Raw genomic sequence first — 230,686 nt, forward strand, 5'->3', positions numbered from 1 at the left:
GAGCTCGAACTGATCCGCCGCATCCGCCGCGAGCGCGAGCAGCGCCTGGCGGGCGAGACCCAAGAGACCCAGGTCCAAGAGACGCAAGACACCCTGCCGGAGGCCGCGGAATGACCCTGCATCAGATCGTCCCCGGCGAAGATACAAAGCCGGCTTATAATTATGCCTATCTCGACGAGCAGACCAAGCGGATGATCCGCCGCGCCCTGCTCAAGGCGGTCGCGGTGCCCGGCTATCAGGTGCCGTTCGGCTCGCGCGAAATGCCGTTGGCGCGCGGCTGGGGCACCGGCGGCATCCAGATCACCGCCGCGATCATTGGCCCCGACGATGTGCTGAAGGTCATCGACCAGGGCGCGGACGACACCACCAACGCCGTCTCGATCCGCCGCTTCTTCGAGCGTACGGCGGATGCGAACACGACCGAGGCGACGGACGAGGCCACCATCATCCAGACCCGCCACCGCATCCCGGAAGCGCCGCTGAAGGCCGGGCAGATCATGGTCTACCAGGTGCCGCAGCCCGAACCCCTGCGGAAGCTCGAGCCGCGCGAGGCCGAGACCCGGAAGATGCACGCCTGGGCCGAATACGGGCTGATGCAGGTCAAGCTCTACGAGAATATCGCCCGCTTCGGCGAGGTGACGACGACCTATGACTATCCGGTCGACGTCAATGGCCGCTATGTGATGGCGCCCTCGCCGATCCCGAAATTCGACAATCCGAAGATGCATATGTCGCCCTCGCTCCAGCTCTTCGGAGCCGGCCGCGAGAAGCGCATCTATGCGGTGCCGCCCTATACCAGCGTGCGCAGCCTCGACTTCGAGGACCATCCCTTCCGCATCCAGAGCTGGAACGAGCCCTGCGGGCTCTGCGGCGCGACCGATTCCTATCTCGACGAAGTCATCACGGACGACCGCGGCGGCCGCATGTTCGTCTGCTCCGACAGCCACCATTGCGAGACGCGGCGCGCCGACGGTCATCGCGGCGCGATGCTGGCCGACGCATCGGCGCTCCATCTCGTCGACGACAAGCAGGCCAAGGACGAGGTGTCGAAGTCATGACCCAGCATGTCTCCCCGCAGGATCTCGGCATCGATCCCGATCCGCTGCTCTCGGTCTCCGGCGTCAGCCGCTTCTACGGCGAGCGCATCGGCTGCGCCGATGTCTCCTTCGATCTCTGGCCGGGCGAGGTGCTCGGCATCGTAGGCGAATCCGGCTCGGGTAAATCGACCCTGCTGCGCTGCCTTGCCGGCATCGACGCACCGGACGAGGGCGAAGTGCTGTTCCGAGGCTCCGGTCAGCCGCTCGACATCTATTCGGTCGCCGAGCAGGATCGCCGCCGCCTGATGCGCACGGCCTGGGGCATCGTGCACCAGAACCCGCGCGACGGCCTGCGCATGGACGTCTCGGCCGGCGGCAATGTCGGAGAGCGCCTGATGGACCGCGGCGACCGGCATTACGGCAAGATCCGCGAGCGCGCGCTCGACTGGCTCACCCGTGTCGAGATCGCCGAGAACCGCATCGACGATCGTCCGCGCCAGTTCTCGGGCGGCATGCAGCAGCGCCTGCAGATCGCCCGCGTATTGGTCTCGGAGCCGAAACTCGTCTTCATGGACGAGCCGACCGGCGGCCTCGACGTCTCCGTGCAGGCGCGGCTGCTCGATCTGCTGCGCGTGCTGGTCCGTGATCTCGGTCTGGCCGCCATCATCGTCACGCATGACCTCGCCGTCGCGCGCCTGCTCACCGACCGGCTGATGGTGATGAAGGACGGCCGCGTCGTCGAGCAGGGACTGACCGATCAGGTCCTGGACGACCCCCATCACGCCTACACGCAGTTGCTCACCTCGGCGGTGCTGAGCGTATGAGCGTCACAATCGCGTCACCGGAACCGCGCAAGGCATCCCGACCATGACCACGATGATTCACGTCGAGAACGTCGCCAAGACCTTTACCCTGCACAATCAGGGCGGGGTCCGGCTGCCTGTCTTCGACAATATCAATTTCAGCGTCGACGCCGGCGAGGCGCTCGTCCTGGCCGGAGCCTCCGGCGCCGGCAAGTCGAGCCTGCTGCGCATTCTCTACGGCAACTACCGGCCGAGCTCCGGCCATATCCACATCACCCATGCCGGCCGGGCCATCGACATCGTCGCGGCCGTGCCGCGTACCGTGCTCGATATCCGCCGCCGCACGCTCGGTTTCGTCTCGCAGTTCCTGCGCGTGATCCCGCGCGTTTCGGCGCTCGACATCGTCCGCGATCCGCTGCTGGCACGCGGCGTCTCCCCTGATGAGGCCAGCGCGCGCGCCAAGGCGATTCTCGCTCGGCTGAACCTGCCGGAACGCCTCTGGCACCTCGCGCCCGCCACCTTCTCCGGCGGCGAGCAGCAGCGCGTCAACATCGCCCGCTCCTTCGTCGATCCGGCGCCGATCCTGCTGATCGACGAACCGACCGCCTCGCTCGATGCCGCCAATCGCGACGTCGTGGTTGACCTGATCGGTGAGGCGCGCGCAAACGGGTCCGCCATCGTCGGGATCTTCCATGACGAGGCGGTGCGCGAGCGCGTCGCCACCCGGTATCTCGACATCACCGCATTCCGGAAGGCCGCCTGATGCAGACCGTTCTCACCAATGCCAAGCTGATCCTGGAGAACGAGGTCGTMACCGGCACGATCGCCTTCGACGCAACCGGGATCACCGATGTCGACCAGGGCCGCTCACAATTGCCGGGCGCGATCGACATCGGCGGCGACTATGTCGCGCCCGGCCTCGTCGAGATGCATACCGACAACATGGAAAAGCACTTCATGCCCCGGCCCAAGGTGTTCTGGCCGAACGGGCTTGCAGCCGCGCTGGTCCATGACGCCCAGATGGCGGCCTCCGGGGTCACCACCGTCTATGACGCGGTCTGCGCCGGCACGCCCTTCTCGGCCAAGGATTACCGCAAGGACATCTTCGCCGACGTGATGAAGGCGCTGCGCGAAGGCAAGGCCGCAGGCGTCTTCCGCATCGACCACCGCATCCACATGCGCTGCGAACTGACCAGCCCGGACCTGATGCGCGACATCGAGCCCTATCGCGAGGACGATCTCGTCCAGCTCGTCTCGCTGATGGACCACACGCCCGGCCAGCGCCAGTGGCGCGACATTCAGCACCTGCGCACCTATGCGCTCGGCAACGGCAAGACCGAGGCCGAGTTCGAGGAGGACGTCGCCGTCCGCCAGTCCGAAGGCACGGCCAATGTGCCGAGCAACTGGAGCGCCGTGGTCGAGATGTTCCGGACGCGCGGCATCCCGATCGCAACCCATGACGACACCACGGTCGACCATGTCGAGGCCGGTGTCGCATCGGGCGCCGTGATCTCGGAATTCCCGACCACGATCGAGGCGGCGGCTGCCGCGAAACAGCGTGGACTTGCCACCATCGCCGGCGCACCGAACGTCGTGCGCGGCGGCTCGCATTCCGGCGGCGTCTCGGTCTCCGAACTGGCCGAGAAGGGCCTGCTCGACGGCCTCTCCTCGGATTATGTGCCGGCAAGCCTGCTGCAGGCGGTGCTGAAGCTGCATGCCAGCCATGGCATCGCGCTGCCCGACGCCATGGGCATGGTGACCTGGAAGGTCGCCGACATCCTCGGCCTGAAGGATCGCGGCCATCTCAAGACCGGCCTGCGCGCCGACCTGGTGCGCTTCAAGGCACTCGGTGCGACGCCGGTGATCGCCGCCGTCTGGTCGAAGGGCGAGCGCGCATTTTGAGCACGCCGCGCTACGCTCTCTATTACGCCCCCGCCGCCGACAGCGCCCTCTGGCGCTTCGGCAGCGCCGTGCTGGGCTATGACGCCGTCACCGGCGCGGATGTCCCCGCCCTCGTGCCGCCCGGCTGCGATCACAGCCAGTGGCCGACGCTGACTGAGGAGCCGCGCCGCTACGGTTTCCACGCCACGCTGAAGGCGCCCTTCGAACTGGCTGCCGGTCGCAGCGAAGGCCAGTTGCGCGCCTTCGCCCATAATTATGCGGCAGGCCTCGAGAGCGTCCGTCTCGACGGCCTGTGTCTCACTGCGCTCGGTTCCTTCATCGCGCTGACTCCTTCGGCCGAAAGCCCGGCGCTGCAGCACTTCGCCTTCGCCCTCGTCCAGGCCTTCGAGCCGTTCCGCGCTCCGCTGGCCGAGGCCGACATGGCGCGGCGGCTGAAGCACCCGCTGACCCCGGCCCAGCGCGCCTATCTCGAAGCCTATGGCTATCCCTATGTCGGCGACGCCTTCCGTTTCCACATGACGCTGACCGGCTCGCTGCCGATGGATCAGGGGGCTGCGGTGCAACTCGCCCTCAGCGACGCCTATGCACGGGCCGTTCCGCCGAAGCCCGCCGTGATCGACCGCATCGCGCTGTTCAAGCAGGACACGCGGGCAGGCCGCTTCCGCCTGCTCGACAGTTTCCCGCTGGCCTGATCAGCGATGCGGGCTGAGCGCGGTCAACACGGCGACGAACTCGCCAGCCGCCTCGGCCACGGTCCGGTCGTTCTGGATCGAAACCAGTTGCGCGCGCTCGGTCGTCAGCGGCACCTCACGGGCAAGCCGGGCACGGATATCGGCCTCGCTTTCGCGTCCACGCGCTGCCAGCCGCCTGGCAAGAACCTCGTTCGGGGCGGTGATGTTGACCACCGTCACCTGGCCGGCAAGACGCTCGGCCGCGGGAACGGCCCGGCGCGAGCCATTGGCGATGACCACCTGCCCGCTCGCGATGCCAGCCAGCGCCGCGGCCGGAATGCCGTAGCAAAGGCCATGGGCGCGCCAGCTGAGCGCGAGGGCGCCGCGCGCCTCCGTCGCGTCGAATTCAGCCTCGCTGCAGCTGTCATGGTCCTCCGCGCCGGCCATGGCCTGGCGGGTGATCAGACGGCGGACGAAGGCGAAGCGGCCATCACCTGCCAGCGCGGCACGGGCGGCCTCCATCAACGTGTCCTTGCCCGCTCCGGACGGGCCAACCACCAGCACCAGGACTCCCGATCCTGCGGCCGTCATGGCTGCAGAGGGTTCCAGCAGATCTTGAGAGGATGATGACATGGCGGGCAAGAAACTCGGACTTGAACCTGTGATCGACCCGACCGCTCATGTGCGGCAGGCGACGCTCGGGCGCTACACCGAAATCGGCGCGCGCACCTCCTTCGTCGAGTCGACGATGGGGGACTACTCCTATGTCGTGAACGACTCGAATGTCATTTACACGACAATCGGCAAATTCTGTTCGATTGCGGCCATGACCCGCATCAACCCCGGCAACCACCCGATGCAGCGGGCGAGCCAGTCGCATTTCAGCTACCGCGCCAGCGCTTATTTTGACGATGCCGAGGACGACGCGCCCTTCTTCGCCTGGCGCCGCTCGACGCCGGTGACGATCGGCCACGATGTCTGGATCGGCCATGGCGCGATCGTGCTGGCCGGCCGCTCGATCGGCACGGGCGCAGTCGTCGCCGGCGGCGCCGTCGTCACCAAGGACGTGCCAGCCTACACCATCGTCGCCGGCAACCCGGCCAGGCCGATCCGCAGGCGCTTTCCCGAAGACATCGCCGAGAGGCTGATCGCGCTATCCTGGTGGGACTGGGATCATGCCGCCTTGCGGACCGCACTCGACGATTTCCGGACGCTGCCCGTCGAAGCCTTTCTCGAGCGCTATGAAGGCCTGCGGTGAACCGCTGGCGACTGACAATCCTGCGGCATAGGACCACAGACGCTCCGTCCTGCAGGCAAGAGCCGCAATCTTCTTCGGATATTAACCAGCCATCGCCGAGTTTCGGCCGGCGTGCCGAGGGGGCTCGGCGCATCAGGCTTGAGTAAACGGCTATGGCACCATCCGACGATCTCGCCCGGCGGCGCGACTTCATGAAGCTCGGTCCGGACGCGTTGCGGCGCATCCACGATGTCGAGGACACGCTGCTGGAGGCCCTGCCGGATGCGCTCGGCGCCTTCTATGCACAGGTCCGCGCCTTCCCCGAAACCCGCGTTTTCTTCGGCAGCGACGCCCATATCGAGCACGCGAAGAGCAAGCAGCTCGGCTACTGGGATCGTATCGCCCGGGGCCAGCTCGACGAGGATTATGTCGCCGCCGTCACCACGGTCGGCAAGGTCCACGCCAGGATCGGGCTGGAGCCGCGCTGGTATATCGGCGGCTATGCCCTGCTGCTGGAGCAGCTGATCGGCAAGGTGCTCGAGGCGCGTTGGCCGAAGGGCCGCTTCGGCGGCAAGATCGAAGGCGCCGAGGACCGTGCCGCCGAGATCACCGCCATCGTCAAGGCGACTCTGCTCGACATGGACTATGCCATCTCGGTCTATCTCGAGGCTTCCGAGGCGGCCCGTCTCAAGGTCGAGGCAGAGGCCCGCGCCGTCGAACAGGCCAAGGCGGACGAGCGCGACAGGGTCGTCAGCCTGGTCAGCGAAGGCATGGCCGCGCTCGCCAAGGGCGACCTGACCTTCCGCATGGATGCGGAGATGCCGCCCGAATACGCACTGCTGCGCAGCCATTTCAATCACGCCATGGAACAGCTCGGCGAGATGGTCACGACCATCCAGGCGACGTCGGGCTCGATCGCCACCTCCTCGCAGGAGATCGCGTCCGGTGCCGACGACCTGTCGCGACGCACCGAGGAACAGGCCGCCGCGCTCGAACAGACGGCGGCCACGACCGAAGAGCTCGCCGCGTCCGTCAAGACCTCAGCCCAGTCTTCGCGCGAGTCGGTTGCGCTGGCCGATGACGCCGCCGCCGTCGCCCGCACCGGCGGCACCATCGTCAGCGACGCGATCGATGCCATGACCCGTATCGAGCAGGCCTCGAAGAAGATCTCGGAGATCACCACAGTGATCGACGGCATCGCCTTCCAGACCAATCTTCTCGCGCTCAACGCCGCGGTCGAAGCGGCGCGCGCCGGCGATGCCGGGCGCGGCTTTGCCGTCGTCGCAGCCGAGGTCCGGGCGCTTGCCCAGCGCTCGGCCGAAGCCGCCAAGGACATCACCGGGCTGATCGGATCTTCCGATGCCGAGGTCGCCGAAGGCGTCCGGCTCGTCCGCCTCGCTGGCGGCACGCTGGAGAAGATCGTCGATGCCTCGATGCGCGTCTCCGGCACCGTCAACGAGATCGCGGTGGCGTCCGGCGAACAGGCCAATGGCATCKACGAGATGAGCCAGACCGTCAGCCATATGGATGAGATCACCCAGAGCAACGCGGCTCTCGCCGAACAGAGCGCAGCCTCGGCCCGGACCCTGCTCAGCCAGATCGAGCGGCTGAACCAGCTCGTCGCAGCTTTCCGCACGCAGGAGCAGCGCGCGGCGGCACGGCACCGGGCAGCCTAGGAACCCTGGCCTATCTCCGGACGAGGGCGACGAGATAGACGCTCTCGCCCGCGCCCGGGTTGAAGAAGGACGAATCCGCCGGCGGCCCGAGTTGCAGACAGTCACCCTGCTGCAGGGTGTGGGTGACGCCGCCTTCGCGGAATTCGAGCTCGCCCTGCAGAACCCAGATCTGCTGGCGCTGGAACAGGAAGGCGGCGGCCGGATACGGCACCCGCACACCGGGCGGCAGCGTGATCTGCAGCAGCTCGAGAATATCTCCGGAGGGCGGCGAGATCGTCCGGCGGACGTAGCCGGTTTCCGGATCCTGCCAGACCGGCTGATGGCCATGCCGGCTGATGCGGTCTTCCGAGCGCTCGGCCAGGGCCAACAGCACCGAGAGCGACAGGCCAAAAGCTCCCGACAGCCGCCCGAGCACGGTTGCCGTCGGGCTCGCATCGCCGCGCTCGATCTTGCTGATCATCGCCTTCGAGACGCTTGAACGCTCGGCAAGATCGGCCAGCGACCAGCCGCGCGTGTCCCGTTCGATCCGGATGCGGGCGGCGATGGCCTGATTGGGGTCGTCTTGGCTCTGGGAACGCATGGACTCTCGATGGTCAGCTTCTGAGGCGGGTCCTAAGTTCTTCCGGCGTCTCGCCCGCCCACTCAAGAGGCTCGACCCGAAAAATGATGCCTCATGCCTGAATCGTCTTCTATAGAAGCCAAACGTATACTATAGGAGACGACAGGGCGCCTTCGGACGGTTCCGCACGGRCGCAGAAGGCCGGTGAGCGATGCATCCTGGACTCCGAACTCCCGGCGGGACCACCACCCCCTATTCCGCGAAGGCGAGCTCGCTTGCGCTCCTCCTCCTCGCCGAAACCCTGGCAATGGCGGCCTGGTTCGCCTCGGCCGCGGCGATCGCGGCGATCCGGCGGGAGCAGCCGCTCGACCCGCTGAGCGAAGTGCTGCTCACCAGTTCCGTCCAGGCCGGCTTCGTCCTCGGCACGCTCGCGAGCAGCCTGCTCGGCCTGGCCGACCGCTTCGATCCGCGCCGCCTCTTTGCACTCTCCGGCGCGGCAGCGGCTGCGCTAACCGCTGCGCTCGCGTTGCTGCCGCCGGTCGGGCCGGTGACGATCGCCCTGCGGGTCCTGACCGGCCTGTGCATGGCAGGCATCTACCCGGTCGGCATGCGCATCGCCGCGACCTGGGCGAACAGGGACCTCGGCCTGCTGATCGGCCTCCTGGTCGGCGCCCTCGTCATCGGCTCGGCGAGCCCGCATCTGCTCGGTGCCTTCGAGGGCATAGGCTGGCGCGGCATCTATCTCGGCGCCGCGGCCTCGACGCTATGCGGCGCCGTCCTCATCCTGTTCGCCGGGCTCGGGCCCCATCTCGTCCGACGCGCCGGTCTCGCTCTCGGCCAGTTCGCCCAGGCCTGGCGCAACCCTGCGCTGCGTCTCGCCAATGCCGGCTATTGCGGCCACATGTGGGAGCTCTACGCCATGTGGGCCTGGCTCGGCGTGTTCCTGCAGCAGACCATCGCCGGCCGCGGTCCGCAGGCCGGACACGGCGCAGCCGCAGTGCTGACCTTCTTCGCCGTCGCCTCCGGCGCGCTCGGCGCCTGGCTCGGCGGCTGGCTGGCCGACAGGCTCGGCCGCACCGCTGTCACCATCGGCGCCATGGCGCTCAGCGGCGCCTGCGCGCTTGCGATCGGCTGGCTCGCCGCAGCCCCTGTCATGCTGGCTGTCGTCGCGATCCTCTGGGGCATCTCGGCCGTGGCCGACTCCGCCCAGTTCTCGGCCAGCGTCGCCGAGCTCGCCGAGCCCTCGCTGGTCGGGACCATGATCACGGCGCAGACCTGCGCCGGCTTCCTGGTGACGCTTGTCTCGATTCACCTCGTGCCGCATTTCGTCTCGGCCTTCGGGTGGACGGCGGCCTTCTCGGCGCTGGCGCTCGGCCCCGCCGCCGGCTGCTGGGCGATGTGGCGGCTACGCCGGCTTCCCGAGGCAAGCAGGCTCGCGGGCGGGAACCGCTAAGGCCCCCTAACCCTCCGCTGCCCGCGCCACCGCCTGGCCCAGCCGCGCGATCGCCTCGGCCGCGCCCGCCTTCAGCGTGACGTCCTGCGCCTCGGCATCCCTGGAGAGCTGCTCGCTCAGCGCCGCGAGGCTGACCTCGTTGCCGCTCGCTACGAGCTTCAGCACCGCGTTCGCGAGAACATTCGGCCAATAGGCGGCACCGCCCTTGGCCAGCCCCTTCGCCTTGCGGCCCTCGAACTCCTTGGTGAGTTGCTCCGGCGTCTTCCTGGCCATGTCCGTCTCCGGTTCCTCTGCTGGTTTGGCCCCATGGACGAGACGGAAGCGGCGCGGTCAAGCCCGGTGGCACAACGATGGACCCCGGCGCCTCTCTTCTGGCCGGAGAAGATGCGAAGCGCCGGCCCCTTCCCACCATGCTTGACCTCGTCTCGGGCGCAGCCGCATCCGACGCATGGGCCGCCAACCTCAAAACCGTGATCGTCAGGCCCAAAATCCCTCATGGACCGTTCATTTTACGAGGAATATCCTCTTTTCCGGAGATCTGACCGGGATGGGATGCGCTCGCCCGGCCCAGGTTCCGCCGACGGGCATGCCCCGTCAGGAGGCGATGACCATGACCAAGACCAGCACTGCGCTTGCCCTCGGCCTGTTTGCGCTCGCGGGCGGCGTCGTCCTGCCGGCCGCGACACCGGCCCAGGCCCTGACCATGAAGGAATGCAGCACGAAATATAACGCCGCCAAGACCGGCAATACGCTGGGTGGCCAATCCTGGAACGACTTCCGCAAGAGCCAGTGCAGCGATGCCGCAACGCCGGCCGCCGCAACGCCGGCTGCTGCCCCGACCGCCGCACCAGCCGCCGCCCAGCCGAAGCCGCAGATGGCAGCGCCGGCCGCCGCGCCGGCTCAGGCGAAGCCGCACGCCGCCATGCCAGCCGCCATGGGCAATGCTGTCTTTCCGGCCAAGGTCGACCCGAAATACGCTTCCGAGACCGCCGGCAAGCAGCGTTTCAAGACCTGCAACGACCAGTACAACATCAACAAGGCCAATGGCGGCAATGGCGACCTGAAATGGATCCAGAAGGGCGGCGGCTATTACAGCCAGTGCAACACCAAGCTGAAGGGCGTCTGAGACAGGCGCAAGGCGCCCCGCTTCCCCTCTCCCTGATCTCGGGCCTGCCCGAGATCAGCTCTCGGAAGTATCGAAATCGGGAACATCCGACTTCAATCCGGGAGAGGTGTCCTCGCACCGTCCCGGGAAGTAATTGCCCGGCAGTTTCTTCCCGCCTGCCGGGATTGCGCGTGCAGCAGCACCGAAGACAATCAATAAAGCATTGAGAAACAAAGACTTCTCCGGAAGCGTCGCTGGCCCGCCCCTTGCGTGACGCGTGCAACCAGCCCGGAGGTTGCCATGTCGATTTCAATCTCGTCGTCCCAGCCGGCCACGTCGCTTGCCGATGCCTTCAAGACCGTTGCCAAGGTCGCCGACAAGTCCGCCGCGCAGAAGACGGCGGAAACGGATTTCCTCAAGCACGCCCAGATGACGCCGGCCGAGCGCATGCACACCGCCATGCTCGCCAAGTTCGGTCTGACCAAGGAACAGTTCGACCAGCTCGATCCCAAGGCCAAGGGCGAGATCGCCGACAAGATCCGCGACGAGATCAAGAAGCAGCTGGAAGCAAGCGGCACCATGCGGACCGGCGTGATCACCGACAAGAAGATCTGAACGGGCGCGAGCGCGTCGCGCTTTACAGCGCCACCGCCACGGCATCATCCTGCCCCTCCCCGGTCGGGAGGATGACGCCATGTGTGGACGCTTCAGCCAGGCCTTTACCTGGGAGGAGATCGTCGCCTTCAGCCAGCCGCTGACGGTGCCGACCGAGCGGGCCAATCTCCAGCCGCATTACAATCTCGCGCCGACCGACACGGTGCGGATCATCGTCAGGACGCCGCTCGGCCGCGAACTCATCCCGGCGCGCTGGGGGCTGATTCCGCCCTGGCACAAGGGCAGGCCGAACGAGGTCGGCGCCACTTTCAATGCTCGCGTCGAATCGGTCGCGACGAAGCCGACCTTCCGCTCGGCCTTCAGGAGCCGGCGCTGCATCATCCCAGCCAGCGGCTTCTTCGAATGGACCGGCCCGAAGGGCGACAAGACCCCGCATTTCATCAGCGCCGCCGACGGCGCCCTGCTCGCCTTTGCCGGGCTCTGGGAACGCTGGAAGGACCCGGAGACCGGGCAGGAAATCATCAGCTGCACGATCATCGTGCGCGATCCCGTCGCCGGCATCGCGACACTGCATGACCGCATGCCCTGCATGCTCCACCCCAGGGATTTCGACGTCTGGCTCGATGGCTCCGCCGGCGAAAAGCTGCTGACCGATCCGCCGCCGGCGCTGCGCGACTGGATCGTCGACCGCCGCGTCAACAAGAGCAGCGTCGGCGATGACGATCCCGGGACGATCACGCCGTTGGGTTAGCCGGCTCACGCGAAACCCCGGCTCTTCTGCAATGCCCTGCCTGCAGACCAGGGCGTCGGTCAGCGTCGTTGCGCCGCACGGCCGGGCGGTGCAGGAGCGGCGCAAAAGGGCCGCATGGCCCGGCCGTTCAGGACAACCATCATGCCTCTCGCCTCCCGCGCGCTTGCCGCGGCTTTCGCCTGCCTCCTCCTCTCCTCCCCGGCGTCAGCCGCGATCACCGACCCGGAGATGACCTGCGCCGCCTATCTCAGGAATGGCGGCCACAAGCCGGCTGGCCATGCCGCCAGGGACAGGACACCGGCCGATGTCGCAGCCAGGATCAGGGCGTTTTGTGCCGCCAATCCGAAGATGAAGGCGATGGATGCAGAGATGACGATGACGGGGGATTGAGCCGGGCGAGGCTCGATCGTGGCTACACGTCCAGCAGGCTTTACTCTGTCATCGCGGCTGGGCGAGCCGGCCCGGCAGTCGCCTGCCAGCCCGGCTCTGACCGGGGGGCGGACGAAACCAAGCTCACCTCGGCTGGTCCCATCAGAGCGCCGACGTTCAAGAGATTCAACACCGGCTTTCGGCGCATTGCTCAACCCAAGGGATGAACCACGCCAGCACCATAACGATGAGTCAGCTGGTTGATGCCGCACAGTGGCTATCAAATACGTGACGTGACATTTCGAGGGTGCCATTCGGGGCGGGCTTCCTGCTCCCGGCAATCCCACCGCTAGTGACTTCCTGGCCGTGGCGCGGCAACCGCTATTCTGAAATCCAATCTGTCACCATTTGATCCTTCGTTCATTGCCATTTGATTGTTCGCGCTACAATAAGCTCGCCGCTTGACTCCCCCCGCCCTGATCCCCTACCCCCATCGACGGGACACGCCGCCCCAACGCGGCGCGCCCATCTGTAAGGATGGAGACATCGATGGCGAATACTGTTCCGGCCACGCGTCCGCGCGTGCCGCATTTCTCGTCCGGCCCCTGCGCCAAGCGCCCCGGCTGGTCCCTTAAAGCCCTGTCAGATGCGGCGCTCGGCCGCTCGCACCGTGCCAAGATCGGCAAGGACAAGCTCAAGCTTGCGATCGACCTGACCCGTGAGATCCTGCAGGTGCCGGCGGATTACCGCATCGGCATCGTGCCCGCCTCCGATACCGGCGCGGTCGAGATGGCGATGTGGTCGCTGCTCGGAGCCCGCGGCGTCGACATGCTCGCCTGGGAGAGCTTTGGCGAGGGATGGGTGACCGATGTCGCCAAGCAGCTCAAGCTCAGCGATGTCCGCATCTTCAATGCGCCCTATGGCGAGCTGCCGAACCTGAAAAAGGTCGACACGAAGGACCGCGACGTCGTCTTCACCTGGAACGGCACGACGTCCGGCGTCCGCGTCATCGACGCGAGCTGGATCGCCGATGACCGCGAGGGCCTGACGATCTGCGACGCAACCTCGGCCGCCTTTGCCCAGCGCCTCGACTGGGAGAAGCTCGATGTCACGACCTTCTCCTGGCAGAAGGTTCTGGGCGGCGAAGCGGCCCATGGCATGATCGTGCTCTCACCACGCGCCGTCGAACGCCTCCTGACCTACAAGCCGGCCTGGCCGCTGCCGAAGGTTTTCCGCATGACCTCCGGCGGCAAGCTCTCCGAGGGCATTTTTGTCGGCGAGACGATCAACACGCCCTCGATGCTCGCGGTCGAGGACTATCTCGATGCGCTGCACTGGGCGAAGAAGGTCGGCGGGCTGGACGGACTGGTGAAGCGCGCCGACGGCAATGCCCGCGTGCTCGCCAAGTTCGTGCGCGAGAATGACTGGATCGATTTCCTCGCGGTGAAGCCGAAGACGCGCTCGAACACCTCGGTCTGCCTGAAGTTCACCGACCCGGCGGTGACGGCACTGCCGGCCGACGCGCAGGCGGCCTTTGCCAAGCAGGTGGTGTCGATCATCGAGAAGGCCGGCGCTGGCTTCGATCTCGGGCATTATCGCGACGCCCCTCCCGGCCTGCGGATCTGGTGCGGCGCAACCGTGCAGAGCCGCGATCTGAAGGCGCTGCTGCCCTGGATCACCTATGCCTTCAACGAGGCCAAGGCCGGGTTGAAGAAGGCGGCGTAACGCTGTCGCGCCGAGCTGCACGTCATGGTCGGGCTTGTCCCGACCATCGCCGCTTGCGACGCCGATGACGGGCCGGACGATGACAGCAGGTCGGGCCAGTCCTTTTGCCCAGACGCGGGCCTGACCCGCGCGAAGACGTGGATGGTCGCCGCAAGCGGCGGCCATGACGACCTTCTCCATTTTAGCCCGCTCTCCGCGCGGGCAACCGAGGGATTCCCATGACCGCTCCCAAAGTCCTGATTTCGGACGCTCTTTCTCCCGCCGCCGTGCAGATCTTCAAGGATCGCGGCATCGACGTGACCTTCGATCCGAGCCTCGGCAAGGACAAGGACAAGCTCGCCGCGATCATCGGCGAGTATGACGGCCTCGCCATCCGCTCGGCGACCAAGGCCACCGCCAAGCTCCTGGAGCAGGCGAAGAATCTCAAGGTCATCGGCCGCGCCGGCATCGGCGTCGACAATGTCGAGATCCCGGCGGCGACCGCGCGCGGCATCATCGTGATGAACACGCCCTTCGGCAATTCGATCACCACTGCCGAGCATGCCATCGCCATGATGTTCGCGCTCGCCCGGCAGATCCCCTCCGCCGACCTCTCGACCCAGGCCGGCAAGTGGGAGAAGAACCGCTTCATGGGCGTCGAGATCACCGCCAAGACGCTCGGCCTGATCGGCTGCGGCAATATCGGCTCGATCGTCGCCGAGCGCGGCATCGGCCTGAAGATGCGCGTCATCGCCTTCGACCCCTATCTCTCGCCGGAACGCGCCGTGCAGCTCGGCGTCGAGAAGGTCGAGCTCGACGAGTTGCTGAAGCGTGCGGATTTCATCACCCTGCACGTGCCGATGACCGAGAAGACGAAGAACATCCTCTCGGCCGAGAATCTCGCCAAGACCAAGAAGGGCGTGCGCATCATCAACTGCGCGCGCGGCGGCCTGGTCGACGAGGCAGCACTCGCCGAGCTGATCAAGTCCGGCCATGTCGCGGGCGCCGCCTTCGACGTGTTCTCGGCTGAGCCGGCCGAGACGAACCCGCTCTTCGGGCTGGAGAACGTCGTCTGCACGCCGCATCTCGGCGCCTCGACCAATGAGGCGCAGGAGAATGTCGCGCTCCAGGTCGCCGAGCAGATGTCGGACTACCTGCTCAAGGGCGCGATCACCAATGCGGTCAACTTCCCGTCGATCTCGGCCGAGGAAGCGCCGCGGATCAAGCCCTTCGTCGCGCTGGCCGAAAAGCTCGGCTCGTTCCTCGGACAGCTGACCGAAGCCGCCGTGAAGGGCATCCGCATCGAGTATGAGGGCGCGGTMGCCCAGCTCAATCTGAAGGCGATCTCGGCCGCCGCGATCACCGGCGTGCTGCGGCCCTTCCTGCCCGAGATCAACATGGTCAACGCCGCGATGATCGCCAAGGAGAAGGGCATCGTCGTCGAGGAGATGACACGCGAGGTCGCCGGCAATCTCGAGAGCGTCATCCGCATCGTCGTCGATGCCGAGGACATGCCGCGCCATGCCTCCGGCACGGTGTTCCAGGACGGCAAGCCGCGCATCGTCGAGATCCGCGACATCCAGGTCGATGCCGAGTTCGCGCCGCACATGCTCTATGTCCGCAATGCCGACAAGCCGGGCTTCATCGGTCAGTTCGGCTCGCTGCTCGGCGCGGCCGGCGTCAATGTCGCGACCTTCAGCCTTGGCCGCGACAAGCCGGGCGGGGATGCGATCTGCTATGTCGCCGTCGACGAGGCGATCTCGGACGAGCTGCTCGCCAAGATCCACGAGATCCCGATGGTGAAGCGGGCGCGCCGGCTGAAGTTCTGAAGCCGCCGGCATCGCGTCCAAACGGCGCCGCAATCCAGATCCCCTGTGGCCCCGCCACAGGGGATTTTTCATGCCGCGATTCGCCGCTCTCGCCCTCGCCTGCCTCGTTGCCACGCCAGCTCTCGCCGACTGGGACAGGGCAAAGCTCGACAGCGGCATCAAGACCATCGAACAGGATGCCAGGGGCCGCCTCGGTGTCGCGCTGATCGATCTGAAGGACCGCAAGAGCTGGTCGCATCGCGGGCAGGAGCGCTTCCCGATGCAGAGCGTCTTCAAGCTGCCGCTCGCGATCGCGGTGCTGCAGGCGGTCGAGGCCGGCAAGCTCGGGCTCGACCAGGAGATCCGCGTGAAGCGCACCGAGCTCGCGCCCTACTGGAGCCCGATGAAGAAGGGCTTCAAGGGTGAGGAACAGGGCTACACGGTCACGGATCTTCTGACCCGCTCGACCGGGGCAAGCGACAACAGCGCCGCCGACGTGCTGATGAAGCGGACCGGCGGGCCGAAGGTCGTCACGACGATGCTGAACGAGGGCGGCATCGCCGGAATTTCGGTCGATCGCTATGAGCGCGAATTCCAGCCCGAGATCGCCGGCCTGCCGGCCTTCGCCTGGGATGAGGTCATCGACGACGAAGCCTTCGAGGCCGCGATCGCGGCCATGCCGAGGGAGAAGCGGCGCCCGGCGCTGGAGAGCTATATCAAGGGCGAAGCTCGGGATTCCGCCACGCCCGAGGCCTCGATCGCCTTTCTCGAAGGCCTCGCCAGGGGCAACTGGCTGCGCGAGCCGGCGCATGACCGGCTTCTGACCGAGATCCTCTTGAAATCACCGACCGGCGCCCAGCGGGTCAGGGCCGGCGTCCCCGCTGGCGCGAGTTTCGCGCATAAGACCGGCACCGGCGACACGCTCGACGGCATCAACAGCGCCACCAACGATATCGGGATCGTCGCTCTGCCCGACGGGCGGCGTTTCGCGATCGCGGTCTATCTTGCCGGCGCGCAGGCCGATGCCACAGCGCGCGAAGCGGCGCATGCAGCCGTGGCGAAGCTCGCGGTCGAGAGCCTGAACTAAAGCATCGGCCCGAAAAGTGGAGTGCGGTTTTCGGGAAAGCGATGCAAATACAGGAGGTTAGATCATCGGACTGGATATATATGATATCCGATCCGTTGATCTAAGGGATCACGCCCTGGAGGCGCGATGTTCGGCGATCCAGATGCCGCCGAGCACCAGCGTCAGCGCCAGCCCGTGATAGAGCGCGAGTCGCTCGCCCAGGATCAGCACGGCGAGCATCGGTGCGAAGACCGGCACCAGGTTGACGAAGACGCCGGCCCGGCCAGGTCCGATCAGCTCGACCGCGCGCAGGAAGAAGAGCTGGGAGAGCAGCGACGGCCCGAGCACGACAAAGGCCAGGATCGCCCAGCCTTCGTGGGTCGGCCAGATGACGCTGCCGTTCCAGATTTCGAGCCCGAGCAGCGGCAGTGAGACGATGCCGGCGACGATCGCCATCGCCGTGAAGAAGACCAGCCCCGGCACGGCCGGACGCGAGCGGATCCCGACCGTGTAGCCGGCATAGAAGACGCAGCCGATGATCATCCAAACATCGCCCGGCACGAAACTGAAATTCGCCAGCGTCGCGAAGTCTCCGCGGCTCGCCGTCACCACGACGCCAAGCATGGTGACTGCGACGCCGATCGCCTGCATCCAGCCGATCGGCGTGCGATAGGCGATGAAGGCCCCGATCAGCACATAGACCGGGATCGAGCCCTGCAGAATCCCGATATTGATCGCGGTCGTCGAATAGGCCGCGAGGTACATCAGCGCGTTGAAGGCGGTGAAGCCAAGGGCGCCGAGCATGATGATCCGCCAGCGATGCGCCAGCAGGACCGGGGCATAGTGCTTCAGCTCGCGCCGCAGCATCAACGGCAGGATCGCGCAGACGAATACCCAGCGCAGCGAGGTCAGCGCCATTGGCGAGATCTGCCCCACGGCAAGCCGGCTCGCCACGGCATTGCCGCCCCACATCAAGGTGGTGAGGATCAGGAGCAGGTAGGCGTTGCCCCAGACACGCTGCGGCAGGGAGGTGGCTGGGGACAAGGTTGCGGCCTGTGCGGGGGCGGAATGCGCTTCAATAGCCTTGTGTCCCCGTCGCATCCTATGAGATGAGGCGCAAGGCTGCCCGTCGCCCGACGCATCCCTCCCAAGAGGCGTTTGCCACCATGCTGCATGTTTCGAGACCGCTGCGCCTGCTCGTCGTCGATGGCAACACACGGGAGCAGCGCGAGAGCCATGCTGCCGGCTATGGCAGCCAACCGGGCGAAGCCTATGCCGATGTCGTGCGCTCGATCGCGCCCGAGAGCATCACCGATATCTGCCTGCCCGCCGATGCCGGCGCGAACCTGCCGGACGGTGCGGGGCTCTCGTCCTATGACGGCATCTTCCTCACCGGTTCAGCCCTGCACATCTACAACCTCGAACCGTCGGTCACGCGCCAGATCGAGCTGATGCGGGCGATCTATGCCAGCGGCACGCCCAGTTTCGGCTCCTGCTGGGGCATCCAGATKGGCGCGGTCGCCGCCGGCGGCACCGTCGTCGCCAACCCCAGGGGCCGCGAGATCGGCGTCGCCCGCAAGATCACCCTGACCGAGGCCGGGCGCTCGCATCCGCTGCTCGCCGGTCGCCCGCTCAGCTTCGATGCGCCCGCAATCCATCTCGACACCATCGCCCTGCCCCCGGCGGATACGACGGTCCTCGCCTCGAATGCCTACAGCGCCGTGCATGCAGCCGAGATCCGCCATGACGGCGGCACCTTCTGGGGCGTGCAATATCATCCCGAATTCCCGCTCGGTCAGGTCGCCTCGATCCTCGGGCGCATGGTGCCAGCCCTGATCGCGGAAGGTTTCCGCAAGGACGAAGCGGCGGCGCAGAGCTGGCTTGCCGATCTCTACGCGCTCGATGCCGAGCCGACGCGGCATGATCTCGCCTGGGCTCACGGCCTCGATGAAGAGGTTCTGGACAGCGAGCGGCGCGTGACCGAATTGCGGAATTTCATCGCACATCGCGTCAAGCCTCACATGAGCATGCGCGCCAGGGCCTGAAAGCCAGGGCACATCCGCATTCCGGCCCAATTCCGCCTTGGCCGCGCCGAATTCCGACGCGCCAATTCGCCGCACTGATTTGCCTCGGGGGGAATGCCTGATGATGAGCCGACTTGCCGCCGCCCTGATCTTCGCGCCGAGCCTTGCAAGCGCAGCCGAGATCGAACTGCCGACGCGGATCGACCGGGTCACGGTCTATCCCGACGGCGCGGTGGTGACGCGGCTCGGCAAGGCCGAATTGCTGCAGGGGGCCTCGCAGGTCGTGCTGCGTGGCCTGCCGGCGGCGGTCGATCCCGCCTCGATCCGTGTCGAAGGCAAGGGTGACGGCGCCTTCGCGATTGGCGCGGTCGATGTCCGCCCCGTTCCCGGCGATGCCAGGCAGGGCCTCGATGCGGTGATCGAGACCAAGCTCAAGGCCCTGCGCGAGCAGAAGGAGACGCTAGAAGGTCAGGTCAGCGCGATCGAAGCCAAACGCGGGACCATCGAGCGTTTCGGCCAGACGGGCCCCGACAAGCTCGGCCCCGACGGCAAGGCACTGCCGATCAGCGACTGGCCGGCCGTGTTCGACGCGATCGGCACCGCGCTGGTCAAGGTCAATGACGAGCTGCGCATCGCCCGCAGCCGCGTCTCGGATACGCAGGCTGAAATCGAGGCTCTGGAGCGCACAAGGCCACAGGCCGGCCGCGGCAATGCACCCAAGCGCGACGTCGCGATCGCGGTCGAGGCCAAGGCCCCGCTCGCAGCCGAGTTCACCGTCAGCTACCGCGTCACCAGCGCGAACTGGCTGCCGAGCTATGAGGCCAGGCTGGCGACCGGCAGCGCCGCCGCCAAGCCCGAGATCACCTTCATTCGCCGCGCGGAGCTGCGCCAGCGCACCGGCGAGGACTGGACCGACGTCGCGCTGACCCTCTCGACCACGCGCTCGGCGGGCGGCACGCGCGCACCCGAGCTCGCCCCGGTGCAGGTCGCCTTCCTCGATGCGGCGGTTCTCTATGAGAGCCGCACACGCGTCAGTGCCGCGCCGGCCCCGATGGCGGCGGCCAAGGCGAGGGCCGAAGCCGAATTCGAGGCCGCGAAGTCGCGCAAGATGGCGGATTCAGCGCGCCCGGCAGAAGTCCAGACGGCCCAGGTCGAGACCAGTACCTATCAGGCGAGCTTCATCGTGCCTGGCCGCGTCACAGTCCCCCAGGGCGCGACGTCCAAGGCCGTGGTGCTGAGCCAGGGCCAGGTCAGCCCGACGCTCCTGGCCCGCGCCACGCCGGAGCTTGAGGAGAAAGCCTATCTCGAAGCCGTCTTCCTCCACGAGGACGAGGCACCGCTGCTTCCAGGCGAGGTCCTGCTGCACCGTGACGGCGCCTATATCGGCCGCGGCCGGCTCGGGCTGGTCGCGCCCGGCGACAAGGTCGAGCTCGGCTTCGGCGCAGATGACAAGCTCAAGGTCAGCCGCGCCCCGGTGCGCCGCCGGGAGAACGAGCCGACCTGGCTTGGCCAGACGCGCACGGATCTGCGCGAATTCAGGACTGTGGTGAAGAGCCTCCACGCTCAACCGGTCAAGGTCACCGTCATGGAACGCGTGCCCTTCTCGGAGAACAGTTCGATCACGGTCGAGACCCTGCCGCAGACTACGCCGCCCACCGAGAAACAGGTCGGCGACAAGCGCGGCGTCTCGGCCTGGACCTTCGATCTCGCCCCCGGCGCGGAGAAGGAGATCAAGCTCGCCTACCGCCTGAAATGGCCGGGGGACCGCGAGGTCACGTTCGAACCCAGGCCAATCCAGCCGGCGGACATGCCGCGCCCGCTGGCGCAGAACTGACTGGATGATCGGCGCGGATCTCGTATCCGGCCCGATGATCTAACTTTTCCCTGTTCGCATCGGCTTTCCCGAAAACCGCCATCCACTTTTCGGGCCGATGCTCGAGGGTTCAGCGCCGCACCGCCGCAGGGACGGCGCGGAAACTGATCGCCATCCGATTATAGGCGTTCATCAGGCCGATCGCGATCGTCAGATCGGCCAGTTCCTTCTCGCTKAACTGGGCAGAGGCGGCCGCAAACTCCGCATCGGGCACGGTGGTGTCGGCGACACGCGTCACGGTTTCGGCCCAGGCCAGGGCGGCCCGCTCCTGCTCGGAGAACAGGCTCGGCGCCTCGCGCCAGGCCGGCACCAGCACCAGCTTCTCGACGGCAAGGCCGCCCTTGAGCAAATCGCGCGAATGCATGTCGATGCAATAGGCGCAGCCATTGATCTGCGAGATCCTGAGATAGACCAGGTCGACCAGGGATTTGGCGAGGCCGGACTGGCCGACATGAGCATAGACTCCGCCAAGAGCCTTCATGCCGGCAGGCGAAACGCTGGTGTAATCGAGACGCTGGGTCATGGGGTCGCTCCTCACTGGTGATCGGGAGTGGTCAGCACCTCTTCGGTGCTGTCGACGATGAAGACGGCGAGCAGGCGCGCCGGCTCGGTCTTGCTGGCATTCTCGCTGATTGTGTGGTGCGCGCCCGGCACCTCGAACCAGGTCTCGCCGGTCCGGTAGACCCGGGCCGGCTGGTCATCGACCTGGCTGCGGATCGCACCCGAGAGCACATGGGCGTAGATGAAGGCCGAACCGGCATGATGGTGCGGGGTCGAGGCCGCGCCGGGCTTGTAGGTCACCTCGACGCTGACCAGGCTCTTGCCGGGAATGTTGGGAATCGCCTGCCGGAATACCGGCTTGACCGTCTCTCCGCCCGGCCTGGGCGAATGAGCCGAGGCGATGGCGGGAAGGGCKAGCGCGGCAAGCAGGGCCGCGCCGGCTGCAGAGGCTCGAAAGCTCATCTCCGTTCTCCGTTCATTTCGATGGCAGGAGAATGCGCGCCGGATGATGCATGAGAAAGCACCAAGATCGACAGAAACGGCTATACCATGATGTGATGACCGCTCCGCTCCGCATCCAGATCGACCGCAGCGCCAAGGCGCCGCTCGCCTTGCAGATTCACGCCGCCATTCGCGATGCGATCCGGGAGGGCCAGCTCGCCGGCGGGGCGCGCCTGCCGTCCTGGCGCGATCTTGCCGCGCAGCTTGGCATCGCCCGCGGAACGGTCAGGGCCGCCTATGAGAGGCTGAGCGACGAGCAGTGGATCCTGTCGCAGGGCGCCGCCGGAACGCACGTCGCGGACAGGATGCCGGTGCTGGCGGCAGCCGAGCAACCCAAAGACAGGCCGCCCTTTCCTGAGCTGTTCCCCGATTTTGAGAACGCACCGCTCGCCTTCCAGATGGGCGTTCCGGCGCAGGATGCCTTCCCCATCACCCTCTGGTCGCGGGTGATGGTGCGCGCTGCCCGGAAGGCCGCGGTCGCGCCGGTCGGTTATCCCGATCCACGCGGGCATCCGGACCTGCGTCGCGAGATCGCCGCCCATCTCGCCATCGCGCGCGGCATTCGCTGCACGCCGACCCAGGTCCTGGTAACCAACGGCTTTGCGGGTTCGCTCGGTCTCATCATCCGTACCTTACGCCTCGAGGGTCGCTCAGCCTGGTTCGAAGAACCCGGCTTTCCCCTGACGCGCAGCGCCCTCCAGCTTGCAGGAATGACGACCATTCCGGTGCCGGTCGATGGCGAGGGCTTGTCGGTCACCGAGGGCATACGGCGCGCTCCGAAGGCGGCGCTGGCCGTCGTCACCCCGGGGCAGCAGGCTCCGCTCGGGGTGACGCTGTCGCTGGCACGCCGGCTGGCTCTGCTCGACTGGGCCCGGCAAGCGGGGGCCTGGATCGTCGAGGACGATTATCTCAGCGAGTTGCAGCTCAAGGGACGCGCAGCGCCAGCGCTCGCCTCGCTCGATCAGGATGGCTGCGTCCTGCATGCGGGCAGCTTCAGCAAGACGATCAGCCCGGCGTTGCGGCTCGGCTTCCTGGTGGTTCCGGCCGCCGTCGCGGAGGCCTTCGGCACGATTGCCGCCTGTCTCGCGCCGGCTCCGTCCGCCGCGCTTCAGCATGCCGTGGCCAGCTTCCTGGCCGAGGGCCATTATCTGCGCCACCTGCGCCGCATGAAGCGGCTCTACAGCGCACGGCGCGAGTTGCTGCTCCAGCAGTTGCAGGAGACCGCAGAAGGGGCTTTCGCCATCCATGCCACCGGCGGCCTGTCCGTACGGATGGAGTTGCCGCCCGGCACTGACGATTTCGACATCGCCTTGCGCGCCCTGCCCTTCGGGATCGCGCCGGTGCCGCTCTCGCCCTGGTATGCGGAGCCGCCCGAGCGCCGCGGCCTGTTGCTGGGCATCACCAATTTGGCGGAACGGCGGATTGCGGCCGATTGCGCCAGGCTGATCGAACTCGTGCGGCTCGATGGCAGGTGATCCGCGCGCGAGTGTCAGATGGTCGCAGGATCAGGCCCGATGCGCGCAACTCCGTGCGGACAGCCGCCTCTCCGGCACGCGGTCAATCTTGACCTTGCCGCAATGTTGGCCCATGAGGGCTTGCAAGGACTTGCCCCGAAACCCCGGCCTTGCGTCGGGGTTTTTCATGTGCGCGGCGCTTGCGGCAACGAGGCAGGGATACCAGTCCGATGGCGAATGTGGTGGTGGTCGGCGCCCAATGGGGTGACGAAGGCAAGGGCAAGATCGTCGACTGGCTGTCGAGCCAGGCCGATGTCGTGGTGCGCTTCCAGGGCGGTCACAATGCCGGCCATACGCTCGTCATCGACGGCGTCGTCTACAAGCTCTCGCTACTGCCGTCCGGCATCGTGCGCCCCGGCAAGCTTTCGGTCATCGGCAATGGCGTCGTGGTCGATCCCTGGCATCTCGTCGAGGAGATCGAGCGGCTGCGCGCCCAGGGCGTCGCGATCTCGCCCGAGAACCTGCGCGTCGCCGACAACGCGACCCTGATCCTGCCGCTGCACCGCGAGCTCGACCATTTCCGCGAGACCAGCAATGCCGGGCTGAAGATCGGCACGACCAAGCGTGGCATCGGCCCCGCCTATGAGGACAAGGTCGGCCGGCGTGCGATTCGCGTCATCGACCTCAAGGACCCCGCGATCCTGAAGGCCAAGATCGAGCGCCTGCTCGCCCATCACAACGCGCTGCGTCGCGGGCTCGGCATCGGCGAGGTCGATGCCTCCGAGCTGCTCGAGCAGCTGACCAAGGTCGCGCCGCAGGTCCTGCCCTATGCCGACACGGTCTGGGCGCTGCTCGATTCCGAGCGCCGCGCCGGCAAGCGCATCCTGTTCGAAGGCGCACAGGGCGCGCTGCTCGATGTCGACCACGGCACCTACCCGTTCGTGACCTCCTCCAACATCGTCGCCGGCCAGGCCGCGACCGGCTCCGGCTTGGGCCCCTCCGCGGTCGGCTATGTGCTCGGCATCGCCAAGGCCTACACGACCCGCGTCGGCGAAGGCCCCTTCCCGACCGAGCTCTTTGACGAGACCGGCGAACTGATCGGCCAGAAGGGCAAGGAATTCGGCGTCGTCACCGGGCGCAAGCGCCGCTGCGGCTGGTTCGACGCCTGCCTGGTGCGCCAGACCGTGAAGACCTCCGGCATCGACGGCATCGCGCTGACCAAGCTCGACATCCTCGACGGCTTCAAGGAGATCAAGGTCTGCATCGGCTATCGCCTCGACGGCGCCGTGCTCGAGCATCTGCCTGCCGGCCAGAGCGATCAGGCCCGCGTCGAGCCGATCTATGAGACGATCGAAGGCTGGGAAGGCTCGACCGCCAATGCCCGTTCATGGGCGGACCTGCCGGCCCAGGCGATCAAATATGTCCGCCGCATCGAGGAGCTGATCGGCGCCACTGTCGCCGTGCTCTCGACCAGCCCCGAGCGCGACGACACCATCCTCGTCCACAATCCTTTCGAGGGTTGACGGGCGAGCCCAACACGGACAATTGAGGCCAATGGCCGATTTCTATCCCATCCTGGCGCGCGCGATCGCCGGGCTGCCCGACAAGTCCCCGGAAGCGCGCCGCGCGGTCTATGACCGCGCCCGGACAGCTCTGGTCGCCCAGCTGCGGAGTCTCGACCCACCGGTCGGCGAGGCCGAGATCATGCGCGAGCGCTTGGCGCTCGACGAGGCGATGTCGCGTGTCGAGGCCGATTACGACGAGGCTGAGACCCAGCGCCCCGCCACGACGACGATCCGCCCCGCTCCGGAACCAGAGCCTGAGCCTGCTCTGCCGGCCGATATGGCCCATGAGGAGGTCGGGGCGAGCCCCGTCATCGACCCGTTCGAAAGCCGCTCGGTCGACAGCCAGGAGCCGGTCGACACGCAGCCGGTCCGCCCACGCGTCGCTCCTCCGCGCGAACGCCGCGTCGATCCCGGTCATATCCGCACCGCGATCGTCGGCGGAGGCGTCGCGCTTGCGGTCGTCGCGATCGCGGCGACTGCCTTCTATGTCAACAAGGTCAATCCCTCCGACACGGCGGCGCAGCGCCCTCGGACCGAGGCGCAGGTCCAGCAGTCGCAGCCGGACAGCGCCGGCAAGCTGAACGACCGGGTCGGCGATGCCGGAGCGACAGGCGCAGGACCGGCCACACGGCCTGGTGGCGCGACAGCCTCACAAGGCAGCGAGATCGCCGTCGCCCAGCGCGCCATTCTCTACACCGAGGTGCCGGAAACCCCGCAGCAGCCGAAAGCCGTCAATGGCCGGGTCGTCTGGCGGCTCGACAGCGAGAGCGCCGGGCAGGGTCGCCCGGTCGAGACCATCGTGCGTGCGAGTGTCGAGGTACCGGATGCCGGCCTGAGCCTCGACTTCACCATCCGCCGCAATACCGACAGCGCCTTCCCGGCCTCGCATATCATTGGCCTGCGCTTCACGCGGACAGGTGATGCCACGACCGACGCGATCCGCGAGGTCGGCGTGCCGCAGCTCAAGACCGACGAGAACGAACGGGGCGCACCACTCTCCGCCATCGCCTCCGCGCTCGGCGACAATCTCTTCGTGGCCGCGCTCTCGAATGTGCCGGTGGAAATCGACCGCAATATCGAGCTGATGCAGACGCGCAGCTGGATCGACATCCCGCTGCGTTTCGCGTCCGGACGACGCGGCATCATCACCTTCGAGAAGGGTGTCTCGGGCAGCCAGACGCTTGACGATGCCTTCGGACGCTGGCGCTAGGCACTGAAGAAGAGACGCGGGCACCGATCGGTAAAGCCCCGGAGCGGTTCCCGGATTTCCCTTCGATCGCTCTGGGTCATCTGCCCGCTTCAATCTCGCTGGATTTGCGCTGAACGACGGGAGCACGCCGGGATGGCGAACGCCTTTGAAGGCCCGTTCAAGGGCAGGCTTCTGTCGGAACAGGTGACCAACCCCAACATCATCGTCGGTCGGTACAGCTACTATTCCGGCTACTATCACGGGCATTCCTTCGACGACTGTGCCCGCTATCTGCGGCCCGACCTCGCCGATGTCGACAAGCTCATCATCGGCAGCTTCTGCTCGATCGGGACCGGCGCCTGCTTCATGATGGCCGGTAACCAGGGGCATCGGAACGACTGGGTCTCCAGCTTCCCCTTCTTCTACATGTCGGAAGAACCTGCATTCGCCGGTGCGCGCGACGCCTTCCGGCCGGCCGGCGACACCGTGGTCGGCAGCGATGTCTGGATTGGTGCGGAGGCGATGATCATGCCGGGCATCCGGATCGGCCATGGTGCCGTGATCGGCAGCCGTGCCCTCGTCACCAGGGATGTCGAGCCCTACTCGATCGTCGGCGGCAACCCGGCCAGGCCGATCCGCACGCGCTTCACCGAAGCCGACATCGTCATGCTGCTGGAGATGGCCTGGTGGGATTGGCCGCTGGAGCAGATCAGGGACGGCATGGATCTGTTCTGCTCCAACGACATCGCCGGGCTGTACCGGCGCTGGCAGGAAGCCTCAGCGTAAAGGCGCATCCCGCCTGCCCTCATCGCCAGGCCGAAGCCGCGTTTGCCGCGGGCGCCTCGACTTGAGGGCTGTCGGCGCGGCTCGCGCCGACAGCCCGAACACGCTCACGCCATATACTGCCCGCCATTGACCGCGAACGTCGCGCCGGTGGTGAAGGCACCGTGATCGGAAGCGAGGAAAGCGACCATCTGGGCGATCTCCTCGGGCTTGCCGAGCCGGCCGACGGGAATACCGGCAACAACGCGCTTCAGCGCCTCCTCCGGCATGGCAGCGACCATGTCGGTGCCGATATAGCCGGGCGTGATCGCATTGACGGTGATGCCCTTGTTGGCGTTCTCCTGGGCAAGCGCCTTGACGAAGCCGATATCGCCCGCCTTGGCCGCGGAGTAGTTCACCTGGCCCATCTGGCCCTTCTGGCCGTTGATCGACGAGATCACGATGATGCGGCCAAAGCTGCGCCCGCGCATGCCCTCGATCACCGGCCGCGTCATATTGAAGAGCGAATCGAGATTGGTGCGGATGACGGCGGACCACTGGTCCTTGGTCATCTTGTGGAAGAAACCGTCGCGGGTGATGCCGGCATTGTTGACCAGAATGTCGACCGGCCCGTTCTCCGCCTCGACGCTTGCGATGCCGGCAGTGCAGGCATCGTAATCGCCGACATCCCACTTATAGACCGGGATGCCGGTTTCCGCCTTGAACTTGGCCGCCGCCTCGTCATTGCCGGCATAGTTGGCCGCCACCTTGTAGCCTGCCGCCTGCAGGGTCCGGCTGATCGCTCCGCCGATACCCCGCGTCCCCCCCGTGACCAACGCKACCTTCGTCATCTGGTTGTCCCCTCTTCGTTTTGGTCTTTTGAGCTATTGTTCCGCGAGCTTCAGGTCGGGCGAATAGGGCCCGTCCACGTCCTTGATGATGGCCTGGCCGCAGATGACGCGCTGTTCCTTGGCGTCATAAGTCAGGGTCGGGGGGCCATAGAGCTCCCAGCCTCTGCTCAAGGCCTCCGAGACCCGATGACAGAAGGCTGCGTMATCGGGCCCCGTGAGATAGCGATAGAGCGTCGTCTGCTTCGCCATGGTGAAGGCTCAGCGTTCCACCGCCATGGCGACACCCATCCCGCCGCCGATACAGAGCGTGGCGAGCCCCTTCTTGGCGTCGCGCTTGGCCATTTCATGCAGGAGCGTGACCAGGACGCGCGCGCCGGAGGCGCCGATCGGATGGCCGATCGCGATCGCGCCGCCATTGACGTTGACGATATCGGGGTTCCAGCCGAGGTCCTTGTTGACCGCGAGCGCCTGCGCCGCGAAGGCCTCATTGGCCTCGACGAGGTCGAGATCGCCGATCTTCCAGCCGGCTTTCTCCAGTGCCTTGCGCGTCGCCGGGATCGGGCCCGTGCCCATGATGGCCGGGTCGACGCCGGCAGTGGCCCAGGAGGCGATGCGGGCGAGCGGGGTAAGACGGCGCCTGGCTGCTTCCTTGGCGGTCATCAGGACGAGAGCGGCAGCGCCGTCATTGAGGCCAGACGCGTTGCCGGCAGTCACCGTGCCGTCCTTCGAGAAGGCTGGCTTCAGCTTGGCCATGGCCTCCAGCGTCGCCCCGTGACGGGGATATTCGTCCTGATCGACGACGATATCGCCCTTGCGGGTCGAGACGGTGAAGGGAGCGATCTCGTCCTTGAGCCGGCCGGCTTTCTGCGCAGCCTCGGCCTTGTTCTGCGAGCCGACGGCGAACCTGTCCTGTTCCTCGCGGCTGATCTGCCATTTGGTCGCGACGTTCTCGGCAGTGGTGCCCATATGGTAGCCGTGGAAGGCGTCCCAGAGCCCGTCCTTGATCATCGTGTCGATGAATTTGGTGTCGCCCATCTTGGTGCCGTTACGCAGATGCGCGGCATGCTGCGACATCGACATCGATTCCTGGCCGCCGGCAACGATGATGTCGGCGTCGCCATTGACGATCTGCTGCAGGCCGATGGCGACCGCGCGCAGGCCCGAGCCGCAGAGCTGGTTGAGGCCCCAGGAGGTCGCTTCCTGCGGGATGCCGGCCTTCATCGCAGCCTGTCGGGCCGGATTCTGGCCCTGACCGGCGGTCAGGATCTGGCCCATGATGACTTCATTGACCTCACCGCCCTCGACCTTGGCGCGGGCGAGCGCCTCCTTGATCGCGGCAGCGCCGAGATCGTGTGCCGTCGTGTTGGCGAAAGCGCCGTTGAAGGCGCCGACCGCCGTGCGCGCTGCGCCGACGATTACGATGTCAGTATCGGCCATGGAGAGTTCCTCGCTGTTGTCGTGATGGCTCGCCAGGGACAGGCCACCAGGTTCGGCTCTCACCTTCGAAGGCTGCCGCGGCCGCGTCAAGCCGGCCAAGAGAGGGAGAGCGCGGATCGGGTGCCGGTGACCGTGCTGCATCGCAGCACTGGCTCGCCCCTCCCGCCGTTCCGCTTGGTAAGATTGATTGAAAAACGTTCAAAAAACTTGCAGCATGCGGCTGACAGGTTATCGTTGCCGGGAGGATCGTTCCGCTGGACCTGAAATGTCAGGCCCGGATCAACGCGATGCAGGGTATGATGGCCAGCGAAAAAGAACCGACAGTCATCAAGAAATACGCCAATCGCAGGTTGTATCACACGGGCACGAGCTCCTACGTCACCCTCGAGGATCTGGCGGGCCTGGTCCGCGGCGGAGAGGATTTCGTGGTCTACGACGCCAAGTCCGGCGAGGACATCACGCGCTCCGTGCTGGCCCAGATCATCTTCGACGAAGAAAGCAAGGACGGGCAGAATCTGCTGCCGATCACCTTCCTGCGCCAGTTGATCCGCTTCTACGGCGACAGCATGCAGGCATTGGTGCCGCGCTATCTCGAGTTCTCCATGGAGAATCTCACGAAGGACCAGAACCAGTTCCGCGACATGATGGGCAAGGCCTTTACCGGCGGCGCCTTCGGCGGCACCGGGCTGGACGCGATCCAGGCCCAGACCCGCGCCAATATGGCGATGTTCACGGAAGCCTTCCGGCTGTTCAACCCCTTTGCTGCCGCAGCAGCCTCCGGCCAGCCGAAGGGCGATGCAGCGCCAGCCGCCGGCAAGGGCGACGAACTCGGCGACCTGAAGCGGGAACTCTCCGAGATGCGCGACCGGCTGGACAAGCTCGCCAAGACGAAGTGAGCGGGCAATGCCCCAGGCCCGGGCTTGCCCCGGGCCCGTCCTGATCAAGAGTGTCTCGGGCCGATCGCTTGCCCGAGACCGCTCCCTGCCTCGGCTCAGCCCACCGCCCGATGCAGCTCTGAGGGCACCGCAGGCTGCCAGAGTTCGGCCTTGCCGACGAGATGCCCCTGCAGATAGGTCACGCCCCAATCGGTGAGCATGGTCGCCTGCAACTCGTCATCGACMCATTCGGCGACAGTGTCGACCATGAGATGGCGGGCGAGGTCGATCAGCGTGCGGACATAGAAGCGGTCATCGGTCGAACGTCGCAGGTTCTGCGTGAAGGCGCCGTCCAGCTTCAGGATGTCGATCGGGAAGGCGCGCAGATGCCGCAGCGAGGTGTGGCCGGCGCCGAAATCGTCGATCGCGATGCGTGCGCCCTGATCCTTGATCTTGCCGAGCAGGCGGGCCAGGCGGCGCGGATCCTCGATCGTCGCAGTCTCCGTGATCTCGACGATCAGCCGCCCGGCGAGGCCGCGGGATGAGCGGGTGCAGGCCAGGAAGGCGTCGAGCCATTCCGGATCGCCGAGCGAGCGCGGCGAGACGTTGATCGAGAGCGTCATGTTCGGATCGGCCGCGAGCATTTCGACGGCGAGCTCAAGCACGCGGTGATCGAAGAGCCGGACGAGCCCGCGCCGCTCGAGCAGCGGAATCAGCTCTGCCGCCGAGAAGAACAGCCCTTCCGATCCATGGCCGACCCGCAGCAGCGCTTCGTGGAAGGCAACCTCGCGCGTTCTGGCCTCCACGACGGATTGCAGCGCCAGCCGGACGCGGCGTTCGTTCAGTGCCGCGAGGGCCTGGATATCGAATCCGCTGTGGTCCGGCGCCGGCTTACGCAACTCGCGCTGACGTGCGATGACGACGGTATCGACCGCGCCCGCCTTGGCGCCGGCAAGGGCGTTCTCAGCGGCCGAGACCAGCGTACCGGCATGGCGCGAGAGATCCGGCGCGACGGCCGCCCCGACGCGCAGACGCACCAGCGCAATGCCGCGCCCGGTCTCGATCGCGGACTGTGCGACGGCCTTGATGAAGCGCCGCGCCGCCGGCTCGATCTGGTTCTGCGGACAGCCTGCGAGCAGGATGGCGAAGCGATTGCTGGAATAGCGCAGCAGATGGTCGCGTCGGCGCATCACCGAGCGCAGCCTTTCCTGGACCACGCCGATGATCTCATCGGTGGCCTCATGGCCGAAATCATCGTTGAGACGCGCGAGTTCGTCGATCGCCGCGATCAGCACGACTACCGGTCGCTCCGCCGCGAGATGCTCCTGCAGCGATGTTTCGAGGCGCTCGACCAGCGCTCCGCGGTCACAGACGTCGCGACTCTGCGCGGTAAGCTCGTCGGGCCGCACAGAGCGCTCGATGCGCAGCACGCCGCGCGCCATGGCAGGCTGACCGTCGATGCCGACGAACCAGCGGCCGGCATCCTCGATCCACATCTTGCGGCCGCCGAGATCGGCTGCGTAGCGGGTGCGGTAGATCGCACCTTCGCCATGGTCCTGTCCGCCGGTCGAGAAGATCGCGTCGTAGCGACTGCGGCCGCTACCCGGCTCCACCAGCCCGGCGAAAGCGAGACCGCGGCTCATCGCAGCTACCGGAATCGGTCCCAGAACCTCGGCGGCGTTCGGACCCCAGTTCAGCGAATCGCTGGCGATGTCCCAGCTGTAGACCACCTCGCCGATCGAGGAGAGCAGGCTGCGCGGGTCGACGATCGTTTCGTCACGGGTACTCAGGATCGATGGCGCAGGCATCGGTGCAGGGCCTTAGAGGCGCAGGCCGCGGGACACCTTTGGCGTCGTGCCGTCCTGGCCGAACGAGATCGGGAGATGTTTCGAAACGATGCAGGTTTCTGGCTTAACGCCCGGTTAAGGCCGGCCCCTGGATTGCAACTTTACCTCCAGCGCAACCCTAGCGTTCCGGAGTGGCACATGCGGGATCAGCAATACGGGGCGAGAAGCCACCAGGCGCTTCCCGATGCATCGACGATGCTGCTGCTGCAGATCGCGGCCAGTCACGCCGAAATCGGTCCGTTCGCGCGCCGGGCGCGCGAGACGCCGCAGGTCGCGGCGCGGCGCTACGAGGCCCAGGCACAGCGCGCCGGAAGGAAGCGGCAGCGCCTGGTCGCGTGAGGCCAGGCCCTCTGCCGAGGAGCCGCATGACAGCGGTGTCCCGATGGATCATCCGGAAGCCGCACCGGAGACATCCATCGAGACGCGATCACAGATCGCTCCTCGGCAGAGGGCCTGGCAGGCGCCGGCGGAAACTGGCCAAAGAAAAAGCCGGCCTCGCGGCCGGCTCCTAGACTCGCAAGCCTACAACCGGGGCTCAGGCCTCGGTCTTGGCCTTCAGCACCTGGCGACCGCGATACATGCCGCTCTTCAGATCGACATGGTGCGGACGGCGCAGTTCGCCGGAGTTCTTGTCTTCGATATAGGTGGGCTGCTTCAGCGCGTCGGCGGAGCGGCGCATGCCGCGCTTCGACGGCGAAGTCTTTCTCTTCGGAACGGCCATTGTACTCTCCATCGTGCCGCCGTCCGGAAGCGCAGGCCGCAGAGCCACGCCACCGCCACGACGACGGATCAATCTCGTGAGGCGATGGCCATACACGCTCGCAGAGGGGATGACTAGGCCTAATCGACATCTTTCATGCCGGAAGGCACGGCGCAATCCCCAAGCGATCCGAGCTGCGCCATACGGCGCTGGATTCGCCCGCTCGCCGATTGCAGGCCGCGGCTCGGCTTGGCGGGATTGCGCAGGATCGGATTCGGCAGCGCACCGGCGAGCCGTGCAGCCTCGCCAGTGTTCAGGCGGGCGGCAGGCTTGCGGAAATGGCGTTGGGCGGCGGCTTCCGCGCCGAAAACGCCATCGCCCCACTCGGCGACGTTGAGATAGACCTCGATGATCCGCTGTTTCGGCCAGGCGAAGTCGATCACGAGCGCGAGCGGAATCTCGAGCGCCTTGCGCAGATAGGAGCGCCCCGGCCAGAGAAAGACGTTCTTAGCMGTCTGCATGGTCAGCGTCGAAGCGCCGCGGCTCGGGCCATCCTCATCATCGAGCACGGCGTTGAGCTCGATCCAGTCGACGCCAGAATGGCTGCAGAAGCGCTGGTCCTCGGCGGCGATGACGGCGCGGATCAGCGAAGGCGAAATCTGCGTGAGCGGCACCCATTGCCGTTCCACCGGCTGAAAGCTCAGCCAGCGCGCGAGCATCAGCGTCGAGGGAGCGGGCATGAACCGAAAGATCAGCAGCCCGAGCGCCAGGACAACGGCGAGCCCGATGAGGATGCGAAAACACCACCCCAATGCGCGGCCGACAATTCCTCGCCGCCGCGTTTGCTCGTGACCCGCCATGACCGCCATGCCCCCGCAACTTGACGATCCCGCCCCCATCCGGCAAGCCCCCGCCACCGTTGCGAACGCGAGATCAGCGCATGAGTTCCGCCGCAGATGACGCCCTTCCGGCCCGTCTTTCACAGACGGCCGATGCGATCGAGGCCCTCCTCGACGGTCTGCTCCAGGCTGTTCCGGGAGCGGGCGAGATCGCGCGCCCCGAACGGCTGCTCGCGGCCATGCGCCATGGCGCGCTCGGCGGTGGCAAGCGCCTGCGGCCCTTCCTGACGGTCGAGACGGCACTGCTCTTCGGGGCCAGCGAAGCGCAGGCCTTGCGAGCCGGCGCAGCCGTCGAGCTGCTGCATTGCTATTCGCTCGTCCATGACGACCTGCCTTCGATGGATGATGACGATCTGCGCCGCGGACGACCGACGGTCCACAGGGCCTTCGACGAGGCAACCGCGATCCTGGCCGGGGATGCGCTGCAGACGCTCGCCTTCGAGGTCCTTGCCGACCCAGCCACCCACGAGTCGGGTGCGGTCCGCGCGGCGCTGGTGCTTTGCCTCGCCCGGGCGTCCGGGCTCGGCGGCATGGTCGGCGGCCAGATGTTCGATCTCGCGGCGGAGGGACGCTTCGACCCGGGCTCGAACGCGTTGGCCGAGAACGAAATTCGTCGACTGCAGGCGATGAAGACGGGGGCGCTGCTGGCGGCCAGCGTCGAGATCGGTGCGCGCCTCGGCGGCGCCGATGAGGCCGCCCTTGCCGCGCTTGGGCAATACGGCCGGGCAGTCGGCGCCACCTTCCAGGTGGCCGACGACGTCCTCGACGTCGAGGCGAGCCAGGAGCAGATGGGCAAGGCCACGGCCAAGGACCAGGACAAGGGCAAGGCGACCCTGATCAGCGCGCTCGGTCTCGCCGGCGCCAAGCGCGAGCGCGACCGGCTCTGCGAGGAGGCCGTCGCGGCCGTGTCGGGTTTTGGCGAGGAGGCCGCGATGCTGCGGGCTGCGGCATGGTTCGCAGCGACGCGGCAGAACTAGGGCCCGAGCTCCGCAGCGATGACATCCACGCAGTTTTGCGTGGGGCGGCAGCATGCAGCTCCGCATTAGGCATGGACTCTGCGCCGCAGGACATGCCCACGGACGGAGGGCAGCCGCTCGCCCGGCCGACCCGGCAATTTTGACACCCACCCCACCTGGCGGGCGCAGTGCCGCGGGCAGGCCTGCTGCCCTATAAAACCCGCGAGCGATCTCTATGCACGTTTCGCCCCTGCCCGGCCTCCCCGCGCAGTGGCAGGGTATTCGACCGCTTCACCACGAAGGCTCGCATCCAGGACAGGAACTGCGAGCCAGTTGAGGAGAGGATTGTGATGAGCAAGTTCAAGTTCTTCGTCAGTGCGGCGTTTGCTGCCACGCTGCTCGCCTCGGCGCCGGCCGCACGGGCCGATATCGTCATCGGCCTCATCGCACCACTGACGGGTCCGGTCGCTGCCTATGGCGACCAGGTGCGAAACGGCGCAGAGGCGGCGATCGACGCCATCAACAAGAAGGGCGGCGTGCTCGGCGAGAAGCTGGTGCTCAAGCTTGCCGATGATGCCGGTGATCCCAAGCAGGGCGTTTCGGCCGCCAATCTGCTGGTCGGGGACAAGGTGCGCTTCGTTGTCGGGCCGGTGACGTCKGGCGTCGCGATTCCCGCGTCCGATGTCTTTGCCGAGAACGGCGTGCTGATGGTCACGCCGACAGCTACGGCGCCGTCACTCACCACCCGAGGGCTGACCAATGTTCTGCGGACATGCGGCCGCGATGATCAGCAGGCCGAGGTCGCCGCCAACTATGTCCTGAAGAATCTCAGGGACAAGCGGATTGCGGTCATCCACGACAAGGGCACCTACGGCAAAGGCCTCGCGGATGCCTTCAAGAAGGGGATCAACGCCGGCGGCCTGAACGAGGCGCTCTACCTGTCGCTGACACCGGCCGAAAAGGATCTCTCGGCCATCACCACGCGTCTCAAGGCCGCCAATATCGACCTGATCTATTTCGGCGGCTACCATCCGGAAGGTGGTCTCCTCGCCCGGCAGCTTCGCGACGCCGGGCTCAAGGCCACCATCATCGGCGGCGAGGGGCTTTCCAACACGGAGTTCTGGGCGATCGCCAATGAGACGGCGGCAGGCGCACTCTTCACCAACGCGACAGATGCGCTGAAGAACCCCGACTCCGCGGAAGCGGTCAAAGTTCTCAAGGACAAGGGTATCCCGCCGGAAGCCTTCACGCTCAATGCCTATGCCGCGGTCGAAGTGCTGAAGGCCGGCATCGAGAAAGCCGGCAAGGCCACCAATGCCGCCGCAGTCGCGACAGCGCTGAAGTCCGGAGGGCCCATCACCACCGCCATCGGCAAGCTGGCCTACGACAAGAATGGCGATCTCAGCTCGCCGGCGTTCTCGATGTTCAAATGGGAGGGCGGCAAGATCGTCGCCGTGGAATAACGAGCAGGTTCGGGCGCGAAGACGGCAAACCCGTGCCTTCTTCGCGCCACCGCCTGACTTCCTCGTTGATCCCGATGCCCCTGCCAGCTCGACGCTCTGCGCCAGGCTCTTCCAGGGCCGGGGCCGCGCGCCGAACATTGCCTGCCTCAACCCATGATTGAAGGGGAGTGGGGAGTGGAGCTGGACAATCACAACAACCTCGGACTTCGTCGGCAGCAATGCGGGAGCATCCGCCTTGCGCTCGGTTCCGTCCTCCGGCAACAATGCCTCATGATCAGGACGCCATTTGCGACGCTACTCTGCGTCACCGCACTCACAGCATGCAGCCCGACGCCAGTGCGTCAGGTTATCGTGCCGGACAGCACGCCCGAGAAGCGCATCATAAGGTCGGGCAGCGACTTCGTCCTGCCTGACGGCACGCGCGTGACACCCGACCAAAGCGGCGGTTTCCAGCTGCCCAACGGCGATTATGTCCGGCGGGATCCACGCGGCGCATTGATACTGCCCACGGGCGCGCGCTGCGTCCCGGACCCAACCGGATATGTTTGTCCCTGATCAACGGCCATCGTCGCCGGCGCGCTATCAGGAGCCAATCTGCTCCACGAGCGGCGCCGCCGGCACCTAAGGCATCGGCCCGAAAGGTGGATTGCGGTTTTCGGGAAAGCCGATGCCATCCCGGATGGTTAGATCATCGGATCGGATACGATATCTGGTCCGATGATCTAATGTCGGATGCCGAAGACAACGGCKAAGACGGGAACGGGTTGGTCGAACCCTTTCAGACTCCGCGGATCCAGCTCAGCCAGCGGCACGCTGGAACCAACCGCGCGGGCCGCGACGCGATCGATTAGGATCTCGGAATCCCGGGCGCTCGCGCATAAGCGCGATGCCAGGTTCGTGACGTTGCCGATCGCAGCGTAATCGAGGCGGCCTTCCGAGCCGATCCGCCCGACCGTGGCCGGCCCCATGGCCAGCCCCACGCCAAAGCCAAGCTGGTGGCCCCGGCTGCGCCATCCGACCAGAAGTTTCTGCACGCTCATTTGCATGTCGCTCGCCATGGTGACGGCGCGCAGGGCCGGGTCAGGGCAGGAAACCGGCGCGTTGACCAGGACCATCGCTCCGTCCCCGGAAAAGCCCATCAGCGTCGCCCCATGCGCGCTGACCACCGCTTCGATGGCGCCGTAGTACTCGCCGAGCACGCCCATCACGGTTTCGGGCTCAGCCTGCGCCGAGAAGGCGGTGAAGCCGCGCAAATCGCAGAAGACCACGACGACCTCGACGCGTCGTCCGTCGAGCACGCCGTCATCCCCCGTACGGTCGACGAGTTCGGCCACTTGCGGCGCGAGAAAGCGCCGGAGCCGGCTGATGCGTTCGGAGCGTTCCTGGGACACGGCCAATTCACCGGCCATCTCATTGAACCGGGTGGCTAGCCGCTCGAACTCGTCGCCCGTGCCCAGGCTGATCCGGTGGTCGAACTGCCCTGCGCCGATCTGCGCGACGCCCTCCTCCAGGAGCCGTATCGGCCCGACCATGCGCTGCGTCAGCCAATAGGCAAGCACCGCCGCAAGGGCCGTTCCCGCAATGAGCAGCACCCCGGTGCGCCAAAGTGCGGCGTTGATCCGGCGGAATGCCTCAGTCACGGGCTGCTTTACGATGACGCTCCAATCGACGCCGGGGATCGGCGCCATGGCGGCCAGCACCGTGTTTCGCGCGATATCCAGCCCGGTGATCGCTTGGCCGGGGCGCGCCAGCATGGCGGCCCGCAAGGCCTGAAGCGGTTGCGTTGCGGCTTCGTCGGCACGCAGCACCAGGCTGATATCGGGATGAGCGACAAGGCGCCCCGGCTGGTCGAGCACGAACGCCTCGCCGGTTCGCCCCACCCTTATCGCCGAGATCACATCCCAGATGAACTTGAGATTGACCTCCGCGACCGCCACTCCGACCGCCGAGCGATTGCCGGCGACCGAGACCGTCATGAATGGTTCCGAGCCGCCATAGAACGTCACCGGCCCAAACCAGACCCGCCCCGAGCGGGCTCCCGCCACCGCCGGATTCGCCGAGTGGTCCTCGCCGCTCTCGACCCTGTTCAGGCCGATGCGCGATACGAAAAGGCGTTCCTTGCCGGCAGCGTCGATGAGGCGGAGGCTGACCACGGCGGGGACCTGGCGCAGCAGGCGCAAGGCGTCGAGCCTGCGCCGCTCGTCGGTCGCCTCCGACCACGGCAATTGCACCATCCACCCAAGCTGATCGCGAATCCCTTCCATGAAATCCTGGATCTTCGCCGCCGCCCCTCGGGCTTCTGCATCGAGCAGGTCGTTCAGCCTGGCGCGCTGGTCGTGATAGCCGAACCAGGCTTCGCTCCCACCCGCGATCAGAAGCGGCAGGGCGACCGCCGCAAACAGGGCGAGAAAATACTTCCTGAACAGCGAGGTTCGTGGGACGTCGGGCGAATGGGGCACCGTGCTAGCTCACGCGCCGGCTCACCGGCCGGGTCATTCGATCACCCCGTCGGCGCTGCTCAGTAGCGAAGGCGGGAACGATAGGCCCAGAGAATTGGCGGCCTTCAGATTGATGAACATCTCGACCTTGGTCACGCGCTGGACCGGGAGTTCGGAGGGCTTTTCGCCCTTGATGATGCGGCCGGCATAGGTTCCGGCGTGACGGTGCGATTGCTCGAAATCACCGCCATAGCTCATCAGCCCGCCGGCGATCGGAAAGTCACGGGATTGGGTCACAGCCGGCACCGCGTGCTCGACTGCGAGGACGGCAAGCCGCTGACTGCGATAGGCAAAATAGGGGTCAGAGGAGAAGACGAGACCGCCCGGCCGCATCTGAGACACGGTCCTGAACATGCCGTCGAATTCCTGTTCGGTGCTGGCCGTCAGGACACGAAGCTGCAGACCAAGACTGTCCGCCGCTGCCTGGAGGTTCTTCATTTGCGAGTTCGAAGTCGGGCTGGTCGGGTTGACGGCAACGGCAAGGCTCCCGGCACCAGGAAGCAGCTCGTGCATGAACTCCAGCCGCTTGCGCGAGACCTCCACGCTGAGGCTCGACACCCCCGTGAGATTGCCTCCCGGCCGAGACAGGCTGTCGACGACGCCCAGCGCAATGGGGTCTCCTCCCATTTCAAAGACGATCGGGATCGTCGTCGTCGCCGATTTTGCCGCGAGCGCGACCTCGGCGCCGCCGGGCGCCACGATCACCGTCACCTGACGATTGACGAGATCCATCGCGAGGGCGGGCAGTTGGCGATACTGGCCCTCCGCCCACCGATACTCGATCGCGAGATTGCGCCCCTCGACAAATCCGGCTTCTGCCAGGCCCTCACGAAAGGCCCGGAGGCGGCTGGCATAGGGCCCCGGGGATTCGGAACCGAGATACCCGATGACCGGCATAGCCGGCTGTTGCGCGCGAGCCGGGAGGGTCCAGGCCATCGCTGCACCGGCGAGCGCGACGAAATCGCGCCGCCTCATTCGGCCAGCGGCCTCGGCACAGACGGAGGGCATGAAACGCAACGCCGTCTCTCCTTCCAACCAACATCGCCAGTCGGCTTGAAGCGCTCGATGTTACCTCAATCACTCGGCCGCAGCATAGCCGCGCGACCGGGGCCGCACAGCCGGTTGAGCGACATCGAGCCGCCCAACCGAACTCACCGCCGCCGGCATGGGATGGCGGCAAGTTCGCCCTCGCCTCCCTCCCCTCCGCGATGCCTGGGAAGCTAGCCGTCCGTGCGATCGGGATGCTTGATCTTATAGACGCGCGGCGTCAGCTCCTCGATTTCCCGTCCGGCCCAATCCCGCTCGCTCGCCGTCTTGATCACGTCCCGCTGCCCTTGGCGCAGCATCTCGATATCGTTTCCGATGTCGAAGTGGAGCACCTGCCCGTTGGCGACAACCTGTCGCCCATCCACGTAAACGTCCCGGATCGCACGGTCATTCGCGGAATAGACGATGCTGCGGATCGGATCGTAGTCAGGCTGCATGTAAGGGTTCGTCATGTCGACGATCGAGAAATCGGCCTTGCAGCCGATGGCCAGGCGGCCGAGATCGGGCCTGCGAATGATGTCGGCTCCGACATTGGTGGCGGCACTGAAGGCATAGGATGTCGGCGCTGCGGTGAAGCTCCCCGCAACGATGCGCCCGGCGTAACAAGCCATCCGCAACTCATCCAGCATGTTGTGCGGAAAGCTGTCGGTGCCGATGCCGACCGGAACTCCCGCATCGACATAGCGGGCGAGCGTATTCAGCGCGATGCCCCGACGCGCGAAGACGACGGGGCAATGGGCGACCTGTGCGCCGCTCCGCACAAGCCGTTCGAAGTCGTTGCCCTGCGGCCAATGCAGCCATGGATGATCGTTGAGGAAGATGCAGTGCCCGATCACGGTGTCGGGACCAAGCGCACCGATCTTGTCGAGCCATTCAATCGGCGTGCAGCCGGTGCGACGCACGATCTCCTGGAATTCGACAATGCTCTGTGCGGCATGGATCTGGATCGGCTGGCCACGCTCGCGTGCGGCTTCAAGTGCACCGAGAATCTGCCCTTCGGTGCAGGTATCGATCTGCGCGGGCCCGAAATATCCGCTGATCCGGCCACTCGGATGCTTGTTTGCTTCGTCGGCCACCTTGATAGCCTCCAGCAGCAGCCGGTCCCCGCGTTCCGTATCCAGGTCATACTCGACGGAGTGGCCATTGCTCGTACGCCAGGCCCCCGAGCGATGCATCGCCCAGAGAACGGCGCGAATACCCGTGACCTCATAATCGCCAACCCAGTCTTCGCGGGGGGCGGCGAGATCGCAGATCGTGGTCACGCCGCTCCGCAGCAGTTCCGATGTCGCCACCCGGCAGGCATGACGGGCATATTTCGGACCGATGTTGAAGACCGGCATGAACTCGTAGAGCGAGCTTTGCCCCAGGCGCTTGCTCCCCAATTCCTCGAGCATGCCCTTCCAGCCCGGCTCATGGCCAGTATGGCTGTGAATGTCGACGAAGCCGGGCATKAGCATCACGCCGCGGCCGTCATGCTCGGTATCCGCCGATCCGAGATAGCCCGGCCCAACATGGGTGATCTCATTGCCGGCGAAGGCGAAATCCGCATTCTGCAGATAGACATGGGAAGATGTGGAAGCGTCCCACGCGACGATCCAGTCGCAGTTCCGGATAACCGTCGTCCCAACCTGCCCGTTGCCGGCCTGTCCTTTGCCGTCATTCATCCTGTGATCCCCCCTCGAATGTGTTGCGGAACGGCATTCTGCGCCGTGCCTTGCAGAAAACGCATCAGCTCACTGCGGATTCACGAAAGCCATCGCGGTCCCTTGGTCTCGCATGTTCCGGGATGGCGTCCTTCACCGGTGCCTGACGCACGCCCTGCGATTGCAGCACTCCGATGGCAGTGTTGGGAACCGGGTCCCATCGCATGACGACTGTGCTGATCAGGACACTTGAAGTTGTTTTCCAGCACAAATAGGCTCGTTACTACACGCCGGAAAAAAGGCGGGCCTAGGGGAGTGAACAATGCCGAAAATGATCAATAAAATTGCTGCGCTCGGGATCGCCGCCGCCGCACTCGCCGTATTTGCGGGTCCGGCCTCGGCACAGGCGACGCTCGATGCCGTGAAGAAGCGTGGCAAGGTCCTTTGCGGTGTTTCGCCAAGTTCCGCGGGCTACTCCTATGCTGACGACAAGGGCGTGCGTCAGGGATTCGATACGGATGTTTGTCGGGCAGTGTCCTCTGCAGTGTTCGGCGCGCCAGACAAGGTCGAATTCGTCCCGCTCAACACCAATATCCGCTTCCAGGCCCTGCAGTCCGGCGAGATCGACGTGTTGTCGCGCCAGACGACCATGACCTTCTCGCGCGACAACTCGCTCGGGCTCGATTTCGCGCCGATCGTTTTCTATGACGGCCAGGGGTTGATGGTCTCGACCAAACTCGGCGTGAAGAGCGCGTCGGAGCTTTCACAGGCAGCGATCTGCCTGCTGCCCGGCACGACGACGCTCCAGAATCTCGAGGACTATTTCAAGCCGCGGAACATCAAATACGAGGCCGTGGTCTTCGAGGACAACAATGAGTGGCGCAACGCCTTCTTCTCAGGCCGCTGCGACGTCATCACCACCGACCGCTCCGACCTTGCTTCGGTCCGCGCCGTTGCGAATGATCCCAAGCAGTTCGTCATCCTGCCCGAAACGATCTCGAAGGAGCCGCTCGCACCCGTCGTTCGCCAGAACGACAGCAACTGGAAGGACATCGTCTCCTGGTCGGTCAATACGCTGATCGCGGCTGAGGAATATGGCATCACCCAGGCCAATGTCGACGAGCAGCTGAAGAGCAAGGATCCCGAGATCCAGCGCATGCTGGGCGTCAATGGCGATCTCGGCAAGATGCTGAATCTCGACAACAAATGGGCCTATAACATCATCAAGCAGAACGGCAATTACGGCGAAATCTTCGAGCGCAGCCTCGGCGAGAAGACCGCGCTTGGCCTGAGCCGTGGCCCCAACCAGCTCTGGAACAAGGGCGGCCTGCTCTATTCGCCACCGTTCCGGTGATCACAGCCAACGTGCGTTCCCTCGATTGAACTGAGACCGCCGGCAGCGCCCTGTTGCCGGCGGCACTCCAGACCGGAACAGCTCGATGGCTTCCTCTGCATCCAGTCCGGTGCGGCTGCTCTATGACGTGCGCGTGCGCGCCGTGCTCTATCAGGTCGTCGCCGTTGCGCTCGTCGTCGGTGTCGGGCTCTATCTGTTCGGCAATGTCTCGCGCAAGTTGGCGGAACAGAACATTGCGACCGGATTTGACTATCTCTCGCGCCCGGCCGGCTTCGTCATCAGCCAGTCCTTCATCCGCTATGATTCCGGCGATACCTACGCGCGCGCCCTGCTCGTCGGCATCTTCAACACGATCTGGGTGTCGATATTCGCGGTCACCGTTTCGACGCTGCTCGGTCTGATCGTCGGGATAGCCCGGCTCTCGCGCAATCCACTTCTGGCCTTTCTGGCACTGATCTATGTCGAGGCGCTGCGCAATGTGCCGCTGCTTCTCTATCTCTTCCTCTGGTATGCACTCATCGTCGCGGTCTTCCCGCCTGTCCGCGAAGCCTGGCAGCCATTGCCCGAGGTCTTCCTCAGCAATGGCGGGCTGATCGTTCCGTCACTGCGTTGGTCTTCCGCGCATACCGGCGTCCTCGCGGCGGTGATCGCCGGTATCGTACTGGCATTCTTCGTGGCATCCAGGCTGCGCAGCAAGCGCGTCGCCTCCGGACAGAACCAGACGGGATGGCCGATCATCGTCGCCGCCCTTCTTGGTCCTCCACTGCTCGCGATCCTGCTGCTGCAGCCTGATTTCGTGATCAACTGGCCGGAGAAGGGCCGGTTCCGCATCACCGGCGGTGTTCAGGTCACCCCGGAATTCACCGCATTGCTGGTCGGGCTCGGCCTCTCCGCCTCGGCCGGAATCGCGGAGATCGTGCGCGCCGGCATCCTTTCGGTCGGGCGCGGCCAATGGGAAGCGGCGCGCGCCGTGGGTTTGCATGACCGTCAGACCATGCGGCTCGTCGTGCTGCCGCAAGCGCTACGCGTGATCGTGCCCCCGCTGACCAGTTCCTATCTGTCGACGTTCAAGAACTCATCGCTCGCCATTGCCATCGGCTACCCCGATCTCGTGATGGTTTCCAACACCACGATGAACCAGACGGGACAAGCGATCGAGGGCATCGCCATCTTCATGCTGGTCTATCTCAGCATGTCGATCACGATCTCCCTGTTCATGAACTGGTACAACGCCCGCGTCGCCCTGGTGGAGCGCTGAGATGGTCAGCGCCGCCGAAATGGAAACACTCAACCTCGCGCGGGCGGACCTGCCGCCGCCGCGCGGACGCGAATTGACCGCCCGGTTGAAGCCCTTTCTGGGCACGCCGATCAATGCCGTCATCACACTGGCCTGCCTGTGGCTGATCTATCGCCTGGTCACGGGAGCCTGGGGCTGGCTCGTGACGCGCGCGGTGCTCGAAGGCGGGCCGCAGGCGTGCAAGGTCGGGGCCGGGGCTTGCTGGCCGTTCCTGGCGGCGAAGCTGCGCTTCATGATCTTCGGCTTCTACCCCTACGACGAACATTGGCGGCCGGCCTTCGCCGTGATCCTGTTTCTCGGCGCCATGATCGTTTCGATGATTCCGCGCTTCTGGTCGCGGCGACTGCTTTGGCTCTGGCTGGCCGTGCCGGTGATCTGCGGCGTGCTGATGTATGGCGGCGTGTTCGGCCTGCCTGTCGTCAGCACCACGAACTGGGGTGGCCTGCCGCTCTCCTTCATGCTGTCTTCGGTGGGCCTGGCGTTCGGTTTCCCACTGGGTGTCGTTCTGGCGTTGGCACGCAGCTCGAAGCTGCCGGCGATTCAGGTCATCGCCATCATCTTCATCGAGGTCGTCCGCGGCGTGCCGCTGGTTTCGATCCTGTTCATGGCCTCGGTGATGCTGCCGTTGTTCATGCCGGACGGGCTCACGGTCGACAAACTGCTGCGGGCACAGGTCGCGATCATCATCTTCGCCGGAGCCTATATCGCGGAGACCGTCAGAGGCGGGTTGCAGGCGGTCTCGAAGGGCCAGCACGAAGCCGCTGCGGCGCTCGGGCTCGGCTACTGGCTGTCGATGCGCAAGATCATCCTGCCGCAGGCGCTGAAGATCGTGATTCCGCCGCTCGTCAATATCTTCATCGGCTTCTTCCAGGACACCACGCTGGTCACCATCATCGGCCTCCTCGACTTTCTCGATACGGTCCGCGCCTCGCTGCGCGACCCGAACTGGCAGGGTATCGCCGTAATCGAGGGATATGTGTTTGCCGCTCTGGTCTACGCCCTGTTCAGCTATGGCATGGGGTCCTATAGCCGGTTCCTTGAGCGTCGACTCAAGACCGATCACGATCGCAGTCCGGCCCACTGACCGGACTGCCTCGCTCCTCCTGCGACAAGAGCCTTGCTGGGCATCATGCTGACCTATCCCGATACCTTCTATGCCCGCACCGCCGCGACGACGAACAAGAGGGCCCCGCTGCAGGGCCGCATCGAGGTCGATACCTGTATCATTGGCGGCGGGCTCGCCGGGCTCACCTGCGCCTATGAATTGGCCCGGGCCGGACGCTCGGTCGCGGTGCTGGAAGCCGAGGCGGTCGGCTGGGGCGCATCGGGGCGCAATGGCGGCTTCGTCAGCCCCGGCTATGCCCGCAGCCATTCTTCGATCGCAAGCGCCATTGGTGAGACCAAGGCGAACGAACTCCATGGCCTCTCGATCGAGGGCATGCGCATCGTCTCCGACAACATTCGCGACCTCGCCATCGCCGGTGCCGATCCCCGGCCGGGCAGGATCAGCGTCGTGCGCTATGACAGTGGCGACAGTCTCGCTCGGGCTCGCGACCAGTTGGCGCGAGATCACGGCTACACCGTCGACTTCTGGCCGACCGAGCAGGTTCGCGAGGTGCTTCGTTCGCCGAAGTACCACCAAGCCCTGTTTGATCCCCATTCCTTCCACATCCATCCGCTGAACTACGCACGCGCCCTGGCAGACGCCATCGAAGCGTTGGGAGGGCGAATCATCGAGGGATCGCGCGTTGTCTCGGCCGAGCTCGCCGGTCCCGAGAAACGCCTGGTCACCGCATCGGGAGAGCTGCGCGCCCGGCAGGTCGTGATCGCCTGCGGCGGCTATACCGACAACCTCGTGCCAAAGCTGCGCTCGAGCCAGTTGCCGATCGCGACCTATGTGCTGACGACCGAGGCAGCGCCGGAGCTGATCGCCAAGGCCATCGGGACGCGCGCCGCGATCAGCGATGACCGTCGTGCCGGGGATTATTATCGCATCGTCGAGGACGGCCAGCGCCTGCTGTGGGGCGGCCGCATCACCACCCGCACCAGCGAGCCGCGCGATCTCGCCGCCCTGTTGCGCCGGACCATGATCTCGACCTATCCCGAGCTCGAAGCACTGAAGGTCGAGATCGCGTGGTCGGGCCTGATGTCCTATGCGCGACATCTGATGCCGCAGATTGGCCAGCTCAGCCCGAATGTCTGGCACTGCCTCGGCTTTGGCGGACATGGGCTCAACACCACCGCGATCGGTGGCCGCGTCATTGCCGAGGCCATTCTCGGAACCAGCGAACGCCATCGCCTGTTCGCCCCCTTCGGCCTCGTCTGGAACGGCGGCGTATTCGGCACTGTCGCTGTCCAGGCGACCTATTGGCGCTATCAGATGATGGACTGGCTGCGCGAGCGCTGAGCGCGAGCGAGCTCATCCCCGGTCGCAAGCGACAGTTTTAGCGGGGGCAAGCACAGAGCTCGCAAGAATTGTGCGGCCGGAGCGCAGGCTCAACTGTATCCGGCCCCACAGAATAGGCAGCTCGAAGCAAGCGCAGACCGCTTCTTTACGGCCCGGGCTGCGCGTCATACGCTCGGCGCGCCGGGGAGCCGTACATGACCTATTCGCAAGCGGGCGTGGGATACAGGATTCGTCGTTTGGGCCGGGGCTCGCTCCTGTCGCCTCGCATGCGTTACGCGGCAATCGTCGCTGCAATCATGGCCGCTGCGCTTGCGGGCGCCTGCGCCTCGCGGCCCGAAACGGGGTTCCTGGCCCCCGTTGCAGCAGTCGAGGCCGGGTCGACCTCTCACACCATACTGGTCGCCACCACCCGCCAGCGCGACGAGCGGCCAGGGACGCTCTTCAACGGCGAGCGTGCCATGCCGCTCGATTTCGCCAAGATCGAGGTCTCGGTTCCGCCAACGCACACACCTGGCGAAATCGAATGGGCCTCGACGGCTCCAGGCGATCCGAAGGCCAATTTCGTCGTGCGCCAGGCCGGCTACCTCGACGGAGAGCAGGCCTTCATCAGGGCGCTCAACGCCCAGCTCGCCTTGCGCCCACGCGGGAGCCGCAACGTTGTGCTCTTCATCCATGGCTACAACACCATGTTCGCGGAAGGGCTCTACCGCTTCGCCCAGGTCATGCACGATTCCCAGGCCCCCGCCGTACCGGTGTTGTTCACCTGGGCATCGCGGGGGGCGCTGACACAATATGTCTATGACTCGAACAGCGCGACGGCAGCGCGCGACAACCTCGAACGGACGATCCGGCTGCTCCTGGCCAGCAACGCTGAAAAGGTCAATATCCTGGCCCATTCCATGGGCAACTGGGTGACTGTCGAAGCCCTGCGCCAGATCAAGATCTCAGGCGGGCTCGCCGGCGCCGAGAAGATCGATATTGTCATTCTGGCGGCGCCCGATATCGACATCGACGTCTTCAAGACGCAGATGCGGCGCTTCGGAAAACCAAAGAAGCCGTTCTTCATCGTGTTGTCCAAGGACGACAAGGCGCTGGGTGCATCGAGTTTCATCGCAGGAGGCCAGGGCCGCGTCGGAGATGCCCAGAATGCGGAGGAGCTGGCGCAGCTTGGCGCCGTTGTCCTCGACATGACCGACGTCAAGGCCACCGATTCGAGCAATCACGGCAAGTTCGCGCAATTGGCGGAGATCGCGCCTCAATTGAAGAGCACGCTGGAGCGCGGTGTCGGCAGGCAGGCCCGCGCGTCGGAGAATGCGCGTGAGGCTCTGGGCGACTCGCTGGAAGCGATCGTCTCGGTGCCCCTCAAGATCCTGGGCGCACCGATCAAGATCATAACCGGACGGTAAGCCCGCAGCGCCAGAAGACCTGTTCGACGCGGCCGCGGGATCAGCGCGCCACGGCTTGCGAGCATGCAAGCCGCTTTCCTCACGTCGGTTGAGCGCTGCGATCAATGGGCAGCAAGCCGTCGATCTGATAACGCCAGCAGCGTCCCGCCCCCAAGCAGCTTTCCCGCCGATGACCTCTCGCACCGCGACCTTCACCGGATTTGGCGCCATCCTGCTCTGGTCGACGCTGGCTCTGTTCACGGCCATGTCCGGTCGCGTACCGCCGTTCCAGCTCGTCGGCATGACGTTTGCCATCGGCGGCATGCTGATCCTCTGCATCACCGCCGCACGTGGGCAACTGCGCAGGGTTCGGCCGACCTGGGGCTCTTTCGCGCTTGGCCTCTACGGCCCCTTCGGCGACACCGCGCTCTACTATGCCGCGGTCAAGACCGCGCCGGCGGCCGAGGCCAATCTGATCCACTATCTCTGGCCGTTGCTGATCGTGCTCTTCGCAGCGCTGCTGCCGGGCGGCACCCTGAAGCTCCGGCATCTGATCGGGGCGCTGATCGGGCTCGCCGCGACGGCGCTGCTGATCTCGGGCGGGCTCGGCGCAGGCGGCGGGCTCTCGCTCGGACACGGACTTGCCGCGCTTGGCGCCTTCGTCTGGGCGAGCTACTCGGTTCTGTCGCGCCGGTTTGCCGAGGTGCCGTCCGAGAGCCTCGGCGTCACCCTGCTTGGCTGCGCTGTGGCCGCCCTTGCGTGCCACGCGGCCTTCGAGACGACCCTCTGGGAGCTGACGACAGTTGAATGGGCCGGCGCGCTCGGGCTCGGCCTCGGCTCGATCGGGCTGGCCTTCATCTGCTGGGATATCGGCATGAAGCGCGGCGACGTCGCCTTCCTCGGTGTCGCCTCCTATGCCGCACCGGTGCTCTCCACGCTCATCCTCGTGATCGCGGGCTATGCGGCCGCGAGCTGGCTGCTCGCGGCGTCCTGCGCGCTGATCGTGGCCGGGGCGCTGGTCGCGAGCTCCCGCAAGGCCTGAAAGCGCTCAGTTCCGCCGGAGCAACCGCTCGAGATAGTCGAGCTCTTCGAGGGGCCGCGACGGATCGCCGAGCCGACGCCGGAGCTCTTCGAGGATGCGCCGCGCCCGCTGCGTCGCACTTTCATCGGCCCCGGGCACGCGCACGCGGCCATCGGCCCAGTCGCGCTGACGCTGCGGCCGGCCGAGCGGATCGTCACGGCCTCGCTGCTGTGCAGAAGGCCGGCCGGCTGGTTGGCCATCCGGCTCGCCGAAGGCGCCTTCCGTACCGTCGCCGTCACCGGGCTGCCCCTGCATTTGCTGGGCAAGGTTCTGCCCGCCACGGCGCAAGGCATCGAGCGCCTTGCCTTGCGATTCGAGCGCACCCTCGCCCTGCCCCTGGCCGAGCTGGCCTTCGGCCTCGCGCATTGCGTCCTCGGCCTCGCCCAGCTCGCCGGACTCCGGGGCGCCCATGCCGCGCATCCGCCGCTGCAGATCCTGCAGGCGCTCGCGCAGAGCCTGCTGGCGCTGTGACAGCCCCTGCCCTTGGCCCTGCTGCTGACCCTCGGCTCCCTGCTGCCCGTCCTCGCCCTCGCCGTCTTCGCCCTCCTGGCCGGGCTGCTGCTGTCCACGCTGCCCGCGCTGGCCCTGTTGGCCCTGCTGACGCTGTCCTTGGCCAGGGCGCGCCTGCTGTTGGCCAGGGCGTCGGCCCTGCTGCGCCCGGTTCTGACGCTGCTGTTCCTGCTGATAGGTTTCGTCGCGGAGGTTCTGCTGGTCGCGGGTCATCCGGTCGAGATCGCCGAGTGCCTGGTTCATCTCGCGCTGCCGCGGATCCTGCTGGCCGGGCCGCGCCATCTGGAGATTGTTGAGGAGATTGTTCAGCTCCTCCATCAGCCGCTGAGCCTCGGCCATGTCGCCGCGCCGGGAAAGCTCTTCGATCCGGTTCAGCATGTTCTGCAGGTCTCGCGGCGTCACTGAGCGGAAATTCTCCGGCAGTTGCGCCTGGTTCTGGTCGCCATTCTGCTGCTGGCGCTGCATTTGCTGGGCGAGCTCGCGCATGAACTTGTCGAGCGCCCGCCGCATATCTTCGGTCAGCTTGCGGATCTCTTCCTCGGACGCCCCGCGCTCCAGAGCCTGCTGCAGCCGTTCCTGGGCGGCGCGCAGATCGCGCTCCGCATCGGAGAGATCGCCATCCTCGAGCTGGAGCGCCATGCCCCACATCAGGTCGGCGACATCGCGCAACTGGTCGTCATTGGTGGCGCGCCGCAGCCTTTCGCCGATCATGCGCATGCCGAGATAGACGCCGGCCTCCTTCATGAAGCGCCCAGGCTCGATCAGCAGCGCATCCATGGCGAGCTGGACGTGCTTGCGCGCGTCGACATCCATGACGAGCTTGCGTCGCTGCTCGACCAGCGCCTTGGCGAGCGGCTTGGTGAAGGTGCGCTGCGGCAAGACGACCTCGACCGTCTCGCTGCGGCCCTCCTGCCCGGCTTCGTCGCGGGCAACGAGCACCATCTTGACCTTGGCACCGGCCCAGGGATGAGCCGAGAAATCGACCGTGTTCTTCAGTTCTTCCTCGCCGGACGGGGAGGACGGAACGCTGAGCGCCTGTTTCGGCGGCTCGACCAGCGAGCGCCCGCCCGATGGCGGCCCGGTCCGCGAGACGACGACCTCGGCCGAGGCAATGCCGTAATCGTCCTTGGCGCGGAACGTCAGCCCCAGCCCGCCCTGCACCCCGCTGACCGGTTTGGGCGGCTCGACGAAGCTGATCTGGGGCGGCTGGTCCGCAACCGCGGTCAGGGTCAGTGTCGCCTGAGGCGCGCCGCTGCCGGTGATCCTGAGCGTGCCATTGCCGGCCAGCATGTAGCGCTTTTCCAGCACGGCAACAGAGGCCGGCTCGACCGGCTTGCCATCCTTCGTCTGCGGCGGCGGCAATACGTCGAGCCGGCCCGTGGTCACGACATCCATGCCGCTCTTGCCGGCAATGCGAATCACCACGGTCGATTTTTCCGGCGCGGTGAAGGCGGTGCCGTGCAGCCGGGCGAAATCGATCAGGATCGGCGGCAAGCGGGTATAGGCGGGCGGATCGATCCAGGCATCGATCCTGGCGGCGGCAACCGGCGCCGACGGACCGCGCCAGTCGAAGGCAGCCGAGATACGGGATCCGGCCTCGTGGCCAGCGACGAAAAAGGCGGTGACGGCCGCAAGCAGCGGCACGGCGCGAATGGCAAGCCGGTCGCGCATGGCCATGCGTGGCCGCGGCGGGGCGACCMGCAAACCAGCGATCTGCGCGCCCTGGCGCTCGACGTGAAGCTTCCACAGCGCCTGGGAAACCGGATCGTTCGAACCGACGGCGAGACTGTCCTCCAGCGCCGAGGCCGGGCGATGCGCCCCTTGCAGCGACTGGTCAAGCCGCGCCAGCGCATCGCGCCGTGACGGCAAGGGCGTGCGAACAACGTACCAGATGCTGGCAGCCAGCGCAGACAAGAAGAGCACGACGCCCATGGCGCGGCCCTGCCAGGGCAGGTGCGTCCACAGCCCGAGCCAAGACAGCGCCAGGAACGTGAGGATGACTGTCGCGGGCAACCAGAGCCGGGGCCAGAGGCGCTCCCAGGCAAGCGAGACGCGGGACACAGCGGCCAGCCTGCCAAGGCGCTGGCGGATGCTCCCGATCGGATCAAGCGCCATGCGGCGCTGCGCCTCTTTCATGCCGTCGCTCCGAGCCGCCCCCGCTCCGCGTGAACCCCACCAAGTAACAGCACGCTATCACGTGAATATGGCAAGGCCAGAGTGCAGCCCTGTCACACACAGGCCGCTCCGCGTTTCGTGAACCGCAGGCTCAGGCCAGCCAGGGCGGTGCACGATCCGTGCCGATCAGGTCTTCATAGCTCTGGCGCGGGCGCGTCACGGCAAATTCGGCACCCTTGACCAGCACTTCGGCGACCAGCGGGCGCTGATTATAGGTCGAAGACATGCTGGCGCCATAGGCCCCCGCTGTCATGAAGGCGATCAGATCGTGCTGTTTCAGCTCCGACAGCAGGCGATCGGTGGTGAATGTGTCGCCCGATTCGCAGATCGGTCCGACCACGTCATAGGCAAGCTTGCGCATATCGGCAGCAGGCTCGGCCACCGGCCAGATCTCGTGATAGGCCTCGTACATCGCCGGCCGCAGCAGGTCGTTCATCGCCGCATCGACGACGAGAAACTGCTTGGTGGGCCGCGAATTGAGATGCAACACCTGCGTCAGCAGGATGCCGGCATTGCCGACGATCAGGCGGCCAGGCTCGAAGCCAAGCTCGACATCGAGCCCCTTGGTGACGCGCCCGACCATGGCCGCGTAATCCTCGATCAGGCTCGGACCGTGATCGAAATCCTTCGGAATCTCGTAGGGAATTCCAAGGCCTCCGCCGAGATCGAGCCGGTCGACCCGGTGCCCCTCCGCCCGCAGGCTGCCAACGAGGCCGACCATCTTGGCATAGGCCGCCTCAAAGGCCTCGGTCTCGCGGATCTGACTGCCGATATGAACTGCCAGCCCCATCATCCGGACACCCGGCATATTGGCGGCGCGTGCGTAGAGCCGGCTCGCCTCCTCGAAGGAAACGCCGAACTTGTTGGCGGCAGAGCCGGTGGTGATCTTGGCGTGGCCGCCGGCACCGACATCGGGATTGACGCGGAAGACAGCCTCCTGGCGCTTGCCGAGCCTTGCCGCCACCTTCGACAACAGGTCGAGCTCGCTCTCCGACTCGATATTGATCTGGAAGATGCCCGCCCCGACTGCGAAAGCGAGTTCGCTCTCACTCTTGCCGACGCCGGAAAAGACGATCTTCTCGGGAGCGAAACCGGCGGCAAGTGCCTTGCGCACTTCGCCTTCCGAGACGGTATCGGCCCCCGCGCCGAGCGCGGCCAGCGTCTTCAGGACACCGAGATTGCCGTTCGCCTTGACGGCATAGAAGACATGCGGCGCCGGCCCCGCGGGATCGATGCCACGCATTGCGCTTTCGAACAGCCTGTAGTGCCGCTCGATCGTCGCCGAGGAATATACATAGACCGGCGTCCCGACGTCGGCCGCAATCCGGCGCAGATCGACATCCTCGGCGAAGAGCGCGCCGTCGCGATAGGCAAAGTGATGCATCGGGATCTCAGAGCAGAGGATCGAGCACGAAGCTCTTGTTCGGAATGGCGATGGCGCGGCTCGCTTTCGGCGGCTTGGCGATCGGCGAAGTCGTGGTCTCCGGCACGCGGTTCTCGACCGCGCCGATGTCCTCGTCAGGCAGGTCGAGGGCGTTGGTCGCGTTCGGCGGCGCTTCGAGCGGTCCCTTGCGGCCGCAGGCAGTCAAAGCGAGACCTAGCAGGCCGGCGACCACGATGGCGCGGCCGAGTTTCAGGCGGGGGTGCAGCACGAACGGGAATCCTCGGGCAATATGTGACGGGGACTGTAGCGAAAGGCGCGCGCGCTTGCGAGCCTTTGCAGCGACGGAGCGTCATTCCCAGGGCAGAGTGCAGGGCCGCCCCGGGAATCTCCTGCGGTCATGCCCGGGTTGTGCCCGGGCATCTCCCCCGAATTGTCACTGCTGCTCCTTGGCGAGCTGCCTCAGCCAGCGCTTGGCCTGACGACGGACATTGGCCGGCGCCGTGCCGCCATAACTGACACGGCTCTTCACCGACTGCTCGACGCCGAGCACGGCGAAGATAGCCTCGGTAATCTTCGGCTCGACGTCCTGCATCTCGGCGAGCGTCAGCTTCTCCAGCCCGACGCCCCTGGCAGAAGCGACGCCGACCAGCTTGCCAGTGACGTGATGCGCATCGCGGAACGGCATCTTCAGAACCCGAACCAGCCAGTCCGCAAGGTCGGTCGCGGTGGCGTAGCCGAGGCCCGCGGCCTTCTTCATCACCTTCAGGTTGGGCTCCATGTCGCGGACCATGCCCGACGTGGCGGCAAGGCACAGCGAGAGCGACTGCAGCGCATCGAAAGTGCCTTCCTTGTCCTCCTGCATATCCTTGGAATAGGTGAGCGGCAGCCCCTTCATCATCGTCAGCAGCGCCTGAAGATGCCCGAAGACGCGTCCCGCCTTGCCGCGCACCAGCTCGGCGGCGTCGGGATTGCGCTTCTGCGGCATGATCGAGGAGCCGGTCGAGAACTTGTCCGAGAGCTTGACGAAGCCGAACTGGGGCGTCGCCCACAGCACGATCTCCTCAGCGAAACGCGAGAGATGCATGGCGCAGATCGAGGCCGCCGCGAGTGTCTCCAGTACGAAATCGCGATCCGAAACCGAATCCAGTGAATTGGCGGTCGGCCTGGCAAAGCCGAGCGCCTTGGCCGTGTGGAAACGATCGATCGGGAAGGAGGTGCCGGCAAGCGCCGCAGCGCCGAGCGGGCATTCGTTGAGGCGCTCGCGCGCATCATGGACACGACCGCGGTCGCGCGCCAGCATCTCGACATAGGCGAGCATGTGATGCCCGAACGTCACCGGCTGCGCCGACTGCAGATGCGTGAAGCCCGGCATCACCGCACCGGCATGGGCCTCGGCCTTCTCGGCAAGAGCCAGTTGCAGGTCGGCGATCTGCCGATCGAGCGTTTCGAGCGTATCGCGCACCCACAGGCGCATATCGGTCGCGACCTGATCGTTGCGCGAGCGGGCCGTGTGCAGACGGCCCGCCGCAGCGCCGATCCGCTCCTTGAGATTGCTCTCGACATTCATGTGGATGTCTTCGAGCGCGCGCGAGAACGTGAACGTGCCGGCCTCGATCTCGGCCTCGATCGCCTTGAGCCCTGCGCTGATCACGTTCACATCTTCACGGGTCAGGATGCCGGTCTCGCCCAGCATCGCCGCATGCGCCAGCGACCCGCGGATATCCTGGCGCCACAGGCGCTGGTCGAAGTCGATGGAGGCATTGATCTCCTCCATGATGGCATCCGGCCCCGTGGCGAAACGCCCTCCCCACATGCGATTGCTCACGACGCTCTTTCCTGCTTTTTGGACGCGCAATGACGTCTCGTTCAAAAACATTTGCCGCCTTCGGCGCTCTCGCCTTGATTGCACTCGGCGGCGTCGCGGCCTTCTACTCTGTCCAGGGCCGGGCCGGCAATTCGGGATCATGCTCGGCGGCGGCAGCGACCGCTGAAAAACTGCGACCGTTGGCACGCGGCGAACTTGCGGCCGTGGAGGTTGCAAAAGCACCGCAGCCCTTGCCAAACCTCGCCTTCAACGGCCCCGACGGCCAGCCGACAACATTGTCAGCCTTCAAGGGACGGACCGTCCTGGTCAATCTCTGGGCGACATGGTGCCTGCCCTGCCTGCATGAGATGCCGTCGCTGGACGCGCTGCAGGGCAAGCTCGGCGGCCAGGATTTCGCGGTGGTGGCGATCAATATCGACACCCGGAACCTCGAGAAGCCGAAGACCTGGCTTGCCGAGCGCAAGATCGACCAGCTCGGCTATTACGCCGATCCGGAGGCCAAGGTCTTCCAGGATCTGCGCTCGGCCAAAAAGATCGAAGGCATGCCGGTCAGCTTCCTGGTCGACCCGTCGGGCTGTGAACTCGCGATGCTCCAGGGCCCTGCCGACTGGGCCAGCCAGGACGCGCTCTCCTTCATTCGCACGGCGCTCGGACGCTGAGCCGCCGCGGTTTGCCTGATCGCGCGCTCTGCTCCATATCGTTGCGGCATGAGCTACACGATCGGCCTCGCGACCACCTTCCACGATCCTGCGATCGCGATCGTTGGCCCCGATGGCGAGGTGCTCTTCGCCGAGGCGACCGAGCGCTACCTGCAATATAAGCGCGCACCGAACTGCGAACCCGATTCCGCACCGCGGATGGAAAGCCTGCTCAAGCGCTACATCCCGGCAGGCGCTCCGGTACAGATCGCGACGAGCTGGAGCGGGGAGTTCACCGGGTTCCTCGAGCAGATGAGCCGGACCGGCGCCTTCACGATCGATGAACTGCTCAAGCTCTCCCCCGAGCTCAACCGCTCGCTGGTGCCGGAGCGCTCCGAGCGGGCCTTGATCGCCTCGCTGCATCTCGGCCAGCAGCGCGCCGGCCTAGGCACTCTGCTCGGGCTCGACCGCGCCTTCGGCAAGGCAAATGTCACCGGGATCAAGCGCTATGGCCACCATCTCGGTCACGCGGCCTATGCCTGTTGGTCGTCGCCCTTCCGCGATGCCGCCTGCCTCGTCGTCGACGGCATGGGCGAGACAGGGGCCTCGGCCATCCTTACGTTGCGCGATGGCGAGATCAGCGAGGTGAAGCGTCACCGCGGGCGCGAGTCGATCGGCTTCTATTTCGGCCTCGTCACCGACCTGACCGGCTTCGACCAGGCGAAGGGCGAGGAATGGAAGATCATGGGGCTCGCGCCCTATGGCAAGCAGGATGCCGGCTTGCTGGCGCTGCTGCGACGCCTCTATCGGATCGAGGAGAACAAGCTTTCCTTCGCGGATACCGCAACCATACGCGCGGTCTCCGCCGAGATCCTGGCGCGGCGGCCCACTGATGCGCTCGACCAGGGCTGGGCCGACCTTGCCCGCTGCGGCCAGGATGTCTTCGCCGAGATGATGGCGGCTCTGCTGGCTGAAGCTGCCGCATTGGTGCCCTCCGAGAATCTGGTGCTGTCAGGCGGCTGCGCGCTCAACTCCTCGTTCAACGGCAAGATCGTCGGCCGCCACGGCTTCAGCCAGGTCTTCGTACCCTCCGCTCCCGCCGATGACGGCAATGCCATTGGGGCGGCCTGGCTCGCCCATGCCGAGGCGCATCCGGACTGGCGCGCGCCGAAGGGCCCGATGACGCCCTATCTCGGCTCGCGCGTCTCGACCGAGCCGCTGGAGCGCATGGCGGCCTGGGAGCCTCGCCTGAAGCGTCTCGCACCCAAGGAGGTTGCCCCGGTGACGGCCCGGCTGCTTGCCGAGGGCAAGCTTGTCGGCTGGGTCCAGGGCAAGGCCGAGTTCGGCCCACGTGCGCTCGGGAACCGCTCGATCCTTGCCGATCCTCGCCCGGCCAACGCCAAGGATCTGCTCAACGCCAAGGTCAAGTATCGCGAGGCCTTCCGCCCCTTCGCCCCGTCGATTCTCGCCGAACACGGCACGGACTGGTTCGAGAACTACCAGGACTCGCCCTATATGGAGCGTACGCTGGTCTGGAAGCCGCCGGTGCGCGGACGCGTCCCCGCCGTGGTTCATGAAGATGCGACTGGCCGGCTGCAGAGCGTCACAGCCGACCGCAACGAGCGCTATCACGCGCTGATCTCAGCCTTCCATGCCATCACCGGCGTTCCGGTGATCCTCAACACCTCTTTCAACATCATGGGTAAGCCCATTCTGCACACGGCAGAGGATGCGATCCTGATGTTCTATACCAGCGGCCTTGATGCGCTGGTAGTCGAGGACTGGCTTTTGGTGAAGTAATCGCCTGGGCTGATCGATCTCATCAGCAAGTGCTGGCGGCGCAGCATCGCCGGTCGCATGATCTCTCCGCCGTGTCTGGAGAATGCCATGCTGCAACTTCGCCCGAACTGTGAATGCTGCGACCGTGACCTGCTGCCCGAGGCGCGCGACGCGATGATCTGCACCTTCGAATGCACCTTCTGCGCCGACTGCACCGAGACGCGCTTCAACGGCGCCTGCCCGAATTGCGGCGGCGAACTGGTGCGCAGGCCGATCAGGCCCGCCGACAAGCTGGAAAAATACCCGCCCTCACAGGAACGGATCCGCAAGCCCCACCCGGAATGCGCCGCGGCCTGAAGGCTACGACGCAGCTCCGCGGACGGGTCCGGACGAGCCTCAGCTCGCCTGCTTGACGGTGATGCCCTTTTCTTCGAAGAGCGCCTGCAGCTCGCCGGCCTGGAACATCTCGCGGGTGATATCGCAACCGCCGATGAACTCGCCCTTGACGTAGAGCTGCGGGATGGTCGGCCAGTTGGAATAGGCCTTGATGCCCTCGCGGATCTCCTGGTCTTCCAGCACGTTCACGCCCTTGTAGGGCACGCCGAGATAACCGAGGATCTGGGCGACCTGCCCGGAGAAACCGCACATCGGGAACTGGGGCGTGCCCTTCATGAAGAGCACCACGTCGCTGGACTTCACTTCGGCGTCGATACGGGCGTTGACGTCGCTCATCGGTCTTCTCTCCTGAGGCGGGGTCAAGGCCCGCTGGTCATCTCTACTAATTCTGGGGAACCGTCGTCGTCAGCGCAAGGGCGTGCAGCACGCCGCCCATGCGGCCTTGCAGCGCGGCATAGACCATCTGGTGCTGCTGAACCCGGCTCTTGCCCTTGAAGGCGGCCGAGGTCACGGTCGCCGCGTAGTGGTCGCCATCGCCGGCGAGATCCTTGATCTCGATCACCGCGTCCGGCAGCGCCGCCTTGATCATCGCCTCGATATCGTGCGCGTCCATCGCCATGATCGTGTCTCCTTACGCGCCCTTGGCCGACATATAGGTCGGGAACCAGTCCTCATGCGCCTTGTCKAGCGCGGTCAGCGCCACCGGCGCCTCGCCCGGCAGCGCAAGAGCGTTTCCGCCAGTCCGGCCGATGAGAGCGGCAGGCACGCCGGCCGCCCTGGACTCGGTCAGCAGCCCCTCGACGGCACTCGACGGCACGGTGACGAGATACCGCGCCTGATCTTCACCGAACAGGACGGCATGGGCCGGCCCCGCGGGAAGCTGCGTCACGGTCGCGCCGACGCCGCCGGCAAGCGCCATCTCGGTCAGGGCAACCGCGAGGCCGCCATCCGACAGATCATGGCAGGCGCTGACGCGGCCGCCCGTGATCAGCGCGCGCACGAATTCGCCATTGCGGCGCTCGATCGCGAGATCGACCGGCGGCGGCGCGCCTTCTTCCCGGCCGCAGATGGTCGCGAGATAGGCCGACTGGCCGAGCCAGCCGGAGGTCTCGCCGATCAGGATGATGCTCTCGCCTTCGGCCTTGAAGCCGACAGTCGCGTGCTTCGTCACGTCGGCCAGAACACCGACGCCGCCGATCGTCGGGGTCGGCAGGATCGAGATGCCATTGGTCTCGTTGTAGAGAGAGACGTTGCCGGAGACGACCGGGAAGTCGAGCACCTTGCAGGCCTCGCCGATACCCTTGATGCAGCCGACAAGCTGGCCCATCACCTCAGGGCGCTCGGGATTGCCGAAATTCAGGTTGTCGGTGATGGCGAGCGGCGTCGCACCGACGGCGGTAAGGTTGCGCCACGCTTCGGCGACCGCCTGCTTGCCGCCCTCGAACGGGTCAGCTTCGCAATAACGGGGCGTCACGTCGGCGGTCATGGCAAGGCCCTTCGGCCCCTCCTCGATGCGAACGATGCCGGCATCGCCGCCGGGCGTGACCACCGAGTTTCCGAGGATCAGCGTGTCGTACTGCTCATAGACCCAGCGCTTCGAGCAGAGATCCGGCGAGCCGACGAGCTTCAGCAAGGCATCCGCGTTCGACATGGGTGGCTTCACCGCAGCCGCCTCGATGATCGCCAGCTTCGGTGTCTCGATCCAGGGCCGGTCATATTCGGGAGCCTCGTCGCCGAGTTCCTTGATCGGCAGGTCGGCCATGGTCTCACCCTGGTGCTTCACGACGAAGCGCAAGGTGTCGGTGGTCTTGCCGACAACGGCGAAATCCAGACCCCATTTCCTGAAGATCGCCTCGGCCGGCTCCTCATGACCCGGCTTGATCACCATGAGCATGCGCTCCTGGCTCTCCGAGAGCATCATCTCATAGGCGCTCATCTGGTCTTCGCGGCAGGGCACCGCGTCGAGATCGAGTTCGACGCCGAGGTCGCCCTTGGCGCCCATCTCGACGGCCGAGCAGGTCAGCCCGGCTGCGCCCATGTCCTGGATGGCGTCGACATGGCCCGCCGCCATGATCTCGAGGCAGGCTTCCAGCAGCAGCTTCTCGGCGAAGGGATCGCCGACCTGCACGGTCGGGCGGCGTTCCTCGCCGCCATCGCCGAAGGCGGCCGACGCCATGGTCGCGCCGTGGATGCCGTCGCGACCGGTCTTGGATCCGAGATAGACGATCGCCTTACCGACACCCGACGCCTTGGCGTAGAAAATCTCGTCGGTCTTGGCGAGGCCGACCGCCATCGCGTTGACCAGGATGTTGCCGTCATAGCGCGTGTGGAAGCCGACCGCGCCGCCKACCGTCGGGACGCCGAAGGAATTGCCGTAGCCGCCGATGCCGGCAACGACGCCCGAGACAAGATGCCGGGTCTTGGGATGCGAAGGATCGCCGAAGCGCAGCGCATTCAAGGCCGCGATCGGGCGTGCGCCCATGGTGAAGACGTCGCGCAGGATGCCACCGACACCTGTCGTCGCGCCCTGATAGGGCTCGATGAACGAAGGGTGGTTGTGGCTCTCCATCTTGAAGACCACCGCGAGCCCGTCGCCGATATCGATGACGCCGGCATTCTCGCCCGGGCCCTGGATCACCCAGAGCGCCTTGGTCKGCAGCGTCTTCAGATGGATCTTCGAGGATTTATAGGAGCAATGCTCGTTCCACATCGCCGAGACGATGCCGAGCTCCGTGATCGTCGGTTCGCGACCGATCAGGTGGAGGAAACGCTGATATTCGTCCGGCTTGAGGCCGTGCTCGGCCACGAGTTGCGGAGTGATCTTGATCTCGTTGGGAATCACGGCTCGCCTGGTCCCTGATCGCGGACGCCCGGCCCGCCTCTGATGCGCGGGGCATAACCTGCTTGTCCGCCGGAGACAACGCATTCCCGCCGATCAATGCCATGCAGGCGTGCATTCGCGCCTGTTCCGCCCGCGAAAGCACCAACCGGTGTCCGTAACTAAGTTCAGCCCGGCGCGTCCGATACGGCGAGCGCCTGGAGCGCATCGCGCAATCCGTCCGGGATCGGGGCCGGCTTCTGGCTGGCGCGCCCGACATAGACATGGGTGAAGCGGCCCTGCGCCGCCGCCTGCTCGCCACCGCGCCGGAAGATGCCGATCCGATAGGTCACCGAACTGCGGCCCAGTTTCTCGACCGCAATTCCAGCCTCGATCGTCTCCGGGAAGGCGACGCTTTCGAAATAGGTGCAGGCCGTCTCGACCACGAGGCCGACAATCTCGCTTCCGGCAAGATCGAGATGCCCCTGCTCGATCAGCCAGGCATTCACCGCCGTGTCGAACCAGGAGTAATAGACCACGTTGTTGACGTGACCATAGGCGTCATTATCGGCCCAACGCGTCGGAATCGCGCGAAACAGCCTGAAATGGGAGCGACCAAGCCGCGCCGCGCGTTCGCTCATCGGCTGCTGCTCCCTGTCATTGCCCCGGCTTCTCGCCTGTCCCGATCTCGGGCACGCCGAGCGCATCCGCCAGCCTCGCCTTGGCCGAGCCCGGCCTGAGCGGCTTCTGCTGACTCTCATGCGGCGCCCAGCCGGAAAGCCAGACGATCTCGAACGTGGCGCGCAACCGGCTGTCGGGATCGGCAAAACGCTCGGCATAGAGCGCAGCTGCACGCATCAGCGTGTCGCGACGGAGCGGCGCCTTGCGCCGGTCGGTCAGCGCATTGGCCCAGCCCATCGCGCGTAGATCACGCAGCAGGCCGAACAGGTCGCGATAGCGCACCGTGACGAGTTCGCTATCGACCACCGGAAGCGCGAATCCCGCGCGCTGCAGCAGGCTGCCCATGTCACGCAGATCGGCGAAGGGCGCGACACGCGGGCTCACGCCGCCGGTCGTCTMGGCTTCGGCGGCAAGCAGGACTTCGCGCAATTCCTGAAGCGTGCGACCGCCCAGCAGGCAGCCRATGAAGAGGCCATCGGGCCTGAGCGCCCGCCTGATCTGAATCAGCGCCCCCGGCAGGTCGTTGACGCCGTGCAGCGCGAGCAGCGAGGCGGCAAGGTCGATCGAAGCCGCTGCGAGCGGTAGGCGCTCGAGATCGCCGACGACATCGCCTCTCGCCCCCTCGGTCTCCGCCATTCGCCAGAGCACCTCGGCCTTGGCGCGCAGCACGGGTGCTGCAACCGGCAGCGGCGTGCCGAGATCGGCCGCCAATGCGAAGCGGCGCAGCACCGCAGCGAGCCTCTCGTCGAGATCCTCGCTGGCGCGGGCCAGCAGGAAATCGGGATAGCCTCCCGCCACCGCCCGTGCCTGGCGGCGGCGGACGAGATCACGATCGAAAACCAGGGGACCCTCAGCCATGCCCGCGCTCCGGCGCTATTGCGGCCTCACGCCATTCCCTCCAGCTCGATGATCAACCCCTCGATCATGGAGAGGCCAATCTGCCAGAAAGCGGGATCGCGCGCATCGAGACCAAACGGCTTCAGCAGCTCGGAGTGGTGCTTGGTTCCACCGGCCGAGAGCAAGGCGAAATAGCGCTCCTGAAAGCCCCCGGCCGAGTTCTGATAGACGCCGTAAAGCGAGTTCACCAGGCAATCCCCGAAGGCATAGGCATAGACGTAGAAGGGCGAATGAATGAAATGCGGGATATAGGCCCAGAACGGCTCATAGCCCGGTCCAAGCGTGATCGCCGGCCCGAGACTTTCCGCCTGCACGCTCATCCAGAGTTCGCAAAGCTGGTCCGCCGTCAGCTCGCCTGCCTTGCGCGCTTCATGCACCTTGCGCTCGAAGGAGTAGAACGCGATCTGGCGCACGACCGTATTGATCATGTCCTCGACCTTGGCCGCCAGCATCGCCTTGCGCTGCTTCGGATCGGTGGTTCCGTCGAGCAGCTTGCGGAACGTGAGCATCTCCCCGAAAACGCTCGCCGTCTCTGCCAGGGTCAGTGGTGTCGGCGCCATCAGCGCCCCGTTCGGCGCCGCCAGAACCTGATGCACGCCATGCCCGAGCTCATGGGCGAGTGTCATCACGTCGCGCGGCTTGCCCTGGTAGTTCAGCAGGACATAGGGGTGGACCGACGGCACGGTCGGGTGCGCGAAGGCGCCGGGCGCCTTGCCCGGCCGGGCGGGCGCATCAATCCAGCCCTCGTCAAAGAAGCGCCGGGCAATGCCGGCCATCTCGGGCGAAAAGGCGCCATAGGCGTCGAGAACGGTGTCGCGCGCCTCGGTCCAGGGAATCGTGCGCTGCTCGACCTTGGGCAACGGCGCGTTGCGGTCCCAGTAATCGAGGGCCTCGCGGCCAAACCAGCGGGCCTTCAGCTTGTAGTAGCGGTGCGACAGGCGCGGATAGGCCTCGCGCACGGCCGCAACGAGAGCATCGACGACCTCGCGCTCGACCCGATTCGCCAGGTGCCGCGAATCGGCGACATCCTCGAATTTGCGCCAGCGGTCGGAGATTTCCTTGTCCTTGGCGAGGGTGTTGGTGATCAGCGAGAACGTGCGCAGATTGCCGCGCAGCACCGTGCCCAGCGCTTCGGCCGCAGCCTTGCGCACCGCGCCGTCGGCATCCTGCAGCTTGTTCAGGGTGAGCTCGAGCGTCAGCTCCTCGCCATTCACCGTGAAGCGCAGCGAGGCGACGGTCTCGTCGAAGAGCCGGTTCCAGGCACCACGCCCAGTCACCGACTTCTCGTGGAACAGTTCCTCGATCCGGTCTTCGAGCTGGTGCGGCTTGTCCTTGGCGAGATCCTCGATCCAGGGTTGCCAATGGCTCAGCGGCGGCTCGGCCGCGATCTTGGCCAGCAGCGCCTCGTCGAGGCGGTTGAGTTCGAGCCCGAAGAACAGCAATTCGGTCGAGGCGGTCGTCATCCGGTCCTGGGTGTCGCCATAGAATTTGGCGCGCTTCGGATCGGTGGTGTCGCCGGAGTAGATGAGGCCGGCATAGGACATGATCTTGCCGAGCAGGTCTTCCAGCCGCTCGTAGGCACGCACGGCTTCAGCGAGTGTCGCGCTCGCGTCGTCACGGGCGGCGAGCTCCGCCAGCTTGCCGCGATAGAGTGCGGCGAAGCGCTGCGAGTCGGTCAGCGCGCGGTCGAGATCGGCGGTGAACTCGGGCGAATCCATCGACGCATAGAGATGGCTGAGATCCCATTCCGGCAGCTTGCCCAGCGCCTTCGCTGTCTTGGCGGCGCTGCTCGCCGCGCTTTTTGCGACGTTGGCGGAGATCGTCCCGTCGAAAGCAATCGTCATGTCAAAGGCACCTCGCTGGCGAAACCATCCTTACCCATATGCGCGGACAAGGCCGCGCGATCAACGCCGCCGCCCGACGCCGGCGCTTAAGAGCGGCTTAACCGTTCTGGATGACAGTGCCCCGAAACGGAACACTGATTCTGCAGCGACCGGCATCGAGGTGACATGACAACCACCGTTCTCGTCGTTGATGACGATCCCGTTCAGCGCCGACTGCTCGACGCCATGCTGAAGCGCTTCGGCTACGACGTCGTCGTGACTGAGAGCGGCGACGAGGCGCTTGCCCTGCTTGGCAATGGCGAGACCGGAGCCTTCGACGCTGTGGTCCTCGACCTGGTCATGCCCAATCTCGATGGCATGGGCGTGCTCTCCCGGCTGCGTGAGCGCGGCATCGACACGCCGGTGATCGTGCAGACCGCGAACGGCTCGATCGAAACCGTGGTCTCGGCGATGCGCGCCGGCGCCGTCGACTTCGTGGTCAAGCCGGTCGGCGCCGAGCGGCTGCAGATATCGATCAAGAACGCGCTGAAGCTCGGCGCGCTCGAACATGAACTGCGCTATCTCAAGCGCCGCGCCTCCGGGCAGCTCGGCTTCCGCGACCTCGCCACCAAGAGCCCGGACATGGGCCGTGTCATCGGACTGGCCGAACGCGCCGCGAAATCGAACATCCCGATCCTGATCGAGGGCGAATCCGGCGTCGGCAAGGAGGTGCTGGCGCGCGCCATCCAGGGCTCCAGCGACCGCAAGGGCAAGCCCTTCGTCACGGTGAACTGCGGCGCAATCCCGCATAATCTCGTTGAATCCATCCTGTTCGGCCATGAGAAGGGCGCGTTCACCGGCGCCACCGAACGCCATATCGGCAAGTTCGTCGAAGCCAATGGCGGCACGCTCTTCCTCGACGAAGTCGGTGAATTGCCGCTCGATGCCCAGGTCAAGCTCCTGCGCGCGATCCAGGAGGGCKAGGTCGACCCTGTCGGCGGCAAGAAATCGGTGCGCGTCGACATCCGGATCATTTCAGCCACCAACAAAAGCCTGCTCGATCAGGTGAAGCGCGGCGAATTCCGCGAGGATCTCTACTATCGCCTGAATGTCTTCCCGATCACGCTGCCGCCACTGCGGCAGCGCTGGGAGGACATCGCCGATCTGGCCCGCGGCTTCCTCGTCCGGTTCGCTGCCGAAGAGGGCAAGAAGCTGCGAGCGATCTCGCCCGAGGCTCTCAACCTGATCAACGGCTATGACTGGCCGGGCAATGTCCGCCAGCTCGAGAATGCGATGTTCCGGGCGGTCGTGCTCGCGGATGGCGATGAGCTGACCGTCGCCGAATTCCCCCAGATCGCGGCGCAGATGGAAGGCTTTGAAGTCCGTATCCCGGCCGCGCCGACCGCAACCGCTCGCCCCGAGCCGCGCGACGAGGCGCCGCGCATCATTCAGGTGCCGGTGCGCGATCCCAATGCGCTCGATTTGGTCGCCGGCTCCGACATCCGCAGGCTCGAAGAGCTCGAGCGCGAGATCATCAAATTCGCCCTGGCGCATTATCGCGGACACATGTCCGAGGTCTCGCGCAAACTCGGCATCGGTCGCTCGACGCTCTATCGCAAACTCAAGGATTACGGGCTGATCGAGGGCGATGACGCATCTGCGAACTCGGATGCGGCATAGGCGTTGTAGAGCTGAAAGATGCCCGCTGTTGCACCCCCGCATCTTGTCGAAACAGGCCGAGTCACGCAGGTATCGCGGATATCGGGCAGAGCTATAGGGAATTGGACCATGCGTCGTCGCCACTGGGCGAGCTTTGCTTCTGCATCGGTCCTGGCCTTGGCCCTTGGTACCGGATATGCGCTTGCGCAGGCTACCCTTGAGCCTCAACTCGGCATCCCCCTGCCCGAGCAGCCGGCACTGCTGATACTGAATGGCGACAAGCCGCCCGAGAGCCTGACGCCGCCGGTCTTGCCGGAGGTTGTCGTCACGATCGAGACCGCCCCCAAGGCCGCGAACGCCGAGCCGGAGATGGTGACCGGCACGGTTGCCCCCTCGGCCCAGCCACAGGGCGGGCTTGCTCCGCTCGAGGTGCCCCCGACGCCTGCCACGACGCCCGGCGTCGACCTCGACGAGCCTGTGGTGCTCGACATCCCGGCCATCGATCTGCCGCCTTCCGACCCAGCGCTTGTCCCCGCCGCCAGGCCTGCGCCTCTGCGCTCCGCCGAACCCGTGATTGCGCCGCCGGACCTGCCCAAGGTCGTGGTCGAGCTTCCCGCCGGACCGGCGCTCGCCGCCGAAATCACCGAGCGCGCGCCGGAAGCGCTGGCATTGCCGCGCCTCGCGGAACGCGAGCGCAGCGAGATCCTCGCCGCCTATCAGGCTTTCGAGAACCGTCCCTTCTGGATCGACGGCAAGGGCTGGAGCGCGGCGGCCAAGCTGCTCGTGGCGCAGCTAAGCCGCGCCGGCGAGGATGGCCTGCGACCGACCGACTATCCGCTGCCCGTTTTCGAGGCCAGCGACAAGGGCAGCCTCGCCGAGGCCGATGTCCGGCTTTCCGCGCTCGCCGTGCTCTATGCCCGCGACGCGCGCGGCGCCCGCGTCGACCCGCGCCGGCTTTCCAAGCTGCTCACGCCGACACTGTATCTGCCCTCCGCCACCGAGGTTCTCTCCGAGATCGCGGCCGTTCCAGATCCGGGCAAGGTGCTGGCGGCCTACAACCCGCCGCATGAGGGCTATCGCCGCCTGAAGGCCAAGCTCGCCGAGCTGCGCCACCACCAGGACGATACGCCCATGGTGCGCATTCCCGCCGGCCCTCCGCTCAAGCTCGGCATGCGTGACGAGCGCGTACACCTGATCCGCGCCCGGCTCGGCCTCGGCCCGTCCGATGAGGCTGTGTTCGATCGCTCGACCGCCACTGCAGTCGCCGAGTTCCAGAAACAGGCTGGCCTGCGCGCCAACGGCATCCTCAGCGCCCAGACGATTGCGGCGCTCGGCACGCCGGCGACCAACCGCGCCCAGCAGGACATCGTCGCGCAGATGGAGCGCTGGCGCTGGCTGCCCGCCGATCTCGGCCAGACCCATATCATGGTCAATGTGCCGGAATTCCAGATGCGGGTAATCCGCGACGGCAAGGTGGTGCACCACGCCCGCACCATCGTCGGCAAACCTGAATCGGCGACGCCGATTTTCTCGCACCGGATGGACCATGTCGTGGTCAACCCATCCTGGTTTGTGCCGCCATCGATCCTGAAGAAGGAATTCCTGCCCGGCCTCGCCGCCGATCCGGACTATGCCGCCAAGCGCGGCTATGTCGTGACCCGCCGCGGCAACAACATCTCGGTGCGCCAGCCGCCGGGCGAGCGCAACGCGCTCGGCTGGATCAAGTTCATGTTCCCGAACGACCATGCCGTCTACCTGCATGACACGCCGAACCGCCGGCTCTTCGCGACGGAACGCCGGGCCTACAGCCATGGCTGCGTGCGCGTCGACAATCCTTTCCTGCTTGCCGACCAGGTGCTCGGCCCGGAATGGACGACAGAGCGTCTGAAGCGTCTGATCGGCTCCGGTGAGCGCACCATCCGGCTGCCGCAGCCGCTGCAGATCCACCTTGTCTACAACACTCATGTCGTCCAGCCGGACGGCAAGCTGGTGACCTTCGACGATATCTACGGCTTCCACCGCATGGTGCGGCAGGCTCTGGAGCAGCAGGGCTGAGATCGTGGCGAAATGTGGATCGGGCACCTTTTCGCCACGATCCACAGCTAGCCAGCTTCGGTGGAAAGAATCGTAGCGTGCAGGTTACCTGCTTGTTAACCTGCTGTTAACGCATCTCCGCAACTGTTCGTTGACGTTTGCCGAGCTCCTTGCCGGCGCATCGAGACGGGTCGAGTAGCTTGAGCAGATCCTCAGCCACCATGCCGAGACGGCTTCTGCTGCGCGTTACGCCGGGTTTCCGTGGCGGACTGACGATGGCCATTGCATTCGCGGCCCTCGTCTGCGGCATCCGCGGCACGCAGAACGCCGTCGCCAATGGCGACACGCGCACGATCTCCATCCGGCACATGCACACCAAGGAAGAGATCACCGTAACCTTCAAGCGTGACGGACGTTATGTCGCCGAAGGCCTGGAGAAGCTGAACTGGGCCCTGCGCGACTGGCGCATCGACGAACCGATCAAGATGGACCCGCGCCTGTTCGACGTCGCCTGGGAGGTTCAGCGCACCGTCGGCTCCGAGCAGCCCTTCCACGTCGTCTCAGCCTATCGCTCGCCCGGTACCAATTCGATGCTGCGCCGACGCTCGCGCGGCGTCGCCAAGCACAGCCAGCACACGCTCGGCAAGGCGATGGACTTCTACCTGCCGGATACCCCGACAGCCAGGATTCGCGAAGCCGGCATGCGGCTGCAACGCGGCGGCGTCGGCTTCTATCCGGGCGCGCATACGCCATTCGTCCATCTCGATGCCGGTTCGGTCCGCTCCTGGCCGCGCATGACGCGCGACCAGCTGGTGCGCCTCTTCCCGGACGAGAAGACCGTGCATCTGCCGGCCGATGGCCAGCCGCTTGCCGGATACGAGCTGGCCAAAGCCGATGTCCTGGCGCGCGGCGGTGCCGTGGCTGGTTATGCCGCCGCCGATCTCGATGAAGGCGCGGTGATTTCATCCGGTCGCAAGAGCCTGTGGGCCGCCCTCTTCGGCGGCGATGACGAGGAGGCGGATGCACGGCCACAGCGCGGGCGCGCCCCCGCGCCGAAGCCGCAGCCGGTCGTCATGGCCTATGCCCGCCAGAATTACGCCGACAGCAGCTCGGAGGATGGCGGCACGCGCTTCGGCGCATCGCTCGTCGCGGTCCCGGCTCCGGAGCCGGCTCCGCGCGTGACCCGCCCCATCCGTCAGGCCCCCGTCCCGGCCGAGCCGCCGGTTCAGGTCGCGGCGCTCGCACCAGCGCCCGCTCCCGAAGAGGTCAGGCCGAAGCTGATCGACGCGCCGCTTCCCATCGCACGCCCTGGCGGCCTCACTCCGCCGGCTGGGCAGCAGGGCGTTGTCCAGGTTGCTGCACTGCCGCAGCAAGGCGGAGCACTTGCCTTCGCACCTCAGCTTGCGCCCGGCGGCCGCCCCGGCGAGGAGCAGAAATTGATCTTGGCCTCGCTGCCGCCGCGCCGTCCCGGCGAAATGACGGCACTGGTCGAGACGGTCGTCGCCGGCAAGCCGATGGCCGCCCCGCTGCCGCCTTCGCGTCCGGTCGCCTTTGCGAACCTGGCCACGGCCTCGTTGCGCGGCAGCGATGCCGACCCGGTGCCGGCCGTCCAGCAGGAAGGCAGGCTGGTCACGATCACTCATCCGATGCCGCCGAGCCGGCCGCAACTCGGCAGCACCGTGATTGCCCGGACCGAGCGGAACAACGGTGGCAGCCCTGCACCCACGCCGATCGTTGCGCAATATGACGCCGACCGTTCGAACCTGGACTCGCTCTTCGCCGCCGTTAGCCGTCCCGCGCCCGAAGGTCGCAAGGTGACGGTTGCGACCGCACGCGCCAAGGCCGCCTCGGCCCCGCCACCCGGCTGGGTCCAGGGCCCCGGTCCGGCCGCCTCGCTCGGCTTCAGCCATGCCGATCCGAGCGACGCCAAGACCGGCAGCTTCAGCGGCCCTGCGGTGAAACCACTGCCGACGAACTTCGTCCAGAACTGAGCAGGCTGAACCGGGGGCTCACTCCCGGTCGATTGGCCAGGCCTTGAACACGGCCAGCTCCTCGCAGGCGCGCGCCTGAGCAGCAAGAGCCGGCCAGCGGCTCTCCTCGACATAGTCCGGGATCACGAAGCGGCAGAACCCCCAGGCGATGGCAGCTGCGATATCGGCAGGCTCGAGCTCCGGCCCCGAGCCCAGTTCACCGCGCTGGGCCGCCTGATCCAGCAGATCGAGCGCAGTGTGCAACTGCGTCACGATGCGCTCCTGCCAGGGTGCATAGCGCTGGGCTTCGGGACGCTTGCGCTCATATTCCACCGAGACGGCCTTGTCCGCCGCGACGATGCCAATGCCGGTCAGGCTGAGATCGCGGACCCGGGCAGTGTCTTCGATCGGTCGCAGGGAACGGCCGGCGACATCCTCGAAATGCTGGATGATCAGCAGCGACTCGCTGATTACCGTGCCATCCTCGCAAACCAGCGAGGGTGCCTTGATCAATGGATTGATCGCCCGGAACGCATCCATGTCGCGGAACACGGAGACCGAGCGATGCTCGAATTCGACCTCGAGCAAGGTTCCGGTAATGGCGGCGCGCCGCACATAGGGACTGTCCAGCATTCCAACGAGCAGCATCGCAATCTCCGTTTGTGAGCGCGTGCAGACTGGCCGCTCGTTCAGGGAATGCAACGCCAAATCATGTGATGCCGAAGATCACGCCAATTGATGTGCAGGCAGCCCGGCCTCCGACGCGACGGCATCATCGGAAACCGGCTCCGCGCCGAAGGACAATCCGCGCGCCTTCGCCGCCATCTGGCAGCGATCCCAGCTCGGCTCGCCTCCGAAATGCTCGACCAGGAGATCGATCAGAACGCGCACTTTGCCGGGAACATAGGCGCCTGGCGGGCGCACGACAAAGAGCCCCTGCTCCTTCATCGGATAGTCCAGCAACAAATGCTCGAGCGCGCCTCTACTGATCGCGTCCGTGAGCATGAAGGTCGGCAGCACGGCGAGCCCGAGCCCCGCCTCCGCCCATTCCGCCAGGGTTTCGCCACTGTCCGAGCGCATCCGGCCGGTCGGCCTGACCGAAACCCAGCGCTTGCTCATCCGAAAGGTCCAGTCTGTCGTCGCTGTACCGGTATAGATGAGGCAGTCGTGCTCGGTCAGGTCGAGCGGCGAGATCGGGCGGCCCCTGCGATCGAGATAGCCCGGGCTTGCGACCACGGCTCCGTAGACCGGCGCGATGCGCCGCGCGACCAGGCTGGAATCCTTGAGCGTGCCGATCCGGATCGCTGCATCGAAACGTTCGCCGATCAGATCGACATAGCGGTCGCTGGCCTCGACATCGAGCTCCAGCTTGGGGTGACGATGCGCCAGCTCGGCGAGGACCGGCGCGACATGGCGCACGCCGAAGGTCAGCGGCATCGACAGGCGCAGCCTCCCGGCAACGCCACCGGTCTGCTGCGCCACCGATTCACGCGCCTCCGCGAGATCCGCAAGGATGCGTTCGCCGCGCGCCTTGAACTCGATCCCGGCCTCCGTGGGGCTGATGCCGCGGGTCGTGCGGCTGAGCAGCCGGGTACCGAGATCGGCCTCGAGTCGAGCGATGCGACGGCTGACGATAGACTTCGACAGACCCAGCACCTTGCTCGCGCGCCCGAAGCCACCGGTCTCGACCACGGCGATGAAGCTGCGGATGTCATCGAGCTCCGACATGAGAGTGTTCCCCTGAGAGCAACAGTATGGTTCCCACTATGGGCGTTCTGGTGCGTGAAGTGAACCGCTATGTTGCACTGCATCGAGGCCATTCCCTCCGTTTCAGGATCGCAACCATGTCCAACCTTCTCGTTCTCAACAGCAGCGCCCTCGGCTCGGCTTCCGTTTCGAAGCAGCTCGTCCAGGATACCGTCACCCGACTCACCGCCCAGAACCCTGGCCTGAAGGTCGTCGAACGTGACATCGGCCTGGCCCCGGTTCCGCATCTGACCCTCGATTCCGCGACCGCCATTCGCGGCGGCGAGCCGGCCAATCCGGCTCAGGTAGAAGCCCGCACGCTGTCCGATGCGCTCGTAGAGGAACTGAAGGCGGCCGATATCATCGTGGTCGGCGCGCCGATGTACAATTTCGGCATCTCGTCGACGCTGAAGGCCTGGTTCGACTATGTGCTGCGCGCCGGCGTGACCTTCCGCTACACCGAGTCTGGCCCGGAAGGCCTGATGACCGGCAAGCGTGCGATCGTGGTCGAGAGCCGCGGCGGTCTCTACAGCAGCGGCCCCGCCCAGATCATGGACTCGCAGGAGCCGCATCTGCGCACCCTGTTCGGGTTCATGGGCATCACCGATGTCACGTTCATTCGCGTCGAGAAGCTCGCTTTCGGTCCCGAGGCACGCGAGCAGGCGATCAACGCCGCCCAGGCCGAACTGAAGCTGGTTGCCTGAGCCTGATATTTCGCCAGGACAGGGCCGGCGTCGGGAAACTGACGCCGGCCTTGTCTATGCAGGGTCAACTCCGCCACGCCGGGCGGACTGAGCAACTGCTGCGCCGAGCCGAGGGAATAAGACGCGTTCTCGCTCGTTTCTCTCGACATGAGCAGCGTCCTCCCCCCTCCTCCCGTCGTGATCGCGCCGGTGCAGCCGTCCCGACATGCCGGTGCGCCTCTGGCGCCGCCCGGCGCGCCCGGCACATTCATCCGTTTCGCCGCCATAGCCCTCGCGTCGGCTGCGGCATCGTCGATCTGGTTCGGGGCCCCACTGGCACCGGATGCCAGGATCGTGCTGATCGTCTTCTCCCTCGCCACCATCGGCTGGACGATGACGGCGATCGACGACACGCTGATMGCCCTTGCGGCCGCAGCGGCCCTGGTCGCAACCCGCACGGTGCCGACCGAACAGCTCTATCTCGCACTTGGCAGCGAGTTGATCTGGCTGTTGATCGGTTCCTTCGTGATCGCGGCCGCACTGCGCGCTTCCGGCCTCGCCGAACGCCTGGCCCTGTCGGCGCTGCAGCCCTTCTCGCGCGTATCCTCGCTCTTCTTCTCCGTGACCTTCGTCATCATTGCCACCGCCTTCCTCGTCCCCTCGACCTCCGGACGCGCCGCATTGCTGTTGCCGGTCTATCTGGCGCTGGCCGAGGCGATCGATGACCGCCGTATCAACCGGGCATTGGCGCTGCTGTTTCCCTCCGTCATCCTGCTATCGGCGGGCGGATCGCTGATCGGAGCCGGCGCGCATCTGATCGCGGTCGAGATGATGACAAGGGCAGGCCGCCCGGGGCTGGACTATCTCGACTGGATCGTCCTCGGCCTGCCCTTCGCGGTGCTGTGCAGCCTCGCCGCCACGATCGCCATTCTCACGCTGTTCCTGTCTCGCGCCGAGCGCAGCTGCTCGCTGGAGCGACGCTCGCCTGAGCGAACGCCTTTGACCCGACCACAAATCCATGTGCTCGCGGTCGCTGTCACAGTGATGATCGGCTGGAGCACGCAAAGCTGGCACGGCATCGACATCGCGATCGTGACATTGCTCGGCGCTGTCGCGGTCACTCTGCAACCGCTCGCTCCAGTCTCGATGAAACAGGCCGTGAAAGCGACGGAATGGCAGCTCATCCTGTTCCTCGCGGCGACGACACTGATGGGTGGCGCGCTGATCGAAACCGGGGCGGCGGGCGCGATCGTCAAGGGCCTGCTCGGCCTTCTGCCCGGTGAAGCGCTGACAACGCCATGGCTGCTGGTCGGGGTGATCTGTGCCATCGCGCTGCTCTCGCACCTGGTCATCACCTCACGCTCGGCCCGCGCCGCGGTGCTGATTCCGATGCTCGCCTTGCCGTTCGCGGCGCAGGGTTACGATCTCCGCGCGCTGGCTTTCGTCATCGTGATGGGAACCGGCTTCTGCCAGACCTTGCCGGTCAGCGCCAAGCCGGTTGCACTCTTTGCCGGGCTCGCCCGGCCGACCTATCAGCCGCGCGACCTCGTACTGCTATCGGCGGTATTGCTACCCCTGATCTTCGCCCTACTCATGGGCTTCGCGACCTACATCTGGCCACTGATGGGCCTGCCGCTGCTGCGTTGACCGGCCCTTCGCGGGCGGCCGCAGAAATTATTGAGCCGGCATGGAATAAGCGCGCACAGGCTTCGTTTGGCACAGGGAGGCACGAGCCTCCCTGTGTTCGAGGAGCCCAACATGACCCTCAAGATCCTGATCGCCCCCTCCGGTTTCAAGGAAAGCCTGGATGCGAGCGCTGTCGCAGCGGCCATCGCGCTAGGCGTGAAGACTGGCATGCCCGACGCTGACACCCTGCTTGCCCCCCTCGTCGATGGAGGAGAAGGTTTCACCAAGGCGCTCGTCGCCGCGACCGGAGGCCGTCTCCATCGCCTCACCGTGACGGGGCCGGTCGGCGAGCCGGTCGAGGCCTTCTTCGGCTTCCTCGGGCGTTCCGGACCAAGGACGGCTGTCGTCGAGATGGCCGCCGCTGCCGGGCTCGCACTTGTTCCTCGTGATCGGCGCAATCCGATGCTGACCACCAGCTACGGTGTCGGCGAACTGATCCGTGCCGCGCTCGACGCCGGCGCCGAGCGCATTCTGGTCGGCTGCGGCGACAGCGGCATCAATGACGGCGGCGCCGGAATGGCAGATGCCCTCGCGAGCGCCAGGTCTTCGCCCGCGCGAATCGCGGCGCACATATCGCCTTTGCGGCCCCTGGCGTGCGTATCCAGATGCCCGACAAGGCCTTGCGCCCGGGTCGGCTGCGCTCGGGAACCTCCTATGCCGCGCCACTGGTCGCCCTCGCCTTCTCTCAGCGCCGCTCCGCCGATCAGGGCGCGACACCGCAGATGCTCGTGGCGGCACTGTCCAGCGAGGCGACCGATCTCGGGGAGCCGGGCCGCGACCCTGTCTTTGGCTGGGGTCTGCTGGAATGCCGGCCGCAGCCCGCGCAGCCATAGGTCGATGCGCGATCTTGCCTGCTGATCCTGACGACAAGGATACGACTTTGGACATCGTCCAATCCCATATGACGGCCTCCACCGGAACGACGGCCGCGTCGGCAGGCACCGAGCCGCCCCTGTCGGCCTTCGCCAGCGAGCTTGTGGCCTTGCTGCCGAGACTGCGCCGGTTCACGCTCTCCCTGACCCGCTCGGCCAGCGAGGCCGACGATCTCGCCCAGGCAACTTGCGAGCGGGCCCTCAAGGCACAGGCGCTCTGGCAACCCGGTACCCGGCTCGATGCCTGGCTGTTCAGGATTGCACGCAACCTCTGGATCGACTCGCTCCGCAAGCGCCGTAGCGAAGGACAAAGCGAGGCTCTCGAGGACCATCTCGATCTCGCCGGGGAAGACGGCCGGCATGTCGGCGACGTCGCCTTGACCGTCGATTCCGTTCAACAGGCGCTGGGAGCCATGCCGTCCGACCATCGCGAACTGCTGATGATGGTCTGTGTCGACGGAAAGAGCTACCGCGAAGCCTCGCAGCAGCTCTCGATCCCGCTCGGCACGGTCATGAGCCGGCTCTCGCGAGCCCGCCAGGGCCTCGCGGCGAAACTTGGAATGGACAAGACATCATGACGAGCGCGGTTTCGGACGAAATGTTGCTGGCCCTGGCCGACGGCGAACTCGAGAAGGCCACGGCCGATGCGCTGCATGCGCGGGTCATGGCCGAGCCAGAACTCGCCGAGCGCTTTGCCCTGTTCGTGGAAAGCCGGGCGCTGCTGGAGGACGCCGGCAGCTCCGATCAGGCCGTGCCGCCGCACCTGCTCGCAGCGATTCGCGCCGCCGACGGAGCCAGGCCAGGTCGGCATGGCCTGGCAGTGATCGAGGGCGGCGCCACACTCGCAGCGCCCGCCCCGGCCGTCTCCCCGCGCTCCCTCCCGCGCCGCCCGGGCTGGCAACTGCCTCTGGCAGCCTGCTTTGCGCTGCTTATCGGCGGGATCGCCGGTTACCGGATCGGCTCGGAAACGCCTAGCAACCCAGATCCTAGCGGCGTCGCCCTGTTCCAATCGGCCCGCGCGGCTCTCGACACGGCGCTCGGCAGCTCGGCAAGTGGCAGCAGCACATCATGGCCGCACGGCGCTGCCGGCGGCAGCATCACGCTGGTCTCGTCACATCGACTGGGAGACGGCACGCTCTGCCGCGAATATACGCTCGCCAGCGCCGCGCAGGGAGCAGATCGCTGGAAGGGCATCGATTGCCGCGTCGAGGGCCGCTGGCGCACCGAGCTTGTCATTGCCCCCCCCTCGTCGGAGGGTGGGTATCGCCCTGCCAGCGGAGACAGCGCAGCGGACGCTTTCCTGCAGGACCGCAATGCGGAAGGCCCCCTCGCCCCGGCTGCGGAAGCAGAACTCCTGAACGCACTGGCTCGACCGAAACGCTGATCCTGCCTACGCTTTGCCCCCCGAAAGGCCATAATGCCTGCCCTTTGGTGGTAGCTCGCTGTCGTCCCGACCATGGGAGAATGGAATGGCACCCTTGCTCGACATCGACGGCTATCTCGCCGTTCAGGCGCTTGAGGTGGCTCCCGGCTGGACCCAACCCAGCTATGTCGGCTGGGCCGCGCCGGAGCGCCTGCTACGTGGCCATCGCATCAAATAGAACAACCCGCGCAAGCGCTGCTGCGAGCAGTCGCCCTTGCGCGCCGGAATGGCCATTCGCGTGCATGTGATCAGCGTTAGAACATGGTTTGCCCTCTGGAAAGTGGCTCCCTTTGAAATAGGCCTTTGAACCGAGGATGCCGGCCATGCCATGGAAGAAGCACGTGTCCCAAAGGGCGCTGTCCGGCTGGCCAGGGCGACTTGCCGACTATCCGCAGGCAAACCGCCCCGCTTCGATTGGAAAGCGAACAGCCGTTCACAATCGGGGCTTCGGCAGGTTGCAGCGCGTCAGTCGCTGTTGGATCGTCCGCTCCATGATGTAGCACGGCCTCGTTGACGTTCGGATGGCCAGGGAAGACCAAGGACCGATGGATACGACACCCCGCGAGCGGCTCGTCATCGTCGAAGATGACCCCGTCACCCGCGCGGTCATCGCGGGATATTTCATCGACCAGGGGTTTCACGTCCAGGAGGCGGAGACCATCGCCCAGGCCAGGCGGACGATCCAGCGCTTCAAGCCGGAACTGATCTTCATCGACGTCGTCTTGCCTGATGGAGACGGGTTCGAGCTGGCAAAGGAGCTTCAATCGGTTTCCGACGCCGGAATCATCTTCGTGACGCGTCGCGATGCCGACATCGATCGGATCGTCGGCCTCGAGCTTGCCGGTGACCACTATGTCAACAAGCCCGTCGACCTGCGTGACCTTCTCGCCAGAACCCGCTCCCTGCTGCGGCGCCGCAAGATCGAGCGGGACATGGCCCGGCGCAGCACCACGGCCACCTTTGGCCCCTTCATCATGGATTTTCTGCGGCGTGAGCTCGCGACGATCAATGGCGACCCCATTCGCCTGACGCGAGGCGAGTTCGACTTGCTTGCAGCTCTCGTCGAAAGCGATGGCCGCCCCTTGAGTCGCGACTATCTGATCGAGGTCGTCAGCAATCGCTATACCGATGTCGACGCGCGAAGTGTGGATGCCTTGGTCGCGCGTCTGCGGAGGAAGCTGGGACATGGTGGAAAGCCGGGCATGATCGCGACCGTCAGCGGGATCGGCTACAAGCTCGGCGTGCCAGTCGAACGCAACACCTGACGGGCCGCTCCGGCTGCCGACCTGTCCCCGAACCCGTCCAGGGTCTCCAGCGCCTCGCTACGGTCGCGGTCGAGCGCTTCGATGGCGAGGATAAGCTCCTCGCGATCGGCGACCATTGCGTCGCGCTCCAGCGCACTGGCTTGTGCGAAGACACGCCCGAGGCCGACGGCCCCGGCGGAACTCGCGAGCTGGTGAGCCAATCGGCTAAGTTCGGCCCGGTCGACAGCCCGGAGCGCCGCCCGCATCCCCTTCAGGATTTTCTCGGATACGGTCGCGAAGAGCGCCACGAGTTGCCGCGTGCGCTCGCTTCCGATCAGTCGACTCTGGGTCTGGAAGAAGCTTGCGTCGACCGGCTGGTCCACTGAGAGGGACACGACCGGACCTTGGCCGCTGCGACTGCTCCCGCGCCCTATGACCTGTAGCAGCGCTACAGAAGTAATGGGCTTGGACAGGATCGCCGTCAGCCCGGCTGCTCGCATCCGCCGCATCGTCTCCGGGGAGACATCGGCCGTCAGCGCGACGATCCGGGGTTGCGTGATGTTCGGCAGCTCGCGGACCGCAAGCGCGGTTTCGATTCCGTCGATTCCGCTCATGTGCATATCGAGCAGGACAATGTCGAAGGCGCGATTACGCAGCGTTGCCAGGGCAGCTTCGCCCGAGGCCACGGCCTGCACTTTGTGGCCGGCCTTCCCGACCATGACCCGGGCGACCTCTCGCGTCACAGGATCATCGTCGACCACGAGCACGCGTTGCAGCTGCGCCGTCGCCATAGGCCCGGACCGCGCGGCGGCCTTGGCCGCAACCATCGGCAAACGGACAATGAAGGTGCTGCCTTGCCCGCGACCGCTGACGACGGAAATCGTGCCGCCCATCAGTTCGCTCAGCTTGCTGCAAATCGCCAACCCGAGCCCGACCCCGCCATTGCGCCGGCCCGTGTCCGGGTCGACCTGCACAAAGTCGTGGAAGATGTGGCGTTGCATCGCCGGCTCGATGCCTATGCCGGTATCGCGGACCGTGAGCGTCAATTCTGAATTTTCCGCAGATGGACAAGGCTGGAGCTCAGCGCCGAATTCGATTCCGCCACGCTCCGTGAAACTGATCGCATTGCGCAAGAGATTGATCAGAATCCGGTGGATCTTGCCGGGATCGCCGTGCAACTGCAGGCCGCCGGCTGGGGGCAGACGCAGTGTCAGGACAAGTCCCTTCTGCTCGGCGAGGGGGCGCATCAGCGCCGCGGCGGCGTTCAGGAGCGCGCCCAACTCGAAATTGCGCAGATCCAGGCTTTCGGTTCCTGCCTCCAGCCGGGACAGGTCAAGCGTCGCATTGGCCAGATCGACCAGGGCCTCGCCCGAGGTCGCCGCCATGGCGACGAGGCGGCGATCGCGTTGGCTCAGGCGACCACGGTCGAGAAGCTCCAGAACCCCGAGTACGCCCGAGAGCGGCGTGCGGATATCGTGGCCGACAACCGCCAGAAACCGGGACTTTGCCCGCGTCGCCTCTTCTGCCGCCCGTTGTCCGGCCGAAGCAAGCTCGAGAGCGGCCTCCAGGGCCGCTGTACGCTCCGTGACCTTGTCCTCCAGAACCGCGCGGCTTTCCTCGAGGCGCTGAGCCATCAGGTTGAACTGCTCGCCGAGCTGCTGCAATTCATCGCCGGTGTTGATGCTGATCCGCTCGTCCAATTCGCCTCGGCCAATCCGCGCGGCGCCGTCGCCGAGGGCCTTGATCGGGGCGACAAGTTTCCGGCTCAAGATGATGCCGGCCAGCACGGCAGCGGACAGTGCGAGGACCAGAAGCACCAGCGAGCGCAGGAGCGACGCCTTGATCGATGCGAAAGCTTCACTCTCTGGCAGGTCGATCACCACCTTCCAGTCGAGGTCCGGGACCGAAGCCATCACGGACAGCACTTTCCGGCCTTCGATATCCGTCATCGAAAGTCCTGCACCGGTCACTCCGGCCGCCTCATGCGCACTCACCAGGCTGGCAAGATTGGTGTTCCTTAGTACGAAGCGCAGATCGGGATGCGCGATCAACCGCCCGGAACCCGTGACGATATACGCGCGACCGGTCTCACCGACCTTCAGCCGGGACACCAGATCACGGATGAAGACGAGGTTGACGGTCGCCTGTGCAACCCAGTGCGGAGATGCCGCTCGCTTGAGCAGCATCATATAGGGTTCCGAGCCGCGCCGGAATTGGACATCGCTGTAATAGCTGCCCTGCGCCAGGGCGGCCTGGAAACCCTGATCAGTCGACCAGTTGACGTCGCCACCGGTTTGGTCGCGGCTGACGCGCGAAAGCGAGAGTTGCTCGCGTCCCGCCGGATCGATCTGGCGTAATTCGAGAATGGCCGGAACCTGCCGCAGCAGCCGCAGGCCGTCGAGGCGGCGTTCCTCGGGTGGAGTGTTGCTCGCGCCGCTTTGGGAGATCCAGTCCAGGTGTTGCATGATCTCCGCCACGAAGGCGCCGATCCGCTGCGCTGCGGCCTGGGCCTGCTCCTGCTGAACGCGCACCACCAGCGCCCTCTGATCCGAGAAGGCGAAGAACGTTGCAATTGCCGTATTGAGCCCAAGCGCGAGGCAGATCGCGACGCCGACGAAAACCGCATATTTGCGGGTGAGAGCACCTCGCGGCCGAGAAGTCTCGCCCTGCGTCACGAAACGATCCGTGTCGCGCGAATCCGGAGCGAAAGCGGCACGCTCAATCCCAGAGATGCGGCGGCCATTTCGTTGATGACCAGTTCGAAGCTGCGCGAGAACTGCACCGGCAACTCGGCGACATTCGCACCACGCAAGATAAGGTCGCTATAGGATGCGATGAGGTCGCTCGCCTCGTCCCGCCCCCCCGTATACGACATCAGCCCGCCCTGGCGCGTGAAGGTGTCGAACGGATAGATGGCAGGAAGGCGATGCCGGGCGCTGGCCTTGGCACATTGCGCCGCGTGGCGGAACGTGAAGCTGTCGGGCAGGAACACCAGCCCGCCATCGCTGCCCTGTCCTGCGAAGTCCGCGATCGCACCCTCGATGCCGTTCGGGTCCATCACTGCCACCGGGCCAAGAGACAACCGAGCATAGGCAGCCGCCGCCCTCAGGCGCGCGAGATAGGTTTCACCTGCTGCAGGGGTCGTGCGCGGATTGAATACCACGCCGACCCTGCGTGTCTCGGGCGCAATCTCGGTCAACAATTCCAGCCATTTATCCGCCATGACCGGGTCGTTGTTGCTGAACCCCGTGGCATTACCCTCCGGCCGCTCCAGAGAACGCACGAAGCCGCTCCCGACCGGATCAGAGGCCGTGCCGAACAGCACCGGCATCGTCCGGGTCAAGGCGAGGACAGCAGCGGTTTCGGCACTGGAGCTGACGATGATGATATCGGGATTGTCCCGGACCAGCTCCGCCGCCGCTCGCGCAAGATCGGCTTCGCTCGAGCCCGAGAATCGCGTGCCCAAGCGCAGGTTCTGGCCCTCGATCCAGCCTCGCTCGGCAAGGCGTTGTCGGATTTCCTGCAACCTCGCCTGGACGATCGGGGCGTCCAGCGGGAGGCTGATCATGACCGCGATATGCTTGAGGCGTTCGGTCGCGCGCACCGGCTGCGCAAACGCAGTGACTCCGCACGACGCCAAACCGGCCAGAAAGGAACGACGACGCATGCGGGCAAGTCGGGGCAATGTGGAGGGCAAGGGCAGCTTCGCACGCAGCGCCGAAAGCGTCGAGAGCGAGTTCCACCACTTTCAACGAGGAGTGCACGCGTCAGGAGTGCGCACGTCTTGGCGCCAGAGCCGGAAGGCGAAGCGCTCTCGCGTGGAAGCGCGAAAGAGCGTGACAGCCATTGTGTCCGACCGCCCGCGCATCGAAGACCACGGCATGGTCGCCCAGCCGCGCCCCGCGAAGCGCGTGGGGTCCGATACGTCATTGCGCACATCGCCGCCGGCCCAAGAACCAAGCCTCTGACGCCCGACCTTCGGCATCCCTCGCCGCTTCGATAGAATTGGCGCCCGCGATATCCAAGATCAGTCGAGCGAGAAACACAGACACTCGGCTTCGCGCAATAGAGGTAATCTTAACGKAACTCGCCGAATGATCCGGCAATGGTCGACCATGGCCGCAATTTTCGCCGACTAAACTTCGTTCTGGATGCGCATCATGATGTTTCCGAGCTCCATTCGACGGTACCTGCTGGCGACGATGGCGGCAGTCTGCCTGCCAGGACTCGGTACGCTCGGCTACCTCGCCTACGATGCGGTCCGCGACGTGCGCACAAACCACCGGCTTTCCGGATTGGTCGAGGCTGACCGAGCCCTGTTGCTCACCGGCAATGCGATCCGTTCCGATCGTGGCAAGGCCCAGACAAGTCTGCAGGCAAACGACGATGCTGACACGACGATCCGCGCGATCGTGGAGACATCGCGAAACCAGATCGCAACGGCCGTAGCAAAACTCGGCGCCGCTGACCTGCCCGAGCATCGGGTTCTTGCCGAGGCCATTCTGCAGGCTGAAAAGGCCATGCAGGGGCGGATCCCCGATCTCAACGGGGAGGCGGCCAAGCCCCGGGCTCAGCGTAGCCTGGCCGCGACCATGCCTTGGTATAATGCAGTCGGAAACATCGAGGCCGCACTGACGAACGCCTCCGATGCGGCGTCGCTCGCGGTTCGGCTGGCCGATCCGCCACTCGCCGAACTCCAGGGTTTCAAGGCCACCGCCTGGCGGCTGCGCTCAAGTTACGGCACGCAGTGCTCCTTGCTGCGTGCTCCGCTTGGCTCCGGCCAGGTGCTGACACCGGTGCAGTGGAAGCAGCTTGGCGAATTGCGTGGCGCAAGCAATGCAGCCCAGGCCCAACTGAGGCAGCTTGCGACGCGTGTCGGTGTTTCGCCCGACCTCGCTCGCAAAGTTGAGGTCGCGACCAGCGAAGTCGCCACCGCAAACCAGACGATGGACCAGCTCCTTGGCAAGCTCGGCCAGGGTAGCGGCGCCGTCATTGGCGCCCAGGACTGGACAACCATGTGCAATGGTCCGTTCGCCGCCATTGTTGACGCGGTAACCCAATCGCTCGACGACATGCAGGCGACCACGGCGGCACAGACCAATCATGCCCTGACCCGGCTCGCCCTGATTGGTGGTCTGCTGGTCGCGCTGCTGGGCCTCTGCGCAGCGAGCTGGCGCGGCATCCAGAAGCGCATTGCGAACCCGTTGACGGGCATGAATGAAGCGCTTGTCCGGATGCAGGATGGTGAGGTTGATAGGGCTGTTCCCGCCGCCCCCTGCCCCGACGAGGTCGGCGCTCTGAGCAATGCGCTCGAGGCGTACCGCGGGAATCTCGTCAAGGTCCGTGCTCTCGAAGAGCAGGAACGCGAAGCAGCGACAATGCGCCTGGCGCGGGCGCAATCGATAGAGGCTGTGGTTTCGGATGTCGGCGAAGTGGTGTCGGCCGCTGCGGCGGGCGACTTCTCGGCCCGGCTGGAGATCCATGACGCCGACCCGCAGATGCAGAAGCTCGTGGCCGGAATCAACGAGATCAATGCGGTGGTCGACAGCGCGACCAGCGAATTCGCCAAGGCACTGTCTGCTGTGGCCGCGGGCGATCTGACTGTGCATGTCGACACCGATTACCGTGGCAAGTTCGCGGAACTGAAGGGCGCGATCAACGAGACAGTCGACCGCCTCTCCACGACCGTGCGCACGATCCAGACAACCTCGGCCGAGGTCGAGCTGGCCGCACGCGAGATCAACCTGGGCGCCGATGATCTCTCCAAACGGACCGAGGAACAGGCGAGTTCGCTAGAGGAAACCGCCGCGACGACGGAGGAGTTGGCGGCCTCGGTGAAGGCTTCGGCTCAGGCCTCGCGCCAGGCTGCCTCGATCGCCAACGAGGCGATGGAGACGGCACAGTCTGGCGGCGCGATCGCGACCCGGGCGGTCGACGCCATGGCCCGCATCGAGAGTGCGTCCCAAAAGATCTCCGACATCATCAGGGTCATCGACGACATCGCCTTTCAGACCAACCTCCTCGCCTTGAACGCAGCGGTGGAAGCCGCCCGCGCCGGCGATGCCGGCAAGGGCTTCGCCGTCGTCGCCAGCGAGGTCCGCACGCTCGCGCAGCGCTCCGGCGAGGCGGCAAAGGACATCTCGGCCTTGATATCCTCTTCGAACACAGAGGTCGGAGATGGCGTCAAGCTGGTGCGCCAGGCGGGCGATGCGCTGACCCGGATCCTGGGAGCGTCGCAGAAAGTAGCAGCCACGATCGCCGACATCTCCTCGGCGGCAGGAGAGCAGGCCAACGGCATCGACGAAATGAGCCAGGCTGTGGCGCATCTCGACGAAATGACCCAGCAGAATGCGGCGCTAGCCGAACAGAGTGCTGCCTCGGCAGCTTCGCTGACCGGGCGCATCGCGCAGCTCAATGATCTCGTCGCGGCATTCAAGACCGGGCCTGAGGCGGCGGCTCTCGCCGATCTGCAGCCTCAGACGCCGGCAATCAAACTCTTCACCGCGCCGCCGCCGACGCGTGCGGGCGACAGGGTCGCGATGGCCGCGAATTCCGGGTCGGAACCGGCTCGCCTGCGCAGGCTGGCCCAGGCCGCCTTCGTTCAGGCCAAAGCTCCCCCTTCAGAGCCCGCCAGACCGGCGCCCGCCCGCAAGGTCGCCAACAGCCGAGCCGGCGATTCCGGTTGGGAAGAGTTCTGAGCGCGCCAAGCCGGGGCGGCGGGGAGAGCATCACCTCAGCGTCGCAACGCGTGGAATGCGGCCTCACTCAGAGTTGAGACGCACGCGATCAGAATGGATTCACCCCGACGCGAGAGCCGGGGTGAATCCAACTGTGAAACAGTATTCAGTGAGCTGACGAGGTCGATGTGCAAATTATCGAGGCTCGCACAGGCAATGATCAGGCGCTCTCGCCGACGGCCTGAAGATAGAGCTCGAGGATGGCTTCCTCTTCCTGGCGCTCGTTCAGGTCGCGCTTGCGTAGCGCGACGACCTTGCGCAGCACCTTGACGTCATAGCCATTGCCCTTGGCCTCGGCATAGACCTCCTTGATGTCGTCGGCGATCGTCTTCTTCTCTTCCTCGAGGCGCTCGATGCGCTGCACGATGCTCTTGAGCTGATCGCCCTGAACCGGATCGTCCATTCCAAAATCCTTCTCTATAGATTTGGCCGCAGGGGTTCGCCCGGATCGGGGGCCGGCGTCAAGCGCGAACCGCCCTTTGGCACAAAGTGCTCAACAGTCCTGCTGTCGCATCAGGCGATCGCGACAGCATTCAGCGCCGCAACGCAGGGCGGCACGATGCGGGCAAGGCGCAGCCCCCATTCCCGCGCGGCCTCCGGCGTCGCGATCAGGTCTTGCCGGATCTCGATCAGCGCATCAGGCAGGCCACGACGGGTGGCATGTCGGTCGATCGTGTCGCCCGGCAGGCCGCCACGATAGGGCTCATTGTCCCCGACGACGAGATCACTCTCGGCCTGGAAGGCGGCGATCAGCGGCTGGGCCAGCACCCCTGCCCGATCCCACAGCACCCCGACATGCCAGGGACGCGCCACCGCTTTCCAATAGGGTGTGAAGGAGTGCACCGAAACGATCGCCGGCGGATGGCCGGCGGCGACTGCCATCTCGACGGCGTGGTCGATCGCCGCGTCATAGGGGGCGTAATAGCGGGCGATCCGCGCTGCGATGCCGGCCTCGTCGATGCGGGCATTGCCGGGCACGATCGCACCATCAGACAGGCGCATGACCAGGGTGGGATCGTCGAGCCCGCGATTTGGATCGATCAGCAGCCGCGAGAAACTGGTCAGAATGGCCGGCGCGCCGGTCGCACGCGCCATGGCGCGCACCGCCTCGGCCGCACCGATATCATAGGCGATGTGGCGCGCGAGTTGTTCGGTCGGCAGCCCGAGCGATGCAAGCTCGGGCGGGATCGCGTTGGAGGCGTGATCGCACAACAACAGCATACCCGTCGCGGGATCGCCGGGAATGATCTCGACCTCGCTTGGGGCGAGCATTATGGCGGAATCCGCCATCGGGAAATCGGACCGCATCGGCGCTCCAAAAAGTATGATTAGATCGGCAAATGCCTGATGACGTCCGCCGGCCAGCGACATAGAAGAGCATACAACGAAAGTCGACCAAATCGACGTGACAGCGGGTGGAAGGCGGGGTGGACTTGCAGCAGGTGAGGAACGATTCGGCTGAGGCCCTGCGCATTGCGAGGATGATTTTCGATGCCGCCGTCGACCGCGCCCGCCCGTCCGGCTGCCTTCCCGCTCACCTGCCCGAACCACCCAGGAACGGCCGCCTGATCCTGCTCGCCGCCGGCAAGGCCGCCGGCAGCATGACCGCACTCGCGGAAGCGCATTATCTCGACTCCGGCCTGTCGCCCGAGCGCCTTGTTGGCCATGCCGTCGCCCGCCATGGCTACGAGACCGCGACGCGCCATGTTCCGATGGTCGCCGCCGGCCACCCGGTGCCGGACGAAGGCAGCATTCGCAGCGCCGAACGCGCGCTCGAACTCGCCCGCTCGGCAAGCGCGGATGATCTGGTGCTGGTGCTCCTCTCCGGCGGCGGCTCGGCCAACTGGGTCGCACCCGCAKGTGACCTGACGCTGGCGGAGAAGCAGGCAGTCAACAAGGCACTGCTGCGTTCCGGCGCGCCGATCGGCGAGATGAACATCGTCCGCAAGCGGCTCTCGCGCATCAAGGGCGGTCGTCTCGCGCTGGCCGCCGCGCCGGCCCGGCTCGTGACGCTCGCAATCTCGGACGTCCCCGGCGACGAGCCGACCGTGATCGCCTCGGGCCCGACCGTCCCCGATCCGAGCAGCATGGCCGATGCGCGCACCATCGTCGCGCGCTATGGGCTCGACCTGCCGCCAGCGGCGCGCGCGCTGCTTGCCCACGACGCCAGCGAAACCCCGAAGCCTGGCGACCCCGCCTTCGCCAGGAGCGTATTCCAGATCATCGCCCGGCCTCAGGACGCGATTGCGGCGGCGGTCGCAAATGCACGGGACGCGGGCTACGAGCCCATCGATCTCGGCGCCGATCTCGAAGGCGAGGCGCGCGAGGTTGCGGCCGACCATGCCGCGCTTGCCCTGCGCCTCAAGGCAGAGGCGCGGCGCGCCGCGATCATCTCCGGTGGCGAACTGACCGTGACCCTGCGCGGCAAGGGCCGCGGCGGCCCGAACCAGGAATATGCGTTGGCTCTGGCCATTGCGCTCGGCGGGGAGCCGGGCATCGTCGCGTTGTCCGGCGACACCGACGGCACCGATGGCGGCGGCGGCGAAGCGACCGACCCCGCTGGCGCGCTGATCGATGCGACGACATTGGCGCGAGCGGCGGAGCGCGGCCTCGTTCCTGCCCAATCGCTGGCCGACAACGATTCCACCGGCTTCTTCGAGGCCATTGGCGACCTGCTGCGGACGGGACCGACCTTGACCAATGTGAATGATTGCCGCGTCATCCTGATCGACCCTTAGACGATCATGACGAGCCGATTCGACCGATCTCTCTTGCGCCTCGGCCTGCTGCTGGCCTGCCTTCTCGGAAGCGCGGCTCCCGCGCTCGCCGATCTGCGGATGTGCAACACCACGGGCAGTCGCGTCGGTGTCGCCATCGGCTATCGCGATGCGCAGGGCTGGGTCACCGAAGGCTGGTGGAACATCGCGCCGCGCGGCTGCGAGACCCTGCTGCGCGGCACGCTCGCGGCAAGGTTCTACTACGTGCACGCCATCGACTACGACAAGGGTGGCGAATGGACCGGCAAATCCATCATGTGCACGCGCAACAAGGAATTTACGATCCGAGGCATCGAGGACTGCCTCGCCCGCGGATATGACCGGTCCGGCTTCTTCGAGGTCGATACCGGCGAGCAGAAGAGCTGGACCATCCAGCTGACCGATTCCACCCCCGGCGCAACGCCGCCGCGACCATGAGGACATAAGAATGAGGCGCGAACGCCGGATCAAGATCATCGCTACGCTGGGTCCGGCTTCCGCCAGCGAGGAGATGTGCGCCAAACTGTTCGAAGCCGGCGTCGACGTCTTCCGGATCAATATGAGCCACACCCAGCGCGAGACGCTGCCGGAGCGGGTCGCCATGCTGCGTGGTCTGGAGGAGAAATTCCATCGCCCCGTCGGCATTCTCGCCGATCTGCAGGGACCGAAGCTACGCGTCGGCCAGTTCGGTGGCGATGGTGGCGTGATGCTGGAAAAGGACGCGCGCTTCGTCCTCGATTCCGACCCCGCCCCCGGCGACGTGAAGCGCGTCTACCTGCCCCATCCCGAGATCCTGAGTGCGCTTGAGCCCGGCCACGCCCTCATCCTCGACGACGGCAAGATCCGTCTCGTCGTCGAGAAGGCGAGCCCCAAGCAGGCGGTGACCCGCGTCACGGTCGCTGGCAGGCTTTCATCGCGCAAGGGCGTCAGCCTGCCCGACACCACGATCCCGGTTTCGGCGATGACGGACAAGGACCGTTCCGACGCCGAAGCCGCAGCAGATGCCGGCGTCGACTGGATCGCGCTCTCCTTCGTCCAGCGCCCCGAGGACATGGCCKACCTGCGCAAGATCGTTCGCGGGCGGGCGCTCGCACTCGCCAAGATCGAAAAGCCGCAAGCGCTGCTCCGGCTTGAAGAGATCATCGAGGCGTCCGATGCGATCATGGTCGCGCGTGGTGATCTCGGCGTCGAGATGCCGCTGGAAAAGGTGCCGGGCACGCAGAAGCGCATCACCCGCATGGCACGGCGCATGGGCAAGCCCGTCGTCGTCGCAACGCAGATGCTGGAAAGCATGATCACCGCTCCGGTGCCGACCCGCGCCGAGGTCTCCGACGTCGCGACTGCCGTCTTCGAGGGGGCCGACGCCGTGATGCTCTCGGCCGAGAGCGCTGCCGGACAATATCCGATCGAGGCGGTGACGATGATGAACCGCATCGCCGAGGAGGTGGAGAGTGAATCGATCTACCGCTCGATCCTCGAATCGCAACGCGCTGAGCCCGAGGCCACGGGCGCGGATGCCATCGCCAAGGCGGCCCACGAGATCGCCGATACGCTGAATCTCAAGGCCATCACCGCCTGGACCTCCTCGGGCTCGACCGCCTTCCGTATCGCCCGCGAGCGGCCGAACTCGACCGTCATCGCGCTGACGCCCAATCGCGGGACGGCGCGGCGCCTCACCCTGGTCTGGGGTGTGCACGCGGTCGTGACCAAGGACGCCAGCGACATCGACGATATGGCCTTCCGCGCTTGCAAATTCGCGGTCCGCGAAGGCTATGCCGCGGTCGGAGACCGCATCATCGTGGTTGCCGGTGTCCCGTTCGGCACGCCGGGCGCGACCAACATGGTGCGTATCGCCTTCATCGCGAAGGAGCACGTCGCCAAGGCCTGACGCCCTTAGATCATCGGACCGGATATCGTATCCGATGATCTGACCCTTTGTGTTGCATCGGCTTTCCCGAAAACCGCAATCCACTTTTCGGGCCGATGCCTTAGCGCGCGAATGCGAGGCTCGAGCGCGGTCCGGCCAACTGGTCGATTGCCTCGACGACGATTTCGGGCGCCGCGTGATGCGGCATATGCCCGACGCCCGGCAGCAGCACGAAGCGCCCCTGCGGCGCCTCGCGTGCGATCGCGGCGGAATGGATCACCGGAGACACGATCGCGTCGCTGTCCCCGGTGATCGCCACCACCGGAATCCTGAGATCGCGGTAGCGCGGAGCCTGTGCGCTGACGAAGGCGTGGGTCGCTGCGACATCCCGGGCATTCGCCTCGAAGGTCGAAGGGCGCAGCAGCAGCCGGATTTCGCCTGCTGCGACATAGCCGGGCGTGACCGGCCGCGGCGCAAAGACACTCTCGACACCGGAGCGCAAAAGGGCATCGGACGCCGGCACGCCGATCAATCGCGTGAAGACCGGGCCGATCACAGGCCATGAGGCCGCGTGATAATACCAGGCAATGCCGCCAGGCCAGGGGTGGGTCACGCCGCCAAGCAGGACAAGTCCGCGCAATCGCTCGGGGTGATCCAGTGCGATCCGCGTTGCGAGCGCTCCGGCCAGCGAATGAGCGACCAGCACGAAGGGCTCCGACAGGATCTGATCGAGAGCCTTCATGATGACTGTCGCCTGCTGAGCGGGATCAGCCATGGCGTTCTCGTCGATCCGATCGCTCCAGCCATGGCCCGGCCGGTCGAGCGCGATCACCCGGTAATGGCCAAGCTCGGGTCCGAGCGTCGCCAGCAGGTCGGCATGATCTGACGAGGCTCCGTGGACGAGCACGACGGTGCCGCGCATCTCGCCCACCGGCTTGCGCTCGACATAGTGCAGCCTGCCTCCTGGAAGCGTCAGGAAGCTGCCCTTGGGGGGATGCTGTCGTTCTGCTTCGACGCCAAGCCACTCCGTCCTGGCGAGCAGGCCGGCAACAAGAAGGGCAGGAAGAATGAGCAAGGCGCGCGGGAGCATGATTTGCTTACGTCGCCGCATTCGCTTTGGTTTCACTGGGGAACCGCAAGGGCCTACGCGTCGCGGCCGTCGACTTCAGTCTTCAGCGAATCGACTGCGTCCTTGATGGCCTCGAATTGCGGATAGATCTCCTGCGCCCGCCGATAGGCGATCAGGGCACGCTTGTCGTCCCCCTGCTGCCGTAGGATGGTGCCGAGCCCCATCATCGCGCCGTAATGACGCGGCTCGCGCTTCAGCGCCTCTCCGATGTCGATCATCGAGCGGATCGAATCGCCCGCGAGGAAGAGCGCGTTGGCGCGCTGATTCCAGCCTTCAGCCCAGTCCGGCTCGAGACTGATGATGCGGTCGAGCAATTCGATCGCGAGATCGAGCTCCTTGGATCGCATCGCCTCCTGCGCCCGCGCCATCAGGAGATCCGCCGTATCCGACCCTGATCGCGCCCAGCGCCGCTGGATCAGATTGGCGATGCCCTTGGCCTCCTCCGGGCTCTTGGCGGCAGCAAGCCGCTCGAACAGTCGATCCAGCGTCGCAGCCGGGCTGCGCGAGGCACCGGGAGCCGGTGCCGCCGGATTATCCGTCGTGTCCGAATGCGGCACGGTGCCAGGCTGCGCTGGTGCGCTGTCCTGCCCCAGGGCAGCGCCTAGCCCGAACGGCAAGGCTGTCGCCAGGACAAGCGCAAGAGCAGCGGAAGGCAGACGAGGAATGCTCATGCCCACAAGATTAGGGGCTCGTGCGGTCGCGTCAAATCACGACGTGGCGAGAGGCTCATGCCAAAAAAGGTGGGCGCGCCGAGCGCGCCCACCTTCAAATCTGGAGTCAGCATCAAAACGTCGCGGCAGCGAAAGCCGCGCGTCAACTCAGCCCTGGCGCGCCTTGAAGCGCTTCTGGACCTTGTTGATGATGTAGACGCGGCCCTTGCGGCGAACCAGCTGGTTGTCGCGATGACGGGCGCGCAGCGACTTGAGCGAATTGCGGATCTTCATCGTCTCTACTCCGTCGATCCGCCTTTCGGACGAATCGGTCAAAAATTCACAGCTGCGACGCGGATCGGCGGGCGATCCTCATCGACCACTCGAACGGCGCGGCTGATGCGATGCCGGCTGTATACGGATTTTTCCGGCGATCGCAAGGGTCCAGCGTGCGAAAACCATCGAATACCCTCAGGCGATCGCGGCCAGATAACGCCGGAAGGAGCGTGCCAGCGCCGCTTTGCCGTCGCCGGCGATGACCCTTCCCTCGAAGGCGCCATAGATCCTTGCGAAGGAAAAGGGCTCGAGAACCGCGGCGATCCGCCGGATCGTCGCCGCATTGACCGGAATCATGTTGGGATAGGAATAGAGCACGCTGACATAGCGGCGATCCTGCGCCACCTGCAGCACGTCGCCGCAATAGAGCGCGCCCTCCCCCTTGGCATGGTGCAGTACGGTCGCCCCGGCGAAATGGCCGCCGCAGCGCAAGAGCGTCAAGGTCGGACCAAGCCTCAGCGCCTCGCCGTCCCAGAAGCGGATGGCGGGGTCCGGCTCGGTCACCCACTGCCGATCATCAGCGTGGAGATAGACCGGCACGCCGAGCGCGGCCGCCCATTCCGCCATCGCGGTGTAGTAATGCGGGTGCGAGATCGCGATGCCGATCATCGGCCCGCGCGCGCGGATCGCCTCGACCGCCTCGGGCGTCACGAGCCCGATGCAGTCCCATAGCAGATTGCCCTCCTCCGCCTCGACCAGCAACGCCCGCTGATCGATCGCGAAGGCCGGTGCGATGCGCAGGCCAAGCACGCCATGGTCCTCGCTGCAGACGACGGAATGACCGGACGCGAGTTCGCCCGGCGTCAGCCATTCCTGGCCGTCCCAGCGCACGTATTGGCGCTCATCACGGCAGATCGGGCAAGCGTCGGGCGGGGTGGCCGTATCGGGAAATCGGGCGCCGCATTGGCGGCAGATGAAGCGCGGCATGAGCCTGTCTCCGGCTTGAACGAAGGCCGGCATCGAACGCCCCTGCATTCGGTGCCGCCAAACTATCTTCATATGAAGATACTAGCTCATCAATCTATCTTCATGTCAAGATACTCTGGCTGATGGAGAGTGCCTTGGCCGACGCTGACGAGACCCAGGATCATGTCGACCGGCTGCGCGCACAGTGGCAGCGCGAATTGCCTGATCTCGATACCGGCGCCATGGCCGTGCTGGGTCGGGCCTACCGGCTCTCCAACCTTGTTCGCCCAAGCATCGAGGCGACCTTCGCCGGATTTGGATTGGATCGCGGCGAATTCGATATCGTCTCCTCGCTCCGCCGCGCAGGCGCGCCGTTCCGCCTGACGCCGACCGAACTCTACACCAGCCTGATGATCGCCTCGGGCAGCCTCAGCCACCGCCTCGCTCGGCTTGAAAGGGCGGGCCTCGTCAGGCGTGTGCCATCCGACACCGATGGAAGGAGTCTTGCCGTCGAGCTGACCGAGAGCGGACGCGCGAAGGTGGAGGCGGCCTTCCGCGCCGACATGGCAAGCGAAGCGACCTTCCTGACCCATCTCTCGCCGGAAGAACGCGAGGCCCTTGCCGCGTTGCTGCGTAAACTCAACCGAGCCATCGAGGACAATCTCGGGACGACGCAGGGGCACGGCTAGTTTCTGCCGACCCCAAAGCCTTGTTGTTACCCGATTAACTTGTCACTCTGAGCCCCGGCGGACCGAGAAATAGGGGAACCGAAGCACAGACCGATCCAGAATGAAGGGAGGACCACATGAAGCGCGTGACGTGTTTCACGCTTGTCGCTGCGGCTGGACTATTGGCATTTGCCACCGGCTCGGCCCAGGCCCAGACGTCCGAAATGACCTTCTTTGTCACCAGTGCCGGATCCGGGAAGGGTGCCGATCTCGGCGGCCTCGCAGGCGCCGACGCCATCTGCCAGCGTCTTGCCCAGGCGGCGGGTGCAGGCAGCAAGACCTGGCGGGCCTATCTCTCCACGCAGGCGACTGGCAGCACCACAGCCGTCAACGCGCGAGACCGCATCGGCCCAGGGCCCTGGCGCAACGCCAAGGGAGCTGTGATCGCCACCAGCGTCGCTGACCTGCATGGCGGCGCGGCCGGCTTGACCAAACAGACCGCGCTCAACGAGAAGGGCGAGCCGGTCAATGGTCGCGGCGATACACCGAACCAGCACGACATGCTCACAGGCTCCCAGGCCGACGGCACCGCCTTCGGCCCCGGCGAGGACCGGACCTGCGGCAACTACACCAAGAGTGGTGCGGAGGGCGCCGTCATGCTCGGCCACCATGACCGCAGCGGCCTGGACGAATCCCCACCGGCGAAGTCGTGGAACACCTCGCATGCGTCGCGAGGAGGCTGCAGCCAGGAAGCGCTGCGCGGCACGGGGGGAGCCGGCCTGTTCTACTGCTTCGCGACGAACTGAGCCGAACGATCCGAATCGACACATGCCCTGAAACAAGACGGCCACCCAACCGGGTGGCCGTTCGTCTGCGATGATCGCAGGCGAGCGTCATCAGGCCGTCGAAAGCTTGAGCCCGATCAGCCCGGCGACAATGAGACTGACGCTGGCGATCCGGAAGAAGGTGACGGCCTCTCCCATAACGAAAATGCCGACGAGGAAAGCTCCGACCGCACCGATTCCCGTCCAGATCGCGTAGGCCGTGCCCAGCGGCAGCGACTTCATCGCCACGGCCAGCAGGCCAAAGCTGATGATCATCGTCGCGATCGTGATCACGCTGGGCCCGAGCTTCGTGAAGCCCTCGGACTGTTTCATGGTCGACGCCCACACGACTTCGAAGACGCCTGCAAAGAGCAGATAGATCCAAGCCATTGCTGATACTCCGTCTCGTGCGGCCTCAATGGCTCGGGTGAAGGGCATCGTTGAGATACATGCAGGTGAGCATGGTGAAGATGTAGGCCTGCAGGATTGCCATCAGTACCTCCAGACCGGTGAGGGCGACCGTCATGATCAGCGGCAGCACCGCTCCAAGGATGCCAACCGCACCGAGACCGGTCATGCCGACGACAAAGCCGGCAAAGACCTTGAGCGCGATATGGCCGGCCAGCATGACCGCGAACAGGCGGATCGAATGGCTGATCGGTCGCGAGATATAGGAGACGACCTCGATCAGGACGATGATCGGCGCAAGGACGATGGGAACGCCCGACGGCAGGAACAGCCGCAGGAAGCCGAAGCCATGCTTCACGAGGCCATAGATCGTCACCGTGCAGAACACGAGCATGGCAAGCGCGAAGGTCACGGAGATATGGCTCGTCACGGTGAACGCGAACGGCAACATTCCGATCAGATTGGCCAACAGGATGAAGATGAAGAGCGAAAAGACCAGCGGGAAGAAACGCATGCCATGCTCGCCTGCGATGCTTCTGAGCGTGTTCCGTACGAACTCGTAGAGAATTTCGCTGAGGGCCTGGGCACGGCCAGGGACAATCGCGCGGGTGCGGGTCGAGAGCAGCAGAAAGCCGCTGGCGCTGGCGACGATCGCGATCATGAAGGCGGATGAGTTGGTGAAGGCGATCTCCTGCCCAGCGACCTCCCCAAGGCTGAACAGCGTCTTGATTTCGAATTGCTCAATCGGGCCGGCCACGGCGAACCTCTTGCGTCATGTGGGTTGAAACGGGAACGGCCCCGCGATGCGTCGGCAGGCGCCAGGCCGTGCAGGCCAACGCTTCGACTGCGGGCGGGATACGGGACGAATCCGGACGGCGCGCATGGACGTGCCAGCGGGCGAAGCGGTTCGTCAGGTTTTGGGAAGAGGGCAGTTTCTGAGAAGAAGGCCCGGCTCGCTGATCAATCAGCAGCCTGCGGCCATGCCTGGGGCATGTCGGTTCCATTATCTCTCCCGAGACAATGGGGCCGTCCCCAGCGTTACAGATGGCACAGGTCGTCCAGTGCGGGCCGGTCTCTAGAGCGAAGTGAATTTCACGTCAACCGGACGGGCTGGCCTTCACATTGATGACGGTCAGAAAGCCGCCGCGAGCGCTAACCGGTCCGAGCGCTTCCATCGCCGAAAACACCCCGAAGCTGTTCGAATTCGGGGGTAGAGCCGGAATTTGCAGCCTGGCCCGCTAAAGCCTATCGGTTCCGGCGGCCTGATGCCGCATTTCGCGCATCCGGCTGGCACCGCCTGTGGAGACAACGCCTGAGATGGACATTTTCGATCGACTGAAGTCCGCCGCAAAGGCCGACTGGACGAGCTATGTCGACCACGCCTTCGTCCGGCAAATGGCGACTGGCACGCTGCCGCAGGCCGCCTTCCGTACCTATCTGGTGCAGGATTATCTCTTCCTGATCCAGTTCGCCCGCGCCTATGCGCTCGCAATCTACAAGGGCCGCACGGTTTCCGACATGCGGGCGGCCAAGGCCGGCCTGGCAGCCATCCTCGACGTCGAGATGGACCTCCATATCCGGCTCTGCGGCCGTTGGGGGCTGCACCCCACCGAGATCGAAGCAGCACCGGAGCATGCCGCGACGATTGCCTATACCCGGTTCGTGCTGGACTGCGGCGTCTCGGGCGACCTGCTCGACCTGCATGTCGCGCTCGCCCCTTGCGTGATCGGCTATGCCGAAATCGGGCGAAACCTTACTCCCGCGGGCCCAGAACCACTCGGGGACCATCCCTATCGCGACTGGATCGGGGAATATGCCGGCGATGCCTATCAGGAAATCGCGATGGCAGCCCGGCGCCATCTCGACGATCTCGCCGCGCGGGCGATGACGGAACGGCGCTTTGCCGAACTCACGACCCTCTTTGCCAAGGCCTCCCGTCTCGAGGCGGATTTCTGGCAAATGGCGCTGAACGACGGCACCGCATAGCCGGGATCATCCACCGATCCGCCCCGACCACCTGCAGCCGGCCGGCGAGCTCTGCGCGCCCGGTATGCGGCGCAGGCCGGGATCACTCTCGACATGACGGCTGAGACCGGTCGGGTATGGTAGCGTTTCGCAATGATCGGCCCGCGCAATGCCTCCGAGGATCAGCCACGTGTCTCAGACCAATGATGCCTATGTACCGCCGGCCAATGGCGATTGGGAAACCATTCCAGCGGCCGAAGCCGGCTTCGACACCGCAAGGCTGCAGGCTGCCGTCGACTTCGCCAAGGCGCAGGAGAGCACCTGGCCGCGCAGCTTCTATTATCCCGACGGGCGCTATGTCGGCCTCGTCGAATGGAACGAGTCAGGCACCTGGAGCGAGATCGTCGGCCCGGTCAGGGAGCGCGGCGGTCCGGCCGGCCTGATCCTCCGGGGCGGCCGCCTGGTTGCCGAGTGGGGCGACACGGCCCGCGCCGACATGACCTTCTCCATCGCGAAGAGCTATATCGCCGTGCTGGCGGGGCTTGCCGTCGCCGACGGACTGATTCGCGATGTCGACGAGCCGGTGGCGAAAACCGTCGACGGTCCCTGGTTCGAGGGCGCGCAGAATGCGGCCATCACCTGGCGCCATCTCCTGCAGCAATCGAGCGAATGGCAGGGGGAAATCTTCGGCAAGTCGGACCAGGTCGATCATAACCGGCAGATCGGGCCGGGCGCCGACAACAGCCGCAAGGGCGAGCGGCGCGCCCTCAAGCCACCTGGCAGCCACTACGAGTACAATGACGTACGGGTGAACCTGCTGGCCTATTGCCTGCTGCAGCGCTTCCGCAAGCCGCTGCCCGAGGTCCTGCGCGAGCGCATCATGGAACCGATCGGGGCCTCGCAAGGCTGGGAGTGGCAGGGCTATCGCAATTCCGCGGTCGAGATCGACGGCCGGAGCATGCAGTCCGTGCCCGGCGGCGGCCATTGGGGCGGCGGCCTCTTCATCAGCGCGCGCGACCACGCCCGGCTGGGCCTGCTCGTAGGGCGCGGTGGCGCCTGGGCTGGCCGTGAGCTGCTATCGCCGGCCTGGATCGACGACATGCTGTCGCCTTCACCCACGCTCGAGAATTACGGCTATCTCTGGTGGCTCAACCGGGGCGCGGCGGCTCGGCCGAATGTTCCCGCCACGGCCGTCTTCGCGCTTGGTGCCGGCGTCAACGCAATTTGGCTCGATCCCACGCAGGATCTCGTCGCGGTGCTGCGCTGGATCGACAAATCCGCCCTCGACGGCTTCGTCGATCGCATGCTCGCAGCGGCCCGCTAGGCGGGTTTGCCGATGGCTGGTCGCCTGACCGGCCCTGTGGACAGCGGGGGGCAGCAGGTCCCGCCTGAGCCCGGCGGAGACCGCTTCAAAGCACGGGCGGCAGTGATTCGCGCCGTCCGCCCTCAAGGGATGGGCGGAGCGCCCCTGCCGCGCATCAGGCGGCATTCGGACATCGCGGCTGCCCTTGCCATTGAGGCACCAAACGCAAAAACCCGGATACCGCTCTTCAAAGCGATATCCGGGTTTTGTGAAATGGTGGGCGCGACAGGGATCGAACCTGTGACCCCTACGATGTCAACGTAGTGCTCTCCCGCTGAGCTACGCGCCCGTCATGCCGTGACGATAATCTGTCCTGGCAGTCGGAACAGGTTCGGCCTTGCGGCGTGTCCCTGTTGCGAGGTTGAGCGGGCTATAGCCGCTCATTTCGCGCCTTGCAAGACGCTTGATTGCAAAAAGCGCTCAGGCTGCGAGCAACTTCTCGACCTCGTTCACCAGCTCGCGCAGATGGAACGGCTTGGACAGCACTTTTGCGTCCTTCGGCGTCTGGGAATCGGGGTTGAGCGCAACTGCAGCGAAACCTGTGATGAACATCACCTTGATGTCGGGATCGAGCTCGGTGGCGCGCCGCGCCAACTCGATGCCGTCCATCTCCGGCATGACGATGTCGGTCAGCAGCAGTTCGAAGGGCTCTTCACGCAGGCGATTATATGCTGAAAGCCCATTATCGAACGACGCCACGTCGTAGCCCGCATTCTGCAGGGCCTTGACCAGAAAGCGGCGCATGTCGTTGTCGTCTTCAGCGAGAAGTATCTTGGTCATGGGCCTGCTTCGTCCGTCCCGTTCGGCCTATCGATAGAGGCCGCCCACCCCGGACAACCCCTTCTCTGTTTCGTCTCGCCCGATTCGGCATTCCGAGCCAACGCCGCGAAGCGTTATCGCCTGCCCGGAGCGCTTGGAACACTATCGCAGTATAACGCGCCAACATGGTAAACAACGCGTGAACGCGATGTTCGATTCAGCGCCGGATTCGAGATCGCTTCATCCGCCCGGCAATGTGTGCTTCAGTTGTCCCGCATGACCATCTCGTCCGGTAATTTCTCCGCTGAAGCCGCCGACATCGTCGTCGAGATCGAGCGCCCCTTCAGCCTCTATCAGCCGCCGCTCCAGGTCGTGCCGGTGGTGGTCGACGTGCCGCATGCCGGGCGTCGCTACCCTCCCGGCTTCGTGGAGCGAGCACGATTGCCGCTGCGCTCGCTGCGCCGCTCCGAGGATGCCTATGTCGACCGCCTCTTCGCGCAGACGGTCGCCCTTGGCGCGCCGCTGCTTGTCGCCGAATTTCCGCGTGCCTTTCTCGATGTGAACCGCGAGCCCTATGAGCTCGACCCGCGCATGTTCGACGGCCGCCTGCCCGCCTTCGCCAATACCCGCTCGATGCGGGTCGCAGGGGGGCTGGGCACAATTCCACGCATCGTCGGAGACGCGCACGAGATTTATTTTGGCAAGATTCCGGTGGAGGAAGCACTCGCCAGGATCGACGAGCTCTATCGCCCCTACCATGCCGGGCTGCGCAGCCTGGTCCAGCGCACGCAAGGCGCATTCGGCACCTGCATTCTGGTCGACGCCCATTCGATGCCCTCGACCGGACTCGACCGCGACGGGCTCGCCAAGTCGGATGTGATTCTCGGTGACCGCTTCGGCACCAGCGCCGCTGGCTACATCATCGACATCGCCGAGGAAGCCTTTCGTCGGCGCGGGCTCAGCGTCACGCGCAACCGCCCCTATGCCGGCGGCTTCATCACCGAGCATTACGGCGCGCCAGCCTCAGGCGTGCATGCCCTGCAGATCGAGATCAACCGGTCCCTCTACATGAACGAAGCGACCCTGGAGCCGCATACCGGTTTTGCAGAGTTGGAGCAGGCGATCGGCACCACCATGGCGGAGTGCTTCGCGCATTGGAGCGGCTGGCTCGACGATTGGCGCGAAGCTGCGGAATAGCCTGTTTTCTCAGAGGCTTGCGATGACAGTATCGGCGCAGCGCAGAAAAAAGGGCCGCGCACTTTCGTGGCGGCCCAAGTCTAGGGAGGAAACGCCCAAGGAGGGCAAACGAAGGCTTGACGTGATCGCCCCTTCGCAGTGCACAATATGACTGTGCAGCGCAAAAAAGCAAGCGCCTTTGTCGAAGATCTTATGAGCCATGCGCCGCACGCAATCCAAAACTGCTGATTTTCCGTCAGATTCCTTGTTTTCCGACGACGAGCGCCGCTAGAAGAACCGAGCGAGCAGGCTGGATCCTGCATTTTTGCTGCGCAGCATCGCGCAGCTCCGGAGAGCAAAGATGAGTGCGGTTGATTTCGGCGCCTTCGTCGCGGAACTCGCGACCCAATCCGGCCAGGCGATCCTGCCCTTCTTCCGCGCCAAGCATGCGACCGAGGACAAGTCCTGCGGCGGCGTGTTCGATCCCGTGACCGAGGCCGACCGCGCCGGCGAGAACGTGATGCGCCACCTGATCAAGCGCAATTTCCCCGAGCATGGCGTGCTCGGAGAGGAGTTCGGCACGGAGAACGGTGAGGCCGAATATGTCTGGGTGCTCGACCCGATCGACGGCACCCGTGCCTTCATCTCCGGCATCCCGGTCTGGGGCACGCTGATCGGCCTGACCCGCGAGGGCGTTCCGGTTTACGGCATGATGCACCAACCCTTCACCGGCGAGCGCTATTCCGGCGACGGCCGACAGGCACGCTATGAGGGTCCGGGCGGGCCACGGGTGCTGCGCACGCGCCAGAACGGCGAGCTGGCCACCGCGACGGTAATGACCACCAGCCCAAAACTGTTTCAAGGTGCCGAGCAGGAAGCCTATCTGCGCGTGGAAAGCGCGGTGCGCCTCGCCCGTTACGGCTGCGATTGCTATGCCTATTGCATGCTGGCCTCGGGCCATGTCGATCTCGTCATCGAGAGCGGGCTGAAACCCTATGACATCGTCGCGCTGATCCCGATCGTCGAAGGCGCCGGCGGAATCGTCACCTCATGGGATGGCGGCAGTGCCGCCAAGGGCGGACGCATCATCGCCGCCGCCAACAGGACCCTGCATCAGGCCGCCCTCGCCCTGCTCGCCGGCTGACCCGGGCCCGGCGATCGCTTCGCCGGGAATGAATGCATCGAAGGCCGCCCAGAACTGCGCGCGGACGGCATCCGTTTCCATCAGGATCTCGTGGCGCGCAGTCGGCAATATCAATGCCGAACCGGTCTTCAGCCGCGCCGCGAAGCGCTCGATTGCAGGCGTCGAGACCACCGGGTCGCGCCCGGCTGCGATCACCAGCGTCGGCACCCTGACCTCTAGGGGCGCCGAGGGAGCCGCCAGCCGGTTCATCAACCGGAACGCGGTCCTGACCCAGCCGACAGTCGGATCGCCGATGCTGAGATGGCGCGCCGCCGCTGAAAGCGCGGCGTTCCGGGCATAGCGGACGGGGTCGTTCGTCAGCCGATTGCCTTGGAATGGCTTGGTCGCGATCGCCGTGTCACCGCCGCCAGGCACGAAGGCGCTGCCGAGGCCGAGCCAGTACAGCACGCTTGCGAGATAGCTCGCCGCCCGTGGCCGCTCGACCATGGAGAGGCCGAGCATGGGCGCGAGCGCGACCAGTCGCGAGACCGGCAATGCGTTGCGCCGGGCGGCGTCGAGGCACAGCGCCGCCCCCATCGAATGCGCCAGAACGAAATAGGGAGGCGGCAGCCGGGCCTGCATTTCCGCCATGGCAAGTGCGAGGTCGGTCTCGTAATGCCGCAGACGGCCGACATGCCCCTTGCGTTCACGCGAGACGAAGCGTTGCGAACCGCCCTGGCCGCGCCAGTCGAAGGCGAGAACGTGGAAACCGCGGCGGCGCAGCTCGGCGATCGTCTCGCTGTAGCGTTCGATGAACTCCGCGCGCCCCTGGATGATCACGACAGTACCGCGCACCCGCTTTACTGTCGGGTGCCAGCTCGCGAAGCGGAGCCTGGCCCCGTCGCGCGCCAGGGCAAGCCAGACCTTGCCATGCCCGGGAACCGGGTAGTCKGGGAGGGAAAAAAGCTCGGCCTCGGCCATCAGGCGCTCCGAATCGCGGCGACAGTCCCGGGCGGATGCCCTCGGTTATGCCCGCTCGAGGCAGCTCTTGAAAAGCTGAAATCGCTCCCCAATTCCTGGTCACGCAGGCCGATACCGGCTGCGTGAACCTGAATGGGGCCTGTGCTCAAGACGAGGCAGGCTCGACCAAACGTCGCTTCTTCTGGAGGACATCATGCGTCACTTCGATCTTTCCCCGCTCTATCGCTCGACCGTTGGCTTCGATCGTCTGTTCAACCTGCTCGACCAGGCTACCAGCGCTGAAACCGCGCCGACCTATCCGCCCTACAATATCGAGCGCACTGCCGAGAACGCCTACCGCATCTCCATCGCGGTCGCCGGCTTCTCCGACAGCGACCTTGCCATCGAAAGCAAGGAAAACACCCTGACCGTACGCGGTGAGAAGCAGGTTTCCGAAAGCGCCGAGAAGCGCGAAGTCCTGCATCAGGGCATCGCCGCACGCGCCTTCGAACGCCGCTTCCAGCTCGCCGACTATGTCCAGGTGACCGGCGCGAGCCTCGAGAACGGCCTGCTCCATATCGACCTCGTCCGCGAGATTCCCGAGGCCAAGAAGCCGCGCCAGATCGCCATCGGCGGCAAACCCGCCAAGGTGCTCGAGGCCAAGGTTTCGAAGGCCGCGTAACACGCCCAGCCCAGGGCTGGCAGACAGAGGGCGCCCCCGGTTTCCGGGGGCGCCCTTTTCACGCCTGGAATTGGCGATCGTCTCTCAGTCGAGAGGCGCGACCGGAACGGCAGGCGTCGCCGGGCGCGGTGTGGAGGGCGCCGGATCCTCGATCTGGACCGGTGGCAGCTCGACCGGCGAAGCCTTGATCTCCGGCGATTCAGCCTTCGCAAGCGGCGGCTTGTGCTMGGGAGTCTCCGTTCCGCGAACATCGTCGGGGTTCACCAGCTTCGGCTTCTCCTCGCCGGATGGGGTGGTCGGGCCCGGCGTCGGCGCGACGGGTGTTGCCGGCGTGGACGGAGCCTCGGTTGCTGGCGCACGAGCCTGGGCAGGAGCCTGCTCGACAGGTTTTGCCTGTTCGGCTGGCGGTGTCGGCGCCGCCGGAGACGGGGGCATGACCGTTGCAGGCGCGCTCGCCTCGGCGGGAGGAGCTGGCGCCTTCTCCGGTTCAGGAGCCGGCATCGGTGCGGCCGGGGACGCCGGAACGACTTGGGCAGGCGCGTTCGCCTCAGCCGGAGCCTTGAGCGAATCGGGGCGCTCCGGCGGGAGCGGCAGCAACCGCGGTTGAGCCGGGGCATGCTCACGCGGATCGACGCGCGCGACATCCGGGGCGGGTCCCCTCATTCGTTCAGGAGTCTGCAGGTTCACCCGCCGGACGAGATCGCCGCTGAAACGATCGAAGATCAGCCGTACGCGCCGGCCATTCGCCATGCGCCCATCGACCACAAAATCGGACTCGGTGCGCGTGGTGCGGTCGACCTGGGCGAGTCTGTGCTCGCGGATGGCGATCTCGGCGATGCTCCGTGAAGACAACGGCGCAGGCGGCGGCGCATAGCGATAGCCGTAACCATAGCCATAAGCGCGACGCGGCACATATTCGTAGCCATAGTCGTAATAATACTGCGCGGCGGCTCCACCGGCCGAGCCCGCCAGCGCGCCGGCAACAGCCAGGCCGATCAGCGCGGCGCGCGAGCGCGCGGTCGAAACAGAAGCCATATCTCCATCCTTGTTAACGGACCGAACGGGGGCTTCAGTCTTCCTTAGGGATTACGGCACCCATGCGGCGTCAATCAGGGGATATTTCAGCGAGACGGCGCGTTCAGCAGCGAGATCAGCTGTTCGACATCCTCGGAGCGCGTCGCAAAGGACATCACGAACCGACCGACAATATCGCCCGATGCAAGCGCTGCATCGTCGGGAAGCGCGGTGTCGGACCAGGCGTGATAGCCGACCCCGGCCGCCTTCAGGCGCTCCTGCGTTGCAGCATCGAGGACGAGAAACGCCGTATTGGCCTCGCAGGGCCAGGCCAACCGCACCGAGCCGCCTCTCGCAACCGCCTCGGACAGCCGGGACGCCATCGCGTTGGCGTGGCGCGCCAGCGCCAGCCAATGGCCGCCGGCCAGGAGGCCCTCGAATTGTGCGCCGATCAGCCGGCCCTTGGAAAGAGTATGACCGGCCCGCTTGCGCCGCCATTTCATTTCAGCAGCCAAGGCCTGATCGAAGAAGACCACGGCCTCGGCTGCCCAGGCGCCATTCTTGGTGCCGCCAAAGGACAGGACGTCGACGCCCGCCTTCCAGGTGATCTCGGCTGGAGAGCAGCCCAGCGTGACCAGCGCATTGGCAAAGCGGGCGCCATCCATATGCAGCTTCAGGGCGCGTGGCTCGGCCGCCTGCTTCAGGGCCCGCACCTCATCGGGACGATAGACCAACCCGCATTCGGTTGCCTGCGTGATCGAGACCGCCTGCGGCTGCACCTGATGCAGCGCGCCCTCGCGCATCCGCGCCAAGACCTTGGTCACGGACTCAGGCGTGATCTTGTTGCCGGTACCGGGCAGGCCGATGAGCTTGGCGCCGTCGCCGAAGAATTCCGGCGCGCCGCACTCGTCATCGGCGACGTGGCTTTCCTGATGGGTCAGGACCGCGCCCCAGGGGCGCGTCAGGCAGGCCAGCGCCAGCGCGTTCGCAGCCGTGCCGCTGGTCACCAGGAAAACCGAGACCTCATGCTCGAACAGCTCGGCAAAGAGCCGTTCGACGCGCTGGGTCCAGATATCGGTGCCATAGGCGGCCGCTGCGCCGTCATTGGCGGCCGCGATCGCGGCCATCACCGGGGCGCTCGCACCCGCCGTATTGTCGCTGATGAAGTTCATGAACGAGCGTTAGCGAGGCGGGCGCGCCCTGCCAAGCGCAAGGCCGGAATGACGCCTTGCACGGCGCGACTGAGCCCGGACCGGCCGCCGCCGGTATAAGCCCTTCGGACAAGAAGCGTGCGACCCAACTGTGCCTTTCATCACGGAAATGTCGCCATCGAAACGCATATCGCAACAATATTTCCAATCCGCCCAAAATTCACGCTTGTGCCGACATTAGAATTCTGGCAAATTCGTCTCAATAGGACAGTGTTACTGTCCCATTTTTCACCGCGCTGACATGAGGCCGCGAGCCTGATGTCGGACGATCGCAACGGAGCGGAGCAATGACGAGGGGCCCGGCCACGACCGCCACAGCCAACCGCAAACGCGCCGCCCGTAAAACGGCGGCGTAAAGAGGCGCGACAGGGCTCTGGGAAGCCCGAGGCGCCTGCGGAGGACGCGGGCGCGGGATTAAAACAGCGCAAGCCCCCCTCTGACAGACGAACCTGGCCGGACTGGCTCCATCCTTGCTGCCTTGAAGGCTAGCAGGGGCCGGTGCGGACGGCGATGTAGACTGATGCGGGTCTCTCGGCGGAAGCGCGAGGGGTATGGCAAGCGGGGTTTGACGATGAGCGGAACCAGCAAGTCGGGTGTCTTCAGCAGCAAAGCTGTGACGACCATGACGGCCACCGAGCCGGTCCTGACGGTGCGCGATCCGGCCATGCCCGAGCGCCAGGGCCTCTACGATCCGTCCTTCGAGAAGGATTCCTGCGGCGTCGGCTTCATCGCCGACATGAAGAACCGCAAGACCCATGCGATCGTCGAGCAGGGCCTGCAGATCCTGCACAATATCGACCATCGCGGCGCTGTCGGCGCCGACCCCAAGCTCGGCGATGGTTGCGGTATCCTCACCCAGATTCCGCATCGCTTCTTCCAAGAGGAATGCGCGAAGCTCGGCATCGCCCTGCCCGAGCCCGGCCACTACGCCATCGGCCAGTTCTTCATGCCGCAGGATGCCGGCGACCGCGCCGTCTGCGAGGAGATCGTCGCACAGACGGTCGAGGAGGAAGGCCTGGTCTTCCTCGGCTGGCGCGACGTACCGGTCGATAACAGCGACCTCGGCGAAGCGGTGAAGGAAACCGAGCCGACCCATCGCCAGCTTTTCGTTGGCCGTCCGGTCGAGATCACCGACGAGGATGATTTCGAGCGCAAGGTCTATGTCCTGCGCAAGTCTGTTTAGAACAAGGTCTACAAGCGCCAGGACCGCGCCACCGCGACCTATTACCCGGTCTCGATGTCGGCCCGCACCATCGTCTACAAGGGCATGGTGCTCGTCACGCAGCTCGGCTCCTATTTCAAGGACCTGACCGATCCGCGCTTCGAGAGCGCGATTGCGCTCGTCCACCAGCGCTTCGCCACCAACACGTTCCCGTCCTGGCGCCTTGCCCACCCCTACCGGATGGTGGCGCATAATGGCGAGATCAACACGCTGCGCGGCAACGTCAACTGGATGGCTGCTCGTCAGGCCTCGGTCGATTCCGAGCTGTTTGGCGCGGATATCTCGAAGCTCTGGCCGATTTCCTACGAGGGCCAGTCCGACACCGCCTGCTTCGACAACGCCCTCGAATTCCTGGTCCAGGGCGGCTATTCGCTCGCCCATGCCATGATGATGCTCGTGCCCGAGGCCTGGGCCGGCAACCCGCTCATGGATGAAGAGCGCCGCGCCTTCTACGAATATCACGCCGCCTTGATGGAGCCCTGGGACGGCCCTGCCGCCATCGCCTTCACCGACGGCAAGCAGATCGGCGCGACGCTTGACCGCAACGGCCTGCGGCCCGCGCGCTATCTCGTCACCGATGACGGTCTCGTCGTGCTCGCTTCGGAATATGGCGTGCTGCCGATCCCGGAAGAGAAGATCGTCCAGAAGTGGCGTCTCCAGCCCGGCAAGATGCTGCTCATCGATCTCGATCAAGGCCGCATCATCGGCGATGACGAGATCAAGACCTCGCTCTGCCTCGCCAATCCCTACAAGGACTGGCTGAAGCGGACCCAGATCGTGCTGGAGGAGCTGCCGCCGGTCGAGGCGCGCGCCTCGCGCACCGATGTCGCCCTGCTCGATCGTCAGCAGGCCTTCGGGTACACCCAGGAAGACACCAAGATCCTGATGGCGCCCATGGCCGTGACCGGCCAGGAGGCCGTCGGCTCGATGGGCACCGACACGCCGATCTCGGCGCTCTCCTCGAAGTCGAAGCTGCTCTACACCTATTTCAAGCAGAACTTCGCACAGGTCACGAACCCGCCGATCGACCCGATCCGCGAAGAGCTGGTGATGAGCCTGCTCTCCTTCATCGGGCCGCGGCCGAACATCCTCGACCTGGAGGGCACCTCGCGCCGCAAGCGCCTTGAAGTGCGCCAGCCGATCCTGACCAATGACGATCTCGAGAAGATCCGTTGCATCGGTCACTACGAGGACCGCTTCGACACCAAGACGATCGACATCACCTATCCCGCGCGCGAAGGCGCAGCCGGCATGGAAGGCGCTATCGCACGGCTCTGCGAACGGGCCGAGGCGGCCGTGCATGGCGGCTACAACATCATCATCCTCTCCGACCGGCAGGTGGGGCCGGACCGCATTCCGATCCCGGCTCTGCTGGCGACGGCCGCTGTCCATCACCACCTGATCCGCAAGGGCCTGCGCACCTCGGTCGGTCTCGTTGTGGAATCCGGCGAGCCGCGCGAAATTCATCACTTCGCCTGTCTTGCCGGCTTCGGCGCCGAGGCGATCAACCCCTATCTCGCCTTCGAAACGCTCGAGGCGCTCTACGAGGCCGGCGAGTTCCCGCCGGAGGTCGACCGCTACGAGGTCGTCAAGCGCTTCATCAAGTCTGTCGGCAAGGGCCTGCTCAAGGTCATGTCCAAGATGGGCATCTCGACCTATCAGTCCTATTGCGGCGCGCAGATCTTCGACGCGATCGGCCTGAAGACCGAGACGATCAACAAGTACTTTGCCGGCACCGTGTCCTCGATCGAGGGCGTCGGCCTGCCGGAGCTCGCGGAAGAAACCGTGCGCCGGCATCGCGATGCTTTCGGCGACTCGCCGGTCTATCGCGATGCGCTCGATATCGGCGGCGAATACGCCTTCCGTATCCGCGGCGAGGACCATGCCTGGACGCCGGAGAACATCTCGCTGCTCCAGCATGCCGTCCGCGGCAATGCGCAGGACAAGTACAAGGCCTATGCCGAGCTGGTGAACGACCAGAGCCAGCGTTTCTCGACGATCCGTGGGCTGTTTCAGATCAAGGATGCCGACGCGCTCGGCACCAAGCCGATCCCGCTCGATCAGGTCGAGTCGGCGGCCTCGATCGTGCGCCGTTTCTCGACCGGCGCCATGTCCTTCGGTTCGATCAGCCATGAGGCGCATTCGACGCTCGCCATCGCCATGAACACGATCGGCGGCAAGTCGAACACCGGCGAAGGCGGCGAGGAGCCAGAGCGCTTCGTCAAGCTGCCCGACGGCCGCTCGATGCGCTCGGCGATCAAGCAGGTCGCCTCCGGCCGCTTCGGCGTCACGGTCGAATACCTCGCCAATTCCGACATGATGCAGATCAAGATCTCGCAGGGCGCCAAGCCCKGCGAGGGCGGCCAGCTGCCCGGCCACAAGGTCGACGCGCGCATCGCCAAGGTCCGGCATTCGACCCCGGGCGTCGGCCTGATCTCGCCGCCGCCGCATCACGACATCTACTCGATCGAGGATCTGGCCCAGCTGATCTTCGACCTGAAGAACGTCAACCCGGCGGCCGATGTCTCGGTCAAGCTCGTCTCGGAGCTCGGCGTCGGCACGGTTGCGGCCGGCGTCGCCAAGGCACGCGCCGACCACATCACCATATCGGGCTATGAGGGCGGCACCGGCGCATCGCCGCTGACCTCGATCAAGCATGCCGGATCACCCTGGGAGATCGGCCTCGCCGAGACCCATCAGGTCCTGGTGCTGAACAAGCTGCGCGGGCGTATCGCGCTGCAAGTCGATGGCGGCCTTCGCACCGGCCGCGACATCGTCATCGGTGCCCTGCTCGGCGCCGACGAGTTCGGCTTTGCCACCGCTCCGCTGATTGCGGCCGGCTGCATCATGATGCGCAAGTGCCACCTCAACACCTGCCCGGTCGGCGTCGCGACCCAGGATCCGGTGCTGCGCAAGCGCTTCAAGGGCGCGCCCGAGCACGTCATCAACTTCTTCTTCTTCCTCGCCGAGGACGTGCGCGAGATCATGGCGAGCCTCGGCGTCGCCAGGTTTGACGATCTCGTCGGCCGCTCCGACTGGCTCGACAAGAAGCAGGCGATCGACCACTGGAAGGCAAAGGGACTCGACTTCACCCGGATTTTCCACAAGCCGGAGGTGAAGGGCGAAGTCGCCATCCGCCATGTCGAGCGCCAGAAGCACCCGATCGACACCGTGCTCGACCGGACGCTGCTCGCCGAGGCTGCATCCGCCCTCGACAAGGGCGAGGCTGTGGTCATCACGAGCCCGATCCGCAACGTCGACCGCTCGACCGGTGCGATGCTCTCGGGCGAAGTCGCCAAGCGCTACGGCTATGCCGGCCTGCCGGCGGACACGATCACGGTGAAGCTCACCGGCACGGCCGGCCAGAGCTTTGGCGCCTGGGTCGCCAATGGCGTCACACTCGATCTCACGGGCCAGGCCAATGACTATGTCGGCAAGGGTCTCTCAGGCGGCAAGCTGATCATCCGGCCGTCGCCGGATGCGCAAACCATCGCCGAGAATTCGATCATCGTCGGCAACACCGTGCTCTACGGCGCAATCTCGGGCGAATGCTACTTCCGCGGCGTCGCCGGCGAGCGCTTCGCCGTGCGCAATTCCGGCGCGATCGCCGTGGTCGAGGGCACCGGCGATCATGGCTGCGAATACATGACCGGCGGCGTCGTCGTCGTGCTCGGCCAGACCGGCCGCAACTTCGCGGCCGGCATGTCCGGCGGTGTCGCCTATGTGCTCGACGAGGACAAGAGCTTCGCCAAGCGCTGCAACCTCTCCATGGTCGATCTCGAGCCGGTCACCGAGGAGGAGGAGCTGATGCAGCGCATCCACCACCATGGCGGCGACCTCGAGTTCAAGGGCCGGATCGACGTGATGGCCAACATGTCCGGATACKACGCCGAGCGCCTGCACCAGCTCGTCGCCGATCATCACCGCTACACGGGCTCGCAGCGGGCCAAGGACATTCTCGAGAACTGGACGGAATACCTGCCCAAATTCGTCAAGGTCATGCCGGTCGAATACCGGCGTGCCCTCCTCGAAATCGAGCGGGCGCAAGCCGGCATGTCGGTCGCGGCCGAGTAACCCAATCAGGCGGATGTGAGACGATGGGCAAGGTAACCGGCTTCCTCGAGATCGACCGTCGCGACCGGAAGTACCTTCCGGCTTCGGACCGGATCAGGAACTACAAGGAATTCGTCATTCCGCTCGGCGCGGAGGCAACCCGCGACCAGGCGGCGCGCTGCATGAATTGCGGCATCCCGTATTGTCACAACGGCTGTCCGGTCAACAACCAGATCCCGGACTGGAACGACCTCGTCTACAACGACAAGTGGCGCGAGGCGCTGGACAACCTGCACTCGACCAACAACTTCCCGGAGTTCACCGGCCGCGTCTGCCCTGCCCCCTGCGAGGCGTCCTGCACGCTGAATCTCGAGGACACGCCGGTCACCATCAAATCGATCGAATGTGCGATCGTCGACAAGGGCTGGCAGGAGGGCTGGATCATCCCCCAACTGCCGCGTGCCAAGACCGGCAGGAAGATCGCCATCATCGGCTCCGGTCCGGCGGGCCTCGCTGCGGCCCAGCAGCTCGCCCGTGTCGGCCACGAGGTGCATCTCTATGAGCGCCAGGCGCGCGCCGGCGGCCTGCTGCGCTACGGCATTCCGGACTTCAAGATGGAGAAGTCCCATGTCGAGCGCCGTGTCCGCCAGATGGAGGCCGAAGGCGTCGTCTTCCACTACAATGCCAATGTCGGCGTCGATATCGACCCGGCCGAGTTGCTGGCGCGCTATGACGCCGTCGGCCTGACCGGTGGCGCCGAGAAGCCGCGTGATCTGCCGATCGAGGGTCGCGAGCTCGCTGGCATCCAGTTCGCCATGGATTTTCTGCCGCAGCAGAACCGTCGCGTCGGCGGCGAGGCAGCCAACGGCAATGGTGCCGAGATCCTGGCGACGGGCAAGCATGTCGTGGTCATCGGCGGCGGCGATACCGGGTCTGACTGCATCGGCACCTMGGTGCGCCAGGGTGCGCTCTCGGTGACGCAGATCGAGATCATGCCGCAGCCGCCGGAGAAGGAAAACAAGGCGCTGACCTGGCCGAACTGGCCGCTCAAGCTCCGAACCTCCTCCAGTCACGAGGAGGGGGCCGAGCGCGACTTCGCTATCACCACGCTGAAGTTCACCGGCGAGAATGGCCAGGTCCGCCGGCTGAACTGCGCCCGCGTCTACAATGCGCTGAAGCCGATCCCGGGCACCGAGTTCGACCTCAGGGCCGATCTCGTCCTGCTCGCCATGGGCTTCGTCTCGCCGGTCCGTGAAGGCTTGATCGAGAAGCTCGGCGTCACGCTCGACAAGCGCGGCAATGTCGAGGCGAACACGCTCGCCTACAAGACTTCGGTCGAGAAGGCGTTTGTCGCCGGCGACATGCGCCGCGGCCAGTCGCTGGTCGTCTGGGCGATCCGCGAAGGTCGCCAGATGGCCCATTCCATCGACAAGCACCTGATGGGCGAGACCATCCTGCCGCGATAGGGAGATCCCTTCTCCCGCTCGGGGAGGACATGTCGCAGCCGGCGGCGCATGAGGGGAGCAGGTGGCCCGAGTTGCCCCTTGCCCGTCTCGGCGCTGCGGGGCTCCCCTTCTCCCGAAGGGAAGCGGGATATTCGTGTCGGTTCCGGTCAGTTCCGGCGCGGCCAGCGGTAATCGTCGATGCGACCCGGCTTCGGTTCGCTCGCGACCCCCTCGCCGAACACACGGTCGAGTTGGGTGGCGAGGTCGCCCCGTCCTCTCGCCTCCTGGATCGAGGCGAGCAGCGCCCGGTCCCCATTGGACGACACCCCTGTTAGCGGCATGATCGGACCTGCGAGCGGCTTTGCCTGCAGCAAGGGGCCAAGGCCGCCGAGGTCGGGCAATCCCTGGACCATACGGTCGATCAGGCGTTCGATGCCGCCGGCCTGCAGTTCCGGATTGCTTGGAGCCCCGGTCTCGGGCGCGACCGGAAGCGCGATCACGCCTTGTTCCGGACGCCCCTCGATCAGACGGCGGATCACCACATCGATGAAGTGAGCGGCCTTGCGTGCCCCCGCCTTGGTGAAATGAATGCCATCGGCGGTGCGCAATCGCGTCGTCTGCCCGGATACATCGGGCCCCATCGCCCTATAGCGGTTCTCGGCATCGACATAACCGCCCCAGAGATCGATGTACTGGCCGCCGGCCCGCTCGACACGCTGCCGATAGACGTCGTTGAGAATGACATAGTCGGCGGTAAGGCGTGAATTCTGGACGGGCGGGAGACCGACCCAGAGCAAGGGAATGCGTTTCGCCGCAAAAGCCCCGGCGATGCCGTCGACCCGATCCCGATAGAGTTCCAGCCAACGCTCGCTCAGCGGCTCATGAAGGGTCTCGCCTTCACGGATCGCTTGCCGATCATTGAGCCCGAGCAGCATCACGGCGACGGTGATCTTCTGGTCGCTCGCCAGCAGATCGGTGACCGCCTTGGGCCAATCGTAGAAATCGGCGCGGACAAGACCGGATTCGAGTTTCGTCTTGCGCATCACCGCGACGTCGGGACGATCATTCAAGGCCTCGACGAGCCCGCCGACCACGAGATCGCCAAGCGAATCCCCCAGCACGACGATATGGTGGCTGACATCGACCTTGGGGATGACCGGATCGTCGCGTACGACCACCGGCGACGTCCTGCGTGCCTGGGCTGGCGCCACGCGCTGGCGCTGTGGCGCGGGCTGGGGCTGCGGCTGAAGTCGGCTGAAGGGAAAAACGAACCCGCGGCCACGCTGCAGCGTGGGATCACGCGTCAGCATCGTGTCGTTCTCGGCAAAGGAGGACGGCCCGCCGGTCAGCAGCAGGAGCAGGGCAGCCCCCAGAACCATCAGAAGTGAACGCAAACGCATGGCGCTCTCGGTCCTACGCCGGCCGACGGAGTTCGCCGGCATCATACCGCGGTCGGAGGCTGGAGTCAGCGCGCCCCACGCATGCGCGCGAGAAGCGCCGGCGTCGGGTAGCCATCGGCGATCTGGCCAGCGCTCAGCTGGTATTGGCGCACCGCCTCGCGTGTGCCGGTGCCGATGCGCCCGTCGGCATCATGATCATAGAAGCCAAGCACCTTCAGCCGCCGCTGCAGATCCTTGGTTCCTGCCATGTCCAGCCGCGGCGCCGAGACCGGCCATTCAGCCTGGATTGCCGGACGCCCTGCGATCCGGTCGCCGAGATGGCCGACCGCAAGCGCATAGGCGTCAGAGGAGTTGTATTTCTTGATGACGTCGAAATTCGCGGTCAGCAGCATGACGGGGCCGCGATAGCCGGCAGGAAAGAACAGCCGCGCCTCACCCGAGGATGGCAGCGCCCGCCCATCGGCCCGCCGCACCCCTGCCGCGTTGAAGGCAGAGAAACTTGCCTTGTTGATGCGGTGATCGAAATTCTCCGGGAGCCTCACTTCCATGCCCCAAGGCAGGCCCGGCACCCAGCCGTAGCCCTTGAGGTAGTTGGCGGTCGAGGCCAGTGCGTCGCTGGTCGAAGCCCAGATATCGGCATGCCCGTCTCCGGTGAAGTCGACGGCGTATTTCATGTAGCTCGACGGCATGAACTGGGTGTGCCCCATCGCTCCCGCCCAGGAGCCGCGCAGCTCGCTGCGCTCGACATAGCCCTTTTCGATCAGCTCGAGCGCCGTCAGCAGTTCATCGCGGAAGAAGTCGCCGCGATAGCGGATATGGGCGAGCGTCGCGAGCGAGCGGATCGTGTCCTTGTCGCCCTTGAACGAACCGTAATTGGTTTCCATGCCCCAGACGCCGAGCACGACCTCCTTGGGCACGCCATAGCGGGCTTCGACCTGGGCGAGCGTATTTGCATTGTCGGCGGCAGCGTCACGCCCGCGTGCGACGCGCGTGCCACCGACAGCGTTGTTGAGATAGGTCCAGATCGGCGCCGAAAACTCCGATTGCTTCTTCGTCAGCGCGACGATCGAGGCATCCGGCGTCACCCCGCGAAAGGCCAGATCGAAGGTCTTGCGCGAGATGCCGCGCGCCTGCGCCTGCGGCCAGAGCCGCTGCAGGAAGGCATCGAAGGACGCCTGGCCCTGCCCGGCGGTCGCAGCATTCGTGCTGTGCGAGCGCGCCGAGGCGTTKATCGAGCCTGTCGTCTGAGCCAGCGCCGGGACGAGGCTGGCTGTGGCCACGGCGAGGACGAGGGACAGGCGGCGCATGGGCAAAAACCTTGCTAGGACAGGCTGGGCGTAAACGACTTCAGCAACAGCGCCCGAACAAGATTAACCATGGGTTAACGTAGCGCAATCACCGCGCGTTTCGGGTCCGCAGAACCTCTTCCCAGGCCAGGGCTTGCGTCACGATCTGCGTCAGATCGTCATGTTCGGGCTGCCACCCGAGTTCGGCGCGGATGCGGTCGGCCTTGGCAACCAGGGACGCCGGATCGCCGGCCCGGCGCGGCGAGAGCTTGACCGGGAAATCCGTCCCCGACACCTGCTTCACCACCTCGACCACCTCCTTCACCGAATAGCCACGACCATAGCCGCAGTTCAGTGTCAGGCTGGCGCCATCATCGCGCAAATGATCGAGCGCCGCCAGATGCGCCCGCGCCAGATCGGTGACGTGGATATAGTCGCGCACGCAGGTGCCATCCGGCGTCGGATAGTCCGTGCCGAAGATCTCGAGCCCGGCGCGCTGGCCGAGCGCCGCCTGGCTCGCGACCTTGATCAGATGGGTGGCGTTCGCCGCGGACTGCCCGGAACGGCCGCGCGGATCGGCCCCGGCCACGTTGAAATAGCGCAGTGCCACATAGGTCAGGCCGTGGGCACGCGCGACATCGCCGAGCATCCACTCGCTCATCAGCTTCGAGCGGCCATAGGGGTTGATCGGCGCAAGTCCGATCTCCTCGGGCACGGGGCTGACGGCCGGCTCACCATAGACTGCTGCCGTCGAGGAGAAGATCACGTGCTTGACGCCACCGCGCACCGCGCTCTCGAGCAGGGCGCGCGTCTTCACGGTGTTATTGAGATAGTAACCAAGCGGATCGGAAACCGAATCGGGCACCACGATCTTGGCTGCGAAATGCGCAATCTCGGTGATGCCATGCTCGGCGATGACGCGCTCGACCAGAGCCTGATCGCCCATATCGCCTTGTACGAATGTCGCTTCCGGGGGCACGGCCCACCAGAAGCCGGTCGAGAGATCGTCGAGCACGACGACCTTTTCGCCGCGATCGAGCAGCTCCAGCACCATATGGCTGCCGATATAGCCGGCGCCGCCCGAGACCAGAATCGTCATGTATCGTCTCCGATTGTCATCGCTCTGGCATAGGCCTTAAGCAAAAAGGATTGACGACGCATCAAGCGACGATTGGTATCAGGAACAGGCTGGCCCGCCTTTCGCCAGAATTGCGCGACAGCCTTGGCAACAGCTGGCATTGATCGGGGCACGCCGGCTTCCTACGCTTTGCCCTTCCGACGCAGGCGCACCACGCTCGGTGCGCGAAATGGGTTTTTCATGACGAAACGCATCCGCAAGGCCGTCCTTCCCGTCGCGGGCCTTGGTACCCGCTTCCTTCCCGCCACCAAGGCGGTCCCCAAGGAAATGCTGACCATCGTCGACCGTCCGGTCGTCCAGCATGTCGTCGACGAGGCCAGGGCAGCCGGCATCGAGCATTTCGTCTTCGTCACCGGCCGCAACAAGGGCGTGATCGAAGACCATTTTGATATCGCCTATGAGCTCGATGACACATTGGCCAAGCGCGGCAAGATGAAGGAACTGGAGGCGCTCAGGGCGGATCTGCCGCCGGCGGGCGCCGCGAGCTTCCTCCGTCAGCAGGCTCCGCTTGGCCTTGGCCACGCCGTCTGGTGCGCACGCGATGTCATCGGTGACGAGCCCTTCGCCTTGCTGCTGCCGGATATGCTCCATCACAGCCTCGGCAAGGGCTGCCTCGCCGAGATGATCGACGCCTTCGAGAAGCACGGCGGCAACCACATCGGCGTGGCGCCGGTGCCGGACGACCAGACCCATCAATACGGGATCGTCGGCGTCGAGGACGTGAAGGCCAAGGTCTCGAAGATCACGAAGATGGTCGAGAAGCCGGCAAAGGGAACGGCCCCCTCGAATCTGCACATCACCGGCCGCTACATCCTGCAGCCGACGATCTTCAATCTGCTGGCGAACCAGGAAACAGGCGCCGGCGGCGAAATCCAGCTCACCGATTCGATGATCGCACTATCCCGGCAGGAGCCCTTCTACGCCGTGCGCTTCGATGGGGATATATACGACACCGGTTCGAAACTCGGCTTCCTGACCGCCAACATCGCCTATGCGCTCCAGCGCGGCGACCTTGGCCCGCAACTGCGCGCGGAAATCGAGCGGCTGCTCGAGGCGTAACCGTCGCACCGTCGTTCCCGGGCCAGGCCCGATGCGGGCCCGGGAACCCGAGGTGATGAGGGGGCCGGCGCGGCGCCGGCCATCATGCCAAGCCTGGCTTAGAACTGCAGCCGCAGGCCGACCTGCGCGACATTGGCCGTGTAATCCGAGTTCGGCGCAGTCGAGTTCAGGCGTTCGTGGGTGAAGCTCGCCCGCACGGCGAAGGTCCGCGTCAGCTTGTATTCGAGCCGGGCGCCGATCGCCGTATAATCTTCACGCAGCCCCTGCCCCTCATAGGCGGTGCGGCCGAAGGTGGTGAAGCCGGTCACAGTCAGATTGCGGCGCAAGGCATGAGCCACCTCGAGGGTGGCTCGTCGCGCCCAGGTGCCGCTGCTGCCCGCGATCGTCGTATCGCCAAGCTCGGAGGTGCCGCGCAGCGTCACCGTCGTCAAAGGGGTCGGCGTCCACAGGATCGCGGCATCGCCAACCATGCCGCGCAGGTTCCTCAGCCGGGGATCCTCATAGGCCCGGTCCTGATAGCCCACGGACACTTCGCCCGTGACTAGCCGGCTGATTTCGAAAGTGGAGCCGACACTGACGGTGTACCCGTTCGAAGAACGCTCAAATCCATTGGAATCCACCCGCTGGTCGTACTGGCGCGTGTCAATATCGCCCTGGATGAAAGGCCTGAGGCCCGGCGTCAGCTCATAGCCGGCCCGTAGCCGCAAGCCATAGTCCGTCTGGTTGCGGTCGGCCTGGCTCAGGGTAGCGCCGCTGATCAGCTTCGCGTTCTCGAAGTCCTGGCGGTCGACTGAACCCCGTAGCGTCAGCTGCAGACGGTTGATGTCATGCGTGACACCGGCCGAGCCGCCATAGAAATAGGTCAGCGGCCGGCCGACGACCGGCGCATTGAGGTCCGGCGAACCGGGACGCTGCGTATCGAGCCTGAGGCGGCTTTCCAGCAGGATGCGGGTATCGCGGGTGGCATCGAGCCGAAGATCAAGCGCCCCCTCGCCATCCGGGCGCGAGGCTTCGCCATCGCGAAAATACTCGGAATAGGCGCCGCGCAGCCTGCCCCTCAACTGATGCACGTTCCAGTCCGACTGGATGCCAAGCTCGCCCTCGTAACGAGCGAAGCCTGAGCCCTTGTTCGGGCCGGAGACGCGCTGCGGATTGCTGTCATAGCCAACGGAATTCGTCGTCGCCGGGGTCAGAATGACATTGCCAAGCCTGAGCCCCAGCGGCGCGTAGGGGTCTTCCTCCACGATCGAACGCCGCCGCAGCGGCGGCGCCGCCGCCGGGCCTGGTTGCGGCAATGTCGAAACGGCCGGTTGGGGCGCGCGGAACTGGCGCTGCGTGACGCCGCGAAGGCCGGGCGCCAGGATCGGGCGGCTGGCGCGCGGCGGCGCGCGGTTGGAAATCGTCGAAGGCTGGTTCTGGATCAAGGCAGCCGGATCGCGCACCGCCTCGGGAATCGGCGAGGTCGCGTTCTGCTGTGCCTGATCCGGCGTCGCCTGGGCCTGGGCGACATAGGCGGGTACGGTGCTGCGCAGGCTCGGGGCCCGCGCCTGCTGCGCCCATGCCGTATCGATCGCCGGCCATGCCGCCGCAAGGCCTGCTGCTGCAGCGCCTGTCAAAAGCACGGTCGTGACGCGACGGGACACGAGGAGAGCGAACTCCGGAACAAGCCAAGGCGCGCCCGGATGGCGCGCATGGTTAACGGAGTTAGAACGAAGAGGGTTAACGTGCCGTCAATGCACCCTGCTGCGAGGCTTGGCAGTCCTGCTGCGAGGCTTGACGGTGGAAGTCCCTGCCCGGACTGTGCTAGACGCCCCAGCCATGACAGCCGATATCCGCGCCTCGGCGCTCCGCACCATCGCGACCGAGCGCACCGGGCTCGATACGCTTCACACCGCGCTCGCCAACGGCCTGGGCGAACCCTTTGCAGCCGCTGTGGAGTTGATCCGCGCTGCCGCCGGCCGTGTCGTCGTCACCGGCATGGGCAAATCGGGCCATGTCGGGCGTAAGCTCGCAGCGACCTTGGCTTCGACCGGGACCCCTGCCCTCTTCGTGCATCCGGCCGAAGCGAGCCATGGCGATCTCGGCATGGTCCAGCCGGAGGATGTCGTCATCGCCCTCTCCTGGTCCGGAGAGGCGGCGGAGCTGTCCGCCATCGTCGCCTATACCCGCCGTTTCCGCGTCGGCCTGATCGCGCTGACCGCCAATGCCGAGAGCGCGCTTGGCCGCGAGGCCGACATTGCCCTCGTGATCCCGAAGGCGGAAGAGGCCTGCCCGAACGGGCTCGCCCCCACGACCTCGACGACCATGCAGATCGCGCTCGGGGACGCGCTCGCGATTGCGCTGCTCGAGGCCCGTGGCTTTTCGCGCCAGGATTTCTTCGTCTACCACCCCGGCGGCAAGCTCGGCGCGCAGCTCAAGACGGTCGAGAGCATCATGCATCGTGGCGAGGGCCTGCCCCGCGTCGGCCTCGACACTGCGCTGCCGGATGTGATCGCGATGATCTCGGCCAAGGGTTTTGGCTGCGCAATTGTCACCGATCTCGACGGGCGCCTCGCCGGCATCGTCACCGATGGCGACCTGCGCCGCAAGCTCGGCTCCGGCGGGCCGAGCGCTTTGCGCGCCCGCGATGTGATGACCCCATCCCCGCGCCGCATCGCCCCCGATGCGCTGGCCGTCGAGGCACTCGAGATGGTCAACCGGTTGCGCATCACGGCATTGGTCGTCGCGGACGCTGAGGAACGTCCGGTCGGCCTCGTGCATGTGCATGACCTGCTGACGCTCGGCGTCGCCTGAACCGTCAGGCCAATCGCTCGCGCAATGCCTTCGCCGCGTGCCGGGTGAAGGCCCGGACCCGCGCCGCATGACGCAGATCGGGATGGGTCAAAACCCAGATCTCGGATGCAAGCTCGGGAACCGGCTCGCTCAGGCGAGCCAGTCCGAGCGATGGCTCGTCGCCGAGATAGCTCGGCAAAAGCGCATGAGCCCCTGATCGCGCCGCAACGGCCGCCGCGAAGAACGAATCCACGCTTGCACCGACACGCTCCGTCGGAACGTGATCACGCAGCCAGCGCGCCGCCGGGGCATGCATCAGGGCCGGCGCAAGGCCGATCCATCGCCGAGTCGCCAGAAGCTCGGTCATGTCTCGCACACCTCTGTCGTCATTCGCCGAATAGGCTGCAAAGCCGAAGCGCGCGGCCCGCTGCCCGACCAGGGCTTCCGGCGGAGCATGCGTCGGCCTGATGGCAACATCGGCCTCGTTGCGCGCCATATCGGCCATCGCATTGGAGAATTGCAGCTCAACCGACATCTGCGGATGCGCGTCCGCGAAGCTGAGCACGATCGGCGCGACGATATAGGCCAGCGTATCAGCCGTCGTGACCTTCAGCGTGCCGCGGAGGCGGTTGTCCCGGCCCGCGACCGCCCGGTTCAGTTCATCCAGCCGCTGCTCGATATCGCCCGCGCGCTGGATGATCTCCTCCGCCAGCACCGTCGGGACATAGCCGTCCACCCCGCGTTCGAAGAGCGGATTGCCAAGCCGACGCTCCAGCGCCTCGAGCCTGCGATAGGCCGTCGCCGGATGGGTCTGGAGCATCTCGGCCACCTGCTTCATCCGGCCGGCGCGCGCGATCGCGAGGATCAGGGCGAGATCATCATGGGTGAGCATCGTCGTCGCATTCTTGCGAAATCATTTCGCATATCAAGCATTTGAAGTCGCATCAGCGCAATCCACCTTTCATGCAGTCGCGCTCCCGCTTGGAGCGTCTACGTTACGAGGTTTGCGTCACATGACACGGCTGCTCTTCATCCAGGCTTCCCCGCGCAAGGCGGATTCGGCCTCGTCTTCCAGCGCGCAGCACTTCCTTGCCGCCCTCCAGGCAAGGCTGCCCACACTCTCGGTCGAGACGCTCGACCTCTGGGCCGCGGAGCTGCCGGAATTCGGCGGCGCCATGCTGGGGGCGAAATATGCCCGCCTCGCCAGGCGCGATCTCAACGCCCCGGAACAGGCGGCCTGGCGGGTCATCGAGGGAATGATCGCCCGTCTCGCCGGAGCCGATCTCGTGCTGATCGCGACGCCGATGTGGAATTTCGGTATCCCCTACAAGCTCAAGCACTGGATCGACCTCGTCACCCAGCCGGGGCTGAGCTTCTCCTTCGATCCTGCGACGGGATACACGCCGCTGCTGAGGTCGCGCCCGACGCTCGCCATCCTCGCAAGCGCTGGCGACTATAGCGAAGGGCCGAGCCGGGGTCGGCCCGATCTTGCGACGCCCTATCTCAAGGCAGCACTCGGCTTCATTGGCCTCAGCGACGCCATCGTGGTCGGCCAGGGGCCCACGATCGGTCCCGATCAGGAGGTCGCTGAAGGCCGCGCGCATGCGCATGCCCGTCTTGAAGAGATCGCCGCCAGCTTTGCAGTCGCGGTGGGAATTGGCACGGAACGGCTCACGAGTGCGTCATGACAACGGGCTGGGCCTGGATCGCCCTCGTCGTCTCCGGCATCGTCGATGTCGCCTGGGCGCTCAGCATGAAGAAGGCCGACGGCTTTCGCGACCTGCACTGGGCGCTTGTCTCGGTGCTGCTTCTGGTCGTCTTCGTCGTGCTTCTGATCAAGGCGCTGGACGTGCTGCCGCTCGGCACGGCCTATGCGGTCTGGACAGGCATCGGCGCGCTCGGCTCGGTGCTCGTCGGCATCCTCGTCTTCGGCGAGCCGGCCACGATCGCCCGTCTCTTCTGGATCGCGCTGGTGCTCGTCGGCATCGTCGGGCTGAAGACGACGGCGTGAGCGGGTTACCCGCTCACTGCCTCTCGTAGAGCAACCGCGCCCGGATCGTGCCGTCGAGCGCCCTGATCTCGGCCAGGATGGCGTCCGCATCGGCACCGATGCGGTCGGCCTCCATCACGACATAGCCGATCTCGCCATCGGTCTGGTAGTTCTGGGCGGAGATATTGACCTCGCGCCGGGCGAAGATGTCGTTCAGCCGCCGCAGCATGCCGGGCTCGTTGCGCTGGACATGGATGAAGCGCGTCCCGATCGGACGCGGCGCCAGTTGCACCTGCGGGAAGTTCACCGCGCCGACAGTCGAACCGATATCGGAATAATCGACCAGCTTGCGCGCCACCTCGGCACCGATGCGCTCCTGTGCCTCCTCCGTCGAGCCTCCGACATGCGGCGTCAGGATGACATTGGGCAGGCCCTGCAGCGGCGAGACGAAGCGCTCGCTGTTCGAGGCAGGCTCCTTCGGGAACACATCGACGGCGGCCCCCGCAAGATGGCCGCTGCCCAGCGCCTCGGCCAGCGCATCGAGATCGACGACGGTGCCGCGCGAATTGTTGATGAGATAGCTGCCCTTGCGCATCGCGGCGATCTCGGCCTTGCCGATCATGCCATGGGTCGCGGGCGTCTCCGGCACATGCAGCGAGACCACGTCGCAGGAGGCGAGCAAGTGCTTCAGGCTGTCGACGGGTTCGGTATTGCCGTGACGCAGCCGGTCGGTGTGGTCGAAATAGAGCACCCGCATGCCCATCGCCTCGGCCAGTGTCGAGAGCTGGCTGCCGATATTGCCGTAGCCGATGATCCCGAGCGTCTTGCCGCGCACCTCGAAGCTGCCATTGGCCGACTTGTCCCAGCCGCCGTCATGCGCCGAACGCGACCGGTCGGGGATGCGCCGCAGCAGCATGACGATCTCGCCAATGGTGAGCTCGGCGACGCTGCGGGTATTCGAGAACGGCGCATTGAAAACGGGGACGCCACGCGCGCGGGCGGCCTGCAGGTCGACCTGATTGGTTCCAACCGAGAAGCAGCCGACGGCAAAGAGGCGGCTTGCGCGCTCGAAAACGTCGGCCGTGAGCTGCGAACGCGAACGGATGCCGAGCACATGCACCTTCTCGACAGCCTTGAGTAGCTCATCGTGATCGAGTGCCTTGGGCAGGCGGATCATGTTGGTGTAACCGGCCTGGACCATCAGATCGGCAGCGGAATCATTGATGCCTTCGAGCAGCAGGACACGGATCCGGTCCTTTGGCAGCGACAGGCGTTCGGTCTGGTCTGGCATGGTGCGCTTCGCTTGCGGCGGGAGTTCCCTATAGACCCCGCGCATCGATATGGGCAGCCCGATTTCGCATCAGCGAGATGAACTGGCGGCGCAACGTTCAGGCTTTCTCGACCACCAGCGTCGCACCGTCGACGCGCACGACCCGCACTTCGGAGCCAGCCAGCAGATCGGGCCCGGTGATTCGCCAGGAGGAATCGCCGACGCGGATGCGGCCCTCGCCACCGGTCATGGTGGCATCGAGCCTGAAGACCTTGCCGATCAGCTGCCGCCCGCGGTCGTTCAGACCCTGCGCCGCATCCGGTTCATCCGACTTGCGCCGGGTCAGGGCCCGGCCCGCAAGGACACTGGCGACCGACAAAGCCGCGAAGATCAGCGCCGCGCCTTGCCAGCCCACCCCGGTCAGCCCAACCACGAGCCCGGTCAGCAGCGCAGCAAGGCCGAGCCAGATCAGGAAGACACCGGGTGCCAGCAACTCGCCGCCAATCAGGACGAGGCCGATCCCGACCCAGCCCCAGCCCCCGATCGATCCAAACCAGTCCAGCATCGTCGTACCCTCAGGCGCTCGTCCGGCCGGAGGCGGGAACCGAGCCGGTGCGGCGCGCCTCGATCGCGTCCTCGCCAAAAACCGCGCGCGTGAGCTGTGCGATGCCGCCGACCGTGCCGGCCAGCGCCGCTGCTTCGATCGGCACGATCACCACCTTGCTGTTTGGCGCGCTGGCGATGGCCTTGAGCGCATCGGTATAGCGCTCGGCGATCAGGAAATTCGCGGCCTGGATATCACCACGGCTGATCGCCTCGCTGACCATGGCTGTCGCTGCCGCTTCGGCCTGGGCCAGCCGTTCGCGTGCCTCGGCATCGCGCAACGCCGCTTCCTTGCGGCCCTCGGCTGCAAGGATCTGCGATTGCTTCTGCCCTTCCGCCTTGAGGATCTCGGCCTGCCGCAGGCCTTCCGCCTCCAGCACCGCCGCGCGCTTCTCACGCTCGGCCTTCATCTGCCGGTTCATCGCGCCGGCGATATCCGCGGGCGGCAGGATGTCCCGGATCTCGATGCGGGTGACCTTGACGCCCCAGGGCGAAGCCGCGGCATCCATGACCCGCAGCAACCGCTCGTTGATCTCGTCGCGATGCGACAGCAACTGGTCGAGATCCATTGAGCCGACGACGGTGCGGATATTGGTCATGGTCAGCACCATCAGGGCCTGATCGAGCGACGAAACCTCATAGCAGGCCTTGGCTGCGTCGAGCACCTGATAGAAGGCGGCAGCGTCGATCCGGACGCCGGCATTGTCCTTGGTGATCGCCTCCTGGCTCGGAATGTCGAGCACCTGCTCCATGACATTCACCTTGTGGCCGACCCGGTCGATATAGGGCACGATCAGGCCGAGGCCCGCCCCGAGCGTACGCGAATAGCGGCCGAAGCGTTCGATCGTATAATTATAGCCCTGCGGAACGGTGCGAACCCCCAGCGCGATCGTCAGGATGACGAGCAGCACCAGAATCACGACAACGATGTCGAAACTGAAGATCTGATTCATTTGGCTCCGCCAGTCCGCCGGTCACGCTCTGGAGTTTCATGCTCCAGCGTTCAAAAGGGGCCCGAGGCCCCGATGCACGCAACCTGACGATTGCGACGACCATGTGCAAGCGGGGGCTGCATCGCTCAGCCTTCCAAGGCCTTTGAGACCCGCCGCATCAACTCGCCGACCATCGCGCATTCATCGTCGCTGAGCACGAGCATCATCGCCTCGATGCGCTGGACATGGATCGCCATCGCCTTGCGCGTCAGCACCTCGCCTTCCGGCGTCAGCCAGAGCCGGCGCACGCGGCGGTCAGCCTCGTCGCCACGACGCTCGATCAGCTCGCGCCGCTCCAGCTCCGGCAGCAGCATGCTCATCGCGCTGCGGCCGACGAGCAGCTTCTCCGCCAGCGCCTGCTGGGTCAGGCCCGGCACATGGAAGACATTCGCAAGAACGTCATAATGCGCGAGCTGAATGCCGAGCGGCGCAAGCGCCTCGCTGAACACCTTCTTCCAGAGCGCGTGCACGCGCGCGACCGCGATCCAGTTATGGAAGCGCGGCAGTTCCCAGGGCAGCACCTGCCTGTCCTCAGGCTGAGCCATGTCGGAGTTCGCCGAAATCGGCTCTTGCTTTTTGTTCATGGTTGAACATATTTGTTCAGCATTGAACGAACTAGAGGTCGCACCATGGCCGGTTCAGCACTCCGTATCATTCGACCGCTCATCCGCCTCTCCAGCTTCGTTGCGCCGAAGACGGCCGGGCAGCCTTCAAGGCCTTTTGTACGCCGCCACGGCGGCAACAGGGAACCGCGAAACGAAAGGCGGCCACAAAAGCCGCATCCGAACGGCTGGCCGGCGCGACACGCCACGCCATTCCCTACCCCTGTGGCTCGGTCACCGCCTATCTCTTCGAGCCGAAGGGGCAGAAGCCGTCCGGTTCCCCTTCGCCGTCCGTGATCCTCCTGCATGGCTGGACCAGCGAGGCGGCCTTCATGACCGCCTTCGTCGCGCCGCTGACCGCGGCCGGCTTCCGTGTCGTCGCCTATGATCTGCCCGCCCATGGCGACTCGACGGGCAGCGAGCTCAATATTCCGCTCGGTGTCGCCAGCCTCGCTGCCGTCGCGCGCGCCTTCGCACCGGTCCACGCCATCGTGACTCATTCCTTCGGTGGAGCGATCGCCATGGCTGCGCTCGCCCGCACCGTACCGGGGCAGCCGGCCGTCACGGCGAACCGGCTGGCGCTGATCGCCGCCCCCTCCTCGATCACCGAGATCACCCGCCAGTTCGGCACGACGATCGGTCTCGGCCGGCGCGGCCAGGCGGCGCTGGAACGACGCATCCATGTCGTTGCCGGCAACCCGGTCGAGGCCTTCGAGGGTCGTGACCAGCTCGCAGCGATCGCCAAGCCGACGCTGGTGATCCATTGCCGCGACGATCGGGAACTGGGTTTTCACCATGCCGAGGCCTTGGCCGCAGCCGGGCCCGGCGTCACGCTCGAGCCCGTGAAGGGGCTCGGCCACCGCCGCATCCTGCAGGCGAAGGCAGTGGTCGAAAGCGTCAGCCGGTTCGTGGCCGGTTAGGCTTCTGCGGTGCGGCCGCAACGGCTGCCGCAGCCGGTGCGCGAAATCGCTACACCCAGCCCATCAGCTCGCGGCGCACGACGGCCTCGAGCACCCTGATCCCCTCGTCGGAATCGTTCAGGCACGGTAAATAGGCGAACTGCTTGCCGCCATTGTGCAGGAAGATCTCGCGGTTCTCGACATCGAGCTCTTCCAGGGTTTCCAGGCAGTCCGCCGAGAAGCCCGGCGCAACGATGGCGAGCGATTTCGTGCCTGCTTCGGCCAGCGCCTTCACGGTCTCGTCGGTATAGGGCTGCAGCCACTCATCCGGCCCGAAGCGTGACTGGAAGGTCAGGCGGAAGCGCTCTTCCGGCAGGCCGAGTTCGTCGCGCAGCAGCCGCCAGGTCTTGACGCACTGGCAGTAATAAGGATCGCCCTTGAGCAGATATTCCTTCGGCATGCCGTGGAACGAGCAGAGGATCACGTCCGGGTCGAAATCGAGCTTGGCGAGCGAGGCGCGCATCGAGGCGGCAAGCGCCGCGATATAGACGGGATCGTCATGGTAGGGCGGCGCGACCCTGACCGCGGGCTGCCAGCGCATCTGCATCAGCGCCCTAAAAGCCTGATCGCAGGCGGTTGCCGAGGTCGGCGCCGCATATTGCGGATAGAGCGGCACCATCAGGATGCGGTCGCAACCCTGGTCCTGCAGCGCCTTCAACCGGCTTTTCACATCGGGAAAGCCGTAACGCATCGCCCAGTCGAAGACGATGCGCTCGCCGGCATAGGATTTCAGCCGCTCCGCGAGCTGCTCGGTCTGCGAGCGCGTGATCGTCTTCAGCGGCCCCTCATCGCGCTCCTTGTTCCAGATCGAGGCATAGTCCTTGCCCTTCCGGCCCGGCCGCGTCGTCAGGATGATGAGGTTGAGCAGCGGCCACCAGACCCAGCGCGAGGTCTCGATCACCCTCCGGTCGGACAGGAATTCCTTGAGATAGGCCCGCATCGGCCAGTAACCCGGGCCTTCCGGGGTACCGAGATTCATCAGCAGCACGCCGATGCGCGAGCCACGCAACGGCCGATGGTCGGAGGGCAGCTTCACGGGGAGTGGGCCGGCGGCGGGCTTGGTCTTGACTGTCATCGATCCCGGACTTTCGTTTCTTCGTGATTTAGACGAGTTAGAGCATTCGTCCAGCCGCGAAGGCCCGGGGTGCGACATCGGCACCCCTGCATAATCGGCTAACCGTTTCCGCTGGTCAGCGGCACGCGGTTTGCTAATCTGGAATTCTTCTCAACAGGGCCTTGCTCCATGACCAAGCTGACCCGTCGCCGCGCTCTCGGCGTCCTTGCCGCCCCGGCCGCGCTTGCCGCCACCGCGCCGGTTGCCAGGGCGCAAGCTCCGGCCCCTGCCTTCACGCTGCTGCTGCTCAACGACATCTACAAGATGAGCGACGACAAGGGCCGCGGCGGCTTCGCCCGTGCCTCGGGTATCGCCAAGGCCGAACGGGCTCGCGGCGTGCCGGTGCTCTTCTGCCACGCGGGCGACTGCTACTCCCCCTCCCTGATGTCGGGCTTCGACCAGGGCGCCCATATCGTCACGATGCAGAACAAGATGGGCATCGACGTCTTCGTGCCCGGCAACCACGAGTTCGACTTCGGCAAGGACAATTACCTCAAGCTCACCGCCGCCCAGACCTACCCGACCTTTGCCGCGAACCTGCGTGACGCCGCCGGCAACGCGCTGCCCGGCCACAAAGACTCGCAGATCTTCGAGCTTGGCGGCCTCAAGGTCGGCGTCATCGGCACGACCTATGATCCGACGCCGCAGCTCTCCAATCCCGGCGACCTGAAATTCTCCTCGACCATGGAGGCCTTGCGGCGCGAGGCGCGGGCGTTGAAGTCGCAGGGCGCCGATATCCTCGTCGGTGTCGTCCATGCCGACCGCGCCACGGATTTGACGATCGTGCGCTCGCGTGTCGTCGACATCCTGCTCACCGGGCACGACCATGATCTCGCCATCGCCTATGACGGCAAGGTCGTGATGGTGGAATCGAACGAGGAGGGCAATTACGTCACCGCCATCGATATCGCCGCGAAGGTGACCGGCGAGGGCGCCAATCGCCGTGTCGAGTGGACGCCGACATTTCGCGTCAACGATTCCCGCGCTGCGACGCCCGATCCGGAGGTTGCCGCGATCGTCAAGGGCTACGAGAGCGAGCTGTCGAAGGAACTCGACATCGAAATCGCGACGCTCACCGCCCCGCTCGATTCCCGCACCAGCATGATCCGCACGCAGGAAACCGCGATCGGCAACCTGATCGCCGATGCGATCCGCGCTGCAACCGGCGCCCAACTCGCCATCACCAATGCCGGCGGCATCCGAGCCAACAAGCAATACGCCGCTGGCCACAAGGTCACCCGGCGCGACGTGCTGAGCGAGCTGCCCTTCGGCAACGCCACCGTGATGGTCGAGATTACCGGCAAGGACGTGAAGGACGCGATCGAGAACGGGCTGAGGGACGCACCGCAAGGCGCGGGGCGTTTCCCTGTGGTCTCGGGTCTCAGCTTCGAGGCCGATCTCAAGCAGCCGCAGGGCTCGCGCGTCACAGCTGTCACCGTCGACGGCAAACCGATCGAGCCCACCGGCAAGTACACGGTCGCCTCCAACAATTTCATGCTGGAAGGCGGCGATGGCTACACTGCGCTCGGCCGCGGCCGGACGTTGCTCGGCCTGACCGACGGCAAGCTCATGGCGAACGAGGTCATGGTCTATCTGCGCCGACTCGGCACCGTCGACGCAAAGGTCGAGGGACGAGCCGTCCTGAAGTGAGCGGTTATGCGGCGGCGCTGACGCGCTTTCTGGCAAGTCGGGCAAGCAAGGACTGGCGCGAACTCGCTGTCTTCCGTCCTGGAGGCGCTGCAGAGCGGGCGGCCGCGGCTGCCGATGCCGAGCGCGCGGCCGGGCATGTCGTGGCGCCCGCACCTGAACGGCTGCTCGCAGCCCTGGCGGAAACGCCATTCGAGACAGTGCGGGCATTCGTGCTCGGCCAGGACCCCTATCCGACACCCGGCCATGCCAATGGCCTTGCCTTCTCCTATGTCGGCCCGCCGCCTCTGCCGCGTTCGCTGGTCAATATCTACAAGGAGCGGACGGAGGATCTCGGACAGGCCGCACCGGTGAGCGGCGACCTGTCATCCTGGGCCTCGCAGGGTGTGCTGTTGCTCAACACGGCCCTGACGGTGCGCGAAGGCGCGAGCAAGGCGGGCTCGCATCTCTCGCTCGGCTGGGGGGCGGTGACGGACGGGATCATCACCGCCGTCTCTACCTCGCGCCCGCATGTCGTTTTCCTGCTCTGGGGTGCTCCGGCCCAGGCCAAGCGCGGCCTGATCGACGAGCGCCGGCACCACGTGATCGCCAGCGCGCATCCATCGCCGCTTTCGGCACGGCGAGGCTTCTTCGGGTCGAAGCCGTTCAGCCGGGCGAATGAATGGCTGGTCGCGAAGGGCGAGGCGCCGATCGCCTGGTGACGGGCGCGACGCCGTTGGATCGCTTCAACCTCCCGAGCCGACCGGCATGGCTGCGGGAAGCGGAGCACAGCCTATCCTGCACGCAGACACTGGAAGCACGGACCGTCGCGTCGGCGGACGGGGATCGTGGACCCGGCGCCATTCCTATCCCACCGGCCGCTCGTCAGCGATGACCTTCCCGTCATTGGGCAATGCCCCGAGCGGCAGGATCTCCACCGCTCCCTTGAGCTTTGTCACCTGCTGCAGGGTCGAGGACATCGCATCGACAAGTCCGGCGGGCTCGGCATAGATCTCGGCCTTGAGCGTCATCGTGTCGAGCTCGTCGGCGCGGCCGATGACCAGCCTGAGCTTGGCGATCTCCGCGTGCCGCCTGGCGATCTCGGCGACCTGCTCTGGCCGCACGAACATGCCCTTGATTTTGGCGGTCTGGTCGGCGCGCCCCATCCAGCCCTTGATGCGCGTATTGCTCCGGCCGCACGCGCTCGCGCCCGGCAGCACAGCCGTGAGATCCCCGACGGCCAGCCTGATCTGCGGGTGATGCGGATCGAGATTGGTGACGACGATCTCGCCAACCTCGCCTTCGGCCACAGGATCGCCCGTACCCGGCCGCACGATCTCGACGATCAGGTTCTCGTTCAGAAGCATGCCTTCGCGCGCCGACGTCTCATAGGCGATGACGCCGATATCGGCGGTGGCATAGAGCTGATAGGCATCGATGCCGCGCTCCTTGACCCAAGCCTGCAGCGAGGGCGGGAAGGCAGCCCCCGACACCACCGCGCGCTTGATGCAGGAGATATCGACGCCACGCGCCTCGGCGGCCTCGATCAGGATCTTCAGGAAATCCGGCGTGCCGGCATAGGCCTGCGGCCGATAGGCCGAGATCACCTCCATCTGCTGCTCGGTATTGCCCGGGCCGGCCGGTATCACGGCGCATCCAAGCGCACGTGCGGCCGAATCCATGATGAATCCGCCCGGCGTCAGGTGATAGCTGAAAGTATTGATGACGATATCGCCGCGACGGAAACCGGCCGCAAAGAGCCCGCGCGCCGCACCCCAGGGATCAACTCCCGTGCCCTCGGGCTCGAAAATCGGGCCGGGCGAGGTGAACAACCGGCCAAAGGACCCAGGCGATGCCGGCACGAAACCGCCGAAGGGCGGGGTGCCCCTGTGCAGTGCCGGCAGGTCGGCCTTGCGGAGCACCGGCAGCCGCGACAGCGCATTGCGATCGGTGATCCCTGCCGTGTTGAGCCCCGTCAGCCGCTCGGCATAGGCAGGCGCGGATAAGGCAGCCTCGAGCACGGGCCTCAGCCTCGCGAAGAGATCGGCCTCGCGCGCGTCGGAAGTGCGGATTTCGAGATCGTCGAGATGATCGCTCATCGCTTTTGTCCTTGCGGAGCTTTGGCTCAGCGGATGATGCGCAGGATGCGCAGGAAATTGAGGAGACCGACGAGGGCGCCGGCCACATAGGTAAAGGCGGCCGCCCTCAGCACGCCGCGCGCTGCCGGTAAGTCGCGCCCGTCGAGATAGCCGTCTCTGGACAGGATCGGCAGCGCCTTGCCGAAGCTCGCGTCGAACTCCAGCGGCAGCGTCACGAGATGCACGACAAGACCGACGCCGAGCATTGCGATGGCGATGCCGGCCTGCATCAGTCCGATCGCAGGAACATGGGTGACGGCCATCACCAGAGGCGCAGTGAGCAGGATCGCCATCGCGACCTTGTCAAAGATGCCGAGGAAGCGCGCGAGCGCCGTACGCCAGGCAAAGAGCGAGCTGCCTTGCGCGTGCTGGATGGCATGCCCGACCTCATGCGCCGCCACTGCGACGGCCGTGATCGAGCGCCCATCGTGATTGTCAGGCGAGAGCCTGACCGCACGCGCACCGGGGTCATAGTGATCGCCCGCCGCGGAGGCCTCGACCGTGACGGCATCAAGCGAGAATCGATCAAGCAGGTGCCGGGCGAGTTCGCCTCCGGTTCCCGGCAGATCCGGCCGGGCGGCCGCATGCTTGCGCATCTGGCCGCGCACCCAGGCCTGCGGCCCGAAGATCAGCGCGATCAGCAGCACTGCGAGCACGAGATAGAGCATCCGACCGCTTCCGCCTTGTCCGGATCACGAAAGCCAGCGCTTGCGGCGCTTGTAGCTCTTGACGTCGCGGAACGATTTCTTGTCGCCCTCGGCCACGCCCAGATAGAACTCCTTCACGTCCTCGTTTTCGCGCAACATCTGCGCCTCGCCGTCCATGACGACACGGCCCGTCTCCATGATGTAGCCATAGGTTGCGTAGCGCAGCGCCATGTTGGTGTTCTGCTCGGCGACGAGGAAGGAAACGCCGTCCTCCGCATTGAGGCGACGGACGATCTCKAAGATCTCCTCGACGATCTGGGGCGCGAGCCCCATCGACGGCTCATCGAGCAGGATCATCTTGGGCTTCGACATCATGGCGCGGCCGACCGCGCACATCTGCTGCTCGCCACCCGAGGTATAGCCGGCCTGCGAGTTGCGCCGCTGCTTCAGGCGCGGGAACAGCTCATAGATCTTCTCGAGGTCGCGCTTGATCGCGGCATTGCCGTCGCGCCGGGTGAAGGCGCCGGTCAGCAGGTTCTCCTCGATCGAGAGATGGCCGAAGCAATGGCGGCCTTCCATGACCTGGATGCAGCCGCGCCGGACGAGTTCGTTCGGCGACATCCGATCGACCCGCTCGCCATCGAACACGATCGAGCCCTTGGTGACCTCGCCGCGCTCGGCCTTGAGCAGGTTCGAGATCGCCTTCAGCGTCGTCGTCTTGCCCGCGCCATTGGCGCCGAGGATTGCGACAATGCCCTTGCGCGGCACCTGCAGGGAGACGCCCTTGAGCACCAGGATGACGTGATCATAGATCACCTCGATATTGTTCAGCGACAGGATGGTGTCCGTCGCAGCGGCGGGGGCGGGCTTCTCGAGGGTGGCGGTCGACATTGCGTGCTCCTTCCCTCTCCTTGTGGGGAGAAGGTGATCCGGCACAGCCGGATCGGATGAGTGAAGGACGGACGAGGTCAGGCGCTGCCGCACTCGTCCGTCTGCTTCGCAGGTGCCTCCTCCCCCGGAGGGGAGAAGGCTGAGCTCACATCAGGACGACTTCTCGCAGGACTCGGTCCGCTTCGGCCAGCCGGCGTTCTTCTCGGCATAGTCCTTGGCGGCGGCCTCGATCAGCGGACGCACCTCGTCCTTCAGCGGCTCGATCCAGTCCGAACCCTTGGTCCACTTGGTGCCGTCCCATTCGGCGACATACATCTTGCTATGGCCGGAATGGTCGCTGCAGGAGATCGTCGACGGGGTGCCGAAACCCTCCATGCCGATTTCCTTCAGGCGGGCCTCGGTGATGTTGAGGCCCTCGAGACCACGGCGCATGTCCTCGGCATTGACCACCTTCTTGCCGGTGAGCTTCTGCGCGTTGCGGATCGCCTCGACCACGAGCATCGAGTTGTAGACGCCGCGGTTATAGAGGTTCTCGCCGACCTTCTCCTTCGGCGCCAGGCTCTTACCCTTCTCCACGACATGTTTGATGATGTCCTGGATGACCGGGAAATTGGTGCCCGCCGCATTGAAGTTGAGCGACTTGTAGCCCTTTGCCTCGGCCCCGCCGGCCCGCGCATCATCGTCGCCGCCGGCCCACCAGACGCCGACCAGCTTGTTGATCGGGAAGCCGTTCTTGATGGCCTCCTTCACGGCCGTCGGGTTCATCGCGCCCCAGCCCTGGTTGTAGAGGTAGTCCGGGCGGTCACGCCGGATCGAGAGCCAGAGCGAGCCCTGGTTCTGCATGTCGGCTGCAGCGACCGGATACAGCTTGAGCTCGAAGCCGTATTTCTTGGCGAGGTTCTCAAGAACCGGGATCGGCTCCTTGCCGAAGGGCGCATCCAGATGGATCAGGCCGAGCTTCTTGCCCTTGAGCTTGTCCATGCCGCCGAACTCATTGGCCATGTGCTTGACCATGACCGAGGCGCCATCCCAATAGGTGAAGGGCGGGATGAAAACCCAGGGGAAGGTCGAGCCTTCGGCCGAAGCAGACAGGCCATAGGCCATCGACAGGATCGGGATCTTGTCGATATGGGCACGCGGGATCGCAGCCAGCGTCGCGCCGGTCGACCACGGGCTGTAGACGATCGTGTTCTTCGACTTCGCCTGCTCGTAGCACTCGATCGACTTCTTGGTGTCGTAGCCGGTCTCGCATTCCTCATAGATGACCTTGACGCCGTTCACGCCGCCGTCGCGCTCGTTGATCATCGCGATATAGTCGCGCATGCCGTCGCCGATCGGGATGCCGGAGCCCGAGAACGGTCCGGTGCGATAGGCATTGTTGGCGAAATAGACGCTGTCCTGCGCCGCCACCGGAGCGATCACCGCTCCCGCCGCGAGCAGCGCGCCGAGCGCCGCGCCCTTCATCAAACCAGTCTTCTTCATCTGTTCCCTCCGTGGTTGCATCGGGCGACCTTTTCACGGCCTGCCCGTTGTCTCCTGCCCTCCGCTTGACGATGGCGGCGGGTCGTATTCTTGGGCCCTCCCGGCCGAGGCACGCGCCTCAATAGGGGAAGGGCCACGTCCGCAACTTCTGCTTCGTGATCTGCCAGAGCCGCGCCAGGCCATGCGGCTCGACGATCAGGAAGATGATGATCAGGGCGCCGACCAGCATGAAGGTGACATGCTCGGCCGCCGCGCCCGAGAGCGGCACGCCGAGCGCCGGCAGGCCGAATTTGAGGATGGTCGGCAGGCTCGCGATGAAAGCCGCGCCGAAGAAGGAGCCGATCAGCGAGCCCAGGCCCCCGATGATCACCATGAACAGAATGTTGAATGACAGGCGGATGTTGAAGACGTCCGCGGCTTCGCCGCCGCCATACCAGAGGAAGATCATCATCGCGCCGGCGACGCCGGCATAGAAGGACGACACTGCGAAGGCGAGCAGCTTGGCGTTCAGCAGCTTGATACCCATCAGTTCGGCCGCGATATCCATGTCGCGCACCGCCATCCAGGAGCGGCCGAGCCTGCCGTGCACGAGGTTCGAGGCGAACCAGGTCAGGACGACGACAAGACCGAGGCAGACGAAGTAGCGCGTTTCCGCCGAGGCCGAGGCACCCGTGACCGGCACGCCGAACAGGCTGCGCAGCGGCACCTCGATGGCCCCAGACGCATTGTAGTTGAACAGCCACGGCACGCGCACGAAGGCCCATTGCAGGAAGAACTGCGCGGCAAGCGTCGCGACCGCGAGATAGAAGCCCTTGATGCGCAGTGAGGGCAGCCCAAACAGCACGCCGATCGCGGCCGAAAACAGGCCGGAGACCAGGATCAGGACGATGATGTTCACGCCTGGAAAGAGGGTCGTCAGCTTGTAGCAGGCATAGGCGCCCACACCCATGAAGGCAGCCGTGCCGAGCGAGATCAGCCCGGTATAGCCCGTGAGGATGTTGAGCCCGATCGCCGCTAGTGAGAAAACCAGGAACGGAATCATCACCGTCGCGATGAAGAAATCGTTGCCGATCAACGGGATGCCGATGAAGGCGATGGCGAGGATGACCGCAATGCCGATCCGGTCCTGACGGAGCGGGAACACGGCCATGTCGGCGGCATAGGTGCTCTTGTATTGGCCGGCTTCGCGATAGAACACGGTTTCAGCCCTTCAAATTMGTTCGATGATCTTGTCGCCGAACAGGCCCTGCGGCCGGAACAGCAGGAAGCCGAGCGCGATGAAATAGGCGAGCCAGCTCTCGATGCCGCCGCCGATCAGCGGCCCCCAGTAGAACTCGCCGAGCTTCTCGCCGATGCCGATGATCAGCCCGCCGACAATGGCGCCCGGGATCGAGGTGAAGCCGCCGAGGATCAGCACCGGCAGCGCTTTCAGCGCCACGATCTCCAGCGCGAAGGACACGTCCGAACGCGCCCCCCACATGATGCCGGTGATCAGTGCGACAATGCCGGCGGTGAACCAGACGATGACCCAGATCTGGTTCAGCGAGATACCGACCGAGAGCGCCGCCTTGTGGCTGTCGGCGACCGCACGCAGCGCCCGGCCGATGCGGGTGTATTGGAAGAACACGGCCAGCGCCGCGATCATGATCGAGGCGATGATCGCGGCCGCGATATCGATCTTCTGGAAGGAGACGAAGCCGCCGAGGATCTTCGCGTCGATCGCCCCCTTCGGCAGGTAGAGTTCGCTCGTGATCATCTGCTTCGGGTTGCCGCCGAAGACGGCCTCGCCGAACCCGATCAGGAAATAGGTGATGCCGAAAGTCGCCATGAACAGGATGATGTCGGGCTGGTTGACCAGCGGACGCAGCACCACCCGCTCGATGGTGAAGGCGAGCAGGAACATCACGCCGAGCGTCAGGATGACGGCCAGGAACGCCGGTACGCCCTTCTCATGCAGGCCGACCAGCGTTAGCGCCGCAAAGACGACCATGATGCCCTGGGCGAAGTTGAAGACGCCCGATGCCTTGAAGATCAGCACGAAGCCGAGCGCGATCAGCGCATAGAGCACGCCCGAAACGAGCCCTTCCCAGATCGTCTGAACCAGCAGGTCCGGAGCCGAAACCATTTGCTGGAACGGGTCGATCAACACCTTGTGCAGCGTGCCGGAGGAATCGAGCTGTGCACCGACGATCGCGGCAAGGATGATGCCCACAAGAATGAGGCCGGTCTTGATCCAGCCATTGCTGAGCAGGTTGGGCGCAGGCCGCGCAGCGACTTCGCTCATGGCTGGATGTCCTTGGTTGGCGATCGCGTCATGGCCGTCTCCAGATCCGGGCAAGGCCGACAGGCCCCGCGCACAGGACGGCGACGCTCGGGGTCGCAAGTGGAAGCTTCGATGATCCCGACATCAGCTGGCATCCCCTTCGAACTCCGCGTCTCGGATCCGTGCAGCATTGATGCCTCCCTCAATGCGCCACGCCGAGATAGGCATCGATTACCTTCTGATCCTGTTTGACCTCGTCGGGAGTGCCGTCGGCGATCTTGCGGCCGTATTCGAGCACGACGACACGGTCGGACAGGTCCATGACCACGCCCATGTCGTGCTCGATCAGCGCGATCGTCGTGCCGAACTGGTTGTTCACGTCGAGGATGAAGCGGCACATGTCCTCCTTCTCCTCGAGGTTCATGCCGGCCATCGGCTCGTCGAGCAGCAGGAGTTCCGGCTCCATCGCCAGCGCGCGGCCCAACTCGACACGCTTCTGCAGCCCGTAGGGCAGCTTGCCGACCGGCAGCTTGCGGATGTGCTCGATCTGCAGGAAGTCGATGATGTCCTCGACCACCTTGCGGTGCTCGATCTCCTCGGCCATCGCCGGCCCCTGTCGCAAGGCCTGCCAGAAGAAGCCGCGCCGCATCTTCAGCGTGCGCCCGGTCATGATGTTGTCGAGCGTCGACATGCCCTTGAACAGCGCGACGTTCTGGAAGGTCCGCGCGATGCCGGCCGCAGCCGCCTGATGCGGCTTCATCCTGGTGCGGCGCACGCCCTTGTAGGTGATCTGGCCTTCCTGCGGATGATAGAAACCATTGATGCAATTCAGCATCGAGGTCTTGCCGGCCCCGTTGGGGCCGATGATGGCGCGCACCTCGCCCTTGCGGATGTCGAAGGAGACGCCGGAGATGGCCTTCACGCCGCCGAAGCGCAGCGAGACATTCTCGACCGAGAGCAGGATCTCGCCCTTCTTGGCGGGGATCGGCGTGCCGGTGACGTTCATGGGTTCCGCATTCATGCTGCCCTCGCCGCGCCAGGTCGCTCGGGCGCCGTTGCCGGGTAGGTCTTGGCGTCACGCACCTTGACCCGTGCGGAAATCACGCCCTTGCGGCCATCCTCGAAGGTGACTTCGGTAGAAATGTCGGCCTCACTCGAGCCGTCATAGAGCGCGTTCACCAGGGGCGCGTAGCGTTCGGCGATGAAGCCGCGCCGGACCTTCTGAGTCCGCGTCAGCTCGCMATCGTCGGCGTCGAGTTCCTTGTGCAGGATCAGGAAGCGCTTGACCTGGGCTCCGCCCATCGCCGGCTCGGACGCCAGCGACTTGTTCACCTCGTCGATATGTTTGGCGATCATGCCGTAGACGAGATCGTGGCCGGCCAGTTCCTGATAGGAGGCATAGACGACGTTGTTGCGCTCGGCCCAGTTGCCGACGGCCGTCAGGTCGATATTGAGCGCAACCGTCGCGTAGTCGCGGCCTTGGCCGAAAGCGACCGCCTCCTTGATGTTCGGATAGAACTTGAGCTTGTTCTCGATGTATTTCGGCGGGAACAGCTCGCCGGAATTGAGCTTCCCGACATCCTTGGCCCGGTCGATGATTTTGAGATGGCCGGTCTCGTCGAAGAAACCGGCATCGCCGGAACGGACATAACCATCCGCGGTCATCGTCTCTGCCGTCTTCTCCGGATCCTTGTAATAGCCGCCGAAGATGGAGGGCGACCGGTAGAGGACCTCGCCATTCTCATCGAGTTTGATCTCGACCAGCGGCGCCGGGCGGCCGACGGTGTCGGCCCGGATTTCGCCATTGGGCTGCATGGTGATGTAGACCCCGGCCTCGGTCTGGCCGTAGAGCTGCTTCAGGTTGACGCCGATMGACCGGTAGAAGCGGAAGATCTCGGGGCCGATCGCCTCGCCGGCGGTGTAGCCGACCTTGATGCTGGTCAGGCCGAAACGATTGCGCAGCGGAGCGTAGATCAACGCGTCGCCGAGCTTGTAGAGCAGCCGCGCTCCGAGCGGGACCGGTTCGCCGTTCAGGATCTTCTCACCATGCTTCTTCGCCACGCCGAGGAAGAAATGGAACATCTTGCGCATCAACGGCCCGGCATCCTCCATGCGCACCATGGTGATGGTCAGCATGTTCTCGAAGACCCGCGGCGGCGCGAAAGCGTAGGTCGTGCCGACCTCGCGGCGATCATCGATCACCGTCTCCGGCCCTTCCGGGCAGTTGACGCAGAAGCCGGCGACGATCGCCTGCGCATAGGAGAAGACGTGGTCGCCGACMCAGGCGATCGGCAGATAGGCGATGACCTCGTCTTCCTCGTTCAGCCCGTCGAACTGGCAGCCGATCTCGGCCGCCGTGATGACGTTGTAATGGCTGAGCATCACGCCCTTGGGGCGGCCGGTGGTACCCGAGGTGTAGAGGATGACAGCGAGGTCCGAGCCGGTCCCGGCCTCCATCTCGCGGTCGAGCCCGGCCGACGCTGCTGAATTCGCCTTCAGGGCCTTGGCCCCGGCCTCGATCACGCGACCAATGTCGTGCAGCTTGGCATGGTCGTAATCACGCAGGCCACGCGACTCGTCGTAGAGCATGTTCCTCAGGCGCGGCAGGCGGTCGGCGATCGAGAGCACCTTGTCGACCTGCTCCTGATCCTGGACGCAGGCGAAGACCGCCTCGGCATGGTCGAGCACATAGGCCATCTCGTCAGCGACGGAATCGGCATAGACTGGCACCGGAATGGCGCCGAGCCACTGCGCCGCGCACATCGACCAGTAGAGGCGTGGCCGGTTGTAGCCGATGATCGCGACCTTCTCGCCGCGCTTGAGACCGAGTTCCTGCAATCCCTTGGCATAGGCACGAACCTGCTCGGCCATCTCGGCCCAGTTCCAGGATTGCCAGATGCCGAGATCCTTGTGCCGGTATGCCGTGCGGCTGCCGCGCTCACGCGCATTGCGCATCAGCAATTTCGGAAAGGTATCCGCCTGGCCGGCGGTTGCGCTTGCCACGGTTGCGTTCTCCCTGTCCGGCCGCCGTACATTGCAGCAGCCTTCTTTCCGGGCCGGTTCCGACCTCTTTGTTCATGCAAGCCTTGCAGGCCCGACACATCTTCGCAAGGAGGCACTTGACAGACAACTTGTTATTTGGTCCCTATTGTCCCGCCGAAGTGTGCGAGAGCGTGAATCCTTGCCGTTCTGGAGACTTCGGCAAGCCTGAATTCGGGACCTGCCAGATCCAGCCGGCCACTCCTATTCCTAGGAGTTGCGCGAATTGACTGAGCTGTCTTCTTCGATGTTCTGAAAAACGACACCGCAAGGCAGCCACCAACCAGGCGCCGCTCCATGGATCCTTACGTCATCGGCTGCATAGCCTTTCTGTGCGTGTTCGGCGCGGCCTTGATCGGGATGTTTTTGCGCGCACGCCTGCCGGAACATCACCTGAGTCCGGAGTCCCGGGACGCCATCAAGCTTGCGACGGCAGTCGTTGGAACGCTCTCGGCGCTCGCGCTTGGCCTCTTGATCGCCTCAGCGAAACGATCATTCGACGAGGCAGGGACGGGCTTGAGAACAACGGCGGCGCGCGTACTCCTGCTCGACCGCGTCATGGCGCAGTACGGCCAGGAGACGAGGGAAACGCGGGAAACGCTCCACAAGCTTCTCGAGATCAGGTTGAGCGATGCCGGCAGCGAACGGTCGCTCGACGACGGTCTGGATATCGAAACGGTCCAGGGGGCGCTACGAAACCTGTCGCCACAAACTGACTCCCAGCGCTGGCTCCAGGCGCGCGCCCTTCAACTCAGCGGACAGATTGCGGAGGCGCGATGGATGCGCGCCGAAACGGAAGTGGGAGGATTTCCCGGCGCATTCCTGGCCATCCTCGTGTTCTGGCTCGCCTTGCTCTTCGCCTCGTTCGGTCTGTTGGCCCCGGGCAATGGAACGGTTATGGCGACTTTGTTCGTCTGCGCCTTGTCGGTGACCGGAGCGCTGGTGCTGATCATCGACATGGACCATCCCTATCTCGGCTTCATCCGGATCTCGGACGCTCCCTTGAAACAGGCATTCGAACGCCTCGGCCGAGAGTGATCAGGCATGCTGGATGGTTTGTGCTCCTAACCATCGTAACGCGCGAGCCGATCCAGATCGAGCACGGTCACCGCGCCGTGGCCGACCTCGAGCAGACCGAGGTCTGCAAGCTTAGCAAGCCCCTGATTGGCCATCTGCCGCGACATGCCGGCGAGCAGGCCGAGCTCTTCCTGCGAAATCGCGAGTGTCAGGCTCTGGCCGGGATACAGGATCGGGTTGAACAGCCAGGCAAGATTGCGGGCGAGACGGGCGGTCGAGTCCAGCATCCGCTCGGTCTCCGCCAGTGCGATGAACTGGCCGAGCCGCTCGTTGAACTGATGGACGAGGAAGCGATTGAACGCCGCACTGTGTTCGAACAGCCAGAGGAAGGTCGAGCGCCGCATCAGCGCGAGCTGGGTGTCGCGTAGCGCCACCAGATCATAACGACGCAGCTCAGCCTTGATCACCGTGCCTTCCCCGAACCAGGCCCCGGCACGCAGGCCGGCCAGCGTCGCGGATTTGCCCTCCTTCGAGGTGGTGCTCATCTTCACCAGCCCCTCGGCGACACCGGTCCAGGATTCGAGCCGGTCGCCGACATGACAGATGTAGTTGCCCTTCCCGTAGGATTTCAGGCTGATTCCGCGTCGCGCTTCCTCAAATTCTTCCGGCTTCAGGTCGCGCGACCAGGCAGCGATGCGGCGCAGGTCTTCGGGAGAGATCAAGGCATGTTCACCGCGCGTTAGAGCGGGCATGAGCCCGCAATGCCGAACCATTATGCGGCGTCATGGACGGCCAACTCAAGCCCGGCGCACCAAGCGGGGTTTGGTACGGGCTCTTCGGTTCATTCGGCCCGGATCTCTGCGGGCTCGTGCCGCCGGGTCGCCGCCCAGAACAGCAGCGCCAACAGGCTGATCGAGGCTCCCAGCACGCAGACGCCAGTCCAGCCTGCGCGGGCATGGACCATGGTTGAGGCGATCGAGCCCAGCGCGCTGCCCAGCGAATAGAAGACCATATAGCCGCCGACGAGCCGGCTTCGGGCATCGGGCCGCACCGCGAAGATCATGGTCTGGTTGGTGATATGCACGGCCTGGATCGCGAGATCGAGCAGGACAACGCCGATGATCAGGTTCCAGAGCGATGCGCTCATCGAGGCGATCGGGACCCAGGACAGCACCAGCAGGCCCAGCGAAAGACCGGTGACGCGCTGACCGAATCCTCGGTCCGCGAGGGATCCGGCACGGGCGGCAGCAAGTGCCCCCGCCAGCCCGACGAGACCGAACATCCCGATCTCGGTATGGGACAGGGAGAAAGGCGCGGTGGTGAGCGGCAGGACCAGCGACGTCCAGAACACGCTGAAACTGGCGAAGATCAACAAGGCGAGCACGGCTCGTACCCGCAGAACCGGCTCCTTGACGAACAGGTCGACGACGGACGCGAGCAGCTCCGGATAGGAGATCCTCGTCGCGGCGCGCTCATGCTTCGGCAGCACCCGGAACAACAGGAAGGCCATCAGCACGGAGAGCACGGCCGACGCCAGATAGACCAGGCGCCAGCCCCCGATATCGGCGAGCACTCCCGAAACGAACCGCGCCAGGAGAATGCCGATCACGATCCCGCTCGTGATCCTGCCCACGGTCCGCCCGCGCTCCTCGTCTGCCGCCATGCTGGCCGCAAAGGCAACGAGCACCTGCACGACGACTGCGAGCAGGCCAACTGCCACCATCCCCGCCAGCAGGACGGCTGCGCTCGGGGCCAAGCCGACGACAAGCAGTGCCAGGCCTGAGAGCAGCGCTTGCGTGCCGATCAACCGCCGACGATCGAGCAGATCGCCAAGCGGCACGATGAAGACCAGCCCGAGCGCGTAGCCAATTTGCGTCACCGTCACCACGCCGCCGATCGCGGCCGGACTGATCGCGAGATCGCGCGCCATCACATCGAGCAGCGGCTGGGCATAATAAATATTTGCCACGCTGAGGCCGCAGGCGACGGCGAAGAGCAGCGTTACCGCGTGGGAGAGGCCCTGGCGCGCGCTGGCTCCGTCTTCCTGTCCCGGGGCATTGCGGCCGCTGGGAGGCTCGACCCGGGATATGGCGGGGGTGGCTGAATTCAGAGGCTTCATTAGGTTATCCCGTGCAACATGGTTCTATAATAGAACCATGTTGCATGTAGCTGAATCCAGTCCTATTTTGGAACCGGACATCACGGGGAAGTGAGACGGAAACCGATGGTCAAACGCACCAGCCTCAGGGATGCGGATTGCCCCGTCGCCCGCGCCCTGGACGCAATCGGCGACTGGTGGTCTCTCCTGATCATTCGCGATGCGTTCAGCGACGTGCGGCGCTTCGGTGAATTCCAAAAGAGCCTCGGCGTCGCCAAGGGCATCCTCGCCGCACGGCTGCGCAATCTTGTCGAACTCGGCATTCTTGAGATCGCGCCCGCTTCGGATGGCAGCGCTTATCAGGAATATGTGCTGACGCAGAAGGGCCGCGGCCTGTTCGTCGTCGTTGCTGGATTGCGGCAATGGGGGGAGGACCAGTGCTACGAGCCGGGCGAGCCCCATTCCGCACTCATCGACAACGAAACCGGGCAGCCCGTCGGGCGCCTCGAACTGCATTCCGCCGACGGGCGGGTCCTTGGCCCGCTCAACACGACCGTGCGCTTGGCCGCACCACCGTCCACACGGCCCCATGGCGGGGCCTGAACCTGCAGTCGACCGGCCGCATTTGCCTATGGGCGAGCCTCAACGCACCAGCGCAAATGCGACCGACGCAATCAGCAGGACCGCGAAGACGATATTGATGGCCCGATTCAGCCGCGGCCGACGAAAACAGCGGGTCAGCGCCGCTCCCGTGGCGAGCCAGAGCAGATTGACCGCGGCGATGATCGCCATCAGCACCGCCGCCTTCACCAGCGCATCGGCGGCAACCCGCTCGCGCAACAGGACAAAACCGGAGAACAGCGCCGCCATCGCCGCATAGCCCTTCGGGTTGACGAGCGACAGCAGGGCACCTGCTGCGAAGGACGGTMGCTCGCCGCGTTCGCTCGCCTCGCTCAGGGGCGGCGCAGTGGCGATGCGATAGGCCAGATAGAGAAAATACCCGGCCGCAGCGACCGTCACCACTGGCGCTACGCCAGGCAGCGCCATCAGCATCCCGACCATGCCGCTGGCGGTGATCGCGATGACCGCGGCCATACCGCTGGTGATGCCGGCAGCATAGACGAGCCCCTCGCGGGCCCCGAAGGCAGCACCGGTTGCAGCCAGGCTCAATGTGGCAGGTCCGGGACTGCCCGCGAGTGCGAGCCCGGCAAGGACGAAACCGAACAACCCCTCCATGCTGCGCCTCCACTGGTGGATGAGCAGCATGTTGTCAGGCCCGGGCGGCTGAATGTCTTGAACGATCGTGCGKACCAAACCGGACGGCGGAGGTCATCCCCCTGGGACGACCCCGGTCAGGTCCGTCTACTCGGCCGCTCTCGGCATGGCCAATGCCGCAGCCGAGCCGTCACGCAGCCGGGCCAGGAGATCGGTCTCCTCGGCCTTGGCCTGCTTGAGGTGGCGTTCCTTGACATGGCCAAAACCACGGATCTTCTCCGGAATTGCCGTCAGTGCCACGCAGAGCGCATGGTTCTCCGGTGTCAGCCGGTTCACCAGCTCGCCGATCAGCGCGTCGTATTCAGCGATCAGCCGGCGCTCCATTCTGCGCTCCTCGGTACGGCCGAAGATGTCGAAGGCCGTGCCGCGCAGGCCCTTCAGTTTCGCCAGCAGGCCGAAGGCCTTCATCATCCAGGGGCCGAAGCTCATCTTCCGCGGCAGGCCGGTATGGGGATCGACCTTGGCGAGCAGAGGCGGCGCGAGATGAAACTCGTAGCGCAGCCTCTCACCCGAAGCGCTGTCCTTCTCGAAGGTGGCGGCCACCTGCTTCTGGAACGAGCCATCGGCATAGAGCCGCGCAACCTCATACTCGTCCTTGTAGGCCATCAGCTTGAAGAGATAGCGCGCCACGCTTTCGGCAAGCGCGCCCTGCCCCGGCATGACCTGCACTTCCTTGACCTGGATGCGCGCGACAAGATGGCGATAGCGCGCCGCATAGGCCGCATTCTGGTAGGCAGTGAGATAATCGACGCGACGCGCGATGATCTCTTCCAGCGTCTCGGAGAGATGCCGCGCCCGTGTCGGCGCCTTGGCCTCCGCAAGGGCAGAGATCAGAGCGTCCGGATCATGCGCCGCACGCCGGCCGAGCTCGAAGGCCTGCTTGTTCATGGCGACCGCTTCGCCGTTGAGCTCGATCGCTCGGAGCAGCGAGGCGCGCGACAGCGGCACGCCGCCGAACTGCCACGCATAACCGAGCATGAACATGTTGGCGGCAATGGCGTTGCCGAGGAAAGCGTTCGCAGCCGCCGTCGCATCGACGAGATGCGTCCGCTCACGCCCTGATGCCGAGATGATCGCCCGTTTCAGCCGCTCGATCGGCAGCGAGAAATCGGCATTGCGGGTGAAATCCCCCGGCATGCTCTCGGCCGTATTGACCACGACGATCGCGCCGTCCGGTCGTATCGCGCCAAGGACCTTCTTCGAGCCAGTGACGGTGAGATCGCAACCGAGCACCAGATCCGCCTGACCGGCGGCGACGCGAATGGCGTGAATGTCTTCGGGCCGCGGCGCGAGCTTGACATGGCTGAAGACCGCCCCGCCCTTCTGGGCAAGACCGGCCATGTCGATCATGCCGCAGCCCTTGCCCTCGAGATGCGCCGCCATGCCGAGAATGGCGCCGATCGTCACCACGCCGGTGCCGCCGACACCGGTGACAACGACCGCGAAACTGCGATCGAGGGCCGGAACCTGCGGCTCTGGAAGCTCGCCTGCGCTGAGCGCGCCGGCATCGAGCCGGCGCGGCGCCGCCTTCTTCGGCCGGGCGCCATGCACGGTAACGAAGGAGGGGCAGAAGCCCTTCACGCAGGAAAAGTCCTTGTTGCAGTTCGACTGGTCGATCTGGCGCTTGCGGCCGAACTCGGTCTCCAGCGGCTGCACCGAGACGCAGTTCGACTGCACGCCGCAATCGCCGCAGCCTTCGCAGACGAGTTCGTTGACGATCACCCGCTTGTCGGGATCGGGATAGGCGCCACGCTTKCGCCGGCGGCGCTTCTCGGTGGCGCAGGTCTGGTCGTAGAGCAGCAACGACACGCCCGGAACCTGCGCAAGCTCGCGCTGCACGGCATCGAGGTCATCGCGATGATGGATCGTCGTGCCGGCGGGCCATTGCGTGCCCGGCGGGTATTTGTCCGGTTCGTCGCTGACCACCGCGACGCGATGCACGCCTTCCGCTGCGATCTGGCGGGCCATCTGGTCGGGCGTCAGATGCCCTTCCGCCTGCTGGCCGCCGGTCATGGCGACCGCATCGTTATAGAGCAGCTTGTAGGTGACGTTGACGCCAGCAGCGACCGCCCAGCGGATCGCGAGCGAGCCGGAATGTGTATAGGTGCCGTCGCCGAGATTCTGGAAAACGTGCTGGCGCGTCGAGAACGGCGCTTCGCCGATCCAGTTCGCGCCTTCTCCGCCCATCTGGGTGAAGCCTGCAGTGCTCCGGTCCATCCACTGCACCATGTAATGGCAGCCGATGCCCGCATAGGCGCGCGAGCCTTCGGGCACCACGGTGGAACTGTTATGCGGGCAGCCCGAGCAGTAATAGGGCGTGCGCTTGGCGATATCCTGCGCCTCGGCGAGGCGCCCCTGCGCCTGGGCGATCTCCTCGAGCCGGCCCCGTAGCACAGGGTCGTCCTTGTATTGCAGCAGCCGCGCGCCAAGCGCGATCGCGACGTCGTTGGGATCGAGCGCGCCATGGACCGGAAAGAGCCATTCGCCCTTCTCGTCCTTCTTGCCGATCACCATCGGCTGGTGCTTGGAGCCATAGAGCTCCTCGCGGACCTGCACCTCGATCAGCGAGCGCTTTTCCTCGACCACCATGACGAGATCGAGCTTTGAGGCAAAATCCTTCAACTCGCTCGGATCGATCGGCCAGGGACAGGCGACCTTGAACAGCCGGATGCCGAGGTCATTGGCGCGAACCTCATCGATGCCGAGGTCTTCCATCGCCTGGCGGACATCGAGATAGGATTTTCCGACGGTGATGATGCCGATGCGCGGCTTCTTCCCCCCGGATGTGATGGTCTGGTTGAGCTTGTTGGCACGCAGATAGGCAAGCATCGCGGCGCGCTTGTGGATATGCAGCCGCTTCTCCTGATCGACGAAATCCAGCTCGCGGCGGATGCTCAACCCGCCCGGCGGCATGATGAAATCGTCCGGCGTCACGATCTTGACCCGGTCGACCGAGCCATCGACGGAGGCCGTCGACTCGATATTGTCCTTCACGCATTTGATGCCGACCCAGACCGAGGCAAAGCGCGAGAGCGCGATGCCGTGCAGGGAATAATCCATGATCTCCTGAACACCGGCCGGGTTCAGGATCGGCATCATCCGGTCGACGAAGACGAACTCGGTCTGATGCGCATTGGTGGACGATTCAGCGGTGTGGTCGTCGCCCATCAGGCAGATGACGCCGCCATGGGGCGAGGTGCCGGCCATGTTGCCATGGCGGAAGACGTCGCCGCTGCGGTCTACGCCCGGGCCCTTGCCGTACCAGAGCGCGAAGACGCCGTCATGCTTGCCTTCGCCCTGCAGCTCGGCCTGCTGCGTGCCCCAGACCGCGGTCGCGGCCAGATCCTCGTTCAGCCCCGGCTGGAAGACGATATCGGAGGCCTTGAGCTGTTTGCCGGCCCGTAGCAATTGCTGGTCGAGCCCTCCCAGCGGCGAGCCGCGATAGCCCGAAACGAAGCCCGCCGTGTTCAGGCCGGCGCGGCGGTCGCGCTCGCGCTGGACCATCAGCATGCGGGCGATCGCCTGCGTTCCGGTCAGGAATATCTGCTGTTTCGAAAGGTCGTATTTGTCGTCCAGCGCGACCTCGCGCAACAGGCCGGCCTCGGCCAGGTCTGCGGTGCCGGATTTCTGTTCCATCTCGGCCATGGCCGACCTCCCCGATCGTCCCGTTACGGCAGAATGGGGCCAGTTGGTCCGGCCTCCAACTTGATATTATGTCAGTAATGCTGACATATCGCCTCGTTACGGTCAATCACCCTGGGATCGTTCCAGAATGCGCCGCGATTTGGCCCCCTTTGCGAGTGATGGGTGGGCTTGAACCGGCCTTGGCATCGGCCGCCGTTTACGGTTGGTTAACCATGTCGGGCCAGCTTCGCCGCTGAAATCGAGGGATTCCCTGTCGTGACCCGATGCCGCCGCGGCCTTCTCATTCTCGCCGGACTTGCGGCCTGGTTCGGGTTCACCGGCCTCGCGGCCGCGCATCCCCATGTCTTCGTCAGTGCGCGCACCGAGATCATCTACGCCCCCGACGGCAGCGTGAAGGCTCTGAAGCATATCTGGAGTTTTGACGAGGCCTATTCCGCCTTCATCACGCAGGGGCTCGACAAGAATGGCGACGGCAAGCTCACGCCCGACGAGCTGACGGAGCTCGCCAAGGTCAACATGGAATCCCTGCCCGATGTCGGCTTCTTCACCATCGCCAAGGCGAACGGCAAGGTGCAGGCCTTCGGCGAGCCAAGCGAGGCTGCGCTCGCCTTCGAGAACAAGATCCTGACCTTGACCTATGTCCTGCCCCTCAAGCAGCCAGCCACCGCCAATCGGTCCTTCGGCATCGAGATCGGTGACCCGACCTATTTCGTCGCCTTCGACATCGCCGAGGCCGCTGACGCCGTGATCGCGCGCGATGCACCCAAGGGCTGCGTCGTCCGCATCGCTCGTCCGCCCAAACTCGACGCTGCCGTCCAGCAGAAGCTCGCGCAGGAAGACATCACAGCCCAGCCCGACATGAGCGGATACCAGGTCACGACGCGCGCGCTGGTCGCATGTCCCTGAGTCTCGCGCGTTCGACATCGCTACGCCTGCCGATCGTCTCGCGTCGGCTCGCCCTGATGGCCCTCGCGCTTCTGGCCGTTGCCGGCACCCTTGCCGTGCTGGCCAATGTGATTGCCAGCGTAAGCCCACCACCGCCCCCGCCACCGCGCAACCCCTTCGGGACTGCCCTGCCCCGCGAGGCCCTGCCTTCGACGACGGGCATCGGCGCGCTGCTCCTGTCCTGGCAATCGGCCTTCTATCGCGAACTCACCGCGACGCTGAAGGCGATCCACGCCAGCGGCGCAGCCCTGCCCGGCTTGCTTGCTCTGGCCTTCGGCTATGGCGTCTTTCATGCAGCCGGCCCCGGCCACGGCAAGGCAGTGATCTCCGGCTATATCGTCGCCGATAATCGCAGCCTCAGGCGTGGCCTCGCCTTGAGCTTTGCCGCCGCGATCCTCCAGGCGCTGGTCGCCATTGCACTGGTCCTGACCCTGACGATCGCCTTGAGAACGACCGCTGCGACCATGAGCGCGACGACGACGCTGATCGAGCAGGCGAGTTTCGCGCTGGTCGGGCTGGTCGGACTATGGGTGCTTTGGCGCAAGGCCGGGGCGCTGCTCGCCCTGTCGGGCGATGCCGCCGCCCATGATCCGGCCTGCGACCATGTTCACATGCCCGGTCCCGACGAGATCGCCCGATTGCGCGGCTGGCGTGAGATGGCCGGCGTGGTTTTCGCGGCCGGCCTGCGTCCTTGCGCCGGCGCTCTCATTATTCTCGTCTTCGCCTTCTCGCAGGGGCTGCTCTGGGCCGGCATCGCCGCGACCTTCGCCATGGCGCTCGGCACGGCCCTGACCACGGGAGCGCTTGCTGCGCTCGCGGTCTTCTTCAAGTTCGCAGCCCTGAAACTGGCCGGAGGCAGCAGCCTGCGCGGAGCAAGAGTGATCGCAGGGCTCGAACTGCTCGCCGCCGCTTTCGTCGCCGTGCTGGGCGCAGCACTCTTCCTCGGACTCTGGGTGACCCAGGGAAGCTGAGCCCCCGATGCCGCCGCGCTTGCGTCCGTTTTGCTTCGTCGCCCTTACTTGGCCGTCGCCTCGTAGGTGAAGAGCACCGACTTGTCGTCATCCGGGATGAAATGGGCCCGCACGCCGTCAGCAGTCGGCTCGACCCAGAACGGGTTCTGCGTCATCGGCAATCCAGACGGCGACCAGAGCTCGATCGGTACCTGATAGACGGGCCGATTATCCCTGAGGTCGACGATCTCGAACCCGCCGAGGCGAAAGATCGGTCCGTCTTTCGTCGCGCGATAGGCGTTGAGGCCGGAGCAGAGCATCCGGCTCATGCCGATATAGTGGCAGTCCTGATAGTCGATATAGAGCGCGGGATTGATGACCCGCAGTTGTTCAGGCGCCACGTCTGGATTGGTCACCCGGCCCTCGCCGTCCAGGGTCCATTTGTAGAAGCGGCGCGAACCCCAGCTTACCCCATGCAGCGATTTGTCGTCGGTATTGTGGACGATGCCGCCGATATGGTCCTTGAAGCGCAGCACCTCGGTCGCCTTCAGCGTCTCCGGATCGACCTTGTAGACGATCGACTGACTATTCGGCCGATACTCGGCAACCGTCACCCAGATATGCTTGCCATCGAAGTCGATCCCGCCGGGGTGGTACATCGAGCCCTCGCCGAGCGTGATGCTGGCCAGGAGCTTCCCCTCGGCATCGACCTTGAAGAGATGGCCGACGCCCTCGCCGGTATCACGATCATAGCCATCGCGGGGTTCGGAGAAGCGGGTCGTCGGCTTCGTGATCTCGACCGAGGAGACGAAGAAGGCATCGCCGATCTTCAGCATGCCTTGCGGGTGATGTGTCGGGAATTGCAGCGGAACGGCAGCTTTCTGCGTCCATTGCGTGTTGCGGGTGAGCTTTTCGATACGCCCGTTGAGGGCCGGATCGGCCGCATGGGCAGGCGCGGTCAGCAACAAACCGGCAAGGCCGACCAGGCAAGTCATCGTCTTTTTCATCAGGGCCTCCCAGACCGCATGTTTCTCCGAAAGCAGAGCCGATGCCGATCGCGATGTCGTCCCCTATCCAGCGCCCGACAAACTCATGTGACAAGTCCACGCCGCAGTGATGCCGAAGCGTTGCGCGCCTCAGCTCACGCGCTGCGGGTCGTTCTCCAGCAGGATCGGCTTGCCATGCGGCGTCGCCTCGGCCGCGCGCTCCCAGGACGCCGCGAGCGCTTCGACGCCCTCATGCGAGGCCAGCCCCTTGGCGATCAGGAGATGCTCCAGCGCCTCGCACCAGCGTTCGTAATAATCGGAACCGTCGCGGCAGCCGCCGGCCGCGACCGCCTCCCGGATTTCGGCCCCGAGGGCTTGCGCCCATTCCTGCGCGGAAAAGATGCCCCGGTTCTGCAGCGCAACGACCAGCGCAAAGGCCTGGGCCTGCCAGGGTTCCGCAAAGACCGGCCCTTCCGCATCGCGCGGGATCGGCGTGCCCGCTGCGAGCGCATCGGCAAGGGCTGCGTCAGGCCGGTTCAAGATAGCTCTCCCACGCCTCGACGCTGACGCTGGACGTCGGGTCCGCATCGCGGCCCCAGAGTTCGGGGCCACTGAAGACCACGGTATAGAGCCATTGCGCTGTTTCCGGTGCACCATGGGCGCCGGTATCGGGGAAGACGTGGTTGCCGCGGATTGCCTCGATCCGGCCGAGCTTGCCGCGGGCATAGCGTGGCAGGCGAGTATGGCCGGCCGGGTGCATCACGATGGCGCGCACACGATCGCCGACAGCAAACAGCGCCGACGCCGAAGCCTCGCGCTCATAGGGAAAGCCACGCCGCAACACGGCTGGGACATCTGCGCCGTTCAGCACCCGTTTAGGCGTCGTCCCTGCCCCTGCGGATGTCCCGCTGTCCATCTCGGCCGGCGTCGCAAAGCCGTGCCGCTGCAGCACCGTCCGCAACCCTTCGTACCAGATCTCGTAATAGGAGAAGGAAAGGTAATCTGCCGGCGGGATGCTCTCGCGCGCATGCCGGATCTCGTCGATGGTCCAGTGCCCCATGGCGCCTGCCGCGACGTTCAGCGCGAGCATGCGGCTCTCCCATCCGCCATGGAAGACCGGCTCGTTCGGCTCCGGCATAACGGGCCCGAAGCCCATTTGGCCGCCGAGATCCTGCCCGCCATTCATGCTGACGCTCCCGCCTTCGGCAACCCGACGCCGATCATCGAATCCCGCGTGACGATGCCGGCAAGCCTCTCCTMGTCCCAGCCCTCGGTACCGGCAGGGCGCTGCGGGATGACGAGGAAGCGCGTCTCGGCGGTTGAATCCCAAACCCGGATGCGCTGGCCCGCGGGCAGCGTCACGCCAAAATCGGCCAGCACGCCGCGCGGATCGATGACGGCGCGCGAGCGATAGGGCGGCGACTTGTACCAGACCGGCGGCAGGCCGAGCACCGGCCACGGATAGCAGGAGCACAGCGTGCAGACGATCAGATTGTGCTCGTCGGGAGTGTTGAACACCGCAACGATATGCTCCCCGCCACGGCCGCCATAGCCGAGCTCGGCGACGGCCGCCGTGCCGTCCTGCCTGAGCCGTTCTGCGAAAGCGGGGTCCGTCCAGGCCTTCGCCACGACCAGCGCGCCATTGCGCGGGCCGACCTTGGTCTCGTAGGTCTCGACAATGGCATCGAGCGCCGCCGGGTCGACATAGCCCTTGGCGACGAGGAGCGTTTCCAGCGCCTTCACCCGCGCCTCGATCGGCGTGAAGTGATTGTCATGGTCGTGATGATGGTGGTGGTGATCGTGCCCGCTCATGGCAGCCTCCTCACGCAATCCTGATCCGTGCCGCCCGCTCGAACTTGACGGCGAAATGCACAAGCGACTTGTCCGAGCCCTTCGGCCCGATCAGAGACAGGCCGAGCGGCGCCTCGTCGCGCTGGGCCGCCGGAATCGTCACCTGCGGAAAGCCGGAGAGCCCGGACAGGCAGAGTAGCCGCAGTGCCCGGTTGCGGAAATCCTCCAGCTCGCCTTCGGTCGCGCTGACCAGCGGCGCGATATCCGGCACCGTCGGCAGGATCAAGACACCGTCCGAGCCCAGCAGCCGCGCAAGCTTGGCCCGGAAGGCCTTGCGCAGACTTTCGCCCTTGGCGTAGTCCTCGTCACTCACTGATTTCGCAAAGGCGAAGCGCTCGGAGACGCCCGGTCCGAGCGGCGGATGGAACCGCTCGATCATCACGCCGTCGGCGTTCCAGGCATCGCGCCCTTGCACCCAGCGGAACGCCCAATAGAGCGCATCGATATCGCGCGCGACCTTGACGGTCTCGGGCTGACCCATCAGCGGCATCGCGCGCTGCACGACATTGCGCAGCACATTCTCGGCATCCGGCGTCGCTTGCGCAAACATGTCCTGTGCCAGCAGGAGACGCGGGATCTCCGGCAGGACCGACCGATCCTTGCCGAGCACGACATCGGCGACGCGGGCAAAGGTCTTGCCGTCGCGCGCGAACCAGCCCGGTGTATCCAGGCTCTCGGCCAGCGGCCAGGTCCGCTTCAGTGAAAGTCGGCCATGTGTCGGCCTGATGCCGAACAGCCCACCATAGCTCGCCGGCGCGCGGACAGAGCCGCCCGTGTCGGAGCCAAGCGCGATATCGGCAAGCTTGCCGGCAACGGCCGCCATCGAGCCCGAGGACGAGCCGCCGGTGATGCGGTCGGGCGCAGCCGGATTGATCGGCGCGCCGAAATGCGCGTTCTTGCCATTCATCGAAAAGGCGAGTTCGTCGGTGATCGTCTTGCCGACGAATCGAGCCCCGGCATCCAGCAGCGCCTTCACGATCGGCGCCGTCTTGGTCTTGATCCCCGACTGCGCCAGCACCGTCGGCGAACCCGCCCCCGTGGGGTAGCCCTTAACGTCGAACAGGTCCTTGACCGCGAGCGTCAGTCCGGCGAGCGGGCCATCCGGCGCGTTCTTAACCGGCGCGTCCGGATAGGGCATGAAACAGCGGAAGGGATCGTCCTTGACCATCAAGCTCAAACTCCCCTCGCATCGCCATCGGAGCGCGGATCATGCGTCGCTTCGACATGGCCCTTCTGATGTTTCACCAGCATGCCGGCATGGCCGAAGCTGTCGGCATAGGCTTCGCTGTACTCCTCGACCGGGTGGCCGGCGGCAGTGAGCCTCGCGAGCAGCATCGGATCGAACCGGCTTTCCAGCTTGAGCGAAAGCGAACCGGCACCCCAGGTCTTGCCGAAGAGCCAGCGCGGCGCATCGACTGCGGTCGCGGGATTCTGGCCGAACCGATAGCGCGTCAGGATCTGCGCCTGGAACTGCGGCTGGCCGTCGCCGCCCATCGCGCCATAGGATACCACGCGCCCGTCATCGAAGCGGGCGAGCGGCGGATTCAACGTGTGGAAGGGCTTGCGGCCCGGCGCCAGCGGATTCAGCGCGGCCTTGTCGAGCGAGAAGGAGACGCCGCGATTCTGCCAGTGGATGCCGGTCTTGGGCAGGACGCATCCCGAGCCATATTCCCAATAGATCGATTGGATATAGGAGACGGCGAGCCCGTTGCCGTCGATCGCGCCCATCCAGACCGTGTCGCCCTCGCGCGGCGCGAAGGGCCAGCTCGCGGCCCGCTTGCGATCGATCGCCGCCGCCTCGCGGGCGAGGACCGGATCCGTGAGGAAGCTCGCAGGATCCGCCTTCATGTGGGCCGGATCGGTGATCTGCCGATCGCGGATGGCAAAGGCTCGCTTGGTCGCTTCGACCAGCCCGTGATGATGGTCAAAACCCTCCGCCCGCGTCACGCCGAGCTTCTCGAAGATGCCGAGGATCAACAGCGAGGCGAGCCCCTGGGTCGGAGGCGGGAAGTTATAGACGGTCAGACCCGGCAGCTTCAGCGACAGCGGCTGCACCATGCGCGCCTTGAAGCCCGCGAGATCCGCCCGCGTAACCGGCGCGCCGATCGCATCGAGATCGGCGCCGATCTCCCTACCGATATCGCCGCGGTAGAAATCATCGAGCCCGGCATCGGCAAGCTGCTTGAAGGTCCCGCCGAGCGCGTCCGGCTTCCGGCGCGCACCGGCTGTCGGCCGTTCGCCGCCCGGCCAGAAGAAACTCGAGAAACCCGGTGCAAGCTTGGTGGCCTCGGCCTCCTGCGGCCAGGTCCGCAACTCCGAATCCGAGACGGCATAACCGGCGTCGCAATGAGTGATCGCATCGGCGAGCAGATCGCGCACCGGCATTTTCCCGCCGAGTGCCTTCGCCAGCTCCAGAGCGGCCTGCCAACCGCCGACCGCACCGGCAACCGTCACCGCCGCATCGGCGCCGCGCGAGGGGATGCTGTCATGTCCCTTCTCGCGATAGCGTTCGATTGTCGCCAATGCGCCCGCCGGGCCGCAGGCCTCGATCGCATGCACCTTGCCGCCAGGCTCGTGCACCAGCCAGAATCCGTCGCCGCCGATGGCGTTCATATGCGGGTAGACCACGGCAATGGTCGCCGCCATCGCCACCATGGCCTCGATCGCATTGCCCCCCTCGGCGAGAACAGCGCGTCCGGCTTCCGAAGCAAGACGATGCGGCGCAGCAGCGGCCCCGGTCGAGAAAACAGGCGTATCGATCATCGAGGGGTTTTCAATCCAGCGGGGAGCAACCATTTGCCGAGTGGCGCGATTTTGTTGCATGCCGGCAGCGCGTCGGCTAGGTCGTAGCGCGCATGAATTCTCAAGGAACGAACATGGCTGAAGAGCGTGGCACCTGGCGTACCCTGATCATGGTGATCTCGCTGGGCATCCTGATCGCTGTCGAACTCTTCGGCGTCGCGCTGGCATCGGGCTGGGCCCTCGCCGGGCTTTTCGAGCTCGGCCATATCGTCGGCTATATTCTGATGGCTCTGTTCTCGGGCTTCGCGGCCTACGGGATGCTCGCCTTCATGCGTCGCGTGTTCAAGTTCGAGCATATCGGCGAGCGCCACTGAACTCAGCCACACGGCCTCAGCCGCAGGGTTTGAGAACGACCGGATCGGCCTCTTCGGGCAGATAGCTGCCCATTGGCCGGCAAGCTGCCCCGACACAGATCGTCCAGTCCGCCGTCGCGCCCGAGCGCCGCATCACGACCTCGGGGAGTGCCGGCAAGGCCGGTGTCCAGCGCCAGAAGCCGTCGCGCAATCTCGCGCCGTCGGGCGGGTCCATGCCGGCTCCTGATCCTTCGATGCGGGCCTCGACGAGCCGCAGACCGTCTGGCGTCTCCCTCCAGACCTCTTCCCACAGCGTCTTCTGTACCGAATGCCGCCAGCCGAGCGTGATCTCGTCGGCGCCGAGCGCGACGACGAGTGCGCCGGCCGCCAGGCACAGGCTCACGCTGTGCTGCTCGCCCGCTGGCCGCGCGTCTCCCTCCAGTGGCGTGCAACCAACGCGGCAGCGAGCAGATAGCCGAGCGCGTCGCTATAGGCGAACTCTCCGAACAGGAACACCGCAGCCACGAAGGCGAGGATGCGTTCCGTCACGTTGAGACGGTCGAACAGATAGCCGATGGCAACGATCCCGAAGAGACCGATGGCGACGCTGGCCTTGAAAACGGCGTAGATCACCGAAGGCCAGAAGCCGATCACGGCCGACATCGGATCGCCCTGTTGCAGCATCAGTGCCGGCGAATAGACCGCGATGAAGGGGATGACGTAGCCCGCAAGCGCCACCCGCATCGCCTCCCAGCCAATCTTGTCCGGATTTTCCTTCGCAATCGGCGCTGCCGCGAGCGCCGCCAGGGCCACGGGCGGCGAGAGATCGGCCATGATGCCGTAATAGAACGCGAACATGTGGCTCACGATCAGCGGTACGCCGAGTTGCTCCAGCGCAGGGGCCGCCAAGGCTGCCACGATGATGTAGGTCGGGATCGTCGGGATCCCGGTGCCGAGCAGGATCGACAGGATCATCGTCAGGACCAATGCCAGGAACAGGCTGGTCTTGCCGAGCCCGATGACCCAGGCGCCGAAGGTCGTGCCGATGCCCGTCTGCGTCATCAGGCCGATGATGGTTCCAACGATCGCGCACGCGATGCCAACAGGCAGCGCGGTCTTGGCCGCATCGGCCAGCGCATTGCGGCAGATCACCAGCGTGGCGCGACCGCCGATGGTGAGGGCGTTCAGGGCGATCAAACCGGCGATCAGCCCTGCGACAACCCTGACGTCCATCCCGTTGCGCAGCAGCGCACCCGCAATCAGGCCGAGGCCCACCCAGAAGATCACCCGCAGCGTCATCGTCTTGAACCCGAGCGCGACACCGGTGCCCAGCAGCAGGCCAACGGTCAGCGCTAGACCGATCGTGCCGGCGAAGAGCGGGGTGAAGCCGTGGAACAGCATGAAGACCAGCACGGCGAGCGGCAGCGCCAGATACCAGCGCTCGCGCAGGGCCTTGAGCGGGCTGGGCAGCAAGCGCCGCTCGATGCCTTTGAGGCCGTGTTTGCCTGCCTCGAGATGCACCATCCAGAACGCCGAGGCGAAATAGAGCACTGCCGGGATTGCTGCGGCCTTGACGATCTCCGAATAATCCACGCCCAGCGTCTCGGCCATGATGAAGGCGGCCGCCCCCATCACGGGCGGCATGATCTGCCCGCCCATCGAGGCAGTGGCTTCGACTCCGGCGGCGAAGGCGCGCCGATAGCCGAACTTGATCATGAGCGGGATCGTGAACTGCCCGACCGTGACGACATTCGCGACACCCGAGCCCGAGATCATGCCCATCAGGCCGGAGGAGAACACCGCGACCTTGGCGGGGCCCCCACGCGCGCTGCCGAAGAGCCCAAGCGAAACGTCATTGAAGAGGTGGATCATCCCGGCCTTCTCCAGGAAGGAGCCGAAGACGATGAAGAGGAAGATATAGGTCGCCGACACATAGGTCGGCACGCCGTAGAACCCCTCAGTGCCGAAGGACAGATGGCCGATGATCTGATCGAAACCGTAGCCGCGATGATTGAGCGGCGACGGCAGGTACTGGCCGAAGAACCAGTAAAGCAGGCACACACCGCACATGATCGGCAGGGCATTGCCCATCAGCCGCCGCGCGGCCTCGAAGATGAGAACGATCAGCAGCGTTCCAACCACGAGATCGGCGGTCGAGGGATCGCCATCGCGCAGGATCAGATCGGCGTAGAAGACGAGCTGATAGAGGCCGACACCGAAACCGATGACACCCAGCGCCCAGCCAGCCCAGCGCCCTGCATTGGTCTTCGCCTTGAAATTGGCGACGAGGCCGAAACTGAGCAGCAGAAGGAAGCCGACATGGACGCCGCGCACCGCCTGGCTCGGCAGCACATGCCAGGCTGAGATCGCGATCTGGAAACAGGCGAATGCGAGCGCGACGGCATAGGCTAGCAAGCCCCAGCGGCCGGGCCCGAAACCCGGCGGAAAGCCGTGCTCGAAATTGTCGAGCGCCGCATTCTCGACCGGCGTTTCGCTCGCGCCCGAAAGCGCGTGCAGTTGGTCCGTCTGACTCGTCATCGCGTCGCATATCCCCAATGGCGTGCGCATGCGCCGGCGCCGCCTGCCCGAAGGCCAGCGCCGGGAGAGTTAAATGCGAGAGCTGATCAGGACCCGACCTTGAGGCCCTTTTCCTTCAGATAGCGCGCCGCGCCCGGATGCAGCGGCACCGGCATGCCCTCGAGCGCGCTCTCGAGCTTGATCGCCTTGCCGGCCGAGTGCGCTGCGCCAAGTTCCCCGAGATTATCGAAGATATTCTTCGTCATCTGGTAGACGAGCTCCTCCTTCACCCCCTCATGAGTGACGAGGTAGTTCACCACTGCCGCCGTGTTCACCGCGGCCGCCTGGCCGCCATAGGTGTTGGCGGGAATGGTCGCGCTGACGAAAGGCGCTCCGGCCTTGTCGATGACCGCCTTCGGCACTTCGACGACGACGATCTCGACCGAGGATGCGAGATCGCGGATGGAGGCCACGCCGAGGCCCGCCGACTGAAGCGTCGCGTCGAGCTGGCGGTTCTTCATCAGCTCGACCGATTCGGCGAAGGGCAGATACTCGATCTTGCCAAGGTCCTTGTAGGCCAGGCCTGCCGCCGCGAGGATCGCGCGCGCATTCAGCTCGGTGCCGGATTTCGGGGCTCCCACCGAAAGCCGCTTGCCCTTGAGATCGGCGAGCGTCTTGATGCCGCTTTCCTTGGACGCGACGATCTGCACGAAATTCGGATAGATCGCGGTGATGCCGCGCAATTTCTTCAGAGGGCTCTTGAAGCCGGCATCTTCATCGCCCTTCCAGGCCGCATCGAGGGAATCGCCGAGCGTGAAGGCGAGTTCGCCACGCCCCTGCTGCAGGAGCACGAGGTTCTCGACTGATGCCTTGGTCGCCTGCACCGTCGGGCGGGTGCCCGGAATCTTCTCGCCGTAGATCTTCGAGAGGGCAACGCCCATCGGATAATAGACGCCGGAGGTGCCTCCGGTCAGCACGTTGACGAACTCTTGCGCGCGAGCGCCCGCAGGAGCAGCGGCGATCAGCAAGGCGGTAGCGATACCGGCCAGAGACCGGCCGCGAAACAGCGTCTTCATGGATCCTCCCAGAACCTTAGTTCCCAGCACGAGCGGCCGGGCTTTAACCCTTGTAGAACGGCCCGTTGAGACAAGGAAAGCCCAGGAAATGCATTGCCGGGGCAGCTCCGCCGCGCGCCCGTGACGCTTTCGCCATTTTTCCGGTGCATCCGGCAGGCTCCCGAGCCTGGTTGCCCTTGCCCTTTGGACAGGTTAGCCCGGACAATATTCCCTCAGAAGCGTTCCGAGATCCGTCCAACCATGCAAGCCCGCACGAAATCGCCTTCCCTGGACCGCCGCACGCTGCTCGCCGGCGCAAGCGCCACGGCGGCGCTCGCCGCGCTCGGCTTCGCACCGGCAGCCCTGGCGCAGCAGGGGCTGAAGCTCGGCGAGGCTGAGGCGTTCAGCTTCGAAGGGCTGAAGGCGCGCGCCCGCGACCTCGCGAACAAGCCTTATGCGCCGCCCCCGCCGCCGCGCGCCGATATCCTGGAGCGGATCGATTACGACGCCCATGGCAAGATCAAATTCAAGCCGGAGATGGCCTTGTGGGCGAACGGTCCCTCGCCCTGGCCGGTGACCTTCTTCCATCTCGGCCGCTACTTCCAGAAGCCGGTGCGCATGCATGTCCTGGACAGCGGCAAGGCGCGCGAGATCGTCTATGACGAGAGCTATTTCGAGATGCCGGCGGATTCACCGGCGCGCCAATTGCCGGCGGGAGCGGGTTTCGCGGGTTTCCGCTTCCAGGAGAGCCGCTCCGGACATCCCGGCCGCAAGGGCGAGAAGCTCGACTGGCAGAAGAATGACTGGGTCGCCTTCCTCGGCGCCTCCTATTTCCGCGCCATCGGCGAACTCTATCAATATGGCCTGTCTGCCCGCGGCCTTGCCATCGATCCGGCCGTCGGCGGCAAGCCTGAAGAGTTTCCGGATTTCACCCATATCTGGCTGGAGACGCCGCAGGCCTCGGCCGAGTACGTCGTTGTCTATGCCCTGCTCTCCGGCCCCAGCGTCGCCGGCGCCTATCGCTTCCGGATGCATAGAGGCAAGGGCGTCGACATGGAGATCGAGAAGGCGATCTTCCTGCGCAATGACGTCGCCCGGCTCGGCATCGCGCCCCTGACCTCGATGTACTGGTATTCGGAGACCGCGAAATCGACCGCCGTCGACTGGCGCCCCGAAGTGCATGATTCCGACGGCCTCGCGCTCTGGACCGGCTCCGGAGAGCGCGCCTGGCGCCCCCTCAACAACCCCAGCCGCACCACAGCCTCGTCCTTCGTCGACAACAATCCGCGCGGTTTCGGCCTGATGCAGCGCGACCGCGAGGTCGGTCATTATCTCGACGGCGTCTTCTACGAGCGCCGCCCCAGCCTCTGGATCGAGACGATCGGCCAATGGGGCAAAGGCGCCGTTCAGCTCATCGAGATCCCGACCGACGACGAGATTCACGACAATATCGTCGCGATGTGGGTGCCCGAGGGTCCCGCCAAGGCCGGGGCCGCCTACGAGTTCCACTACAAGCTGCATTGGCTCGCGGACGAGCCCTTCCCCTCGCCGCTCGGCCGCGTCGTCGCGACACGGCTCGGCAATGGCGGCCAGCCCGGGACCACCCGGCCGAAGGGCGTGCGCAAATTCATGGTCGAGTTCAAAGGCCCGGTGCTGGAGAACATTCCCTTCGGCGTGAAGCCCGAGGTCGTGCTCTCGGCCTCGCGCGGCGCGTTCTCCTATGTCTTCGCCGAGGCCGTGCCGAACGACGTGCCCGGCCATTGGCGCGCGCAATTCGACCTGACGGTCGAGGGAGCGGATCCGGTCGAGATGCGCTGCTTCCTGCGCKGCGGCGACACCGTCCTGACCGAAACCTGGCTGTACCAGTATCTGCCGTTCTGAGCGGGAACTGGTTCAGCCCTCCATCTGGCGTTTGCGCACCCGCTCCACTGACACGAACAGGGTATTGGCGGCGCCGGGCTCGACGTTGAACACGTCGAAACTCGGCGCATCCGGATGATCGGCCGGCATGTGCAGCGCCGCGGCCCCCTTGCGGCCGGCAAAGGCCATGATGCGGAAACTCAGCCCGTCAGGCAGGCCGATCTCGATCGCATCGGCCGGAATTTCCGTGACGACGCMGTCACGGACGGCTCTGAAGGTCACTCGCTCACCACTCACGCGCGCGCTCCGGTTCTGCTGCCATTGACCATGGTGGATAACGCCACGGCCGGAAGCCGACAACAATCGCGATCTCGCTTGCTCCGGAGATCGCGTAACATTATATCATTCAGCCATGAGCCATTCGCACCGCCCCGCAGCCGCTGCCCTCTCGGAAGATCCGGGCTGGTCGCTGCTGCGCCTTTCGGCGGCGGGTCGGCTCGGGCTCGCGCTCGGCATCATCGCCTTGCTCTGGCTTGCCACATTTGCAGTCATCTCCTGACGAAAGCTGCCCTTCGTGCCCGCCATTCGCCTCGATGACCTCACGCTCGGGTATGACCGTCACCCGGCGGTTCATCACCTCTCCGGCGAAATCGCCGCCGGAAGCCTGACTGCGATCGTCGGACCGAATGGCGCCGGAAAATCGACGCTGCTGAAGGCCATTGCCGGTGCCTTGACCCCGCTCGACGGGCACCTGACTCTCGCCCGCGGCAAGCGCCTCGCCTATCTCCCGCAATCGGCGGAGCTCGATCGTTCCTTCCCAATCCATGTCTACGATCTCGTTGCCATGGGGCTGTGGGGCAAGGCCGGCATCTTCGGCCGCATCGGCTTTGGAGCGAGGACCAGGATCGAGGAAGCGATCGCCGCCGTCGGCCTGACCGGCTTCGAGCGCCGCCCCATCGGCAATCTCTCCGGCGGCCAGATGCAGCGCGCGCTCTTCGCCCGCCTGCTGCTGCAGGACGCCGATATCATTCTGCTCGACGAACCCTTCACCGCCATCGATGCTCGGACCACGGCCGATCTGCTCGCCTTGGTTCAACGCTGGCATGGCGAGGCGCGCACCGTGGTTGCCGTCCTCCACGATATCGAGACGGTGAAACGCGCCTTCCCCGAGACGCTGCTGCTGGCCCGGGAGGCTGTCGCCTGGGGCGCGACCAACGACGTCCTGACGCCTGAAAACCAGCTCAAGGCCCGGCGCATGGTCGAGGCTTTCGACAGCCATGCGCCCGCCTGCGACCGCGACGCGGCCTGAACCTTCCGCAAACCTGGCACGCCGATGCTCCACGATATTTTCATCGGCCCCTTCGCCGAATTCGACTTCATGCGCCGGGCCCTTGTCGGCGTCTTCGCGCTCGCCGTCTCCGGCGCGCCGATCGGCGTCTTCCTGATGCTGCGACGCATGAGCCTGACCGGCGACGCCATGGCACATGCGATCCTGCCCGGCGCTGCCATCGGCTATCTCGTCGCCGGGTTCTCGCTGCCAGCCATGACGATTGGCGGCCTCGTCGCCGGCTTTGCCGTCGCGCTGGCGGCCGGCGCGGTCGCCCGGCTGACCGTGATGAAGGAGGATGCCTCGCTTGCCGCCTTCTACCTGATCTCACTGGCGCTCGGCGTCACCATCGTCTCGCTGCGCGGCTCGGCGGTCGACCTTTTCCATGTCCTGTTCGGCAATGTGCTGGCGCTGGATGACGATGTGCTGGTGCTGCTTTCGAGTGTCGCGACACTGACCCTGGTCACGCTGGCCTTGGCCTATCGCCCTCTCGTGCTCGAATGCGTCGATCCGGGCTTCCTGCGCTCGGTCAGCCGCTCCGGCGGTGTCGTGCATCTCACCTTCCTTGGCCTCGTCGTGCTCAATCTGGTCGCCGGTTTCCATGCGCTCGGCACCCTGCTTGCGGTCGGCCTGATGATGCTGCCTGCTGCCGCAGCGCGCTTCTGGACAGCCGACATCACGCGACTGATCCTGCTCGCCTCCGGTTTCGGTATCCTGTCCGGCTATGCCGGGCTGGTTGTCTCATACTCGGCCGGCAGCAATCTTCCCGCGGGCCCAGCCGTCATCCTGTCCGCCGGCGCACTCTATCTCGGCTCACTCCTGTTCKGCACGCAGGKCGGGCTCGCACGCCGGCTCTTGCCTCGGTCCCATCTCCAACGTTAGTAATGTTATAGTGTTTCATTATTCGCTGGAAAGCCGCATGTTGAATCGTCGTTGCCTCATCGCCGGGCTCACCGCGGGACTGGCCCTCTCGGCCGCGCCGCTGATCGCGCGTGCCCAGGAGAAACTGCCGGTCGTTGCGAGCTTCTCGATCCTTGGCGACTTCGCCAGGGAGATCGGCGGCGAACGCGTCGCGGTGACGATTCTCGTCGGCCCTGATGGCGATGCGCATGTCTATTCGCCGACGCCGGCCGATGCGAAGAGCGTGGCGGCGGCGAAGCTGGTCCTGATCAACGGGCTCAAATTCGAAGGCTGGTTGTCCCGGCTGATCAAGTCCTCCGGCACGAGCGCAACCGTCGTGACGGCGACGCGGGCAATCTCTCCCCTGAAGCTGCAGGACGACGATCATGACCACGGCAAGTCGGGCGGCCATGATCATGCGGGCGGGGACGACCCTCATGCCTGGCAGAGCGTCGTCAACGCCAGGCTCTATGTCGCGAATATCCGCGATGCGCTGAGCGCGGCCGACCCTGCCGGCAAGGTGGCTTACGAGGCCAATGCCGCGGCCTATCTCGGCAAGCTCGATGGACTTCAAGGCGAGATCCAGGCTGCCGTAGCCCGCATCCCGGTCGACCGACGCAAGGCCATCACGTCGCACGATGCCTTTGGTTATTTCGTCAGGGCCTATGGCATTGAATTCGTGGCGCCACAGGGTGTTTCGACCGAGGCTGAAGCCTCGGCCAGGGACGTGGCGCGCATCATTCGCCAGGTTAAGGCGCAGAAAATTCCGGCGGTCTTCCTCGAGAATATCACCAATCCCCGGTTGATCGAGCAGATCGCGCGCGAAACCGGAGCCAAGATCGGCGGCCGGCTCTACTCCGATGCACTCTCGACCGCATCCGGCCCTGCCGGGACTTACATCGAGATGATGCGACACAATATAAGGCAGATCGAAAAGGCGCTCGGCACAGGCGCAGCGTAAGCTGCGCTGACGAGCGGCACTCGGCAGCAATCAGGTCGTCCCATGTCTGAAAAGATCCCCGTTACCGTGCTCACCGGCTATCTCGGAGCCGGCAAGACCACGCTCCTCAACCGCATCCTCACCGAAGACCACGGCAAGAAGTTCGCCGTGATCGTCAACGAGTTCGGCGAGGCCGGCATCGATGGCGACCTCGTCGTCGGCGCCGACGAGGAAGTCTTCGAGATGAACAACGGTTGCATCTGCTGCACCGTCCGCGGCGACCTGATCCGCATCCTCGACGGGCTGATGAAGCGCAAGGGCAAGTTCGACGCGATCATCGTCGAGACCACCGGCCTCGCCGACCCGGCCCCCGTCGCACAGACCTTCTTCGTCGACCAGGATGTCGGCGATGCGACCAAGCTCGACGCCGTCGTCACCGTGACCGACGCCAAATGGCTGAAGGACCGCCTGAAGGATGCTCCCGAGGCGAAGAACCAGATCGCCTTTGCCGACGTCATCATTCTCAACAAGACCGATCTGGTCACGGCCGAGGAACTGGCCGGGGTCGAGGCGGCGATCCGCGCGATCAACCCCTATGCCAAGCTGCACAAGGCGACCCGCTGCGACGTCGCGATCGACAAGCTGCTCGACCGCAACGCCTTCGATCTCGATCGGATTCTCKACATCGAGCCCGATTTTCTCGAGTCCGGCCATCACCATCATCATTCCGATGATGTGCGCTCGATGTCGTTCACGATCCCCGGCGATGTCGATCCCGACAAGTTCATGCCGTGGATCAACGACATCTCTCAGGCGCAGGGTCCCAACATCCTGCGTTCCAAGGGCATCCTGTCCTTCAAGAACGAGCCGCGCCGCTTCGTTTTCCAGGGCGTGCACATGATTCTCGACGGCGATCTGCAGCGTGACTGGAAGGCAGACGAGAAGCGTGAATCGCGTCTCGTCTTCATCGGCCGCGATCTCGACGAGAACGAGTTGCGCAAGGGGTTTATGGCCTGCGCGGCGTGAGCTAAAGCCACGCCATGGACACGCAGACAAAACCCGTTTCGCTCCGCGAGCATGTCGTCCCGGTCACGGCCGGCGAGCATGTCGTCTCGGCTTCATGGCTCAAGCAGACGCTGGTGTTTGCGCTCGCCGACGGGCGCGTGCTGCGCTGGCATGACGGTGAGGCCGAGAGCATTGACGCCCATGCTGGCGGTATCCTCTCCGCCTGCTCCGATGGCGAGCGCCTGATCAGCGGCGGCGATGACGGACGTGTCGTCGCCACGGCGGCCGAGGGTGAGCCGGTCGAGATCTACCGTGATCCCAAGCGGCGCTGGATCGATGCCGTGACGTTCTCAGGCTCGGGTGCCATCGCCTGGAACACCGGAAAGACCGTCCATGCCCGCGACGACAAGGGCAAGCTCCGGTCCTTCGACTTCGCCTCGACACCGCAGGGCCTCGTCTTTGCACCTAAGGGGTACAGGCTCGCCGTCGCGCAGATGAACGGCGTCTCGCTCTGGTATCCGAACACCGAAGCGAAGCCTGAATTCCTGGAATGGAAGGGGTCGCATCTCGACGTGACCTGGTCCGCCGACGGCCGCTTCGTCGTCTCGTCGATGCAGGAGAACGCGCTGCACGGCTGGCGCCTCGGCGACAAGCCGACGCATATGCGCATGACAGGCTATCCGGCAAAGCCACGCTCGCTGTCCTGGTCGCATGACGGGCTCTGGCTCGCCTCCAGCGGCGCGGATGCGGCCATCATCTGGCCCTTCCAGGGCGAAGGCCCGACGGGCAAGGCCCCGCGCGAGTGCGGCGCGCGCCATGCCAAGGTCACCCGCGTCGCCTTCCACCCCAAGGCGCTCGTGCTGGCCGTCGGCTATGACGATGGCTGCATCCTGCTGGTCCGGCTGACCGATGCCTCCGAGCTGCTGGTGCGCCCTCCGCTCAAGGCCAGCGGTATCACGGCCTTCGCCTGGGACAAGCTTGGCAAGCGCCTCGCCTTCGGCGCCGAGGATGGTGCGGCCGGCATCCTGACCCTGCCGACCTGAGCGATGCGCTTCGGCCTCTTCGGCAAGGACCCTGCGGGCAAGGCCGTCGCTTCGGAAGCGGCCACCCGGATCAAGGCCGAGACCCGGGACCTCCTCGGCCTGCCGGAGCGGGCCGCGATCGCCGTCAACGAGATCCTCTGTGCAGACCCCGCCTGCCCCGGCACCGAGACGGTGATCCTGGTGATGAACCCCGGTGAGAAGACCAGGGCCTACAAGGCGCAGATGCCAATGGCGGAGCTGACGCGGGAGGCCTTGATCGTGACGTTGGAATTGGTCGCGGATCGCTAAAGCATCGGCCCGAAAAGTGGATTGCGGTTTTCCGGAAAGCCGATGCAGACACGAGAGCCAAGTGCCTGAACCGAGGGGTAGCGCGTGACGGACTCACTCTTGATCCGCGATATCGGCGATGATGACGTCGAACAGGTCAGCTCTCTCTGGCGCGCCGCCGGCATCGCGCGCCCCTGGAACGACCCTGAAACCGATATCGCCTTTGCTCGCCGTGATTCGCACTCGACCGTCCTGGTCGCAGTGCTGGACGGCACGATCGTCGCAACGGTGATGGTCGGCGAGGATGGACATCGCGGCTGGGTCTACTACGTCGCGGCTGATCCGGAGCATCAGGGCCAGGGCCTTGGCCGCCGCATCATGGACGCGGCCGAGCACTGGCTCGCCGAACGTGGGGTGTGGAAGCTGAACCTGCTCGTCCGCGGCGACAACGCCAGGGTCAAGCAGTTCTACGAGCACCTGGGCTATACCGACACGCAGTCGACCTGTTTCCAGAAGGTCCTCTCCCGGGCCTGACGCGGCCTCGAACAGCCCGTCACGCCCCCAAGAGATCGATCAGGTGCGGGATCAGCGGCTCGTCGGCCGGCGGCATGGCGAGATCCCGCAGCTTGCCGGGCCGCACCCATTTCAGCGCCTGACCTTCTGCGGAGACGACCGCACCTTCCCAACGCCGGCAGATATAGAGCGGCATCAGCAGGTGGAATTCCGGATAGGCGTAGCTCGCGAAGGTCAGGGGCGCCAGGCAGTCCTCTTTCACGCTGATGCCGAGTTCCTCAGACAGCTCGCGGATCAGCGCCGGCTCCGGCCGCTCCCCCGCTTCGAGCTTGCCGCCGGGGAATTCCCACAGTCCGGCAAGCGACTTGCCCTCCGGACGCTGCGTGACGAGAACGCGGTTGTCGGTATCGATCAGTGCACAGGCAACAACGAGAAGCAGTTTCACGAAGGCTCAGGTCCCGGAGAGGAGGCGATGGCTCACGCTCCTTACCGTCAACGGTGGCCGCGTCATAGGCCGAACCGTCTGTTCCGGTGAGCGCATCCGCCTCGCGGCCGGATCTCCTTCGCGAGGACGCTCGGCCCCGAGGAGCAAGGCAAGCGCCGCCCCCGGGTGCGGCTCAGGCCTCCCTCACCCGTCGTGCCGTCGAGACCAGAAACACCCCGACGAGGATGATGCAGCCCCCGACGAGCTGCCGCAGCTCCAGTGTTTCACCAAGGATGAGCACACCCATGACGGTCGCGACGGTGGGAACGAGATAGCCGGTCATCGCCGCCCGCGTCGGCCCCGCCGCACGGATCAGCTTCATGAAGATCGCCATCGGGACCGCCGTCGAGGCGACTCCGAGCGCTAGCATGACAGGCAGGTGATTCTGGATCGGAAGCAGTCCGGCGGGCCCGATGAAGACGAGTGTCAGCCCAAGCGCGACAATCCCGGAGACGACCTGCTGGCCGAGCGCGAGGCGCGCGGGATTTCCGGCTGGGGCAGGCACGGCACGGACATAGAGATTCCCGGCAGCATAGGCCAGCATCACACCGACCATGGCGGCGACGCCATAGGCAGTCGCGCCGCCTGCGACCAGGCGGGGGCCGATCAGGATCGCGACGCCGACCATCCCGAGCAGGACGCCAAGGACACGGCGGCCGGAAAGCCGCTCCTCCGCAAAGAGAAAATGCGCGAAGATCGCGGTCACCAGCGGACCGGCGGCCTGGATCATCGCCGCAGGCCCGCTGGCGAGCTGCGTCAGCGCATAGGCGACGAGCACATTCGGCACCCAGCCATTGGTGGTGCCGAGCACGAGCCAGTGCCGGAGTTCATGCCGCCGGGGCAATGGGCTCTGCCCGAGAAAGCTCACCCAAAGGGCCAGCGCTGTCGCCCCGAGCAGACCGCGCCCCGCCGCGACGGCCAGCGGCGGCACCTCGCCGCTCATCAGCTTGATGAACAGGAAGCTGCAGCCCCAGAAGAACGAGCAGAGGAACAGATTGCCGACGATGAAGCTCCGGCTGGGTTCAGCCGGAGCGGTCGCCTCAGGAGCGATAATCGCCATTGATCTCGACATAGGCCTTGGTGAGATCGCAGGTCCAGACGGTGGACTTGCCCCGGCCCAGCCCGAGATCGGCCGTGATGACGATGTCGTCGCCCTTCATGTAGTCGGAGACGGCGGTCTCGTCATAGGACGGCGCACGGGCGCCCTGCTTCGCGACCGTGATGTCGCCGAAGGAGATGTCGAGCCTGTCGCGATCGGCCGGCTCGCCGGCCTTGCCGACGGCCATGACGACGCGGCCCCAATTGGCGTCCTCGCCGGCGATCGCCGTCTTGACCAGCGGCGAATTCGCGATCGAGAGCGCAACGCGCTTGGCAGAGCGCGCGGAGGTGGCACCGGTGACCCGCACCTCGACGAATTTCCGCGCACCTTCGCCGTCCTTGCAGACGAGATGGGACAGCTCGAGAAGCAATGCATTGAGCGCACGCTTGAAGCCGGAGAGGCGTGCATCATTGACCTCGGTGATCTCCGGCACGCCGCGCGCCGCCGCCTTCCCCGTGGCGAACAGCATCAGCGTGTCGGAGGTCGAGGTGTCGCTGTCGACCGTGACGGCATTGAATGAACCCTTGACGCCCTTGGAAAGCAGCGCCTGCAACACCGGCGCGGCAATCGGCGCGTCGGTGAAGACGAAGGAGAGCATCGTCGCCATGTCGGGCGCGATCATGCCGGCGCCCTTGGCAATGCCGGCGATGACCACCTCATGCCCGTCGATCTTCGCCTTACGCGAGAGCGCCTTGGGGAAGGTGTCGGTGGTCATGATCGCCTTGGCCGCATCGATCCACGGGCCGTCCGCCGCGCGGGAGGCGCAGTCCTTCAGGACGCCCTCGAACTTCGTCGCATCCAGCGGCTCGCCGATCACGCCTGTGGAGGCGATGAAAACCTCCTGCGGCTTGCAGCCGGCCGCCTTGGCGGCGATCTCGGCGGTCAGCTTGACGGAATCGCGGCCCTTGAGGCCGGTAAAGGCATTGGCGTTGCCGGAATTGACGACGATCGCCCGCGCCTTGCCTTGCGCCAGGTTCTCACGGCACCAGTCGACCGGCGCGGAGGGGCATTTCGAGCGGGTGAAGACACCGGCGGCCTGCGTACCCTCGTCGAGCAGCATGAAGACCACATCTGTCCGCCCCTTGTAGCGAATGCCCGCTTCGGCGGTGGCAAAACGCACGCCCGGCACGGCCGGGACCTTGGGCTGGCGTTTCGGCGCGAGCGGGGAAACGGGAACATCCTTGCCAGCCATCGAAGCATCTCCTGAAACGAGGCGTCCGATGTGCCGCAGCAGCGGACGGAAGACAAGAGTTGGAAATGCAGAGCCCAAACGCATGATGCCMGGGTTTGCCCCGGGCATCATGTCGCAATTCTCCCTGAAATTACCGGGCCAGGCCCGGGAACGGAGCAACGATCAGCCGCTCAGGGCTTCTTCGGCTCGGCCGGCTTGTCCGCGGGCTTCTCGGCTGGCTTGTCCAGCCGCTCGACCTTGGCCTTCTCGCGCATCGCCAGCACGATGTCCTGCTGGGCCTTGCGCTCGAGATACTGGTCGATCTGCGGCTTGACATCCTCGAACTTGGGCAGCGGCTTGGAGCGCTTGTCCTCGACCTTGATGACATGCCACCCAAACTGGCTCTGCACCGGCTCCGAGATCTGTCCCTTCTCGAGCTTGAAGGCAGCCTCCGAGAACTGCGGAACCATGCGCTCCTTCGTGAACCAGCCGAGATCGCCGCCTTCCTTGCCCGAACCAGGATCCTTGGAGAGCTCGGCTGCGACCTTGGCGAAATCCTCGCCCTTCTTCACCCGTGCCGCAGCGTCCTTGGCCTTGGCTTCATCCTCGACCAGGATGTGGCGCGCATGCACCTCTTCCTCGGGCGCCATGGCCTTGACGGTATCTTCGAAGAGCTTCTTCGCCGCTTCCGGCGTCGCAGCCTTCTTGGCCTCGCGCGTCAGATACTCGTCGAGCAGCACCTTCTCGCGGTAATAGGCGAGGCGCGACGCGAAATCCGGCCCTTCCGCGATCTTGGCTGCTACGGCAGCCTTGGCCCCAAGCTTGAGGTCGACGAGGTAGTTGATCACCTCGTCGCGCTTGCGGTCTTCGGGGAGCTGCGCGAGGCGTTCGCCCAGATCTTCGCTGGCAAGCGTCATGTCGCGCTCGGTGATCGCGATTCCGTCGACCTTGGCCACGACCTTGTCCGCCTGAGCGAAGGCCGGCAGGGCAAGCATCGGTGCGCCGGCCAATGCAAGCCCAAGCGGCAGCATGGCGAAACGGGACAATTTCATCGGGACGGCCTTTCGCTGATGTCCAGAATAATGCTGGCGCTCCACTGCCAGTTGAACACGGCGAAGGCAAGGCGATTGAGCCACTTAGAGGTTGCCTGAAGATTGCTTTTCGGTAATCCGCAGGCGCTTTTTACATCCCCGCCACCGATCCCCTTGGCACCTGCGGTGCAAAACCCCACATCCCGGCGAGCGATGCCTCACGATCAGCGCGCCGGCTCCGGCAAAAGCGACGCTGGACCCCGCACCCGCACGCGTCTAAACACGCGGTCGAATTGAGATAATCCGGCTTCCGTCGGCGCAGGATGATGACCATGCGCCGCCGCGAGCCAGGCACCGAAAGAAGGCCAGACATGCTTGGCGCGCTCGCAAAGAAACTCTTCGGCTCGTCGAATGACCGGCGCGTCAAGGGCTATGCCCCTCGCGTCGCCGCGATCAATGCCCTCGAAAAGGAAGTCGCCGCCCTCAGCGATGAGGCGCTGCAGGCCCGTACTCAGGAATTCCGCCAGCAATTGGCGAACGGCGCCAAGCTCGACGATCTGCTCGTGCCGGCCTTCGCAACCGTGCGCGAAGCTGCCAAGCGCGTGCTCGGCCAGCGGCCCTACGATGTCCAGCTCATCGGCGGTATCGTGCTGCACGAGGGTGCGATCTCGGAAATGAAGACCGGCGAAGGCAAGACGCTGGTCGCGACGCTGCCGACCTATCTCAACGCGCTTGAAGGCAAGGGCGTCCATGTCGTCACGGTCAACGACTACCTAGCCCGCCGCGACGCCGAATGGATGGGCAAGCTCTACAACTTCCTCGGCCTGACCACCGGCATCATCGTCCACGGCATCGATGACGACGAGCGCCAGCGCGCCTATGCCAGCGACATCACCTACGGCACCAACAACGAATTCGGCTTCGACTATCTGCGCGACAACATGAAATACGACGTCGCGCAGATGTCGCAGCGCGGCCACCATTTCGCGATCGTCGACGAGGTCGATTCGATCCTGGTCGACGAAGCCCGCACGCCGCTGATCATTTCCGGCCCGCTCGACGACAAGTCCGATCTTTATGTCATGATCGACAAGCTCATCCCCTCGCTGGTCAAGACCGATTTCGAAGTCGATGAGAAGCAGCGCGCCGTCTCCCTGACCGAGGCCGGCAACGAGCATATCGAGGAGCTGCTGCGCCAGGCCGATCTGCTCAAGGAAGGCGATCTCTACGACGCGGCCAACGTCACGCTGGTCCATCACGTCAACCAGGCCCTGCGCGCCCACTCGCTGTTCACCCGCGACAAGGATTACATCGTCCGCAACGACGAAGTCGTGATCATCGATGAGTTCACCGGCCGCATGATGCCCGGCAGGCGCTACTCCGAGGGCCTGCACCAGGCCCTGGAGGCCAAGGAGCACGTCACGGTCCAGCCCGAGAACGCGACGCTCGCCTCCATCACCTTCCAGAACTATTTCCGGCTCTATTCTAAGCTCGCCGGCATGACCGGTACGGCCTCGACCGAAGCTGACGAGTTCTTCCAGATCTACAAGCTGGAAGTGCTCGAGATCCCGACCAACGTCCCCGTCGCGCGCCTCGACGAGGATGACGAGGTCTATCGCACCTTCGAGGAAAAGGTCCGTGGCGTTATCCGCGAAATCAAGGCCTCGCAGGACAATGGCCAGCCCATGCTGGTCGGCACCACGTCGATCGAGCGCTCCGAGCTCGTCGCCGAAATGCTGAGCAAGGAAGGCTTCAAGCAGATCGATTTCAGCGCTCCGAACGCTTTGGAGCCGATCTATGAGGCCGCCCGCCAGGGCAAGCCATCCAAGTATTTCGCCGTGCTGAACGCCCGCTTCCACGAGCAGGAAGCCTATATCGTCGCCCAGGCTGGCGCCCCAGGGGCGATCACCATCGCCACCAACATGGCCGGCCGTGGCACTGACATCCAGCTCGGCGGCAATGCCGAGATGCGGATCCAGCACGATCTGCGCGACATGCCCGAAGGGCCCGAGCGTGACGAGAAGGCCAAGGCGATCCGCGCCGAGGTCGCCGACTTCAAGCAGCGCGTGCTCAAGGCTGGCGGACTCTACATCGTCGGTACCGAGCGCCATGAGAGCCGGCGCATCGACAACCAGCTCCGTGGCCGTGCCGGCCGCCAGGGCGACCCGGGCCGCTCGAAATTCTTCCTGTCGCTGCAGGACGATCTGATGCGGATCTTCGGCTCCGACCGCATGGACGGAATGCTGCAGAAGCTCGGCCTCAAGGAGGACGAGGCCATCGTCCATCCCTGGATCAACAAGGCCGTCGAGAAGGCGCAGGGCAAGGTCGAGGCGCGCAACTTCGACATCCGCAAGAACATCCTGAAATACGACGACGTCATGAACGACCAACGCAAGGTCGTCTTCGAGCAGCGCCGCGATTTCATGCGCCAGGCGAGCGTGCGCGAGACCATCGACGACATGCGCCACGGCGTCGTCGAGGACGTCGTAACCCGCCGCATCCCCGAAGAGGCCTATGCAGAGCAGTGGGATGCTGCTGGCCTGCGCGAAGACGTCCATAACTTCCTCAATCTCGATTTGCCGATCGAGGACTGGGCCAAGGAGGAAGGCATCGCCGACGCGGAACTCCGCGAACGCATCCGCACCCAGGCCGACCTGGCCTATGCCGAGCGCATCGCCCGCAACACCGAAGAGGTCATGACCTATGTCGAGAAGCAGGTGCTGCTGCAGACGCTCGACCATCTCTGGCGCGAGCATCTCGTCACGCTCGACCATCTCCGCCAGGTTGTCGGCTGGCGCGGCTATGCCCAGCGCGACCCGCTGAACGAGTACAAGCAGGAAGCCTTCGAGCTCTTCGACGGGTTGATCGGCCATCTGCGCGAGCAGGTCACCGGCAACCTGATGCGCATCGAGGTCCGCTTCGATCAGCCGGAGGATGGCATCCTGCCACCCCAGGATACCCTGCCTGCTCCCGCCTTCGGCGATTACGGCGGCAGCGGCCTGCAATATGCCGCAGTCGAAGAGGGCGAGGTCGCGGTTGTGGACCGTGACCCGACCGATCCATCGAGCTGGGGCAAGGTCGGCCGCAACGAGCCCTGCCCGTGCGGCTCCGGCAAGAAGTTCAAGCACTGCCACGGGCAGTTCGCCTGACACCCCGGTGGCCTCAAGCTTCGGAATATGAAAAAGGGCCGCTCTCACGAGCGGCCCTCTTCGTTTGTCCTGCATGATCGCGCGGCGTCACTTCGGCGCGAAGACCCCGACGCTGCTGGCCGTGATGTCGAAGGAGAGCGTCCCGACTACGGTCGGGTTGCACCAGTTCGAGCTATAGCCGCCTCCCGCGTTGCCTCGGGTGATCCCGCGCGGATCGGAGGTCAGCAGGAAGCAGTTGGCCTTGGACAGGTTGGTGTCGTGATAGCGCAGATCGGCGGTCAGGTTCTTGTAGGTGTAGGACAGGCCGGCATTCCAGTAATTGTAGTCKGGCAGCCGGATCGGCGTCGGGAACGCGATGTTGGTACTGGTGGTGCCGAGCCAGTAGCGGCCGAACTCGCCAGAGACCGAGAGACCATCGAGGAAGGGCAGATTGTACTTGGCCGTCAGCGAAGCGTAGGTGCCCGTTGCGCCCGTGCCGAGCCAGTCCCAGGCATAGAAGACATTGGCGCCGAGCGTGGCCTTGTCCTCCCAGTTATAGGAGACCTTGCCGGCAAGCTCGGTGAAATCGGTATTGCGCGGCGTCCAGATCACGCCGAGCCCGTCGATGAAGCGCTTCTCATTCGGATAATAATATTGGATCACGCCCAGGTCGAAGGTGACCGGGCCGAATTTCGGACGGATACCGCCATAGAAGTCGATCTCGGCGGGCGGGCTGGTCGCGAGATCGACATTGGCACCGAAGACGCCGAGATAGAACAGGTTGTCATAGAACTGCAGCTCCACCGAGCCTTGGGCGCCGGGCTTGCGGTCCGTCTGCGAGATGCCGCGGAAAACGTAGTCGGTCACGCCMTTGATGCTGACCGCAGCATCGATCCAGGTGATGCTCGGCGGAACCGGTGCCGGCGGCGGACCCTTCTTGCTTGGCAGGTCGGATGCCTGGGCCGCACCAGCAAACATGGCGAGCGACAGCGCCGCGCCAGTCGCCGGAAGACGTATCAGATCGAGAACCATCAGTAGCTCCGTCAAAAGACAGAAACCGCGCGCGAATTGCCGCGTTTCTGCCCCAATCAGGCCGATGGAACCGGATTCTCAGCAAGACGAGCTTTTTGGCATCCTGCACAGGAAAATCGCAGAAGCCGCCCRTCGGGCGGCATCTGCGCTGTCAAAATGAGCTTCTGCGAGGAAGTCAGGATCTGGTGATATTTTTGTCACGCATCGAATGCGTGACAAAGGAGACTCAACGGGTCGCGGACTGGCTCGAATAGGCAGCGTTCGACTGGTCGAGTTGCGTCGTGCGCAGCGTGTCTGCCCGACGCGGCGGCAGCGGCGTGCGCACATTGGTCGGCTTCGCCGGGACCACGGAAGCGACTGGCGCGGCCACAGGCGCCTCCACAGGCTGCGCCGAGCCTCCGATCAAGGGCACGAAGCTCAGCGCACGCTGATAGAAGGGGCGGTTATCAGCGACGGTGCCCACGGCAGGGGCCGCCGGCACCGCGCTGGCAACGACTGGCACCTGCTGGGCAGCACCCGGCAGGACCTTGGCCACCTGGGTCGCGGCGACGGCCGCGGCCGGCGCAGCGGCGGGCTTGACCACCACAGCGGGAGCAGCAGCCGGCGTCGCCGCCACTTCGGCCGGCGCGGAGGCGACAGCCGCAAGCACGGCCTCATTGTCCGCCGAAGCCGCACGCACGGTCGCCTTGGTCCGTCCCTTGTCGTCCAGCACGACGACGCGCGGGCCAACGGTCAGCGCGTCCGGGCGGCTGATGCCGACATCCCGCGAAGCCCAGGATGCCGACCTGTTCAGCGAATCGGAACCGCCCGCGACGAGAGCCTGCTTGAAGGAGTTATGCTGGTCGCCGTCATCATAGATCAGCTTCACCGCCGGTGTGCCCTTGGCCACCAGCGCCGCAACCTGGACGTCATCCTGCTGGCGCTTCTGCGCCACGGCCGCGCCGAGATTGCCACCGTTGAAGACATAGCGGCCGCCGCTGACGCCGACGCTCGGCTCATCCTTGGCGACCTCKAAATAGTCCGAGCCTTCCTTCAGGTTCTTCCAGAAGGCGATATTGGGGTCGAGCCGGTGCTTGGCGAGGTTTTCCGGCGTCATCCGGAAGGGGAAGGCCTGCATCTGCACGGCCTTCTGGCCGGCGCCCTGTGCTTCGCGCACCAGCGCATAGATCTCGCCGATCTGATCGTCGGTCATCGAATAGCAGCCCGCCGAGGAGCAGGCGCCATGAACCATCAAATGCGCACCGGTGCGCCCATGGGACCGGTCATAGGCATTGGGATAGCCCATGTTGAATGAGACATAATAGGACGAATTCGGGTTCATCTGCCCCGGGGAGATGGCATAGAAGCCCTCCGGCGCCATGCGATCGCCTTCGCGGACCTTCGGACCGAGCTGGCCGGACCAGCGGCACATCGGGAAGGTCTTCAGCAACTCGTAGCGGCCATCGCCCTTGCGCTTCCAGACCTCGAGCTCCGACTCCTTCTTGTAGGAGCGGATCAGGATCGGCTGATCCTTGCTCATGCCCTTCTCGGACATCAGCGCATAGGTCGCCGATGGGATCGGGATGTTATGGCGCGCAGAGCCGCGATACCGCTCCTCTTCGCAGGCGCCCAGGGTCAAAGCAACGAGCGCCACGAGGGCGATGTGTCTTGCTGCCACGTCGTCGATCCCATTGATCAAGCGGTCGTCGCCGACCTTCTATGCTCAAGACGGCAAAATCGTGCCGCTCATCATGGTTGTGAAGCGTTAGGCTTGACCGTTCCTTACCACAAGGGGGTCAGATCTGGCCATACGGTAAAGGAAGCGTAAACAGCGGGATTGCGAAGCTCAAAGGCTGCGGCCGATCGCGAGGAATTTCTCCTCGCGCTGGGCGACGACCTGCTCGGCCGAGAGGCCCGCGAGATCGGACAGGGCAGCTGCGATCGCATCGCCAGCGCGCGAAATCGCCATCTCGGGATCGCGATGCGCCCCTCCGGTGGGCTCGCTGACGATCCGGTCGATAATGCCGAACTTCAGCAGGTCCTGCGCCGTGATCTTCATGCCGGTCGCGGCGTCCTGCGCGCGCGCCGTATCGCGCCAGAGAATCGAGGCAGCGCCCTCCGGCGAGATCACCGAATAGATCGCATGTTCCATCATCATCACGCGGCTCGCGGCAGCGATGGCGATGGCGCCGCCTGATCCGCCCTCGCCGATCACCAGCGCGACGCTCGGGCTGCGCAGACCGAGCCATGCCTCGGTCGAGCGCGCAATCGCTTCCGCCTGCCCGCGCTCCTCGGCCTCGATCCCCGGATAGGCACCGGCGGTGTCGACGAAGCTCAGAACCGGCAGGCCGAAACGGTCGGCAAGCTCGGCCAGACGAACAGCCTTGCGATAGCCCTCGGGCTTCGGCATGCCGAAATTGTGCCGGATGCGGGTCTCGGTGCTGTTGCCCTTCTCCTGCCCCATCACGCAGACCGGCTGGCCGCGGAAGCGCCCGAAACCGCCGACGATCGCCTCGTCCTCGCCGAAGGCGCGGTCGCCCGCAAGCGGCGTGAATTCGGTGATCAGCGCCGCACAGTAATCGATGAAATGCGGTCGCTGCGGATGCCGGGCGACCAGCGTCTTCTGCCAGGGCGTCAGGGCGCCATAGAGGTCCTTGAGCGCCTGGTTTGCCTTGGCATCGAGCTTTCCGATTTCCTCGGACAGAGAATAGCCGTCCCCCTTTGCATCCAGGGCACGCAATTCATCCGCCTTCGCCTCAAGCTCGGCGACCGGTTTCTCGAAATCAAGATAGCTACGCATTGTGATCCAGTTCTGGGGCGGGGCCGTCGATCCGCAGGGGGAGACGGAAGACCGGGGCCCGAAAAGCGGCGGACCTTGGCCGTGCCACGCTGTGATTGTCAACCCGCCGGGCGCTTGTCCGGCGTTTCGCCCAATCGTGGCGTCGGGGTGGGCTGGGGCAGCAGGACGGGACGAAAGGCAAAACTGCGCCGCGTCGCACGCAGCGGCGCCCGGCGATAGAACTGCTTGGTCGCATCGATGACATGGACGCCAGCGAAGGGCAGCGACAGCCCCGAGCCAACCCGCTCCCAGGCTGGGGCGGAGCGCATGAACAGCTTGCGTTTGAGCGGGGGCACATAGAGCGCCTCGGCCCAGTTCTCCGGAGCGAAAGTCGCGCCGCGCATCAGCGATTCGAGCTGTGAGCGGCTGAACGGGCGGCCGTGACCGAAGGGCGTTCCGTCCATCCGGGCCCAGAGCCCACGGCGATTGGGCGCGACGACGAGCATGCGGCCACCGGGACTGAGCACGCGCGCCACCTCGTCGAGCAGGTCGTCGGGGCTCTCTGTCTCCTCAAGAGCATGAACCAGCACGACCCTATCGACCGAGGCTGTCGGCAAGGGCAGCAGCGTCGGCTCGACCAAGGCCGAGGCCGAGAGACCTTCCGACGGCCAGTTCACCACGCCTTGCGCCGCCGGCATGAAGGCGAGCACGCGCTCGGCATTGGCGCCAAGCACCGTCAGGTAGGGGGTGCAGAAACCCAGGCCGAGCAGGCGCTGGCGTCCGCAATCCGGCCAGAAACGCAGCATCGCCCGGCCGATGAAGCGCCGGGCGACATGGCCGAGGGGACTGGCATAGAAGGCGCGAAGGTCGACGACGTCGAGAGCCATGAACATGAAATGGACCGGCGGTGGCGCCGACGCAAGGGCACCGGGTTCTGCTCGGGCAGCACACGGCCATGCTTGATCGCGTGCCGGTCATGCCCCAATTCATGATGCGCTGATCGCCTCCCGGCGGTTATCCTTCGCTTCCCGCGCCAGGAGCCTTCCATGTCCCTCGACATCCATATCTTCCGCACGCTGAGCGACAATGCCGGCGCCTTGATTCGCGATCCCGCGACCCATGCCTGCGCGGCGGTCGACGTCCCCGACGCAAAGGAGGTGCTGGCCGCAGCCGAGGAGAAGGGCTGGGCCATCTCCGACATCTTCATCACCCATTCCCATTTCGACCATGTCCAGGGCGTCGCCGCGCTCAAGCAAGCCACGGGCGCGACAGTCTACGGCCCCGCGGACGCCCGGGACGCTGCCCCCGTCGACACCGTCGTCGGCGAAGGCGATCGCGTTCCACTCGGAGGCTTCGTCTTCGACGTCTGGCACACGCCCGGCCACGCCGATGGGCATCTGACCTTTGTCGGCGAGCAGACCCGGCTCGCGCTCGTAGGCGATGTCGTCTTCGTCATGGGTTGCGGACGCGTTCAGCCCGGGCAGTTGCCCGCCATGTGGACGTCGCTGTCGCGGATCATGACCCTGCCCGACGACACCCAGCTGATCACGGGGCACGACTACACCCTCGCCAACGCCCGTTTCGCGGTGTCCGTGGATCCCGCCAATGCCGTGCTGAAGACCAGGCTCGCCGAGGCCGAAGCGGCCAAGGCGGCCGGGCGGTTCTGGGCGCTGACCACGATCGGCGAGGAAAAGGCCACCAACCCCTTCTTCCGCGCCGGACAAGCCGCGCTCGCAACCTCTGCCGGCCTTGCCGGGGGTGAACCCGGCAAGGTCTTCGCCGCCCTTCGTGAAGCCAAGAACAGGTTCTGAGCGATGACGATGAACCGGCTCGACGGGTTGAGCGCGGCAGGGATCATTCGCCTGCTCGAGCTCAAGCCGCATCCGGAAGGCGGGCATTATCGCGAGACCTTTCGCGACGGGGCAGGACCGGAGGGGCGCGGCTTTTCGACGGCGATCTATTATCTGCTCGACACCGGCGAGACATCGGAATGGCACCGCATCGATGCAGCCGAGATCTGGCATCACTATGCCGGTGCGCCGTTGGTGATCAGCGTGTCCCCAAACGGCCATGACTCCTCGGCGCATCATCTCGGCCGCGATCTCCTCGCCGGACAGCGCCCGCAATTCGTGGTGCCGACCGGCTGGTGGCAAAGTGCGACGTCGCTCGGTGCCTGGACGCTGGTCGGCTGCACGGTCGCGCCCGGTTTCGACTTCTCCGGCTTCGAGATGGCGCCACCGGGCTGGCGGCCTCAACCCCGCGCGGCACGAGGCGCCTGATGATCTCTGATGTTCCGTACGATCCGGCATGCATCGCCGAATGCGAAAGGCGCATCGTCAACGCCTGGCCGGCTCCCTCGACGCTGCTGATCGGCGACTGGGTCGTGCGCTTCGCCAACGGCTATTCCGGCCGGGCGAATTCCGCCTCGCCCTTGAAGCCGGAGGCCGAACTCGACGATGCGACCCTTGAACTGATCGAGGAATTCTACAAGGCCGACGGCCTCCCGCCCTGTGTCAGGCTGACCCCGCTGATCTCGGCAGCAACGCGCGAGCGCATCCTCGCCCGCGGCTACCGGCTGAAGGATGCATCCTTTGGGCTGATCGCCGATCTCGACGGCAAGCCGCCGGAGGTCGAACCCGCGCTTCAGATCGAGGCCCGTCCGAGCCGGGACTGGATTGCGGGAGTGACGTCGCACCAGACCGGCTCGAGACGCAGCGAGACCAAGCTGGCGGCGATCGTCGAGAAGGTGCGCCTGCCTGCGGCTTTCGCCACGCTGTTCCATGGCGGCGAGCCGGTAGCCTATGGCATGTGCGTCGCCGAGCGCGGCATGGCCGAGATCGGCTCGATCGTCGTCGATCCCGGTCACCGCGGACAGGGACTTGGCCGGCGCATGGTTTCCGGGCTCATGTCCTGGGCGCAGCTGCTCGCTTGCGACCGTGCCTATCTCCAGGTCGACCAGACGAATGCGGTCGCGATCAGCCTCTATGCGAGCCTCGGCTTTCGCCGGCTCTATGCCTACGAGACGCGCATCCTGGAATGACACCGCGCCTTGGCCGCCTTCACCGGCGCCCCAGGAAAGGCCCGCGATCCAGGCCCGAACATCGGCAGGCTGCAATCAGGGACGGGGTCGGCTCGCCGCCGTCCTCATCATCCTGCGCTACACCGTCACTTGCGTCCCGACCTCGACCACGCGTCCCGTCGGGATCTGGAAGAAGCTGGTCGCGTCCGTCGCGCTCTTGGTCAGGGTGATATAGAGCTTGTCCTGCCAGATCGGCATGCCCGATTGCGGTGAGGCCTTGATCGAGCGCCGCGACAGGAAGAACGAGGTCGACATGATGTCGAACTTGAAGCCCTGCTTGCGCAGCATGGCGAGCCCTTTGGGCACGTTCGGGCTCTCCATGTAGCCATAGACCAGTTCGACACGCCAGAAATCGTCGGTGATGCGCGAGAGGCGAACGCGCTCTTCGTCGGCGACGCGTGGCGTATCGGCCGAGCGCACGGTCAGGATAACGTTGCGATCATGCAGCACCTTGTTGTGCTTCAGGTTGTGCAGCAGCGAAGCCGGGGCCGTCTGCGGGTCGCTGGTCAGGAACACCGCCATGCCCTTGACCCGGACAGGCGGGCTCTTGGAGAGCATCGCGACCAGCTCGAGCAGCGGGACATCGGTCTTGCGGGTCTTGTCGAACAGGATCCGGGTGCCGCGCACCCAGGTCGCCATCAGGACGACCAGGGCGATGGCCAGCAGCACCGGCATATAGCCGCCACTGAAGAGCTTCAGCAGGTTCGCGGTAAAGAATGCGACGTCGATCACGAGGAACGGCAGGATCAACGCCGCGGCGGCCGGGCGGCTCCAGCCCCAGCTCTTCTCGATGACGATGAAGGCGAGCAGCGAACTGACGACCATCGTGCCGAACACCGCGATGCCATAGGCGTGCGAGAGGCTCGACGACGTCTTGAAGCTCCAGACCAGCAGCAGCACCACGAGCAGCAGCAGCATGTTGATGCGCGGAATATAGATCTGCCCGGAGGTGTGCTCGGAGGTATGGCGGATTTCCAGGCGCGGCATCAGGCCGAGCTGGATCGCCTGTCGGGTCAGCGAGAAGGCCCCGGTGATCACGGCCTGACTGGCAATGATCGTTGCAACCGTCGCCATGATCACGAGCGGCAGGATGAAGCCTTCCGGCGCCAGCTTGTAGAACGGGTTGTCGATCGCGGTCGGGTCGGACAGAACCAGCGCGCCCTGGCCGAGATAGTTCAGCACGAGAGCCGGGAAGACGAGGTAGATCCAGGCGCTGCGGATCGGTCCACGGCCGAAATGGCCCATGTCGGCATAGAGCGCTTCTGCGCCCGTCACGGCCAGGCAGACCGAGCCGAGCACGGCCAGCGACACGTTCGGATGATCGACGAAGAAGCGCAGGCCATAATAGGGATTGATCGCTGCGAGCACGCCGACATCGTCCGCGATGTGGAGAATGCCGAGCCCCGCCAGGGTCGCGAACCAGATCAGCATGATCGGCCCGAAGAAGGTCGCCACCTTGGCGGTGCCATGGCTTTGCACCATGAACAGGCCGACGAGGATCACGGACGCGATCGTGACGACGTAGTCGTCGAGAGCCGGCGTCACGAGCTTGATGCCTTCGACCGCGGAGAGCACCGAGATCGCGGGTGTAATCACCGCATCGCCATAGAACAGAGCAGCGCCGGCCATGCCGAGGAAGAGCACCACTCCTCCCCGCATGCGGCCAAGCGCGCGCTGCGCCAGCGCCACCAATGTCAGGATGCCGCCTTCGCCATTATTGTCGGCTCGCATCAGCAGCACGACATATTTCAGCGTGACGACAATGACGAGCGACCACAGGATCAGCGAAAGCACGCCAATGACGATGTCGCGCGGCACCGCCGCCACTTCACTCCCGCCGCCGCTATGCACCGCCGCGGCCGTAACGATGGTCTCGCGCAGGGCGTAAAGCGGGCTCGTACCGATATCGCCATAGACGACGCCAAGCGCCCCAAGTGCGAGAGCCGTGTAGCTTGCGGTCGAATGCCCGCCTGTCGCAGAAGAGCCGTGCCCGTCTTCAAGGCCGAAACGTGTCTCGCCAACCTGTCCGGTCGGCGGAGTCGGCTGCTCATGCCCCATCAGGGTTCTCCGCGGGTGCTGCAATGCAGCGAAAGGCCGGGGCCTCTAACATAACGCCGCCACCGCGCAAAGGCGCGCGGCCGAACCGCGCACAAGGAGAGCCGGCTCATTCCGCCGCATCGGCGCGCATCCCGTAGCGTCGCTCGATATAGGCGTTGACCATGTCCTTGAATTCGGATGCGATTCCGGCGCCGCGCAATGTCGCGACCTTCTTGCCGTCGACGAAGACCGGAGCGGTCGGGACCTCGCCCGTTCCCGGCAGCGAGATGCCGATATCGGCATGCTTGGATTCGCCCGGCCCATTCACGATGCAACCCATCACCGCGACGTTCAGCATCTCGACGCCGGGATAGCGGGTCTTCCAGTCCGGCATCGAGGACGAAATCCAGTTCTGGATATCCCGCGCCAGTTCCTGGAACACCGTCGATGTCGTGCGGCCGCAGCCGGGACAGGCCGCGACCAGCGGCACGAAGGCGCGGAACCCCATGGTCTGCAGCAATTCCTGCGACGCCTTGACCTCCAGCGTCCGGTCGCCGCCGGGCTCCGGGGTCAGCGAGAAGCGGATCGTGTCGCCGATGCCTTCCTGCAGCAGGATACCGAGCGCAGCCGAGGACGCGACCAGCCCCTTCGACCCCATGCCCGCTTCGGTCAGGCCGAGATGAATGGCATAGTCGCCGCGCTCCGCAAGCGTCCGGTAGACCGCGATCAGATCCTGCACGCCCGAGACCTTGGCCGAAAGGATGATGCGGTCCTTGGCCAGCCCGATCTCTTCGGCCCGTTGAGCCGAGAGCAGGGCCGACTGCACCATGGCCTCGCGCATCACTGCCCGCGCATCGAGTGGCTGCGGGGAGGAGGCATTCTCGTCCATCAGCGCGGTCAGCAGCTCCTGATCGAGCGAGCCCCAGTTGGCGCCGATACGGACTGCCTTGCCATGCTTGATCGCGAGCTCGACGATCTGGCCGAATTGCCGGTCCTTCTTGTCCTTGAAGCCGACATTGCCGGGATTGATCCGGTATTTTGCCAGCGCCTCCGCGCAGGCCGGGTGATCCGTCAGCAGCTTGTGGCCGATATAGTGGAAATCGCCGACCAGCGGCACGTCGATGCMGAGGATATCGAGGCGCTCGCGGATATGCGGCACGGCAGCCGCAGCCTCGTCACGATCGACGGTGATGCGAACGAGCTCGGACCCCGCACGCGCAAGCGCGGCGACCTGCCCGACGGTGGCCGCGATATCGGCAGTATCGGTATTCGTCATAGACTGCACGACGATCGGCGCGCCGCCGCCAACCTCGACGGTTCCGACCTTAACCGGAACTGTGTAGCGGCGCGGCCGCGGCCCGGCGACATCGGCAAGCGCGGCCGTAAGAACCGTTTCATTCATGGGGATGTGCGCTCCGGCAATGGTCGCAGCGACCGACGATCTCGACGACCTGATGCGAGGGCACGAATTGTCGCCCATGTACGATCGCCGCCACCGCCTGCCGCATGGCCGGCGAGGAATCCTCGTCGACGCCGCCACAGGTCTCGCAGATCAGGAAGGCGACAACGTCGCTGGCGCCGTTACCGTGCAGGCAGGCGACATAGGCATTGCGCGAGCTCAGGCGGTGCACGAACCCCTGCTCGACCAGGAAATCCAGGGCGCGATAGACCGAGATCGGCGCGAGACGCCGGCCACCGGGCGGCGAAATGCGATCGGCCAGATCATAGGCGCCGACCGGGCGATGGTCGGCATGCAGGGCCTCCAGGGCCTTGCGACGGATCGGCGTCAGTCTCAGGCCGCGCTCCCGGCAGAGCTTCTCGGCGCGCGCCAGCGCTTCCGCGGCATGACGCTGGTGATCCTGGGCATGGCGACAGGCCGCATGGTCATGGCCGTCATGCGCGTGGGCGTGTGGCTGCATTTTCATCATGTTGCGTTGCAATACTACATCGGGCAACGTGCCGCGACCGCCTTTGCGGGGACGGAAAGACTGCCCGTTCAAATATGCAACGTAAGCATTTTCTCAGCCCGTGTCAGGAGCCTCGACGCTCATGTTCCTTAAAGATCGTACCGCCCTCGTCACCGGATCGACCTCCGGCATCGGTCTCGCCTATGCGCGCGCACTCGCCAGGGAAGGCGCCCATCTTGTCATCAACGGCATCATGCCGGCCCCCGATGCCGAGGCGCTGCGCAGCGGACTCGAGAAGGAGTTCGGAATCAAGGCCCAGTTCTCGCCGGCCGACATGACCAAGCCGGCCGAGATCGCCGCCATGGTTGCGGAGGCGGAGAAGACATTCGGCGCCATCGACATCCTGGTGAACAATGCCGGGATCCAGCATGTCGCGCCGGTCGACGAGTTCCCAATCGAGAAATGGGACCAGATCATCGCGATCAACCTGTCCTCGGCCTTCCACACCACCCGCGCCGCGCTGCCCGGAATGAAGCGCAAGGGCTGGGGCCGGATCATCAACACTGCGTCGGCCCATGCCTTTGTCGCCTCGCCCTTCAAGTCGGCCTATGTCTCGGCCAAGCACGGCATTGCCGGCTTCACCAAGACGGTCGCGCTTGAAGTCGCAACCAAAGGCATCACGGTCAACGCCATCGCACCCGGCTACGTCTGGACCCCGCTGGTCGAGAAGCAGATCCCCGATACGATGAAGGCGCGCGGGTTGACCAAGGAGCAGGTCATCAATGACGTGCTGCTCGAGGCCCAGCCCACCAAGGAGTTCGTGACGGTCGAGCAGGTCGCGGCGCTCGCGATCTTCCTTTGCACGGATGCGGCGAAATCTATCACCGGTGCCACCTTGCCGATGGATGGCGGCTGGACCGCAGCGTGACCGGCAGGCGCAGGACCGGCGCGCGTCTGGTCGAGGGCCTCGCCGGTCCCAAGGCCGAGAAGAGCGTTTCCCTTGCTCTCCAGGGTGGTGGCGCCCATGGCGCCTTCACCTGGGGCGTGCTCGATGCGATCCTCGAGGACGGACGCCTCGCCATCGAGGCGCTGTCTGGCACCAGCGCCGGTGCGATGAACGCAGTCGTGCTTAGCGAGGGCTGGATCGACGGCGGCATCGACGGCGCCCGCACCCAGCTCGAGAATTTCTGGCGGCGCATCAGCGTCGACGGCAAATATGGCGGCTCCGAGCGTTCGCTGATCGACACCATGCTCGGCGCCTGGGGCAAGAACGGCACCCAGCCCGGACTGCTCTGGTTCGAGCTCTTTTCCAAGGTCGCGAGCCCCTATGACGTCAACCCGCTGAACATCAACCCGCTGCGCGGCGTGATCGCCGACCTGATCGACTTCGACAAGGTTCAGGCGTGCCGGGCGGTCAAGCTCTTCATTGCCGCAACCAATGTCCGCACAGGCAAGATCAAGGTCTTCAATGGCGACGAACTGACGGCCGACCACCTGATGGCCTCGGCGTGCCTGCCGATGCTATTCCAGGCGGTCGAGATCAAGGGCGAGGCCTATTGGGACGGCGGCTATATGGGCAACCCCGCCCTGTTTCCCCTGTTCTATGAGGCTACCGGCGACGACATCCTGCTGGTGCAGATCAACCCTCTGCAGCGCAAGGAACTGCCGACCAATGCCCGCGCCATCCAGGACCGGCTGAACGAAATCACCTTCAACGCCTCGCTGCTGCGCGAGCTGCGCGCCATCGATTTCGTCAATCGCCTGGTCGATGCCGGCAAGCTGCCCAAGGACGAGTACAAGCGCGTGCTGATGCACCGCATCGATGGCGGGCCGCCTCTGGCCGAGTTGACCAGTTCCACGCGCATGAACGCGGAATGGGACTTTCTGCTGCGGCTGCGCGACATGGGCCGCGCTGCCGCGAAGCGCTGGCTGAAACGCAATTACGACGCCATCGGCGTCCAGGGAACGCTCGACCTGAAGGAGGCGATCTCCTAGGGCATCGGCCCGGAAAGTGGATTGCGGCTTTCGTGAAAGCCCATGCAACCGCAGACGTTAGATCATGGGATCGGATACGATATGCCCCATGATCGGGGCCATCGGGTCAGGCGATACTCAATCGCCAGACCGTGCTCTTCTTGATCTCGGCGTCTTCCAGCGAGCGCGTCACGGGGACTTCATAGGTCGCCAGTTCCTGCAAGCGCTGCCGCGGCAGATAGCTGCGCCCCGGATCGCCGATCAGCACTTCGGCGCCGCGGGCAACCAGCCCCGAAAGCCAGTCGACCACGCTCTCCGCCATGGCCCGTTCATAGCAGACATCGCCGGCGCAGATCAGCTCCCAGCCGTCATCGCGCCCGATCAGGTCTTCCAGAGCTGCAGTCACCGAGACACCGTTCGCCTCCGCGTTCAGCGTGATCGCCTCGGCCGCGAAAGCATCGATATCGCAAGCCTGAACATGGGCCGCCCCGGCTTTTGCCGCCGCGATCGCGACGAGACCCGAGCCGCTGGCAAAATCGAGCACGCGCTTGCCGCGCACGATCTCGGGATGATCGAGAAGGTGCCGTGCCAGCGCCTGTCCGCCTGCCCAGGCGAAGGCCCAGAACGGCGGCGGCAACCCGATGACCGCAAGCTCGTCCTCTGTCTTCTGCCAGAGTTCGGTCGCCTCCTCGGCGACATGCAGGCTGATTTCGGACGCATGAGGCACCGGCATCAGCCGCGTATGCGCGAGGATGAAGCCGCGCCGATCAAGCGTGGCGAGCGGCGCGCTCACGCCGCGACATCCGTCTGGGGCCGGGCCAAGAGGCCACGATAGAGCGCCTTCACCGCATCCATGACATCGCGTTCGGTGTGGCCATCGAGCAGACGGTTGCGCGCGCTCGCGCCCATCCGCTCGACCAGCCCCGGCGCAGCTGCGAGCACGATCAGCGCCTTGGCGAGCGCAGCCGCATCGTCCGACGGCACCACCATGCCGTCCTGCCCGTCGCGCACAAAGCTGCGGCAGCCCGGCACATCGGTCGTCAGGATAGCCCGGCCGCAGGCCGCCGCCTCGAGGATCGTTCGCGGCAGCCCTTCGCCGCCGCGCGATGGCAGGCAGCAGAGATGGTGGCTCCGCCAGACACCCTCGATATCGCGCGTCGGACCGGCCCAATGGATGCCGGGACGCGCAGCCCATTCCTTGAGAGTCGTCTCCGGGATCGCCTTCGGATTGGACGCGTCCGGCGCACCATGGATGGTGAGTTCGACGCGCGCGCCCTGCGCCCTGGCGAGCTTCACCGCCTCGACGGCGAGGTCGACGCCCTTCGACCAGAGCATGCGCGCGACCAGCGCGACCTTGAGCGGCGGCGCCGGCGGCATCGGCTCCGGCATCAGCACGAGCGGATCGACCCCCGCGCCGCCGACGATCGCGACCTTGCCCTTGTCTTGCGGATCGAACCCCAGCGTCACCGGATCATCGGGATTCTCGAACAGGAAGCGGACGCCGGGTCCGTCGATCGCCTCACGCAGCCAGGTCCGGGCGGCCAGCCGCGCCAGGGCGGCGAGCTGCCCCTGTCTGGCCCCGAGGAAGCCGAGCCCGGTCAGCGCATAGACGCGCCGGTCGATCCCGGCGAGCCTGCCGGCCAGCCCTGCCAGCGCGATCGGCTTCAGCGCGATGCAGTGCAGGATATCCGGCCGTTCGGCTGCGATCAGACGCTTCAGTGTCTGGACCTGGCGCACCAGTGCCAGCGGCGAGAGGCTGCCCCGTTCCGCTTCGAGCGCAATCAGCCGGGCGCCCGTCGCCTCGATGACGCGACGATGCTGGCGCTCCCGCGCGATCACGACGACATCCAGATCCAACTCGCGCGCAGCGCGCGCCATCGGCAGGAAATGCGAGGCGAAGAACCAGTCTTCCGTGACGACGAAGAGGAGTTTGGGGCGGCGCATGATGGCCGGACATGAGGCTGAAGCGGACGAGAAGGTCAAGCGGCCCGCTTGTCAGGGGCCGTGCCGCAGACCTGTCAGGCCACGAGCCAGACAAGGCCAAACCCTCCATGGCTCAGCTATGGCGCGATTCCTTCAGGGTCGGCAGGAACCAGGCGAGCAGGCCTATCGCCGGCAGGAACGAGCAGATTCGATAGATCGTCTCGATGCCGAGCTGGTCGGCAAATTCGCCGAGCAGGGCTGCCGCGATGCCACCGAGTCCGAAGGACAGCCCGTAAAAGAAGCCCCCGACCAGTCCGATGCGGCCCGGCATCAGTTCCATCGCATAGATCAGGATGGCGGCGAAGGCGCTCGACATGATCAGGTTGATGATGATGGTCAGGACGCCCGTCCAGAAGAGGTCGGCATAGGGCAGCACGAGCGTGAAGGGCAGCGCACCCAGGATCGAGAACCAGATGATCTTGTTGCGCCCGATCCTGTCACCGAGCATGCCGCCGAACAGGGCCCCTGCCGCCGAGGACCCCAGGAACAGGAACAGCATGACCTGGGAGGTCTGGACGGAAACGCCGAACTTCCCGATCAGGTAGAAGGTGTAGAACGAGCTGAAGCTCGCACTGTACGCGTTCTTCGAGAACAGCAGAATAATCAGGATTGCGACGGCCGGAGCAACACTCGCCAGGGGCGGTGCCGGGATGGCGACCGGGTCGGCTGCACCCGCGACCTTGCCGCGCACCTGCCGCGGACCGACGAGTGCGGACTGCCCTGCGGTCCAGACCATCAGTGCCATGGCGATCAGTGCCGCCGCCGAGAACCATGCCAGGCTGCCCTGGCCGTTCGGCACGATGATGAAGGCTGCCAGCAAGGGCCCAAGGGCGCCCCCGGTCTGACCGCCGACCTGGAAGATCCCCTGTGCCAAGCCATGCTGCCCGCCGGACGCATTGCGCGCCATCCGCGTCGCCTCGGGATGAAAGATCGATGAACCGATGCCGACGCAGGCTGCCGCCAGCAATAGCAGCGAATAGCTGCTGGCAAAGGCCAGGCCGACGAGGCCGAACAGGGAAAACCCCATGCCGACGACCATCGAATACGGCATCGGCTTCTTGTCGGTGTAGAGACCGACCAGCGGCTGCAGCAGCGAGGCCGAGACCTGAAATGTCAGGGTGATCAGCCCGATCTGTCCGAAATCGAGCGCATAGGCGGTCTTGATGATCGGATAGATAGCCGGAATCAGCGACTGAATCATGTCGTTGAGCAGGTGCGTGACGCTGAGGGCGATCAGCACGGGCATTGTTGCGCGACGGGCGATCCCGACCGGCGTAGTCACATTCATGAGCTATGACTTATGTTTCGGCTAACCAGTCAGTCGCTCACTAAAGCAAGCCGAGAGGCCGGACAATTTCATTGCCATGCTCTGCAAGCGATGCTGCGCGTCGCCCAGCGCGGACACTTCACGGCTGGACCAGTTGCGGCCGGACACTCAAACGGGTCCGGCCCTCCGGAGGTTGCGGAGAGCCGGACTGCAAGAGGCCACGCGCTGGCTCAGTAGAGGCTGCAGACCCGGCGGTGGCCGACGACGTCGCCGAAACGGTTGATGCGCTCGACCAGCTCGCAGCGGCGGACGGGAGCATCCTCCTCATAGACCGGCTCGGCATAGGCACGGCCAGTTGAGGCAGCGAGCAATCCGCCGACGGCCAGCGCTCCGACGATGCCGGCACCGACACCCCAATACGGGCCGCGGTAGCGCGGGCGGGCTTCGGCGCCACCTACGCTGGCGAGGAGCGCGGTGCCGAGCGTGAAGGCGGCGAGAGTGGCGGCCATGCTCTTCCGGAAGGTGGTCATCGTCTGTCTCCTGCAGCTCGATCGGGAGCGAACCATTCGCCCTCCATGACCATTGGTCGCGGCAAGCGCGCAGAAGGTTCAAAGCAGCGCCGTTTTTTTTCAGGGGCGAGCCGTCGACATTGGCAGGGCGCGCGACAGGGCCGCCGGTCCGTCGACCCGGCCCGCTCCGAAGACAGGGTCCTTGCCCCTGCCGCCGAGATCGACGGCGCTTTCGCTCAGGAGCCTGCGCACCTCATCGAGGCCGAGCTCCGGACGCTTCTCGAGCAGCAGTGCCACGAGTCCCGAGACATGGGCCGCTGCGATCGAGGTGCCTGACGAGAAGGCGTAGCGTCCTTGCGGCTCGGCCGCGAGCACATCGACTCCCGGTGCGGCAACCGCAATGTAATCACCCCGGTTGGCCCCGGAGAACGGCTTGTCGTCTGCATCGGTCGCAGTGACGGCAATGACATTCGGATCGGCGCCCGGATAGAGCGGCGCCGCCTTGGCTCCGCCATTGCCCGCGGCCGCGACCGCGATCATGCCCTTGGTCTTGGCCCCTGCGAGCGAGCGTGACAGCAGCCGGTCCTGCGGGCCGGCGAAGCTCAAGTTGAGAATGCGGGCGCCCTCGCCTGCCGCCCAGTCGAGCGCCGCCAGGATATGGAAGGTCGTGCCATTGGCGGGCCCCGTCGTCGCCGCTCCCGAGAAGGCGCGCGCCGCCAGAAGCCGCGCGCCCGGAGCAATCCCCTGCAATTGCGCCTGCGCCAGGATCGCCGCCGCCATCGCAGTGCCATGCGCATCGGGTTGGCCTTCGCCGCCGAGCGCATCGAAGGAACCGGCAAGAACACCCTGCAGCTCCGGATGGCTGGTATCGGCACCGGAATCGATCACGGCCACGCGGATCGCCGCACCGCGCGCGATCTTGTGCAGATCGTCGAGATGCAGCTTCTCGACCACATATTGCGGCTGCAGCTCGCGCTTGGGCACAGTCGAGACAAGTGGCGGGATCGGAGGAAGATCCGGGATGACGATCGTTTTTTCGGCATCGTCAGGCCTGCCTGCTGGCGGTACCGGTACACCATCCGCGCCCGCCGGCTGGGCGGTGCCCTTCGGTTCGTCCTGCTGCAAGGTATAAAGATAGTTCGGCTGGGCACTGGCGACGCGCGGATCGCTCACCATCTCGGCCAGCACGCCCCTGGCGCTGCGGCCGCCCTCGAGACGCGCACGAATGATGGTCATGCCGGCAAGCGCGAACCGCCGGCTGGCAATCTGCGTCGCGCGATAGCGGCGAAGCACCGCCTCGGCTTGCGCATTCGGCGCAAGCGCGAACAGGATCTCCTCATTGACCAACCGCCGTTCGGTGGCCGGCGGGACGATCACATTGGGCTGACGCGCGGCCGGCCGGGCGGCTCGGGTCGGCGGCGGTGAGACGGGAGGAGCGGCGCGCCGCGTCCGGGGCGGCGCAACCTCTCGAACCGACGGCGGCCGCCGCGGCCTGCGCAACACCGGCTCCTCCTCATAATCCTCGATGATGACCGGCCGGCGGCTCGCTTGATCCAGGATCAACCCGCCGATGATGCCGGCGCCGACACCGACAGCCGCGGGCCCCCAGCTACCTCCGCCCGGATATCGTCCAGGATAACGAGGCGGCCGCCCAGGCGCGCCACCGGGACGCTGGTCGGGATAGGGCCTGGTCGTCGGGACGCGATCGCTTCCTGTCTCCGACCTCTGGCTCAGTCCCTGGCCCTGGCCGAAGCGCTGACCGCCGGTCCTGAAATCTTGAGCGGAAGCTGGGAAAATCAGCCCGATGAGCCAGACAAGGGCGGCGCAACCGGCAAATCGCGCCCACTGTTGATGCGACCTCCCGCTGGTTTGACGGAGCACGGCACCCACTCCCCATTTCGGCCCCAAGGCCAGCATCCCAAAGCCCCCGTCGCCCCCCCCCGCTACGGGGCCGGCGCTACGAAGCTGATGATCGCAGCCTCGGCCTTCATCCGCGCCGCGATGGCGTCGACCTGCGCCGGCGTCAGCTTCGCGTCGCCGACGCGCACCTTGAAGAAGCCGTTGGCGCGCGGACCGTCGACCACCGACGCCTCGTAGCGCTTGAAGAAAGCGGCAATGTCGGCGGCCCTTGCATCCGGTACGAAGCTGAGCAGGACATAACGCTCCGAGGACGATGTTCCCGGCGCAGACGCAGTCCGGAACCCACCCCCGCCACCGCGCAGGGCAACGCCCGTCAGCGCAACGCCCTGAATCGCGATCAATGCCAGAGCCGCGGCGCTGGCATAGGCAAGCTTTCGCGGCGGCAGCGCCGCCAGCCATTGGCCGAGCCAGCTCAGGAAGCCGCCGCGGGCCCGTGCCAGAAGCGGCGCCTGCTGCGGTTCGGCTTCGATGCCGGCCATCAGACGGTCGAGCGCGCGTGGCGAAGGGGCGCCCAGGCTCTCGTTGAGCAGGATCGTCTCCGCCATATCCTCACGGATGATCTCGAGCCGTGCGGCGAGTTCAGGATCAGTCGCCAGCGCCGTCTCGACGCGCGCCTTGTCGGCAGCCGAAATGCGGTCATTGGCGTAGAAGGGCAGCAGCTCTTCGAGCTCACGTCGCCTCGGATCGGTCGCGATGCCCTCAGTCATGGCGCACCTCCCGATTGGGCGGATCGAACCGGCCTCCGAAAGCACTCATGGCCAGCCCCGATCGATCCCGGCCGCCTTGAGCAGCTCGCCCAGCTTCTTGCGGGCATGGAAGAGCCGCGTCTTGACGGTGTTCTCGGGGATGCCGACAATCCGCGCCACCTCCTCCACGGAGGTCTCGTGATAATAGACGAGATCGATGACCTCGCGGTGTTCGAGGCTGAGTTTCCCGAGGCAGGCCCTGATCGCGAGACCCTTGTCCTGCTTCTGCAGCACGATTTCAGGATCGTCCGCCTCGTCCTCGATGGATTCGGCGAATTCGTCGTCCAGGCCAGCCTCGCGCCGCTTGCGCAGCAGCGAGTACGCCTTGTTGCGGGTGATGGCGAGGAGCCAGGTCGTGACGCTGGCGCGCGCCTCGAACCGGTCCGCCTGCCGCCAGAGGTCCATGAAGACGTCACTGATCACATCCTCCGCAACCGTCTCGTCGCGCACGAGCCGCAGCGCGAAACGATAGACATGCACCTGGTGCCGCGAGAACAGCACCTTCATCGCGAGCCGGTCGCCCGAGGCGATCCGCTTGACGAGGTCTTCGTCGGACTCGGTATGCATCGCGCGGGGCCCTGCATGCCGGCTCGCAGGTTTGTCGCTGCGAATGCGGCGGAGGTTCAATCCGTTCCAAGATTAATGGCTCGCACGCATTGCGCCAGCCATTTGCTGCGACATCCTCAACCTGGGGTCGCGAACCCTGCCGCCGCAGCAGAGCCGCCCCCGAGCCGATCGCAGGGCGGGCCTGCTTTGCCAGCCTTCCGCCGCGCCGCGGAATCGTGGAAGCATGCGCCCTCGAACAAGGGGAGTTGGATATATGGCCGTTGCCAAGAGCGCGCGTGAGACTGTCTACCGGACGCAGAACTGGAACCTGACCAAGCCCTCGGCGCGCGGAAAGAACGGCATTGTCGTCTCGCAGAACCGCGAGGCAGCCGCAGCCGGCGCAGCGATCCTGGACGCCGGCGGCAATGCCGCAGACGTCGCCGTCGCTGCCTGCTTCGCGCTCGCCGCGGTCGAACCCTGGAACAGCGGTCTCGGCGGCATCGGCTTCGCGGTCGTGCTGAAGGCCGGTGAGCAGCGGGCGCAGGTCATCGATTTCGGCCCCGTCGCGCCCCGTCGCGCCGATCCGGCGGACTACCCGCTGACCGGCGCGATGAAGAAGGACCTCTTCACCTGGCCGGAGGTGGTGGACGACCGCAATATCCACGGACCGCTCTCCTTCTGCATCCCTTCGTCGGTTGCGGGCTATGCGGCGCTGAAACAGCATTTCGGCAGCGGACTGCCGGTCTCCGACCTCCTCGCTCCTGCGATCGCGCTCGCCAGGCGCGGGCTGGCGCAGGACTGGTACACGACGCTGAAGATCGCCTCCTCGGCCTCGGTCTTGCGGCTCTATGAAGAAAGCGCCCGCATCTATCTGCCTGGCGGCCTGCCGCCGGTGCCGCCCTATCAAGGTGTCCCGGGCTTCATGAGGCTCGGCAATCTTGCAGCGACCCTGGAGCGCCTGGCCGAGGCCGGCCTGCGCGACTTCTACGAAGGCGAAACCGCAAGGCGCCTCGCAGCCGATATCGCGGCAGTGGGCGGCGTCGTCGATGCGACCGACCTCGCAGGCTGCGAAGCGACCGTCCGGCAGGCTCCCGTGATCGACTGGCGCGGAACGCATCTGCTGCACACGGCCGGCGGGCTGACGGCCGCCCCGACGCTCGCCGCAGTCGTCGAAGGCATGGCGGCAGTCGCTCCGCCGACGGGAGGCCCGGACGCCGCCTGGTTCGCAAAGCTCTCGACGGTGATGCGCGAGGCCTATGCCGAGCGCCTCTCCGGACTCGGCGCCGCACAAGCTGCACCGGAACCGGCCGACACCTGCACCACGCATCTGACCGTGGTCGATAGCGAGGGCAATCTTGTCGCCATTACCACCACGCTGCTCTCGTCGATGGGCAGCCGCGTCGTGCTGCCCGAGACCGGCGTGCTGATGAACAACGGCATGATGTGGTTCGATCCGCGCMCCGGCAGCGCCAATGCGATCACCCCTGGCGCGCGACCGCTCTGCAACATGTGCCCGGTCGTGGTGACTCCGAAGGACGGCAACTGGCCGCGGTTTGCCATGGGCGCCTCGGGCGGCCGGCGCATCCTCGCCAGCGTCTACCAGAGCCTGGCCTGGACGCTCGATTTCGGCATGGACGTCGGCGAGGCCGCCCATGCGCCGCGCATCGACGTCTCCGGGCCGGATTCGACCAGCGCCGATTGCCGCCTGCCCGACGATGTTCTCGATGCGCTGGAAGCGGCCGGACCGGTCTCGATCGTCGAGCACGGGGTGCTGCCGATCAACTTCGCCTGCCCGAACCTGATCCGCGCCGACACCGACGGCGCGGAGGGTTGCAGCGATCTCGTATCGCCCTGGTCGGCCGCGGTCGCGGCAGCCCCTGCGGCCTGACGCGACTCCGCCCTGCGCCGGTCAGGCCCGGCGCAGGCCCCACGGATAGGGCGCGGAGCCCGGCAGCATGCCGGTCAGGCTCTTGCGATAGGCCGTGCGAATAACGAACTGGCCGAGCGGGATGGTCGCAACCTCTTCCAGCGCCAGCCGTGCCAGGGCAACGGCCGCCTTCTTCTGGCCAGCCGCATCGGCGGCGTAGAGCCACTCCTCGGCCAGTTTCTCGGCGGTCTCGTTCTCCCACCAGCCGAACCAGCCCTTCGCTCCCTGACCACGGACGAGCAGCGACAGGGCCGGGTTGCTCCAGCCCACCGCCGGGCCGGTGGTGTGAAATATGCTCCAGCCGCCCTTCTCGACGCTTTCGCGATTGCCGCGACGCTGCACGACCGTGCCCCAGTCGCTGTCGGCCATCTGCACATTCATGCCGAGACGCTGCAGCAATTCACCGGTGACCTGCCCGAGCGGGCCGATATCGGGGAAATCGGTGGGGCTGATGATGACGACCTTCTCGCCAGCATAACCGGACGCCGCCAGGGCGGCCTTCGCCTTGTCCAGGTTTTGCGGCATCAGGTCTTCCTGCTCGCCGGTATAATAGGGCGTGCCGCGCGGCCAGAGGCTGCGGCAGGTCTGCCAGAGCGTGGTGTCGTCGCCCTGCGTCGCCTGCATGTAATCCTCCTGGTTGACCGCCATGCGAACGGCTTGGCGCACCTTGGGATTGTTGAAGGGCGGGTGCAGGTGGTTCAACCGCATGATCGCCATCCGGCCGGAGGTGTCGGTCGCCTCCCGCCTGATCTCGGGATTGCTCGCGAGCAGCGGCTGCAGGTCGGTCAACGGACGCTCCCACCAGTCGACCTCGCCCTTCATCAGGGCCGAAGCCGCGGTCGCGGGATCGGGCAGGACCTGCCATTCCACCCGCTCGAAATAGCCGGTCTTGCCGCCGGCGTTGCGGCTCGCCGGCTCGGGACGCGGCTTGTAGCCGGCGAATTTCTCGTAGACCACCCGGCTGCCGGAGACATACTCGCCCGGGATGAAGCGGTAGGGGCCGGAGCCGACGATCTCCGTCACCTGCTTGCTGGCATCGGTCACGGCCAGCCGTTCGGGCATGATGAAGGGCGGCGTATCGACCTTGGCGAGAGCCTCGAGCATCGTCGGGAAGGCGCGCGTCAGCTTGATCTCGAAGACCCGGTCATCGACGACCTGCCAGCTCTCGACCACCTTGGCCAGCAACTGCCCGTACGGGTCGCGCTGGCACCAGCGCTTCAGGCTGGCGACGCAATCGGCGGCCTTGACCGGCGCGCCGTCATGGAAGACCAGACCGTCACGAAGCGCGATGCGCCAGGTCTTGCCATCGTTCAGCACCTCGTGCCCTTCGGCCATTTGTGGCTGCGGCTTGAAGTCCATATCGGCGCCGAAGAGCGTGTCGAAGACATAGTAGCCGTGATTATTGGTCACGGTCGCGGTGGTCCAGATCGGGTCGAGCGCGCTCAGATTGGCCTGCGGCACGAATTTCATCAGCGTGGAGCGCCCGGCCTGGGCCCGGGCGAGAGACGTCAACGAGGCACTGCCGAGGCCGGCTGCGACGGCCCCCTTCAAGAATATACGGCGCTTCAACGGAAATCCCCTCTTGTCATTGTATTGGCGGCGACGGCGCGTCAGTCGAACCCCAGGAACCCTGGACTGTCGCTCAGGCGTCGAGCCTTCGCCAGCGCGGCGATGTCCGGCACCGGTCGCGCCGTACGTGGATCGCCTGCCAGCACCCGCTCGAGGGCCGCCGCAACGGCAAGCACCTTGGCGTCGCCGCCGCGCGGACCGACGATCTGCAAACCAAATGGCATGCCGTTGCGATCCAGTCCGACCGGCAGCGAGATCGCGGGGTGGCCGACCACGGTGACGGCATAGGCCAGTGCCAGCCAGTGGAAATAGGTTCGCGTCGCCTTGCMGTCGATTTCGGCCGGATAGAGTTCGCTCCAGGGCCGCGGGCTCAACGTCACGGCCGGCGACAGGATGACGTCGAAGCGCGAGAAGAAGCTCTGCCAGTTCTTGTAGAGCACGGTCTGCTGCTTCAGCGCCTGGGTGACGTCGAGTGCGCTGTAGCGCAGTCCTTCCTCGACATTGGCGCGAACATTGGGGCCGACCTGTTCGGGCGTGTCGCGCACCCGCTCATGCATCGAGGCCAGGAAGGAGAGCGAGCGCAAGACCTCGAAGGTTTCGTCCGTGCCGCTGCAATCGGGCGTCGCCTCGTCAGCGACGGCAAAGAGGTGATTGAACAACCCGGTCTTCTCGGCAAAGACCTCACGGATATGCCGCTCGGTCGGCGCGAAACCGAAATCGGGCGTCAACGCGACCTTCAGCGAGGCAAGGTCGATCTCGGCCGGCCGCGCGAAATCCTCCGGTTTGCGCACGGTCTGGCCGAAGATCGTCGTTGCCAGCGGATCGCAGGCATCGTCCGAGACCATGGTCGAGAGCAGCAGGCAGAGGTCGGGCACGGTCCTCGCCATCGGGCCCAGCACACTCAGCGGGTTCCAGCCGAAGGGTCGCTTATCGCTCGGGACCAGCCCCGGTGTCGGCCGAAAGCCGACGACGCCGTTGAAGGCCGCCGGATTGCGCAGCGAGCCGCCCGTATCCGAGCCGGTCGCGATCGGCACCATGTTGGTTGCCAGCACGACGCCGGACCCGCCGGAGGAGCCGGCCGCCGATTTGGAGGGATCGAAGGGATTGCCGGTGACGCCATAGACGGCATTGCGCGTGTTCGCGCCGGCGCCCCATTCCGGCGTGTTGGTCTTTCCGGCGATGATGGCGCCGGCCTTGCGGACCGAGGCGACGATCAATTGGTCTTCAGGCGGCACGAAGTCCCGAAACAGCGGGCTGCCATAGGTCGTCCGCAGGCCCGCGACATTCTCGAGATCCTTGATGCCGACCGGCAGGCCATGCAGGGCGCCGAGAGCATCGCCGCGCATCGTCGCCTTATCTGCCATTCTCGCCGCCGCCCGCGCTCGCTCGTCATCGCGCGCAACCATGGCATTGACGGCCGGGTCGACGGCATCGATGCGGCGGATGCAGCTTTCCAGCAATTCGCTGGCTGAGAGGGACTTCGCCCCGATCAGGGCGCGCGCCTCGACGGCACTGAGATCGCAAGGTTCGCTCAAGGCAGGCCCCTCCATTGGCATGACGCGGCGCAAGGGCCGCGTCTCGTCAGCCAGATCGACAGGAGGCCAAGCTGGCATCGCGGGGACAGGCCTCGCAATGCACAGGATTGCATCGACCCGATGCGCCGGCCGGCGGTCGGGCCGATGGCCGGCTCGCGGGCCAAGATCGGGCCGCTTCGCCTACTGCATATTTGGCGGCAGAAGGTAAAGCGTCATGGCGAAAATCAGATAGACCATCAGCAGGAGCACGCCGACGAACCAGGTCGAGCGACCACCGCTGGTCGTCAGGAACGCGGTCAGCGTGGAAATGAGCACCATGACCACCGCGCCCGGCCAGAACAGCAAATTCATCGGCGCTGGACCGATGACGTAGCTGAGCAGGACCAGCACCGGAGCGACGAAGAGCGCGATCTGGGATGCGCTTCCCAAGGCGATGCCCACGCTCAGGTCAAGCCGGTTTCTGCTCGCGCCGGAGAACGCCGAGGCCATTTCGGCAGCGCCGCCGACCAGCGCCACGACGATGAATCCTACAAACGCAGGCGTCATTCCCAACGCAACAGCGGCTTGCTGGACGGATTCGATGAAGACTTCGCTGACCAGTGCCACGAGGACCGTAACGCCGGCCAGGGTCGCGAGAGCCAAGCCCAGCGGAAATGCCTCTTCGCCGGCCTCCGCTGTATCCGTGCTGCCGAAGAACTCCCGGTGTGACTTCAGCGAGAATACCAAGCCCAACGCATAGGTCCCGATCAGCAGCACCGACAGACCCACGCTCAATTGATGGGCGAAGCTCGATGACGCCACGGAGCCCGCATCGGGAACGATCGACGGAGCCAGCATGGCGACAACGGCAAGAAAGAGAAGGCTCGTTTGGAGGCGGGCACTGACCCGATTGTAGTCCTGCACATGGTATTTGAGACCGCCGATCAGAAATGACGCCCCCAGCATGAACAGAGTGTTGGTCACGATCGCTCCGGCGATGGACGCCTTCACCAACGTGAATTCACCGGCGCGTAGCGCGGCCAGCGCAATGATCAGCTCGGTCAGGTTGCCCAACGTGGCGTTGAGAAGGCCGCCCACGGCATCACCTGTCTTCACGGCAACGGACTCCGTCGCGTGACTCAGCAACGTCGCCAAGGGTACGAGTGCAAGTACGGCAAGCACGAACAGGAGTGTATGTGCTTCGGGCTTGAGGCGCTGGGCGATGAATACTGCGGGTACCATCGCCAACAGCCAGAGAATGGCATTGTGGCGGATTTCTCGGAGCAGCGGCGCAATCATTGCCATCAGGTAGGCCTTCCCTGTCTTGGAACTGGCACCTTCGTTTGGGCTCCGGGCGTCACTCCAGGCGTTCTCAGTTGAACCTTATTTCTCGTCAGTAAAATCGATCTCCGTMGCGCGGAGCGCTTGGACGCTGCCCGCTGCAACAAGACCGGTCAGGACGATGCGTCCAATCACCAATCCGAGCCCGATCATGACAACCAGCACTCCGGACAGAATTGGCCCTATCACACGGAATTGTTGCGCGAGGGCGAAGAAAGAGGCGCGCCTTTTCTCTTTGKGCTCCATCAGATGAAACCTCGTAAGATTAKGCACCCACACGCCCCCAAGCAGACCGCGGCAGCCTTCCATTATAGTAAGGCAAGCGCTTCCATCTGTGCGTCGAACGCTAGAACAAGGCGTCGGCCACCGAACGGGTCGAAAGCTGCCATGAGCGAATTTCCGACTGCCGGAACTGTCTATCGATCGTATTCACCGGTCAAGATCGCCGTTTCGGATGGATTAATCTGTTCTCGCGAAGATGGGTGCGCCGCCGGTACGCTGACGAGCGCGTTGGAGAGTATTCGACTTTCTGCCAGTCGCCAGCGGAACCGGACATGCCGATTCCCGGGCACATCATCGAATGCCAGAACGTTAGTTTACAGGGCTTACGTTCATTGTACTGTGTTCTGCGTGTCAGCCAACGATGAGCCGTGGTTGTTCGGCCAATCGGATAGGCAGGCACTTGGAACTCGTCTTCCGCTACGTCCACCGGAGATCCAGCCCATTCTCGTCGCATTTCCGACGTGGTCCAGAATGGGCTGAGTACTACACACCACACGAGGCTCTTGCAGCAAACTGTTTAAGGGGGCAGATCGATGGACGGGAAGGCTCCAAACCTCGGTCGCCCCTCGACCATGATCGACAATGCCATTCGGGTCGGTCTGGTTGCCCTGCTGGTCTATGCCTGCGCACGGATCGTGCTTCCCTTTGCATTCCTTTTGAGTTGGTCAGCGATCCTGGCGGTGATGCTGTATCCGCTCCATCTGCGCTTGATGCCGCGGCTCGGGAATCGTGGATCGGCGCTGCTGATCGGACTGATCGGCGTCGTGTTGATGCTGGGGCCGATGGTGATTGCGGTGACGTCGCTTGCGACGACGCTCTATTCGCTGATCTCGACCTTGCAGAGCCAGAACGTAACCATCCCACAGCCACCCCTATGGCTCGATGGCACCCCTTTGATCGGCAAGAAATTAACGGAGATCTGGACACTCGTCGCCTCCAACCTGCCGGCGGCGCTGGCAAAATACGGCCACCTGCTCAGCGGGCCCTTGGCATGGCTGGCTACGTTCGCTGGTGGCCTTGCCGTTGGCGAACTCTCATTCGTTCTTTCCTTCGCGATCGCCGCGGTACTCATTGTCTACGGCAAGGACGCAGCAACGTTCGCTAGACGCCTGTTGACACGCGTCACAGGGAGCAACGAGCGCGCGGTGCAACTGGTCACGCTGACCGCAGCCACGATCCGCGGCGTGGGACTCGGGGTTGTTGGCGTTGCTCTGATCCAGTCATCGCTTTTAGGCCTGGGCTTCTTCGCCATAGGAATTCAGGCAGCCGGTCCCTTGACCCTTGTTGCGCTCATATTGGGCATCATGCAGGTGCCGCTGATTTTGCTGACGCTGCCTGTGGTCGGCTATGTCTTCATTTACGAAGCAACGCAGCCGGCAGTCATCTTTCTGATCTGGAATATTGTCGTCGGTCTCGGCGACAACATTCTCAGACCATTGATGCTCGGCAGAGGGCTGAATGTGCCGATGCCGGTCATTCTGATGGGCGTTATCGGCGGCATGATCGTCGACGGGCTCCTCGGACTATTCGTCGGGCCCGTTCTTCTGGCCGTCAGCTACGTGTTGCTGCTGGAATGGCTGCAGCAACACCCGGTGTGAATTGCTCTCCTGCGGCGTCCTTACCTCGATCGCAGGCAGCGCCGCACCGGCGGAGACGCGCCTGACGCCCTCCGTCGAAGGCGGCAAGCGCAATGGCCGCGAATGCACCGGCGCTTGCTCTAGGCTGCGCGCTTCAGCGCTTCGCCGAGCAGGGACACCATGTCGTCGATCTGCCCGGGCTCGACGATCAGCGGTGGCGACAGAGCGATGATGTCGCCGGTGACACGGATCAGCAGCCCCTTCTCGAAGCAGTCGACGAAGATGTCATAAGCCCGCGCCCCGATCGCTCCAGCGCGCGATTCGAGCTCGATGCCGACGACGAGGCCGATGGTGCGGATATCGATCACATGCGGAGCGCCCCTGAGGCTATGCATCGCCTCCTGCCATTTCGCCGCGAGCTCGGCGGCGCGCGTCAGGAGCCCCCCTTCGGCATAGATGTCGAGCGTCGCGAGACCAGCGGCGCAAGCGATCGGGTGGCCGGAATAGGTGTAGCCATGGAACAGCTCGATCGCAGCCTCCGGACCGGTCATCAGCGCATCATGCACCTTGCGGCTGGCGAAGACGGCGCCCATCGGCACCGCACCATTGGTCAGCCCCTTGGCCGTCGTCATGATGTCCGGCACCACGCCAAAATACTCGGCCGCAAAGGGCGTGCCGAGACGGCCGAACCCGGTGATGACCTCGTCGAAGATCAGCAGGATGCCGTGACGCGTCGCAATCTCGCGCAGGCGCTGCAGATAGCCCTTCGGCGGCAACAGAACGCCGGTCGAGCCTGCGACGGGCTCGACGATCACCGCCGCGATCGTTTCCGCGCCATGCAGCGCGACCAGGCGCTCCAGATCGTCGGCAAGTTCGGCGCCGTGCTCCGGGAGCCCCTTCGTGTAGGCATTGCGGGCAAGATCATGCGTATGGCGCAGATGATCGCTGCCCGGAAGCTGCGGGAAGACACGCCGGTTATTGACCAGTCCACCGACAGAAATGCCGCCGAAGCCGACGCCGTGATAGCCGCGCTCGCGGCCGATCAGGCGGGTTCGCGTCCCCTGCCCGATCGCGCGCTGATAGGCGATGGCGATCTTGAGAGCCGTATCGACTGATTCCGAGCCCGAACCGGTGAAGAAGACGCGATCGAGTTTCGCCTCTCCGGCCCCTGGCGCCAGGGCGGCGAGGCGCTCGGCGAAGTCGAAGGCGATCGTGTGCCCCATTTGGAAGGACGGCGCATAATCGAGGGTCGAAAGCTGGCGCTCGACCGCTTCCGTGATCTGGCGGCGGCCATGTCCGGCATTGACGCACCAGAGCCCGGCCGTGCCGTCGACCACCTTGCGACCATCATCGGTGGTGTAGTGCATGCCCTGGGCCGAGGCGAGGAGCCGCGGCGCGGCCTTGAACTGCCGGTTGGCGGTAAAGGGCATCCAGTAGCTGTCGAGCGAGCGGGCGTTCTGCAATGAGGCTGGCGGAGTGTTGGCGGTCATGGCGTGCTCCCTTGTCTGCCTGCCACAAGCCACGTTCCGTCATTGCCAACAAGTCTGTTTCGGATGAAACATAAGACGCTGATTTATAAGGAGACAAAGATAGATCGATGCAGATATTGAACAGAAGGAACAGCGGGTGATCGGCATCGATGTCGGAGGGGTGACTGCGCCATGCCGGTAAGCTCCGACACGAAAATGAGCTCATTTGGGGCCCGTGGGCGTCGGTTTGACAGATAAGCTGTCCCCTTCGCGTCAAACACAGTTGGCATATGTCCCACGGCAAGCGCACGGGACGAAGATGTGTCGAGGATCGTCGCGGGACAAGCACGGGTTGGCGGGGAGGAGAGTTCGGTGTCTGTGGACGTAGGTGCTCGCCTTAGATTCATCCGACAGAAATACAATCTATCGCAGCGCACGCTCGCTAGGCGTGTCGGCATAGCCAATTCGTCGATATCGCTGATCGAGTCGAACTCCATTAGCCCATCCGTTGGAGTCCTGAAGCGAATTCTCGATGGAGTTCCCATTGGACTCAGCGAATTCTTCTCAATGGAGCCTGACAGGCCGCAACAGACCTTCTATCAAGCCAGTGAATTGGTTGAGATTGGCAAGGGCGGGATTTCGTATCGGCAAGTGGGCGAGAGCCTGTTCGGTCGCGCACTTCAAATCCTGAAGGAACGCTACGAACCAGGGACCGACACAGGTCGTGTGCTGCTCGCCCATGATGGCGAAGAGGGCGGAATTGTCCTCATTGGCCGGCTGGAGGTCACGGTCGAGGATCAGCGCCGAATACTGGGCCCCGGCGATGCGTATTATTTCGATAGCCGAAGGCCGCATCGGTTTAGATGCGTGGGACCGGTTGCCTGCGAAGTTGTAAGTGCCTGCACGCCGCCATCGTTTTAGCCCCGAGTTTGGGCCGGTGACGCGCCAACCGTCGATCGCGGACGGCATCTGCGATTGGCCGTCCAGGCTGCCCTGGCCTGCGAACCGTCTGAGTGCCTGCATCCCCGGATATTGCTTGGCGTCCGTTAGGCAGTCATTGCACCGATCTCCTGACGCTGCGCGGCATGAGGCTGACGAGACCGAGCAGCGCCAGCGCGACACCGATCCAAAGCGGCGAGCGCAAACCATAACCGGCGACGATACCGATGCCACCGAACCAGGCGCCTGCTGCAAGACCGATATTGATGACCGATGTGTGGACTGTGTTCACCAATGGCCCGGGGTGCGCTGTCTTCATGACGCGTGAAATCATCGCCGGGTTCATGGGGACCCCGACCAATCCTATCGCAATGAAAGCAACGACGCTGACAATGCGGTGATCGGCAAAGACTGCGAATGTCGCGAGCGTCCCCGCCAATGCGATCAGGCCGCCGACGAGGATCGGAATCGTATGCTTGTCGGCGAAGCGCCCAACGATCGCGTTGCCGATGACGTTGGCTGCACCATAAGCGCCGAGCAGCAGGGGTACCGTGGCAGGAGAAAAGCCCGTCACATCCGTAAAGATCGGCGAGAAATAACTGAATGCGGCAAAGGTCGCGCCAATGATCAGACCGCTCGTGGCATAGGCCGCCCAAAGCTGGCCGTTTCGGAACGATGCCAGTTCAGTGCTCAAGCTGATTTGGGCCGATTTCCTGGATGCCGGAACCAATGCTGCTATGACAGCGGCACACAGCATCGCGAGCGCGACGACCAGCCAAAAGCTCGCTCGCCAGCCAAAGCGCTGGTCAATCAAGGTCGCAKCCGGCACGCCCAGGACCGTCGCGAGCATCAACCCGGCGAGCACGATCGATGAGGCCCGCCCTCTCGCGTCCGGTCGAACGACTTCGGCACAGATGGCCAACGACGCCCCGAAACATGCCGAACCGGCAACACCGGTGATGATCCGCGCGGCAACCATGATGCCATACCCATCCGCCGTCGCGGCGATGATCCCTCCAACACTGTAGAGCGCAAGCAAACCAAGCAGTGCGCGCCTGTTTGGAACTCCGAGTTTGAGAAGCGCGAGGGTCAGCAGCGGCCCACCGACGACCATCCCCGCCGCATAGATCGAGATCAGATACCCGACCTCGGCAATCGTTACGCCAAGCGCGGCCGACAGCGAGGGCATCATGCCGGCGACCATGAATTCCGATGTGGTCAGCGAAAAGATCGTCAATCCCAGGACATAGACCACTACCGGGAGTCCTTCCCGCACGGCCTGCGCTGTCGGCGTTCCGGAAGCCGAGCTCGCCGGGCTGCTGCGATCGACAGTGTCCATTGTCACTCAATCCATTCTATAATTCTCACTATAAAATTCGCTACCCGGCTTGCGTGCCATGGTCAAGGATTTATATAATTCACGCTACAGAAAGGAACACCATGGCAGTCCGAGGCCGCCCGCGCAGCTTTGCCCGTGACCACGCACTTCAGCGGATCATGGAAGTGTTCTGGGCCAAGGGGTATGAGGGCACTCAGCTCAACGACCTGACGGCAGCGATCGGGATTACGCCGCCGAGTTTTTATGCAGCCTTTGTCTCGAAGGAATCAGCGTTTCGGGAGGCGGTAGAGCTCTATGTGGCGACCGCAGGATCTGGCGCCCTGCGCGCGCTCGACGAAGGCACCACCGTACGGGAGTCGATCCGCGCCATGCTTCAGGCCAGCATCGACACGGCGCTCAGCGCACCACACTCTGGCGGCTGCCTGCTGATCCTCGGCGTGGTCAACTGCCAGATTGAAACCGAACCACTGCGCGAACTGCTCAGGAGCATTCGCGAGGAAACCGAGATGCGTATTCGCGCCAGGCTGGCTCGGGGCGTGGCGGAGGGTGACCTGGTGGGTTCGAGCAATATCCCGGTGCTGGCCAACTACTACAGCGCAGTGATGCAAGGCCTTTCAATGCAAGCTCGCGACGGCGCCACGAGAGACGAGCTCGAGGCGCTCATCGCTCCGTCAATGACCCCGCTGCACGTGTAGATCGCAGGCCGACCTGCCCAAACCATGCCCCCGAGAGGTCGAAACACGATGGAAGAACAGGTCAATCGTTCKATCCGCGATCATGCTACGTCCACTGGCAAGGTGGTGGTGCCCGCCGTGCTCAAGGACGATGTCGAACAGTTCCATTATGCCCCGGCGCGGCGCGCTGGAGATTTCGTATTTCTGTCCGGGCTTGTCGCCAGCAACAGGCAATCGACAGCGATGGACGCCGAGCGCTTTTGTAGCGAATTGCGTCGTGTCTTCACATTGATGGAACAGCTTCTGAACGCATGCGGGGCGCGTGTGGATGATGTCGTGGAACTTCAGATGTTTCATGTGCTCGGCAGCGACCGACTGGCGTTGGACAAAGCAGGACAACTGGCCGCGATTGCGGCCGTCCGGGACGAGTTCTTTCCCGCCCCCTATCCCGCCTGCGTCGAACTGGCCGTCGCTGAACTCAACGCGGCAGATGGGCTGGTGGAGATCAAGGCGACGGCATTTGCCCCCCTATTGCCTCGTGACCAGATGTAACGTGGTGAGCGCTCGACGCGCCTGGTTGCAAAGCGATGAATAGCAAACAAGACGACGAGCGATGAGCGAAGCCAAACAGGCCTTGGCAACAGCGACTATCTTACGGCCGGACGGAAGTGTTGCTTCTATCCATGACAGATGTCCCTTGCGGCAAGCGGATTGCATCCTCATCGGTGAGCATGGCTCTCCGATTTCATCGACAATGACAGCCCCAATGCCATGGCTGCCAGCACCGAGGCGACGAAGCCGAGATTGTTCGAGCCCAGCCACTCAATCCCTAGACCGCCGATGGAACCCGATAGTGCGATGGCGAGGTACAGGATTGCCTGGTTGAGCGAAACGAGAACACCGGCGGCTTCAGGCTTCAGGGAGATCAGTCGGTGCTGTTGCGGCGTCGTAATGGCGAAGGCGGCGATGCCGTACACCGCGATCAATGCAAAGGCCCATGCCAGGTTATCGGTGGTCAATCGCAGGACGACCAGGCTGAGGATGAGCCAGACCAAGGCGATCGCCACCACCCTGCGGCCGCCAAAGCGGTCGGCGAGCATACCGGCGCCCAGGTTCGCGACAGTGCCAACCACGCCAAGCGTTGTCATGAGCCCCGCAAGGTAGAGACTGTTTCCCTGCGTCGCCGTTTCAAAGATGACGCCCATATAGGTGTAGGGCATATACACAGCGGTGAAGGCCAGCAGGGTCACTCCGAGGACCGCAGCGATTTGAGGCTCGAGCAGGAACCGCAATTGCTGGCGTAACCCCGGTGCTGTCGCGATCGTCGTTGTCTTCGGGACGGAGATGACGATCCCGATGACGCCAACCACGGCCAGTCCGGTTGCAAGCCACATGGTCKACCGCCAGCCGAACATCCCGCCGAACGCTGTACCCAAGGGTGCCCCAAGCGCAGTCGCCGCAGTGAAGCCGCTCACGACCAAAGCAATGGCTCGGCCCCGGTGTGCTGGCGAAACCATCGCGGCAGCAGTTACGGTGGCGGTCGGCACAAATAATCCAACGCCGAGAGCAGCCACGACCTGACCGGCCAGAACATGAGCATAGGACGGCGCAAGCGCAGTCCAGACACTCCCGGCAAGATAAGTCACCACTGCGGCGACCAGTACGGTTCTTCGGTCCCATCCCCCGGTGGACGTCGTCAGGACTGGGCCCGCGAGTGCGCAGGTCAACGCGAAGATCGTGATGACCTGCCCCGCGACGGACGGCGCGATCTTGAGCGAACTGCTGAGAAGGGGCAGCAAGCCCGCCAAGACGAACTCGCCGGTCCCGACGACAAAGACACCGAATGCGAGCATCGAAACCGGGAGCCATGGGCTCTTGGCCTGCGGCCGATCGACTTCACGTGGAGTTTGCAGCGGCGCAGCGACCATGAATGGACCTTTCCGGCCCGGCGATGTCAGCACCGATGCCAAGTTGTTTGGTTGAACAATTGGGATATGAGCGGGCAGCCGGCGCGGCGGCGCGGCTCATCAAGACGTTCGGCCTCAAGCGCACGAAGCCGTTCGATGAGAGGTCCTTTAGGGGCCCGGCAGGATGAACTTCAGGTCTTCAAGGAAGGTTCGGAAAGCTGGCGACAACCCGTCTCGCCTCGCCAACAAATCCGCAGATCGGCCACGAGCGGCAGGTCGCTGCTGGCGTTCCGGCTCTCCGGAGCGGAATGGGTCGCAGCTCATCTTAGACCCCGCGCCGCCCGGAGCCGCTGCCTGGATGCGAGCCGCGCCAGTTCGAACTGGTCGGCTTCCCCCATCAGGGCCGCCACATTGGCCGATGCCTGATACGAAGTAAGCTCAAAGGCGAGCTGCTCAATATCGGTGTCGGGCTGAAGCTCTCCCGCCCGCATCGCCTCGGTCGACAGATTGACGATGCACTGCCTCGCCTCGAGCCGATGATGCTCCACCCGATCGCGGATCCGTCCCGGACGCGTGCGGTATTCACTGCTCAGCGCGTGAACCAGGCAGCCGCCCGGAAGCGTTCTTTGCTCCACGAATGTGTACCAGCCCTCGATAAGAGCGATGAGACGCTCGACCGCGTTTGGCCTTGCCCTGGCGGGGCCAATGACGGCGTCCGTGTATAGCGACACGCCGTTCTCGATCGTCGCGAGCTGCAGCGCCTCTCTGTCGCCAAAGAGGATTTGGATGTTGCCTCGTGCAACCCCCGCATCAGCGGCCACGCGCCCGAACGTCAGACCGTCCAGCCCCTCGATGGAGGCGATCCGGGTTGCATGGTGAAGAATGTTGGCCCGGGCGCGGTCGCCGCGCTCCTTCCTCTTATCGCTCGTCATCATGTCACCTCACAGCTTGCAATAAATATACAGTCGTATGTATATTGTAAAGCCCGTACTGAAGGGATTGACCGGATGTTGTCCCTCTGAGAAGCGGCCGCCAGGCCCGTCGAACGCCGGGGCCAGACTCTCAAACGGACCTAAATGGCCCGCTGGGAACCGGAAACACACCGGCGCGCCTCAGTCGATCGTGGACTGGCACCGGACCTTGTCTGATAGTGAGCCGGCTGATGGCCGAAGTGCCCTACTATTGTTGTATTGCTGAATCAGCGCGGTATTGGCGGATGATCGGTCAGGACCGGAGGGTGGCATGAGCGATCCACGCGAGCATCAGCTCATCGATGCCGTCTACGAGGCAGCCCTTGTGCCAAGCCTCTGGCCATCCGTGCTCGCCAAATTCGCCGATATCTGCAGCGCGAAGGACGCGGTGCTTTGCACCGTCCGGGGCGAGGAGATGCGCTTCGTCAACTCCTCACCCGCGTTTGAGCAGCTCTGGCTCGATTTTCTCAGCCTCTATCCCGGGGCGTCCAACGAGCGGACCAAACGTCTGATGGCGCTGCAGCATCCCGGTTTTGCAACCGATGCCGACGTCTTCACCATGCAGGAAATGGCTCAGGACCCGATCTATCGCGACTTCTTCATCCCGCGTGGCTATGGCTTCGGCGTCGCGACCGCAATCGAGGTTCCGAGCGGCGACACCATCATCGTCCATGCCGAACGCGACTATGCATCGGGGCCGGTCGGGCGCGATCTCGTCACGCAGGTCGATCGCACGCGGTCCCATTTTGCTCGCGCCGGCATCCTGGCAGCGCGGCTCGACATGGAGCGTGCCCGCACCGTTGCCCACGCGCTCGAGATGATCGGCCTTCCTGCAGCCGTGCTCGGATGGCGCGGACAGGCCCTCGCTGCGAATCCGCTCCTCGTCAGGCTGATGCCGGATGTCGCGCAGGACCGCCCATCCCGGCTCGGGCTCGCCAATCCCTCTGCGGACCGCTTGCTTCTCCAGGCGTTCGCAGCCCTGGGCAAAGCGCCGCACGATGCCGCCGTCCGCTCGATCCCGATTGCCGCCGAGGGCGATAATCCGCCCTTCATCGCGCATCTCGTGCCGGTGACCGGGGCGGGTCACGATGTGCTGTCGCAAGCCCATGCGATTCTGGTCGTAACGCCGGTCGTCCCCGGAGAGGTCCCGACCGCTTCGGTCATCCAGGGCCTGTTCGACCTGACGCCGGCGGAGGCCAAGCTCGCTGCCTTGATCGCCGCCGGAAGCCGCCCCCGCGATGCCGCGCTCGCCCTCGGCATCGGTGAGGAAACCGTTCGGACCACTCTGAAGCGGGTCTTTGCGAAAACGGGCCTCGAACGCCAGGCCGATCTGGTCGGGCTCTTGCAGGGCGCCAGCCTCGGCGGGCGCGTTCTCCACACCCAGCCGTAAAGGGCTGCAACCCCCACGACGTCACCGATCTGAACGCCAGGCGGCTCAAGACAGCAATCTTGGGGTGGTTCTCCCCGCGGATGCTTACTCGCCCGCCGAACGTGCCAGGACCTGGCCATACCGTGCGTGGGAAAAGGCCTCGCTCCGCCTCAGTTCGGCGTCGAGAGCCTGCCCCTCCTCAGTCAGGCTATATTCGACATGGCGGACATTCTCGCTCAGGTCGCAACGGATGACGAAACCCTTGCCTTCAAGTGACTTGAGCCGGGCGGAAAGGACACGCGCGGAGATCGATCCGGGCAGCGCGCGGCGAAGCTCCGCAAACCGCAGCGCGTTATTCTGGCCGAGAGCCCAGATGATATGGCTCATCCATTCCTGGGCAAGGAACTTGAGCAAAGGTTCCACCCGGCATTTGCTATCGTCGACTTCAATTCTTTCAACCTTGTTCATGGCAAGCTTGCGGTATCCATAAGGTTACTACTGGTCGAGGCCGTATTGCAGCGCTAGCGTGCAGCCGTGTTCACTGCCGCGATGGAGGTTGGTTCATGGCTCGCGCAACTCCGGTTCCAGGTAAACTGCTGCTCTCTCCTCAGGATCACACCCTGATCCTGATCGACTTTCAATCGCAAATGTCCTTCGCAACGAAGTCGATCGATGCCGTGGCATTGCGCAACAACGCCGCCCTGATTTCCCATGCCGCCGCCGGCTTCGGCGTTTCGGCCATCCTGACCACCGTCGCCGAGAAGAGCTTCTCCGGGCCGATGTTCGAGGAGATCACGACCGCCTTCAACGGCCAGAAGCTGCTTGATCGCACCTCCATGAACACCTGGGAGGATGCCGCGGTGATCGCGCGCGTCAACGAGATCGGCAAGAGCCGCATCGTGCTTGCCGGCCTTTGGACCTCGGTTTGCATCGTCGGCCCGGCGCTCTCGGCCATCGACCAGGGTTTTGAAGTCTACGTCATCACCGATGCCTGCGGAGACGTCTCCGACGAAGCGCATGAGCGGGCCGTCGAGCGGATGGTACAGGCCGGCGCCCGTCCGATGACCGCGTTGCAATATCTGCTCGAGTTGCAGCGCGACTGGGCGAGGACGGACACCTACGATCTCACCACCGGCATCGCCAAGAAGTTCGGCGGGGCCTACGGTCTCGGCATCATCTACGCCAAGACGATGTTCGGCGCACAAGAGGGACATTGATCATGCCCAAGGTCAGCACGAAGGACGGTCTCGAAATCTTCTTCAAGGACTGGGGTCCGAAAGACGCCCAGCCCATCGTCTTCCACCATGGTTGGCCGCTCAGTTCGGACGACTGGGACGCGCAGATGCTGTTCTTCCTCGCGAAGGGCTACCGCGTCGTCGCCCATGACCGGCGCGGCCATGGCCGTTCGACCCAGACCGGAGACGGTCATGACATGGACCATTACGCGGCCGATGCCGCGGCGGTGGTCGAGCATCTCGACCTGCGAAACACCGTTCATGTCGGCCATTCGACCGGCGGTGGCGAGGCGCTGCACTACACGGTCCGCCATGGCAAGGGCCGCGTCGCCAAGCTGGTGCTGATCGGCGCGGTGCCCCCGCTGATGCTGAAGACCGCGGCCAATCCGGGCGGGCTGCCGATCGAGGTCTTCGACGGCTTCCGGCAGGCGCTCGCCGCCAATCGCGCGCAATTCTTCCTCGATGTGCCGAGTGGGCCCTTCTACGGCTATAATCGCCCGGGCGCGAACCCGTCACAGGGCATCATCCGGAATTGGTGGCGCCAGGGCATGATGGGGGGCGCCAAGGCGCATTACGACGGCATCAAGGCCTTCTCGGAGACCGATTTCACCGAGGATTTGAAGGCGGTCGAGGTGCCGACACTGGTGATGCATGGCGATGACGACCAGATCGTGCCGATCGCCGACGCGGCCCTGCTCTCGATCAAGCTGCTGAAGCACGGCACGCTCAAGGTCTACGAGAAGCTCCCGCACGGGCTCTGCACGACCCATCCGGAGCTGGTCAACGCCGATCTGCTCGCTTTCGTGAAAGGCTGATTGTCGGGCGGCCAGAGCCCAAGGGAGGTCGATATGAAGCCCTATCTGCTGGCCCTGGGGGCCGGCCTGCTGGTCGGCATCATCTACAGCCTGCTAAATGTCCGCTCGCCAGCGCCACCGGTGGTGGCGCTGATCGGTCTCCTCGGCATCCTGGCCGGGGAGCAGATCGTGCCGATCGCCAAGCGCGTCCTGGCGGGCGAGCGGCTCAGCATCAGCTGGCTCAGGAGCGAATGCGGCGAGCACCTTTTCGGCGCCCTGCCCGCGCGCTCCGCCGAAAAGCAGGCCGAACGCAACGATGCCGGCAGCAAGCCTTCATGAACCCGACCCGCAGACAGACCACGCTCGGCGGCGCGGCCGGCGCGCTTTCCACGCTGCTCGGCGGCCGGGCCGCCGCCCAGACATCGACGACAGGACAAGCCGCCATGACCGCCGACCTTCTTCTCGTGAACGGACGCTTCAGCACTCTGGACCGCAGAAACCCCGATMCGCAGGCGGCTGCCATCTCCGATGGCCGTTTCATCGGTGTCGGAGCGGAACAGGACATGCGCGCTCTGGCCGGCCCGACGACTGCGATCGTCGACCTCGGCGGCCGGCGTGTCATTCCGGGGCTGATCGACAGCCATATGCACATCATCCGCGGCGGGCTGAACTACAATATGGAGTTGCGCTGGGACGGCGTGCGCTCGCTTGCCCAGGCGATGGAGATGCTGAAGCGCCAGGTCGCGGTGACCCCGCCGCCACAATGGGTGCGGGTGATCGGCGGCTTCACCGAACATCAATTCGCCGAGAAGCGTTTGCCGACGCTCGACGAGATCAACGTGATCGCCCCCGAGACGCCGGTCTTCATCCTGCATCTCTATGACCGCGCCCTGCTCAACGCCGCGGCCCTCCGCGCCGTCGGTTACGGCAAGGAGACGCCCGATCCACCGGGCGGCGAGATCCAGCGCGATGCAAACGGCAACCCGACCGGACTGCTGATTGCCAAGCCCAACGCCAACATCCTCTATGCCACCTTGGCGAAGGGCCCCAAGCTCCCGCCCGAGTACCAGCTCAACTCGACGCGCCATTTCATGCGCGAGATGAACCGGCTCGGCGTGACCAGCATCATCGATGCAGGCGGCGGCTTCCAGAACTACCCGGATGACTACGCAATCATCGAGAAACTGCATGCCGCAGGCGAGCTGACCTTGCGGCTCGCCTATAATCTCTTCACGCAGAAGCCGAAGGAGGAGCTCGCCGATTTCGCGGGCTGGGCCAACCAGGTGAAACCCGGCCAGGGCGATGATCTCTATCGCCATAATGGCGCTGGCGAGATGCTGGTCTATTCGGCCGCGGATTTCGAGGATTTCAGGGTCGAGCGACCGGACATGCCGTCCACGACGGAGGGCGATCTCGAACCCGTCGTGCGGCTGCTCGCCGAGAACCGCTGGCCCTGGCGCCTGCATGCCACCTACGATGAGACCATCACCCGCGCGCTCGACGTCTTCGAGAAGGTCAACCGCGACACGCCCTTGCAGGGGCTGCACTGGTTCTTCGACCATTGCGAGACGATCAGCGATCGCAACATCGATCGCATCGCAGCGCTCGGCGGCGGCATCGCCGTGCAGCACCGGATGATGTTCCAGGGCGAGGATTTCGTCGAACGTTATGGCGCCAGGGCGGCCGAGCGCACACCGCCGATCGCGCGCATGCTCGAGGCCGGCGTCCCCGTCGGTGCCGGCACCGACGCGACCCGCGTCGCGAGCTATAACCCCTGGGTCTCGCTCGCCTGGCTCGTGACCGGCAAGACGCTGGGCGGCCTCAGGCTCTACCCGCAGCGCAACCTGCTCGACCGCGAAAGCGCGCTTCGGCTCTGGACGCAGGCCAATACCTGGTTCTCGACTGAGGAAGGCAAGAAGGGCCAGATCAAGACCGGCCAGCTTGCCGATCTCGTCGTGCTCGATCGCGACTACATGACCGTGCCGGAGGATGAGATCCAGGACATCGAGAGCGTGCTAACGCTGCTCGGCGGCAAGCCGGTTCACGGCACCGGCGACTATGCCGGGCTTGCCCCGCCACTGCCGCCGGCCATGCCGGACTGGTCGCCGGTCAGGACCTTCGGCGGATATCAGAAGCGTGCGGGCATGGATGACCGCAAATATGCCTTCGCGGCCGCCTGCGGCTGTGCCAGCGCGTGCGGCGTCCACGGACACGCACATGCTTCGGCCCTGGCCGCAACCGTGCCGGTGCGCGACGAGGGTTCGTTCTGGGGAGCACTGGGCTGCTCCTGCTGGGCCTTCTGAGCGCACGAAGGGATCGATCATGCCCGGTTCGCCACTCTCTTCCGCTCAGCACGCCGTCGAACGGCTCCTTGGCCAGCCCTGGCTGGTTGTTCTCGCCCGCGTCGCTGTGGCGCTGCCCTTCATGCTCAGCGGCATCGCCAAGCTGTTCGATTTCGCGGGAGCGACCGCCGAGGTCCGCGGTCTGACCGGGCTCGAGCCTGCCGCATTCTTCGCCACGCTCGTCATCCTGACGCAGCTCGGCGGTTCCGCATTGCTGATTGCCGGCGGCCGCTATGCCTGGATCGGCGCGGCGGCGCTGGCCGGCTTCACGATCCTCGCGACACTCTATGCCCATGCCTTCTGGCTGAAGCCCGCGGGCGAGCGCTTCCTGCATCAGAACATCTTCTTCGAGCATGTCTCGATTGCCGGCGGGCTGGCGCTGCTGGCAGTGCTTTCCGCCCGTTCGAGCCGGGGAGCACGAGTCTGATGACCCAAGTGCCGCACGATACCGCAGCCAGACCGGCGTCTTCGGCCTTCGCGCCGCTACGGCACTCCGTCTTCGCCGTACTCTGGGCGGCCACGGTCCTAGGCAATGTCGGCTCCTTCATGCGCGACGTCGCAAGCGGCTGGCTGGTCACCGATCTCTCCGGCTCGCCTGCGGCTGTCGCCATGATCCAGGTCGCCGGTACCTTGCCGATCTTCCTCCTCGCGATCCCGGCCGGCGTGCTCTCCGACATCGTCGACCGCAGGAAATTGTTGATCGGCGTCCAGCTGCTGCTGGGCTGCACCAGCGCTGTCCTGATGACGCTGGCCCTGACCAACCGGCTGACGATCGAACTTCTGGTCGGGCTGACCTTCATCGGCGGTGTCGGCGCGGCCTTGATGGGGCCGACCTGGCAATCGATCGTCCCCGAGCTCGTGCCGATGACCGAGCTGCGCAATGCCGTCGCCCTGAACTCGCTCGGCATCAACATTGCCCGCGCGATCGGCCCTGCCGCCGGCGGCGCGCTCCTGGCGGCCTTTGGTGCCGCCTCGACCTATGGCGCCGACGTCCTGAGCTATGTCTTCGTCATCGCGGCACTGGTCTGGTGGCAGCGCCCCGCCGGCGCCGATGACGAGCTCCGCGAACATTTCGGCGGCGCTTTCAGGGCGGGGCTGCGCTACGCCCGCGCCAGTCGAGAGCTTCACCTGGTTCTTCTGCGGGCCGTCCTGTTCTTCGCCGGCGCCAGCGCCATTTGGGCGCTGTTGCCCCTCGTTGCCCGACAGCTGCTCGGCGGGGGCGCCGGTTTCTATGGCCTCCTTCTCGGAGCTGTAGGAGCCGGCGCGATCGCAGGGGCCATCGTGCTCCCGCGGATCCGGGCCCATCTCGATGCCGACGGCATCATGCTCGGCGCCGCGCTCGTCACGGCCGCCGTGACGGCGGCGTTGGCGGCGGTGCCACCGCAATGGCTCGCCATTCTCATGCTGCTCGTCCTGGGCGGCGCCTGGATCGCTGCGCTGACGACGCTGAACGGCACGGTACAGGCCATTCTGCCAAACTGGGTGCGCGGGCGCGGCCTGGCGATCTACCTCACGATCTTCAACGGCGCGTCGGCCGCCGGAAGCCTGCTCTGGGGGCTTGTTGCCGAAGCAATCGGGCTGCATGCCACCTTGCTCGTCGCAGCACTCGCGCTCGCGCTGGTCGCCGTTGCGGTCCTGCGCCTGCGGCTACCGGCGGGCGAGGCCGATCTCACCCCCTCGACCCATTGGCCGGAGCCGGCGATCGCCGATCCGGTCGAACACGATCGCGGCCCCGTCACCATCACGATCGAGTACCGTGTCGCTCGCGAAAGCCGGGCCGCCTTCCTCGAGGCGGTGGCGCGGCTCGCTCCGGAGCGGCGCCGGGACGGCGCCTTCGCCTGGGGCGTCAGCGAGGATGCCGCCGACCCCGACTGCATCCTTGAATGGTTCATGGTCGAGTCCTGGGCCGAGCATCTGCGTCAGCACAGGCGTGTCTCGCAGGCCGATGCCGATATCCAGGCGGAAGTCACGAAATTCCATACAGGCCATGACAAACCGGTCATCCGGCATTTCCTGGGCTTGCAAGCGCGCCCCAACTCCGTTCCAGGCCAATAACCAGGGAGGCGCCTGCGCTGTTCAGGCGCGTTCAACACCGCGTGGGGAAGGTCATAGATCTCGCAGCGGAAGATACATCGATGCTTGTGCAAGTGATGGCTTGAATTCTGCCGGCGGCTTCGTCCATGATGACCTGTGTCCGAAGATGCTGGAGTGTAATGTGGTACCGCAACACGACAGAGGCCAAGCCACTTTCCCGGCAATTCTGCACCATTCAGGCGGTGCAAACCCTCCCAGAACAACTTCTCTTCGATCTGGCATGCTGACCCGCCTCGCCGCGGCGGCGTTCACGCTGGCCGCAGCAGGCTGCGCCGGAACCAGTGAAAATGCAGGCAGCTCGTCCGCCGGTGCCGCAGCTGGACCGAGCAGCATCCCGCGCGAGCGCCTGATCGGGAAATGGGGCATCGCCTCCTTCCACGCCGACAAGGACCGCAAGCGGACCGAGGCCCAGGCCAAGGCCCAGTGCAACATGCCCTACTCGATCACCAAGGGCCCGACCGACGGCGTCATGATGCATGTCGCCGACGATCCCAAGCTCTATGAGCTCAAGCTCAAGGGCGGACCGGGCGGCAGAAACTTCCTCGGCTTCGAGGCTCCCGCCGGGGACCCGCAGGATCGCGAAATCCTGTCCGCGACMGACAGGGAGCTGGTCATGCGCTTCGTCGATCCCGACGCGCATCGCCGCTATGGAACCTTCATCTTCGTGCGCTGCGGAGCCTGAGCGCATCTTACAATCCGGGAGTGAGCAGTATGCGGGTAAGCGGACGGAAGCAGACAATCGCTGGAACCTGCCTCGGCCTTGCGGCTCTGGCCTTGGGTGCTGTCGCGACACTGCCCGGCAGCGCATTCGCGGCCCCCAAGGCCGGCGAGGCGGAGACCCTCGACATCGGTGACGAGCCGGGGCGCATTTCGGGTGAGGAAACCGTTGTCGCCGACGGCCCCTACGCGCGTCAGGCCGTGCTGTTCCGCTCCAACGAGCCGCCGGGAACCGTGGTGATTCATACCTCGGAACGCTTCCTCTATGTCGTCCAGGGCAATAACCGCGCTCTGCGCTACGGCATCGGCGTCGGCCGTGAAGGCTTCCAGTGGTCGGGCCTGGTCAAGATCAGCCGCAAGGCGGAATGGCCGGACTGGCGCCCGCCGCCGGAGATGATCGCACGCCAGCCCTATCTGCCGCGCTTCATGGCCGGCGGTCCGGGGAACCCGATGGGAGCGCGAGCGCTCTATCTCGGCTCGACGGTTTTCCGGGTCCACGGCACCAACCAGCCTGAGACCATCGGCCAATCGATTTCGTCCGGCTGTTTCCGCCTCGCCAATGGCGACATCATCGATCTGTATGAGCGCGTCCCGCTCAACACCAAGGTCGTCGTCCGGCACGGTGCAAGTCTCTGACACGGTGCAAGTCTCTGACTTGCGCGAGCCCCCTGCCAATTCCGCAATCTGTCCCAACCGGAGACCGATGGTCATGCTGAACGCGGCCAAGACCTACCTTCGCAGCGCGCTTGCCTGTTTCGCGGCCGTCACGCTCTGGGGAGCGGCGCAGCCGGCCGCAGCCGGAACGCTCGACACCGTCAGGCAGCGCGGCACCCTGCAATGCGGCGTCAGCGAAGGCCTGATCGGCTTCTCCGAGAAGGATGCGCAAGGCGCGTGGTCGGGTTTCGATGTCGATTTCTGCCGGGCCGTCGCGGCCGCGATTTTCGATGATCCGGCCAAGGTCAGCTTCGTACCGCTTTCGGCGAGCCAGCGTTTCGACGCGCTGCGCGCCGGCCAGGTCGACCTGCTCTCGCGCAACTCCAGCTGGACTCTGGCGCGCGAGGCCGAGCTCGGCCTGTCTTTCGCCGGCGTGACCTATCACGACGGCCAGGGCTTCATGATCATGAAGTCGGTGACGGCAACCTCGGCGCTCGAACTCGACCGCACCAAGATTTGCGTCGAAGCGGGCACGACGACGCAACTCAACCTCTCCGACTTCCTGCGCTCGAACTCGATAACCTATGAAGAGCGTGCCTTCCCGACGGCTGCCGCTGCTCTCGCGGCCTTCCAGGCTGGCGAATGCAATGTGCTGACGCGCGACCAGTCGGCGCTCTATGCCGAACGCCTGAAGCTTCCTCGCCCCGCCGATGCCGTCATCCTGCCTGACGTGATCTCGAAGGAGCCGCTTGGCCCGGTGACGCGCGGTGACGATTTCGCCTGGTTCACCTTCGTCAAATGGGTGAATTTTGCTCTCGTGAACGCCGAGGAGCTTGGCATCACCTCAACCAACACGGCCGAGGCCCTGGCCTCCGCCAAGCCTGACGTCCGTCGCTTCATCGGCGCCGAGGGTGGTTTCGGCAAGATGCTCGGGCTCGACAATGCCTGGGCCATTCGGGCCGTGAAGGCCGTCGGCAACTACTCTGAACTCTACGAGCGCAATCTTGGTGTGAAATCCCGCCTCGGCATCCCGCGTGGCTTGAACCAGCTCTGGAGCATGGGCGGAATCCTGTACGCTCCCCCGCTGCGCTGAATCCGCTGAACGCGGCGAAGTCCTCAACCGCTGCCCCTCCGGCTACCCCACGCAACATGACCGCCATGGCCGACCGGCCACGGAGGCCATGTTGCGTGGGAGCCGTCGTTAATCTCATGGAAACCAACGAAACCGCGAACGCCGTATCTCAGGGTTTTCCCTATCGACGGTTGTCCGTGCTGCAGGCAGCATCTGCAGATTCGGCAGAAACACGGGTGATTCGGCGCAAGGCGAGAACAGAAGCGTAGGACCAAGGGCCACCGCAACCGGAGGGCATCATGAGAATGATGTACCGTTGGGTCGTGCCTACGAGTGGCCTGCCAGCCTGCGGAGCAGCAAGCGTCGGGCTGCTCTTGTCCTCCCTCCCGCTCGGCGCCCAGACGGTCGGGCCGAGCCCACCGACGATCACGGCGACGATCAATGTCACGGCGGGCACCACGACCGTCGTCGGCAGCACGAATGTCGCGACGCCCGGTGCCACGAACGCAAGCAACGTCACCGGTGGCACGCTCGTCATCGACAGTCTGGCGGTGCCCCTTCCCGGCCCGATTACCTTTCAGGCATTGAACGGCAATGCGCTCCAGGCCAATGGCGGCGCGATCACCGTGCCGAACGGCAATCTCAGCATCCTGACCCAAGGCGGCCACGCAGTTCTCGCCAATGGTGCCGCCAGTAGCGCAACTCTCAACGGCGTCTCGATCACGACGACTGGCGTTGGAGCAGGACTTGTCGCGATCGGCGGCAGAATCGACGCCACGAACGTCATCGTCAACAACACCGCGACCGCAACCCCGACCATCTCGGCAGGCCATGGCGCGATCGCGGAGGGCGGCGGCACCGTCAATCTGCACAGCGGCACGAGCATCACGACGGCTGCGTTCAACTCCGTCGGTCTCGGGGCTTCGGGCACCGGCAGCCGCGTCATTGCGGACGTTCTCATTCCGGTCACGATGAATGGCGGCGGCTCGATGGGGATCTATCTCCATGACGGCGGCCAGGTCAGCATCCTTCCCCGGTCGACGTTTCAAATGAACGGCACCGGCAATGTCGGCATAGGCGTCGACAATACGGCGGTGGCGCTCGGCACCATCGGCAACGGATTGACCGTCAATCTCAACAATGCCTCCGGTGGGCCAGGCAGCACCGGCCTTTTCGCCGTCAACGGTGGCTCGCTCAACATCGCGGACGTGACAGTTCAGGGTCCGAATGCAGCCGCCGGCGCCTGGGCGCGAGCGAACAGCAGCATCACGCTCTCGGGGCGCAGCGTCATCACCATCAACTCGGAGCAGGGCCCGAACGCCTATGTGCTCCAAACGGCCAATCTCGCGACCGCTGCAGGGCCCGTCGGCTCGGTCTTCAGCTTGGTCGGCGCGATTCCGGTCAGCGGCCTGCTGGCACAGGGAGCCGGAGCCCTGATCACCAGCACCGGCACGACCATCACTGTGACCTCGAGCAATGCTGCGGCCGGCGCCGATGCCGGCCTCGGCGGCACCGTCGACATGACCGACAACACGATCACCACGACGGGGACGAACGCTTTTGGCATCCGCGTCGATTCCAACGGCACCGTCATCGGGCGCGCTTCGCGCGTGACGACCTCCGGAGCAGGCGGCGCCGCCCTCTTCATCAACGGCGGGCCGGGCTTGATCGACCTGACCGGCACGACTGTCCAGGCGACGGGTTCGGGCACCGTTGGCCTTTCCTCGTTGAACATCACCCCAACCAGCGTGAACCTCGTCAGGCTGTCGGGCGGCAGCCTGACCAGTGCGACCTCGACCGCGGTGGAGGCACAAGGCCCGCTCAATCTGACAACCGCTGGAACGGTCGTGACAGGTGGTGGCGGGCTCTTGCTCCAGACCTTCGCCAGCACCTTCGGCCCGGCGCAGCCAACCGCCGTGCAGTTTGACGCCTCGAACGGGAGCGTCCTGACCGGCGATGCGCTCGTCGCCGCGCAGACCACCGCCAACATCAGCCTCGCAACCGGCTCGCAATGGACGGGGGCGGCCTTCGACGTGACCAATGTCACGGTCGACCCGACCAGCACCTGGACGGTCACCGCGAACTCGACCGTCACGCAGCAGGTTGCGAATGCCGGGCTGATCCAGTTCACGCCGCCGGGTGGCGATCCAACGATACTGGGCAGCTACAAGACGCTGACGACACGGAATTATTTGGGCGCGGGCGGAACGCTCGGACTCAACACCTTCCTCGGCAGTGATGGCTCTCCCTCGGACCGGCTGGTGATCAACGGCGGCGTTGCCAGTGGCAATTCGTTCCTGCGCGTGACGAACACCACGGGCCCGGGCAATCTCACCATCGGCAACGGCATCCTGGTGGTCGACGCGATCAATGGTGGCACGACCGTGCCTGGAGCCTTCGCGCTCGGCCAGCCGGTGGTCGCGGGCCCTTATGAGTATTCACTGTACCGCAGCAGCGTCGACGCCTCGGGTCCGGAAAACTGGTACCTGCGCTCCGAGATAACCCCTGCGCCGCCCGGTCCCGGACCGACGCCATCTCCACCAGGAACGGGCATCCCGGATTTTCGCCGCGAAACCTCGCTCTATGCGGCGCTGCCGGCGATGCAGCTGATCTATGGCCGTACCCTGATCGACAGCCTGCATGAGCGCGTCGGCGAACTCGCGCCGCTGGAAGCGCCGGCGGTCAGCGAGGAGCGCACGATCTGGTGCAAGAACCCCGACAAGAACTTTCGCTGCACGACCACCGTGCGGCTGCCGGCGAGCGCAGCCGCACCCGGTCGCTCTTATGCCTCGGCCGGCTGGGCCCGGATCATCGGCACCCATGGCAACCAGGATGGCGGGCCCTGGGGCATCTTCCGCAACGGCCCGAATTACGACTACGACCTCTATGCCTTCCAGGCCGGTCTCGACCTCTATCGCAGCGTGAGCGCCGACGGCTCGCGAGACCATGCCGGCATCTATGCCGCGATTGGCCGGATCGAGAGCGACGTCACCCATTTCAACGGCATCAGGGCCGGGCGGAACACCATCGATGCCTACTCGCTCGGCGGCTACTGGACCCATTTCGGGCCGTCGGGCTGGTATCTCGACGGCGTCGTCCAGGGCACCTGGTACGATGCCAAGGCCGATTCCAAGCGCGGCTTCATCCTCAACCGCGACGCGTTCGGCTTTGCCGCCTCGCTCGAAGGCGGCTATCCGCTCCAGCTCGGCTACGGCGTCATCCTCGAGCCGCAGGCGCAACTGGTCTATCAGACGATTTCGAACGGGAGCGCCTCCGACTCGGCAGCGCTGGTGCGCTTCTCCGATGCCGACTCACTCGCCGGCCGGATCGGCGCCCGCCTTGCGCGAAGCTGGACGCTGGAGGACGCCACTGGCGGCGTCAAACCGCGGATGCTGACCGCCTGGCTGAAGGCCAGCCTCTGGAACGAGTTCATGGGCAATCCCAAGACCGCGTTCTCCTCGGCCACCGGCTTCATCCCGTTTCGCGCCGATCTCGGCGGCAGCTGGGCCGAGTTCAAGGTCGGCGCCGACGCGCAGATGACCAGGAACACCGCCCTCTACGCCAGCGCCGGCTACTCGATCGGCCTCAACGGCCGCTCGCATGCCTATGACGGCAGGCTCGGCATCAAGGTCAGCTGGTGAGTCGCAACGCCAAAGCGAGGAATTGACGGGCGCTGATGCAACCAGCCGTCCCTCTGGCGCAGAACCGGCCACGGGCGGGCTGCAATCCTGCTCCCACAGCTCGTCGCCTTACTGCGACTGTAGCGAGCATCGCTTGAGGCAAAGTCTCTCTCAGCCCCCAGGCTGCGCCACGATGCGGATATAGGGCTTGGGTTCCCTCCAGCCATCCGGATAGAGCTGCTTCGCTTCATCGTTCGACACCGAGCCGGCGATGATCACGTCTTCACCCTCCTTCCAGTTGGCGGGGGTCGCGACCCGGTGCTTCGCCGTCAGCTGGAGTGAATCGATGACACGCAGAACCTCGTCGAAATTCCTCCCTGTCGTCATCGGATAGACCAGGATCAGTTTGATCTTCTTGTCGGGCCCGATGACGAAGACATTGCGCACGGTCTGGTTGTCGGCCGGCGTCCTGCCATCCGAGGTGCCGGATGTGCTGGCCGGCAGCATGCCGTAGAGCTTGGAGATCTCCAGATCCGGATCGCCGATCATCGGGTAGTTCGGCTTGTGGCCTTGCGTTTCCCCGATGTCCTCCGCCCAGCGTGCATGGTTCCCGACCGGGTCGACGCTGAAGCTGATGATCTTGACGTTGCGCCGATCGAACTCGGGCTTGATCTTGGCCATGTAGCCGAGCTCGGTCGTGCAGACCGGCGTGAAATCCTTGGGGTGGGAGAAGAGCACACACCAGGAATCGCCGATCCAGTCGTGGAAGCGCATTCGCCCTTCCGTCGTTTCGGCCTCGAAATCAGGTGCTGTACTGCCGAGCTGGAGAATCATCACAAGCCTCCTGTCGCAACGACCTTGTCGCACAGGCCGATATTAACACGGAACGGCTGGGCGAAGGACATTCGCGACCGGCCACTGGACCAGATCAATGGTGGCGTAAGGCGGGGCAACCGCGGCGAACGCAGGCAATCAGCCCTGACGCGGCCGCCCCCCGATCTTCAACAAAAACCACGTCCCAACACTGTCGCGGTCGATCGAAGTCGACCGCGACTGCACGCGCTTGCAGCTCAGGCCGCCTCGGCCAGGAAGCGTTCCGCGTAATGGCAAGCGACGAGCCGCTCATCCAGCTGGCGCGCCACCGGGCGCTCGGCCCGGCAGAGATCGGTCACATAGGGGCAGCGGGTCGAGAACACGCAGCCCTTCGGCGGATCGAGCGGCGACGGCAGCTCGCCGCGCAGCACGATGCGTTCTCGCTTTCCTGCCGCCACGCTTGGCGTCGAGGCCAGCAGCGCCTGTGTATAGGGGTGCAAGGGCCGAGCGAAGATCGCATGCTTCGGGCCATGCTCGATGGCGTGGCCGAGATACATGACCATCACGTCATGTGCGATGTGACGCACGACGCCGAGATCATGCGAAATGAAGAGATAGGCGAGCTTGAGCTCGTCCTGAAGATCGGCCAGCAGATTGAGCACCTGGGCCTGGATCGAGACGTCGAGCGCCGAGACCGGCTCGTCGGCCACCAGCAGCTTCGGCGAGAGGATGAGCGCGCGCGCGATCGCGATGCGCTGGCGCTGCCCCCCCGAGAACTGATGCGGATAACGGTTGTAGTGTTCCGGACGCAGGCCGACCTTGGCCATCATCGCCCGCGCCCGCTCTGTCCGCTCCGCCTTCGTCAGCGCGGTATTGATCAGAAGTGGTTCTTCCAGGATCGCGCCGATCTTCTTGCGCGGGTTCAAAGAGCCATAGGGGTTCTGGAAGACGAGTTGCACGGTTCGCCGCAGGCGCTTGGCTTCGCCCGGAGGAGGCGTGACGGCGTCAAGACCGTCGAGCATCAACGCGCCCGAAGTCGGCTTCTCGATCAGCGTCGCCATGCGGGCGAGCGTCGACTTCCCGCAACCGGATTCGCCGACGACGGCGAGCGTCTTGCCGGCTTCCACGGAGAAGGACACGCCGGTGACCGCCTGCAACTGGGCCGGCGCGCGGAGGAAGCCGCGATTGACCGAATAGACCTGTGTCAGCTCGCGCGCTGTGACGATGGGAGTGCTCACGATGTGCTCTCCACCGTCACGGGGTGAATGCCACCCGCCGCTCTGGCCTTCTCCCGCTCCGGATCGCCAAGCGGGTAGTGGCAGCGGATCTGCCCTCCCTGCCAGGGCCGGAGATCCGGGCGCACAAGGCGCGAATGATCCGTGGCATAGGCGCAGCGCGGGCTGAACAGGCACCCCTGCGGGCGGTCATGCGGGCCGGGAACCATGCCGGGAATCGTCGCGAGCCGGTGCTCGCCTTCGCTGCGCTCCGGCAGGGCGGCAAGAAGTGCTGCGGAATAGGGATGCTGGGGGGCCGCGAAGAGGGACGCCACATTGCGCTCCTCCATCACCTGCCCGGCATACATCACCATGATGCGCTGCGCAGTCTCCGCGACCACGCCCATATTATGAGTGATCAGGACGAGCGCCATGCCGCGCTCCTTCTGCAGCGACATCAGGAGATCGAGGATCTGCGCCTGGATGGTGACGTCGAGCGCCGTCGTCGGCTCGTCGGCGATCAGCAGCCGGGGGTTGCACGCGATCGCCATGGCAATCATGACGCGCTGGTTCATGCCGCCGGACAATTGATGCGGGAAGGCCTTGAGGCGGCTTTCCGGCGCAGGGATTCCAACCTGTTCGAGCAGCTCGATGCTGCGCCTGCGCGCCGCCTTGCTATCCATCCCCTCATGCGCCTTCAGCGTCTCGGCCAGCTGGAAGCCGATGGTGAAGCAGGGATTGAGGCTGGTGCTCGGCTCCTGGAAGATCATCGCGACATCCTTGCCGGTGAGCTTCCGGCGCTCCCGATCGGAGATCTTGAGCAGGTCGCGCCCGGCAAAGGCGAGTCGGTCGGCCTTGATTCGGCCGGGATATGCGACAAGTCCCATCAGCGCGAGCATGGTGACGCTCTTGCCTGAACCGGACTCGCCGACCACCCCGAGGATCTCTCCTTCCTCGAGCGACAGGCTGACACCGTCGACCGCCCGCATCACCCCCGTAGAGGTCGGGAACTCGACACTCAGATTCTCAACTTCGAGCAGCGGCATGGTCAGCGCTTCAGTTTGGGATCGAGGGCATCGCGAAGGCCATCACCGAGCAGGTTGAACGCCAGCACGGTGATCAGGATCATCAGGCCCGGCAGGGTGACGACCCACCAGGCGCGCAGCACGAATTCACGCGCATCGGCCAGCATCGTGCCCCATTCGGGCGTCGGCGGCTGGGCGCCAAGGCCGAGGAAGCCGAGCGCCGCCGCGTCGAGGATCGCGGTGGAGACGCCGAGCGTCGCCTGGACGATCAGAGGGGCGGCGCAATTCGGCAGCACTTCCTTGAACATCAGGCGTAGCGTGCCGGCACCGCTGACGCGGGCTGCGATGACATAGTCCTTGGAGGTTTCGCCGATCACCGCCGCACGCGTGATGCGGACATAGTGCGGCAGCACCACGATGGCGACCGCCAGCATCGCGTTCATCAGGCCCGGCCCGAGGATCGCGACGATGACGATGGCGAGCAGCAGGCTCGGCATCGTCAGGACGATGTCCATCAGACGCATGATGACGATTTCGGTGATGCCCTTGAAGAAGCCGGCGACAAGGCCGAGCGCGATGCCTGCCGCCATGGCGATGGCAACGACCACGATGCCGATCACCAGCGAGAGACGGGCACCGTGAAGCAGTCGGGACAGGATATCGCGGCCGATCGCGTCGGTGCCGAGCGGATAGGCCAGCGAGCCACCCTCCTGCCAGAAGGGTGGCTTGAGGAAGACGGCATTGTTGGTGAGATAGGGCGAGTGCGGCGAGAGGACGTCGGCGAACACCGCCATCAGCAACACCGCGACGATGACGACGAGCCCGGCAACCGCGCCGCGATTGGCGCTGAAATAGCTCCAGAATTCGCGCAGCGGATGCGGCGGCGTGCCAGCCGGTACGGCAGCGGAGGGTGCTTCAAGCGTTTCGGCGGTCATCTGTCAGCGTCCCGCGAAGAAATCAGCCATGTCACGATCACAGGTCCTTCAGCGCGCATGTCTGATGCGTGGATTGATCAGGCCGTAAAGCAGATCGACCAGGAGGTTGACGCTCATGACGACGACGCCGATCAACAGGGTGCCCCCCTGCAGGACCGGATAGTCGCGCCGGCTGATCGCCTCGATCAGCCATTTGCCGACTCCCGGCCAGGAGAAGATCGTCTCGGTCAGGATCGCGCCGGTAAACAGTACGCCGACCTGCAGACCAATGACCGTCACCACCGGAATGAGCGCATTGCGCAGCGCATGCAGCGCAATGACCCTGAGAGGCGCCATGCCTTTGGCGCGCGCCGTGCGGATATAGTCCTCGCCGAGCACTTCAAGCATGGCGGAGCGCGTCATCCGGGCAATGACCGCAAGCGGGACCGTACCCAGGACGATCGCCGGCAGGACGAGATGCGACAGCGCCGACTTGAAGGCGCCGAAATCGCCCGCCAGCAGGCTGTCGATCGTCAGGAAGCCGGTTACCGGCTCGATATAATACTGCACCGCGATGCGGCCGGAGACCGGCGTGATGCCGAGCTGCACAGAGAATAGCAGGATCAGCAGCAGGCCCCACCAGAAGATCGGCATGGAATAACCGGTCAGGGAAAGCCCCATGACGCCGTGATCGAAGATCGAGTTGCGTTTGACCGCAGCCAGGATGCCAGCCGGCAGGCCGATCGCAAGCGCCAGGAAGATCGCGCATAGCGCAAGCTCGATCGTCGCCGGGAACAGCGCCGAGAATTCCGAGATGACGCTTTCGCGTGTCACGATCGACTTGCCGAGATCACCCTGCAGAACGCGACTGATATAGATGCCGTATTGCGTCAGAACCGGCTTGTCGAAGCCGAACTCCTTGCGCAAAAGCTCGTGGCGAGCCGGATCGATGCCACGCTCGCCGGCCATGGTCTCGATCGGATCGCCCGGGACCAGCCGGATCAGGAAAAAGGCGAGCAGCGTGATGCCGATGAAGGTCGGAATCACCAGGCTGACGCGGGTCAGGATGAAACGCAGCATGGATGAGCCAGTCTTGTCGGGGTACCGGCGGCCTGAAGCATGGACCGCGAACGGGATGTTTCGTCCTGCTATTGCAAATTAGAACTATATCCTAATGCGAAGACCAGGAAACGCTGCAAATCGAGGATATCATCGGCGATGTAGCGCACCGTGAACGCGTCGAGGCGCTCGATGCCCTTGAGCATGACGAGGTACTCGACCGGCTGCCGATAGAGGAAGCTGAGTTCCAGCGTGATCGGGCCCGGCAGCCGATAGGGGACGATTCCCGCCCGGCGTGCGATGGCGCGCTGCACGCCCTCGGCAATCAGCTCGTACGAGGCCTCCGGCATCAAGGTGCGCGCCGAGAGGCGGCTATGCGCCCATTTGACCGTGACGGCCTCGATATCGGGCAGGAGCGCCCTGGTCTCCTCGATGCAGACATCATCGCCGCTGACCAGCAGCACGGGCGTGCCGAAATGCCCGGCGATCGCGGCATTGATCATCGCTTCCGGGGCCGAGACGCCATTGACGCGAACCTCGCGCAGCGAAGCGCTGCGAAAGGTGTGCGCCAGGATGCCGTCCGGATTGGTGGCGCCAGCGTGGTACCCGATGAAAAGCGCGCCGGCATAGTCGCCCGACTCCATGCCCTGCATCATCGAGAGCGGGCGCGGCCACGATCGGACGACCTGGACTGCCTTGGGCAGGCGGTCCAGCAGCAGGTTCTGCGCGTTGCCATGGCTGTCGCTGATCACGACCTCGCTCGCCCCAGCCGCGAAGGCGGCGTTGGCGGCGGCGGCGACGCTGTCGGTCATCCAGATGCGCGCCGACTGATACTCAAACCCTTCGGGGCGCGTGTGCTCGCGCGTCACGACACCGGCGATGCCCTCGATATCCGCCGAAATATAGATCCGCATGATACTGCGCCCCCGCCACCAATTGTATTCGGGCGCGGTTCGCCTCTCCGCGCCCGAATGTCAACGTCATTTCGCCAGCGATACACCGGTAAAGGGCTGGCCGCCGAAGAAATGGATCTTGTAGTCTTTCACATCCTTGCGCACCGGCGTGAAGGCCTGCGCGTTTGCAAAGAGCAGACCCCCGACATCTTCCTGGAAAATCTCCTGCATGCGCAGGAACATCTTGGTGCGCTCGCCCTGATCCGTGATCGTATTGGCCTTGGTCAGGAGGTCGGAGAATTCCTTGTTGCACCAGCGTGCCCGGTTGGCGCCGGTTTTCACGCCATCGCAATGCCAGCCCGACAGCAGGATCTGGCTTGGATCCGGATAGTCCCAGGTGTAGCCGAACATGCCGACCTCATGGTCGCCGGCGCGGCCGCGCTTGAGATACTCACCCCATTCGAAACTCTGGATCTCCGCCTGGACGCCGATCTTCGCCCAATCCGCCTGAATCAGCTCGGCCGCACGGCGTCCGTTCGGCATATAGGCGCGAACGACGGGAATGGCCCAGAGCGTGGTCTTGAAGCCGTTCGGCAGGCCCGCCTCGGCGAGCAGGGCCTTGGCCTTCTCCGGATCATAGGGGCGCGGCTTCAGGCCTTCGTGATGCGACCAGAGCGAGGGCGGGACGATCGCGGCTGTCTGCTTGCCGGTGCCCTGATAGACTGCATCGATGATCGCAGGGATGTTGGTCGCATAGACCAGTGCCTCGCGCACCCGCTTGTCGTCAAAGGGCTTCTTCTGCTGGTTGAAGGCGAGGAAGCTCTGATCGGCAATGCTGCCGGAGAGCATCGTCAGATTGGGATCGGCCCGCATCGCCGGCAGGTCGCCGGGATTCGGATAGCGCGCGATCTGGCATTCGCCCGATTTCACCTTGGCGAACCGCACCGAGGCATCCGGCGTGATCACGAAGATCAGGTCGTTGACCAGCGCCATGCGATCCCGGTTTCCGGCCGCCTTGGTCCAATGGTCGGGCACCGCGCGAAAGCGGATCGTGGCGTCCTTCTGGTAGGCCAGCAACGAGAATGGGCCGGTACCGATCGGCGCCTGGTTGATCTGCTCAGGCGTGCTCGCCTTCAGCATCGCATCGCCATATTCCGCCGACAGGATCGACATGGGCTCGACCGAAAGCGCGCTGAGCAAGGGTGCGTAGGGCCGTGACAGGATGAGCCGGACGGTCTGGTCATCGACCTTCTCGACCGCCTTCAGGCTGGGCCGGACGATCTCGTTGAAGAACTGATAATTGGTGCTGCCGACCTTATGGTAGGGATGGTTCTCGTCGAACATGCGCTGGAACGAAAAGACCACGTCATCGGCCGTAAAGCCGCGTGTCGGCGTGAACGCCTTGTTCGCGTGCCATTTCACCCCGCTGCGCAGCTTGAACGTATAGGTCAGCCCATCCTCGGAAATGGTCCAGGATTCGGCCAGGCTCGGAATGATCTGGGAACCGCCGCGCTCGGTGGCGACCAGGCGATCATAGATCTGGGCCGCCACGTCGTAAGCCGTGTTCTGCGAAGAGAACTGCGGATTGAGGAAGTCGGGACTCGCCTCTGAGCAGACGACGAGCGTTTGAGCCGCGACCGCGCCAGCCTGTAAAGCTAACGCAACGGCAGCCGCCGCTGCGAAATGTCTAATCTTCATGACGCTCTCCCGAAGTAAAAAGGGCGCGGCCTCTCGGCCGCGCTCCAATCAATGCATCAGTCGGGGCAGGGCCTCAATTGATGTCAACGCCATAGAAGGTATGCCTGCTGAACGGGGATAGCTTGAAGTCCTTCACTTCCTTGCGGACAGGCTTCAGTTGCACCGCATGCGCGATGGTGAACCAGGGCGCCTGCTCCTTGAAGATCACCTGGGCCTGGCGATAGAGTTCGGTGCGCTGCGCCGTATCGGTAATCTTCTTGGCCTTCTGCACGATGTCCTCGAAGGGCTGGTAGCAGAACTTCGCGACGTTGCCGCCATTGTTCTTCGACGCATCGCAACCCAGCAGCGTGTGCAGGAAGTTGTCCGGATCGCCATTGTCGCCGGTCCAGCCGAACATGCCGGCCTGATGCTCGCCCGCCTGCAGGCGCTTGCGGTACTCGCCCCACTCGAAGGTCTTGATCTCGGCCTTGATGCCGACCTTGGCGAGATCCGCCTGCATCAGCTCCGCGATGCGCTTGGCGTTGGGGTTGTACGGCCGCTGCACCGGCATGGCCCAGAGGTCCATCTCGAAGCCGTTCGGATAACCCGCCTCGGCAAGCGCCTTCTTGGCGGCCTCGGGATCGAAGGGATCGTCCTTCACGGTCTCGTTGTAGGACCACATCGAGGGCGGAATCGGATTGATCGCCGCGATGCCGCTGCTCAGATAGACGGCGTCGATGATCGCCTTCTTGTTGATCGCCATGTTGACGGCATGGCGCACCTTGACGTCGTCGAACGGCTTCTTGGTGGTGTTGTAGGCGAGATAGCCGATGTTCAGGCCCGGCTGCTCCAGGATCTGGACATTGGCGTCCTTCTTCATCGCGTCCAGATCGGCCGGGTTCGGATAGGGCATGACATGGCATTCGCCCTTCTGAAGCTTGGCCCAGCGGACCGAGGCATCCGGCGTGATGGCGAAGATCAGGTCGTCGATCTTGGCCTTGCCGGCCCAGTATTCCGGGAACGCCTTGTACCGGATGATCGCATCCTTCTGATACTGCACCAGCGAGAACGGCCCGGTTCCGATCGGGTCCTGATCGATCTTCTCGGGCGTGCCGGCCTTCAGCATCGCATCGGCATATTCCTTCGACTGGATGCTGGCATATTGCATCGCGAGGTCTGACAGGAAAGGCGCCTCAGGGTTGTTCAGCGTGATCTTGACGGTGTAGTCATCGACCTTCTCGACCGACTTCAGCAACTTGGGCATGCCCATGTCGTTGAAATAGGAATGATTCGAGCTGGTGACCTTGTAATAGGGATTATCTTCTTTCCACTGCCGGTCGATCATGAAGATGAAGTCGTCGGCATTGAAGTCGCGCGTCGGCCTGAAGGCGCGGGTATTATGCCACTTCACGCCCTTGCGCAGGTTGAATGTGTAAACCAGCCCATCGTCCGAAACCGTCCATTTCTCGGCCAGAGCGGGGAGGACCTTGGTCCCGCCGCGTTCGAACTGGACGATGGTGTCGTAAATCTGGGTATTGGCATCGAACGACGTGCCTGTCGTGTTGATGCTCGGAGCGAAGTTCTCGGGACTACCTTCCGAACAATAGATCAACGTCTTGGCTGACAGCGGTCCCGCCGCCATCAGGGCAGCCGCCGACAGCGTGGCGAACAGGATTTTTTTCATGGTCAGCTCTCCCACTTAATGACCCTCGGGCCGGATTGGTCCGCGCCCAGTTCCGCCGAACCCGCCCTGCCCGCGGCAGGATCGTCGGCCCGAACGGAAGTTGGTCCCGATTGAGGCTGAACCTATTGGAATGCGCAGAGAGTGGGTAGCTGATTTTCTGGGGTTATGAACGCCGATCGGACCTGAGCCCTGGACGGCCTCGCCACAGCATAAACCGGCCAGTCCCGGCCTGCTTTCGCAATGGATGAGCGGCCTCGCTGCGGTGGCCGTCGCATGCTCAACAGGCCTATGCTGGGCAGGATCAGCTTCGCGGACCACTGCTGCCGCCAGCGCAGATCCCGCCGGCGCGTATCTGTTTTTCTGGGAACCTTTTCCGTCGCTTTCCATCTCATACAGAGGGAGGAGATCGCCCATGCCGCAGGTTCGAAGAGATGCGCTCGACTCTATATCGGTGCTCAACGACCTCGATCTGGCGCGCCGGGCGCTCGCGCGCGACGGCGATGCATTCCGCACGATCATGCGGACGCATAATCAGCGGCTCTACCGTCTCGCCCGCGGAGTCGTCCGCAATGATAGCGAAGCCGAAGACGTCGTGCAGGAGGCCTATCTCCGGGCCTTTACCCATCTCGAGAGTTTTCGCGGCGACTCCACGCTTGCCACCTGGTTGTCCCGCATCGTCATCAACGAAGCGCTCGGGCGTCTGCGCAAGAACCGGAAAGAGGCGGAACTCGCGCGATCAAGCGACCGGGGCGCCGCCGCCGCGCAGATCATTMAGTTTCCTTGCAACACGAGTTGTGACGATCCAGAGCGGGCCATGGCGCAACGACAGATCCTTCACCTTGTCGAGCGGGCAACCGACAATCTCCCCGATGCCTATCGCTCGGTCTTCATGGCCAGGGTCATCGAAG

At 65.3% G+C, this 230,686-nt stretch carries 208 protein-coding genes, 1 tRNA gene and 2 pseudogenes (2 of these 211 cut by a window edge); 103 read left to right on the plus strand and 108 right to left on the minus strand.

Annotation, left to right across the window (positions count from 1 at the left end):
- The 6 genes in view from AC1DIO_RS00480 to AC1DIO_RS00505 are tightly spaced (at most 43 nt apart) and all read left to right on the plus strand, a layout consistent with a single transcriptional unit that may run on beyond the window.
- Positions 1–114, plus strand: partial view of a carbon-phosphorus lyase complex subunit gene (locus tag AC1DIO_RS00480; RefSeq protein ID WP_441504399.1) — the 3' end only. It extends 1,029 nt beyond the left edge of the window; 114 of the gene's 1,143 nt are visible here — the last part of the coding sequence; its start codon lies beyond the left edge, outside the window; the stop codon is at positions 112–114.
- Entirely contained in the window at positions 111–1,058 is a 948-nt protein-coding gene (locus AC1DIO_RS00485) for an alpha-D-ribose 1-methylphosphonate 5-phosphate C-P-lyase PhnJ (RefSeq protein WP_441504398.1), read from the plus strand. The genes AC1DIO_RS00480 and AC1DIO_RS00485 overlap by 4 nt, the downstream gene beginning before the upstream one ends.
- Before the next feature lie 29 nt (positions 1,059–1,087).
- A complete protein-coding gene (gene phnK / locus AC1DIO_RS00490; protein WP_201788699.1) occupies positions 1,088–1,861 on the plus strand; it encodes a phosphonate C-P lyase system protein PhnK in 774 nt (257 codons plus the stop codon).
- A 43-nt stretch (positions 1,862–1,904) separates the two neighbouring features.
- Positions 1,905–2,603 carry a phosphonate C-P lyase system protein PhnL gene (phnL, locus tag AC1DIO_RS00495; protein WP_441504397.1) on the plus strand — a complete coding sequence of 233 codons (699 nt, stop codon included), beginning with the start codon at positions 1,905–1,907 and terminating at the stop codon, positions 2,601–2,603.
- A complete protein-coding gene (locus AC1DIO_RS00500) occupies positions 2,603–3,742 on the plus strand; it encodes an alpha-D-ribose 1-methylphosphonate 5-triphosphate diphosphatase (RefSeq protein ID WP_441504396.1) in 1,140 nt (379 codons plus the stop codon). Before phnL ends, AC1DIO_RS00500 begins: the two co-directional genes overlap by 1 nt.
- Positions 3,739–4,434: a DUF1045 domain-containing protein gene (locus AC1DIO_RS00505; protein WP_441487987.1), complete on the plus strand. Its 696-nt coding sequence runs from the start codon at positions 3,739–3,741 to the stop codon at positions 4,432–4,434. Before AC1DIO_RS00500 ends, AC1DIO_RS00505 begins: the two co-directional genes overlap by 4 nt.
- On the opposite strand, the gene phnN is transcribed toward AC1DIO_RS00505, so the two are convergent.
- Positions 4,435–5,004, minus strand: a complete 570-nt coding sequence (gene phnN, locus AC1DIO_RS00510; protein ID WP_441487986.1) for a phosphonate metabolism protein/1,5-bisphosphokinase (PRPP-forming) PhnN — start codon at positions 5,002–5,004, stop codon at positions 4,435–4,437.
- A gap of 40 nt (positions 5,005–5,044) precedes the next feature.
- On the opposite strand from phnN, the gene AC1DIO_RS00515 reads away from it, so the two are divergent.
- Together AC1DIO_RS00515 and AC1DIO_RS00520 are read left to right on the plus strand one after the other, a co-directional pair.
- Positions 5,045–5,671: an LbetaH domain-containing protein gene (locus tag AC1DIO_RS00515; protein ID WP_441487985.1), complete on the plus strand. Its 627-nt coding sequence runs from the start codon at positions 5,045–5,047 to the stop codon at positions 5,669–5,671.
- Between the two features lie 152 nt (positions 5,672–5,823).
- Positions 5,824–7,326 (plus strand): methyl-accepting chemotaxis protein, encoded by a 1,503-nt coding sequence (locus AC1DIO_RS00520; RefSeq protein WP_476852994.1) that lies wholly within the window; start codon positions 5,824–5,826, stop codon positions 7,324–7,326.
- A 10-nt stretch (positions 7,327–7,336) separates the two neighbouring features.
- Here the strand turns inward: AC1DIO_RS00520 and AC1DIO_RS00525 are convergent, their stop codons facing one another.
- Positions 7,337–7,906, minus strand: coding sequence for a helix-turn-helix domain-containing protein (locus tag AC1DIO_RS00525; protein WP_441504393.1), 570 nt, complete (start codon positions 7,904–7,906; stop codon positions 7,337–7,339).
- Between the two features lie 190 nt (positions 7,907–8,096).
- Between AC1DIO_RS00525 and AC1DIO_RS00530 the strand changes: the two genes are divergently transcribed.
- Positions 8,097–9,338, plus strand: coding sequence for an MFS transporter (locus tag AC1DIO_RS00530; RefSeq protein WP_441504392.1), 1,242 nt, complete (start codon positions 8,097–8,099; stop codon positions 9,336–9,338).
- A 6-nt stretch (positions 9,339–9,344) separates the two neighbouring features.
- On the opposite strand, the gene AC1DIO_RS00535 is transcribed toward AC1DIO_RS00530, so the two are convergent.
- A complete protein-coding gene (locus tag AC1DIO_RS00535) occupies positions 9,345–9,611 on the minus strand; it encodes a hypothetical protein (protein WP_441504391.1) in 267 nt (88 codons plus the stop codon).
- A 337-nt stretch (positions 9,612–9,948) separates the two neighbouring features.
- Between AC1DIO_RS00535 and AC1DIO_RS00540 the strand changes: the two genes are divergently transcribed.
- The 7 genes from AC1DIO_RS00540 to bla all read left to right on the plus strand — a co-directional run bounded on the left by AC1DIO_RS00540 (position 9,949) and on the right by bla (position 16,777).
- A complete protein-coding gene (locus tag AC1DIO_RS00540) occupies positions 9,949–10,464 on the plus strand; it encodes a hypothetical protein (RefSeq protein WP_441504390.1) in 516 nt (171 codons plus the stop codon).
- 279 nt (positions 10,465–10,743) lie between these two features.
- Positions 10,744–11,058, plus strand: coding sequence for a hypothetical protein (locus AC1DIO_RS00545; protein ID WP_069879203.1), 315 nt, complete (start codon positions 10,744–10,746; stop codon positions 11,056–11,058).
- Positions 11,059–11,137: 79 nt separating this feature from the next.
- Positions 11,138–11,809, plus strand: coding sequence for an SOS response-associated peptidase (locus AC1DIO_RS00550; RefSeq protein ID WP_441504389.1), 672 nt, complete (start codon positions 11,138–11,140; stop codon positions 11,807–11,809).
- A gap of 141 nt (positions 11,810–11,950) precedes the next feature.
- Positions 11,951–12,199, plus strand: a complete 249-nt coding sequence (locus AC1DIO_RS00555; protein WP_441487978.1) for a hypothetical protein — start codon at positions 11,951–11,953, stop codon at positions 12,197–12,199.
- 528 nt (positions 12,200–12,727) lie between these two features.
- On the plus strand, positions 12,728–13,903 hold the full coding sequence (locus tag AC1DIO_RS00560; protein ID WP_441504388.1) for a phosphoserine transaminase: 1,176 nt from the start codon (positions 12,728–12,730) through the stop codon (positions 13,901–13,903).
- 218 nt (positions 13,904–14,121) lie between these two features.
- Positions 14,122–15,711: a phosphoglycerate dehydrogenase gene (gene serA / locus AC1DIO_RS00565; RefSeq protein WP_441504387.1), complete on the plus strand. Its 1,590-nt coding sequence runs from the start codon at positions 14,122–14,124 to the stop codon at positions 15,709–15,711.
- Positions 15,712–15,781: 70 nt separating this feature from the next.
- Positions 15,782–16,777, plus strand: coding sequence for a class A beta-lactamase (gene bla / locus AC1DIO_RS00570; protein WP_441504386.1), 996 nt, complete (start codon positions 15,782–15,784; stop codon positions 16,775–16,777).
- Between the two features lie 108 nt (positions 16,778–16,885).
- Here the strand turns inward: bla and AC1DIO_RS00575 are convergent, their stop codons facing one another.
- The gene (locus AC1DIO_RS00575) at positions 16,886–17,800 is read right to left on the minus strand and encodes a DMT family transporter (RefSeq protein ID WP_441504385.1); all 915 of its coding nucleotides are present in this window, start codon (positions 17,798–17,800) and stop codon (positions 16,886–16,888) included.
- A 122-nt stretch (positions 17,801–17,922) separates the two neighbouring features.
- Here AC1DIO_RS00575 and AC1DIO_RS00580 point away from each other — a divergent pair, with 122 nt between their 5' ends.
- Together AC1DIO_RS00580 and AC1DIO_RS00585 are read left to right on the plus strand one after the other, a co-directional pair.
- Positions 17,923–18,801, plus strand: coding sequence for a type 1 glutamine amidotransferase (locus AC1DIO_RS00580; RefSeq protein WP_476852995.1), 879 nt, complete (start codon positions 17,923–17,925; stop codon positions 18,799–18,801).
- A gap of 100 nt (positions 18,802–18,901) precedes the next feature.
- On the plus strand, positions 18,902–20,614 hold the full coding sequence (locus AC1DIO_RS00585) for a mucoidy inhibitor MuiA family protein (protein WP_476852996.1): 1,713 nt from the start codon (positions 18,902–18,904) through the stop codon (positions 20,612–20,614).
- A gap of 109 nt (positions 20,615–20,723) precedes the next feature.
- Here AC1DIO_RS00585 and AC1DIO_RS00590 read toward each other — a convergent pair whose 3' ends face one another.
- Complete coding sequence (locus AC1DIO_RS00590) at positions 20,724–21,176, minus strand: carboxymuconolactone decarboxylase family protein (RefSeq protein WP_476852997.1); 453 nt, start codon at positions 21,174–21,176, stop codon at positions 20,724–20,726.
- Between the two features lie 11 nt (positions 21,177–21,187).
- Entirely contained in the window at positions 21,188–21,616 is a 429-nt protein-coding gene (locus AC1DIO_RS00595; RefSeq protein WP_441487970.1) for a cupin domain-containing protein, read from the minus strand.
- Positions 21,617–21,711: 95 nt separating this feature from the next.
- On the opposite strand from AC1DIO_RS00595, the gene pdxR reads away from it, so the two are divergent.
- From pdxR to catB, 4 genes are all read left to right on the plus strand, one after another.
- Positions 21,712–23,130, plus strand: a complete 1,419-nt coding sequence (gene pdxR, locus AC1DIO_RS00600) for a MocR-like pyridoxine biosynthesis transcription factor PdxR (protein WP_476852998.1) — start codon at positions 21,712–21,714, stop codon at positions 23,128–23,130.
- Between the two features lie 209 nt (positions 23,131–23,339).
- Positions 23,340–24,632: an adenylosuccinate synthase gene (locus AC1DIO_RS00605; protein WP_113517094.1), complete on the plus strand. Its 1,293-nt coding sequence runs from the start codon at positions 23,340–23,342 to the stop codon at positions 24,630–24,632.
- A gap of 31 nt (positions 24,633–24,663) precedes the next feature.
- Positions 24,664–25,884 carry a histidine kinase gene (locus AC1DIO_RS00610; protein ID WP_476852999.1) on the plus strand — a complete coding sequence of 407 codons (1,221 nt, stop codon included), beginning with the start codon at positions 24,664–24,666 and terminating at the stop codon, positions 25,882–25,884.
- A gap of 132 nt (positions 25,885–26,016) precedes the next feature.
- Positions 26,017–26,649: a type B chloramphenicol O-acetyltransferase gene (gene catB, locus AC1DIO_RS00615; protein WP_476853000.1), complete on the plus strand. Its 633-nt coding sequence runs from the start codon at positions 26,017–26,019 to the stop codon at positions 26,647–26,649.
- Positions 26,650–26,753: 104 nt separating this feature from the next.
- Here catB and phbB read toward each other — a convergent pair whose 3' ends face one another.
- Genes phbB through AC1DIO_RS00630 form a run of 3 tightly spaced genes read right to left on the minus strand, consistent with a single transcriptional unit; the run spans position 26,754 to position 28,913 of the window.
- A complete protein-coding gene (gene phbB / locus AC1DIO_RS00620) occupies positions 26,754–27,476 on the minus strand; it encodes an acetoacetyl-CoA reductase (protein WP_441487967.1) in 723 nt (240 codons plus the stop codon).
- 33 nt (positions 27,477–27,509) lie between these two features.
- Positions 27,510–27,725, minus strand: coding sequence for a DUF1737 domain-containing protein (locus AC1DIO_RS00625; RefSeq protein WP_476853001.1), 216 nt, complete (start codon positions 27,723–27,725; stop codon positions 27,510–27,512).
- Between the two features lie 9 nt (positions 27,726–27,734).
- Positions 27,735–28,913 carry an acetyl-CoA C-acetyltransferase gene (locus AC1DIO_RS00630; RefSeq protein ID WP_476853002.1) on the minus strand — a complete coding sequence of 393 codons (1,179 nt, stop codon included), beginning with the start codon at positions 28,911–28,913 and terminating at the stop codon, positions 27,735–27,737.
- A gap of 299 nt (positions 28,914–29,212) precedes the next feature.
- Between AC1DIO_RS00630 and phaR the strand changes: the two genes are divergently transcribed.
- On the plus strand, positions 29,213–29,809 hold the full coding sequence (gene phaR, locus AC1DIO_RS00635) for a polyhydroxyalkanoate synthesis repressor PhaR (RefSeq protein WP_441504379.1): 597 nt from the start codon (positions 29,213–29,215) through the stop codon (positions 29,807–29,809).
- Positions 29,810–29,904: 95 nt separating this feature from the next.
- Here the strand turns inward: phaR and AC1DIO_RS00640 are convergent, their stop codons facing one another.
- Positions 29,905–31,596 carry an EAL domain-containing protein gene (locus tag AC1DIO_RS00640; RefSeq protein WP_476853003.1) on the minus strand — a complete coding sequence of 564 codons (1,692 nt, stop codon included), beginning with the start codon at positions 31,594–31,596 and terminating at the stop codon, positions 29,905–29,907.
- 177 nt (positions 31,597–31,773) lie between these two features.
- Between AC1DIO_RS00640 and AC1DIO_RS00645 the strand changes: the two genes are divergently transcribed.
- Positions 31,774–31,974, plus strand: coding sequence for a hypothetical protein (locus AC1DIO_RS00645; protein WP_162768306.1), 201 nt, complete (start codon positions 31,774–31,776; stop codon positions 31,972–31,974).
- Positions 31,975–32,170: 196 nt separating this feature from the next.
- On the opposite strand, the gene rpmF is transcribed toward AC1DIO_RS00645, so the two are convergent.
- Entirely contained in the window at positions 32,171–32,356 is a 186-nt protein-coding gene (gene rpmF / locus AC1DIO_RS00650) for a 50S ribosomal protein L32 (RefSeq protein ID WP_043233137.1), read from the minus strand.
- 119 nt (positions 32,357–32,475) lie between these two features.
- The gene (gene mtgA, locus AC1DIO_RS00655; protein WP_441487961.1) at positions 32,476–33,195 is read right to left on the minus strand and encodes a monofunctional biosynthetic peptidoglycan transglycosylase; all 720 of its coding nucleotides are present in this window, start codon (positions 33,193–33,195) and stop codon (positions 32,476–32,478) included.
- A gap of 80 nt (positions 33,196–33,275) precedes the next feature.
- Here mtgA and AC1DIO_RS00660 point away from each other — a divergent pair, with 80 nt between their 5' ends.
- Both AC1DIO_RS00660 and AC1DIO_RS00665 read left to right on the plus strand, forming a co-directional pair.
- Positions 33,276–34,211, plus strand: a complete 936-nt coding sequence (locus AC1DIO_RS00660) for a polyprenyl synthetase family protein (RefSeq protein ID WP_441504378.1) — start codon at positions 33,276–33,278, stop codon at positions 34,209–34,211.
- 329 nt (positions 34,212–34,540) lie between these two features.
- Positions 34,541–35,653: a branched-chain amino acid ABC transporter substrate-binding protein gene (locus tag AC1DIO_RS00665; protein ID WP_441488337.1), complete on the plus strand. Its 1,113-nt coding sequence runs from the start codon at positions 34,541–34,543 to the stop codon at positions 35,651–35,653.
- A 722-nt stretch (positions 35,654–36,375) separates the two neighbouring features.
- Here AC1DIO_RS00665 and AC1DIO_RS00670 read toward each other — a convergent pair.
- The 3 genes from AC1DIO_RS00670 to AC1DIO_RS00680 form a co-directional block, all read right to left on the minus strand.
- Positions 36,376–38,112 (minus strand): cache domain-containing protein, encoded by a 1,737-nt coding sequence (locus AC1DIO_RS00670; RefSeq protein WP_476853004.1) that lies wholly within the window; start codon positions 38,110–38,112, stop codon positions 36,376–36,378.
- A gap of 33 nt (positions 38,113–38,145) precedes the next feature.
- Positions 38,146–39,126 carry an ABC transporter substrate-binding protein gene (locus AC1DIO_RS00675; protein ID WP_441504510.1) on the minus strand — a complete coding sequence of 327 codons (981 nt, stop codon included), beginning with the start codon at positions 39,124–39,126 and terminating at the stop codon, positions 38,146–38,148.
- Positions 39,127–39,371: 245 nt separating this feature from the next.
- The gene (locus tag AC1DIO_RS00680; protein WP_441504376.1) at positions 39,372–40,862 is read right to left on the minus strand and encodes an amidohydrolase family protein; all 1,491 of its coding nucleotides are present in this window, start codon (positions 40,860–40,862) and stop codon (positions 39,372–39,374) included.
- Positions 40,863–41,172: 310 nt separating this feature from the next.
- Between AC1DIO_RS00680 and AC1DIO_RS00685 the strand changes: the two genes are divergently transcribed.
- From AC1DIO_RS00685 to yddG, 6 genes are all read left to right on the plus strand, one after another.
- A complete protein-coding gene (locus AC1DIO_RS00685) occupies positions 41,173–42,195 on the plus strand; it encodes an amino acid ABC transporter substrate-binding protein (protein ID WP_441487957.1) in 1,023 nt (340 codons plus the stop codon).
- Between the two features lie 85 nt (positions 42,196–42,280).
- Positions 42,281–43,453, plus strand: coding sequence for an amino acid ABC transporter permease (locus AC1DIO_RS00690; RefSeq protein WP_441504375.1), 1,173 nt, complete (start codon positions 42,281–42,283; stop codon positions 43,451–43,453).
- Between the two features lies 1 nt (position 43,454).
- Entirely contained in the window at positions 43,455–44,576 is a 1,122-nt protein-coding gene (locus tag AC1DIO_RS00695; protein ID WP_441504374.1) for an amino acid ABC transporter permease, read from the plus strand.
- Between the two features lie 48 nt (positions 44,577–44,624).
- Positions 44,625–45,899, plus strand: coding sequence for an NAD(P)/FAD-dependent oxidoreductase (locus AC1DIO_RS00700; RefSeq protein WP_476853075.1), 1,275 nt, complete (start codon positions 44,625–44,627; stop codon positions 45,897–45,899).
- Between the two features lie 266 nt (positions 45,900–46,165).
- Entirely contained in the window at positions 46,166–47,305 is a 1,140-nt protein-coding gene (locus tag AC1DIO_RS00705; protein WP_441504373.1) for an alpha/beta hydrolase, read from the plus strand.
- Positions 47,306–47,474: 169 nt separating this feature from the next.
- The gene (gene yddG / locus AC1DIO_RS00710) at positions 47,475–48,326 is read left to right on the plus strand and encodes an aromatic amino acid exporter YddG (protein WP_441504372.1); all 852 of its coding nucleotides are present in this window, start codon (positions 47,475–47,477) and stop codon (positions 48,324–48,326) included.
- A 6-nt stretch (positions 48,327–48,332) separates the two neighbouring features.
- On the opposite strand, the gene AC1DIO_RS00715 is transcribed toward yddG, so the two are convergent.
- The 4 genes from AC1DIO_RS00715 to argH all read right to left on the minus strand — a co-directional run bounded on the left by AC1DIO_RS00715 (position 48,333) and on the right by argH (position 54,259).
- On the minus strand, positions 48,333–51,011 hold the full coding sequence (locus tag AC1DIO_RS00715) for a TIGR02302 family protein (protein WP_476853005.1): 2,679 nt from the start codon (positions 51,009–51,011) through the stop codon (positions 48,333–48,335).
- A gap of 130 nt (positions 51,012–51,141) precedes the next feature.
- Positions 51,142–52,434: a diaminopimelate decarboxylase gene (lysA, locus tag AC1DIO_RS00720; RefSeq protein WP_441504370.1), complete on the minus strand. Its 1,293-nt coding sequence runs from the start codon at positions 52,432–52,434 to the stop codon at positions 51,142–51,144.
- A gap of 7 nt (positions 52,435–52,441) precedes the next feature.
- Positions 52,442–52,702, minus strand: a complete 261-nt coding sequence (gene lptM / locus AC1DIO_RS00725; protein ID WP_441504369.1) for an LPS translocon maturation chaperone LptM — start codon at positions 52,700–52,702, stop codon at positions 52,442–52,444.
- 165 nt (positions 52,703–52,867) lie between these two features.
- Positions 52,868–54,259: an argininosuccinate lyase gene (argH, locus tag AC1DIO_RS00730; protein ID WP_476853006.1), complete on the minus strand. Its 1,392-nt coding sequence runs from the start codon at positions 54,257–54,259 to the stop codon at positions 52,868–52,870.
- A 29-nt stretch (positions 54,260–54,288) separates the two neighbouring features.
- On the opposite strand from argH, the gene tlpA reads away from it, so the two are divergent.
- From tlpA to AC1DIO_RS00745, 3 genes are all read left to right on the plus strand, one after another.
- Entirely contained in the window at positions 54,289–54,918 is a 630-nt protein-coding gene (gene tlpA, locus AC1DIO_RS00735) for a thiol:disulfide interchange protein TlpA (protein WP_441487948.1), read from the plus strand.
- A 48-nt stretch (positions 54,919–54,966) separates the two neighbouring features.
- Positions 54,967–56,697 (plus strand): carbamoyltransferase family protein, encoded by a 1,731-nt coding sequence (locus AC1DIO_RS00740; protein WP_476775563.1) that lies wholly within the window; start codon positions 54,967–54,969, stop codon positions 56,695–56,697.
- A gap of 87 nt (positions 56,698–56,784) precedes the next feature.
- On the plus strand, positions 56,785–57,033 hold the full coding sequence (locus tag AC1DIO_RS00745; protein WP_441487946.1) for a DUF1272 domain-containing protein: 249 nt from the start codon (positions 56,785–56,787) through the stop codon (positions 57,031–57,033).
- 39 nt (positions 57,034–57,072) lie between these two features.
- Here the strand turns inward: AC1DIO_RS00745 and grxD are convergent, their stop codons facing one another.
- The 6 genes from grxD to AC1DIO_RS00775 all read right to left on the minus strand — a co-directional run bounded on the left by grxD (position 57,073) and on the right by AC1DIO_RS00775 (position 63,312).
- Positions 57,073–57,408, minus strand: coding sequence for a Grx4 family monothiol glutaredoxin (grxD, locus tag AC1DIO_RS00750; protein ID WP_043233156.1), 336 nt, complete (start codon positions 57,406–57,408; stop codon positions 57,073–57,075).
- A gap of 46 nt (positions 57,409–57,454) precedes the next feature.
- Positions 57,455–57,691, minus strand: coding sequence for a BolA family protein (locus tag AC1DIO_RS00755; RefSeq protein ID WP_113518613.1), 237 nt, complete (start codon positions 57,689–57,691; stop codon positions 57,455–57,457).
- Positions 57,692–57,703: 12 nt separating this feature from the next.
- Entirely contained in the window at positions 57,704–59,911 is a 2,208-nt protein-coding gene (gene purL / locus AC1DIO_RS00760; protein WP_476853076.1) for a phosphoribosylformylglycinamidine synthase subunit PurL, read from the minus strand.
- Between the two features lie 167 nt (positions 59,912–60,078).
- A complete protein-coding gene (locus AC1DIO_RS00765) occupies positions 60,079–60,531 on the minus strand; it encodes an acyl-CoA thioesterase (RefSeq protein ID WP_441487945.1) in 453 nt (150 codons plus the stop codon).
- Positions 60,532–60,547: 16 nt separating this feature from the next.
- A complete protein-coding gene (locus AC1DIO_RS00770; RefSeq protein WP_476853007.1) occupies positions 60,548–61,429 on the minus strand; it encodes a methyltransferase domain-containing protein in 882 nt (293 codons plus the stop codon).
- 26 nt (positions 61,430–61,455) lie between these two features.
- Positions 61,456–63,312 carry a M3 family oligoendopeptidase gene (locus AC1DIO_RS00775; RefSeq protein ID WP_476853008.1) on the minus strand — a complete coding sequence of 619 codons (1,857 nt, stop codon included), beginning with the start codon at positions 63,310–63,312 and terminating at the stop codon, positions 61,456–61,458.
- A 165-nt stretch (positions 63,313–63,477) separates the two neighbouring features.
- Between AC1DIO_RS00775 and AC1DIO_RS00780 the strand changes: the two genes are divergently transcribed.
- The 3 genes from AC1DIO_RS00780 to AC1DIO_RS00790 all read left to right on the plus strand — a co-directional run bounded on the left by AC1DIO_RS00780 (position 63,478) and on the right by AC1DIO_RS00790 (position 68,975).
- Positions 63,478–64,971, plus strand: coding sequence for a sigma-54-dependent transcriptional regulator (locus tag AC1DIO_RS00780; protein WP_476853009.1), 1,494 nt, complete (start codon positions 63,478–63,480; stop codon positions 64,969–64,971).
- 108 nt (positions 64,972–65,079) lie between these two features.
- Positions 65,080–67,005 (plus strand): L,D-transpeptidase family protein, encoded by a 1,926-nt coding sequence (locus AC1DIO_RS00785; protein WP_441504363.1) that lies wholly within the window; start codon positions 65,080–65,082, stop codon positions 67,003–67,005.
- A gap of 200 nt (positions 67,006–67,205) precedes the next feature.
- Positions 67,206–68,975, plus strand: a complete 1,770-nt coding sequence (locus AC1DIO_RS00790; RefSeq protein ID WP_441504362.1) for a peptidoglycan L,D-endopeptidase MepK — start codon at positions 67,206–67,208, stop codon at positions 68,973–68,975.
- A gap of 18 nt (positions 68,976–68,993) precedes the next feature.
- Here AC1DIO_RS00790 and AC1DIO_RS00795 read toward each other — a convergent pair whose 3' ends face one another.
- The gene (locus AC1DIO_RS00795; RefSeq protein WP_476853010.1) at positions 68,994–69,602 is read right to left on the minus strand and encodes a glutathione S-transferase family protein; all 609 of its coding nucleotides are present in this window, start codon (positions 69,600–69,602) and stop codon (positions 68,994–68,996) included.
- 78 nt (positions 69,603–69,680) lie between these two features.
- Positions 69,681–70,682, minus strand: coding sequence for a LysR family transcriptional regulator (locus AC1DIO_RS00800; protein ID WP_441487938.1), 1,002 nt, complete (start codon positions 70,680–70,682; stop codon positions 69,681–69,683).
- A gap of 116 nt (positions 70,683–70,798) precedes the next feature.
- Between AC1DIO_RS00800 and AC1DIO_RS00805 the strand changes: the two genes are divergently transcribed.
- The 8 genes and pseudogenes from AC1DIO_RS00805 to AC1DIO_RS00840 all read left to right on the plus strand — a co-directional run bounded on the left by AC1DIO_RS00805 (position 70,799) and on the right by AC1DIO_RS00840 (position 76,629).
- A complete protein-coding gene (locus AC1DIO_RS00805; protein ID WP_441504361.1) occupies positions 70,799–71,404 on the plus strand; it encodes an FMN-dependent NADH-azoreductase in 606 nt (201 codons plus the stop codon).
- A 147-nt stretch (positions 71,405–71,551) separates the two neighbouring features.
- The gene (locus tag AC1DIO_RS00810; RefSeq protein WP_441504360.1) at positions 71,552–73,030 is read left to right on the plus strand and encodes an SLC13 family permease; all 1,479 of its coding nucleotides are present in this window, start codon (positions 71,552–71,554) and stop codon (positions 73,028–73,030) included.
- Positions 73,031–73,141: 111 nt separating this feature from the next.
- Positions 73,142–73,543 (plus strand): annotated as a pseudogene (locus AC1DIO_RS00815) (glycerate kinase); the annotation flags it as partial.
- 119 nt (positions 73,544–73,662) lie between these two features.
- Positions 73,663–73,902 (plus strand): S8 family serine peptidase, encoded by a 240-nt coding sequence (locus tag AC1DIO_RS00820; RefSeq protein ID WP_476853011.1) that lies wholly within the window; start codon positions 73,663–73,665, stop codon positions 73,900–73,902.
- A gap of 47 nt (positions 73,903–73,949) precedes the next feature.
- Positions 73,950–74,519 (plus strand): RNA polymerase sigma factor, encoded by a 570-nt coding sequence (locus tag AC1DIO_RS00825; RefSeq protein WP_476853012.1) that lies wholly within the window; start codon positions 73,950–73,952, stop codon positions 74,517–74,519.
- Complete coding sequence (locus AC1DIO_RS00830) at positions 74,516–75,325, plus strand: anti-sigma factor family protein (RefSeq protein ID WP_476853013.1); 810 nt, start codon at positions 74,516–74,518, stop codon at positions 75,323–75,325. The genes AC1DIO_RS00825 and AC1DIO_RS00830 overlap by 4 nt, the downstream gene beginning before the upstream one ends.
- 85 nt (positions 75,326–75,410) lie before the next feature.
- Positions 75,411–75,542: a hypothetical protein gene (locus AC1DIO_RS00835; protein WP_441504355.1), complete on the plus strand. Its 132-nt coding sequence runs from the start codon at positions 75,411–75,413 to the stop codon at positions 75,540–75,542.
- A gap of 367 nt (positions 75,543–75,909) precedes the next feature.
- The gene (locus tag AC1DIO_RS00840) at positions 75,910–76,629 is read left to right on the plus strand and encodes a response regulator (RefSeq protein ID WP_441504354.1); all 720 of its coding nucleotides are present in this window, start codon (positions 75,910–75,912) and stop codon (positions 76,627–76,629) included.
- Here AC1DIO_RS00840 and AC1DIO_RS00845 read toward each other — a convergent pair.
- Complete coding sequence (locus tag AC1DIO_RS00845) at positions 76,593–79,283, minus strand: ATP-binding protein (RefSeq protein ID WP_441504353.1); 2,691 nt, start codon at positions 79,281–79,283, stop codon at positions 76,593–76,595. The genes AC1DIO_RS00840 and AC1DIO_RS00845 overlap by 37 nt on opposite strands.
- Positions 79,280–80,176 (minus strand): ABC transporter substrate-binding protein, encoded by an 897-nt coding sequence (locus AC1DIO_RS00850; protein ID WP_441504352.1) that lies wholly within the window; start codon positions 80,174–80,176, stop codon positions 79,280–79,282. The genes AC1DIO_RS00845 and AC1DIO_RS00850 overlap by 4 nt, the downstream gene beginning before the upstream one ends.
- Positions 80,177–80,768: 592 nt before the next feature.
- Here AC1DIO_RS00850 and AC1DIO_RS00855 point away from each other — a divergent pair.
- Entirely contained in the window at positions 80,769–83,306 is a 2,538-nt protein-coding gene (locus AC1DIO_RS00855; protein ID WP_476853014.1) for a methyl-accepting chemotaxis protein, read from the plus strand.
- Between the two features lie 199 nt (positions 83,307–83,505).
- On the opposite strand, the gene AC1DIO_RS00860 is transcribed toward AC1DIO_RS00855, so the two are convergent.
- Positions 83,506–83,748, minus strand: coding sequence for a DUF2312 domain-containing protein (locus tag AC1DIO_RS00860; protein ID WP_043233170.1), 243 nt, complete (start codon positions 83,746–83,748; stop codon positions 83,506–83,508).
- A gap of 110 nt (positions 83,749–83,858) precedes the next feature.
- Positions 83,859–84,653 (minus strand): N-formylglutamate amidohydrolase, encoded by a 795-nt coding sequence (locus AC1DIO_RS00865; protein ID WP_476853015.1) that lies wholly within the window; start codon positions 84,651–84,653, stop codon positions 83,859–83,861.
- Positions 84,654–84,826: 173 nt separating this feature from the next.
- Between AC1DIO_RS00865 and AC1DIO_RS00870 the strand changes: the two genes are divergently transcribed.
- Genes AC1DIO_RS00870 through pyk form a run of 3 tightly spaced genes read left to right on the plus strand, consistent with a single transcriptional unit; the run spans position 84,827 to position 87,989 of the window.
- Entirely contained in the window at positions 84,827–86,083 is a 1,257-nt protein-coding gene (locus AC1DIO_RS00870; protein WP_476853077.1) for a glycerate kinase type-2 family protein, read from the plus strand.
- Positions 86,084–86,089: 6 nt separating this feature from the next.
- Positions 86,090–86,539, plus strand: coding sequence for a DUF1036 domain-containing protein (locus AC1DIO_RS00875; RefSeq protein ID WP_441487925.1), 450 nt, complete (start codon positions 86,090–86,092; stop codon positions 86,537–86,539).
- Positions 86,540–86,549: 10 nt separating this feature from the next.
- Positions 86,550–87,989 (plus strand): pyruvate kinase, encoded by a 1,440-nt coding sequence (gene pyk / locus AC1DIO_RS00880; RefSeq protein ID WP_476853016.1) that lies wholly within the window; start codon positions 86,550–86,552, stop codon positions 87,987–87,989.
- Positions 87,990–88,089: 100 nt separating this feature from the next.
- Here the strand turns inward: pyk and AC1DIO_RS00885 are convergent, their stop codons facing one another.
- From AC1DIO_RS00885 to AC1DIO_RS00900, 4 genes are all read right to left on the minus strand, one after another.
- On the minus strand, positions 88,090–89,058 hold the full coding sequence (locus tag AC1DIO_RS00885; protein ID WP_441504348.1) for an alpha/beta fold hydrolase: 969 nt from the start codon (positions 89,056–89,058) through the stop codon (positions 88,090–88,092).
- A 53-nt stretch (positions 89,059–89,111) separates the two neighbouring features.
- Positions 89,112–89,768, minus strand: coding sequence for a tetratricopeptide repeat protein (locus AC1DIO_RS00890; RefSeq protein WP_476768274.1), 657 nt, complete (start codon positions 89,766–89,768; stop codon positions 89,112–89,114).
- Between the two features lie 147 nt (positions 89,769–89,915).
- Positions 89,916–90,041 (minus strand): type B 50S ribosomal protein L36, encoded by a 126-nt coding sequence (ykgO, locus tag AC1DIO_RS00895; protein WP_038363015.1) that lies wholly within the window; start codon positions 90,039–90,041, stop codon positions 89,916–89,918.
- A 177-nt stretch (positions 90,042–90,218) separates the two neighbouring features.
- Complete coding sequence (locus AC1DIO_RS00900; protein WP_441504346.1) at positions 90,219–91,010, minus strand: MBL fold metallo-hydrolase; 792 nt, start codon at positions 91,008–91,010, stop codon at positions 90,219–90,221.
- A 134-nt stretch (positions 91,011–91,144) separates the two neighbouring features.
- On the opposite strand from AC1DIO_RS00900, the gene AC1DIO_RS00905 reads away from it, so the two are divergent.
- Both AC1DIO_RS00905 and AC1DIO_RS00910 read left to right on the plus strand, forming a co-directional pair.
- Positions 91,145–91,678 (plus strand): MarR family winged helix-turn-helix transcriptional regulator, encoded by a 534-nt coding sequence (locus tag AC1DIO_RS00905; protein WP_476768275.1) that lies wholly within the window; start codon positions 91,145–91,147, stop codon positions 91,676–91,678.
- 116 nt (positions 91,679–91,794) lie between these two features.
- Positions 91,795–92,463 (plus strand): hypothetical protein, encoded by a 669-nt coding sequence (locus AC1DIO_RS00910; RefSeq protein ID WP_441504344.1) that lies wholly within the window; start codon positions 91,795–91,797, stop codon positions 92,461–92,463.
- A gap of 90 nt (positions 92,464–92,553) precedes the next feature.
- On the opposite strand, the gene sugE is transcribed toward AC1DIO_RS00910, so the two are convergent.
- Together sugE and AC1DIO_RS00920 are read right to left on the minus strand one after the other, a co-directional pair.
- Complete coding sequence (sugE, locus tag AC1DIO_RS00915; protein WP_113511072.1) at positions 92,554–92,871, minus strand: quaternary ammonium compound efflux SMR transporter SugE; 318 nt, start codon at positions 92,869–92,871, stop codon at positions 92,554–92,556.
- A gap of 25 nt (positions 92,872–92,896) precedes the next feature.
- Positions 92,897–93,646: a F0F1 ATP synthase subunit A gene (locus tag AC1DIO_RS00920; protein WP_441504343.1), complete on the minus strand. Its 750-nt coding sequence runs from the start codon at positions 93,644–93,646 to the stop codon at positions 92,897–92,899.
- Positions 93,647–94,206: 560 nt separating this feature from the next.
- Between AC1DIO_RS00920 and tenA the strand changes: the two genes are divergently transcribed.
- Complete coding sequence (gene tenA / locus AC1DIO_RS00925; RefSeq protein WP_476853017.1) at positions 94,207–94,875, plus strand: thiaminase II; 669 nt, start codon at positions 94,207–94,209, stop codon at positions 94,873–94,875.
- Positions 94,876–95,044: 169 nt separating this feature from the next.
- Positions 95,045–96,178 carry a serine hydrolase domain-containing protein gene (locus AC1DIO_RS00930; RefSeq protein ID WP_476853018.1) on the plus strand — a complete coding sequence of 378 codons (1,134 nt, stop codon included), beginning with the start codon at positions 95,045–95,047 and terminating at the stop codon, positions 96,176–96,178.
- 253 nt (positions 96,179–96,431) lie between these two features.
- Here the strand turns inward: AC1DIO_RS00930 and AC1DIO_RS00935 are convergent.
- Positions 96,432–96,506, minus strand: a tRNA-Val gene (locus AC1DIO_RS00935).
- A 131-nt stretch (positions 96,507–96,637) separates the two neighbouring features.
- On the minus strand, positions 96,638–96,997 hold the full coding sequence (gene cpdR / locus AC1DIO_RS00940) for a cell cycle two-component system response regulator CpdR (protein WP_038363805.1): 360 nt from the start codon (positions 96,995–96,997) through the stop codon (positions 96,638–96,640).
- 255 nt (positions 96,998–97,252) lie between these two features.
- Between cpdR and AC1DIO_RS00945 the strand changes: the two genes are divergently transcribed.
- Both AC1DIO_RS00945 and hisN read left to right on the plus strand, forming a co-directional pair.
- Positions 97,253–98,173, plus strand: a complete 921-nt coding sequence (locus tag AC1DIO_RS00945) for an N-formylglutamate amidohydrolase (RefSeq protein WP_441504340.1) — start codon at positions 97,253–97,255, stop codon at positions 98,171–98,173.
- Positions 98,174–98,513: 340 nt separating this feature from the next.
- Complete coding sequence (gene hisN / locus AC1DIO_RS00950) at positions 98,514–99,296, plus strand: histidinol-phosphatase (protein WP_069879102.1); 783 nt, start codon at positions 98,514–98,516, stop codon at positions 99,294–99,296.
- Here the strand turns inward: hisN and AC1DIO_RS00955 are convergent.
- On the minus strand, positions 99,201–100,256 hold the full coding sequence (locus AC1DIO_RS00955) for an alpha/beta hydrolase (RefSeq protein ID WP_476853019.1): 1,056 nt from the start codon (positions 100,254–100,256) through the stop codon (positions 99,201–99,203). The genes hisN and AC1DIO_RS00955 overlap by 96 nt on opposite strands.
- A gap of 193 nt (positions 100,257–100,449) precedes the next feature.
- Here AC1DIO_RS00955 and AC1DIO_RS00960 point away from each other — a divergent pair, with 193 nt between their 5' ends.
- Positions 100,450–100,917 carry an Hsp20 family protein gene (locus AC1DIO_RS00960; RefSeq protein WP_441487913.1) on the plus strand — a complete coding sequence of 156 codons (468 nt, stop codon included), beginning with the start codon at positions 100,450–100,452 and terminating at the stop codon, positions 100,915–100,917.
- A gap of 84 nt (positions 100,918–101,001) precedes the next feature.
- On the opposite strand, the gene AC1DIO_RS00965 is transcribed toward AC1DIO_RS00960, so the two are convergent.
- Positions 101,002–101,952: a hypothetical protein gene (locus tag AC1DIO_RS00965; RefSeq protein WP_476853020.1), complete on the minus strand. Its 951-nt coding sequence runs from the start codon at positions 101,950–101,952 to the stop codon at positions 101,002–101,004.
- 86 nt (positions 101,953–102,038) lie between these two features.
- Positions 102,039–103,103 carry a threonine aldolase family protein gene (locus AC1DIO_RS00970; RefSeq protein ID WP_441487911.1) on the minus strand — a complete coding sequence of 355 codons (1,065 nt, stop codon included), beginning with the start codon at positions 103,101–103,103 and terminating at the stop codon, positions 102,039–102,041.
- A gap of 661 nt (positions 103,104–103,764) precedes the next feature.
- Here AC1DIO_RS00970 and gltB point away from each other — a divergent pair.
- Together gltB and AC1DIO_RS00980 are read left to right on the plus strand one after the other, a co-directional pair.
- Positions 103,765–108,438 (plus strand): annotated as a pseudogene (gene gltB, locus AC1DIO_RS00975) (glutamate synthase large subunit).
- A 23-nt stretch (positions 108,439–108,461) separates the two neighbouring features.
- Positions 108,462–109,883: a glutamate synthase subunit beta gene (locus AC1DIO_RS00980; protein ID WP_476853021.1), complete on the plus strand. Its 1,422-nt coding sequence runs from the start codon at positions 108,462–108,464 to the stop codon at positions 109,881–109,883.
- Positions 109,884–110,029: 146 nt separating this feature from the next.
- Here the strand turns inward: AC1DIO_RS00980 and AC1DIO_RS00985 are convergent, their stop codons facing one another.
- The 3 genes from AC1DIO_RS00985 to galE form a co-directional block, all read right to left on the minus strand.
- Positions 110,030–111,262 (minus strand): SGNH/GDSL hydrolase family protein, encoded by a 1,233-nt coding sequence (locus AC1DIO_RS00985; RefSeq protein ID WP_441504336.1) that lies wholly within the window; start codon positions 111,260–111,262, stop codon positions 110,030–110,032.
- 65 nt (positions 111,263–111,327) lie between these two features.
- Positions 111,328–112,569, minus strand: coding sequence for a lytic murein transglycosylase (locus AC1DIO_RS00990; RefSeq protein WP_441504335.1), 1,242 nt, complete (start codon positions 112,567–112,569; stop codon positions 111,328–111,330).
- Positions 112,570–112,657: 88 nt separating this feature from the next.
- Positions 112,658–113,647, minus strand: a complete 990-nt coding sequence (galE, locus tag AC1DIO_RS00995) for a UDP-glucose 4-epimerase GalE (protein ID WP_441487908.1) — start codon at positions 113,645–113,647, stop codon at positions 112,658–112,660.
- A 219-nt stretch (positions 113,648–113,866) separates the two neighbouring features.
- Here galE and galU point away from each other — a divergent pair, with 219 nt between their 5' ends.
- Positions 113,867–114,745: a UTP--glucose-1-phosphate uridylyltransferase GalU gene (gene galU / locus AC1DIO_RS01000; RefSeq protein ID WP_441504334.1), complete on the plus strand. Its 879-nt coding sequence runs from the start codon at positions 113,867–113,869 to the stop codon at positions 114,743–114,745.
- 98 nt (positions 114,746–114,843) lie between these two features.
- Here the strand turns inward: galU and AC1DIO_RS01005 are convergent, their stop codons facing one another.
- Complete coding sequence (locus AC1DIO_RS01005) at positions 114,844–116,388, minus strand: outer membrane beta-barrel protein (RefSeq protein ID WP_476853022.1); 1,545 nt, start codon at positions 116,386–116,388, stop codon at positions 114,844–114,846.
- A gap of 175 nt (positions 116,389–116,563) precedes the next feature.
- Between AC1DIO_RS01005 and AC1DIO_RS01010 the strand changes: the two genes are divergently transcribed.
- Positions 116,564–117,538 (plus strand): KpsF/GutQ family sugar-phosphate isomerase, encoded by a 975-nt coding sequence (locus AC1DIO_RS01010; protein ID WP_113511054.1) that lies wholly within the window; start codon positions 116,564–116,566, stop codon positions 117,536–117,538.
- Positions 117,539–117,542: 4 nt separating this feature from the next.
- Here the strand turns inward: AC1DIO_RS01010 and AC1DIO_RS01015 are convergent, their stop codons facing one another.
- Entirely contained in the window at positions 117,543–118,409 is an 867-nt protein-coding gene (locus tag AC1DIO_RS01015) for a LysR family transcriptional regulator (RefSeq protein WP_476853023.1), read from the minus strand.
- 121 nt (positions 118,410–118,530) lie between these two features.
- Here AC1DIO_RS01015 and AC1DIO_RS01020 point away from each other — a divergent pair, with 121 nt between their 5' ends.
- Both AC1DIO_RS01020 and AC1DIO_RS01025 read left to right on the plus strand, forming a co-directional pair.
- The gene (locus tag AC1DIO_RS01020; protein WP_476853024.1) at positions 118,531–119,205 is read left to right on the plus strand and encodes an FMN-dependent NADH-azoreductase; all 675 of its coding nucleotides are present in this window, start codon (positions 118,531–118,533) and stop codon (positions 119,203–119,205) included.
- A complete protein-coding gene (locus tag AC1DIO_RS01025) occupies positions 119,202–119,528 on the plus strand; it encodes a DMT family transporter (protein ID WP_441487902.1) in 327 nt (108 codons plus the stop codon). The genes AC1DIO_RS01020 and AC1DIO_RS01025 overlap by 4 nt, the downstream gene beginning before the upstream one ends.
- A 13-nt stretch (positions 119,529–119,541) precedes the next feature.
- Here AC1DIO_RS01025 and serA (AC1DIO_RS01030) read toward each other — a convergent pair whose 3' ends face one another.
- From serA (AC1DIO_RS01030) to AC1DIO_RS01045, 4 genes are all read right to left on the minus strand, one after another.
- Positions 119,542–120,798 carry a phosphoglycerate dehydrogenase gene (gene serA, locus AC1DIO_RS01030; RefSeq protein ID WP_476853025.1) on the minus strand — a complete coding sequence of 419 codons (1,257 nt, stop codon included), beginning with the start codon at positions 120,796–120,798 and terminating at the stop codon, positions 119,542–119,544.
- Positions 120,799–120,895: 97 nt separating this feature from the next.
- Positions 120,896–121,342 (minus strand): NfeD family protein, encoded by a 447-nt coding sequence (locus tag AC1DIO_RS01035; RefSeq protein WP_476853026.1) that lies wholly within the window; start codon positions 121,340–121,342, stop codon positions 120,896–120,898.
- 10 nt (positions 121,343–121,352) lie between these two features.
- Positions 121,353–122,333, minus strand: coding sequence for an SPFH domain-containing protein (locus AC1DIO_RS01040; protein ID WP_441487899.1), 981 nt, complete (start codon positions 122,331–122,333; stop codon positions 121,353–121,355).
- Between the two features lie 125 nt (positions 122,334–122,458).
- Positions 122,459–122,917, minus strand: a complete 459-nt coding sequence (locus AC1DIO_RS01045; RefSeq protein WP_441487898.1) for a MarR family winged helix-turn-helix transcriptional regulator — start codon at positions 122,915–122,917, stop codon at positions 122,459–122,461.
- A 269-nt stretch (positions 122,918–123,186) separates the two neighbouring features.
- Between AC1DIO_RS01045 and AC1DIO_RS01050 the strand changes: the two genes are divergently transcribed.
- The gene (locus AC1DIO_RS01050) at positions 123,187–123,894 is read left to right on the plus strand and encodes an alpha/beta fold hydrolase (protein WP_476853078.1); all 708 of its coding nucleotides are present in this window, start codon (positions 123,187–123,189) and stop codon (positions 123,892–123,894) included.
- Between the two features lie 49 nt (positions 123,895–123,943).
- Here AC1DIO_RS01050 and hemH read toward each other — a convergent pair whose 3' ends face one another.
- Positions 123,944–125,008 carry a ferrochelatase gene (gene hemH, locus AC1DIO_RS01055; protein WP_476853027.1) on the minus strand — a complete coding sequence of 355 codons (1,065 nt, stop codon included), beginning with the start codon at positions 125,006–125,008 and terminating at the stop codon, positions 123,944–123,946.
- Positions 125,009–125,176: 168 nt separating this feature from the next.
- Here hemH and AC1DIO_RS01060 point away from each other — a divergent pair, with 168 nt between their 5' ends.
- Both AC1DIO_RS01060 and ung read left to right on the plus strand, forming a co-directional pair.
- Positions 125,177–126,697, plus strand: coding sequence for a bifunctional metallophosphatase/5'-nucleotidase (locus AC1DIO_RS01060; RefSeq protein ID WP_476853028.1), 1,521 nt, complete (start codon positions 125,177–125,179; stop codon positions 126,695–126,697).
- Positions 126,694–127,395, plus strand: coding sequence for a uracil-DNA glycosylase (gene ung / locus AC1DIO_RS01065; protein WP_476853029.1), 702 nt, complete (start codon positions 126,694–126,696; stop codon positions 127,393–127,395). The genes AC1DIO_RS01060 and ung overlap by 4 nt, the downstream gene beginning before the upstream one ends.
- 144 nt (positions 127,396–127,539) lie before the next feature.
- Here ung and AC1DIO_RS01070 read toward each other — a convergent pair whose 3' ends face one another.
- The 8 genes from AC1DIO_RS01070 to AC1DIO_RS01105 all read right to left on the minus strand — a co-directional run bounded on the left by AC1DIO_RS01070 (position 127,540) and on the right by AC1DIO_RS01105 (position 137,049).
- A complete protein-coding gene (locus tag AC1DIO_RS01070) occupies positions 127,540–128,772 on the minus strand; it encodes a phenylacetate--CoA ligase family protein (protein ID WP_476853030.1) in 1,233 nt (410 codons plus the stop codon).
- A 26-nt stretch (positions 128,773–128,798) separates the two neighbouring features.
- Positions 128,799–129,479: a zinc metallopeptidase gene (locus tag AC1DIO_RS01075; protein WP_476853031.1), complete on the minus strand. Its 681-nt coding sequence runs from the start codon at positions 129,477–129,479 to the stop codon at positions 128,799–128,801.
- 24 nt (positions 129,480–129,503) lie between these two features.
- Positions 129,504–130,349, minus strand: coding sequence for an ABC transporter ATP-binding protein (locus AC1DIO_RS01080; RefSeq protein ID WP_476853032.1), 846 nt, complete (start codon positions 130,347–130,349; stop codon positions 129,504–129,506).
- A gap of 150 nt (positions 130,350–130,499) precedes the next feature.
- The gene (locus AC1DIO_RS01085) at positions 130,500–131,831 is read right to left on the minus strand and encodes an ABC transporter substrate-binding protein (protein ID WP_441487891.1); all 1,332 of its coding nucleotides are present in this window, start codon (positions 131,829–131,831) and stop codon (positions 130,500–130,502) included.
- 118 nt (positions 131,832–131,949) lie between these two features.
- A complete protein-coding gene (locus AC1DIO_RS01090; protein ID WP_441504324.1) occupies positions 131,950–133,029 on the minus strand; it encodes a branched-chain amino acid ABC transporter permease in 1,080 nt (359 codons plus the stop codon).
- A 12-nt stretch (positions 133,030–133,041) separates the two neighbouring features.
- Positions 133,042–133,956, minus strand: coding sequence for a branched-chain amino acid ABC transporter permease (locus tag AC1DIO_RS01095; protein WP_476853079.1), 915 nt, complete (start codon positions 133,954–133,956; stop codon positions 133,042–133,044).
- Positions 133,957–134,296: 340 nt separating this feature from the next.
- Entirely contained in the window at positions 134,297–135,115 is an 819-nt protein-coding gene (locus AC1DIO_RS01100) for an ABC transporter ATP-binding protein (RefSeq protein ID WP_441487889.1), read from the minus strand.
- The gene (locus tag AC1DIO_RS01105; RefSeq protein ID WP_476853080.1) at positions 135,112–137,049 is read right to left on the minus strand and encodes an AMP-dependent synthetase/ligase; all 1,938 of its coding nucleotides are present in this window, start codon (positions 137,047–137,049) and stop codon (positions 135,112–135,114) included. The genes AC1DIO_RS01100 and AC1DIO_RS01105 overlap by 4 nt, the downstream gene beginning before the upstream one ends.
- Positions 137,050–137,430: 381 nt before the next feature.
- On the opposite strand from AC1DIO_RS01105, the gene AC1DIO_RS01110 reads away from it, so the two are divergent.
- Complete coding sequence (locus AC1DIO_RS01110) at positions 137,431–138,171, plus strand: bestrophin-like domain (protein WP_441487888.1); 741 nt, start codon at positions 137,431–137,433, stop codon at positions 138,169–138,171.
- A gap of 26 nt (positions 138,172–138,197) precedes the next feature.
- Here AC1DIO_RS01110 and AC1DIO_RS01115 read toward each other — a convergent pair whose 3' ends face one another.
- Positions 138,198–138,872: a Crp/Fnr family transcriptional regulator gene (locus AC1DIO_RS01115; protein ID WP_441487887.1), complete on the minus strand. Its 675-nt coding sequence runs from the start codon at positions 138,870–138,872 to the stop codon at positions 138,198–138,200.
- A 119-nt stretch (positions 138,873–138,991) separates the two neighbouring features.
- Entirely contained in the window at positions 138,992–140,269 is a 1,278-nt protein-coding gene (locus tag AC1DIO_RS01120) for an MFS transporter (RefSeq protein WP_476775354.1), read from the minus strand.
- 105 nt (positions 140,270–140,374) lie between these two features.
- Here AC1DIO_RS01120 and AC1DIO_RS01125 point away from each other — a divergent pair, with 105 nt between their 5' ends.
- On the plus strand, positions 140,375–140,851 hold the full coding sequence (locus AC1DIO_RS01125; protein ID WP_441504319.1) for a winged helix-turn-helix transcriptional regulator: 477 nt from the start codon (positions 140,375–140,377) through the stop codon (positions 140,849–140,851).
- A gap of 39 nt (positions 140,852–140,890) precedes the next feature.
- Here AC1DIO_RS01125 and AC1DIO_RS01130 read toward each other — a convergent pair whose 3' ends face one another.
- Together AC1DIO_RS01130 and AC1DIO_RS01135 are read right to left on the minus strand one after the other, a co-directional pair.
- The gene (locus AC1DIO_RS01130; protein WP_476853033.1) at positions 140,891–141,484 is read right to left on the minus strand and encodes a LysE family translocator; all 594 of its coding nucleotides are present in this window, start codon (positions 141,482–141,484) and stop codon (positions 140,891–140,893) included.
- 126 nt (positions 141,485–141,610) lie between these two features.
- Entirely contained in the window at positions 141,611–145,168 is a 3,558-nt protein-coding gene (locus tag AC1DIO_RS01135) for an indolepyruvate ferredoxin oxidoreductase family protein (RefSeq protein WP_476853034.1), read from the minus strand.
- Positions 145,169–145,423: 255 nt separating this feature from the next.
- On the opposite strand from AC1DIO_RS01135, the gene AC1DIO_RS01140 reads away from it, so the two are divergent.
- Entirely contained in the window at positions 145,424–146,074 is a 651-nt protein-coding gene (locus tag AC1DIO_RS01140) for a DUF1007 family protein (RefSeq protein ID WP_441504316.1), read from the plus strand.
- Positions 146,065–147,084: a nickel/cobalt transporter gene (locus tag AC1DIO_RS01145; RefSeq protein ID WP_476853035.1), complete on the plus strand. Its 1,020-nt coding sequence runs from the start codon at positions 146,065–146,067 to the stop codon at positions 147,082–147,084. The genes AC1DIO_RS01140 and AC1DIO_RS01145 overlap by 10 nt, the downstream gene beginning before the upstream one ends.
- A 44-nt stretch (positions 147,085–147,128) precedes the next feature.
- Here the strand turns inward: AC1DIO_RS01145 and AC1DIO_RS01150 are convergent, their stop codons facing one another.
- From AC1DIO_RS01150 to AC1DIO_RS01175, 6 genes are all read right to left on the minus strand, one after another.
- On the minus strand, positions 147,129–148,070 hold the full coding sequence (locus AC1DIO_RS01150) for a DUF6454 family protein (RefSeq protein ID WP_441504314.1): 942 nt from the start codon (positions 148,068–148,070) through the stop codon (positions 147,129–147,131).
- 129 nt (positions 148,071–148,199) lie between these two features.
- Positions 148,200–148,589, minus strand: a complete 390-nt coding sequence (locus AC1DIO_RS01155) for a nitrile hydratase accessory protein (protein WP_441504313.1) — start codon at positions 148,587–148,589, stop codon at positions 148,200–148,202.
- Positions 148,576–149,235, minus strand: a complete 660-nt coding sequence (nthB, locus tag AC1DIO_RS01160; RefSeq protein ID WP_441504312.1) for a nitrile hydratase subunit beta — start codon at positions 149,233–149,235, stop codon at positions 148,576–148,578. The genes AC1DIO_RS01155 and nthB overlap by 14 nt, the downstream gene beginning before the upstream one ends.
- Positions 149,232–149,861: a nitrile hydratase subunit alpha gene (gene nthA, locus AC1DIO_RS01165; protein WP_476853036.1), complete on the minus strand. Its 630-nt coding sequence runs from the start codon at positions 149,859–149,861 to the stop codon at positions 149,232–149,234. Before nthA ends, nthB begins: the two co-directional genes overlap by 4 nt.
- A 10-nt stretch (positions 149,862–149,871) precedes the next feature.
- Positions 149,872–151,068 carry an amidase gene (locus tag AC1DIO_RS01170; protein ID WP_476853037.1) on the minus strand — a complete coding sequence of 399 codons (1,197 nt, stop codon included), beginning with the start codon at positions 151,066–151,068 and terminating at the stop codon, positions 149,872–149,874.
- A gap of 5 nt (positions 151,069–151,073) precedes the next feature.
- Positions 151,074–152,663, minus strand: coding sequence for a gamma-glutamyltransferase family protein (locus AC1DIO_RS01175; protein WP_441487875.1), 1,590 nt, complete (start codon positions 152,661–152,663; stop codon positions 151,074–151,076).
- Between the two features lie 113 nt (positions 152,664–152,776).
- Between AC1DIO_RS01175 and AC1DIO_RS01180 the strand changes: the two genes are divergently transcribed.
- Positions 152,777–153,016 (plus strand): hypothetical protein, encoded by a 240-nt coding sequence (locus AC1DIO_RS01180; RefSeq protein ID WP_441487874.1) that lies wholly within the window; start codon positions 152,777–152,779, stop codon positions 153,014–153,016.
- Positions 153,017–153,032: 16 nt separating this feature from the next.
- Here the strand turns inward: AC1DIO_RS01180 and AC1DIO_RS01185 are convergent, their stop codons facing one another.
- The 3 genes from AC1DIO_RS01185 to AC1DIO_RS01195 all read right to left on the minus strand — a co-directional run bounded on the left by AC1DIO_RS01185 (position 153,033) and on the right by AC1DIO_RS01195 (position 156,588).
- Positions 153,033–153,398, minus strand: coding sequence for a DUF1850 domain-containing protein (locus AC1DIO_RS01185; protein ID WP_441487873.1), 366 nt, complete (start codon positions 153,396–153,398; stop codon positions 153,033–153,035).
- Entirely contained in the window at positions 153,395–155,533 is a 2,139-nt protein-coding gene (locus AC1DIO_RS01190) for a TRAP transporter permease (RefSeq protein WP_441487872.1), read from the minus strand. The genes AC1DIO_RS01185 and AC1DIO_RS01190 overlap by 4 nt, the downstream gene beginning before the upstream one ends.
- Before the next feature lie 86 nt (positions 155,534–155,619).
- Entirely contained in the window at positions 155,620–156,588 is a 969-nt protein-coding gene (locus AC1DIO_RS01195; protein WP_441487871.1) for a TAXI family TRAP transporter solute-binding subunit, read from the minus strand.
- Positions 156,589–156,828: 240 nt separating this feature from the next.
- On the opposite strand from AC1DIO_RS01195, the gene AC1DIO_RS01200 reads away from it, so the two are divergent.
- Positions 156,829–158,448 carry an OpgD/OpgG family glucan biosynthesis protein gene (locus AC1DIO_RS01200; protein ID WP_476853038.1) on the plus strand — a complete coding sequence of 540 codons (1,620 nt, stop codon included), beginning with the start codon at positions 156,829–156,831 and terminating at the stop codon, positions 158,446–158,448.
- A gap of 12 nt (positions 158,449–158,460) precedes the next feature.
- On the opposite strand, the gene AC1DIO_RS01205 is transcribed toward AC1DIO_RS01200, so the two are convergent.
- Positions 158,461–158,724: a hypothetical protein gene (locus tag AC1DIO_RS01205; RefSeq protein WP_476853039.1), complete on the minus strand. Its 264-nt coding sequence runs from the start codon at positions 158,722–158,724 to the stop codon at positions 158,461–158,463.
- Between the two features lie 115 nt (positions 158,725–158,839).
- On the opposite strand from AC1DIO_RS01205, the gene AC1DIO_RS01210 reads away from it, so the two are divergent.
- The 8 genes from AC1DIO_RS01210 (at position 158,840) to AC1DIO_RS01245 (ending at position 164,443) form a co-directional block, all read left to right on the plus strand.
- Entirely contained in the window at positions 158,840–158,986 is a 147-nt protein-coding gene (locus AC1DIO_RS01210) for a hypothetical protein (RefSeq protein WP_441504308.1), read from the plus strand.
- Positions 158,987–159,001: 15 nt separating this feature from the next.
- Positions 159,002–159,736 carry a zinc ABC transporter ATP-binding protein AztA gene (aztA, locus tag AC1DIO_RS01215; RefSeq protein WP_476775344.1) on the plus strand — a complete coding sequence of 245 codons (735 nt, stop codon included), beginning with the start codon at positions 159,002–159,004 and terminating at the stop codon, positions 159,734–159,736.
- A 24-nt stretch (positions 159,737–159,760) separates the two neighbouring features.
- Positions 159,761–160,636 (plus strand): metal ABC transporter permease, encoded by an 876-nt coding sequence (locus tag AC1DIO_RS01220; RefSeq protein WP_476853040.1) that lies wholly within the window; start codon positions 159,761–159,763, stop codon positions 160,634–160,636.
- 37 nt (positions 160,637–160,673) lie between these two features.
- A complete protein-coding gene (locus AC1DIO_RS01225) occupies positions 160,674–161,615 on the plus strand; it encodes a metal ABC transporter substrate-binding protein (protein WP_441504306.1) in 942 nt (313 codons plus the stop codon).
- Positions 161,616–161,657: 42 nt separating this feature from the next.
- On the plus strand, positions 161,658–162,620 hold the full coding sequence (locus AC1DIO_RS01230) for a CobW family GTP-binding protein (RefSeq protein ID WP_476853041.1): 963 nt from the start codon (positions 161,658–161,660) through the stop codon (positions 162,618–162,620).
- Between the two features lie 14 nt (positions 162,621–162,634).
- Positions 162,635–163,642: a WD40 repeat domain-containing protein gene (locus AC1DIO_RS01235; protein WP_476832212.1), complete on the plus strand. Its 1,008-nt coding sequence runs from the start codon at positions 162,635–162,637 to the stop codon at positions 163,640–163,642.
- A 3-nt stretch (positions 163,643–163,645) separates the two neighbouring features.
- On the plus strand, positions 163,646–163,930 hold the full coding sequence (locus tag AC1DIO_RS01240; protein ID WP_441487865.1) for a hypothetical protein: 285 nt from the start codon (positions 163,646–163,648) through the stop codon (positions 163,928–163,930).
- An 84-nt stretch (positions 163,931–164,014) separates the two neighbouring features.
- Entirely contained in the window at positions 164,015–164,443 is a 429-nt protein-coding gene (locus AC1DIO_RS01245; RefSeq protein WP_476824609.1) for a GNAT family acetyltransferase, read from the plus strand.
- Positions 164,444–164,462: 19 nt separating this feature from the next.
- On the opposite strand, the gene mutT is transcribed toward AC1DIO_RS01245, so the two are convergent.
- The 4 genes from mutT to AC1DIO_RS01265 form a co-directional block, all read right to left on the minus strand.
- The gene (gene mutT / locus AC1DIO_RS01250; RefSeq protein ID WP_069879059.1) at positions 164,463–164,867 is read right to left on the minus strand and encodes an 8-oxo-dGTP diphosphatase MutT; all 405 of its coding nucleotides are present in this window, start codon (positions 164,865–164,867) and stop codon (positions 164,463–164,465) included.
- 172 nt (positions 164,868–165,039) lie between these two features.
- Entirely contained in the window at positions 165,040–165,966 is a 927-nt protein-coding gene (locus AC1DIO_RS01255; protein ID WP_476832214.1) for a DMT family transporter, read from the minus strand.
- A complete protein-coding gene (gene argJ, locus AC1DIO_RS01260) occupies positions 165,947–167,197 on the minus strand; it encodes a bifunctional glutamate N-acetyltransferase/amino-acid acetyltransferase ArgJ (RefSeq protein ID WP_441487862.1) in 1,251 nt (416 codons plus the stop codon). Before argJ ends, AC1DIO_RS01255 begins: the two co-directional genes overlap by 20 nt.
- Before the next feature lie 170 nt (positions 167,198–167,367).
- On the minus strand, positions 167,368–168,228 hold the full coding sequence (locus tag AC1DIO_RS01265) for a peptidylprolyl isomerase (RefSeq protein ID WP_441487861.1): 861 nt from the start codon (positions 168,226–168,228) through the stop codon (positions 167,368–167,370).
- A gap of 350 nt (positions 168,229–168,578) precedes the next feature.
- Here AC1DIO_RS01265 and secA point away from each other — a divergent pair, with 350 nt between their 5' ends.
- Positions 168,579–171,356: a preprotein translocase subunit SecA gene (gene secA, locus AC1DIO_RS01270; protein WP_476832215.1), complete on the plus strand. Its 2,778-nt coding sequence runs from the start codon at positions 168,579–168,581 to the stop codon at positions 171,354–171,356.
- An 87-nt stretch (positions 171,357–171,443) separates the two neighbouring features.
- Here secA and AC1DIO_RS01275 read toward each other — a convergent pair whose 3' ends face one another.
- The 4 genes from AC1DIO_RS01275 to AC1DIO_RS01290 all read right to left on the minus strand — a co-directional run bounded on the left by AC1DIO_RS01275 (position 171,444) and on the right by AC1DIO_RS01290 (position 176,012).
- Positions 171,444–172,367: a TorF family putative porin gene (locus AC1DIO_RS01275; protein ID WP_476853042.1), complete on the minus strand. Its 924-nt coding sequence runs from the start codon at positions 172,365–172,367 to the stop codon at positions 171,444–171,446.
- Positions 172,368–172,593: 226 nt separating this feature from the next.
- Positions 172,594–174,024 (minus strand): L,D-transpeptidase family protein, encoded by a 1,431-nt coding sequence (locus AC1DIO_RS01280; protein ID WP_476853043.1) that lies wholly within the window; start codon positions 174,022–174,024, stop codon positions 172,594–172,596.
- A gap of 168 nt (positions 174,025–174,192) precedes the next feature.
- Positions 174,193–175,146 (minus strand): acetyl-CoA carboxylase carboxyltransferase subunit alpha, encoded by a 954-nt coding sequence (locus tag AC1DIO_RS01285; RefSeq protein WP_441504299.1) that lies wholly within the window; start codon positions 175,144–175,146, stop codon positions 174,193–174,195.
- A gap of 98 nt (positions 175,147–175,244) precedes the next feature.
- Positions 175,245–176,012, minus strand: a complete 768-nt coding sequence (locus AC1DIO_RS01290) for a class I SAM-dependent methyltransferase (protein ID WP_441488330.1) — start codon at positions 176,010–176,012, stop codon at positions 175,245–175,247.
- 159 nt (positions 176,013–176,171) lie between these two features.
- Between AC1DIO_RS01290 and gloB the strand changes: the two genes are divergently transcribed.
- Genes gloB through AC1DIO_RS01305 form a run of 3 tightly spaced genes read left to right on the plus strand, consistent with a single transcriptional unit; the run spans position 176,172 to position 178,165 of the window.
- Positions 176,172–176,936, plus strand: a complete 765-nt coding sequence (gene gloB, locus AC1DIO_RS01295; RefSeq protein ID WP_441487856.1) for a hydroxyacylglutathione hydrolase — start codon at positions 176,172–176,174, stop codon at positions 176,934–176,936.
- Between the two features lie 9 nt (positions 176,937–176,945).
- Positions 176,946–177,404, plus strand: a complete 459-nt coding sequence (locus AC1DIO_RS01300; protein WP_476832230.1) for a cupin domain-containing protein — start codon at positions 176,946–176,948, stop codon at positions 177,402–177,404.
- On the plus strand, positions 177,404–178,165 hold the full coding sequence (locus AC1DIO_RS01305) for a GNAT family N-acetyltransferase (RefSeq protein ID WP_476832216.1): 762 nt from the start codon (positions 177,404–177,406) through the stop codon (positions 178,163–178,165). Before AC1DIO_RS01300 ends, AC1DIO_RS01305 begins: the two co-directional genes overlap by 1 nt.
- Positions 178,166–178,282: 117 nt before the next feature.
- On the opposite strand, the gene AC1DIO_RS01310 is transcribed toward AC1DIO_RS01305, so the two are convergent.
- The 3 genes from AC1DIO_RS01310 to AC1DIO_RS01320 all read right to left on the minus strand — a co-directional run bounded on the left by AC1DIO_RS01310 (position 178,283) and on the right by AC1DIO_RS01320 (position 182,160).
- Positions 178,283–180,262 (minus strand): potassium transporter Kup, encoded by a 1,980-nt coding sequence (locus AC1DIO_RS01310; RefSeq protein WP_476775336.1) that lies wholly within the window; start codon positions 180,260–180,262, stop codon positions 178,283–178,285.
- Positions 180,263–180,368: 106 nt separating this feature from the next.
- Entirely contained in the window at positions 180,369–181,643 is a 1,275-nt protein-coding gene (gene ispG, locus AC1DIO_RS01315; RefSeq protein WP_476853044.1) for a flavodoxin-dependent (E)-4-hydroxy-3-methylbut-2-enyl-diphosphate synthase, read from the minus strand.
- Positions 181,636–182,160 (minus strand): transcriptional repressor, encoded by a 525-nt coding sequence (locus AC1DIO_RS01320; protein WP_476853045.1) that lies wholly within the window; start codon positions 182,158–182,160, stop codon positions 181,636–181,638. The genes ispG and AC1DIO_RS01320 overlap by 8 nt, the downstream gene beginning before the upstream one ends.
- Positions 182,161–182,290: 130 nt before the next feature.
- On the opposite strand from AC1DIO_RS01320, the gene AC1DIO_RS01325 reads away from it, so the two are divergent.
- A complete protein-coding gene (locus tag AC1DIO_RS01325; RefSeq protein WP_441487851.1) occupies positions 182,291–183,076 on the plus strand; it encodes a 3-hydroxybutyrate dehydrogenase in 786 nt (261 codons plus the stop codon).
- On the plus strand, positions 183,073–184,143 hold the full coding sequence (locus AC1DIO_RS01330) for a patatin-like phospholipase family protein (protein ID WP_441487850.1): 1,071 nt from the start codon (positions 183,073–183,075) through the stop codon (positions 184,141–184,143). The genes AC1DIO_RS01325 and AC1DIO_RS01330 overlap by 4 nt, the downstream gene beginning before the upstream one ends.
- 106 nt (positions 184,144–184,249) lie before the next feature.
- Here the strand turns inward: AC1DIO_RS01330 and AC1DIO_RS01335 are convergent, their stop codons facing one another.
- The 7 genes from AC1DIO_RS01335 to AC1DIO_RS01365 form a co-directional block, all read right to left on the minus strand.
- Positions 184,250–184,855 carry a class I SAM-dependent methyltransferase gene (locus AC1DIO_RS01335; protein ID WP_441488328.1) on the minus strand — a complete coding sequence of 202 codons (606 nt, stop codon included), beginning with the start codon at positions 184,853–184,855 and terminating at the stop codon, positions 184,250–184,252.
- A 56-nt stretch (positions 184,856–184,911) separates the two neighbouring features.
- The gene (locus tag AC1DIO_RS01340) at positions 184,912–186,066 is read right to left on the minus strand and encodes a glycosyltransferase (RefSeq protein ID WP_441504294.1); all 1,155 of its coding nucleotides are present in this window, start codon (positions 186,064–186,066) and stop codon (positions 184,912–184,914) included.
- A gap of 112 nt (positions 186,067–186,178) precedes the next feature.
- Positions 186,179–187,393 (minus strand): MFS transporter, encoded by a 1,215-nt coding sequence (locus AC1DIO_RS01345; protein ID WP_476832217.1) that lies wholly within the window; start codon positions 187,391–187,393, stop codon positions 186,179–186,181.
- Positions 187,394–187,602: 209 nt separating this feature from the next.
- Entirely contained in the window at positions 187,603–187,902 is a 300-nt protein-coding gene (locus AC1DIO_RS01350) for a hypothetical protein (RefSeq protein ID WP_441504292.1), read from the minus strand.
- Between the two features lie 99 nt (positions 187,903–188,001).
- Entirely contained in the window at positions 188,002–189,258 is a 1,257-nt protein-coding gene (locus AC1DIO_RS01355) for a S8 family serine peptidase (RefSeq protein WP_441504291.1), read from the minus strand.
- A 566-nt stretch (positions 189,259–189,824) separates the two neighbouring features.
- The gene (locus AC1DIO_RS01360; protein WP_441487845.1) at positions 189,825–190,508 is read right to left on the minus strand and encodes an anti-sigma factor family protein; all 684 of its coding nucleotides are present in this window, start codon (positions 190,506–190,508) and stop codon (positions 189,825–189,827) included.
- Positions 190,509–190,553: 45 nt separating this feature from the next.
- Positions 190,554–191,114, minus strand: a complete 561-nt coding sequence (locus tag AC1DIO_RS01365; protein WP_441504290.1) for a sigma-70 family RNA polymerase sigma factor — start codon at positions 191,112–191,114, stop codon at positions 190,554–190,556.
- Positions 191,115–191,367: 253 nt separating this feature from the next.
- Here AC1DIO_RS01365 and AC1DIO_RS01370 point away from each other — a divergent pair, with 253 nt between their 5' ends.
- A complete protein-coding gene (locus tag AC1DIO_RS01370) occupies positions 191,368–192,981 on the plus strand; it encodes a gamma-glutamyltransferase (RefSeq protein WP_476853046.1) in 1,614 nt (537 codons plus the stop codon).
- Positions 192,982–193,002: 21 nt separating this feature from the next.
- Here the strand turns inward: AC1DIO_RS01370 and AC1DIO_RS01375 are convergent, their stop codons facing one another.
- From AC1DIO_RS01375 to cax, 3 genes are all read right to left on the minus strand, one after another.
- On the minus strand, positions 193,003–194,589 hold the full coding sequence (locus tag AC1DIO_RS01375) for an ABC transporter substrate-binding protein (protein WP_441504288.1): 1,587 nt from the start codon (positions 194,587–194,589) through the stop codon (positions 193,003–193,005).
- Between the two features lie 41 nt (positions 194,590–194,630).
- A complete protein-coding gene (locus AC1DIO_RS01380; protein ID WP_476853047.1) occupies positions 194,631–196,124 on the minus strand; it encodes an amidase in 1,494 nt (497 codons plus the stop codon).
- 180 nt (positions 196,125–196,304) lie between these two features.
- Positions 196,305–197,399 (minus strand): calcium/proton exchanger, encoded by a 1,095-nt coding sequence (gene cax / locus AC1DIO_RS01385; RefSeq protein WP_441504503.1) that lies wholly within the window; start codon positions 197,397–197,399, stop codon positions 196,305–196,307.
- 899 nt (positions 197,400–198,298) lie between these two features.
- On the opposite strand from cax, the gene AC1DIO_RS01390 reads away from it, so the two are divergent.
- The gene (locus AC1DIO_RS01390) at positions 198,299–199,324 is read left to right on the plus strand and encodes an AI-2E family transporter (protein ID WP_476853048.1); all 1,026 of its coding nucleotides are present in this window, start codon (positions 198,299–198,301) and stop codon (positions 199,322–199,324) included.
- A gap of 119 nt (positions 199,325–199,443) precedes the next feature.
- Here AC1DIO_RS01390 and aptA read toward each other — a convergent pair whose 3' ends face one another.
- Positions 199,444–200,793 (minus strand): omega-aminotransferase AptA, encoded by a 1,350-nt coding sequence (aptA, locus tag AC1DIO_RS01395; protein WP_441504284.1) that lies wholly within the window; start codon positions 200,791–200,793, stop codon positions 199,444–199,446.
- A 351-nt stretch (positions 200,794–201,144) separates the two neighbouring features.
- Here aptA and AC1DIO_RS01400 point away from each other — a divergent pair, with 351 nt between their 5' ends.
- Positions 201,145–201,693 carry a cupin domain-containing protein gene (locus AC1DIO_RS01400; RefSeq protein ID WP_441487838.1) on the plus strand — a complete coding sequence of 183 codons (549 nt, stop codon included), beginning with the start codon at positions 201,145–201,147 and terminating at the stop codon, positions 201,691–201,693.
- Between the two features lie 133 nt (positions 201,694–201,826).
- Here AC1DIO_RS01400 and AC1DIO_RS01405 read toward each other — a convergent pair whose 3' ends face one another.
- Entirely contained in the window at positions 201,827–203,050 is a 1,224-nt protein-coding gene (locus AC1DIO_RS01405; RefSeq protein ID WP_476853049.1) for an MFS transporter, read from the minus strand.
- Positions 203,051–203,208: 158 nt separating this feature from the next.
- On the opposite strand from AC1DIO_RS01405, the gene AC1DIO_RS01410 reads away from it, so the two are divergent.
- Both AC1DIO_RS01410 and AC1DIO_RS01415 read left to right on the plus strand, forming a co-directional pair.
- Complete coding sequence (locus AC1DIO_RS01410) at positions 203,209–203,745, plus strand: TetR/AcrR family transcriptional regulator (RefSeq protein WP_441504282.1); 537 nt, start codon at positions 203,209–203,211, stop codon at positions 203,743–203,745.
- A gap of 48 nt (positions 203,746–203,793) precedes the next feature.
- Positions 203,794–204,276 carry a Rid family hydrolase gene (locus AC1DIO_RS01415; RefSeq protein ID WP_441504281.1) on the plus strand — a complete coding sequence of 161 codons (483 nt, stop codon included), beginning with the start codon at positions 203,794–203,796 and terminating at the stop codon, positions 204,274–204,276.
- Between the two features lie 167 nt (positions 204,277–204,443).
- Here the strand turns inward: AC1DIO_RS01415 and AC1DIO_RS01420 are convergent, their stop codons facing one another.
- On the minus strand, positions 204,444–205,652 hold the full coding sequence (locus tag AC1DIO_RS01420; RefSeq protein ID WP_476853050.1) for an MFS transporter: 1,209 nt from the start codon (positions 205,650–205,652) through the stop codon (positions 204,444–204,446).
- Positions 205,653–205,951: 299 nt separating this feature from the next.
- On the minus strand, positions 205,952–206,563 hold the full coding sequence (locus tag AC1DIO_RS01425) for a TetR/AcrR family transcriptional regulator (RefSeq protein ID WP_476853051.1): 612 nt from the start codon (positions 206,561–206,563) through the stop codon (positions 205,952–205,954).
- Between the two features lie 310 nt (positions 206,564–206,873).
- On the opposite strand from AC1DIO_RS01425, the gene AC1DIO_RS01430 reads away from it, so the two are divergent.
- Positions 206,874–207,992, plus strand: a complete 1,119-nt coding sequence (locus AC1DIO_RS01430; RefSeq protein WP_441504278.1) for a helix-turn-helix transcriptional regulator — start codon at positions 206,874–206,876, stop codon at positions 207,990–207,992.
- 84 nt (positions 207,993–208,076) lie between these two features.
- On the opposite strand, the gene AC1DIO_RS01435 is transcribed toward AC1DIO_RS01430, so the two are convergent.
- On the minus strand, positions 208,077–208,394 hold the full coding sequence (locus AC1DIO_RS01435) for a winged helix-turn-helix transcriptional regulator (RefSeq protein ID WP_441487831.1): 318 nt from the start codon (positions 208,392–208,394) through the stop codon (positions 208,077–208,079).
- Positions 208,395–208,534: 140 nt separating this feature from the next.
- On the opposite strand from AC1DIO_RS01435, the gene AC1DIO_RS01440 reads away from it, so the two are divergent.
- The 10 genes from AC1DIO_RS01440 to AC1DIO_RS01485 all read left to right on the plus strand — a co-directional run bounded on the left by AC1DIO_RS01440 (position 208,535) and on the right by AC1DIO_RS01485 (position 220,520).
- Positions 208,535–209,188, plus strand: a complete 654-nt coding sequence (locus AC1DIO_RS01440; RefSeq protein ID WP_441487830.1) for a hydrolase — start codon at positions 208,535–208,537, stop codon at positions 209,186–209,188.
- 2 nt (positions 209,189–209,190) lie between these two features.
- Positions 209,191–210,021 carry an alpha/beta fold hydrolase gene (locus tag AC1DIO_RS01445; protein ID WP_441504277.1) on the plus strand — a complete coding sequence of 277 codons (831 nt, stop codon included), beginning with the start codon at positions 209,191–209,193 and terminating at the stop codon, positions 210,019–210,021.
- A gap of 33 nt (positions 210,022–210,054) precedes the next feature.
- Entirely contained in the window at positions 210,055–210,339 is a 285-nt protein-coding gene (locus tag AC1DIO_RS01450; RefSeq protein ID WP_441504276.1) for a XapX domain-containing protein, read from the plus strand.
- Positions 210,336–212,303, plus strand: coding sequence for an amidohydrolase (locus AC1DIO_RS01455; protein WP_476853052.1), 1,968 nt, complete (start codon positions 210,336–210,338; stop codon positions 212,301–212,303). Before AC1DIO_RS01450 ends, AC1DIO_RS01455 begins: the two co-directional genes overlap by 4 nt.
- Positions 212,304–212,322: 19 nt before the next feature.
- Positions 212,323–212,769: a DoxX family protein gene (locus AC1DIO_RS01460; protein ID WP_441504274.1), complete on the plus strand. Its 447-nt coding sequence runs from the start codon at positions 212,323–212,325 to the stop codon at positions 212,767–212,769.
- Positions 212,769–214,397: an MFS transporter gene (locus tag AC1DIO_RS01465; protein WP_441504273.1), complete on the plus strand. Its 1,629-nt coding sequence runs from the start codon at positions 212,769–212,771 to the stop codon at positions 214,395–214,397. Before AC1DIO_RS01460 ends, AC1DIO_RS01465 begins: the two co-directional genes overlap by 1 nt.
- Positions 214,398–214,656: 259 nt before the next feature.
- On the plus strand, positions 214,657–215,118 hold the full coding sequence (locus AC1DIO_RS01470; RefSeq protein WP_441487824.1) for a hypothetical protein: 462 nt from the start codon (positions 214,657–214,659) through the stop codon (positions 215,116–215,118).
- A 29-nt stretch (positions 215,119–215,147) separates the two neighbouring features.
- Positions 215,148–215,789: a L,D-transpeptidase gene (locus AC1DIO_RS01475; RefSeq protein ID WP_441487823.1), complete on the plus strand. Its 642-nt coding sequence runs from the start codon at positions 215,148–215,150 to the stop codon at positions 215,787–215,789.
- A 73-nt stretch (positions 215,790–215,862) separates the two neighbouring features.
- A complete protein-coding gene (locus AC1DIO_RS01480; protein ID WP_441504272.1) occupies positions 215,863–216,900 on the plus strand; it encodes an amino acid ABC transporter substrate-binding protein in 1,038 nt (345 codons plus the stop codon).
- A 278-nt stretch (positions 216,901–217,178) separates the two neighbouring features.
- Positions 217,179–220,520, plus strand: a complete 3,342-nt coding sequence (locus AC1DIO_RS01485) for an autotransporter family protein (protein WP_441504271.1) — start codon at positions 217,179–217,181, stop codon at positions 220,518–220,520.
- 150 nt (positions 220,521–220,670) lie between these two features.
- On the opposite strand, the gene AC1DIO_RS01490 is transcribed toward AC1DIO_RS01485, so the two are convergent.
- From AC1DIO_RS01490 to AC1DIO_RS01525, 8 genes are all read right to left on the minus strand, one after another.
- Positions 220,671–221,333: a peroxiredoxin gene (locus tag AC1DIO_RS01490; protein WP_441504270.1), complete on the minus strand. Its 663-nt coding sequence runs from the start codon at positions 221,331–221,333 to the stop codon at positions 220,671–220,673.
- Between the two features lie 236 nt (positions 221,334–221,569).
- Positions 221,570–222,550: a peptide ABC transporter ATP-binding protein gene (locus tag AC1DIO_RS01495; RefSeq protein WP_441487820.1), complete on the minus strand. Its 981-nt coding sequence runs from the start codon at positions 222,548–222,550 to the stop codon at positions 221,570–221,572.
- On the minus strand, positions 222,547–223,572 hold the full coding sequence (locus AC1DIO_RS01500; protein ID WP_441487819.1) for an ABC transporter ATP-binding protein: 1,026 nt from the start codon (positions 223,570–223,572) through the stop codon (positions 222,547–222,549). The genes AC1DIO_RS01495 and AC1DIO_RS01500 overlap by 4 nt, the downstream gene beginning before the upstream one ends.
- Before the next feature lie 2 nt (positions 223,573–223,574).
- Complete coding sequence (locus AC1DIO_RS01505; protein WP_441487818.1) at positions 223,575–224,486, minus strand: ABC transporter permease subunit; 912 nt, start codon at positions 224,484–224,486, stop codon at positions 223,575–223,577.
- A 48-nt stretch (positions 224,487–224,534) separates the two neighbouring features.
- The gene (locus tag AC1DIO_RS01510; RefSeq protein WP_069879020.1) at positions 224,535–225,545 is read right to left on the minus strand and encodes an ABC transporter permease subunit; all 1,011 of its coding nucleotides are present in this window, start codon (positions 225,543–225,545) and stop codon (positions 224,535–224,537) included.
- A gap of 68 nt (positions 225,546–225,613) precedes the next feature.
- Complete coding sequence (locus AC1DIO_RS01515) at positions 225,614–226,438, minus strand: M55 family metallopeptidase (RefSeq protein WP_441504269.1); 825 nt, start codon at positions 226,436–226,438, stop codon at positions 225,614–225,616.
- Between the two features lie 66 nt (positions 226,439–226,504).
- Entirely contained in the window at positions 226,505–228,115 is a 1,611-nt protein-coding gene (locus AC1DIO_RS01520; protein WP_476853053.1) for an ABC transporter substrate-binding protein, read from the minus strand.
- Between the two features lie 73 nt (positions 228,116–228,188).
- Positions 228,189–229,778 carry an ABC transporter substrate-binding protein gene (locus AC1DIO_RS01525; RefSeq protein ID WP_441504267.1) on the minus strand — a complete coding sequence of 530 codons (1,590 nt, stop codon included), beginning with the start codon at positions 229,776–229,778 and terminating at the stop codon, positions 228,189–228,191.
- Between the two features lie 412 nt (positions 229,779–230,190).
- Here AC1DIO_RS01525 and AC1DIO_RS01530 point away from each other — a divergent pair, with 412 nt between their 5' ends.
- Positions 230,191–230,686: the 5' portion of an RNA polymerase sigma factor gene (locus AC1DIO_RS01530; protein ID WP_476853081.1), read on the plus strand. Its footprint extends 200 nt past the window's final position; only the first 496 of its 696 coding nucleotides appear in the window; it begins with the start codon at positions 230,191–230,193; the stop codon falls past the right edge of the window.

This window comes from Allobosea sp. 05T439 (assembly GCF_056396005.1).

Bases quoted from the DNA above. Each gene is read 5' to 3' on its own strand.
- AC1DIO_RS00485 (WP_441504398.1), top strand. From the start codon at position 111: ATGACCCTGCATCAGATCGTCCCCGGCGAAGATACAAAGCCGGCTTAT.
- phnL (WP_441504397.1), top strand. From the start codon at position 1,905: ATGACCACGATGATTCACGTCGAGAACGTCGCCAAGACCTTTACCCTG.
- phnN (WP_441487986.1), bottom strand. From the start codon at position 5,004: ATGACGGCCGCAGGATCGGGAGTCCTGGTGCTGGTGGTTGGCCCGTCC.
- AC1DIO_RS00515 (WP_441487985.1), top strand. From the start codon at position 5,045: ATGGCGGGCAAGAAACTCGGACTTGAACCTGTGATCGACCCGACCGCT.
- AC1DIO_RS00525 (WP_441504393.1), bottom strand. From the start codon at position 7,906: ATGCGTTCCCAGAGCCAAGACGACCCCAATCAGGCCATCGCCGCCCGC.
- AC1DIO_RS00530 (WP_441504392.1), top strand. From the start codon at position 8,097: ATGCATCCTGGACTCCGAACTCCCGGCGGGACCACCACCCCCTATTCC.
- AC1DIO_RS00535 (WP_441504391.1), bottom strand. From the start codon at position 9,611: ATGGCCAGGAAGACGCCGGAGCAACTCACCAAGGAGTTCGAGGGCCGC.
- AC1DIO_RS00540 (WP_441504390.1), top strand. From the start codon at position 9,949: ATGACCAAGACCAGCACTGCGCTTGCCCTCGGCCTGTTTGCGCTCGCG.
- AC1DIO_RS00545 (WP_069879203.1), top strand. From the start codon at position 10,744: ATGTCGATTTCAATCTCGTCGTCCCAGCCGGCCACGTCGCTTGCCGAT.
- AC1DIO_RS00550 (WP_441504389.1), top strand. From the start codon at position 11,138: ATGTGTGGACGCTTCAGCCAGGCCTTTACCTGGGAGGAGATCGTCGCC.
- AC1DIO_RS00555 (WP_441487978.1), top strand. From the start codon at position 11,951: ATGCCTCTCGCCTCCCGCGCGCTTGCCGCGGCTTTCGCCTGCCTCCTC.
- AC1DIO_RS00560 (WP_441504388.1), top strand. From the start codon at position 12,728: ATGGCGAATACTGTTCCGGCCACGCGTCCGCGCGTGCCGCATTTCTCG.
- bla (WP_441504386.1), top strand. From the start codon at position 15,782: ATGCCGCGATTCGCCGCTCTCGCCCTCGCCTGCCTCGTTGCCACGCCA.
- AC1DIO_RS00585 (WP_476852996.1), top strand. From the start codon at position 18,902: ATGATGAGCCGACTTGCCGCCGCCCTGATCTTCGCGCCGAGCCTTGCA.
- pdxR (WP_476852998.1), top strand. From the start codon at position 21,712: ATGACCGCTCCGCTCCGCATCCAGATCGACCGCAGCGCCAAGGCGCCG.
- AC1DIO_RS00605 (WP_113517094.1), top strand. From the start codon at position 23,340: ATGGCGAATGTGGTGGTGGTCGGCGCCCAATGGGGTGACGAAGGCAAG.
- AC1DIO_RS00610 (WP_476852999.1), top strand. From the start codon at position 24,664: ATGGCCGATTTCTATCCCATCCTGGCGCGCGCGATCGCCGGGCTGCCC.
- catB (WP_476853000.1), top strand. From the start codon at position 26,017: ATGGCGAACGCCTTTGAAGGCCCGTTCAAGGGCAGGCTTCTGTCGGAA.
- AC1DIO_RS00630 (WP_476853002.1), bottom strand. From the start codon at position 28,913: ATGGCCGATACTGACATCGTAATCGTCGGCGCAGCGCGCACGGCGGTC.
- phaR (WP_441504379.1), top strand. From the start codon at position 29,213: ATGGCCAGCGAAAAAGAACCGACAGTCATCAAGAAATACGCCAATCGC.
- AC1DIO_RS00645 (WP_162768306.1), top strand. From the start codon at position 31,774: ATGCGGGATCAGCAATACGGGGCGAGAAGCCACCAGGCGCTTCCCGAT.
- rpmF (WP_043233137.1), bottom strand. From the start codon at position 32,356: ATGGCCGTTCCGAAGAGAAAGACTTCGCCGTCGAAGCGCGGCATGCGC.
- AC1DIO_RS00660 (WP_441504378.1), top strand. From the start codon at position 33,276: ATGAGTTCCGCCGCAGATGACGCCCTTCCGGCCCGTCTTTCACAGACG.
- AC1DIO_RS00675 (WP_441504510.1), bottom strand. From the start codon at position 39,126: ATGAGGCGGCGCGATTTCGTCGCGCTCGCCGGTGCAGCGATGGCCTGG.
- AC1DIO_RS00685 (WP_441487957.1), top strand. From the start codon at position 41,173: ATGATCAATAAAATTGCTGCGCTCGGGATCGCCGCCGCCGCACTCGCC.
- AC1DIO_RS00690 (WP_441504375.1), top strand. From the start codon at position 42,281: ATGGCTTCCTCTGCATCCAGTCCGGTGCGGCTGCTCTATGACGTGCGC.
- AC1DIO_RS00695 (WP_441504374.1), top strand. From the start codon at position 43,455: ATGGTCAGCGCCGCCGAAATGGAAACACTCAACCTCGCGCGGGCGGAC.
- AC1DIO_RS00705 (WP_441504373.1), top strand. From the start codon at position 46,166: ATGCGTTACGCGGCAATCGTCGCTGCAATCATGGCCGCTGCGCTTGCG.
- yddG (WP_441504372.1), top strand. From the start codon at position 47,475: ATGACCTCTCGCACCGCGACCTTCACCGGATTTGGCGCCATCCTGCTC.
- lysA (WP_441504370.1), bottom strand. From the start codon at position 52,434: ATGCATCACTTTGCCTATCGCGACGGCGCGCTCTTCGCCGAGGATGTC.
- tlpA (WP_441487948.1), top strand. From the start codon at position 54,289: ATGACGTCTCGTTCAAAAACATTTGCCGCCTTCGGCGCTCTCGCCTTG.
- AC1DIO_RS00740 (WP_476775563.1), top strand. From the start codon at position 54,967: ATGAGCTACACGATCGGCCTCGCGACCACCTTCCACGATCCTGCGATC.
- AC1DIO_RS00745 (WP_441487946.1), top strand. From the start codon at position 56,785: ATGCTGCAACTTCGCCCGAACTGTGAATGCTGCGACCGTGACCTGCTG.
- grxD (WP_043233156.1), bottom strand. From the start codon at position 57,408: ATGAGCGACGTCAACGCCCGTATCGACGCCGAAGTGAAGTCCAGCGAC.
- AC1DIO_RS00755 (WP_113518613.1), bottom strand. From the start codon at position 57,691: ATGGCGATGGACGCGCACGATATCGAGGCGATGATCAAGGCGGCGCTG.
- AC1DIO_RS00765 (WP_441487945.1), bottom strand. From the start codon at position 60,531: ATGAGCGAACGCGCGGCGCGGCTTGGTCGCTCCCATTTCAGGCTGTTT.
- AC1DIO_RS00775 (WP_476853008.1), bottom strand. From the start codon at position 63,312: ATGACGATTGCTTTCGACGGGACGATCTCCGCCAACGTCGCAAAAAGC.
- AC1DIO_RS00785 (WP_441504363.1), top strand. From the start codon at position 65,080: ATGCGTCGTCGCCACTGGGCGAGCTTTGCTTCTGCATCGGTCCTGGCC.
- AC1DIO_RS00790 (WP_441504362.1), top strand. From the start codon at position 67,206: ATGCCGAGACGGCTTCTGCTGCGCGTTACGCCGGGTTTCCGTGGCGGA.
- AC1DIO_RS00795 (WP_476853010.1), bottom strand. From the start codon at position 69,602: ATGCTGCTCGTTGGAATGCTGGACAGTCCCTATGTGCGGCGCGCCGCC.
- AC1DIO_RS00800 (WP_441487938.1), bottom strand. From the start codon at position 70,682: ATGTCGGAGCTCGATGACATCCGCAGCTTCATCGCCGTGGTCGAGACC.
- AC1DIO_RS00805 (WP_441504361.1), top strand. From the start codon at position 70,799: ATGTCCAACCTTCTCGTTCTCAACAGCAGCGCCCTCGGCTCGGCTTCC.
- AC1DIO_RS00830 (WP_476853013.1), top strand. From the start codon at position 74,516: ATGACGAGCGCGGTTTCGGACGAAATGTTGCTGGCCCTGGCCGACGGC.
- AC1DIO_RS00835 (WP_441504355.1), top strand. From the start codon at position 75,411: ATGGCACCCTTGCTCGACATCGACGGCTATCTCGCCGTTCAGGCGCTT.
- AC1DIO_RS00840 (WP_441504354.1), top strand. From the start codon at position 75,910: ATGGATACGACACCCCGCGAGCGGCTCGTCATCGTCGAAGATGACCCC.
- AC1DIO_RS00850 (WP_441504352.1), bottom strand. From the start codon at position 80,176: ATGATCAGCCTCCCGCTGGACGCCCCGATCGTCCAGGCGAGGTTGCAG.
- AC1DIO_RS00855 (WP_476853014.1), top strand. From the start codon at position 80,769: ATGATGTTTCCGAGCTCCATTCGACGGTACCTGCTGGCGACGATGGCG.
- AC1DIO_RS00860 (WP_043233170.1), bottom strand. From the start codon at position 83,748: ATGGACGATCCGGTTCAGGGCGATCAGCTCAAGAGCATCGTGCAGCGC.
- AC1DIO_RS00865 (WP_476853015.1), bottom strand. From the start codon at position 84,653: ATGCGGTCCGATTTCCCGATGGCGGATTCCGCCATAATGCTCGCCCCA.
- AC1DIO_RS00875 (WP_441487925.1), top strand. From the start codon at position 86,090: ATGACGAGCCGATTCGACCGATCTCTCTTGCGCCTCGGCCTGCTGCTG.
- AC1DIO_RS00885 (WP_441504348.1), bottom strand. From the start codon at position 89,058: ATGCTCCCGCGCGCCTTGCTCATTCTTCCTGCCCTTCTTGTTGCCGGC.
- AC1DIO_RS00890 (WP_476768274.1), bottom strand. From the start codon at position 89,768: ATGAGCATTCCTCGTCTGCCTTCCGCTGCTCTTGCGCTTGTCCTGGCG.
- ykgO (WP_038363015.1), bottom strand. From the start codon at position 90,041: ATGAAGATCCGCAATTCGCTCAAGTCGCTGCGCGCCCGTCATCGCGAC.
- AC1DIO_RS00900 (WP_441504346.1), bottom strand. From the start codon at position 91,010: ATGCCGCGCTTCATCTGCCGCCAATGCGGCGCCCGATTTCCCGATACG.
- AC1DIO_RS00910 (WP_441504344.1), top strand. From the start codon at position 91,795: ATGAAGCGCGTGACGTGTTTCACGCTTGTCGCTGCGGCTGGACTATTG.
- sugE (WP_113511072.1), bottom strand. From the start codon at position 92,871: ATGGCTTGGATCTATCTGCTCTTTGCAGGCGTCTTCGAAGTCGTGTGG.
- tenA (WP_476853017.1), top strand. From the start codon at position 94,207: ATGGACATTTTCGATCGACTGAAGTCCGCCGCAAAGGCCGACTGGACG.
- cpdR (WP_038363805.1), bottom strand. From the start codon at position 96,997: ATGACCAAGATACTTCTCGCTGAAGACGACAACGACATGCGCCGCTTT.
- AC1DIO_RS00945 (WP_441504340.1), top strand. From the start codon at position 97,253: ATGACCATCTCGTCCGGTAATTTCTCCGCTGAAGCCGCCGACATCGTC.
- hisN (WP_069879102.1), top strand. From the start codon at position 98,514: ATGAGTGCGGTTGATTTCGGCGCCTTCGTCGCGGAACTCGCGACCCAA.
- AC1DIO_RS00960 (WP_441487913.1), top strand. From the start codon at position 100,450: ATGCGTCACTTCGATCTTTCCCCGCTCTATCGCTCGACCGTTGGCTTC.
- AC1DIO_RS00970 (WP_441487911.1), bottom strand. From the start codon at position 103,103: ATGAACTTCATCAGCGACAATACGGCGGGTGCGAGCGCCCCGGTGATG.
- AC1DIO_RS00985 (WP_441504336.1), bottom strand. From the start codon at position 111,262: ATGCGTTTGCGTTCACTTCTGATGGTTCTGGGGGCTGCCCTGCTCCTG.
- galE (WP_441487908.1), bottom strand. From the start codon at position 113,647: ATGACGATTCTGGTCTCGGGCGGCGCCGGCTATATCGGCAGCCATATG.
- galU (WP_441504334.1), top strand. From the start codon at position 113,867: ATGACGAAACGCATCCGCAAGGCCGTCCTTCCCGTCGCGGGCCTTGGT.
- AC1DIO_RS01010 (WP_113511054.1), top strand. From the start codon at position 116,564: ATGACAGCCGATATCCGCGCCTCGGCGCTCCGCACCATCGCGACCGAG.
- AC1DIO_RS01015 (WP_476853023.1), bottom strand. From the start codon at position 118,409: ATGCTCACCCATGATGATCTCGCCCTGATCCTCGCGATCGCGCGCGCC.
- AC1DIO_RS01020 (WP_476853024.1), top strand. From the start codon at position 118,531: ATGACACGGCTGCTCTTCATCCAGGCTTCCCCGCGCAAGGCGGATTCG.
- AC1DIO_RS01025 (WP_441487902.1), top strand. From the start codon at position 119,202: ATGACAACGGGCTGGGCCTGGATCGCCCTCGTCGTCTCCGGCATCGTC.
- serA (WP_476853025.1), bottom strand. From the start codon at position 120,798: ATGCCAGACCAGACCGAACGCCTGTCGCTGCCAAAGGACCGGATCCGT.
- AC1DIO_RS01035 (WP_476853026.1), bottom strand. From the start codon at position 121,342: ATGCTGGACTGGTTTGGATCGATCGGGGGCTGGGGCTGGGTCGGGATC.
- AC1DIO_RS01040 (WP_441487899.1), bottom strand. From the start codon at position 122,333: ATGAATCAGATCTTCAGTTTCGACATCGTTGTCGTGATTCTGGTGCTG.
- AC1DIO_RS01045 (WP_441487898.1), bottom strand. From the start codon at position 122,917: ATGGCTCAGCCTGAGGACAGGCAGGTGCTGCCCTGGGAACTGCCGCGC.
- hemH (WP_476853027.1), bottom strand. From the start codon at position 125,008: ATGACAGTCAAGACCAAGCCCGCCGCCGGCCCACTCCCCGTGAAGCTG.
- AC1DIO_RS01060 (WP_476853028.1), top strand. From the start codon at position 125,177: ATGACCAAGCTGACCCGTCGCCGCGCTCTCGGCGTCCTTGCCGCCCCG.
- AC1DIO_RS01070 (WP_476853030.1), bottom strand. From the start codon at position 128,772: ATGAGCGATCATCTCGACGATCTCGAAATCCGCACTTCCGACGCGCGC.
- AC1DIO_RS01075 (WP_476853031.1), bottom strand. From the start codon at position 129,479: ATGCTCTATCTCGTGCTCGCAGTGCTGCTGATCGCGCTGATCTTCGGG.
- AC1DIO_RS01085 (WP_441487891.1), bottom strand. From the start codon at position 131,831: ATGAAGAAGACTGGTTTGATGAAGGGCGCGGCGCTCGGCGCGCTGCTC.
- AC1DIO_RS01100 (WP_441487889.1), bottom strand. From the start codon at position 135,115: ATGAATGCGGAACCCATGAACGTCACCGGCACGCCGATCCCCGCCAAG.
- AC1DIO_RS01110 (WP_441487888.1), top strand. From the start codon at position 137,431: ATGGATCCTTACGTCATCGGCTGCATAGCCTTTCTGTGCGTGTTCGGC.
- AC1DIO_RS01120 (WP_476775354.1), bottom strand. From the start codon at position 140,269: ATGAAGCCTCTGAATTCAGCCACCCCCGCCATATCCCGGGTCGAGCCT.
- AC1DIO_RS01125 (WP_441504319.1), top strand. From the start codon at position 140,375: ATGGTCAAACGCACCAGCCTCAGGGATGCGGATTGCCCCGTCGCCCGC.
- AC1DIO_RS01145 (WP_476853035.1), top strand. From the start codon at position 146,065: ATGTCCCTGAGTCTCGCGCGTTCGACATCGCTACGCCTGCCGATCGTC.
- AC1DIO_RS01150 (WP_441504314.1), bottom strand. From the start codon at position 148,070: ATGAAAAAGACGATGACTTGCCTGGTCGGCCTTGCCGGTTTGTTGCTG.
- nthB (WP_441504312.1), bottom strand. From the start codon at position 149,235: ATGAATGGCGGGCAGGATCTCGGCGGCCAAATGGGCTTCGGGCCCGTT.
- AC1DIO_RS01170 (WP_476853037.1), bottom strand. From the start codon at position 151,068: ATGGTCAAGGACGATCCCTTCCGCTGTTTCATGCCCTATCCGGACGCG.
- AC1DIO_RS01175 (WP_441487875.1), bottom strand. From the start codon at position 152,663: ATGATCGATACGCCTGTTTTCTCGACCGGGGCCGCTGCTGCGCCGCAT.
- AC1DIO_RS01180 (WP_441487874.1), top strand. From the start codon at position 152,777: ATGGCTGAAGAGCGTGGCACCTGGCGTACCCTGATCATGGTGATCTCG.
- AC1DIO_RS01190 (WP_441487872.1), bottom strand. From the start codon at position 155,533: ATGACGAGTCAGACGGACCAACTGCACGCGCTTTCGGGCGCGAGCGAA.
- AC1DIO_RS01195 (WP_441487871.1), bottom strand. From the start codon at position 156,588: ATGAAGACGCTGTTTCGCGGCCGGTCTCTGGCCGGTATCGCTACCGCC.
- AC1DIO_RS01210 (WP_441504308.1), top strand. From the start codon at position 158,840: ATGAGCCATTCGCACCGCCCCGCAGCCGCTGCCCTCTCGGAAGATCCG.
- AC1DIO_RS01225 (WP_441504306.1), top strand. From the start codon at position 160,674: ATGTTGAATCGTCGTTGCCTCATCGCCGGGCTCACCGCGGGACTGGCC.
- AC1DIO_RS01235 (WP_476832212.1), top strand. From the start codon at position 162,635: ATGGACACGCAGACAAAACCCGTTTCGCTCCGCGAGCATGTCGTCCCG.
- AC1DIO_RS01240 (WP_441487865.1), top strand. From the start codon at position 163,646: ATGCGCTTCGGCCTCTTCGGCAAGGACCCTGCGGGCAAGGCCGTCGCT.
- AC1DIO_RS01255 (WP_476832214.1), bottom strand. From the start codon at position 165,966: ATGGCGATTATCGCTCCTGAGGCGACCGCTCCGGCTGAACCCAGCCGG.
- argJ (WP_441487862.1), bottom strand. From the start codon at position 167,197: ATGGCTGGCAAGGATGTTCCCGTTTCCCCGCTCGCGCCGAAACGCCAG.
- AC1DIO_RS01265 (WP_441487861.1), bottom strand. From the start codon at position 168,228: ATGAAATTGTCCCGTTTCGCCATGCTGCCGCTTGGGCTTGCATTGGCC.
- secA (WP_476832215.1), top strand. From the start codon at position 168,579: ATGCTTGGCGCGCTCGCAAAGAAACTCTTCGGCTCGTCGAATGACCGG.
- AC1DIO_RS01285 (WP_441504299.1), bottom strand. From the start codon at position 175,146: ATGCGTAGCTATCTTGATTTCGAGAAACCGGTCGCCGAGCTTGAGGCG.
- AC1DIO_RS01290 (WP_441488330.1), bottom strand. From the start codon at position 176,012: ATGGCTCTCGACGTCGTCGACCTTCGCGCCTTCTATGCCAGTCCCCTC.
- gloB (WP_441487856.1), top strand. From the start codon at position 176,172: ATGTCCCTCGACATCCATATCTTCCGCACGCTGAGCGACAATGCCGGC.
- AC1DIO_RS01300 (WP_476832230.1), top strand. From the start codon at position 176,946: ATGAACCGGCTCGACGGGTTGAGCGCGGCAGGGATCATTCGCCTGCTC.
- AC1DIO_RS01305 (WP_476832216.1), top strand. From the start codon at position 177,404: ATGATCTCTGATGTTCCGTACGATCCGGCATGCATCGCCGAATGCGAA.
- AC1DIO_RS01310 (WP_476775336.1), bottom strand. From the start codon at position 180,262: ATGGGGCATGAGCAGCCGACTCCGCCGACCGGACAGGTTGGCGAGACA.
- AC1DIO_RS01320 (WP_476853045.1), bottom strand. From the start codon at position 182,160: ATGCAGCCACACGCCCACGCGCATGACGGCCATGACCATGCGGCCTGT.
- AC1DIO_RS01325 (WP_441487851.1), top strand. From the start codon at position 182,291: ATGTTCCTTAAAGATCGTACCGCCCTCGTCACCGGATCGACCTCCGGC.
- AC1DIO_RS01335 (WP_441488328.1), bottom strand. From the start codon at position 184,855: ATGCCGGTGCCTCATGCGTCCGAAATCAGCCTGCATGTCGCCGAGGAG.
- AC1DIO_RS01340 (WP_441504294.1), bottom strand. From the start codon at position 186,066: ATGCGCCGCCCCAAACTCCTCTTCGTCGTCACGGAAGACTGGTTCTTC.
- AC1DIO_RS01345 (WP_476832217.1), bottom strand. From the start codon at position 187,393: ATGAATGTGACTACGCCGGTCGGGATCGCCCGTCGCGCAACAATGCCC.
- AC1DIO_RS01350 (WP_441504292.1), bottom strand. From the start codon at position 187,902: ATGACCACCTTCCGGAAGAGCATGGCCGCCACTCTCGCCGCCTTCACG.
- AC1DIO_RS01360 (WP_441487845.1), bottom strand. From the start codon at position 190,508: ATGACTGAGGGCATCGCGACCGATCCGAGGCGACGTGAGCTCGAAGAG.
- AC1DIO_RS01365 (WP_441504290.1), bottom strand. From the start codon at position 191,114: ATGCATACCGAGTCCGACGAAGACCTCGTCAAGCGGATCGCCTCGGGC.
- AC1DIO_RS01390 (WP_476853048.1), top strand. From the start codon at position 198,299: ATGATCGACAATGCCATTCGGGTCGGTCTGGTTGCCCTGCTGGTCTAT.
- aptA (WP_441504284.1), bottom strand. From the start codon at position 200,793: ATGACCGCCAACACTCCGCCAGCCTCATTGCAGAACGCCCGCTCGCTC.
- AC1DIO_RS01410 (WP_441504282.1), top strand. From the start codon at position 203,209: ATGGAAGTGTTCTGGGCCAAGGGGTATGAGGGCACTCAGCTCAACGAC.
- AC1DIO_RS01425 (WP_476853051.1), bottom strand. From the start codon at position 206,563: ATGACGAGCGATAAGAGGAAGGAGCGCGGCGACCGCGCCCGGGCCAAC.
- AC1DIO_RS01430 (WP_441504278.1), top strand. From the start codon at position 206,874: ATGAGCGATCCACGCGAGCATCAGCTCATCGATGCCGTCTACGAGGCA.
- AC1DIO_RS01440 (WP_441487830.1), top strand. From the start codon at position 208,535: ATGGCTCGCGCAACTCCGGTTCCAGGTAAACTGCTGCTCTCTCCTCAG.
- AC1DIO_RS01445 (WP_441504277.1), top strand. From the start codon at position 209,191: ATGCCCAAGGTCAGCACGAAGGACGGTCTCGAAATCTTCTTCAAGGAC.
- AC1DIO_RS01450 (WP_441504276.1), top strand. From the start codon at position 210,055: ATGAAGCCCTATCTGCTGGCCCTGGGGGCCGGCCTGCTGGTCGGCATC.
- AC1DIO_RS01460 (WP_441504274.1), top strand. From the start codon at position 212,323: ATGCCCGGTTCGCCACTCTCTTCCGCTCAGCACGCCGTCGAACGGCTC.
- AC1DIO_RS01465 (WP_441504273.1), top strand. From the start codon at position 212,769: ATGACCCAAGTGCCGCACGATACCGCAGCCAGACCGGCGTCTTCGGCC.
- AC1DIO_RS01475 (WP_441487823.1), top strand. From the start codon at position 215,148: ATGCGGGTAAGCGGACGGAAGCAGACAATCGCTGGAACCTGCCTCGGC.
- AC1DIO_RS01480 (WP_441504272.1), top strand. From the start codon at position 215,863: ATGCTGAACGCGGCCAAGACCTACCTTCGCAGCGCGCTTGCCTGTTTC.
- AC1DIO_RS01485 (WP_441504271.1), top strand. From the start codon at position 217,179: ATGAGAATGATGTACCGTTGGGTCGTGCCTACGAGTGGCCTGCCAGCC.
- AC1DIO_RS01490 (WP_441504270.1), bottom strand. From the start codon at position 221,333: ATGATTCTCCAGCTCGGCAGTACAGCACCTGATTTCGAGGCCGAAACG.
- AC1DIO_RS01500 (WP_441487819.1), bottom strand. From the start codon at position 223,572: ATGCCGCTGCTCGAAGTTGAGAATCTGAGTGTCGAGTTCCCGACCTCT.
- AC1DIO_RS01505 (WP_441487818.1), bottom strand. From the start codon at position 224,486: ATGACCGCCGAAACGCTTGAAGCACCCTCCGCTGCCGTACCGGCTGGC.
- AC1DIO_RS01510 (WP_069879020.1), bottom strand. From the start codon at position 225,545: ATGCTGCGTTTCATCCTGACCCGCGTCAGCCTGGTGATTCCGACCTTC.
- AC1DIO_RS01515 (WP_441504269.1), bottom strand. From the start codon at position 226,438: ATGCGGATCTATATTTCGGCGGATATCGAGGGCATCGCCGGTGTCGTG.
- AC1DIO_RS01520 (WP_476853053.1), bottom strand. From the start codon at position 228,115: ATGAAGATTAGACATTTCGCAGCGGCGGCTGCCGTTGCGTTAGCTTTA.
- AC1DIO_RS01525 (WP_441504267.1), bottom strand. From the start codon at position 229,778: ATGAAAAAAATCCTGTTCGCCACGCTGTCGGCGGCTGCCCTGATGGCG.